Origin of the sequence: Rahnella sp. PD12R, assembly GCF_019200965.1 — a bacterium.
GTDB lineage: Bacteria > Pseudomonadota > Gammaproteobacteria > Enterobacterales > Enterobacteriaceae > Rahnella > Rahnella laticis.
This window is the reverse complement of record NZ_JAHTMS010000005.1, coordinates 57,672-288,357: the sequence shown is the minus strand read 5'-3', so window position 1 is coordinate 288,357 and position 230,686 is coordinate 57,672. Positions and strand designations below refer to the sequence as shown.

Annotated in this window: 200 protein-coding genes, 1 tRNA gene, 1 other RNA gene and 5 pseudogenes (2 of these 207 only partly in view); 100 read left to right on the top strand and 107 right to left on the bottom strand. The window is 53.1% G+C overall.

Translation table 11 applies throughout. The features are described 5' to 3' along the window. Window positions 1-957, top strand: partial view of a glycerol-3-phosphate dehydrogenase gene (glpD, locus tag KWG64_RS12415; protein ID WP_195825382.1) — the 3' portion only. It extends 555 nt beyond the left edge of the window; only the last 957 of its 1,512 coding nucleotides appear in the window; the start codon falls outside the window, past its left edge; it ends in the stop codon at window positions 955-957. 60 nt (window positions 958-1,017) lie between these two features. Here the strand turns inward: glpD and glgP are convergent, their stop codons facing one another. The 6 genes from glgP to asd all read right to left on the bottom strand — a co-directional run bounded on the left by glgP (window position 1,018) and on the right by asd (window position 12,011). Beyond that, complete coding sequence (glgP, locus tag KWG64_RS12410) at window positions 1,018-3,465, bottom strand: glycogen phosphorylase (RefSeq protein ID WP_195814794.1); 2,448 nt, start codon at window positions 3,463-3,465, stop codon at window positions 1,018-1,020. 38 nt (window positions 3,466-3,503) lie between these two features. Further along, window positions 3,504-4,940 (bottom strand): glycogen synthase GlgA, encoded by a 1,437-nt coding sequence (gene glgA / locus KWG64_RS12405; protein ID WP_152327562.1) that lies wholly within the window; start codon window positions 4,938-4,940, stop codon window positions 3,504-3,506. A gap of 72 nt (window positions 4,941-5,012) precedes the next feature. Further along, window positions 5,013-6,290, bottom strand: coding sequence for a glucose-1-phosphate adenylyltransferase (gene glgC, locus KWG64_RS12400; protein ID WP_195825380.1), 1,278 nt, complete (start codon window positions 6,288-6,290; stop codon window positions 5,013-5,015). A 23-nt stretch (window positions 6,291-6,313) separates the two neighbouring features. Then, window positions 6,314-8,332 (bottom strand): glycogen debranching protein GlgX, encoded by a 2,019-nt coding sequence (glgX, locus tag KWG64_RS12395; protein ID WP_218522057.1) that lies wholly within the window; start codon window positions 8,330-8,332, stop codon window positions 6,314-6,316. Beyond that, the gene (glgB, locus tag KWG64_RS12390; protein ID WP_218522056.1) at window positions 8,332-10,518 is read right to left on the bottom strand and encodes a 1,4-alpha-glucan branching enzyme; all 2,187 of its coding nucleotides are present in this window, start codon (window positions 10,516-10,518) and stop codon (window positions 8,332-8,334) included. Before glgB ends, glgX begins: the two co-directional genes overlap by 1 nt. Window positions 10,519-10,907: 389 nt before the next feature. Continuing rightward, window positions 10,908-12,011, bottom strand: a complete 1,104-nt coding sequence (gene asd / locus KWG64_RS12385; protein ID WP_218522055.1) for an aspartate-semialdehyde dehydrogenase — start codon at window positions 12,009-12,011, stop codon at window positions 10,908-10,910. Between the two features lie 228 nt (window positions 12,012-12,239). Here asd and KWG64_RS12380 point away from each other — a divergent pair, with 228 nt between their 5' ends. Then, the gene (locus KWG64_RS12380) at window positions 12,240-12,833 is read left to right on the top strand and encodes a YhgN family NAAT transporter (protein ID WP_095923864.1); all 594 of its coding nucleotides are present in this window, start codon (window positions 12,240-12,242) and stop codon (window positions 12,831-12,833) included. A 55-nt stretch (window positions 12,834-12,888) separates the two neighbouring features. On the opposite strand, the gene nadS is transcribed toward KWG64_RS12380, so the two are convergent. From nadS to gntT, 3 genes are all read right to left on the bottom strand, one after another. Further along, on the bottom strand, window positions 12,889-13,179 hold the full coding sequence (gene nadS / locus KWG64_RS12375; RefSeq protein ID WP_218522054.1) for a NadS family protein: 291 nt from the start codon (window positions 13,177-13,179) through the stop codon (window positions 12,889-12,891). 15 nt (window positions 13,180-13,194) lie between these two features. Next, window positions 13,195-13,518 (bottom strand): type II toxin-antitoxin system RelE/ParE family toxin, encoded by a 324-nt coding sequence (locus KWG64_RS12370; protein ID WP_218522053.1) that lies wholly within the window; start codon window positions 13,516-13,518, stop codon window positions 13,195-13,197. A 139-nt stretch (window positions 13,519-13,657) separates the two neighbouring features. Further along, window positions 13,658-14,974, bottom strand: coding sequence for a gluconate transporter (gene gntT / locus KWG64_RS12365; protein ID WP_195814801.1), 1,317 nt, complete (start codon window positions 14,972-14,974; stop codon window positions 13,658-13,660). A gap of 246 nt (window positions 14,975-15,220) precedes the next feature. Here gntT and KWG64_RS12360 point away from each other — a divergent pair, with 246 nt between their 5' ends. Further along, on the top strand, window positions 15,221-15,736 hold the full coding sequence (locus tag KWG64_RS12360; RefSeq protein ID WP_152327568.1) for a gluconokinase: 516 nt from the start codon (window positions 15,221-15,223) through the stop codon (window positions 15,734-15,736). Between the two features lie 146 nt (window positions 15,737-15,882). Here KWG64_RS12360 and gntR read toward each other — a convergent pair whose 3' ends face one another. The 6 genes from gntR to KWG64_RS12330 form a co-directional block, all read right to left on the bottom strand. Further along, the gene (gene gntR, locus KWG64_RS12355) at window positions 15,883-16,878 is read right to left on the bottom strand and encodes a gluconate operon transcriptional repressor GntR (RefSeq protein WP_152327569.1); all 996 of its coding nucleotides are present in this window, start codon (window positions 16,876-16,878) and stop codon (window positions 15,883-15,885) included. Between the two features lie 94 nt (window positions 16,879-16,972). Further along, window positions 16,973-17,890 carry a LacI family DNA-binding transcriptional regulator gene (locus KWG64_RS12350; protein WP_195825375.1) on the bottom strand — a complete coding sequence of 306 codons (918 nt, stop codon included), beginning with the start codon at window positions 17,888-17,890 and terminating at the stop codon, window positions 16,973-16,975. Between the two features lie 12 nt (window positions 17,891-17,902). Then, window positions 17,903-19,285 carry a glycoside hydrolase family 1 protein gene (locus KWG64_RS12345; RefSeq protein ID WP_218522052.1) on the bottom strand — a complete coding sequence of 461 codons (1,383 nt, stop codon included), beginning with the start codon at window positions 19,283-19,285 and terminating at the stop codon, window positions 17,903-17,905. 29 nt (window positions 19,286-19,314) lie between these two features. Beyond that, entirely contained in the window at window positions 19,315-20,643 is a 1,329-nt protein-coding gene (locus tag KWG64_RS12340) for a PTS sugar transporter subunit IIC (RefSeq protein WP_101077531.1), read from the bottom strand. Then, on the bottom strand, window positions 20,640-20,963 hold the full coding sequence (locus tag KWG64_RS12335) for a PTS sugar transporter subunit IIB (protein ID WP_218522051.1): 324 nt from the start codon (window positions 20,961-20,963) through the stop codon (window positions 20,640-20,642). The genes KWG64_RS12340 and KWG64_RS12335 overlap by 4 nt, the downstream gene beginning before the upstream one ends. A 254-nt stretch (window positions 20,964-21,217) precedes the next feature. Continuing rightward, window positions 21,218-21,913: a pirin family protein gene (locus tag KWG64_RS12330; RefSeq protein WP_218522050.1), complete on the bottom strand. Its 696-nt coding sequence runs from the start codon at window positions 21,911-21,913 to the stop codon at window positions 21,218-21,220. A 577-nt stretch (window positions 21,914-22,490) separates the two neighbouring features. Between KWG64_RS12330 and KWG64_RS12325 the strand changes: the two genes are divergently transcribed. Continuing rightward, window positions 22,491-22,988: a GNAT family N-acetyltransferase gene (locus KWG64_RS12325; protein WP_218522049.1), complete on the top strand. Its 498-nt coding sequence runs from the start codon at window positions 22,491-22,493 to the stop codon at window positions 22,986-22,988. Here KWG64_RS12325 and KWG64_RS12320 read toward each other — a convergent pair. Beyond that, on the bottom strand, window positions 22,985-24,190 hold the full coding sequence (locus KWG64_RS12320) for an MFS transporter (RefSeq protein ID WP_218522048.1): 1,206 nt from the start codon (window positions 24,188-24,190) through the stop codon (window positions 22,985-22,987). The two genes, KWG64_RS12325 and KWG64_RS12320, sit on opposite strands and share 4 nt — an antisense overlap. A gap of 449 nt (window positions 24,191-24,639) precedes the next feature. Here KWG64_RS12320 and KWG64_RS12315 point away from each other — a divergent pair, with 449 nt between their 5' ends. From KWG64_RS12315 to KWG64_RS12305, 3 genes are all read left to right on the top strand, one after another. Continuing rightward, complete coding sequence (locus tag KWG64_RS12315; RefSeq protein WP_255562180.1) at window positions 24,640-26,835, top strand: inverse autotransporter beta domain-containing protein; 2,196 nt, start codon at window positions 24,640-24,642, stop codon at window positions 26,833-26,835. 57 nt (window positions 26,836-26,892) lie between these two features. Next, on the top strand, window positions 26,893-27,783 hold the full coding sequence (locus KWG64_RS12310) for a SinI family autotransporter-associated protein (RefSeq protein ID WP_218522046.1): 891 nt from the start codon (window positions 26,893-26,895) through the stop codon (window positions 27,781-27,783). A 223-nt stretch (window positions 27,784-28,006) separates the two neighbouring features. Beyond that, window positions 28,007-28,996, top strand: a complete 990-nt coding sequence (locus KWG64_RS12305; protein ID WP_218522045.1) for an Ig-like domain-containing protein — start codon at window positions 28,007-28,009, stop codon at window positions 28,994-28,996. 18 nt (window positions 28,997-29,014) lie between these two features. Here the strand turns inward: KWG64_RS12305 and KWG64_RS12300 are convergent, their stop codons facing one another. Continuing rightward, entirely contained in the window at window positions 29,015-29,671 is a 657-nt protein-coding gene (locus KWG64_RS12300; protein ID WP_218522044.1) for a helix-turn-helix domain-containing protein, read from the bottom strand. 171 nt (window positions 29,672-29,842) lie between these two features. Between KWG64_RS12300 and KWG64_RS12295 the strand changes: the two genes are divergently transcribed. Then, window positions 29,843-31,546, top strand: a complete 1,704-nt coding sequence (locus tag KWG64_RS12295) for a lysophospholipid acyltransferase family protein (protein ID WP_218522043.1) — start codon at window positions 29,843-29,845, stop codon at window positions 31,544-31,546. A gap of 81 nt (window positions 31,547-31,627) precedes the next feature. Here the strand turns inward: KWG64_RS12295 and KWG64_RS12290 are convergent, their stop codons facing one another. From KWG64_RS12290 to KWG64_RS12280, 3 genes are all read right to left on the bottom strand, one after another. After that, window positions 31,628-32,716, bottom strand: a complete 1,089-nt coding sequence (locus KWG64_RS12290) for an FKBP-type peptidyl-prolyl cis-trans isomerase N-terminal domain-containing protein (RefSeq protein WP_218522042.1) — start codon at window positions 32,714-32,716, stop codon at window positions 31,628-31,630. 221 nt (window positions 32,717-32,937) lie between these two features. Next, window positions 32,938-34,134 (bottom strand): serine hydrolase, encoded by a 1,197-nt coding sequence (locus KWG64_RS12285; RefSeq protein WP_218522041.1) that lies wholly within the window; start codon window positions 34,132-34,134, stop codon window positions 32,938-32,940. Window positions 34,135-34,138: 4 nt separating this feature from the next. After that, window positions 34,139-35,347 (bottom strand): NAD(P)/FAD-dependent oxidoreductase, encoded by a 1,209-nt coding sequence (locus KWG64_RS12280; RefSeq protein WP_218522040.1) that lies wholly within the window; start codon window positions 35,345-35,347, stop codon window positions 34,139-34,141. Window positions 35,348-35,668: 321 nt separating this feature from the next. Between KWG64_RS12280 and pitA the strand changes: the two are divergent. Beyond that, window positions 35,669-37,155, top strand: a pseudogene (pitA, locus tag KWG64_RS12275) (inorganic phosphate transporter PitA). A 110-nt stretch (window positions 37,156-37,265) separates the two neighbouring features. Here the strand turns inward: pitA and uspB are convergent. Continuing rightward, on the bottom strand, window positions 37,266-37,601 hold the full coding sequence (gene uspB / locus KWG64_RS12270) for a universal stress protein UspB (protein WP_195814817.1): 336 nt from the start codon (window positions 37,599-37,601) through the stop codon (window positions 37,266-37,268). Window positions 37,602-37,938: 337 nt separating this feature from the next. Here uspB and uspA point away from each other — a divergent pair, with 337 nt between their 5' ends. Further along, window positions 37,939-38,379: a universal stress protein UspA gene (gene uspA, locus KWG64_RS12265; RefSeq protein ID WP_014333460.1), complete on the top strand. Its 441-nt coding sequence runs from the start codon at window positions 37,939-37,941 to the stop codon at window positions 38,377-38,379. A gap of 63 nt (window positions 38,380-38,442) precedes the next feature. Here uspA and rsmJ read toward each other — a convergent pair whose 3' ends face one another. After that, window positions 38,443-39,189, bottom strand: a complete 747-nt coding sequence (rsmJ, locus tag KWG64_RS12260) for a 16S rRNA (guanine(1516)-N(2))-methyltransferase RsmJ (RefSeq protein ID WP_104923726.1) — start codon at window positions 39,187-39,189, stop codon at window positions 38,443-38,445. Window positions 39,190-39,198: 9 nt separating this feature from the next. Further along, entirely contained in the window at window positions 39,199-41,262 is a 2,064-nt protein-coding gene (prlC, locus tag KWG64_RS12255) for an oligopeptidase A (protein WP_218522039.1), read from the bottom strand. A 181-nt stretch (window positions 41,263-41,443) separates the two neighbouring features. On the opposite strand from prlC, the gene KWG64_RS12250 reads away from it, so the two are divergent. Together KWG64_RS12250 and gorA are read left to right on the top strand one after the other, a co-directional pair. Beyond that, window positions 41,444-42,286 carry a 23S rRNA (adenine(2030)-N(6))-methyltransferase RlmJ gene (locus KWG64_RS12250; RefSeq protein ID WP_013573521.1) on the top strand — a complete coding sequence of 281 codons (843 nt, stop codon included), beginning with the start codon at window positions 41,444-41,446 and terminating at the stop codon, window positions 42,284-42,286. Between the two features lie 166 nt (window positions 42,287-42,452). Then, entirely contained in the window at window positions 42,453-43,805 is a 1,353-nt protein-coding gene (gene gorA / locus KWG64_RS12245; protein ID WP_218522038.1) for a glutathione-disulfide reductase, read from the top strand. Between the two features lie 99 nt (window positions 43,806-43,904). Here the strand turns inward: gorA and KWG64_RS12240 are convergent, their stop codons facing one another. Beyond that, on the bottom strand, window positions 43,905-45,107 hold the full coding sequence (locus KWG64_RS12240) for an NAD(P)/FAD-dependent oxidoreductase (protein WP_218522037.1): 1,203 nt from the start codon (window positions 45,105-45,107) through the stop codon (window positions 43,905-43,907). A 235-nt stretch (window positions 45,108-45,342) separates the two neighbouring features. Between KWG64_RS12240 and KWG64_RS12235 the strand changes: the two genes are divergently transcribed. From KWG64_RS12235 to KWG64_RS25675, 3 genes are all read left to right on the top strand, one after another. Beyond that, the gene (locus KWG64_RS12235; protein WP_195814824.1) at window positions 45,343-45,855 is read left to right on the top strand and encodes an Rrf2 family transcriptional regulator; all 513 of its coding nucleotides are present in this window, start codon (window positions 45,343-45,345) and stop codon (window positions 45,853-45,855) included. 426 nt (window positions 45,856-46,281) lie between these two features. Further along, on the top strand, window positions 46,282-46,521 hold the full coding sequence (locus KWG64_RS12230) for a hypothetical protein (protein WP_218522036.1): 240 nt from the start codon (window positions 46,282-46,284) through the stop codon (window positions 46,519-46,521). 67 nt (window positions 46,522-46,588) lie between these two features. Further along, window positions 46,589-46,720 carry a hypothetical protein gene (locus KWG64_RS25675; protein ID WP_255562170.1) on the top strand — a complete coding sequence of 44 codons (132 nt, stop codon included), beginning with the start codon at window positions 46,589-46,591 and terminating at the stop codon, window positions 46,718-46,720. 114 nt (window positions 46,721-46,834) lie between these two features. Here the strand turns inward: KWG64_RS25675 and cho are convergent, their stop codons facing one another. Both cho and KWG64_RS12220 read right to left on the bottom strand, forming a co-directional pair. Next, a complete protein-coding gene (gene cho / locus KWG64_RS12225; protein WP_218522035.1) occupies window positions 46,835-47,686 on the bottom strand; it encodes an excinuclease Cho in 852 nt (283 codons plus the stop codon). A 124-nt stretch (window positions 47,687-47,810) separates the two neighbouring features. Continuing rightward, window positions 47,811-48,119 (bottom strand): antibiotic biosynthesis monooxygenase, encoded by a 309-nt coding sequence (locus tag KWG64_RS12220; protein WP_218522034.1) that lies wholly within the window; start codon window positions 48,117-48,119, stop codon window positions 47,811-47,813. 139 nt (window positions 48,120-48,258) lie between these two features. Here KWG64_RS12220 and KWG64_RS12215 point away from each other — a divergent pair, with 139 nt between their 5' ends. Then, window positions 48,259-49,167 carry a LysR family transcriptional regulator gene (locus KWG64_RS12215; protein ID WP_195814827.1) on the top strand — a complete coding sequence of 303 codons (909 nt, stop codon included), beginning with the start codon at window positions 48,259-48,261 and terminating at the stop codon, window positions 49,165-49,167. A gap of 57 nt (window positions 49,168-49,224) precedes the next feature. Here the strand turns inward: KWG64_RS12215 and KWG64_RS12210 are convergent, their stop codons facing one another. The 3 genes from KWG64_RS12210 to KWG64_RS12200 form a co-directional block, all read right to left on the bottom strand. Further along, window positions 49,225-49,338 carry an MFS transporter gene (locus KWG64_RS12210; protein WP_255562179.1) on the bottom strand — a complete coding sequence of 38 codons (114 nt, stop codon included), beginning with the start codon at window positions 49,336-49,338 and terminating at the stop codon, window positions 49,225-49,227. 6 nt (window positions 49,339-49,344) lie between these two features. Further along, window positions 49,345-49,767 (bottom strand): DoxX family protein, encoded by a 423-nt coding sequence (locus tag KWG64_RS12205; protein ID WP_370628658.1) that lies wholly within the window; start codon window positions 49,765-49,767, stop codon window positions 49,345-49,347. A 64-nt stretch (window positions 49,768-49,831) separates the two neighbouring features. Further along, complete coding sequence (locus KWG64_RS12200) at window positions 49,832-50,473, bottom strand: hydrolase (protein ID WP_101077598.1); 642 nt, start codon at window positions 50,471-50,473, stop codon at window positions 49,832-49,834. A 327-nt stretch (window positions 50,474-50,800) separates the two neighbouring features. On the opposite strand from KWG64_RS12200, the gene KWG64_RS12195 reads away from it, so the two are divergent. Then, window positions 50,801-51,622, top strand: coding sequence for an alpha/beta fold hydrolase (locus KWG64_RS12195; protein ID WP_218522033.1), 822 nt, complete (start codon window positions 50,801-50,803; stop codon window positions 51,620-51,622). Between the two features lie 86 nt (window positions 51,623-51,708). Here the strand turns inward: KWG64_RS12195 and KWG64_RS12190 are convergent, their stop codons facing one another. Beyond that, window positions 51,709-52,641 (bottom strand): sugar-binding transcriptional regulator, encoded by a 933-nt coding sequence (locus tag KWG64_RS12190; RefSeq protein ID WP_218522032.1) that lies wholly within the window; start codon window positions 52,639-52,641, stop codon window positions 51,709-51,711. Window positions 52,642-52,875: 234 nt separating this feature from the next. On the opposite strand from KWG64_RS12190, the gene KWG64_RS12185 reads away from it, so the two are divergent. The 6 genes from KWG64_RS12185 (at window position 52,876) to KWG64_RS12160 (ending at window position 57,095) form a co-directional block, all read left to right on the top strand. Continuing rightward, window positions 52,876-53,811: a tagatose-bisphosphate aldolase gene (locus KWG64_RS12185; protein WP_195814830.1), complete on the top strand. Its 936-nt coding sequence runs from the start codon at window positions 52,876-52,878 to the stop codon at window positions 53,809-53,811. Continuing rightward, complete coding sequence (locus tag KWG64_RS12180; protein WP_195814831.1) at window positions 53,804-54,400, top strand: AAA family ATPase; 597 nt, start codon at window positions 53,804-53,806, stop codon at window positions 54,398-54,400. The genes KWG64_RS12185 and KWG64_RS12180 overlap by 8 nt, the downstream gene beginning before the upstream one ends. A gap of 205 nt (window positions 54,401-54,605) precedes the next feature. Further along, complete coding sequence (locus KWG64_RS12175; RefSeq protein WP_195825333.1) at window positions 54,606-55,049, top strand: PTS sugar transporter subunit IIA; 444 nt, start codon at window positions 54,606-54,608, stop codon at window positions 55,047-55,049. Window positions 55,050-55,114: 65 nt separating this feature from the next. Further along, the gene (locus tag KWG64_RS12170; RefSeq protein ID WP_165060888.1) at window positions 55,115-55,417 is read left to right on the top strand and encodes a PTS sugar transporter subunit IIB; all 303 of its coding nucleotides are present in this window, start codon (window positions 55,115-55,117) and stop codon (window positions 55,415-55,417) included. A gap of 73 nt (window positions 55,418-55,490) precedes the next feature. Next, complete coding sequence (locus KWG64_RS12165) at window positions 55,491-56,756, top strand: PTS sugar transporter subunit IIC (protein WP_195814833.1); 1,266 nt, start codon at window positions 55,491-55,493, stop codon at window positions 56,754-56,756. A gap of 33 nt (window positions 56,757-56,789) precedes the next feature. Then, window positions 56,790-57,095 (top strand): hypothetical protein, encoded by a 306-nt coding sequence (locus KWG64_RS12160; protein WP_218522031.1) that lies wholly within the window; start codon window positions 56,790-56,792, stop codon window positions 57,093-57,095. Window positions 57,096-57,134: 39 nt separating this feature from the next. Here KWG64_RS12160 and msrA read toward each other — a convergent pair whose 3' ends face one another. After that, on the bottom strand, window positions 57,135-57,677 hold the full coding sequence (msrA, locus tag KWG64_RS12155; protein WP_195814835.1) for a peptide-methionine (S)-S-oxide reductase MsrA: 543 nt from the start codon (window positions 57,675-57,677) through the stop codon (window positions 57,135-57,137). A gap of 221 nt (window positions 57,678-57,898) precedes the next feature. Here msrA and KWG64_RS12150 point away from each other — a divergent pair, with 221 nt between their 5' ends. Together KWG64_RS12150 and KWG64_RS12145 are read left to right on the top strand one after the other, a co-directional pair. Beyond that, window positions 57,899-58,534 carry a carbonic anhydrase gene (locus tag KWG64_RS12150; RefSeq protein WP_152327605.1) on the top strand — a complete coding sequence of 212 codons (636 nt, stop codon included), beginning with the start codon at window positions 57,899-57,901 and terminating at the stop codon, window positions 58,532-58,534. Window positions 58,535-58,852: 318 nt separating this feature from the next. After that, window positions 58,853-59,992: a GNAT family N-acetyltransferase gene (locus tag KWG64_RS12145; protein WP_218522030.1), complete on the top strand. Its 1,140-nt coding sequence runs from the start codon at window positions 58,853-58,855 to the stop codon at window positions 59,990-59,992. On the opposite strand, the gene KWG64_RS12140 is transcribed toward KWG64_RS12145, so the two are convergent. After that, window positions 59,989-61,821 carry an ABC transporter ATP-binding protein gene (locus KWG64_RS12140; protein ID WP_218522029.1) on the bottom strand — a complete coding sequence of 611 codons (1,833 nt, stop codon included), beginning with the start codon at window positions 61,819-61,821 and terminating at the stop codon, window positions 59,989-59,991. The two genes, KWG64_RS12145 and KWG64_RS12140, sit on opposite strands and share 4 nt — an antisense overlap. Window positions 61,822-62,129: 308 nt before the next feature. On the opposite strand from KWG64_RS12140, the gene KWG64_RS12135 reads away from it, so the two are divergent. Further along, a complete protein-coding gene (locus tag KWG64_RS12135) occupies window positions 62,130-62,609 on the top strand; it encodes an Hcp family type VI secretion system effector (protein WP_195814837.1) in 480 nt (159 codons plus the stop codon). 63 nt (window positions 62,610-62,672) lie between these two features. Here KWG64_RS12135 and KWG64_RS12130 read toward each other — a convergent pair whose 3' ends face one another. The 4 genes from KWG64_RS12130 to KWG64_RS12115 form a co-directional block, all read right to left on the bottom strand. Further along, window positions 62,673-63,062: a hypothetical protein gene (locus KWG64_RS12130; protein ID WP_218522028.1), complete on the bottom strand. Its 390-nt coding sequence runs from the start codon at window positions 63,060-63,062 to the stop codon at window positions 62,673-62,675. Window positions 63,063-63,089: 27 nt separating this feature from the next. Beyond that, window positions 63,090-63,476, bottom strand: coding sequence for a hypothetical protein (locus tag KWG64_RS12125; RefSeq protein ID WP_218522027.1), 387 nt, complete (start codon window positions 63,474-63,476; stop codon window positions 63,090-63,092). After that, window positions 63,473-64,294, bottom strand: coding sequence for a glycoside hydrolase family protein (locus tag KWG64_RS12120; RefSeq protein ID WP_218522026.1), 822 nt, complete (start codon window positions 64,292-64,294; stop codon window positions 63,473-63,475). The genes KWG64_RS12125 and KWG64_RS12120 overlap by 4 nt, the downstream gene beginning before the upstream one ends. A 222-nt stretch (window positions 64,295-64,516) precedes the next feature. Then, the gene (locus KWG64_RS12115) at window positions 64,517-66,031 is read right to left on the bottom strand and encodes an MDR family MFS transporter (protein WP_195825323.1); all 1,515 of its coding nucleotides are present in this window, start codon (window positions 66,029-66,031) and stop codon (window positions 64,517-64,519) included. An 84-nt stretch (window positions 66,032-66,115) separates the two neighbouring features. Between KWG64_RS12115 and KWG64_RS12110 the strand changes: the two genes are divergently transcribed. Both KWG64_RS12110 and KWG64_RS12105 read left to right on the top strand, forming a co-directional pair. After that, a complete protein-coding gene (locus tag KWG64_RS12110; RefSeq protein WP_195814842.1) occupies window positions 66,116-66,805 on the top strand; it encodes a TetR/AcrR family transcriptional regulator in 690 nt (229 codons plus the stop codon). A 132-nt stretch (window positions 66,806-66,937) separates the two neighbouring features. Continuing rightward, window positions 66,938-68,137, top strand: a complete 1,200-nt coding sequence (locus KWG64_RS12105; protein ID WP_218522025.1) for an MFS transporter — start codon at window positions 66,938-66,940, stop codon at window positions 68,135-68,137. A 48-nt stretch (window positions 68,138-68,185) separates the two neighbouring features. On the opposite strand, the gene dcp is transcribed toward KWG64_RS12105, so the two are convergent. Then, window positions 68,186-70,339, bottom strand: a complete 2,154-nt coding sequence (gene dcp / locus KWG64_RS12100) for a peptidyl-dipeptidase Dcp (protein ID WP_218522024.1) — start codon at window positions 70,337-70,339, stop codon at window positions 68,186-68,188. Between the two features lie 187 nt (window positions 70,340-70,526). On the opposite strand from dcp, the gene KWG64_RS12095 reads away from it, so the two are divergent. Further along, complete coding sequence (locus tag KWG64_RS12095) at window positions 70,527-71,183, top strand: Qnr family pentapeptide repeat protein (protein ID WP_218522023.1); 657 nt, start codon at window positions 70,527-70,529, stop codon at window positions 71,181-71,183. Window positions 71,184-71,363: 180 nt separating this feature from the next. Then, a complete protein-coding gene (gene cytX / locus KWG64_RS12090) occupies window positions 71,364-72,617 on the top strand; it encodes a putative hydroxymethylpyrimidine transporter CytX (protein ID WP_218522022.1) in 1,254 nt (417 codons plus the stop codon). A 543-nt stretch (window positions 72,618-73,160) separates the two neighbouring features. Here cytX and ygjK read toward each other — a convergent pair. Together ygjK and ygjJ are read right to left on the bottom strand one after the other, a co-directional pair. After that, window positions 73,161-75,542, bottom strand: a complete 2,382-nt coding sequence (gene ygjK / locus KWG64_RS12085; protein ID WP_218522021.1) for an alpha-glucosidase — start codon at window positions 75,540-75,542, stop codon at window positions 73,161-73,163. Further along, a complete protein-coding gene (gene ygjJ / locus KWG64_RS12080) occupies window positions 75,542-76,624 on the bottom strand; it encodes a protein YgjJ (RefSeq protein ID WP_218522020.1) in 1,083 nt (360 codons plus the stop codon). Before ygjJ ends, ygjK begins: the two co-directional genes overlap by 1 nt. Before the next feature lie 220 nt (window positions 76,625-76,844). On the opposite strand from ygjJ, the gene ebgR reads away from it, so the two are divergent. From ebgR to KWG64_RS12060, 4 genes are all read left to right on the top strand, one after another. Then, a complete protein-coding gene (gene ebgR / locus KWG64_RS12075; RefSeq protein ID WP_218522019.1) occupies window positions 76,845-77,825 on the top strand; it encodes a transcriptional regulator EbgR in 981 nt (326 codons plus the stop codon). Window positions 77,826-77,996: 171 nt separating this feature from the next. Further along, a complete protein-coding gene (gene ebgA / locus KWG64_RS12070) occupies window positions 77,997-81,053 on the top strand; it encodes a beta-galactosidase subunit alpha (protein ID WP_218522018.1) in 3,057 nt (1,018 codons plus the stop codon). After that, complete coding sequence (locus KWG64_RS12065; protein WP_218522017.1) at window positions 81,053-81,505, top strand: beta-galactosidase subunit beta; 453 nt, start codon at window positions 81,053-81,055, stop codon at window positions 81,503-81,505. Before ebgA ends, KWG64_RS12065 begins: the two co-directional genes overlap by 1 nt. Before the next feature lie 40 nt (window positions 81,506-81,545). After that, the gene (locus KWG64_RS12060; RefSeq protein WP_195814857.1) at window positions 81,546-83,045 is read left to right on the top strand and encodes an amino acid permease; all 1,500 of its coding nucleotides are present in this window, start codon (window positions 81,546-81,548) and stop codon (window positions 83,043-83,045) included. A gap of 66 nt (window positions 83,046-83,111) precedes the next feature. Here the strand turns inward: KWG64_RS12060 and mqo (KWG64_RS12055) are convergent, their stop codons facing one another. The 9 genes and pseudogenes from mqo (KWG64_RS12055) to KWG64_RS12020 form a co-directional block, all read right to left on the bottom strand. Next, complete coding sequence (gene mqo / locus KWG64_RS12055; RefSeq protein ID WP_218522016.1) at window positions 83,112-84,764, bottom strand: malate dehydrogenase (quinone); 1,653 nt, start codon at window positions 84,762-84,764, stop codon at window positions 83,112-83,114. A gap of 208 nt (window positions 84,765-84,972) precedes the next feature. Beyond that, window positions 84,973-85,199: pseudogene (locus KWG64_RS25895) on the bottom strand (IS6 family transposase); the annotation flags it as partial. Window positions 85,200-85,394: 195 nt separating this feature from the next. Next, window positions 85,395-86,045 carry an HAD-IB family hydrolase gene (locus KWG64_RS12050; RefSeq protein WP_218522015.1) on the bottom strand — a complete coding sequence of 217 codons (651 nt, stop codon included), beginning with the start codon at window positions 86,043-86,045 and terminating at the stop codon, window positions 85,395-85,397. Window positions 86,046-86,098: 53 nt separating this feature from the next. Beyond that, a complete protein-coding gene (locus KWG64_RS12045) occupies window positions 86,099-86,908 on the bottom strand; it encodes a methyltransferase domain-containing protein (RefSeq protein ID WP_218522014.1) in 810 nt (269 codons plus the stop codon). A 51-nt stretch (window positions 86,909-86,959) separates the two neighbouring features. Further along, a complete protein-coding gene (locus tag KWG64_RS12040; RefSeq protein ID WP_218522013.1) occupies window positions 86,960-87,661 on the bottom strand; it encodes an AAA family ATPase in 702 nt (233 codons plus the stop codon). An 18-nt stretch (window positions 87,662-87,679) separates the two neighbouring features. Next, window positions 87,680-88,666, bottom strand: coding sequence for an AvrD family protein (locus tag KWG64_RS12035; RefSeq protein WP_218522012.1), 987 nt, complete (start codon window positions 88,664-88,666; stop codon window positions 87,680-87,682). Between the two features lie 3 nt (window positions 88,667-88,669). Further along, a complete protein-coding gene (locus KWG64_RS12030; RefSeq protein WP_218522011.1) occupies window positions 88,670-88,936 on the bottom strand; it encodes an acyl carrier protein in 267 nt (88 codons plus the stop codon). Further along, on the bottom strand, window positions 88,930-89,670 hold the full coding sequence (locus KWG64_RS12025; RefSeq protein ID WP_218522010.1) for an SDR family NAD(P)-dependent oxidoreductase: 741 nt from the start codon (window positions 89,668-89,670) through the stop codon (window positions 88,930-88,932). The genes KWG64_RS12030 and KWG64_RS12025 overlap by 7 nt, the downstream gene beginning before the upstream one ends. Next, the gene (locus KWG64_RS12020) at window positions 89,667-91,040 is read right to left on the bottom strand and encodes a long-chain fatty acid--CoA ligase (protein ID WP_218522009.1); all 1,374 of its coding nucleotides are present in this window, start codon (window positions 91,038-91,040) and stop codon (window positions 89,667-89,669) included. Before KWG64_RS12020 ends, KWG64_RS12025 begins: the two co-directional genes overlap by 4 nt. Before the next feature lie 349 nt (window positions 91,041-91,389). On the opposite strand from KWG64_RS12020, the gene KWG64_RS12015 reads away from it, so the two are divergent. Together KWG64_RS12015 and KWG64_RS12010 are read left to right on the top strand one after the other, a co-directional pair. Then, entirely contained in the window at window positions 91,390-92,559 is a 1,170-nt protein-coding gene (locus KWG64_RS12015) for an MFS transporter (protein ID WP_255562168.1), read from the top strand. 92 nt (window positions 92,560-92,651) lie between these two features. Further along, window positions 92,652-93,836, top strand: coding sequence for a helix-turn-helix transcriptional regulator (locus KWG64_RS12010; RefSeq protein WP_218522008.1), 1,185 nt, complete (start codon window positions 92,652-92,654; stop codon window positions 93,834-93,836). Between the two features lie 176 nt (window positions 93,837-94,012). On the opposite strand, the gene mqo (KWG64_RS12005) is transcribed toward KWG64_RS12010, so the two are convergent. The 6 genes from mqo (KWG64_RS12005) to KWG64_RS11980 form a co-directional block, all read right to left on the bottom strand. Then, window positions 94,013-95,656 (bottom strand): malate dehydrogenase (quinone), encoded by a 1,644-nt coding sequence (gene mqo, locus KWG64_RS12005; RefSeq protein ID WP_218522007.1) that lies wholly within the window; start codon window positions 95,654-95,656, stop codon window positions 94,013-94,015. A gap of 302 nt (window positions 95,657-95,958) precedes the next feature. Next, the gene (locus KWG64_RS12000; protein WP_218522006.1) at window positions 95,959-96,744 is read right to left on the bottom strand and encodes an anti-sigma factor; all 786 of its coding nucleotides are present in this window, start codon (window positions 96,742-96,744) and stop codon (window positions 95,959-95,961) included. Next, window positions 96,741-97,232: an RNA polymerase sigma factor gene (locus tag KWG64_RS11995; protein ID WP_370628668.1), complete on the bottom strand. Its 492-nt coding sequence runs from the start codon at window positions 97,230-97,232 to the stop codon at window positions 96,741-96,743. Before KWG64_RS11995 ends, KWG64_RS12000 begins: the two co-directional genes overlap by 4 nt. Window positions 97,233-97,275: 43 nt before the next feature. Continuing rightward, window positions 97,276-97,818, bottom strand: a complete 543-nt coding sequence (locus KWG64_RS11990; protein WP_195826057.1) for a tetratricopeptide repeat protein — start codon at window positions 97,816-97,818, stop codon at window positions 97,276-97,278. A gap of 31 nt (window positions 97,819-97,849) precedes the next feature. Further along, window positions 97,850-98,428 carry a cytochrome b gene (locus tag KWG64_RS11985; protein WP_165060829.1) on the bottom strand — a complete coding sequence of 193 codons (579 nt, stop codon included), beginning with the start codon at window positions 98,426-98,428 and terminating at the stop codon, window positions 97,850-97,852. Between the two features lie 91 nt (window positions 98,429-98,519). Continuing rightward, the gene (locus tag KWG64_RS11980; RefSeq protein WP_218522005.1) at window positions 98,520-99,578 is read right to left on the bottom strand and encodes a GGDEF domain-containing protein; all 1,059 of its coding nucleotides are present in this window, start codon (window positions 99,576-99,578) and stop codon (window positions 98,520-98,522) included. 270 nt (window positions 99,579-99,848) lie between these two features. On the opposite strand from KWG64_RS11980, the gene KWG64_RS11975 reads away from it, so the two are divergent. After that, window positions 99,849-100,595 carry a flagellar brake protein gene (locus KWG64_RS11975; protein ID WP_218522004.1) on the top strand — a complete coding sequence of 249 codons (747 nt, stop codon included), beginning with the start codon at window positions 99,849-99,851 and terminating at the stop codon, window positions 100,593-100,595. Between the two features lie 23 nt (window positions 100,596-100,618). Here the strand turns inward: KWG64_RS11975 and KWG64_RS11970 are convergent, their stop codons facing one another. Next, window positions 100,619-101,377: an SDR family NAD(P)-dependent oxidoreductase gene (locus tag KWG64_RS11970; RefSeq protein ID WP_218522002.1), complete on the bottom strand. Its 759-nt coding sequence runs from the start codon at window positions 101,375-101,377 to the stop codon at window positions 100,619-100,621. 125 nt (window positions 101,378-101,502) lie between these two features. Here KWG64_RS11970 and KWG64_RS11965 point away from each other — a divergent pair, with 125 nt between their 5' ends. From KWG64_RS11965 to KWG64_RS11950, 4 genes are all read left to right on the top strand, one after another. After that, entirely contained in the window at window positions 101,503-102,402 is a 900-nt protein-coding gene (locus KWG64_RS11965) for a LysR family transcriptional regulator (RefSeq protein WP_195826053.1), read from the top strand. An 84-nt stretch (window positions 102,403-102,486) separates the two neighbouring features. After that, on the top strand, window positions 102,487-103,602 hold the full coding sequence (gene yhjD, locus KWG64_RS11960; RefSeq protein WP_218522001.1) for an inner membrane protein YhjD: 1,116 nt from the start codon (window positions 102,487-102,489) through the stop codon (window positions 103,600-103,602). A gap of 287 nt (window positions 103,603-103,889) precedes the next feature. Beyond that, complete coding sequence (locus tag KWG64_RS11955) at window positions 103,890-105,212, top strand: MFS transporter (RefSeq protein ID WP_218522000.1); 1,323 nt, start codon at window positions 103,890-103,892, stop codon at window positions 105,210-105,212. A 60-nt stretch (window positions 105,213-105,272) separates the two neighbouring features. After that, window positions 105,273-106,043: a CDP-diacylglycerol diphosphatase gene (locus tag KWG64_RS11950; protein WP_218521998.1), complete on the top strand. Its 771-nt coding sequence runs from the start codon at window positions 105,273-105,275 to the stop codon at window positions 106,041-106,043. 13 nt (window positions 106,044-106,056) lie between these two features. Here KWG64_RS11950 and KWG64_RS11945 read toward each other — a convergent pair whose 3' ends face one another. The 4 genes from KWG64_RS11945 to pdeH all read right to left on the bottom strand — a co-directional run bounded on the left by KWG64_RS11945 (window position 106,057) and on the right by pdeH (window position 109,911). Further along, window positions 106,057-106,467 carry a type II toxin-antitoxin system HigA family antitoxin gene (locus KWG64_RS11945; protein ID WP_218521997.1) on the bottom strand — a complete coding sequence of 137 codons (411 nt, stop codon included), beginning with the start codon at window positions 106,465-106,467 and terminating at the stop codon, window positions 106,057-106,059. Beyond that, window positions 106,464-106,775 (bottom strand): type II toxin-antitoxin system HigB family toxin, encoded by a 312-nt coding sequence (locus tag KWG64_RS11940; protein ID WP_104923779.1) that lies wholly within the window; start codon window positions 106,773-106,775, stop codon window positions 106,464-106,466. Before KWG64_RS11940 ends, KWG64_RS11945 begins: the two co-directional genes overlap by 4 nt. A gap of 92 nt (window positions 106,776-106,867) precedes the next feature. Continuing rightward, the gene (locus tag KWG64_RS11935) at window positions 106,868-108,922 is read right to left on the bottom strand and encodes an AsmA family protein (protein ID WP_218521996.1); all 2,055 of its coding nucleotides are present in this window, start codon (window positions 108,920-108,922) and stop codon (window positions 106,868-106,870) included. A 212-nt stretch (window positions 108,923-109,134) separates the two neighbouring features. Continuing rightward, window positions 109,135-109,911, bottom strand: coding sequence for a cyclic-guanylate-specific phosphodiesterase (pdeH, locus tag KWG64_RS11930; protein ID WP_195814870.1), 777 nt, complete (start codon window positions 109,909-109,911; stop codon window positions 109,135-109,137). A 277-nt stretch (window positions 109,912-110,188) separates the two neighbouring features. On the opposite strand from pdeH, the gene KWG64_RS11925 reads away from it, so the two are divergent. Then, window positions 110,189-110,392: a 2-hydroxymuconate tautomerase family protein gene (locus KWG64_RS11925; RefSeq protein ID WP_218521995.1), complete on the top strand. Its 204-nt coding sequence runs from the start codon at window positions 110,189-110,191 to the stop codon at window positions 110,390-110,392. A gap of 205 nt (window positions 110,393-110,597) precedes the next feature. Then, window positions 110,598-111,536 carry a sugar kinase gene (locus tag KWG64_RS11920; RefSeq protein WP_218521994.1) on the top strand — a complete coding sequence of 313 codons (939 nt, stop codon included), beginning with the start codon at window positions 110,598-110,600 and terminating at the stop codon, window positions 111,534-111,536. Window positions 111,537-112,264: 728 nt separating this feature from the next. Here KWG64_RS11920 and KWG64_RS11915 read toward each other — a convergent pair. The 3 genes from KWG64_RS11915 to hmsP all read right to left on the bottom strand — a co-directional run bounded on the left by KWG64_RS11915 (window position 112,265) and on the right by hmsP (window position 117,590). Beyond that, window positions 112,265-113,761, bottom strand: coding sequence for a pitrilysin family protein (locus tag KWG64_RS11915; RefSeq protein WP_218521993.1), 1,497 nt, complete (start codon window positions 113,759-113,761; stop codon window positions 112,265-112,267). A gap of 317 nt (window positions 113,762-114,078) precedes the next feature. Continuing rightward, window positions 114,079-115,371, bottom strand: a complete 1,293-nt coding sequence (locus KWG64_RS11910) for a dicarboxylate/amino acid:cation symporter (RefSeq protein ID WP_152323654.1) — start codon at window positions 115,369-115,371, stop codon at window positions 114,079-114,081. Between the two features lie 236 nt (window positions 115,372-115,607). Further along, complete coding sequence (gene hmsP, locus KWG64_RS11905) at window positions 115,608-117,590, bottom strand: biofilm formation regulator HmsP (protein ID WP_195814875.1); 1,983 nt, start codon at window positions 117,588-117,590, stop codon at window positions 115,608-115,610. Between the two features lie 561 nt (window positions 117,591-118,151). Between hmsP and KWG64_RS11900 the strand changes: the two genes are divergently transcribed. From KWG64_RS11900 to KWG64_RS11870, 7 genes are all read left to right on the top strand, one after another. Further along, window positions 118,152-119,030, top strand: a complete 879-nt coding sequence (locus KWG64_RS11900) for a cellulose biosynthesis protein BcsO (protein WP_218521992.1) — start codon at window positions 118,152-118,154, stop codon at window positions 119,028-119,030. Next, window positions 119,021-119,824 carry a cellulose biosynthesis protein BcsQ gene (gene bcsQ / locus KWG64_RS11895; protein WP_195814877.1) on the top strand — a complete coding sequence of 268 codons (804 nt, stop codon included), beginning with the start codon at window positions 119,021-119,023 and terminating at the stop codon, window positions 119,822-119,824. The genes KWG64_RS11900 and bcsQ overlap by 10 nt, the downstream gene beginning before the upstream one ends. Window positions 119,825-119,853: 29 nt before the next feature. After that, window positions 119,854-121,953 (top strand): UDP-forming cellulose synthase catalytic subunit, encoded by a 2,100-nt coding sequence (gene bcsA / locus KWG64_RS11890; protein WP_152323658.1) that lies wholly within the window; start codon window positions 119,854-119,856, stop codon window positions 121,951-121,953. Beyond that, window positions 121,950-124,439, top strand: coding sequence for a cellulose biosynthesis cyclic di-GMP-binding regulatory protein BcsB (gene bcsB, locus KWG64_RS11885; RefSeq protein ID WP_218521991.1), 2,490 nt, complete (start codon window positions 121,950-121,952; stop codon window positions 124,437-124,439). The genes bcsA and bcsB overlap by 4 nt, the downstream gene beginning before the upstream one ends. An 85-nt stretch (window positions 124,440-124,524) precedes the next feature. Next, window positions 124,525-128,484, top strand: coding sequence for a cellulose biosynthesis protein BcsC (locus KWG64_RS11880; RefSeq protein WP_218521990.1), 3,960 nt, complete (start codon window positions 124,525-124,527; stop codon window positions 128,482-128,484). An 18-nt stretch (window positions 128,485-128,502) separates the two neighbouring features. After that, window positions 128,503-128,982, top strand: a complete 480-nt coding sequence (gene bcsD, locus KWG64_RS11875) for a cellulose biosynthesis protein BcsD (protein WP_195814880.1) — start codon at window positions 128,503-128,505, stop codon at window positions 128,980-128,982. A gap of 10 nt (window positions 128,983-128,992) precedes the next feature. Next, on the top strand, window positions 128,993-130,006 hold the full coding sequence (locus KWG64_RS11870) for a glycosyl hydrolase family 8 (protein ID WP_195826042.1): 1,014 nt from the start codon (window positions 128,993-128,995) through the stop codon (window positions 130,004-130,006). Between the two features lie 94 nt (window positions 130,007-130,100). Here the strand turns inward: KWG64_RS11870 and KWG64_RS11865 are convergent, their stop codons facing one another. From KWG64_RS11865 to dppA, 8 genes are all read right to left on the bottom strand, one after another. Beyond that, entirely contained in the window at window positions 130,101-130,541 is a 441-nt protein-coding gene (locus tag KWG64_RS11865) for a DUF943 family protein (protein ID WP_218521989.1), read from the bottom strand. 47 nt (window positions 130,542-130,588) lie between these two features. Continuing rightward, the gene (locus tag KWG64_RS11860) at window positions 130,589-131,032 is read right to left on the bottom strand and encodes a DUF943 family protein (protein ID WP_218521988.1); all 444 of its coding nucleotides are present in this window, start codon (window positions 131,030-131,032) and stop codon (window positions 130,589-130,591) included. Further along, the gene (locus KWG64_RS11855) at window positions 131,029-131,931 is read right to left on the bottom strand and encodes a DUF3289 family protein (RefSeq protein ID WP_218521987.1); all 903 of its coding nucleotides are present in this window, start codon (window positions 131,929-131,931) and stop codon (window positions 131,029-131,031) included. The genes KWG64_RS11860 and KWG64_RS11855 overlap by 4 nt, the downstream gene beginning before the upstream one ends. A 254-nt stretch (window positions 131,932-132,185) precedes the next feature. After that, complete coding sequence (gene dppF, locus KWG64_RS11850) at window positions 132,186-133,199, bottom strand: dipeptide ABC transporter ATP-binding subunit DppF (protein WP_104923792.1); 1,014 nt, start codon at window positions 133,197-133,199, stop codon at window positions 132,186-132,188. Then, complete coding sequence (dppD, locus tag KWG64_RS11845) at window positions 133,189-134,214, bottom strand: dipeptide ABC transporter ATP-binding protein (RefSeq protein WP_195814882.1); 1,026 nt, start codon at window positions 134,212-134,214, stop codon at window positions 133,189-133,191. The genes dppF and dppD overlap by 11 nt, the downstream gene beginning before the upstream one ends. Before the next feature lie 10 nt (window positions 134,215-134,224). Continuing rightward, entirely contained in the window at window positions 134,225-135,139 is a 915-nt protein-coding gene (dppC, locus tag KWG64_RS11840; RefSeq protein ID WP_195825625.1) for a dipeptide ABC transporter permease DppC, read from the bottom strand. Window positions 135,140-135,149: 10 nt separating this feature from the next. Then, window positions 135,150-136,169 (bottom strand): dipeptide ABC transporter permease DppB, encoded by a 1,020-nt coding sequence (gene dppB, locus KWG64_RS11835; protein ID WP_195814884.1) that lies wholly within the window; start codon window positions 136,167-136,169, stop codon window positions 135,150-135,152. 200 nt (window positions 136,170-136,369) lie between these two features. Then, window positions 136,370-137,977 carry a dipeptide ABC transporter periplasmic-binding protein DppA gene (gene dppA / locus KWG64_RS11830; protein WP_195814885.1) on the bottom strand — a complete coding sequence of 536 codons (1,608 nt, stop codon included), beginning with the start codon at window positions 137,975-137,977 and terminating at the stop codon, window positions 136,370-136,372. A 728-nt stretch (window positions 137,978-138,705) separates the two neighbouring features. Here dppA and KWG64_RS11825 point away from each other — a divergent pair. Further along, window positions 138,706-138,966: pseudogene (locus KWG64_RS11825) on the top strand (LysR family transcriptional regulator); the annotation flags it as partial. Window positions 138,967-139,055: 89 nt separating this feature from the next. Here KWG64_RS11825 and KWG64_RS11820 read toward each other — a convergent pair. From KWG64_RS11820 to KWG64_RS11790, 7 genes are all read right to left on the bottom strand, one after another. Then, a non-coding RNA gene (locus KWG64_RS11820) (RtT sRNA) lies at window positions 139,056-139,184 on the bottom strand. A 35-nt stretch (window positions 139,185-139,219) separates the two neighbouring features. After that, a tRNA-Pro gene (locus KWG64_RS11815) sits at window positions 139,220-139,296 on the bottom strand. A gap of 102 nt (window positions 139,297-139,398) precedes the next feature. Further along, window positions 139,399-141,078 carry a kdo(2)-lipid A phosphoethanolamine 7''-transferase gene (gene eptB / locus KWG64_RS11810; protein WP_218521986.1) on the bottom strand — a complete coding sequence of 560 codons (1,680 nt, stop codon included), beginning with the start codon at window positions 141,076-141,078 and terminating at the stop codon, window positions 139,399-139,401. Window positions 141,079-141,337: 259 nt separating this feature from the next. Further along, complete coding sequence (locus KWG64_RS11805; protein WP_195825622.1) at window positions 141,338-141,760, bottom strand: organic hydroperoxide resistance protein; 423 nt, start codon at window positions 141,758-141,760, stop codon at window positions 141,338-141,340. Window positions 141,761-141,896: 136 nt separating this feature from the next. Beyond that, the gene (locus KWG64_RS11800) at window positions 141,897-142,361 is read right to left on the bottom strand and encodes a MarR family winged helix-turn-helix transcriptional regulator (RefSeq protein WP_195825621.1); all 465 of its coding nucleotides are present in this window, start codon (window positions 142,359-142,361) and stop codon (window positions 141,897-141,899) included. Between the two features lie 86 nt (window positions 142,362-142,447). Next, complete coding sequence (locus KWG64_RS11795; RefSeq protein ID WP_218521985.1) at window positions 142,448-143,893, bottom strand: carboxylesterase; 1,446 nt, start codon at window positions 143,891-143,893, stop codon at window positions 142,448-142,450. Between the two features lie 94 nt (window positions 143,894-143,987). Next, a complete protein-coding gene (locus KWG64_RS11790; RefSeq protein WP_218521984.1) occupies window positions 143,988-144,449 on the bottom strand; it encodes a hypothetical protein in 462 nt (153 codons plus the stop codon). 270 nt (window positions 144,450-144,719) lie between these two features. Between KWG64_RS11790 and atzF the strand changes: the two genes are divergently transcribed. The 18 genes and pseudogenes from atzF to KWG64_RS25890 all read left to right on the top strand — a co-directional run. After that, entirely contained in the window at window positions 144,720-146,567 is a 1,848-nt protein-coding gene (atzF, locus tag KWG64_RS11785) for an allophanate hydrolase (RefSeq protein ID WP_218521983.1), read from the top strand. Between the two features lie 12 nt (window positions 146,568-146,579). Further along, window positions 146,580-150,212, top strand: a complete 3,633-nt coding sequence (uca, locus tag KWG64_RS11780) for an urea carboxylase (RefSeq protein WP_218522119.1) — start codon at window positions 146,580-146,582, stop codon at window positions 150,210-150,212. 47 nt (window positions 150,213-150,259) lie between these two features. Then, the gene (locus KWG64_RS11775) at window positions 150,260-150,982 is read left to right on the top strand and encodes a GntR family transcriptional regulator (protein ID WP_218521982.1); all 723 of its coding nucleotides are present in this window, start codon (window positions 150,260-150,262) and stop codon (window positions 150,980-150,982) included. Window positions 150,983-151,083: 101 nt separating this feature from the next. Further along, the gene (urtA, locus tag KWG64_RS11770; RefSeq protein ID WP_104923805.1) at window positions 151,084-152,352 is read left to right on the top strand and encodes an urea ABC transporter substrate-binding protein; all 1,269 of its coding nucleotides are present in this window, start codon (window positions 151,084-151,086) and stop codon (window positions 152,350-152,352) included. A 186-nt stretch (window positions 152,353-152,538) separates the two neighbouring features. Continuing rightward, window positions 152,539-154,107 carry an urea ABC transporter permease subunit UrtB gene (gene urtB, locus KWG64_RS11765; RefSeq protein ID WP_218521981.1) on the top strand — a complete coding sequence of 523 codons (1,569 nt, stop codon included), beginning with the start codon at window positions 152,539-152,541 and terminating at the stop codon, window positions 154,105-154,107. Next, on the top strand, window positions 154,107-155,180 hold the full coding sequence (gene urtC / locus KWG64_RS11760) for an urea ABC transporter permease subunit UrtC (protein WP_218521980.1): 1,074 nt from the start codon (window positions 154,107-154,109) through the stop codon (window positions 155,178-155,180). Before urtB ends, urtC begins: the two co-directional genes overlap by 1 nt. An 8-nt stretch (window positions 155,181-155,188) precedes the next feature. After that, window positions 155,189-155,986, top strand: a complete 798-nt coding sequence (gene urtD / locus KWG64_RS11755) for an urea ABC transporter ATP-binding protein UrtD (protein ID WP_370628666.1) — start codon at window positions 155,189-155,191, stop codon at window positions 155,984-155,986. A gap of 23 nt (window positions 155,987-156,009) precedes the next feature. Then, on the top strand, window positions 156,010-156,708 hold the full coding sequence (gene urtE, locus KWG64_RS11750) for an urea ABC transporter ATP-binding subunit UrtE (RefSeq protein ID WP_218521979.1): 699 nt from the start codon (window positions 156,010-156,012) through the stop codon (window positions 156,706-156,708). A gap of 233 nt (window positions 156,709-156,941) precedes the next feature. Next, on the top strand, window positions 156,942-157,616 hold the full coding sequence (locus KWG64_RS11745; protein ID WP_218522118.1) for a cysteine hydrolase family protein: 675 nt from the start codon (window positions 156,942-156,944) through the stop codon (window positions 157,614-157,616). Between the two features lies 1 nt (window position 157,617). After that, window positions 157,618-158,406: a DUF2877 domain-containing protein gene (locus tag KWG64_RS11740; RefSeq protein ID WP_218521978.1), complete on the top strand. Its 789-nt coding sequence runs from the start codon at window positions 157,618-157,620 to the stop codon at window positions 158,404-158,406. 95 nt (window positions 158,407-158,501) lie between these two features. Next, the gene (gene fdrA / locus KWG64_RS11735) at window positions 158,502-160,040 is read left to right on the top strand and encodes an acyl-CoA synthetase FdrA (protein ID WP_218521977.1); all 1,539 of its coding nucleotides are present in this window, start codon (window positions 158,502-158,504) and stop codon (window positions 160,038-160,040) included. Beyond that, on the top strand, window positions 160,040-161,449 hold the full coding sequence (locus tag KWG64_RS11730) for a DUF1116 domain-containing protein (RefSeq protein WP_218521976.1): 1,410 nt from the start codon (window positions 160,040-160,042) through the stop codon (window positions 161,447-161,449). Before fdrA ends, KWG64_RS11730 begins: the two co-directional genes overlap by 1 nt. Further along, window positions 161,446-162,408: a carbamate kinase gene (locus KWG64_RS11725; RefSeq protein WP_218521975.1), complete on the top strand. Its 963-nt coding sequence runs from the start codon at window positions 161,446-161,448 to the stop codon at window positions 162,406-162,408. Before KWG64_RS11730 ends, KWG64_RS11725 begins: the two co-directional genes overlap by 4 nt. 10 nt (window positions 162,409-162,418) lie before the next feature. After that, window positions 162,419-162,823: a glutamyl-tRNA amidotransferase gene (locus KWG64_RS11720; protein ID WP_255562165.1), complete on the top strand. Its 405-nt coding sequence runs from the start codon at window positions 162,419-162,421 to the stop codon at window positions 162,821-162,823. Window positions 162,824-162,841: 18 nt separating this feature from the next. Then, complete coding sequence (locus tag KWG64_RS11715; RefSeq protein WP_218521974.1) at window positions 162,842-164,062, top strand: cytosine permease; 1,221 nt, start codon at window positions 162,842-162,844, stop codon at window positions 164,060-164,062. 93 nt (window positions 164,063-164,155) lie between these two features. Continuing rightward, entirely contained in the window at window positions 164,156-165,061 is a 906-nt protein-coding gene (locus KWG64_RS11710; protein ID WP_218521973.1) for a LysR substrate-binding domain-containing protein, read from the top strand. Between the two features lie 158 nt (window positions 165,062-165,219). Continuing rightward, entirely contained in the window at window positions 165,220-165,480 is a 261-nt protein-coding gene (locus KWG64_RS11705) for a type II toxin-antitoxin system Phd/YefM family antitoxin (RefSeq protein ID WP_218521972.1), read from the top strand. An 82-nt stretch (window positions 165,481-165,562) separates the two neighbouring features. Then, window positions 165,563-165,820 (top strand): annotated as a pseudogene (locus KWG64_RS25890) (type II toxin-antitoxin system RelE/ParE family toxin); the annotation flags it as partial. Window positions 165,821-165,879: 59 nt separating this feature from the next. On the opposite strand, the gene KWG64_RS11695 reads toward KWG64_RS25890, so the two are convergent. Further along, entirely contained in the window at window positions 165,880-166,128 is a 249-nt protein-coding gene (locus tag KWG64_RS11695; protein ID WP_195814909.1) for a GlsB/YeaQ/YmgE family stress response membrane protein, read from the bottom strand. A gap of 75 nt (window positions 166,129-166,203) precedes the next feature. Then, window positions 166,204-166,464 (bottom strand): hypothetical protein, encoded by a 261-nt coding sequence (locus KWG64_RS11690; RefSeq protein ID WP_218521971.1) that lies wholly within the window; start codon window positions 166,462-166,464, stop codon window positions 166,204-166,206. Window positions 166,465-166,533: 69 nt separating this feature from the next. On the opposite strand from KWG64_RS11690, the gene KWG64_RS11685 reads away from it, so the two are divergent. Together KWG64_RS11685 and KWG64_RS11680 are read left to right on the top strand one after the other, a co-directional pair. Continuing rightward, on the top strand, window positions 166,534-166,791 hold the full coding sequence (locus tag KWG64_RS11685) for a YdgH/BhsA/McbA-like domain containing protein (RefSeq protein ID WP_195825605.1): 258 nt from the start codon (window positions 166,534-166,536) through the stop codon (window positions 166,789-166,791). Window positions 166,792-166,937: 146 nt separating this feature from the next. Next, window positions 166,938-167,384 carry a GNAT family N-acetyltransferase gene (locus KWG64_RS11680; RefSeq protein WP_218521970.1) on the top strand — a complete coding sequence of 149 codons (447 nt, stop codon included), beginning with the start codon at window positions 166,938-166,940 and terminating at the stop codon, window positions 167,382-167,384. A gap of 43 nt (window positions 167,385-167,427) precedes the next feature. Here KWG64_RS11680 and yfcF read toward each other — a convergent pair whose 3' ends face one another. Both yfcF and KWG64_RS11670 read right to left on the bottom strand, forming a co-directional pair. Continuing rightward, entirely contained in the window at window positions 167,428-168,060 is a 633-nt protein-coding gene (gene yfcF, locus KWG64_RS11675; protein WP_218521969.1) for a glutathione transferase, read from the bottom strand. A gap of 106 nt (window positions 168,061-168,166) precedes the next feature. Further along, a complete protein-coding gene (locus KWG64_RS11670; RefSeq protein ID WP_218522116.1) occupies window positions 168,167-170,077 on the bottom strand; it encodes a methyl-accepting chemotaxis protein in 1,911 nt (636 codons plus the stop codon). A 341-nt stretch (window positions 170,078-170,418) separates the two neighbouring features. On the opposite strand from KWG64_RS11670, the gene KWG64_RS11665 reads away from it, so the two are divergent. Together KWG64_RS11665 and KWG64_RS11660 are read left to right on the top strand one after the other, a co-directional pair. Further along, on the top strand, window positions 170,419-170,958 hold the full coding sequence (locus KWG64_RS11665; protein ID WP_218521968.1) for a hypothetical protein: 540 nt from the start codon (window positions 170,419-170,421) through the stop codon (window positions 170,956-170,958). Window positions 170,959-170,969: 11 nt separating this feature from the next. Continuing rightward, the gene (locus KWG64_RS11660) at window positions 170,970-171,443 is read left to right on the top strand and encodes a GNAT family N-acetyltransferase (RefSeq protein ID WP_255562164.1); all 474 of its coding nucleotides are present in this window, start codon (window positions 170,970-170,972) and stop codon (window positions 171,441-171,443) included. Here the strand turns inward: KWG64_RS11660 and KWG64_RS11655 are convergent. Further along, the gene (locus KWG64_RS11655; protein ID WP_165060747.1) at window positions 171,440-171,892 is read right to left on the bottom strand and encodes a GNAT family N-acetyltransferase; all 453 of its coding nucleotides are present in this window, start codon (window positions 171,890-171,892) and stop codon (window positions 171,440-171,442) included. The genes KWG64_RS11660 and KWG64_RS11655 overlap by 4 nt on opposite strands. A 28-nt stretch (window positions 171,893-171,920) precedes the next feature. Beyond that, window positions 171,921-172,487, bottom strand: coding sequence for a helix-turn-helix domain-containing protein (locus tag KWG64_RS11650; RefSeq protein WP_218521967.1), 567 nt, complete (start codon window positions 172,485-172,487; stop codon window positions 171,921-171,923). A gap of 139 nt (window positions 172,488-172,626) precedes the next feature. Here KWG64_RS11650 and KWG64_RS11645 point away from each other — a divergent pair, with 139 nt between their 5' ends. The 6 genes and pseudogenes from KWG64_RS11645 to KWG64_RS11620 all read left to right on the top strand — a co-directional run bounded on the left by KWG64_RS11645 (window position 172,627) and on the right by KWG64_RS11620 (window position 179,380). Further along, window positions 172,627-173,829 carry a benzoate/H(+) symporter BenE family transporter gene (locus tag KWG64_RS11645; protein WP_218521966.1) on the top strand — a complete coding sequence of 401 codons (1,203 nt, stop codon included), beginning with the start codon at window positions 172,627-172,629 and terminating at the stop codon, window positions 173,827-173,829. Between the two features lie 133 nt (window positions 173,830-173,962). After that, a complete protein-coding gene (gene idnD / locus KWG64_RS11640) occupies window positions 173,963-174,994 on the top strand; it encodes an L-idonate 5-dehydrogenase (RefSeq protein ID WP_195825598.1) in 1,032 nt (343 codons plus the stop codon). An 82-nt stretch (window positions 174,995-175,076) separates the two neighbouring features. Further along, window positions 175,077-175,673, top strand: a complete 597-nt coding sequence (locus KWG64_RS11635; RefSeq protein ID WP_218521965.1) for a DJ-1/PfpI family protein — start codon at window positions 175,077-175,079, stop codon at window positions 175,671-175,673. Between the two features lie 119 nt (window positions 175,674-175,792). Then, window positions 175,793-176,335: pseudogene (locus tag KWG64_RS11630) on the top strand (isochorismatase family protein); the annotation flags it as partial. A 47-nt stretch (window positions 176,336-176,382) separates the two neighbouring features. Next, window positions 176,383-177,297 carry a GlxA family transcriptional regulator gene (locus KWG64_RS11625; RefSeq protein ID WP_218521964.1) on the top strand — a complete coding sequence of 305 codons (915 nt, stop codon included), beginning with the start codon at window positions 176,383-176,385 and terminating at the stop codon, window positions 177,295-177,297. Between the two features lie 109 nt (window positions 177,298-177,406). Then, window positions 177,407-179,380: an RNA-binding domain-containing protein gene (locus KWG64_RS11620; protein ID WP_218521963.1), complete on the top strand. Its 1,974-nt coding sequence runs from the start codon at window positions 177,407-177,409 to the stop codon at window positions 179,378-179,380. A 17-nt stretch (window positions 179,381-179,397) separates the two neighbouring features. Here KWG64_RS11620 and KWG64_RS11615 read toward each other — a convergent pair whose 3' ends face one another. Next, window positions 179,398-180,393, bottom strand: a complete 996-nt coding sequence (locus KWG64_RS11615) for an acyltransferase (RefSeq protein ID WP_218521962.1) — start codon at window positions 180,391-180,393, stop codon at window positions 179,398-179,400. Window positions 180,394-180,630: 237 nt separating this feature from the next. Here KWG64_RS11615 and KWG64_RS11610 point away from each other — a divergent pair, with 237 nt between their 5' ends. Further along, the gene (locus tag KWG64_RS11610) at window positions 180,631-181,869 is read left to right on the top strand and encodes an MFS transporter (protein ID WP_218521961.1); all 1,239 of its coding nucleotides are present in this window, start codon (window positions 180,631-180,633) and stop codon (window positions 181,867-181,869) included. Window positions 181,870-182,019: 150 nt separating this feature from the next. On the opposite strand, the gene KWG64_RS11605 is transcribed toward KWG64_RS11610, so the two are convergent. The 6 genes from KWG64_RS11605 to fdnG all read right to left on the bottom strand — a co-directional run bounded on the left by KWG64_RS11605 (window position 182,020) and on the right by fdnG (window position 189,944). Then, window positions 182,020-183,558 (bottom strand): aldehyde dehydrogenase family protein, encoded by a 1,539-nt coding sequence (locus KWG64_RS11605; protein WP_195814923.1) that lies wholly within the window; start codon window positions 183,556-183,558, stop codon window positions 182,020-182,022. A gap of 101 nt (window positions 183,559-183,659) precedes the next feature. After that, window positions 183,660-184,301 carry a glutathione S-transferase gene (locus KWG64_RS11600; RefSeq protein ID WP_218521960.1) on the bottom strand — a complete coding sequence of 214 codons (642 nt, stop codon included), beginning with the start codon at window positions 184,299-184,301 and terminating at the stop codon, window positions 183,660-183,662. A 95-nt stretch (window positions 184,302-184,396) separates the two neighbouring features. Next, window positions 184,397-185,323 (bottom strand): formate dehydrogenase accessory protein FdhE, encoded by a 927-nt coding sequence (fdhE, locus tag KWG64_RS11595; RefSeq protein WP_218521959.1) that lies wholly within the window; start codon window positions 185,321-185,323, stop codon window positions 184,397-184,399. Next, on the bottom strand, window positions 185,320-185,973 hold the full coding sequence (gene fdoI / locus KWG64_RS11590; protein WP_195814926.1) for a formate dehydrogenase cytochrome b556 subunit: 654 nt from the start codon (window positions 185,971-185,973) through the stop codon (window positions 185,320-185,322). The genes fdhE and fdoI overlap by 4 nt, the downstream gene beginning before the upstream one ends. After that, window positions 185,970-186,884: a formate dehydrogenase subunit beta gene (fdxH, locus tag KWG64_RS11585; RefSeq protein WP_218521958.1), complete on the bottom strand. Its 915-nt coding sequence runs from the start codon at window positions 186,882-186,884 to the stop codon at window positions 185,970-185,972. The genes fdoI and fdxH overlap by 4 nt, the downstream gene beginning before the upstream one ends. Before the next feature lie 12 nt (window positions 186,885-186,896). Then, window positions 186,897-189,944: a formate dehydrogenase-N subunit alpha gene (fdnG, locus tag KWG64_RS11580; RefSeq protein WP_218521957.1), complete on the bottom strand. Its 3,048-nt coding sequence runs from the start codon at window positions 189,942-189,944 to the stop codon at window positions 186,897-186,899. A 145-nt stretch (window positions 189,945-190,089) separates the two neighbouring features. On the opposite strand from fdnG, the gene fdhD reads away from it, so the two are divergent. The 6 genes from fdhD (at window position 190,090) to yiiM (ending at window position 196,788) form a co-directional block, all read left to right on the top strand. Continuing rightward, the gene (gene fdhD / locus KWG64_RS11575; RefSeq protein ID WP_218521956.1) at window positions 190,090-190,932 is read left to right on the top strand and encodes a formate dehydrogenase accessory sulfurtransferase FdhD; all 843 of its coding nucleotides are present in this window, start codon (window positions 190,090-190,092) and stop codon (window positions 190,930-190,932) included. A gap of 53 nt (window positions 190,933-190,985) precedes the next feature. After that, entirely contained in the window at window positions 190,986-192,320 is a 1,335-nt protein-coding gene (locus KWG64_RS11570; protein ID WP_218521955.1) for an AAA family ATPase, read from the top strand. 1 nt (window position 192,321) lies between these two features. Further along, the gene (locus KWG64_RS11565; RefSeq protein WP_218521954.1) at window positions 192,322-192,903 is read left to right on the top strand and encodes a retron system putative HNH endonuclease; all 582 of its coding nucleotides are present in this window, start codon (window positions 192,322-192,324) and stop codon (window positions 192,901-192,903) included. 224 nt (window positions 192,904-193,127) lie between these two features. Further along, complete coding sequence (sodA, locus tag KWG64_RS11560) at window positions 193,128-193,748, top strand: superoxide dismutase [Mn] (protein ID WP_101077777.1); 621 nt, start codon at window positions 193,128-193,130, stop codon at window positions 193,746-193,748. Window positions 193,749-194,055: 307 nt separating this feature from the next. Beyond that, window positions 194,056-195,999, top strand: a complete 1,944-nt coding sequence (locus KWG64_RS11555; RefSeq protein ID WP_218521953.1) for a methyl-accepting chemotaxis protein — start codon at window positions 194,056-194,058, stop codon at window positions 195,997-195,999. 108 nt (window positions 196,000-196,107) lie between these two features. Further along, window positions 196,108-196,788 carry a 6-hydroxyaminopurine reductase gene (yiiM, locus tag KWG64_RS11550; protein ID WP_101077779.1) on the top strand — a complete coding sequence of 227 codons (681 nt, stop codon included), beginning with the start codon at window positions 196,108-196,110 and terminating at the stop codon, window positions 196,786-196,788. A gap of 40 nt (window positions 196,789-196,828) precedes the next feature. Here the strand turns inward: yiiM and KWG64_RS11545 are convergent, their stop codons facing one another. Both KWG64_RS11545 and KWG64_RS11540 read right to left on the bottom strand, forming a co-directional pair. Next, on the bottom strand, window positions 196,829-197,188 hold the full coding sequence (locus tag KWG64_RS11545; RefSeq protein WP_218521952.1) for a YibL family ribosome-associated protein: 360 nt from the start codon (window positions 197,186-197,188) through the stop codon (window positions 196,829-196,831). A gap of 88 nt (window positions 197,189-197,276) precedes the next feature. Continuing rightward, a complete protein-coding gene (locus KWG64_RS11540; protein ID WP_218521951.1) occupies window positions 197,277-198,755 on the bottom strand; it encodes a PLP-dependent aminotransferase family protein in 1,479 nt (492 codons plus the stop codon). A gap of 140 nt (window positions 198,756-198,895) precedes the next feature. Between KWG64_RS11540 and KWG64_RS11535 the strand changes: the two genes are divergently transcribed. Continuing rightward, the gene (locus KWG64_RS11535) at window positions 198,896-199,504 is read left to right on the top strand and encodes a LysE family translocator (protein ID WP_101077782.1); all 609 of its coding nucleotides are present in this window, start codon (window positions 198,896-198,898) and stop codon (window positions 199,502-199,504) included. Window positions 199,505-199,634: 130 nt separating this feature from the next. Here the strand turns inward: KWG64_RS11535 and KWG64_RS11530 are convergent, their stop codons facing one another. The 9 genes from KWG64_RS11530 to KWG64_RS11490 all read right to left on the bottom strand — a co-directional run bounded on the left by KWG64_RS11530 (window position 199,635) and on the right by KWG64_RS11490 (window position 210,139). After that, window positions 199,635-200,183 carry an MltR family transcriptional regulator gene (locus tag KWG64_RS11530; RefSeq protein ID WP_101077866.1) on the bottom strand — a complete coding sequence of 183 codons (549 nt, stop codon included), beginning with the start codon at window positions 200,181-200,183 and terminating at the stop codon, window positions 199,635-199,637. Window positions 200,184-200,319: 136 nt separating this feature from the next. Next, window positions 200,320-201,468 carry a mannitol-1-phosphate 5-dehydrogenase gene (mtlD, locus tag KWG64_RS11525; RefSeq protein WP_218521950.1) on the bottom strand — a complete coding sequence of 383 codons (1,149 nt, stop codon included), beginning with the start codon at window positions 201,466-201,468 and terminating at the stop codon, window positions 200,320-200,322. Window positions 201,469-201,593: 125 nt separating this feature from the next. Further along, the gene (locus KWG64_RS11520) at window positions 201,594-203,507 is read right to left on the bottom strand and encodes a PTS mannitol transporter subunit IICBA (RefSeq protein WP_195814937.1); all 1,914 of its coding nucleotides are present in this window, start codon (window positions 203,505-203,507) and stop codon (window positions 201,594-201,596) included. Between the two features lie 528 nt (window positions 203,508-204,035). Further along, window positions 204,036-204,830, bottom strand: a complete 795-nt coding sequence (locus tag KWG64_RS11515; protein WP_195825585.1) for a DsbA family protein — start codon at window positions 204,828-204,830, stop codon at window positions 204,036-204,038. 186 nt (window positions 204,831-205,016) lie between these two features. Further along, window positions 205,017-205,739, bottom strand: a complete 723-nt coding sequence (locus KWG64_RS11510) for a DUF3053 domain-containing protein (protein WP_195814939.1) — start codon at window positions 205,737-205,739, stop codon at window positions 205,017-205,019. A gap of 772 nt (window positions 205,740-206,511) precedes the next feature. Continuing rightward, window positions 206,512-208,581: a glycine--tRNA ligase subunit beta gene (gene glyS, locus KWG64_RS11505; RefSeq protein ID WP_218521949.1), complete on the bottom strand. Its 2,070-nt coding sequence runs from the start codon at window positions 208,579-208,581 to the stop codon at window positions 206,512-206,514. Between the two features lie 9 nt (window positions 208,582-208,590). Beyond that, entirely contained in the window at window positions 208,591-209,505 is a 915-nt protein-coding gene (gene glyQ, locus KWG64_RS11500) for a glycine--tRNA ligase subunit alpha (protein WP_014333298.1), read from the bottom strand. A gap of 111 nt (window positions 209,506-209,616) precedes the next feature. Then, complete coding sequence (locus KWG64_RS11495) at window positions 209,617-209,901, bottom strand: type II toxin-antitoxin system RelE/ParE family toxin (protein ID WP_218521948.1); 285 nt, start codon at window positions 209,899-209,901, stop codon at window positions 209,617-209,619. After that, window positions 209,891-210,139, bottom strand: a complete 249-nt coding sequence (locus KWG64_RS11490; protein WP_152323719.1) for a type II toxin-antitoxin system Phd/YefM family antitoxin — start codon at window positions 210,137-210,139, stop codon at window positions 209,891-209,893. The genes KWG64_RS11495 and KWG64_RS11490 overlap by 11 nt, the downstream gene beginning before the upstream one ends. 230 nt (window positions 210,140-210,369) lie before the next feature. Between KWG64_RS11490 and KWG64_RS11485 the strand changes: the two genes are divergently transcribed. Further along, window positions 210,370-210,984, top strand: a complete 615-nt coding sequence (locus KWG64_RS11485) for a hypothetical protein (RefSeq protein WP_218521947.1) — start codon at window positions 210,370-210,372, stop codon at window positions 210,982-210,984. Window positions 210,985-211,005: 21 nt separating this feature from the next. On the opposite strand, the gene KWG64_RS11480 is transcribed toward KWG64_RS11485, so the two are convergent. After that, window positions 211,006-213,000, bottom strand: coding sequence for an autotransporter outer membrane beta-barrel domain-containing protein (locus KWG64_RS11480; RefSeq protein WP_218521946.1), 1,995 nt, complete (start codon window positions 212,998-213,000; stop codon window positions 211,006-211,008). A gap of 183 nt (window positions 213,001-213,183) precedes the next feature. Between KWG64_RS11480 and KWG64_RS11475 the strand changes: the two genes are divergently transcribed. From KWG64_RS11475 to KWG64_RS11425, 11 genes are all read left to right on the top strand, one after another. Next, entirely contained in the window at window positions 213,184-213,750 is a 567-nt protein-coding gene (locus KWG64_RS11475) for a DNA-3-methyladenine glycosylase I (RefSeq protein ID WP_195825580.1), read from the top strand. Then, window positions 213,747-214,190, top strand: a complete 444-nt coding sequence (locus KWG64_RS11470; protein WP_218521945.1) for an N-acetyltransferase — start codon at window positions 213,747-213,749, stop codon at window positions 214,188-214,190. Before KWG64_RS11475 ends, KWG64_RS11470 begins: the two co-directional genes overlap by 4 nt. Window positions 214,191-214,413: 223 nt before the next feature. Then, window positions 214,414-215,076 (top strand): OmpA family lipoprotein, encoded by a 663-nt coding sequence (locus KWG64_RS11465; RefSeq protein WP_195814946.1) that lies wholly within the window; start codon window positions 214,414-214,416, stop codon window positions 215,074-215,076. 104 nt (window positions 215,077-215,180) lie between these two features. Then, the gene (locus tag KWG64_RS11460) at window positions 215,181-216,188 is read left to right on the top strand and encodes a substrate-binding domain-containing protein (RefSeq protein WP_218521944.1); all 1,008 of its coding nucleotides are present in this window, start codon (window positions 215,181-215,183) and stop codon (window positions 216,186-216,188) included. 141 nt (window positions 216,189-216,329) lie between these two features. After that, window positions 216,330-218,456 (top strand): alpha-galactosidase, encoded by a 2,127-nt coding sequence (locus KWG64_RS11455; RefSeq protein ID WP_218521943.1) that lies wholly within the window; start codon window positions 216,330-216,332, stop codon window positions 218,454-218,456. Window positions 218,457-218,513: 57 nt separating this feature from the next. Then, entirely contained in the window at window positions 218,514-219,800 is a 1,287-nt protein-coding gene (locus KWG64_RS11450) for an MFS transporter (RefSeq protein WP_195814949.1), read from the top strand. A gap of 67 nt (window positions 219,801-219,867) precedes the next feature. After that, a complete protein-coding gene (locus KWG64_RS11445; protein ID WP_218521942.1) occupies window positions 219,868-220,902 on the top strand; it encodes a LacI family DNA-binding transcriptional regulator in 1,035 nt (344 codons plus the stop codon). Between the two features lie 211 nt (window positions 220,903-221,113). After that, a complete protein-coding gene (locus KWG64_RS11440; RefSeq protein WP_218521941.1) occupies window positions 221,114-221,863 on the top strand; it encodes a sugar phosphate isomerase/epimerase in 750 nt (249 codons plus the stop codon). A gap of 28 nt (window positions 221,864-221,891) precedes the next feature. Beyond that, on the top strand, window positions 221,892-223,169 hold the full coding sequence (locus KWG64_RS11435) for an MFS transporter (RefSeq protein WP_195825574.1): 1,278 nt from the start codon (window positions 221,892-221,894) through the stop codon (window positions 223,167-223,169). A 14-nt stretch (window positions 223,170-223,183) separates the two neighbouring features. Continuing rightward, complete coding sequence (ghrB, locus tag KWG64_RS11430; RefSeq protein WP_218521940.1) at window positions 223,184-224,161, top strand: glyoxylate/hydroxypyruvate reductase GhrB; 978 nt, start codon at window positions 223,184-223,186, stop codon at window positions 224,159-224,161. Between the two features lie 130 nt (window positions 224,162-224,291). Then, complete coding sequence (locus KWG64_RS11425) at window positions 224,292-225,542, top strand: valine--pyruvate transaminase (RefSeq protein WP_195814954.1); 1,251 nt, start codon at window positions 224,292-224,294, stop codon at window positions 225,540-225,542. Window positions 225,543-225,620: 78 nt separating this feature from the next. On the opposite strand, the gene ibpB is transcribed toward KWG64_RS11425, so the two are convergent. Both ibpB and ibpA read right to left on the bottom strand, forming a co-directional pair. Further along, window positions 225,621-226,055 carry a small heat shock chaperone IbpB gene (gene ibpB, locus KWG64_RS11420; protein ID WP_195814955.1) on the bottom strand — a complete coding sequence of 145 codons (435 nt, stop codon included), beginning with the start codon at window positions 226,053-226,055 and terminating at the stop codon, window positions 225,621-225,623. Window positions 226,056-226,173: 118 nt separating this feature from the next. Beyond that, window positions 226,174-226,584 (bottom strand): small heat shock chaperone IbpA, encoded by a 411-nt coding sequence (ibpA, locus tag KWG64_RS11415; protein ID WP_195814956.1) that lies wholly within the window; start codon window positions 226,582-226,584, stop codon window positions 226,174-226,176. A gap of 391 nt (window positions 226,585-226,975) precedes the next feature. Here ibpA and KWG64_RS11410 point away from each other — a divergent pair, with 391 nt between their 5' ends. Then, on the top strand, window positions 226,976-227,353 hold the full coding sequence (locus KWG64_RS11410) for a YceK/YidQ family lipoprotein (protein WP_195814957.1): 378 nt from the start codon (window positions 226,976-226,978) through the stop codon (window positions 227,351-227,353). A gap of 51 nt (window positions 227,354-227,404) precedes the next feature. Here the strand turns inward: KWG64_RS11410 and KWG64_RS11405 are convergent, their stop codons facing one another. The 3 genes from KWG64_RS11405 to dgoD all read right to left on the bottom strand — a co-directional run. Further along, window positions 227,405-228,670, bottom strand: a complete 1,266-nt coding sequence (locus KWG64_RS11405; RefSeq protein ID WP_218521939.1) for a DUF3748 domain-containing protein — start codon at window positions 228,668-228,670, stop codon at window positions 227,405-227,407. A 67-nt stretch (window positions 228,671-228,737) separates the two neighbouring features. Then, window positions 228,738-230,033 (bottom strand): MFS transporter, encoded by a 1,296-nt coding sequence (locus KWG64_RS11400; protein ID WP_195814959.1) that lies wholly within the window; start codon window positions 230,031-230,033, stop codon window positions 228,738-228,740. Window positions 230,034-230,252: 219 nt separating this feature from the next. Then, window positions 230,253-230,686 carry the 3' end of a galactonate dehydratase gene (dgoD, locus tag KWG64_RS11395; RefSeq protein ID WP_218521938.1) on the bottom strand. The gene runs 715 nt beyond the window's last position, so 434 of the gene's 1,149 nt are visible here — the last part of the coding sequence; its start codon lies off the right edge, out of view — the gene reads right to left on this strand; its stop codon occupies window positions 230,253-230,255.

The following is a 230,686-nucleotide window of genomic DNA, read 5'->3' as shown; positions in this document are numbered from 1 at the left end:
GCCGAAGATATCGATACCGGCAAAACCTTCACCTGGCGCGCCAAAGGGCTGGTGAATGCGACCGGTCCGTGGGTCAAACATTTCTTCGACGACGGCCTGAAACTGAAATCGCCGTATGGCATCCGTCTGATCAAAGGCAGCCATATTGTGGTTCCGCGCGCGCACAATCAGCCGCAGGCCTACATTCTGCAAAACGAAGATCACCGTATTGTGTTTGTGATCCCGTGGATGGATGAATTCTCGATTATCGGTACCACCGACGTGGAATATCACGGCGATCCGAAAGACGTGAAAATCGACGACAACGAAGTGAGCTATCTGCTGAAAGTGTATAACGACCACTTTAAAAAGCAGCTGACCACCGAAGATATCGTCTGGACATACTCCGGTGTGCGTCCGCTGTGCGACGATGAGTCAGATTCCCCGCAGGCGGTTACCCGTGATTACACGCTGGATGTTCACGATCAGGATGGCAAAGCGCCGCTGCTTTCCGTGTTTGGCGGCAAGCTGACCACCTACCGTAAACTGGCCGAGCACGCGCTGGAAAAACTGGTGAAGTATTATCCGAAAGCCGGCCCGGCCTGGACGAAAACGGCTGTTCTGCCTGGCGGGAAGCTGAATGGCGACCGCGATACCTACAGCGCGAATCTGCGCAGCCGCTTCAAATGGTTGCCGGAATCACTGGCCCGCCGTTATGCGCGCACCTACGGCAGCCAGACGGAACTGTTCCTGAATGACGCGACCGGCATCGAATCGCTGGGCGAAGATTTCGGTCACGGTTTATATGAAGCCGAGTTACGTTATCTGGTTGAAAAAGAGTGGGTCTCACAGCTTGATGATGCCATCTGGCGTCGTACCAAACTCGGTATGTGGCTGGATAAAGCGCAGCAACAGCGCGTCGCCGAATGGCTGGAAACGCACAAACAGCAGAAGAAACATTTGTCGCTGGCGTCCTGATCGGTTGCTTCAATCCAAAAGGCACCCGAGGGTGCCTTTTGTTTATCTTCAAAACTTCCCCTACAACTTCACCGGCTTAATGTTCCAGATCTCATCCGCGTATTCCTGAATCGTGCGGTCTGACGAGAAATAGCCCATGTTGGCGATGTTGTGCAGCGTGCGCCGCGTCCACTCTTCCGGCAGTTTATACAACTCATCGACTTTATCCTGCGTATCGACATAACTGCGGTAATCCGCCAGCACCTGATAGTGATCGCCCAGATTCACCAGCGTATCGAACAGGTTCGTGTAGCGCTTTGGCTCGCCTGGGCTGAATACGCCGGTCGCGATTTGCGTCAGCACCTGGTGCAGTTCGGCATCCTGTTCAAAGTACGTATGCGGGTTGTAGCCTTTTTGTCGCAGTTCTTCGACTTGTGGCGTGGTATTGCCGAAGATGAAGATATTTTCTTCGCCAACGTGTTCGAGCATTTCGACGTTCGCGCCGTCCAGCGTGCCAATCGTCAGCGCGCCGTTTAATGCGAATTTCATGTTACTGGTTCCCGATGCTTCAGTACCCGCCAGCGAGATCTGCTCGGAAAGATCCGCCGCCGGAATGATCAGCTGCGCCAGACTGACGCTGTAGTTCGGAATAAACACCACCTTCAGTTTATTGCCGATACGCGGATCGTTGTTGATCACTGACGCCACGTCGTTGATCAACCGGATAATTTGTTTCGCTGCGTAATACGCCGACGCGGCTTTCCCGGCAAATATCACCGTGCGTGGCACCCAGTTGGCATCCGGTTCTTCGAGAATGCGGTTATAACGGGTGATGACGTGCAGCACGTTCATCAGCTGGCGTTTGTATTCGTGGATACGTTTGATCTGCACGTCGAACAGACTTTTCGGATCGACGACAATATTCAGTTTCTGGGCGATAAACAGCGCCAGTTTTTTCTTGTTATCCAGCTTGGCCTTGCGGATTGCCTGAAGGAAACTCAGGTAATCCAGATTTTGCTTCAGCTCCGCCAGCTGGCTGAGATCAGAGCGCCAGGTCTGGCCGATCGCATCATCAATCACTGCAGACAGCGGTTTATTGGCCAGCGCCAGCCAGCGGCGCGGCGTAACCCCGTTGGTTTTATTGCAGAAACGGTCAGGATAAATATGGGCGAAATCCGCAAACAACGACTGCACCATCAGGTCGGAATGCAGTGCAGATACGCCGTTCACTTTATGGCTGGCAATCACTGCCAGCCACGCCATCCGGACTTTGCGGCCGTTGCCTTCATCGATAATAGAAACGCGGGACAGCAGGCCGTTATCGTTGGGGATCTGTTCCGCGACTTCTTTGAGGAAGTGATCGTTAATCTGGAAAATAATCTCAAGATGACGCGGCAGGATCTTGCCGATCATATCCACCGGCCAGGTTTCCAGCGCTTCGCTCATCAGCGTGTGGTTAGTGTACGAGAACACCCGACACACCGTTTCCCACGCGTCTTTCCACTCGAATTTATGCTCGTCAATCAGCAACCGCATCAGCTCAGGAATCGACAGCACCGGGTGCGTGTCGTTGAGGTGAATAGCAATTTTGTCAGCCAGATTGTCGTAGGTATGGTGCGTGGTGTAATGGCGGTTGAGGATGTCCTGCACGGTCGCCGACACCAGAAAATATTCCTGACGCAGACGCAGCTCACGGCCTGAATAAGTGGAATCGTCCGGGTACAGCACGCGCGATACGTTCTCGGAATGGTTTTTATCTTCCACCGCCGCGAAATAATCGCCCTGGTTAAATTTACCCAGATTGATTTCGTTACTGGCCTGCGCGCCCCACAGCCGGAGCGTGTTGGTGGCGTCGGTATCGTAGCCGGGAATGACCTGATCGTAGGCGCAGGCGATAACCTCTTCAGTTTCCAGCCAGCGGGTTTTCACGCCCTCATGCTGTACACGGCCACCGAAACGCACTTTATAACGGGTGTTGTAGCGCTGGAATTCCCACGGGTTACCGTATTCCAGCCAGTAATCCGGTGACTCTTTTTGCTCACCGTTGACGATGTTTTGCGCGAACATTCCGTATTCGTACCGGATGCCGTAACCGCGCCCCGGCAATGCCAGCGTGGCCAGCGAATCGAGGAAACACGCCGCCAGACGCCCCAGACCGCCGTTGCCCAAACCGGGGTCATTCTCTTCGCCGATCAGTTCTTCGAGGTCAAAACCCATTTCATCGAGCGCACTTTTGAGATCGTCATAAATACCCATCGCCAGCAGCGCGTTAGAGAGAGTCCGTCCAATCAAAAACTCCATCGACAGATAATAAACCTGCCGTACGTCCTGTGAGGTTTGCGCGCGGTTGGAGCGCAGCCAGCGTTCCACCATACGATCGCGCACCGCAAACAAGGTGGCATTCAGCCAGTCATGTTGCGTCGCAATGGACGGATCTTTGCCGATGATAAACATCAATTTATAGGCAATAGAGTGTTTCAGCGCTTCGACACTGACTGTCGGTGAGTTGTAATTAAACGGTGAAGTCATAACGTTACATTCCCGATCTGGTTAGCTATGTTCAGGGTTCAGGACAACAGACGGTTGTACAGCGTGAGATACTCCTGCGCTGCCACCTTCCAGCCGAAATCAATACCCATGGCGTGTTGTTGGACGTGTCGCCAGTGCTTAGGACGGCTCCACAAAACAAAGGCCCGGCGGATCGCATTTCCCAGCGATTTCCCCGTTGCTTCTTCAAAGACAAAACCACTGGCTGTTCCGTCGGCCAGATTTTCCAGCGCACAATCCACGACCGTATCCGCCAGCCCGCCGGTCCGGCGCACCAGCGGCAACGTGCCGTATTTCAGTCCGTAAAGTTGGGTTAATCCGCACGGCTCAAACCGGCTCGGCACCATGATGACGTCGGCCCCGCCGATAATGCGGTGGGAAAACGCTTCGTGATAACCAAGCTGCACGCCGACCTGGCCCGGGTTGTCCGCCGCGGCCGCCAGAAACGCCTGTTGCAACACGGCATCGCCTGCGCCCAGCAGCGCAAGCTGGCCGCCACGCTCGAGTAAATCGGGCAAAGCTTCCAGCACCAGATCCAGCCCTTTCTGGCTGGTCAGACGGCTGACTACGGCAAAAACCAGCCGCGAATCGTCCACATCCAGCCCCATCGCGCGTTGCAGATAGGCTTTATTGATGGCTTTGGAACGTAAATCGTCGGCGTCATAACGGGCAGAAAGCAGCACGTCATCGCGCGGCTGCCAGATGGCGTCATCGACGCCGTTGAGGATACCGGTCAGGCGCCCCTGTATTTCAAGTTCCTGCAACAGGGATTCCATGCCGTAACCAAATTCCGGACGCGTGATTTCTTTGGCGTACGTCGGGCTGACGGTCGTCACGTGATCAGAGTAATACAGCCCGGCTTTCAGGTAGGAAATCTGGCCGTAGAACTCCAGCCCGTGCATCTGGAAGAATTCACGCGGGAGGTAAAGCTCATCGATGTGATGCGCGCCAAACAACCCCTGGAATGCCAGATTATGTACGGTGAAAACGGTGCGCACCGGCGCGTTGCGGGCGCGGATATACGCCGACGCCAGCCCGGCGTGCCAGTCGTGAGAATGCACAATATTCGGTTGCCAGTGCGGGTCAAAACCCAGCGCCAGTTCGCACGCCATCCAGCTCAGCAAGGCAAAACGCAGATGGTTATCCGGATAAGCGAAAGATGACTGATCGTGATACGGGCTGCCGGGGCGGTCGTACAAACCGGGCACATCAATGATGTAAATGCCCACGCCGTCAAAATAGCCCAGTGAAAGGGTGACATGCCCGGCGAAGGTCGCCAGCGTGCCGATGACCTTCGTCTCTCCCAGCCCTTTTTTGATATCGGGGAAAGCCGGAATGAGCACGCGGACGTCAGCGCCTTCCGCAATCTGAGCGGCGGGCAATGCCCCCGCAACATCCGCAAGGCCGCCCGTTTTTAACAGCGGAAACAGCTCGGAACAAACATGTAAAACCTGCATTCGCGCTCCTGATTATCCCGGTCATCCCGGTCTTCACCGGGATGACGAAAAATACTGCTCTCTAACGTGTCTTTATAGTTTCGCCAGCATCGCGCGCGTCACCAGTACAACGCCCTCTTCCGAACGGTAAAAACGACGGCTGTCTTCATCGGCATTCTCACCAATCACCATGCCTTCCGGGATCTGGCAGGCGCGGTCAATCACACATTTGCGTAAACGACAGGAACGTCCCACATTCACATCCGGCAAAATAATCGTCGAATCAATATTGCAGAAAGAGTTGATGCGCACCCGCGGGAACAGCACGGAATGCACCACCACCGAGCCTGAAACAATCACGCCACCGGCCACCAGCGAGTTCATGGTCATACCGTGACTGCCCGACCGGTCTTGCACAAATTTGGCGGGCGGCAGCGGTTCCATGTGAGTGCGGATAGGCCAGTTGCGGTCGTACATATCCAGTTCCGGCGTCACCGATGCCAAATCCAGATTCGCGCGCCAGTAGGCGTCGAGCGTGCCCACGTCCCGCCAGTACGGCGTCAGCTCGTCGTTTTGCGTCACGCAGGACAGGCCGAACGGATGCGCGCGCGCCACGCCCTGACGGGTCAGTTTCGGGATCAGATCTTTCCCGAAATCATGGCTGGATTCCTCGCTCGCCATGTCTTCTTCAAGCATGCGGAAAAGATAGTCTGCATTGAAAATGTAGATGCCCATGCTCGCCAGCGCCATGTCCGGATTACCCGGCATCGGCGGCGGATCTTTCGGTTTCTCGACGAAACTGGTGATCTGGTAATCCTCCGTCACGCCCATCACGCCAAATTCACTGGCTTCAGAAATCGGTACTTCAAGGCAGGCGACGGTGCATTCTCCGCCCTTCTGTACGTGGTCGATGAGCATCCGCGAGTAGTCCATTTTGTAGATATGATCCCCGGCCAGAATCACCACAAACTCGGCGTCATAGCGGCGGATAATATCCAGATTCTGATACACCGCATCGGCGGTGCCTTTGTACCAGTGTTCGGTGCTGTGGCGTTGCTGCGCCGGAAGTAAATCCACAAATTCGTTCATTTCTTCATTGAGGAAAGACCAGCCTCGCTGGATGTGCTGAACCAGCGTATGTGACTGATATTGTGTGATCACGCCGATACGGCGGATCCCTGAATTCAGGCAATTCGACAGGGCAAAATCAATGATGCGGAATTTCCCGCCAAAGTGGACGGCGGGCTTTGCCCGGGTAGAGGTCAAATCTTTCAGCCTTGAGCCCCGTCCCCCGGCCAGAATCAATGCCACGGATTTCAGCGGCAATTGTCGCGCCAGCATGACCGGGTCCCGATTATCTAATGTCGCCATATCTGACTCCTTCGTTTTTATAGTTACCGGCTCTGTGGAGTAAAATCTTGTAGGACACAGAGGGTTTTTGCTGCTGCCCGCCATTGCGAGCCTTCCATGACGCGCCGGGGTTCCTCATCAAAAAGCACGCTGTTGAACGGCGCAACTGGCTGCCAGTTTCCCGGCGGCAGATGCAGATCAACCTCATGCAGTGAGGCATTCACGATCAACAACCAGCGTCGCGACAGGCAGATTTGCAGCCATTGCTGCGGCCCCTGCTCCCAGTCGCCGGTACTCATCGGTTGCCCCTGCTGATTCAACCATTGCACGTCATCTCCGCCGTCCTGCCACCACCGGTTTTGCGTCAGCGCAGGAATTTTCCGGCGCAGCGCAATCAGCGCGGAGACATAGGCCATCAGGCCTTCGTCGGCATTTTCCCAATCGAGCCAGGTCAGCGGATTGTCCTGGCAATAGGCGTTATTGTTTCCCTGCTGGCTGTTGCCTTGTTCGTCACCGGCCAGCAACATCGGCGTGCCCTGTGACAGAAACAGCGTCGCCAGCAATGCCCGCTGGCTGAGACGGCGTTGTCGCAATACGTCGGCAGACGCCTCCAGCCCTTCCTCGCCGTGGTTCTGGCTGAAATTTTCGTTATGACCGTCGCGGTTTTCCTCGCCGTTGACCTGGTTATGTTTCTGGTTAAAGCTCACTAAATCGCGCAGCGTAAAACCGTCGTGCGCGGTCAGCATGTTGATGCTGGCGTAAGGTTCGCGCTGCGCGGGATTGAATGTGTCCGCCGACGCCGCGATACGCCCCGCAAACTGCCCGATGGAGATATCGCCGTGCAGCCAGAACTGACGCATTTCATCACGCCAGATGTCGCTCCATTCGGCGAAAGGTGCCGGGAACTTCCCGAGCTGATAGCCGCCGGTGCCGATGTCCCAGGGCTCAGCAATCAGTTTGATGTTTGAAAGGACAGCGTCCTGCTTAATCGCCTCGAAAAGCGGCGATTGCGCGGTGAACTCCGGCGTTCTGCCGAGAAGCGTCGCCAGATCAAAACGGAAACCGTCAACGTGACATTCGCGTACCCAGTAATGCAGGCAATCGAGCGTCCAGGCGATCACTTCGTCATTTGTCAGGCGCATCGCGTTGCCGCAGCCGGTCATGTTGTTGTCCGAGCCATCGTCGTTGAGCCAGTACCAGCTGGCATTGTCGATACCGCGAAACGAAATAAACGGCCCGTCGATATCCAGCTCCGCGCTGTGGTTGAACACCACGTCGAGGATCACTTCTATGCCCGCCTGATGCAGCGCTTTCACCGCGGATTTGAATTCGCTCAGCGCCGACACGCCGCCCAGCCCGCTGGCATAACTTTGTTCAACCGCACAAGGCGCCAGCACGTTATAGCCCCAGTAATTGCTCAGGCCGAGACGTTGCAGACGCGGTTCGTCGGCATGATGCTGAACCGGCAATAACTCAATGGCCGTGACACCCAGATGCTGCAAATATTCGAGCATGACCGGATGCGCCAGCCCGGCGTAAGTGCCGCGGATGGCTGCCGGAATACGCGGATGCTGGCGCGTCAGCCCGCGCACATGCGCTTCGTAAATCACAGTTTCACCCCACGGCGTGGCGGGCGGTTTGTCGTCTTCCCAGTCAAACTTACCGGCGACGACCACCGATTTCGGTGCCACCACGGCGCTGTCCTTATCGTCCGGCGCATCGGTGCCGCCGGTGAACCGCGCGTTATCCAGAAGCACGCCGTCAATCGCCCGCGCACTGGGGTCAATCAGCACTTTTTTCGGGTTAAAGCGGTGGCCGCTTTGCGGATCAAAAGGCCCGTAAACGCGGTAACCGTAACGCAGCCCGGCTTTCGCTTCTGGCAAAAAGCCGTGCCACAAATTGCCGGTCCGGCCCGGTAAAGGCAGATGCTGCTCGCTGCCGGTCTCATCAAAAAGACATAACTCCACTTTTTCCGCATGCGCGGAGTACAGGCAAAAATTCACGCCTTTATCTCTGAGATGTGCGCCAAATGGCGCGGCCTGACCGGTTTCGAGCTGTTTCATTACGCCTCTTCTCTTCGCAAATAGACGGTCGCCAGCGGCGGAATGGTGACGCTGATCGAATGCTCACGCTGATGATGGCCGATGTTTTCACTGTAAACGTCACCGCAGTTCCCGACGTTGCTGCCACGGTAGAAGTGCGAATCAGTATTGAGAATTTCGTGATAACGCCCCGGACGGGTGATGCCAATCCGGTAGTGTTCGCGCGGCACCGGCGTAAAGTTGCTGATAACAATCACTTCGCCGCCGTTTTCGTCGCGGCGCGCAAAGGCAAAAATGGAGTTCTCATGGTCATCGACCACCAGCCATTCAAAGCCGCGCGGGTTGTAATCGAGCTCATACAGCGGCGCGTTGGCCTGATAGGTCAGATTCAAGTCACGCACCAGATGCTGAACGCCGCTGTGCCAGCCGGTCGGGTCATCCAGCAGATGCCAGTCGAGGCTGGCGTCGAAATTCCACTCGCGCCCCTGTGCAAATTCACCGCCCATGAACAGCAATTTTTTGCCCGGATGCGCCCACATGAAACCGTAATACGCGCGCAGGTTGGCGAACTTCTGCCAGGTATCGCCGGGCATTCTGTCGAGCAGGGATTTTTTGCCATGAACCACTTCGTCATGCGAAAGCGGCAGAATGAAATTCTCGCTGTAGGCGTAAAGCACGCCGAACGTCATGAGATTGTGGTGGTATTTGCGGTGAACCGGATCCAGCTGCATGTACTGGAGCGAATCATGCATCCAGCCCAGATTCCATTTGTAATGGAAGCCCAGCCCGTTGGCATCCGGCGGCATGGTGACGCCGGGATAATCCGTCGATTCTTCCGCTAACGTCACCGCACCACCCAGTTCGCGCCCGATGGTCTGGTTGGTATATTTCAGGAAGGCAATCGCCTCGAGATTTTCGCGGCCACCGTAATAGTTCGGGATCCACTCTCCGGCTTTGCGGCTGTAATCACGGTAAATCATGGAGGCCACGGCATCGACGCGCAGGCCATCAATGCCGAAACGTTCAATCCAGTAAAAACCATTCCCCGCCAGATAGTTACGCACTTCGTGGCGGCCATAGTTATAAATCAACGTGTTCCAGTCCTGATGGTAACCTTCGCGCGGATCGGCGTATTCATACAGCGCGGTGCCGTCAAACTCTGCCAGACCGTGGGAATCGCTCGGGAAATGCCCCGGCACCCAGTCGAGGATCACGTTCAGACCGGCGTCGTGTGCGGCATCAACGAAGGCTTTGAAATCCATCGGCGTGCCAAACCTGCGGGTCGGCGCGTACATGCCCAGCGGCTGGTAGCCCCAGCTGCCGTCGAACGGATGCTCATTAACCGGCATCAGTTCTATGTGCGTAAAGCCCATCCATTTGGCGTAAGAGACCAGCTGTTCTGCCAGCTCGCCGTAGCTCAGCCAGAAATTATCGTCAGTATGACGCCGCCACGAACCCAGGTGAACTTCGTACACCGAAACCGGCTGATTCAGCGCGTTGGCTCTCTTTCTGGTTTCTGAAAAAGGCACAACGTCCGGGATTTTTCGCACGCAGGACGCGGTGTCCGGGCGCATCTGGGCTTCAAATGCGTACGGGTCGGCGCGCAGGGTAATATTGCCGCGGCAGTCGATAATTTCGAATTTATACAGCTGGCCTTCGTGAACGGCCGGAATGAACAGCTCCCAGATGCCGTTTTCACGACGCTGACGCATCGGATGGCGGCGACCGTCCCAGAAGTTGAATTCACCGACGACAGAAACGCGCGTCGCGTTCGGTGCCCAGACAGCAAAACTGACGCCATCGACATCGTCGAGCGTTTGCGGATGCGCACCGAGTTTTTCGTAGGGCCGCAGGTGTGTCCCTTCCGCCAGCAGCCAGATATCCAGTTCCTGCAACAACGTGCCGAAGCGGTACGGGTCGTCAATCACATGAAGATTCTCGCCCCAGCGCACTTCCAGCTTGTAACGGAAGGCATTTTTACGACGGGGAATAAGGCCGACAAAAAAACCGCGATCGTCATAACGACGCAGTTCTGCGACCTGCTTACCTTTTTCTACATCAATGACCCAGACCTGATCGGCATCCGGCAACAGCGCACGAACTTCCAGCCCGGCGCTCACGGAATGCATTCCCAAAAGAGAAAAAGGATCAGCGTAATGGCCAGATATAATTTGATTAATGACGTGCTGATCGGGAAGTACAGACATGAATTTCGTCCTATGATTAATTAAATCAATAAATCCAATAAAATCATTCAGGTATTCAATACGAAACGTGATCCCAGTGTGCTCCCCTTTTTCCTGTCACTTTGTGATCTGGCGTGATTTCGTTTTGCCAAAAAATGCGCGATGGCGCTTATGTTCACAATTTCCAAATAAGTTTCTGTTTCAGCTTCTCAAAGAGGCAGAGCTCTTCTACTAAGCATAGACAAAGGTTCGGTAAATCAGTGGGCAGAAGCCGATGAATTTTTCGCAAAATGAAATTCAGAGGGTTGCGCTGGGAAAATGCGGTTTAACGGTGAAGTGATTGAAGACAGAAATAAAAACGGGACACCGTGCTGGTGTCCCGTTGGGATGAAATCAGGGTAATTATGCCTTTAGAGCAAAATTCTTAACATGCGGCGCAGTGGCTCTGCCGCGCCCCACAGCAGCTGGTCACCGACGGTGAACGCAGACAGATATTGCGGGCCCATATTCAGTTTACGCAGACGACCCACCGGGGTATTCATGGTGCCGGTCACTGCCGCAGGCGTCAGTTCACGCATCGACAATTCGCGGTCGTTCGGGATGACGCGAACCCAGTCGTTATGCGAAGCCAGAATTTGTTCGATTTCTGGAATCGACACGTCTTTTTTCAGCTTCAGCGTGAACGCCTGGCTGTGGCAGCGCAGCGCACCGATGCGGACGCACAGGCCATCCACCGGAATGATGCTGGAGGTGCCGAGAATTTTGTTGGTTTCCGCCTGGCCTTTCCACTCTTCTTTGGTCTGGCCGTTATCGAGCTGTTTGTCGATCCACGGGATCAGACCGCCCGCCAGCGGAACACCAAAGTTGTCAGCCGGCAGCGTGCCACTGCGGGTCAGCGCCGTGACTTTACGTTCGATATCCAGAATGGCAGAAGCCGGGTTTTCCAGTTCTTTCGCGACGCTGTTATGCAACATGCCCATTTGGGTCAGCAGTTCGCGCATGTGGCGCGCACCGCCGCCGGAAGCGGCCTGATAGGTGGCAACTGACGCCCATTCAATCAGGTCATTGGCGAACAAACCGCCAAGGGACATCAGCATCAGGCTGACGGTACAGTTACCGCCCACAAAGGTTTTGATGCCTTTGTCGATACCCTGATGGATCACCGCGCTGTTGACCGGGTCGAGGATGATTATCGCGTCATCTTCCATTCTCAGAGAGGATGCTGCGTCAATCCAGTAGCCAGACCAACCGATTTCACGCAGCTTCGGGTAGATTTCATTGGTATAATCGCCGCCCTGACAGGTGATGATAATGTCCAGCGCACTCAGTGCGTCCAGATCATAGGCATCCTGCAAAGTACCAGACTGCCCCGTGAAAGAAGGCGCGGCCTGACCGTGCTGAGAGGTGGAGAAGAATACCGGACGGATAGCGTCGAAATCGCGTTCTTCAATCATGCGTTGCATGAGTACAGAACCGACCATTCCACGCCAGCCAACGAAACCTACATTTTTCATAATATCTGTCCTGCCCTGAGGGTGATAACGGCTTAAAAAGCTTAATGCGCGTTTTTGCACTACGTTGGCGCCTTTTTATGATGCGCCATGCTCTGTTAACGCGCTGGTCTACCACCTTACAAAATGTACTAAAAGTGGCAAGTGAATTTAATCAATAGTGCCGCCATTAATAGCAGCACAACTTATAACAAGCGTTTTTAACCCGAATTTCATCATTCTGAGGTAGTCATGACCGAAATGATTTCAGCAACCATTTTGCTGTTTTTAATTATGGATCCGCTGGGCAACTTACCGATTTTTATGTCGGTGCTAAAACATCTTGATCCGAAACGCCGCCGCGTGGTGCTGATCCGCGAAATGCTGATTGCCCTGATCCTGATGCTGATTTTCCTGTTCGCCGGGGAAAAAATTCTGTCGTTCCTGAATTTGCGTACGGAAACCGTGTCGATTTCCGGCGGCATCATTCTGTTCCTGATTGCCATCAAAATGATTTTCCCGTCGGAAGAGAAAAGCAGCAGCGGCCTGCCTGCCGGTGAGGAACCGTTCCTCGTGCCGATGGCGATCCCGCTGGTCGCCGGCCCGTCGATTCTCGCCACCCTGATGCTGCTTTCGCACCAGTATCCGAATCAGATGAGCCACCTCACGCTGGCCCTGTTCATCGCCTGGGGTTTATCAATGGCCATTCTTCTGCTGTCGAATCTGTTCCTGCGCCTGCTCGGCGACAAAGGCGTCAGCGCCCTCGAACGCCTGATGGGCCTGATTCTGGTCATGCTTTCCACACAGATGTTCCTCGACGGGATCAGGGCGTATTTGAAGATTTAGTGGGTGCGTGAAAAAACAAAGGCGAGCCAGATGGCTCGCCTTTTTTGTGTCGCCGTTAAATCGTTTTCAGGGTATGGATAATCTGCGGATTCAGTTCCAGCATTTTCAATAACTTCAATGCAGCGCCATTCGGCAACCGTTTTTGCTGTTCCCACGCCTGAACCAGCGAAGGCGAAACGCCGAGCAGCCGCGCAAATTCATCCTGTTTAACACCAGCTTTGGTGCGGATCTGTTTCACTTCGGGCATGGCGACGCGCGTGATATGTGCAGGCGACATCACGCCTTCGCGTATGGCAACCATCTCTTCGGCCGACTGACGCAACTCATCGAATAATTCTTTATTCATGGTCCATCTCCTATTTCACGACAGACTTTGCACAATACTTTTCAAAATTGATTTTTCGTTTTCTGTTAACGAATCTTTCTCGCTCTTTGGATAGACCAGCAACATAAAGATCTGCCCGTCGGAGCAAAAATAATAATAAATGACCCGCACCCCTGCACTCTTTCCGCGTCCTTGCTGAGCCCAACGAATCTTTCTACATCCACCCGTGCCGACTATCAATGCTCCTGCATCCGGGTAGTGCGTCAGGTATTCCTGAAAAAGACGATATTCATCCTCAGAAAGCAGCGCTTTGCATTTACGACTAAATGTCGGGGTTTCTATAAACTCCAGATATTCCATATGACTCATTCCCTGACTCAAGATGGCGTGATAATACTCTCACAGGGTAAGAGTTCAACGCGAGGAATTTCTCGTCACAAACAAAAACAGCGAACCCAATGGCTCGCTGTTTTTGTTTTATATCAAGGATGAATACGTATCAAACAACCATCGACAGCAACAGGCATCCCACCAGGCCGCACACGGAAATAATGGTTTCCAGTACAGACCAGGATTTGAAGGTTTCGACGATGCTCAGGTTGAAGTATTCCTTAAACAACCAGAAACCCGGGTCATTAACGTGAGAGAAAATAACGCTCCCGGAACCGACCGCGATCACCATCAGCTCAGGGCTGACGCCGGTGGTCGCAATCAACGGAGCCGCGATACCGCCTGCGGTGATCGCCGCAACGGTTGCGGAACCCAGCGCGAGACGTAAAACGGCGGCAATAGACCAGGCCAGCAGGATCGGAGATAAGTTGCTGCCATCCATCAGGGCTGCAATGTATTTCTCAATACCGCTGTCGACCAGAACCTGCTTGAACGCACCGCCACCGCCGATAATTAACAGCATCATCGCGATGATTTTGATGGAATCGGTCACGGTTGCCATGACGTCTTCCATCTTACGGCCACGGTTCAGGCCGAAGGTGAAGATGGCGATCAGCACCGCGATAAGCGTTGCCATCACCGGGTCACCGAAGAACTCAGCGTACGCCAGAACCGGATGGCCTTTCGGCAGGATCATTTCGCAGACCGCGCGGAATGCCATCAGAATCACCGGCACCAGAGAAGTCGCGACGCTCACGCCAAAGCTTGGCATCTCTTCTTCAGTAAAGGTTTTCGGGTTGAACAGACCTTCCGGCACCGGTTTATCGATACCTTTCAGGAATCGTGCAAACACCGGCCCTGCCAGAATTACCGTCGGTACCGCCAGCAGCGAACCGTACAGCAAGGTTTTGCCCATGTCCGCATGGAAAATGGTCGCGATTGCGGTCGGGCCCGGGTGCGGAGGCAGGAAACCGTGAGTCACGGATAACGCAGCAGCCATCGGCACACCCACGTACAACAGGGGCAAACGCGCAGCTGCTGCAACGGTGAAGACCAGCGGCAGCATCAGCACGAAGCCGACTTCATAGAACAGCGCAAAACCGACGATAAAACCGGTCAGCACGATGGCCCACTGGATGTGCTCGCGGCCAAATTTTTCGATAAGCGTCGTCGCGATACGTTGCGCGCCGCCGCAATCCGCCAGCATTTTACCGAGCATGGCCCCGAAGCCCATGATCAGCGCCAGGCTGCCTAACGTTCCGCCTACCCCGTTTTTAATCGACGTAATAACTTTATCGACCGGCATACCCTGCATAATCCCGACCGCCAGGGCGACCAGGATCAGCGCGATAAAGCCGTTCAGCTTAAATCGGATCATAAGTAACAACAGCAGTGCAACGCCCACCGCTACAATAACTATTGGCATATTCTTCCCCTCATGCGGTCACCGTGGCATCGTGGCCAGACAGGTGACGCATTGTTTTTAATTTTCAACATGTTGTAGGAATTAACAGTGCAACGGGTACAGACCGCGACCGCTAAAACAGCAGTGCATTCCTTTGTGATATTAGTCACATCTCCATTTGTTACCGGTATCATGATACCGGTAACATGCTAATATTAGGACTCACTACGCAGTCGAAATGTTCATTTTGGGATAGAGATCATACTTATGGCAGGACAAAGCATCATTCTGATGGGCGTGTCAGGCAGCGGTAAATCCACCGTCGGCGCGGCACTGGCCCGTGAAATTAACGCAAAATTCATCGACGGTGATGATCTTCATCCCCGCGCAAATATTCAAAAGATGGCCAGCGGTACGCCGCTCAATGACGACGATCGTGCGCCGTGGTTATTACGTCTGAATGATGCGGCTTACAGCCTGCGCCATAAAAATGAAACCGGCATTATTGTCTGTTCCGCGCTGAAACGCCGCTACCGCGACGCGCTGCGTAAAGACAACGAAGGCATGGTGTTCATCTACATGAAAGGCAGTTTTGACGTGATTGCCGAGCGCCTGAAAGCGCGCGCCGGGCATTTTATGCCGACCGATTTACTGAGAAGCCAGTTCGATGCGCTCGAAGAACCGGGCGAAGATGAGCCAGATGTCTTGCGCGTAAATATCGATCATAAGTTTGAAGGTGTGGTCGATCGCTGCGTAGCGGCCTTGAAAACATTACAGAAGTAACTGGTTATCAATTGCGCCGCTGAGCCGTCGGTGGCGCAGCCAATTTGGATTCGGATGGAGCGCAGGCCCCGGAGCGTACACGCAGTACGTGAGGAGGGCGAGCACCACCCGGATTCAAAGTGGCAAGTAAACCAGGCTCATGCAGACTAGATACTTCCGCCTGCCGAGATGGTGAACCCTACATCCACCATCCTCGGAAAGACTTCTTCGCCGCGCAATCTTGCCAGCAGGCGTTCGGCGGAAATCTGCCCCATTCTTTCGCGCGGCGTGAGTACGCTGGCGAGCGGTGGCTCCATCGCCTGCCCCATGTTGTGACCGTGGAAACCGGCAATCGCCATTTGTGACGGAATGCTCAACCCCTGCCGTAAACATTCAAAAAATGCGCCCGCCGCGAGGTCATCGTTGGTGCAGAAAATACTGTCGATTTGCGGCCAGTCTTTTTGCGCCTGACGCAGTAATTCCGCACCGCCGCTGTAGCTGGATGAACGGCTGGTCATCACGCTGTAAGGCTCCAGCCCGGATTCACGCATCGCCTGCTCGTAACCCTGCTGTTTGATGATCGTACGCTCATCCTGACGCGCGCCGAAATACACCACATGCCGATGCCCGTGCGCGATGATCTGCTGCGTCATCTGCCGCGCGGCTTCGAAGTTGTTAAAACCGACCGCCAGATCCACGCACGGCGAGACGCAGTCCATCATCTCAACCACCGGAATACCGGCCACCTCGATCATTTTCAGCGTACGCGCCGTGTGATGGCGTTCGGACAAAATCAGGCCGTCGATATTATAAGAAAGCAGCGACGTGAGACGCTGTTCTTCGCGCTCCTGGCTGTAGCCGTAGTGCGCCAGCATGGTCTGGTAGCCGTGAATATCCGTGACGCTTTCGATGCCACGCAGCACCTCGGCGAACACCTGGTTGGTCAGTGACGGCAATAACACGCCGATGGCGCGACTTTTGGCGTTCGAGAGAATATCCGGAGCGCGGTTTGGGATGTAACCCAGTTCATCGAGCGCAGCCGAAATCTTTTCCTGCAAGGCGCTGGAAACTTGTTCGGGATTGCGCAAATAACGGCTGACCGTCATTTTGGTGATGCCCACTTTGTCGGCAACATCCTGGAGTACGGGCCTTTTTTTCTTCACGTTTTTCAATGAACTGGATTAAGGGAATCAGAGCGTAATGGTAGCAAACAATCGCGCAGGCGGGTATCCGTTGCTGCGCGACATGAGATGTGGGTCAGAAAGGGATAGAAAGCTGCCCGCGCACCGGTGCGCCCGCGTTCGCTGAAAATTGCCCGGCGAGCAGCGCCATGGCGGTTTGTGCCAGCGTTTCAAGCGGATACGTGATGGCCGGAACGGCGGAAATACCCGGCGGCAACGTGCTGTCGAGGCTGAAAACCATCACGCTGGCGGGCACGGCGCGTCCGTGTTGTGCGAGCTGGCGCAGGGCGTCCTGCGCGCTGGCATCGTCCGGCACCAGCAATGCGTTGAACGGAACGTTTTGCGCCAGCAGCTGCGCCAGCGCCTGTTCGCCACTGTGGACCAGCCGCCGGTCGTACGGTAACAGGAATTTTTCCAGCGCCTGATGATAACCCTGCAAGATTTGCCCGGCGGTTTCGCCGTTTTCTGCATTAATCAGCGCAATCTGTCTGCGTCCTTGCTGCAACACATACTGGCAGGCGGTTTCAGCGGCAAAGCTGCGGTCAAAATGAATGCTGCGGTCGGAGTCTTCATCCAGACAATCAATGGTAATCACGTTTTCCGGCAACGGCGGCAGTTCAAAGCGCGCGCCGATCACGATCATCGCATCGCATAATCCTCTGCCGATTTCGTTAACCGAATGCGCCAGACCCGCCGCATCCGTGGCGAATCTCAGCAGCAAATATTTCTGGTTCAGCCGTAACTCTTTTTCCAGCGCGTGCAGATAACCGGTGGACTGGTTGATGTTTTCGGCCGCACAAATCACACCGATACAGCCGGTGGACTGCGTGGACAGCGACTGCGCAATCACGCTCGGTTTGTATTGCAGCGTTTCCACCGCCTGCATCACAGCCAGGCGGCTTTCCTCTTTTACTCCGCGGCTGCCACTCAGGACACGGGAAACTGTCGCTTTCGACACGTTCGCCAGCCGCGAGACGTCGTTTATGTTTGCCATGCCGTTCCTTTGTTAATCGAAACCGTTGTTTTTAGACACGTCCGCGAACCATTCGCCGCTTTTCTTCACCGTCCGTTTTTGGGTGGCGAGATCCAGCTGCACAAAACCATAGCGGTTTTTGTACGCGTTCATCCATGACCAGCAGTCGATAAATGTCCACATATGGTAACCGAGACAGCCGCTGCCTTCCTGCAATGCGCGGTGTAACCATTTCAGATGTCCGCTGACAAACCCGATACGGTAGTCATCGTCAATCCGGCCCGTCTGTTCGAAGCGCAGTTCATTTTCCACACCCATGCCGTTTTCGGAAATGAAACAACGCGGATTGCCGTAGTTTTCACGCAGATTGGTAAGGATATCGTAGATCCCCTGCTCGTAAATTTCCCAGCCACGGTGCGGGTTCATTTTACGGCCCGGCATCACGTAGTTATCGAAGAACCACTCCGGCATAAACGGACTTTCAGGATTCACCATGCTGTCGCGGCACTGGATACGGCGCGGCTGGTAATAATTGATGCCGAGTAAATCCACCACGCCCTGCTGCAATAGCGCAGCATCGCCTTCCTGACACGCCGGAAGCTGGCCGTGTTTTTTCAGCAATTCCACCAGTTCCTGCGGATATTCACCACGCAGCGCCGGATCGAGGAAACTGCGGTTAAACATCAGGTCAGCAATGTTCGCGGCTTTCAAATCTGCCGGATTTTGCGAACGCGGATACGACGGCGTGAGGTTGAGAATGATGCCAATTTCGCCGCCCTGCTGGCGGGCACGATAGGCTTTCACCGCCAGCGAATGCGCCAGCATGGTGTGATAGGCCACGGTCGCAGCGCGCTTGAAATCCACCACATTCGGATAATGGAAGTCATACAAATAACCGCCTTCCACCGGCACGACCGGTTCGTTGAACGTGAACCAGTGTTTGACGCGGTCACCGAACAGCGCAAAACAGGTATCGGCATATTTTGCGTAAGCCTCCACGACGTCGCGATTTTCCCAGCCGCCAATTTCCTGCATCGCCATCGGCATATCGAAATGGAACAGGTTGATAAACGGCTGTACGCCCTGCGCCAGCATTTCGTCAATCACCTGATTATAAAACGCCACGGCTTCCGGGTTCACTTCGCCCTTTCCGCCCGGAATCAGCCTCGCCCAGGAAATGGAGGTGCGAAACGTGTTGTGGTTAAGCTGCTTCAGCAGCGCGATGTCCTCGCGCCAGTTTTTATAAAACGTCGATGTGTCCTGCGGGCCGACGTCGTTATGGAAACGCGTCGGTTGCTGCGAATACCAGTGATCCCAGACCGTCGCGCTTTTACCGTGGCTCAGGGTTTCACCTTCCGTTTGCGGCGCAGAGCTGGCGCTGCCCCACCAGAACTCTTTTGGAAATGCGTATTTCATCGTCATCCTCGCTGTCCGTTGCTTTGCGTTTAGCTGTTGACCGGTACGGCGTTACCCGCCGTTTGGGCACCGGCCTTTTCCGCTTCCTGTTTGAGTAAGGTACGTTCGTACGCTTTCAGGAACGGGTAATACATCACTGCTGATAACACCATACAGAACAGGCACATAATTACCGGACTGAATGCCCAGTTTGCGGCCCATGACGCACCAATTGGCGCAGGCGTTGTCCAGGGTGTGAGCGACACCACTTGCGCGACCCAGCCGAGTTTTGTGGCGGTATACGCGAAAACGGCGTTGAGCATTGGCACCAGGGTGAACGGCAGGAAAAATACCGGATTCATGATAATCGGCGTGCCGAACAGGATCGGTTCGTTGATGTTGAAGAAGCTCGGCACCACGCCCATTTTACCAATCGTCCGCAGATGCACGGCCTTGCTGCACAACAGCAAAATCGCCAGCGGCAGGGTCGAGCCGACGCCGCCAATCAGCAGATAGTGATCCCAGAAACCTTGCAGATAAATGTGCGGCAGCGGTTCGCCCGCCTGTAACGCGGTCTGGTTCAGCGCCAGATTGGTCATCCAGAACGGGTTCATAATGCCGGTGACAATCAGCGCGCCGTGAATACCGGCAAACCAGAGCACCTGACAGATAAACACTGAAATGAGAATCGCCGGCAGGGAATCCGACGCGGAAACCAGCGGTGCGAGCAGATGCATAATCGCTTCAGGAATAATCATGCCGGTGGTGGACTGAATAAACAGGTTCAGCGGATGCAGCGTGGCGACAATCACGACCACCGGGATCAGGATTTCAAACGAGCGCGCCACGCCGGTCGGGACTTCTTTTGGCAGGCGGATCGTAATGTTGCGGCGTTTGAGCAGCGCATAGACTTCGGCGGCATAAATCGCCGTCAGGATCGCGGTAAAAATGCCTTCGCCGGAGAAGTATTGCGTTGAAATTTGTTTGTCGTGATACGGCGCAGCAACCAGCAGAAAGGCCATAAACGCCAGTAAACCGGTCATGATCGGGTCGAGTTTGTAATATTTACCCAGGCTCGCGCCGATACCGACGGAAATGAAAAAGGTCATGACGCCCATGCTCAGATACCACGGCAGCATCAGCTGTTCGCGGTATTTCAGCGAGAGATCCAGCCAGCCGCGCGCGAAACCGTTGGTGGTATCCGGAGAAAATGGCGGAAAAATAAAGACCAGCATGAACGACCCGATAATCATGAAAGGCAGCGCGGCGATAAAACCGTCGCGGATCGCAATCACATGCCGTTGCTGTCCGACGCTGCCCGCCAGCGGCGTGATGTGCTTTTCGATGACGTTAACCATCGCCTGATAAAGGCCACTCATACGCGGCTTCCTTCCTGTGCGATCAGGCCGAAGGCGAAGTCCAGCACGTTATCACCGCGCTGCATGCCGTAATCCATCATGTTGATAACTTCGACCGGGATATTGAATTCCGCCGCTCTCGCCGACAAATCACCCTGCATGTAACGCACCTGCGGCCCGAGCAACACCACCTGATAATCACGGAATTTTTCGTCAAACTCGCTGGCTCCGAACGCATCAATCTGCACGTCTTCGCCGCGCTGTTCCGCAACCTCTTTCATTTTGCGAACTAACAAACTGGTCGACATCCCCGCCGAACAACAAAGCATGATTCTTTTCATTTTTGCTTCACTCCCAGATGATTTATGTTCTGCCCGTTTCTCTTGCTGAGGGTATTTGAATCACTTTGGAAACCGGTTTCCATAGAACAGAAACCAATGTGCGAAGGGGGTCAAAGAATTGCTGGTCGATTTGTTGCGGGTGTGAATGCCGTCACGAAGCCGAAAAATTCAGCAATGCAAACGCGGGGAAAAGGACTAAGGGACAAAAACAAAAAAGGCGACCGGAGTCGCCTTTAGCGTGGTGCCAGAAATCATCAGACCGGCGGCAGATCGAACAGCAGAATTTCGCTGTCTTCATCGGCATGCACGGACAACGCCGTTTCATCCCAGATCGCCAGTGCATCGCTCTGTCCGGCTTTCTGGCCGTTAATGGACACGGTGCCTTTCACCACCTGGATCCACACGCGGCGTTCAGCCTTGATCGTGTAAACCGACTGTTCGTCCTTTTTCAGCGCCCAGCGTGACAGCTCCATATCCTGGAAAACTTTCAGCGAGCCGTCGCGGGCATCCGGAGAAAGCACCAGCTGGCGGCCTTGCGGCGCATCGAACAGACGCTGTTCGTAACGTGGCTCCAGACCTTTTTTGTCCGGAATGATCCAAATCTGATAAAGATGCAGTTTACGGTCGCTGTTTCCGTTGTACTCGGAATGCGTCACACCGGTCCCGGCGCTCATAATCTGGAACTCACCCGCCTGAATCTGCTCTTTGTTGCCCATGCTGTCCTGATGTTCCACGGTGCCTTCGAGCACGTAGGTCAGAATTTCCATGTCTTTGTGCGGATGCTTACCAAAACCTTGCCCCGCATCGATGAAATCTTCATTGATCACCCGCAGCGCGGAGAAGCCCATAAAGTTCGCATCGTAGTAATCGGCGAAAGAGAAGGTATGCCAGCTTTCCAGCCAGCCGTGACTTGCGTGACCGCGTTCTTGTGCCTGACGTAAGTAGATCATGTTCAACTCTCCTCAATGTTTTCTCTAGTCTAGTCAACGCCTGAGAATAAGAAAGCGTAAAAACTTCACCCCTCTGTTCAAAAAATATGAACAAACGCAGATGATTAAATCCAAAGGATTTGCGGAAGACATGAGAAGGATTTGGAAAAGAGAAAAGATGTGTTGTTTTCGAAATAGTTCATGTTATGGGCAAGATGAAAAAGGTTTTTTCCAAAATAGTTCGGGTTGGGAGAAGGCGGCAAGGGAACGAATCCCCGGGAGCATACATAAGTATGTGACCGGGGTGAGCGAGTACAGCCAACGCACTACCAGCCGGAAATATGAAGGAAAAAAGGCAAAAAAAAGCCAGCACCCGGCTGGCTAAGTAATACTGGAAGCAATGTGAGCAATGTCGTGCATTCTTGGGGACCCGTTTGACCTTGGTGTGAGGCCATCCCCGGAACGCATGGCAATAATAATCATTATCATTCGCACTTGTAAAGCATTATTTTTCATCCAACATTCGATTGACTCTTATCCAATTCCTGATAAATGTAGAGGATATTCAAACAGTAACCACAAAAAGAGGAGTGTCGCCATGAGCGAAATAGTCATCCGCCACGCAGAAGCCCGAGACGCCGAAGCGCTTCAACACCTATACGCTCAGGTTCCTGTTTACAGCGACACTCTCCAGCTCCCTTATCCGCCCGCCTCGCTATGGGAAGACCGTCTGGCAAACTCTGCGCCGGGAAGATTCGCACTGGTGGCCTGCATTGACGACAAACTCGTCGGCAATCTCACGCTGATGGTCGAGCAACCGTGGCGGCGTCGTCATGTGGCGACCTTCGGGATTGGCGTGGATACCGCCTTTCAGGGGCGCGGCGTCGGCAGCAAACTTCTCGCGGCGGCGCTAGAACTCTGCGACAAGTGGTTGCAGGTGAAGCGCGTCGAGCTGACGGTGTATGCCGATAACGACGCCGCTATCGGGCTTTACAAGAAGTATGGTTTTAGCATTGAAGGCCGCAGCCCGTACTACGCCCTGCGCGACGGCGAGCTGGTGGATACGCTGCACATGGGGCGCATCCACGGCGTTTAATCTGTTCTGACGGAGGCGCTGGTTTCGCGCGGTAAACGCCGCAGAACCAGCGCCATCGCAATCAACACCAGCAACGCAGAACCCAGATAAATCGAATCAATCCCGGCCTGCGCCATCAGCATTCCCGCCAGCGGACCGGTAATTCCCAGTGATAAATCGAGAAACGCAGAATAGGTCGCCAGCGCGCTGCCCTGATTTTCCTGCGGCAATTTTTTAACCGCCACGACACCGAGCGCCGGGAAGACCAGCGAGAACCCCGCGCCCGTCAGGAATGCGCCACCCATCGCGACCAGCGACGTCGGCGCGAAAAAGACCAGGATCAGCCCGGCGATTTCCACAACGAAGCACGCCAGCGCGACGCGTAAGCCGCCAAAACGATTGATGCAATTCGGAAACAGCAACCGCATGCCAACAAACGCCGCACTGAAAAATGTCAGCGAGAACGCTGCTCCGGACCAGTTTTTAGCATCGTAAAACAGGGTGATAAAGGTCGCGATAACGCCAAAACCGGTGGAGGCCAGCGCGAGCATCATGCCGTAGGGCAAAATTTTCCCCAGCACCTGGCTGAACGGAATCTGCGTCGAAGCTTTCCCCGCGACCGGCGGTTTACGCCACGCCACCAGTAACGCCGTCAGCGCCACCAGAATGATGCACACCGACAACAGTGCCAGGCCGCCGAGGCTGAAAATCCCCACACCGAGCGGCGCGCCAATCGCCATCGCGCCATACGTCACCACCCCGCTCCACGAAATCACCTTGCCGATATGCAGCGAACCGACCACGCCGATGCCCCAGAGCGTCGAACCGGTTCCGGCAAAACTTTGTCCCGCGCCCAGCAGTAAACGCCCGGCACACAACAGCGTCAGGCTGGCCGCTGGTGACGCGTCCATCCATAACGCCAGCAAATAGAACACGCCGCTAAGCAGGCAGCCGCTTAGCCCGAGCATCACCACGCGCTTTGGCCCGACTTTATCGGCGTAACGCCCGGCGTGCGGACGGCTCAGCAACGTCGCGAAGTATTGCAGGCTGATCACCAGCCCCGCCCAGAACGCGCTGTAGCCAAGATGGTCATGGACATACCCCGGTAAAATCGCCAGCGGCAGGCCGATCGTCAGGTAGTTAGCAAAGTTGAAAACCAGAATGGAGAGAATCCGTAATGTGATTTTTGAAGACGAACTTTCGGGCAAAGCGGGAGCAGGCATGGAAATCGACGTCTCACGAAGAAGGTTCTGGCGTGTCACACAGCCGTAAATGAGTCTTTGACTCTATTAGCAATAGGTTGTTTTAGCAACAAATCGAAACACCGGTTTATGAACCCCGGATCTGCGGTCTTTCTGGATAATGGAGGATGCGTCCATTTATGGACATACAAAAATAGAATCTATAGGCGTATTATTCATTCACGGAACAAATAACACAGCATTGAGTTTGTCATTAATATTCTATTTCACGAGCATTGTCTCGCGTTTATATTGTAAAAACCGAAAGGATAAAGATAATAGCCAACATCTCTAACCCATTAAGGGCAGGGAAATAGTCCATTTGTGGACAGGTGTAATTCCTTGACAACGATTTAACTTATTAAAGCCAATAATTCATTATGAAAAAACATACGCCATTTAAATATATAAAGGTCGCACTTTGTATTTTGATGAGCTTTCCTGTCTGCGCGCAAGAAGGTTTCATCCTTCCAACGCTGGGCAGTCAGGATGTATTTTCAGACAAGACCCCGGCCAGTAATAATGAAAGCGTTAGTCAGACTCTCGGGAATAAATCTGCACAGATTTTAACAAACGAAGCTCAGCAGGGTTTCCAAAACCTCAGCGTCGAAGGCGCGAAAAGTCAGCTGTATCAGTACGGAAAAGGCGCGGCGACCCAGGCCGTGCAGTCACAGGCGGAGCAATTGTTGTCGCCTTACGGCCATATCAAAACGACGCTGAATGTTGGCGATGACGGCAGCCTGGACGGTTCATCACTGGATTATTTAATTCCCTGGTATGCCGGTGAAAGTACGCTAATTTTTAACCAGTTTTCAGCCCACAGCAAAGATGGCCGTAATATCGCCAATATCGGTGCAGGCGTTCGATATAACGTCAGTAAAGACTGGATGCTCGGCGTGAATGCTTTTTATGATTATGACATCAGCCGCGGTCACCGCCGGGGAAGTCTTGGTTCTGAAGTGTGGACGAATTTCTTAAAACTTAGCGGAAACTATTATATTCCTTTGTCTACGTGGAAAACGTCAAAGGACTTCGATAATTACGAAGAACGTCCGGCTCAGGGCTGGGATGTCCGGCTCCAGACCTATTTACCTTTTTATCCGCAATTAGGTTCATCGCTGGTTTATGAACAATATTATGGCGATCAGGTTGCGCTTTTTGGCACCGACAATCTCCAGGAAGATCCGTCCTCTGTGACGCTGGGCGTGGATTACACGCCGGTGCCTTTGGTGACGATCGGTGCGGGATATAAGCAAGGTAATTCCGACCAGAATGAAGTCACGGCGAATATCAGTTTTGATTACCACATTGGCACGCCGCTTTCGAAACAGCTGGATGCCTCTGCGGTTGCCGATATGCGTACGCTGGCGGGCAGCCGGATGGACTTTGTTGATCGCAACAACGATATCGTACTGGAATACCGTGAAGTTAAAGATCTCGATATCGACGTCTACCTCAAACCGACCAGCACCGCGCCGCAATGTATTTTGGGCGATGACCCCGATGAGGCGCAGGCTTACGAAGGATGTCACTGGACGCTGAATGCGGACATTAAATCTCACCGCAAAATTGCATCGGCGCACTGGGTGCCAGTTGGCGGATATTCTGCCGAAAATACGCTGGGCTTACCGGCGCTGTCACCGTCATCGAACATCAGTGCCGGTAACAATAACCACTGGACGCTGACGTTCCCGGCGTGGGTCAACTCGAAAGACCCGCACGCTAACGAATACGATTTAGCGGTGACTTTTAGCGATGATAAAGGCGACAGCAAGCAGTCCAATGTGGTGAAAATTAAAGTGTCCGAAGCGCCGGCCAGTTATCAGCTGGCGATTAAAAACGATCCGCAAAGTGATAAAGCCGTGAAGCGCAACGCAAATGGCAAAGACACGGTCGATCTGGAGGCCACCGGCGCGAAAGTTTCCGGGTTACAGGGCGAAACGACGGCGCTGACCGGCGAAAACCTGAACATGAATTTCCATGCTTATGCCGTTGCAGATAAAAATCATGAACATGAAATTAAAATCCACGCCTCCAGAGAGGATTGCGATAAAAATACCGGTGGCCTTTATTACGTGAATTCTCCGGATAAAGGGAAATCAACCATTGCCAGTACGCTGCCGGGTATTTTCTCGATTATTGCCACACCGGCCGATCATGAAAACCAGCAAACAAATCAGGTTTTGGTGGACTTTAATGCCGGAAATAAAGAAATCGTCACAGCCATTGTGGATACACAAAATCCGGATGTGAATCTGACCGCAACAAAAGGCAATCAGCTTTTATTAGGTCACGAATATCAGTTCAGGGTGGCCTATGACAGTAATAAAAATGGGCAATGGGATCCGACAGACCGGGAAACTGTTTCCGATACAGATAAAACACCGATTATTTCCCTGGTGAATTATAAGTGGGTATTTGACGGTATTAATCCACAGGGCGAAAAAGGCGGCTATGCAAACAGTAATACCGATAACCACAATCTGGTTATTCCGGATACCAATGCGCAAGCCAATACCGTATTAGCATCGGCAGGAAAAAGCGGAATTCAGGGATTTGAATTAAAAGCAGACTTTGAGCTTTCCGATGCAGGCTCAAAGCTTCTTAAAAGTCTCTCCGCCAATTAAACCTGGCGAAATTTATTTAAACGTTAACTGAATACAAACTTACAGAGTGATATTGATATGACAAAGTTTAATAAATCCCTTCTGGCCAGCCTGTTATTTGCCGGCTGCTCTCACGTTGCTTTAGCTGATATGACGGACTCTGCCGGTCAGCTGATCGGGACCGTGCCGGTGTTGAAAGGCACCGACGCAGGCCAGTCAGACCACAGCGTTTCCTTCTCGAACGGCCACGAAAGTGGTTCAACAACCGCCATGTCTCCGAACGATAAAATTACGTTAAATTATACGTTTAAAGACGCAGAAGGCGATGTTGACAGCAGTAAAACCACCATCAAATGGTTTACCACCAGCGACGGTAAAGGTGCCGATAAAACCGCATTAGCCAACGACGGTAAGGATTCCTATACCATCGCGGCGACCGATGCAGGCCGCTATCTGGGGGCAGAAATTACCGAACAGACCTCGACCGGTATGCCATCAAAAGGCCAAGTCATTACCATCGAAGACGTCAGTGCTAACGATACATCGGATGGGATACCGAACGGCCCGATCGTCGGCGGCAAGGTTGGCGTAGAAATTGTTGATGCGACCGCACCAACCGTCAACCTGATCGGCAAGGCGAACAGCGAACTGCTGGTTGGCCACACTTACCAGTTCAAAGCCTGGTATGACGCCAACAACAACGGCGTGTGGGATGCGGGCGAACTGGAAGCGACCAGCAACTACAACTACAAATGGTTCTTCGAAGGCACCAGCGCCACTACCGGCACTGCGGGCGGTTATGCTGTTGCTGCAACGAATGGCAAAGATCTGGTTATTCCTAATACGAATGCCGGGGCCACTTCTGTCTTCGCGACCGCGGGCGCAGACGGTGTTCAGGGTTACAGCCTGAAAGTTGATTACACACCATTACTGAAATCAGTAAGAACCGTTAAATCAGTCAGGAAATAATTAACCCGGAAAGGTAACGGTTTTATTTAAAGCGTTACTTCACGAAAGTTGAGCACGAAAGTGCTCAACTTTTCGCATCCTCTGAGCGTGTTCTGGCTCAAATAATCAGGATGAAATTATGTTTTCACGATATTTTAAATTATCAGGACTTTCTCTCCTGATAATACTCGCCTTCAGTACACACTGTCGGGCTGAGGCAACGGAGCCACAGCCCGGAGAATTCATGACGGCAGCGACGGGAATTCTGAACGGCACGCCTCCGGTCATCAAAAATAATTCCGGTGAGAGCAATAAAGTCGATTTCAAAAAAATCAGCGAACACGACGACACAGATGAACTCGATGAAGGCGATATCGTCACACTGACGTGGGAATTACAGGATAATGAAGGAGATGCGGATGCCACGCTGGCGTCCATCGTCTGGACCTGCGATCACCCGACCAAAGGTTCCCGCGTGCTGGCAACGCAGGTTAACAGCTACACCATTACCTCGGCGGATTATGGCTGCAATATCAGCGTGGCGCTCCAGCCGCAAACGCAAACAGGGATTCCCCGCACCGCCGAAGCGCTTACGGTGGCGGATGTGAGTGCCTATGACGACAGCGATAATATTATCGAAGGGCCGGTAAACCCGCATTCTGTTAATTTTATGGACTATATTGTCGCGCCCGGCACCACCCAGAGTAAAACGGTCAGCCCGGATCAAATTCTGCATACCGGCTGGGTTGGCGCAGAAGTTCAGCTGGAAACGGACAACCCGGAATCTCAGATTATCTGGGCAAGCAGTAATAAAAACGTCGCCACCGTCACTCAGGACGGACTGGTGACTTTCCTGACAAAAGGCCCGGTTACAATACAGGCCAGAAATGACAAAGCCATTGCGCGTATAAAATTTAATCCAACCGAATTCTATGTGTTTAGCACCGTAAAAATGAACTGGCAAGATGCAAAAAGTTGGTGTGAAAATCAGGGTTATACCCAGCCAGATACCGATCACTTATCTAAGGAAAAAGACCTGCGGGAAATCCCTTCAGATGCCTTATGGCAGGAATGGGGTGATATTTCTCAACAAAATGCAAAATTCGCGGGTGTTGTATTCTGGTCCTCAGAAGAATGGGGAGATGATAATGCCTACTATATGTATATCTCTAATGGACGCGTAACGTCTAATACTGAGGATAATTTAGAAGGCGTTGCCTGTCTGGTCAATTAAACAACTCCGTTACGTGTTTTAATATTCACGCGGTAATTTTTTGAGGATCGCAATAAGCTTGCCGTTCTCAATATTAATATATTCACCCTGGCGTAAATCGGACAGGATTTTCATCACACCGCTACGGGCCAGGTGAGTATGCTCATGAATATAATTAAAAACGCTGGTGCGTAAACGTTGCTCCGGCGGCATCATTTCCAGTTCAAAGAGGAAGGCGCAGACGATCTGATACGTTGATTTGCTGATCAGCAAATTGGTCCGGTAGGCCTGAAAGTCACTGAGGTATGTCTGGAAATCCAGTACTTCTTTGAACAGCTGATGTTCGCTGACAAGTTCCATCGCGCGGGAAAAAGGTAACGTTTCGAGTACAGACCCTTTTTCACTTCTGAATTGATAAAGGTTATAGCGAAACGGTGAACCCTGCATGCCAAACAGATTTGGCGCAGCGGCTCTGACAAAACGTAAGTTATCGGCCGTACGGTAAATATTCAGCGCGCCGTCTAACACTAAAACAACTTTTGCCTCATCCCCTACCGGGTTCAGTTCAATAACAGACTCTTTTCCCTTCATCTCAAGAGGGACGGACGCCGTGCGGAAAGCCGCAATGAGCTTATTAATGGCTTCAGTCGGTTTTGACATAGGGATCAATAAATCAGGAACAGGTTTTTTGTCCATTTCAAATCCCCTTACCCTGAGTTGTTGAGTTTACCTACACACTATAGTCCGGCGCGGGCACTATACGGAAATAATTCTGCGTCGGAAAGGTTCGTTATTCTGTCATTTTGCTGACACATCACTGTCACACCGGCTGATTATGGTCAGATGACTTCAACCGGAGGACATCCTATGTTCAGCATGGATACCCTGTTTCAGGATCTCGACCCGCAGCACAAAACCCCTTCCTGGCAACGCCGTCTCTTAAAAGCCCTGTTCCGCGAAAAAGAATTCCACCGCTTTGCCGAACAACATCAGCATCTGAAAGGCATTGATATGGCCGAACAGGTGCTTGAGCATTTTAATATTCGCTGTGAACTAACGGAACGCGACCGGGAGCAAATTCCAAGCTACGGGCCGGTGGTTATCGTCGCCAACCATCCGATCGGGACGCTCGACGGGCTGGCATTGCTGCACGCGGTGGCGTCTGTACGCCCTGACGTCAAAGTGGTCGCGAACCAGATATTGTCGCTGGTGACATCGCTCGGCAGTCTGATGATCCCGGTTGATAATATGGGCAACCGCACCCGCCGCAACCAGGTCACACAGATGCAGGAGCATCTGGCGAATCAGGGCGTGCTGATTGTGTTTCCGGCCGGTGAAGTGTCGCGCATGAGTTCGAAAGGTGTGCGCGACGGAAAATGGCATACCGGTTTTATCCGCCTTGCCGCCAAAGCCCGTGCGCCGGTGGTTCCGGTGCATATCGGCGGCAGCAACAGCGCGCTGTTTTATCTTAGTTCGATGATTTACCGCCCGCTCAGCACCTTATTACTGGTTCATGAAATGTTCGGTCAACGCGGCAACAGCCTCACGCTGAAAATCGGCGCGCGTATTCCTTATTCCAGCTGGCACGACGGACAAATGACCGCAGGCGATCTGGCCGCGCGTTTTAGAAAACATGTTTATCGCCTTGGCAGCGGAAAGCCTGAGCTGTTTCATACCGAAACGTCGATTGCCCGCGCCGAAGACCGCGCCGTGCTGAAACACGCGCTGGAAGCCAGTGAGGTGCTGGGCAAAACACCCGACGGCAAAATGATTTACCTCTATCGCCGCCACGGCGAAGATTACGTGCCGATCCTGCGCGAACTGGGGCGGTTGCGTGAAATTGCGTTCCGCGCCGTGGGCGAAGGCAGCGGTCGTCGCCGTGACCTCGACAGTTACGATGACGATTATTATCACCTGGTACTGTGGGATCCGCAGGCGTTGGAAATCGTCGGCGCTTACCGGTTTATCCCGACCGCCGAACAGGTCGCCACCAAAGGCCTGAACGGCATTTACAGCCAGAGCCTGTTCCAGTACGGCCACCAGATGGACCCGATTCTCGCGCAGGGCATTGAACTCGGACGCAGCTTTATTCAGCCCGCGTACTGGGGCAAGCGCGGGCTGGATTATTTGTGGCTCGGCATCGGCGCATATCTGGCGAAATACCCGCAAACACGTTATCTGTTTGGCCCGGTGTCGATTTCCGGCGGATTACCTCTGGCCGCACGCGATTTACTGGTCGCCTTTTATCGCCTGTATTTCGCGCCCGCGCTGCCGCTGGCGACTTCGCGCCGCCCTTATCCGGCGTCTTTGCCCGACGTGCTCGCACAGTTTTGCGGTGATGATTATCAGGAAGATTTGCAGCGTCTGAAACGTCTGCTGGCAAATCTCGGTTGCAGTATTCCGGCGCTGTATAAGCAGTATTCAGAACTTTGCGAAACCGGGGGCGTGCAGTTTATTGATTTCGGCAGCGACCCGGAATTCAACCACTGCATCGACGGGCTGGTTCTGGTGGATCTCAGTCAGTTGAAACCGTCTAAGTTTGAACGCTATATCGCGGTGCATCAGGGCTGAATCCCGTGCTCTGACAAAATTCTGACAAAAAAAAAGGGCGACCTCTGTATAAACAAAGGCGCCCTTTCTTATTAGCCGGGATTACTGCGCTTTATTCACATCCACTACGGTAATGGTGTAAATCACCACCACGTCCGGCCGTTTGGCGTCACTGGCGTTTTCAACAGCAGCAGGCGGAATGACCACCTGAATCTCACCGCCTTTGCGGATCAGTTTTACGCTGTCGCGCAGAACCGGCGGCATATTCGCCACGCGGAAGACCTGATTAGCATTCTCAACCTGCGGGCCGTCTACAATGGTGCCGTCCACCAGCTTGCCCTGATAGCCGACCTCTACCATGTCGGTATCCTTGAGTACGTTGCCCTCGCCTTTGTTTTTAACCAGATACAGCAAACCTTGTTTGGTCTTTTTCACGCCATCTTGTTTGGCGAAATCAGCCAGGAAGGCTTTATCCGCGGCACTCTTTTTATCCATTTCCGCTTTCGTCAGGACTTTGACCTGTTCATCAAACGCCGTCAGCGTCGTGTGAATGTCCTGATCGCTCATTTTCACCTGATTATTAAAGGTGTCGGCGATCCCGGCCAGCATGATCTCTTTGCTCATGGTGATGTGGAGCGCCTTCTGCTGCTCAATCTGTTCTTCAATATAACGCGCCATCGCGACACCGCTGGCGTAAGCCCGTTTCTGCTCTTCGCTGTCGAGGCTGAACGCAGGTTTCACCGACGCTTTCGGTTCTTCTTTCGCCGCAGGAGCTGTGGCTGCCGATGTCGGTAAAGTCGTCAGCGGAGCCGGGGTTTCGGTAACAACAGGAGCCGGTTTTTCAGGCGCTGCCGGAGCTGATTCAACGGGAACAACAGGCGCCGGTTTCTCAGGCGTTGCAGGAGCAGCTTCGGCGGAAACAACAGGAGCCGGTTTTTCAGGCGCTGCCGGAGCTGATTCAGCGGGAACAACAGGAGCCGGTTTTTCAGGCATTGCCGGAGCAGCTTCGGCGGTAGTAACAGGTGCCGGTTTCTCAGGCACTGCCGGAGCTGATTCAGCGGGAACAGCAGGCGCCGACGTGACGGCAGGTTCCGGGGTGACGACCGGCGCGGGATCAGCGGCAACGGCTGCGCCGGACAACATCAGTAAACCTGCAAGGCAGGCATTTTTTTTACGAGTCAGAGAGAACATAACCGTCCTTTGCTAAGAGAGAGTCCCCGCAGGGCGTGATAATTTTCAGGCAGGTTATATTATTTTCGGAAAAGAAATATCTGATTCGGCGCAAAACCGGTGAAAATTAAAAATAAAACATTGATTAAACAACGACTCAGCACGCTGCTGTAATATGTAAAAATAGTTGTTCTGATAATTGAAACCGATAACAAAACTTTAATGCATTCCTACGAGGAATGCTAATGACACTTTCCGCGAAAATCATCGGCCATCGCCATTCTCAGTAAAAGATCATGACCAATATAATTGCTCCAGTTAAACGTGTTTTGTAATACCACCACGGCATTCTGATGTTTTTTATCAAAACCAATATAACTGGAATAACCGCCGATATAGCCGACCTGATAGGTAATCGTCTGATTATTAATATGATCCGTTACCCAGGCAATATTGGCCGCTTCAATATTCCGCTGGAAATACACTTTTTCCGTGGCGCTGATCGCCAGATTAAGGTCACCGTTTCGCGAGCCGTTGATATGGGCACGCAAATACTTCAGCAGATCATCCACATTGCTGTACAGACTGGCGGCGGCCACCATGTTATTGGAGAAATGCCAGTCAGGCACCACTTCGCCGCGCGGGATAAATTTTGGCTGATCGCCCGCATGGCCGATGGCGCGGTAAGGATAGTCTTTCAGGCGCGTCGCATAAAAACTGGTGTTATCCATCTTCAGCGAACGGAAAATGAAATCATAAGACAACTGCTGGATGTCTTCGCCGGTTTTCAGTTTGAGAATGTAGCCCAGCAGCGCGTAGCCTAAATTGGAATACTGCGGCTCGCGCTTTTCAGGCTTTTTAAACCCGGACAGATCGTTGACGACGGAATCGCTGTCCAGCTCGTGATAGAAGTTGTCGCCGGTGTAGAGATAGCGGAGAAAACTCTCCAGCATATCTTTATTCATGCTTTGTCGCGGCAGGCCGGACGTGTGCGTCGCCAGCTGCAACAGCGTGATGTTTTTCGCATCCTCGCTCAGCGGGATATTTTTCGGCAGCAAATCAGAAAGTTTATCGTCCCAGCGCAGCTGGCCTTTATTGACCAGCCCGGCCACCACTTCGCCGGTCACGCCTTTACTGACAGAACCCAGCGCGAACAGGGTTTCCCCGTCAATCTTGTAGCTGTGGGTGGAATTGGTGTAGCCGTAGCCCCAGGTTCTGGCCTCGCCGTTGTTTCTGATAATGCCTATCGCGAGGCCCGCAGCTTTCTCTTTTTTCTGATACTGGCGGACAACGCCATTAACCATCTCATCGAGATCGCCCGAACAGGCCAGCGCCCGCACGGCGTCGGGATGCTCTTTCACCTGCATGTCAGATAACGTTCCGCAGGATGTCAGAAACAGGGGGAGTAAAATGAAGAAACGGTGAAATCCCCCTGTCATGTGGCTATTTCGCGCCTTTCGGTCGGGAAATCAGATCCTGCGCGCACGCCCAGGCGGAGCTCCACGCCCACTGGAAATTGTATCCGCCCAGCCAGCCGGTCACGTCCACGACTTCGCCGATAAAATACAGACCCGGCACTTTTGCCGCGGCCATGGTTTTGGAGGAAAGTTCGCGCGTATCGACGCCGCCTAGCGTCACTTCCGCCGTGCGATAACCTTCGGTGCCGTTCGGCTGGACCTGCCAGTTTTGCAATTGCTCAACTAGTTCGGCCTGCTGCAGCACGTTCAGCTGTTTCAGCGTGACGTCCGGCAGTTGCCCGAGCGTTTGCAGGCATTCCACCAGACGCTTCGGCAGCTGCATCGCCAGCGTATTTTTCAGGCTCTGGTTCGGGTGTTCCTGCCGCTGCGCATTGAGAAACGCCGCCAGATCGATATCAGGCAGTAAGTTAACGCTCACAAACTCGCCAGGCTGCCAGTAGCTGGAAAGTTGCAGAACCGCCGGGCCGGACATCCCGCGATGCGTAAACAGAATGCTTTCGCGGAACACCGTGCCATCCTGCGCGGTCAGCACAGCGGGCACGGAGACGCCGGAAAGCGTCTGTAAATGGTCGAGCAGCGGCTTGTGCAGCGTAAACGGCACCAGACCGGCGCGGGTCGGTAACACTTTCAGGCCAAACTGTTCGGCCAGACGATAACCGAAAGGCGAAGCGCCCAGCCCTGGCATGGAAAGCCCGCCGCTGGCAATCACAAGTGAGTGAGTACTTACAGTTGAGCCATTCACTTTGATAATAAAGCCATCTTCGGTTTTCTGAACGTCTGAAATCTCGCTGCGCAGACGCACATCGACATTCCCCAGTTCACATTCTTTATCCAGCAACGCCACAATTTGCGTCGCTGAATCATCGCAGAAAAGCTGGCCGAGCGTTTTCTCGTGCCAGGCAATGTTATAGCGGTTGACCAGATCGATGAAATCCCACTGGGTGTAACGCGCCAGCGCGGATTTACAGAAATGCGGGTTTTCTGAAAGATAGGCAGCGGGTTCGGCATACAGATTGGTGAAGTTGCAGCGACCGCCGCCTGACATCAGAATTTTGCGTCCGGTTTTTTTGCCATTATCCAGCAGCAGAACCCGGCAGCCACCCTGTCCGGCCTGCGCTGCACAGAACATGCCTGCCGCACCCGCACCAATGACTACCACATCAACCTGTTCCACTTTTGGCCTCTCTTTACGGAAATTTCAGCTACGTTTTAGACAGGGCTTCCCCCTGTGCCAATGGGCTTTAGCCGCATTGCGACGCGGATTGTAAGGGACAGACGGCCCTTAAACCAGCCGGAGAGGTGGTTTTCTGAACGTCGTAAGTAAATGTTTCAGAGCCCAAAGGAGGAATAAGATTTTGATATATAAAAAATTAATTGGAACAAAGCCAAATATTGAACTGTTTTTAGTCAAAAAAATGTCATATTTTCCTTTTCCCGTCCCCCTGTTCTCGCAGATAATGCGCGGCGTTCATGACCACTAACTGGCGTAACAATTATGCTGCATCTATTTGCCGGGTTGGATATTCATACCGGTTCGTTATTGATTCTCGCGTTACTGTTTGTTCTGTTCTATGAAGCCATTAACGGTTTCCATGATACGGCCAACGCAGTAGCAACCGTCATATACACCCGGGCAATGCGTTCGCAATTAGCGGTCGTGATGGCAGGGGTATTTAACTTCTTTGGCGTCCTGCTCGGTGGTTTGAGCGTGGCCTATGCCATTGTCCATTTACTTCCAACCGATTTGTTGCTGAATGTAGGTTCCGCGCATGGCCTTGCCATGGTGTTCTCTATGTTACTGGCGGCGATCATCTGGAACCTCGGCACCTGGTATTTCGGCCTGCCGGCGTCCAGCTCCCATACCCTCATTGGCGCCATTATCGGCGTGGGTTTGACTAACGCACTGATGACCCACACGTCGGTGGTTGATGCGTTAAACATCCCGAAAATGATTGGCATTTTCGCCTCACTGATCGTCTCACCGCTGGTCGGGATGATAATGGCGGGAACCATGATTTTCCTGCTGCGTCGCTACTGGAGCGGGAATAAAAAACACGCCCGTATCCACCTGACGCCGGCAGAACGTGAAAAGAAAGACGGCAAGAAGAAGCCGCCATTCTGGACCCGTATTGGCCTTATCCTGTCCGCCATCGGCGTGAGTTTCTCTCACGGTGCCAACGACGGTCAGAAAGGTATCGGCCTGATCATGCTGGTGTTGATTGGCGTGGCTCCGGCAGGTTTCGTGGTGAACATGAGCGCGACCGGTTACGACATTGCCCGTACCCGCGACGCCGTGACGCACCTCGGTCAGTATTATTCTCAGCATGTTGATGCGGTGCCGCACGTTGTGGCACAGACGCCTCTGGTGCCTGCACCGGACGTCAATATCGCACCGGCCGATGAGACAAAAGTGTTCCATTGCGACAGCAGCCACGCGCTTGATGCGATTGGCCGTGCGCAGACACTGCTGACGAATCTTCAGTCTTACAGCGATCTGGCACCGGAAGAACGTAGCCACATGCGCCGTCTGCTGATGTGTGTTTCTGATACTGCCGATAAAGTCGCTAAGCTGCCGGAAACCTCCGCAGCGAGCTGAAAACCGACATTCTGCAAACTGTCGAATATGCGCCGATTTGGATCATCATCGCGGTCGCACTGGCGCTTGCGCTGGGCACCATGATTGGCTGGAAGCGCGTTGCGACCACCATCGGTGAGAAGATTGGTAAGAAAGGCATGACCTACGCTCAGGGCCTGTCTGCGCAGATGACGGCAGCGGTGTCTATCGGTGTGGCCAGTTACACCGGTATGCCGGTTTCCACCACGCACGTGTTGTCCTCTGCGGTTGCAGGCACCATGATTGTGGATGGCGGCGGTGTTCAGTCTAAAACCGTGAAAAACATCGCGATGGCGTGGATTTTAACCCTGCCAGTGTCAATTGTTCTTTCCGGCGTGTTGTACTGGATTGCGCTGAAGCTTATCTGATAAACCTGCGTGCTCAGGCACGGAGGTAAAAAAAGGCGGCCTTGTTCTCAGAACAGGTCGCCTTTTTTTATTCCCTTTTTCACACATTCCTCACAACGGCTTTAGACGTGTCAGTACCAGATCAACATGGCCAGCATACTGATAAGAATCAGTCCAACCAGACATGTCGTCAGGACAAACTGGCCGCGTACTCTTTCACACCGGCGAATAAACTCAGGGTCGTGATGTTCAACATAGCGCTGAGCATAAATATAGCGAACCAGTCTTATCTGCTTGCTGGGCTGGCCGTGGGAAGTAAAGAATCCCCCGCCGTCCACGTACTGATAAAGCAACGGATCACAGCCCCGCAGCACCACCAGCAACGCACGCAAAGACGAGTAATAACGCAGCATATTCACCACACACACAAAACATAAAGCCCAAAACAGCGCAACGGGACTGATCATGATTCCCCCTCAAGGCGAACTGACACCGCGCAATGCCGCTCAAAATCTGCCGCACACCCGACGTTTCGCCCTGCCTTTCCGCGATTTCACACCCCCGGGCAACCTTCGCCCGCCCTCTTTTCTTATCACAGAAGAATGCTAAAGCAGGAGAAGCCTGCATTATTGAGTGTAGGAAACGAATCTGTAAGTGTTCATATTATTTGTATCTATAGATTGTCAGATTAGGAAATGGGATCTGTATGCTTGATTTCTCTAACCATTTTGGGGCTATACTGATCTCATGAGATTCGCATGATGCTGATATTGCTGTTAACCGACTTATGGAAGGAGTTTCCCTATGGCTTACAAACACATCCTTATCGCTGTAGACCTGTCACCGGAGAGCAAGGTTCTGGTCGAGAAAGCCGTTTCCATGGCGCGCCCGTACAACGCCAAAGTGTCTCTGATCCACGTTGATGTGAACTATTCAGACCTCTACACCGGCCTGATTGACGTGAACCTGGGCGACATGCAGAAACGCATTTCCGAAGAAACGCACCACGCGCTGAACGAGCTTTCGCAAAACGCCGGTTACCCGATTTCAGAAACCCTGAGCGGCAGCGGTGATTTAGCCCAGGTACTGGTCGATGCCATCAACAAATACGGCGTAGATTTAGTGCTGTGCGGTCACCACCAGGATTTCTGGAGCAAGCTGATGTCCTCAGCACGCCAGCTGATCAACACCGTCCATATCGACATGCTGATCGTGCCATTGCGTGACGAGGAAGAAGAAGCGTAAGACGTGATGTCTGCGCTTTGATGAGAAAGAGGTGCCAGCGGCACCTCTTTTTTTTATGGGGATTTACAGCGGCGTATAAATATCAAACCGGTGGCTTTTCGTGACGACCGCAGCCTGCGCGGCGATATCCGCCATCGGGGGCGCATAGTCAGGGCGCTTCACCACAATGCGTTTGGTCGCTAACCGGCGCGCCGGTTCCAGCAGGCCATCGGCATCTTCGTCCGGGCCAACCAGCCCCTGAAACACGCGCATCTCTTTCTTCACCAGCGCACTTTTCTGTTTGTGCGGATACATCGGGTCGAGATACACCACTTCCGGTTTTGGCGAAAGCTCAGAGAGCGCCGTCAGGCTCGAAGCGTGCAGCAGCGTCATGCGTTCACGCAGCCACGGGCCGATTTCTGCATCGCGATAGCCACGCGCCAGCCCGTCGTCAAGCAAAGCCGCCACCACCGGATTGCGTTCCAGCATCCGCACTTTGCAGCCCAGAGACGCCAGCACAAACGCATCACGGCCCAGACCGGCGGTGGCATCAACGACATCCGGCAGATAACTGCCTTTGATACCGACCGCTTTTGCTACCGCTTCACCGCGCCCGCCGCCGAATTTACGGCGATGCGCCATCGTGCCGCCGACGAAATCGACAAAAATGGCACCGAGTTTTGGCTCGTCGCGTTTGCGTAATTCCAGACGCTCAGGCGTCAGCACCAGCGCCATGACGGCGTCCGGATCAGACGTCAGATTCCAGCGCTGCGCCAGAACAGATAAGGCGCCTTCATCGGCGCCTTCTTCACAGAGTAAACACACACTCACAGGCAGAAATTATCCTTTGATACCGTAATGGCGCAGCATAGCATCCAGCTGCGGCTCACGCCCGCGGAAGCGTTTGAACAACTCCATCGGCTCTTCGGAACCGCCGCGCGACAGAATATTATCGAGGAACGACTGCCCGGTTTCGCGGTTGAAAATCCCCTCTTCTTCGAAGCGGGAATAGGCATCAGCAGACAGCACTTCCGCCCACAGATAGCTGTAGTAACCGGCCGCATAACCGCCTGCGAAAATATGGCTGAACGCATGCGGGAAACGGCCCCAGCTTGGTGACGGCACAACCGCAACCTGCTTCTTGATTTCTGCCAGCGTTTGCAAAATCTGCGCGCCTTTCGCCGGGTCATATTCCGCATGCATACGGAAATCGAACAGGCCGAATTCAAGCTGACGCAGAATAAACAGCGCCGCCTGATAGTTTTTCGCGGCCAGCATTTTATCCAGCATCTCTTTCGGCAGCGGTTCGCCGGTTTCGAAATGCCCGGAGATGAACGCCAGCGCGTCCGGCTCCCAGCACCAGTTTTCCATAAACTGGCTTGGCAGTTCGACAGCATCCCACGGCACACCGGCGATCCCGGCGACGCCCGGGGTGTCGATGCGGGTCAGCATATGATGCAAACCGTGGCCGAATTCGTGGAACAGCGTGGTGACTTCGTTGTGCGTAAACAGCGCCGGTTTATTGCCGACCGGGCCGTTGAAGTTACAGGTCAGATACGCGACCGGCTTTTGCAGTTCGCCGTCGGCTTTACGCATGCTGCCGACGTAATCGTTCATCCAGGCCCCGCCGCGTTTGTGTTCGCGGGCGTACAGGTCGAGATAGAAACTGCCGCGCAGATCGCCGGATTCATCGAACAAATCGAAGAAGCGCACGTCTTTGTGCCAGGTTTCCACGTCTTTGCGTTCTTTGGCGGTGATGCCGTAAATGCGTTTCACCACTTCGAACAGCCCTTCAAGCGCGCGCTGTTCAGGGAAATACGGACGCAGTTGCTCGTCATTGATGGAGAACAGATGCTGTTTCTGTTTTTCGCCGTAGAACGGCAAATCCCAGGCTTCCATTTCGTCCACGCCAAAATGTTCTTTGGCGAAAGCGCGAAGCTGCGCCAGTTCGCGTTCGCCTTGCGGGCGGGCACGCGTCGCCAGACCGCTCAGGAAATCAATCACCTGTTTCGGGCTTTCGGCCATTTTGGTGGCCAGCGACATATCAGCGTAGGAATCAAAGCCCAGCAGTTGCGCCAGTTCGTGACGCAGCGACAGAATTTCTGCCATGACTTCGCTGTTGTCCCACTTACCGGCATTCGGGCCCTGATCGGACGCACGGGTGCCGAACGCGCGGTACATTTCTTCACGCAGCGCACGGTTTTCACCGTAGGTAATCACCGGCAGATAGCTCGGGATATCCAGCGTCAGCAGCCAGCCTTCGTGCTCTTTCGATTCGGCCAGCGCTTTCGCCGCCGCCAGTGCGCTTTCCGGCAGGCCTTTCAGCTCGGCCTCGTCGGTGATCAGCTTGCTCCAGCCCATCGTGGCGTCGAGCACATTGTTGCTGTACGTCGAACCCAGCTCAGACAGACGCGCGGAAATTTCGCCGTAACGTTTTTGTTCTTCGACCGGCAAACCAATGCCGGATAACTCGAAATCACGCAGCGCGTTATCAATCGCTTTTTTCTGCGCAACGGACAGCGTGGTGAAATGCTCGCTGTCTTTTAAATCGCGGTAAGCCTGATACAAACCGGCGTGCTGCCCGGTCCAGGTGCTGAATTCAGATAAAATTGGCAGACATTGCTCGTACGCTTCACGCAGTTCCGGACTGTTTTTGACGGCGTTCAGATGGCCGACCGGCGACCAGATACGGCTCAGACGATCGTCGCTTTCCGCCAGCGGCTGGCACAGATTTTCCCAGGTATAAGGCGCGCCCTGTGCGACCACGCGTTCAATCGTCTGGCGGCTTTCTTCGATCGCAGATTGCATCGCAGGGACGATATGTTCAGGTTGGATCGCAGAGAAAGGCGGCAGGGAGAACGGTTTTAAGAGCGGATTGTTCGACGCGTTTTGCTGTTCAGTCATAGGGCCAGTCCTTCGTTAATTCGGGTGGGTTTGATGCGCCTGAGGTGCACCACGCCGTGAATTCGGGTCGTCTTAAAGATGACGTAACTTCTAACATGCGGTCAAGTTAAGGGGAAATCAATGGGTGGCGGCGGGATAGTCTTTAATGGATAATGCCCCGAAGCCGCAGGAGAAGCCGCACATGTTGAGTTACCGCCATAGTTTTCACGCCGGCAACCATGCCGACGTCCTGAAACACACCGTTCAGAGCCTGATCATTGAATCTCTGAAAGAAAAAGAAAAACCCTTCCTTTATCTCGACACCCACGCGGGTGCCGGGCGCTATCAGCTGAGTGGCGAACACGCCGAACGTACCGGCGAATATCTGGAAGGCATCGCACGCATCTGGCAACGTGATGATATTCCAGAAGAACTGGCGGCTTACATGTCCGTCGTAAATCACTTTAACCGCAACGAAAACCTGCGTTATTACCCGGGTTCGCCGCTGATTGCCCGTCAGCTGTTGCGTGAAGACGACAAACTGCACCTGACCGAACTGCATCCGAGCGATTTCCCGCTGCTGCGCAGTGAATTCCAGAAAGATGACCGTACCCGCGTTGCGCGAGCCGACGGTTATCAGCAGCTGAAAGCTCAGTTACCGCCGCCGTCCCGCCGCGGGCTGATCCTGATGGACCCGCCGTACGAAATGAAAACCGATTATCAGGACGTGGTAAAAGGCATTCAGGAAGGCTACAAACGTTTCGCCACCGGCACCTATGCGCTGTGGTATCCGGTCGTGATGCGCCAGCAAATCAAAAAAATGCTGCGTGATCTCGAAGCCACCGGCATCCGTCGTATTCTGCAAATCGAGCTGGGCGTGCGCCCGGACAGCGATCAGCGCGGCATGACGGCTTCCGGCATGATTGTCATTAACCCGCCGTGGAAGCTCGAACAGCAGATGAACAACGTGCTGCCGTGGCTGCTGAAAGTGCTGGTTCCTTCCGGCACCGGTCACACCACCGTGAACTGGGTTGTGCCCGAGTAAGTAAAGAATTACCCTTCGCTAAGGCCTTTTTCTAAGGCCTTAGCTATCAAACCTATCGCAATCATTGATCCAATCTTTTCCACAACCAGTTAAACTCTTAGGCAATTTTTAAGATTAGCGACGCCGGTAAGGCGTACTTCATTTTCGACAACTCATGGAAAATCCGATGACCAAACATTATGACTATCTGGCAATTGGCGGCGGCAGCGGTGGTATCGCATCAATCAACCGTGCAGCTATGTATGGGAAAAAATGTGCGCTGATCGAAGCTAAAGAGCTGGGCGGTACGTGCGTCAACGTGGGTTGTGTCCCGAAAAAAGTGATGTGGCACGCCGCGCAAATCGCAGAAGCTATCCGCAACTACGGCCCGGATTATGGCTTTGATACCACCGTGAACAGTTTCAACTGGAAAACGTTGGTCGCCAACCGTACCGCCTACATCGACCGTATCCACACCTCGTACGACAACGTGCTGGGCAAAAATAACGTTGATGTGATCAAAGGTTTTGCGCGCTTTGTTGACGATCACACCGTTGAAGTGAACGGCGAAAAGATCACCGCAGATCACATCCTGATCGCCACCGGCGGTCGCCCGAGCCATCCCAATATTCCAGGTGCAGAATACGGCATCGATTCCGACGGTTTCTTTGATCTGACCGAAATGCCAAAACGCGTTGCGGTTGTCGGCGCAGGTTACATCGCCGTGGAAATCGCCGGTGTGATGAACGGACTGGGCGCGGAAACTCACCTGTTCGTGCGTAAACATGCGCCGCTTCGCACGTTTGATCCGCTGATGGTTGATACGCTGGTTGAAGTCATGGAAGCCGAAGGCCCTGCGCTGCACAAAGAATCCATTCCGAAAGAAGTGGTGAAAAATGCAGATGGCAGCCTGACGCTGAAACTGGAAAACGGTCAGGAATTTGAAGTCGACAGCCTGGTTTGGGCAATTGGCCGCGAACCGGAAACCGACAACTTCAACCTGAAAGCGACCGGTGTGAAAACCAACGAGAAAGGTTACATCGTCGTCGATAAATTCCAGAACACCAGCGTTCCGGGCATTTACGCGGTGGGCGATAACACCGGCGCTGTTGAACTGACGCCAGTGGCTGTTGCAGCAGGTCGTCGTCTTTCCGAGCGCCTGTTCAACAACAAACCGGACGAGCATCTGGATTACAGCAACATCGCCACTGTCGTGTTCAGCCATCCGCCAATCGGCACGGTCGGCCTGACCGAACCGCAGGCTATCGAACAGTACGGCGCAGAAAACGTGAAAATGTATAAATCCGCGTTCACCGCGATGTATACAGCGGTCACGCAGCACCGTCAGCCATGCCGCATGAAACTGGTGTGTGTTGGTAAAGAAGAGAAAATCGTCGGTATCCACGGCATCGGTTACGGCATGGACGAAATGTTGCAGGGCTTTGCGGTCGCACTGAAAATGGGCGCCACCAAAAAAGACTTCGACAACACCGTCGCAATCCACCCGACCGGCGCGGAAGAGTTTGTGACCATGCGTTAATCGCATAAAAAAGTTAGCGATAACCTTTTTTGCACACGGATGTTGAAATGAATAATTCTCCCGGAGAATCTTTCCGGGAGAATTATAAAGATTGTTTAATCAGACAAATTTAGCCAGCGGGTCCGCAGCAGAAAAGGCAATTTCCCGTTCAGGCTTTGGCGGATAAATCAGTTCGTTGGTAATGGCGATTTTGATTTTTTTCGCTTCCTCGCGCACTGACTGCACTTTCTGATCCCACCCTTCGGTATAAACGGCTCCCCAGCTCCCCAGATCAAGGCAGGTCACATAGTTCACCTGACGGTAAGGAATTGGCGGTAAATCCAGAACGCTTGCCGCGACATTATTACCCGCAAATTTGCCCAACTGAATAGCGTGCTGACACGTCATCAGCGCCGTATTCCCGACATCATCGCTGGCGGCATTTGCAACATCGCCGGTTGCGTAGACACCGGGCACGCCACGAATTTGCAGGTTTTCATCAACGTATAAACGCCCCTGGTTATCCCGTTCCACCACAAACTGTTCAGTTAACGCATTAGCCTGTACACCGGCAGTCCACACCACGGTGGATGAAGCAATGTGGCTTCCATCTTTCAACGTGACGCCATTTTCGTCGATGGCGGTGATCTCAGCGTTAAGACGCCATTCGATATCAAGCGCTTCCGATGCCTGTTCGATAACACCGCGCAGCGCCTCGCTGTAGCGGCCACCGATAACAGCGCCGCGCTCGACTACGACAACCTTGGTCTGGATCCCGGGGCCAAACAATTCGCGAAGCCGCGCCGGTAATTCGGTTGCCAGTTCGATTCCGGTGAAACCACCGCCGCACACCACGACGGTATTGCGCGCTGGCGTCGGAGCCTGGTTAACCAGTGAACTCAGGTGTTTTTCAAATACCTGGGCCGACTCAAGCTGATCGATATCAAATGTATGTTTATCCACACCCGGAACCGGTGCCCGTTTTGCATTGCTGCCTGTTGCCAGCACCAGGCGGTCGTAACTTGCGAAAACAGTTCCGCTTTGCGCATCTTTGTACCAGACAATTTTTTCATTGGTATCAATGCGTTCTACGCTGCCGGCGATAAAGTTTACGCCCGTCGCCGTGAACAGAGGCATGAGTGGAGAAACCAGCGATGCGACATGGTTTTCATAGAACCGCGGACGCACACGCAGTTCAGGCTGTGGTGCTAACACGGTAATGACGATGTCATCGCGATCATTCATATGCGCCAGACGCGCCGCGCTGATTGCTGCCCACATACCTGCAAAGCCGCTGCCGAGAATAAGAATTTGCTTTTTCATGAGTCCTACCTTTGATTGTCAGGTCATATCCCTGGGATGACTGCGACTATACATGTCGTAGTTAACTGCGACAATAGTTTTCGTAGTTAAGAGAAAAAGCAAACGTTAACTAAAATTAAGATCATGATTAATAACATTAATATTTTTTATTTAAAAACCCGAATGCCAAACCAGCCCTTTTCAGTTACAAGCAATTCCTGTATAATGACTAAGATAAGACACAGCGGAGTTTATCATGGCGTTTTACAGTTCTGGCGTTGAATATGGCATTCACAGCCTGGTTAGCATGGTCGATATCAATGGTGACGATCGGGAAATGAATGTCCGTGAAATAGCAGAATTGCAGGGCGTTCCTTACGATTATCTGGCAAAAATTTTCACCCGGCTTTCACGCAGCGGGCTGGTCGTGAGCAGCGAGGGAAAAGGCGGTGGTTTCCGGCTGTCCCGCTCCTCTGCATTGATCACAATGCTGGATGTTGTACAGGCCATAGATGGAGCAAAAGGCATTTTCGAATGTAAAGAGATCCGTCAGCGACTGGCTGTCTTTGAAGATAAGCCCCCCGCCTGGGCGTGCGAAGGGCCGTGCGGGATCCGCGCAGTGATGGACAGCGCACAGCAACGTATGGAAGAAGAACTTTCCCGGCATACGATTTTAGATCTGGCACGAAAAACCTTTCGCAAAGCGCCAGATACCTTTCCGATTGAAGTGCAGGAATGGATTTCTGAACGGCGTAAGTTAAACAAGTAAGGGATTCTGCCGCCACCAGAGCACACCGGTTAGGCTGAGTATTAACGACGACGATGGCATTCCGGATCCTGGCAGCGGCGTCACACGCATCGGCGCGCGTCTATCCGGTGAGTTTGATAAAGCGGGCATAACACTTTATGGAAATTAATAGTCAGTTAACTATCTGATTAAAAGATCTCAATAAAGTTAGGAGGTTCAAAAAATCCGGTATTTTTCTTTTTTGAGCTCTCACAATTTCATCAACCCTCCCTACAATTCAAATTACGCTATTTTTATATCACTTCATTATCAATGAGTTAAAAAATAATTTGTTTATAAAAGATAAAACTTTGCATTTGTTAGCAATATTACTAATTAAAACATCACTCCATATCCCAATATTATAAAAACACAACAATCCTGTTGTGCTTAAAAGGGATTTGAAAAATGTCTAAATCAGATAGCGACTTTATCAACGTGAACCAATCATATGAATTAAAAGACTGGCTTACGCGTAATGAGTTTGCATCCAGCGATGACAATGTAGAAAAATTAAAAGACATTATCCTCAAGAAATTGAAAGACAATGACTCTGCGAAAAATGCCAGATGGTCAGAGCTCGATGCAGCACTGAAAAATCATCCGTCATGGTTCAGCGGATTAGATCCGGTAAAACATCAAAAATAACAACAAGCACAATTTCAAATAGCTGAGCCCAATTAGGGTTCGGATCAAACATTCTCTGGAGATTATTATGAGCATTAAACCCGGCCCAAAACCAATCGCTGATACAACAGGCGAAGAAGATAAAAGACGAAGAGTCACACCGGAAAATAAGCCGCAGCACCCGGATTTGAAAGAGCATAAACACAAGAAAGGCGAATAAAAGCCCGCTTCAATATTCTATATTTTGAATGAAGCCACGCATTTGTTCACCTGACGGTGTTTGCAATAACCTAAAGGCTTCGAACTTTCATCTCCGGAGCCTTTTTTATTGCCCTCAGTCCAGCAAAATCACCTTCGGACTGTCTGTTTCAAACAACGGTTTGCAGAGGATTTTATAACTGTCGCGGTCAAAGTGCGGGACGGCGATATCAAACTTTTTAGCGTCTTCCAGCGTTTTCACCGTGCCAAGATAGAACCAGTGATTGATGACGTGATATTCCGTCACGCCGCTGGCTTCTTCCACGATGGCGATGCGTCCCGGATACGGCCAGTTGCGAACTTTCAGGGTGCTGAGCGCATTTTTCAGGCGTTCCTGGTGGGCTTCTGGCGATTCTTTTCCGCAGCACACACCGGCACATTTCCCCAGAGAGAACCGGAAACACGCACGGTTTTTTGCCAGTTTTTCCAGCCCCAGCGCGCCATAACACAGCTTTTCCTGATCGGCGATATCGCGGATTTTTTCCAGCGCGGACATTTTGGTTTTGAACAGACCAAACAGATCATCGGTGTGGGAAAAATCCACTTCATTGCTGAAAACAACCGTGGCGGTCAGGCCATGAAGGCGGATTGAACACAGCTTGCGGGTGTTGCGCAGACGCTTATTAAACAGCGGACGCCGGTTTTTAATCAGGTCAGATTCCAGCAATAAGGCACCGACTTCACCGATGGTTTCGATGTATTCGATATCCCGCGTCATGTGCAGAAGTTTGGCTTCGTCGGCGTTGCGGAAATGCGACATCACGCGGCTGCGGATATTCACACTTTTGCCGATATACAGCGGAAAGGTTTTATCGTCGCCATAGAAAATATAAACCCCGGAGCGGGACGGTAAGTTTTCGAGCGTATGACGAAGATGTTCAGGGTACTTATAAAGCTCAGTAAAAAGCTCTTTTTCCGGATTCCACAAAATCGCTGACCTGTTGTTATCGGAGAAGATATCGTTTAAAAAAACAGCGACCGATAATACTGGCTATCCGTACAGCCTTCAACTCATGCGGCTAAAATAAAGTGTAAATTCTGACCGGCGAAAACTACGCCTGCGTGCGCATTTCAATATATTCCCGACCATTCAATAAGTTGACTAACGCAGCCTCGCGGGTTTCGCGCTGGTCTGACTGGATCCAGCCATACAGATTATCGATGTTATCGAAACGCACCAGCACGGTGTAAATCGTTTCGCCGTGTACCGGGCGTAAAACGTTAACACTTTCGTAACCGGCAAACCGGGCCGAATCCGCCTTCAGCTTTTCCAACCAGCCTTCGTATTCCGACAGCTTATCGCGCTGCACGCCGTGCGTAATCACCAGGGTAATGTGTTCGGGCTGATGTGGGTAAGTCACAGGATGTTCCTTCTGGTTAACCGCTGTTCTGGTTAACTGATTGTTGCGTTATATTGATGAACAATACGAAATGCGAACAGTTATTGATAACGGAAATTTTTTGGGAAGTTGTTAAACAATTTTGGGGGTGGGGGAAATAATGCGACTAAGCCTTGAAGCGCTGCTGATCCTGGATGCGCTGGATCGTCACGGCACTTTTGCTGCGGCAGCGGCCAGACTGTTTAAAACCGCGTCTGCACTCAGTTATACCGTGCAGAAAATGGAAAGTGACCTGAGTATCAAACTGCTGGATCGCTCCGGGCACCGCGCGACATTCACGCCAACCGGCCGTCTGATGCTGGAAAAGGGCCGCGTTTTACTACGTGCGGTCAGTGAGCTGGAACAACAGGCGCAATATGTCGAGAGCGGCTGGGAAAGCAAACTGACGATCAGCGTCGATGCTTCAGTCCCCTTCGCCCTGCTCACGCCACTTATCGACCGCTTTTACGAACAACATCAGCACACGCAACTTCTGTTTCGCCACGACGTACTCGCTGGCTGCTGGGAAGCGCTGAGCTACGGCGAAGCCGACATTGTTTTCGGCGCGGTGCAGGAACCGGTCACGCGCAGCGGCATAGAATACCGCCCTATCGGCTGGCTGGAATATGTGTTTGCCGTCGCGCCGCATCACCCGCTGGCCTCGCTGCCGGAGCCGTTATTGCGTGAACAAATCCGTCAGTACCGCGCGGTGGTGGTTCACGATACGTCGCGTCATGGCGCAGGCACGGATTTACGCGTGCTGGATGAGCAGAAAATGCTGAGCGTTCACGACTTCAACGCCAAAGTTCATGCACAGGTCGCCGGTCTGGGCTGCGGTTATCTGCCGCGTTATCTGGCCGCGCCGCATCTGGAAAGCGGTGCGCTGGTTGAACGCCGTCTGGATACTGAAACCCGCCGCGATCAGGCCTTTATGGCATGGAACGAAAAAGCCACCGGTAACGCCGCCATGTGGTGGCGCGAACATTTACAGAATTTCGACGGCATCTGTTCCGTTTACAGCCGGGAATAATCGTTGCCCGTTTAAGCCGAAAGGCCGCATTGCGCGGCCTTTTTTCTTCCCTGCTTTTTATCTCACGGACAAATAATGCTGAACCACCGGCTTATTTTCACCGCGGTGAAAACGCGTTACCTCGCTTTGCAAATCGGCGTCGGCATGCGAAACACGCTGATGCTGCGTTATTCTGGCTCATGCGCGCCCCTTCAGGTCATCCCACGCAACATAAATAAATGCGCCGGCCAGACCGATGTGTTCAAAGAAACCATTCATCAGCATCGCCCGGTCGTGCCCGGATGCCTGCCAGAAGGCGTTTGCCATAAAGTTGGCGACGACGGTAAACAGCGCCAGGGCCAGCGCGCCCGCCCAGCGAAAACGTCCGGAAAGGATCAGCGCCGATGCGCCCAGTTCCAGAATAATCACGGCAGCGGCCATCGGCGCCGCCGGAGATAAACCAAAGTGCTGCATCTCGGCAACCGCACCGCCGAAATCAAATAACTTAACCAGACCGCCCTGCAAATACGCGGCACACAGGGCCAGCAGGGCAAACCAGCGGATGAACGCAAAACGAACAACGGGAACCGACAGGCCGGAAACAGGTGCATTACGCATCATTCTCTCCTGCCGGAACCCGCTCAGGCGTAGTTCCGGCATTAATAAAAGTTAAATACCTTAATTATCAGGCTTTACGCTGCGGCGCTTTATGCACCATGGTATAGGCGTAATCCACGCCCATGCCGTAGGCGCCGCTGTGTTCGCGAACCAGATCCATGACGGCGTCGTAGGTTTCTTTGCGTGACCAGTCGCGCTGGTACTCGAGCAGAACCTGCTGCCAGGTCACCGGAATGGCACCGGCCTGTACCATGCGGTCGATGGAACGTTCATGCGCATCCACGCTGGTGCCGCCGGAAGTGTCGGTCACCACATACACTTCATAGCCTTCTTTCAGCGCCATCAGGGCCGGGAAAGTCAGACACACTTCGGTCCACAGTGCGGAAATAATCAGTTTCTTACGGCCTGTCGCTTCAACGGCTTTCACAAACGCCGCGTCTTCCCAGGAGTTCATGGAGGTACGTTCAATCGGCTTCACATCCGGGTGAACCGCCAGCAGTTCCGGCCAGATATAGCCGCTGAAGCTTTCGGTTTCGACGGAGGTGTAAATCACCGGCACGTTAAAAACTTTGCCTGCTTTAGCGAGAGCGACGGTGTTATTTTTAAGCTGCTGGCGATCGATATTTGCGACGCCGAAAGACATTTGTGGCTGATGGTCGATGAAAATCAGGGTGGAGTTCTGTGGGTCCAGCAGATCGAATTTAGACATTTTCATTTCCTCTCAGAGTGCATTGTTGGGTTGTGTGTTTGTATTTAACGTTGTGTTGTTGTGCTGCTGGAAATCACAATACGGCAGAGGTTAAAACGCAGATAGCGGAAAGAATTTGCGAAGTTGTTCAGATTTTTTTGACAGGCTTTCGCCTATATAAACAGTCAAAAATATTCCATACAGTCAGTGAGTTAGTAACAACAAAATCTTTTAACGAGTTATTAAAAATAACGCATTATGACTATTCCTAAGAAGCGTCTACTGTTTATTGCAGCACAACACACATTCACTTAAAGCCCTGCAAAATCACTCGCTGAGGAAAGACAAATGAGCACATTCACCACGCAAGACGGCACTCAAATTTATTTCAAAGACTGGGGAAAAGGTAAGCCGGTTTTATTCAGCCATGGCTGGCCGCTGGATGCGGATATGTGGGACAGTCAGATGAATTTCCTGGCCGAACGCGGTTATCGCGCCATCGCTTTTGACCGCCGCGGTTTTGGCCGCTCAGACCAGCCGTGGGAAGGGTACAACTACGATACATTTGCTTCAGATATCAACGATCTGATTGAACACCTCGATTTGCACGACGTGACGCTGGTCGGTTTTTCCATGGGCGGCGGCGACGTAACCCGCTATATCAGCCGCTACGGCACAGCGCGCGTTTCAAGTTTAGTGCTGCTCGGCGCGGTGACTCCGCTGTTTATTAAGACGGACGATCATCCGCAGGGCATTGATAAAGCGGCCTTTGACGGCATCAAAGCCGGTTTACTGAAAGACCGAGCGCAATTTATCAGTGATTTCGCGACGCCGTTCTACGGCACCAATCAGGGCATGACCGTTTCCGACGGCGTGATGACGCAGACGCTGAATATCGCGCTGCTGGCCTCGCTGAAAGGTACCGTGGATTGCGTGACCGCTTTCTCCGAAACCGATTTCCGACCGGATATGGCAAAAATTACCGTGCCGACGCTGGTTATCCACGGCAGCAACGACCAGATTGTACCGTTCGAAGCCACCGGCAAACTGGCCGCTGAGATGATCGAAAACTCACAGCTGAAAGTGTACGAAGGTGCACCGCACGGTTTCGCGGTCACGCATCAGGATCAGCTGAATGACGATTTGCTGGCGTTCCTGAAAAGCCTGTAACCGCCGCCGTTGAACGCTAAAAAGGCATTCCCCGCAAAGGGAATGCCTTTTTCTTTGGCGCATATTCTGGTGAAGAAAACAGCGTTTCACGCCACCGGCAGTTTATCCAGAATCGCCTGCGCGGTATTCACATCGGTGACCAGCGAATTGATCATGCCCGAACGCACCGCGCCGATAATCCCGGCGGCTTTTTCCGGCGTCGCGGCCACGCCAATGGTCAGCGGCGTTTTGCGCAGCTGTTCCACCGACGCCGCAATCATTCGCTCCTCGCCTTCCCAGTGCAATAACTCGCCGGATTCCGTGAAGTAGTGGCGCAGCACGTCGCCCGCCGCGTCGCTGAGCGCCTGTTCGCCCGGCGTCGCCGTGGTTGATTCACTCGGTTTCGGCGTATGCGTCAGGCCGACGCCGACAATCGCCGCGTCCAGCTTGTCCCACAGGGAAATAATTTCCTGCACGCTGCCGTCGGCGAGAAACGCATCACGCAATTCTGCCGAAGAAATGTAAGGCGCATGCAGAAAATACGGCGTGCCTTCCATCTGTTCAGCCGCGCGGCGCACGAACTCGGTGATCTGAAAATGCGGCGCAGACTGCTGCATTCCGCCATTGAGCGCCACGGTCATAATACCCGGCAAACGCGGCATTCCGGCCAGTGTCACCTCGCGCACCGCCCTTCCCCAGCCAATGCCCAGCACCGAACCGGCACCTAAACCGGCTTCCTGCAATAAAGCGGCCAGCGGCGTCGATAGCGCACCCAGCACATTGCCCGGCGGCGCATCAACCACATACGCGTGCTTCAGCCCGAGGCGGTTAATCAGGTCAGACGTCATGTCTTCCGGCGAAGATAATCCCACCACTTCGATACGCACAATGCCCGCCGCACGGGCTTTATTCAGCAGCCGCGAGATTGTCGCCGTTGAAACATCCAGCTTGCGCGCAATCTCCACCTGAGACATATCAGACTCGTAATGCAGCTTCGCCACCAGATGCATCATGGCACGCGTTGCTGCAATATCTTGCAAAATTGGCTCTTTCAGCTTGAAATTCCTTTCAGTAATGAATTACACTCAAATCGTCGATTGAGGGATTATTGCGCAACACCTGTAAAAATGCAATGTGCCGGATCGGGCTTCAACCCTTATAAACCGGCGTGTTACGCGATTTTTCCGCCCCTTTCAGCCAGGGGGCAAAGACAGAACGTCCAGTGTAATCGAGATTTTTTCATCTGTAATAAATTTCACGCAAAGGAGAGTTCCATGTCAAAAATGTCTACTTCAGAATTACGCAGCTATCAGCAGATTTGCGGTAAAAATGGCGCAATGCTGGTGATCGCCTGTGACCAGCGCGGTGCCATGCGCAGCCTGCTCGCCAGCGACCCTCAGCAACAATCCGCGATTTCCGAGCACGAACTGGGCCTCATCAAAGCCGACATCACTCAATATCTCGCCAGCAAAGCCTCCTGTGTGCTGGTAGATCCGGTTTGCGCGGTCCCGCAGCTGGTGGACAACGGCATTATTGCCCGCGATACCGCGCTGCTGATCGGCCTTGATGCATCAGGCTGGGATAATTCGCCGGAAGGCTACCGTCTGTCGCGGTTAGTGGCGAACGTGGATGCGCGCCGCGTGCGTGAACTGGGCGCGACCGGCGGCAAAATTATGGTGTATCTGCGTTCGGATCAGGAAGCCGCCAACCGCCATAACATTGAAATACTGCGTCAGTGCATCGACGATTTCGCCCGCGAAGATCTGCTGCTGGTGGTGGAGTTCCTCACCTATAAACTCGACAACGAAACCGAGGAAGAATATAAAGAAAAAGTCCCGTCCCTGATTTATGGCGGCACAAAGATTTGCCTGGAATGCGGCGCGAAGGTGCTGAAACTGCCTTATCCGGGTTCAAAACAGGCCTGCGCAGACATCACTAAACTGGCCGGAGACGTGCCCTGGGCGGTGCTTTCCGCGGGCGTTGACCACGCCACTTTCCTCAAACAAGTGGCAGATGCCATGAGCGAAGGCGCATCTGGTGTGATTGCCGGGCGTTCCCTGTGGAAAGACTGTATCTCGCTGGATCGCAGCGCGACAAAATCCCGGCTCGAATCGCTGGCGGTTCCGCGTCTGAACGAACTTCAGGCCGTCATTCAGCAATATTTCCATGCTCCGGCCCGCAACCAAACTGAACAGGTGGAACATGTCTGAAAACAGAAGCGCCTCACGAAATGGCTTTACCGGCAAACGCGTCATCCTGGTGAACGGGATCCCGGCGTCAGGTAAAAGCCGGCTCGCCGTTGAGCTTTCTGAATACAGCGGCTGGCTGCAACTGTCGCTTGATGGCATCAAAAACCCGTTTCTTCAGCGGCTGCAAAATGTCGATCGCCCTTTTAACCGCGTGCTCGGGCTGGCAAGTTATCAGGTTATCTGGGATATCATCGGCGGCGCACCGCAGGGCAGCACCTTTATTACCGATGCGTGGTTTGGTTTCCAGCCAAAAGACGTGTTGCAGGATTATCTGCAACGGGCGGGCGTCACGCAGGTTCTGGAAATCTGGTGTCAGATTGATGCAGAACTCGCAGCGGAACGTTTTGCTTCACGACTCGGGGAACGTTTACCCGGACACGTCGGGGCAGAATATATTCCCGAATTAAAAATTCTCGCCGGAAATGCACGACCAATGGCGTTAGGGCCAGTTTATTCTGTTGACCAGAATGTTATTGCACAAAATAAGCCTGTAAATATTGTTGATATCCATGAATGGATATTAAATTCATTTCATACCCAGACACAATAAACATCCACAAAAGGAAAAATTCATTTACTGAAAAGTCAGTGCATTCTGATATCAGGACCAGGCTAATGCCCTACTATCATAAATTCCTTCATGTCGTTTGAAATTATTATCTTTCATTAATGGCAAATAGGATTGGATAGATCACAGTTTTTATTTTAATTAAATATCATACTGAGAAAAGACCCTATTAATGTGAAGAGGTATTATGTTAAGCGACTGGATTAATGAAAATAACACCACCATTATCACCAGAATAAAAGACTGGCAAAGCGCCGTCGCATTAGCTGTGCAACCTTTAATTGATTCCGGCGCCGCCGAAAGTCGCTATCTTCAGGCGATATATGACATGCACCGGGAAATCGGCCCTTATTATGTTTTGGGTGAAGGAATTGCCATGCCACATGCCCGGCCAGAAGAAGGTGCTGTCAGAACCGCACTGTCTCTGGTGATTGTTTCAGAAGGTGTTGAATTCGGCAGCGAAGATAACGATCCGGTCTATGTCATCTTCGCGCTGGCCGCCGTTGACAGCCATTCGCACATTGAAATGATCGCCAGCCTTTCTCATCTGTTCTGCGATGATGAAGCGGCTAAAAAATTAAAACAGAGTAAAAACAAGCAGGAAGCGTTAGATATTATCCGGCAGTTTTAGACGTGAAGTGTAGAGAGATGAATATACCCCTTAATGAACGCCTACAAAGAACCTAAGGAAACGTGATGAAAAAGTTATCTATTCTTGCGGTATGCGGTGCGGGTCTGGGCAGCAGTTTTGCCTGTGAAATGAGTATCGAAGCCGCGCTGAAAGATTTAGGCGTGGAGGCGGATTTATCGCACTGCGATATTTCCAGCGCCACCTCATCCAGAGCCGACATTATTATGACCGGCGAAAACTTCAGATCGCAGTTCCAGCATTACACCATCAGCGCCAATATTATTTACCTGAAACGCCTGGTGGATAAAAATGAAATAAAAACCAAGCTGACGCCGGTTCTACAGGAAATGGGTCATCTGGCAATCTGATAATAATAACATTTTGACTCACAGAACGACTAAACCGACAGAACAATTACCGTGAACTCTACAGGGGACTCTAATGTCTTTCCTTCACTTTATTGTCAATGATGTATTAGGCCAGGCATCAATATTAATTTCTCTTATCGCCATGATTGGCCTGATTGCATTAAAGAAAAGTCCGGGGCAAATTATTACCGGCACTTTAAAAACGCTGCTCGGATTTCTGGTTTTACTTTCCGGCGCCAGTATTATTGTCAATGCGCTGACTTTCCTGGGTGAAATATTCCAGAAAGGTTTCCATATGCGCGGCGTGGTCACCGACGTCGGTTCAATCGCCGGTATCGCACAACAAACGCTCGGGCGGGAAACGGCCTTAATTATGGTGCTGGCGTTTATCGTCAATATCCTGATAGCCCGCCTGACCCGCTTTAAATATATCTTCCTCACCGGTCAGGCGTCATTGTGGATGGCGACCGTCTGTTCCGTCATCGGCTATATGGGCGGCCTGCGCGGTGCAGAGCTGATCATTACCGGCGGCGTTATTGCGGGTGTGATGGCGGTCGGTATGCCGGTGCTGGCACAACCGATTGTGCGCAAAATTACCGGCTCCGATGACTTTGCGCTCGGCCATTTCTGCACTATCGGTTACATCGTGCAGGCTGGCGTGGCGAAAATCACCGGTAACGTCAACAAAAGTACCGAAGATCTCGAATTGCCGCAGGCACTCTCCTTCCTGCAAGACACCTATCTGTCGATGATGGTGGTGATGATCCCGATTTACCTGATCCCCGCCATTGCCGCCGGCCCGGAAGTCGTCGCGCCTTTCGCCAACAGCGTTAACTATCTGGTCTACTCGTTCCTGCAATCCATTCAGTTTGTGGTCGGCGTTTACGTGCTGCTCTCCGGTGTACGTCTGCTGCTGGCGGAAATCGTCCCGGCTTTCCGCGGGATCGCCCTGCGCATCGTGCCCAACGCCATTCCGGCGCTCGATTGCCCGGTGCTTTTCCCCTACGCGCCGAACGCCGTCATCATCGGCTTTATCTCTACCACCATCGGTTCTGTTATCGGCATGTTCCTGTTCCCGAGTCTCGGGCTGGCGATGATTTTACCGGGCATGCTGACCAACTTCTTCGCGGGCGGTACGGCGGGCATCTTCGGTAACGCCGTCGGCGGGCGTCGCGGCGCGATTATCGGCGGCATCTTCCACGGCCTGTTTATCACGTTGCTGCCAGCGCTGTTGTTGCCGCTGCTGGGTAAATTCGGCTTCTCGAACGTGACCTTCAGCGACTCGGACGTCATCAGCGTCGGGCTGGTGTTCGGCCATATTCTTAACTTCTTCCATTAACTGAGCCGGAGGGCATTCCAGATGGAAAAAATAATGGATACGCGTATTGAGCAAATTTTATCGCAACAGCTGCCACCGCAGGAATCGGCCAAAGCGCTCAACGAACTGGGGAAAGAGTATCAGGAGCAGCAGAATCTGGAGGCCGCCATTGCCTGCTGGGAGCAAAGTATGGCGTGCTACGGAAAGCCCGGTTTCGCGCAGGCGCAACTGATGAAAGCCTACAACACGCGGCGTCGCGAGTGTTCACAGGCCGGTGACGGCAAGGGGCTGGAGGTGTATTCGGAGAAAATCGATGCGCTGATGCAAAAAAGTAAGGACGCCATCCGTTACGGATTTTGAGCCAAAAAAAGCCAGAACAAAAGTTCTGGCTTCTGCCGTTTACGGATTCAGCGATTTCGTCCGCTGCGCAAAACCTTTACGCAGCTTTTGCAGTTTCGGCGGGATCACAGCCATGCAATAGCGGTTCTGCTGCCCCGCGCCTTCCCAGTAATTCTGGTGATAACCTTCCGCCACAAACACTTCGCCCAGCGGTTCGATGCTGGTGACAACCGGATCGTTATGATCCTGCTGCGCGCGCAAAATGGCGGCTTCCGCTTCGGTTTTTTGCTGCTCACCGGCGGGGAATATCACCGAGCGATATTGCGTGCCGACGTCATTTCCCTGACGGTTCAGCTGGGTCGGATCATGCGTGACGAAGTGAATATCCAGCAAATCGCCGTAACTGAGTTTCGCCGGGTCAAAACCGACGCGAATGGCTTCTGCGTGACCGGTTACGCCCGTGCAGACCTGCTCATACGTCGGGTTCGGGCGCGTGCCGCCCGTGTAAACACTTTCCACCGACTCCACGCCGATGACGTCTTTGAACACCGCTTCCGTACACCAGAAACAGCCGCCACCGAAGATAGCGTATTCGATTGTCATACAGACTCCTTGATTTAGGGGACAAAGAAATAATGGGGGCGGAACACGCAGAGATAAAGAGAAGATAATAAAAAATGCCGGATGAAATTCTTCCGCGCTGAAATTTATAATATTTTAGGCAAACTAATTTACCTTATAAAGAGTAGTGATTTTCCGTCTGATTGATCTGCATTTTTTTTCATGGCAGTATCATTGCGATTGAAATACAGGAAATCCCCCCTATGAAAGACGTAATTGAAGGCTTCCTCAGATTCCAGAAAGAAGCGTTTCCGCAACGCTCTAAGTTATTCAAAGAACTCGCATTAAACCAAAATCCTAAGACCCTGTTTATATCCTGCTCTGACAGCCGGTTAGTGCCGGAATTAGTCACGCAGCGTGAACCGGGTGAACTGTTTGTTATCCGCAATGCCGGTAACATTGTGCCGCCATTCGGGCCGGAACCGGGCGGCGTCTCTGCCACCGTCGAGTACGCTGTGAAGGCGCTGGGCGTAAAAGATATCGTGATCTGCGGGCATTCCAACTGCGGCGCGATGGGCGCGATCGCCAACTGCACCTGCCTGGATCACATGCCAGCGGTAGCTCACTGGCTGCGTTATTCCGATGCGGCGAAAGCCATCAACGAAGCCACTGAACACGCCACGCCGGAAGCGCGCGTCAACGGCATGGTGCATCAGAATGTGGTCGCACAGCTGAGCAACCTGCGCACGCATCCTTGCGTGGCGGTGGCATTAGCGAAAGGCGAAGTGACCCTGCACGGCTGGGTTTATGATATTGAATCAGGCTGTATCGAAGCATTTGATGCGAAGAGCGCCAGCTTTATTTCGCTGTCAGATAATCCGGAAGTCAGAGCCAGTTAATTAATTTTTCGCATGCCGGAAAATTAATTATCATCCGGAATATTGTGGGTAATATTCCGGATGTTAAATCAAAGCATCACCCCGTTCGTTATTTGAAATAATCCTTTCCAGAGCACTCTACCCAAAATAATTCGAGTTGCTTAAAGGCGGCAAAGCCGTAAATCCCCGGGAGCTTACTCCGGTAAGTGACTGGGGTGAACGGGTGTAGCCAACGCAAAAGCAGCTTGAAGTATGCCGGGTATAAATCAGCGCCCGTTAACTCGACACTCATTATAATCTGAACGCGCCACCGCCTTTTCCACCAGAGTGAGAAAACTGATGCCCGTTATGCCGTTAAACCGTCTGGCCGATTTGCCCGCCGCGCAGTGGGATGCGCTGGTGCCCGCGCAACAACCGTTCCTCAGCCATGCGTTTTTATCCACGCTCGAAGACAGCGGCAGCCTGGGGCCAAATTCCGGCTGGCGTGCGGAACATCTTCTGTGGCAGGAAAACGGCAAAATTCTGGCAGCCATTCCCGGCTATCGGAAACGCCATTCTTACGGTGAATATGTGTTTGATCAGGGCTGGGCGGATGCCTGCCAGCGCTCGGGCATTGCGTATTACCCGAAATGGCTGGGCGCTGTGCCGTTCAGCCCGGTGACCGGCGCACGGCTGCTGGGCGATGAAGCGGCGGCGGTAAACCTGATACAGGCATTGCCGGAATATCTCGTTGAAAACGGACTGACCGGTGCACACATCAATTTCACGGACACCCGCGCCAACCGGCTGCTCGGCGATGAACCCGGCTGGCAGCACCGGCTGGGTTGTCAGTATCACTGGCAAAACCGCGATTACCGCGATTTTCAGGATTATCTTGACGCTCTCACCTCGCGCAAACGTAAACAATTCCGCAAGGAACGCGAACAGGTCGCGGCGCAGGGCATCGAATTTGTGTGGCGGGAAGGCGCAGAGCTGACCGAAACGCAGTGGGATTTCGTCTACGCCTGCTACAGCAATACCTACCGGATCCGCGGCCAGTCACCCTATCTGACCCGCGACTTTTTCAGCCTGCTGGCAGAAAGAATGCCGGAGGCGATCCGCGTGGTAATGGCGCAGCAAAATGGCCGCGACGTGGCGATGGCGTTCAGTTTAATCAGTGGCGATACGTTTTATGGCCGCTACTGGGGCTGTCTGGCGGAGTTCGACCGGCTGCACTTCGAAACCTGTTTCTATCAGGGGATGGAATATGCGATTGCGCACGGGCTGGCACGGTTCGATGCGGGCGCGCAGGGCGAACACAAACTGCTGCGCGGGTTTGAGCCGGTGATCACCGACTCGTGGCACTATTTACGGCATCCGGGTTTGCGCGACGCCGTCGAAGATTTTCTGGTGGAAGAACGCGCCGGCGTGCAGCGCTGGGCCGATGAAGCCCGTGAAGTGCTGCCCTACCGGCACGCTCCGTCTTCAAACGAAGATTAATCCATCCCGACAAATCCGCCGGTCTGATGCTGCCACAAACGGGCATACAGACCGCCGTGCGCCAGCAGCTCGGCGTGACTTCCCGTCTCGACAATCTGCCCTTTTTCCAGCACCACCAGACGGTCCATTTTGGCAATGGTCGATAACCGGTGTGCAATCGCAATCACCGTTTTCCCACCCATCAGCGTTTCCAGGCTTTCCTGAATCGCCGCTTCCACTTCCGAATCGAGCGCCGACGTGGCTTCGTCCATAATCAGGATGGGTGCGTTTTTCAGTAACACGCGCGCAATCGCAATACGCTGACGCTGCCCGCCGGAAAGTTTCACGCCGCGCTCGCCGACGTGCGCATCCAGCCCGGTTCGCCCCAGTGAATCATAAAGCTGGGGAATGAATTCATCGGCACGCGCCTGACGTATCGCCAGCTGCAATTCTTCATCCGTCGCGCCTGGTCTGCCGTACAGCAGATTGTCGCGAATCGAACGGTGCAACAGCGACGTGTCCTGCGTGATCATACCGATTTGCGCACGCAAACTGCCCTGCGTGACGTCGGCAATATTCTGCTCATCAATGAGGATCCGCCCGCCATCGATGTCATAAAGCCGGAGCAACAGGTTCACCAGCGTGGATTTCCCCGCGCCGGAAGGCCCGATCAGGCCGATCTTCTCGCCGGGGCGGATCGCCAGATCCAGATTCCGGATCACCGGGCTGCCTTTTCCGTAATTGAAGTTCACGTGATCAAAACGGATCGCCCCCCGATCGACTTTCAGCGCCGGTGCCTGCGGTTTATCCGTGACGGTCAGCGGCTGTGCGATGGTGTGCAGGCCGTCCTGCACCGTACCGATATTCTCGAAAATGCCGTTCACCACCCACATAATCCAGCCGGACATATTCACGATACGAATCACCAGCCCCGTCGCCAGCGCGATAGCCCCGACGGTGATCAACGATTGTGTCCACAGCCAAAGCGCCAGCCCGGTGCTGGCGACAATCAGCAGACCGTTAAGCGTGGTGATCGCAAACGCCATGCCGGTTAACAGGCGGCCAGCCAGCTGGGTTTTGACGGTTTGTTCCGTGATGGCTTCGCGTGCGTACTGCTGCTCGAGATCGGTATGCGCGAACAGTTTGAGCGTCGAAATATTGGTATAGCCATCCACAATGCAGCCCATCAGTTTCGAACGGGCTTCGGACGATTCAACCGAACGCTGCTTCACGCGAGGAACGAAATACCACAGGCAAATGGCGTAACAGAAAATCCAGAGAATCAGCGGGATCATCAGACGCCAGTCGGCTTGCGCAAACAGGAACAATGCGCTGGCGGCATAAATCACCACGTGCCAGATGGCATCGACCATTTGTACCGCGGAATCACGCAGCGAACTGCCGGTTTGCATGATGCGCTGGGCAATACGCCCGGCAAAATCACTCTGGAAAAAGTTGAGACTCTGCCTGAGGACGTATTTGTGATTCTGCCAGCGGATCATACTGGTCATGCCGGGCGTCAGCGTCTGATGAACCAGCAAATCATTCAGCCCGAAAAACACCGGCCGCATGATCATCGCCACCGCCGCCATCCACAGCAGTTCGCCCATATGGTCAGAGAAAAAACTGCCCGGCGGCGTGTCTTTGGTGAGATCGATAATCTGGCTGAGATAGCTAAACAGCGACACCTCAATCAGTGACGCCACCAGCCCGACGACCAGCAGCACCGCAAAACTCGGCCAGACCTGACGCAGATAATAAAGATAAAAACGCCAGACTTTACCCGGCGGCTCAGCCCCCGGTGCCTCCCGAAAAATGTCGATCATTCGCTCGAACCGGCGAAAAAGCATGGTACACCTCTTAATGGATTTATCGTCAGGGCTGTCCTGCCCTGATGCTCTGGTTTGCATGACGTTACAGAACCTTTAAGCGTAGAAGGTTTTTAGCGCTTTACCCAGAAATAATATTCATTTGGCTTATTGATTGGCGTTAAATAAACAACTTAATAAATACGAAGAGTTATTTAAAACAATAAATAATCCGGTCAGAGACTCATAATTAAAAAATATACCGTGTTAGAATAATTCGCAGAAAATAAACGAATGAAAATCTCACGCTGAAATATATCCATAAATCGCTTATAAAAGGACTTTTAAGAATGTCAAACTGTACATATTTAACCATAAATGGAACGACTCAGGGTCTGATATCAGCCGGTTGTTCAAGCTACAATTCAATCGGTAACAGATTCCAGGCAGGGCATGCCGATCAGATACTTATCTATTCATCTCAGCATGATATTACCCGTGAGCAAAATGTGAATCATCACCCGATGCACGTCACTAAACCACTGGATAAATCGACGCCATTACTGCTGGTCGCTATTTCTAATAACGAACGTATTCAGTGTATTTTGGATTACTACAGAACTTCGCAATACGGCGTGCAGGAGAAGTATTTAACCATCAAACTGACTGATGCCACCATTGAAAGTATTTCCTCGACCAATCCCAGCACGCTTCCGGGAGGAGATTCACAGCCTTATGAGACACTTTCATTACGCTACGAAACCATAGATGTCACGCATCATATCGCGGGAACTTCTGGTTATAGCTTATGGATTGACAGAGTTTCTTAACGGTTCCGTCAGTGCCATTTGGGTTGATCTCAAATGGCACTATCAGACAGAGAGCGTGAAACGTTAATGCATAATGCCCTGGTCGGTTGCTATGACCTTTTCTTTGTAAAATACGTTCAAATTCCAAACTTTTCCTGAATCTGAATCTTTAGAATTATCAGGAGTCAGGACATAACTATACTCGCCGTTGTCAAATATATATCCCTGAAAATCATAGCTATGAGAATTGAACATTACACGGCCTTTGAGATGCAATCTCGCACCTGTTTTCTTATTAATTCCGTCGTAATCCACATCCTCGCAGGTCATTTCACCTTCAGGGCAATTGTATTTTAAATCGATATCAAAGCGTTGCCCTTCAAAACCGGGGCGTCCTGAGTGAAGGACGTATCCTTTCGCAAAAGAATTCATGCTGCACATGCATATAAATACTATTAACATTGATTTCTCCATAACTTATTAATTCCTTTTCAATATCAACTAGTACATATTACCTTCGTCACTTGCGATGTATTTTCCATCATGGATCACATTCAAAACCCACCGTTCCTGAGGTGTTGCCGAGGGGGTATAATCAGCCGTTAATTCGTATAAGTACTTCCCATTTTTAAACTCATACCACTGGCGATCACCCGTCGGATTGGACAGGAGTTGACCTTTGAGCTGAAGTTTTTTGCCTGTTTTTTTGTTGATTGCGTTATAACCCACATCGTTACACGTTAGTTCAGATTTCGGACAGTTAACCTTAAGTTCTATCTCGAATTTTTCCCCCTGAAAAATATGGATATCAGAGTGCAGTTTATGTTCTTCCGCATGGCAATTTGCCGAGAAAAAGGTAATCAAAAAATAAACCATTAATAATCTCATCGTGCATAGACTCCATTATGGAAAACATTGAGCTCTGATTTCCTTCTATTGATCACTCCTTTTGTGATATGTCCATTTGCATATTTCCAGCGTAACCATGCCTCATCTATATCTACTTGAGATTCGCCATTTATTATTTTTAAAACCTCGGAAGTAATAAACCCCTTATCTTTTTCAACGGATCCGTAACCTATATTGAATACAAAAATCATAACCGCATCATATTCATTTTGTGTAAGCGGATTTTTGATGAGTTTTTTTGTTTTGATTTCAATATCATAAATATCTCTTCTGTATAGCTCATTTGATTTCATCTCATTTATACCATTTTTATAATTCTCGAAATCACCTTTCCCATTAATCAAATGCCCATATCCAATGGTCGCACCTTTTATATACTCAGATATCTCTTGTCCTGTATCATCAAAATAAGGCTTCAGCCTCAAACTCTCATAGTTTTTTAACAGTGCCTCAGCCTGAGGACTTACCGATAATTCATTAACATTCCGTCTCACACCACCGGACACCGGCGAGTTACTCGCTTGCGGCGCAGGGGCATCCGGACGAGAATTTCCTTGTGAAATTGCCGTGGACTGCAACCGGCGAATCGTTGCGCCATTAACTTCAACCAGGCCATCAGGCAAAGACATAAAACGACGCTGAAATTCTCTTATTGCCGCGACAGTTTTCTGACCACAATTGCCATCAACCACTAGGTCAGGGAAACCGGAATGTTTTAAACGATATTGCACTTCGATAACGTCATGGAATAAGTTGACGCCAAAATATCCGACACTTCGGCTTAATGATGAGAACATCTCAATATCCTTATTGGTATGAAAATAACGCTCAGTGATTTATATATTATCAGATGGGGATATTTGATAAGCATTCATCAAAACAATACAATCTCCCTGTCAAAATAATAACAGATCGAAAAATCATCAAAAGGTATAAATAACAGAAAGGAGAGCGCACGGGGATTTTGAATTGAAATTCAGGCGGTGTGTGAGAAAAAACTCACCACCGCCAGAGAAAACTTAAAGGCGGGTTTGCTCTTTCTTCAGCACGCCCTCTTTTTGCAGCAGCGAAAGAATAAACGCCAGCACCATCACGCCTGCGGCAATCTGGTACACCGAGTGCAGCGCCGTGCCGAATGCCTGCAAATAATCATCGCGGATTGCAGCGGGCAATTGCTGAACGGCCTGCGCACCCAGTGAGCGCGGGAGCTGCGTTCCTTCGGGGATCAGCGCTTCAAGCTGATTACGCAGAACATGCGTGAAAATCGCGCCGAACATCGCCACGCCAATCGAACCGCCGATTGAACGAAACAGCGTAACGCCGGACGTCGCAACGCCCATTTGCTTCATCGAAACCGAGTTTTGTACCGCCAGCACCAGTACCTGCATCACCATGCCTAACCCGAAACCGAGCACACCGATGTAGAGATACAGCATATGAAGCGGCGTGCCGACTTTCAGAAAGCCCAGTAACACCATGCCCGCGAAGCTCAGTAACGTCCCAAGGATCGGGAAAATACGGTAACGCCCGATGCGGCTGATAATCCGTCCGCTGATAATCGAGCTGACCAGTAAAGCGCCCATCAGCGGCAGCAGCTGCATCCCGGCTTGTGACGGCGTCGAGCCTTTTACCACCTGCAAATACAGCGGCAGGAATGTCATCGACCCCATCAGCGACATCCCGATAATAAAGCTGATGGCGCAGCTCAGCAGGAACGTGCGGTCGCGGAATAACCCGAGCGGAATAATCGGTTCTGCGGCCAGCGTTTCTTCATAGATGAATCCGCCGAGCGTAACCAGTCCGAACGCCAGAATGCACCACAGCTGCGGATCCGACCACTGATAGACCGTGCCACCTTCGCTGGTGAACAAAATGATGCAGGTCAGCGCCGCCGCAAGATAACCCGCGCCGAGGAAGTCGATTTCATGGCGGATACGTGCGGTCTGCGATTTCAGCGCCACGCCGATGACCAGCAGCGCGAAAATACCCAGCGGCAGGTTGATGTAAAAAATCCAGCGCCACGAAATATGCTCCACCAGGAAACCGCCGATCAGCGGCCCGATAACCGTCGCGAGGCCGAACACGCCGCCGAACAATCCCTGATATTTCCCGCGCTCAGACGGCGGGATCACGTCGCCCACGGCGGCCATACTGACCACCATCAGCCCGCCGCCGCCCAGCCCCTGCAAGGCACGCATCAGGATCAGCTGCGTCATGTTCTGCGCCAGCCCGCACAATACCGAGCCGAGCAGGAACACCACGATGGCGGTTTGCAGGACGATTTTGCGGCCAAGCAGATCGCCGAATTTACCGTAAAGCGGTACGACAATGGTTGACGCCAGCAGGTAAGACGTCACCACCCACGAAAGCTGATCCAGCCCGCCCAGCTCGCTCACAATCGTCGGCAGCGCGGTGGAAACAATCGTCTGGTCGAGCGCGGCCAGCAGCATGACCAGCATCAGTGCGGAGAACAGCAGCTTTATCGACGGCTTCTGTTCTGCGACATCACTCTGCGCTGAATGTATAGTTGTCATGAATAGCTTCCTGACTTGTAATTAATTAACTGTATAATTAATATTGAAGCATCTACCCCATCCGGTCAATGGATCAAACCGCTTATGACAGACAGAAAAATCTCAGAAACGACAGGATCCGCACAAAAGGATCAAACGTCAGCACGCCGTCCGGGCCGCCCGCGCAGCGTAAAAAAAGGCGCGGATAAGCGGGAATTGCTGCTGGATGCCGCTCTGAAACTGTTTGCCCAATACGGTATCGCCGAAACGCCGCTGAGCCAGATTGCCAAAGAAGCGGGCGTAACCACCGCAATGCTGCATTACTATTTTAATACCCGCGAGCAGCTGCTGGACGTCATGATCGACGAACGTTTTCAGCCGGTGCGCGCCGGATTTACCGATATTTTTGAAACCCACGCAGACGATCCGCTGATGGCGATTACGCACATGGCGCAATGCATGATTGATGCCGCGGAAAAATACCCGTGGGTCGCGCCGCTGTGGGTGCGGGAAGTGATCAGCGAAAGCGGCATGCTGAAAAAGCGTATGGAAGAACGTAACGGAGACAAAAACCGCAAAGTCGTTCATGAATCGATAACCCGCTGGCAGGCCGAAGGGCGTCTGAACCCCGATCTGAACCCGGCGCTGCTGTTTATTTCATTGTTCGGCCTGACGCTGTTCCCGATGGCTTCCATGAAAATGAGAAAAGAAGGCGGCTCGCTGATTTCTCCCGACATGCTGCGCCAGCACGTCTCCCTGCTGCTCTTTAACGGGCTGGGGCCGCAGAAGCGCTGAGCGAAATTCTTACCGCGCGGGTGACTCCCGCGCAACTCTCTTTAATCCCTTCTTTTTGTGCCGAAAAATACTGTGCAGACTCGACTATCATGTAGCGAAAATGTTGCTTTGAATTAGGGAATGCCTTTAACAATGAAGGGAATGCCGCCGCTGATCCTTGCGCTGCTCGCCAGTTCGTTAGTGCTTACTATCGGACGTGGTGTCACTCTGCCGTTTATCACGATTTATCTCACCGAGCACTATCATCTGCTGCCTAAAAGCGTCGGGATTATTCTGGGCGCCAGCCTGGCGATCGGGATCCTCAGCAGCCTGTACGGCGGTTATCTGGTGGATAAATTTAATCACCGGACGCTGATTACCGTGTCGATCAGTTCGTTCGGCCTGAGTTTTTTATTGCTGCCGATGCTGCCGGATGTCACCGGCGTTTTACTGGTGCTGGCGTTGCTCAATGCGTCTTACGCCCTGCTGAGTATTACGCTTAAAGCCTGTATCGCCAGCTGGTTACCGGTTGAAAAACGGGTCAAAGCGTTCTCGATGAACTACACGCTGGTAAACGTCGGCTGGGCCGTCGGGTCGTCGCTGGGCGTCTGGCTGGCCGGTTTCAGCCCGATGCTGCCGTTTATTATTTCCGGCGTTCTGGCGCTGGGCACCGTGATTTCGTTGGGCTGGGGATTGCGTAATATCCCGCAAAAACCACCGCAAACTGAGCTGGAACAAAAGCCGCTGCCCAAACCAAACCTTCGCCAGACGCTCAGCATTCTGGCCCATGATCGCCGCCTGATTTACTTCACGCTCGGCAGCACGCTGGGATCAGTCGTCTTCGGGCAGTTTGCCGGTTATCTGTCGCAATACCTGATTCTGGTCTCCAGTGCGGCGTTTGCGTACAAAATTATCGGCGCCGTGATGATCACCAACGCCGTCATCGTGATCGCCTTCCAGTACGTTTTAAGCAGCCGGATGAAACAAAAAAGCCTGCTGAAATGGCTGCTGCTCGGCACTATTTTCTTCATCATTGGCCTGATTGGCTTCATGACGGCCGGGCAATCCGTGCTGTTCTGGATCATCGCGATGGCAATTTTCAGCTTCGGCGAACTGATCGTCATTCCGGTCGAATACATGTTTATCGACTATATCGCGCCGGAAAACATGAAAGGCAGCTACTACGGCATGCAAAACCTGAGCAATCTTGGCGGCGCGATAAACCCGGTAATGTGCGGATTCCTGCTCAGTTACGTCGCGCCGCCGGTGATGTTTATTGCGCTGATTGCCGCTTCGGCCGGCGGTCTGGTGTTCTTCTGGATGGGCCACCGGCTGGCGGCGCGGACGGCGTAAAAAAGCCCTGAACGCACGGCGGTCAGGGCTTTTTCATCGCGGAGTGAATTACTCTTCCAGGCCCCGGTTTTTCAGCATCGGTTCAATGGACGGTGCTTTGCCGCGCCAGGTTTCATACAGTTTTTCCAGATCCTCGCTGTTCCCGCGTGAGAGGATTTGATCGCGGAATTTCTGACCATTTTCCCGCGTCAGCCCGCCCTGCCCGGTGATCCCGGCAAAGGCATCATCGGCCAGCATTTCTGTCCACAGGTACGCGTAATATCCGGCGGCATAACCATTCCCCCAGATGTGCTGGAAATAGCTGGAACGGTAGCGCGGCGGAACGTAAGCCAGATTTACTTTGTCCTTCTCCAGCGATTCGGCTTCGAACTTATCGACATCCTGCTGCGGTTCCGTGGCACTCAGGCTGTGCCAGTGCATGTCCAGAAGCGCGGCGGCCAGCAGCTCGGTCATGTCATAACCTTTATTAAACTTGCTGGCTTTCTCGATTTTGTCCTGCAAAGCCTGCGGCATGACTTCGCCGGTCTGATAATGCTTCGCGAAGTGAGTAAACACTTTCGGGTCACTCGCCCAGTGCTCGTTAAACTGGGACGGGAATTCAACAAAATCGCGCGGCGTTGCGGTGCCTGAAAGGCTTGGATATTGCTGGTCGGCAAACAGCCCGTGCAGCGTATGGCCAAACTCGTGGAACATCGTGATCACGTCATCCCACGACAACAACGCCGGTTGCCCCGCCGCCGGTTTCTGGAAGTTAGCGACGTTATAAATCACCGGTTTGGTGCCAAGCAGTCTGGACTGATCGACGAAATTACTCATCCACGCGCCGCCGCCTTTGTTATCGCGCTGATAATAATCGGCGTAAAAAAGCGCCATCGATTTACCGTCTTTATCGAAGACTTCAAAAACGCGCACATCGGGATTCCAGACCGGCAGGTCTTTGCGCTCTTTAAACGTGATGCCGTACAACAGATTCGCCGCATAGAACACGCCGTTTTCCAGCACATTATTCAGCTCGAAATAGGGTTTGATCTGCGCATCGTCGAGATCGTATTTCTCTTTGCGCACCTGCTGAGCGTAATGCTGCCAGTCCCAGGCCGCTACGCTGAATCCGCCCTTCTGTTTATCGATTTCTGACTGAATATCTTTCGCCTCACGCTCCGCGCGGGCAGTCGCGGCTGGCACAATTTTGTGCATGAAATCCAGCGCAGCCTGCGGCGTTTTCGCCATCTGGTCTTCCAGTTTCCACGCCGCATAGCTCGGGAATCCAAGCACTTTGGCCTGTTCTGCGCGGACTTTCGCCAGTTTAGCTATTAGCTCACGCGTATCGTTGGCATCGCCTTTTTCAGCGCGATTGACGGACGCGTCGTACAGCGCCTTGCGCGTATCGCGGTTTTCCAGCGACTGCAACAAAGGTTGCTGCGTGGTGTTTTGCAGCACCAGCAACCACGCGTTATCCAGCTTGCGGTCTTTGGCCGCCTGCGCCGCGGCGGAAATCTCGGCCTCGCTCAGCCCGGCCAGCTGCGCTTTATCTTTTACAGTCAGCCCGCCCGCTTTCGTCGCCGCGAGAAGTTTATTGGTGAACTGCGTGCTCAGCGTGGCCGCCTGCTGGTTCAGCGCTTTGAGTTTGTCTTTACCGGCATCCGGAAGATTCGCCCCCGCCAGCTCAAAATCTTTATACGTGACGTCAATCAGACGCTGCGATTCCGCATCCAGCTTCAGCGTATTACGCTGGTCATACACGGTTTTCAGGCGGGCAAACAACTTGCTGTTGAGATGAATGCTGTCGTCCATCGCCGCCAGCTTTGGCGAGGTATCTTCATCAATTTTTTGCAGGGTATCGTTGGTATTCGCGCCGGTCATCGCGCCGAAAACGCTCTGTACACGCTGTAACGTGCCGCCGGATTTTTCCAGCGCAACGTAGGTATTTTCGAATGTCGGCGGTGAAGGATCGTTGGCAATTTTATCGACTTCGGCAAGTTTCTGACGGATGCCTTCGAGCAGCGCCGGCTCGTAATCGCTGTCTTTATACAAGTTAAATTGCGGTGCCTGATATTCAAGCGGGCTCGGTTTCAGAAACGGATTATCTTTACTGATGGCATGGTTCATGACGGGCTCCTGCGTGGCGGGCTGCACGCTCTGCGCAGCGCCTGCAAACTGGCTCATGGCCAGACTGGTTGCCAAAAAGAGGTAGGACAAACGCATTTCAGTCTTCCTTATCTGATTAAGAGAAATTGTTCCGTTAAGCCATTGAGAATAGACCCCGGTCGCCGATCCGGCAAAAGAAGTGCGTAAGGAAATCGTGTGATGACAAGGGGTTTCAATATTTTCAGGGGAATTTTTCTGTCAGGATATTGCCCTTCGCGGCGCGTAAAAATGGCAGGAAAACATCATGATTAAAGACCAGACTTTCACCGGCCAGCGTTTTGGGGTGAAACAATTCACCGGCGAAACGCTGGAAAACTGCCGCTTTTACCGCTGCCATTTCGACAGCTGCGATTTGTCAGAAACCGCTTTTACTGACTGTCTGTTTTACGATGACGACGAACAAACCGGCTGCTCGTTCCAGCACGCAAAATTACAGGACGCCAGTTTTAAACACTGCGATCTGACAATGGCTGATTTCAAAAATATTCAGGCGCTCGGCCTGGAGATCCGCGAAAGCAAAGCCACCGGCGCAGATTTCAGCGGCGCCAGCTTTATGAATATGATCACTACCCGCACCTGGTTTTGCAGCGCGTTCATGACCAAAAATAACTTCAGCTACGCCAACTTCAGCAAAGTGATTCTGGAAAAATGTGAGCTGTGGGAAAACCGCTGGACCGGCGCCAATGTGCAAGGCGCGAACCTCAGCGGTTCCGACCTTTCCGGCGGAGAATTCACCGAGTTTGACTGGAATAATGTGAACATCACCCACTGCGACCTGACCAATTCCGACCTGGGCGAATTAAACCTCCGGAAAGTCGATCTCGACGGCGTGAAAATCGACGACTGGCAGCAAAGCCATTTGCTGGAAAGGTTGGGCGTGGTTGTGATCTTTTCGAAATAACGGCACCCGGAATGGGGGTGTTTGGGGTCGTGGCCTTATATGTAAAAAAACCGCTCTTCGAAGCGGTTTTTTGTACCTGAAACAGGGCGAACCGAAAAGTGCGCTTCTCACCCACCCGTCATCAGATCCTCGCCGCAATATGCTATAACAGGCGTTCGCTGTGGCAACCAAATTAACCTCATGAAAGATAATAGTATTTATTCTCCTCAGGCTTCAGTTCCGGAAAAATCACGGGTTCTGGGCTGGTCCGATTTATTCTCGCTGTGGTTTTCGTTAGGCATGGGCCTGATGGTCTTGCAGGCCGGTGCGATACTGGCACCCGGATTAGGGCTGGCGGGTTCGATTGCCGCCATTGTGCTCGGTTCCGCAGTCGGCGTCGGGCTGCTCGCGCTGGTCGGCGTGATTGGCGGCCAGACCGGTTTGTCTTCGATGGCCTCGCTGAAACTCTGTCTGGGTAAACGTGGCGTCGCGTTGCCGGTCATCTTCAATCTGATCCAGCTGATTGGCTGGGGAGCGTTCGAAATCGTGGTGATGCGCGATGCGGCCAGCCTTCTGGCAAAACGTGCATGGGGCGGAGAAAGTGTCTGGGCGAATCCCACGATGTGGACGTTCATCTTTGGCGCCGTCGCCACGCTGCTGGCAGCCAGCGGCCCGCTGGCGTTTATCCGTGTCGTGCTGCGCCGCTGGGGCATCTGGTTATTGCTGGCGAGTTGCGCGTGGCTGACCGGTTATCTGTTCCTGCACGCCGATTTATTTACACTGTGGCACAAAGCCGGAGATGGCTCGATGCCTTTCGCGCTGGCCTGCGACATCGTGGTTTCGATGGCTTTTTCCTGGTTGCCGCTGGTGTCGGATTACACCCGTTTTGGCAAATCCGCCCGGCAAAATTTCTGGGGCACCGCCTGCGGATACTTCCTCGGAAGCGTCTGGATGATGTCGCTCGGCGTGGCGTATACCCTGGCTTTTGTCAGCACATCGACCGACGCCAACGCGTTACTTCTGGCGCTTTCCGGCGTCGCGTTCGGCATTCCGCTGCTGCTGATTCTGGTGGATGAACATGAAAACGCCTTTGCCGATATTCACTCGGCGGCGGTTTCTGCGGGCACTTCCGTACCCGTCGGGATCGGTAAGCTGACGCTCGGCATCGGCCTGTTGTGTACGCTGATTGCCTGGGGCGTTCCGCTCACTCAGTACGAAAACTTCCTGCTGCTGATTGGCTCGGTGTTTGCGCCGCTGTTTGGCGTGGTGCTGACGCATCATTTTGTTCTGCGCGAAGCGACAAGCAAACCACTGAACGTCACCTCGCTGATCGCGTGGATTGCGGGCATCGCAGTTTATCACGCGATGGCAAATCTGCTGCCTGACGTCGGTGCAACAATTCCTTCGCTGGTCATGGCCGGAGCCGTATGCTGGGGATTAGGGCGGAGAAGATAACGTAAAAAAACCGCCCCGAAGGGCGGTTCCTCTACTGCTTTAAACCAGACCCCATGTTGACGTTAATGTTGATATCAGAAACGTTAACGTTCCATCCATCGCCAGCAGACGTCATCAAAGAACCCAGTACAACGATCAGTGCATAAATACACTTTTTCATTGATACGGCCTTTTAAAGCCGCGTTTCATCGACCAGCACCGGGACCGACTGACGAAGGACAAGCAGAGTTGGGATTGCTCGCCCACGCGGTACTCGAGTGCTAATTCCAGAGCCCGGTGCTCCGTCGCTAAACGGATGAACTAGCCCCGCGCAGAGACTAGCACCAAGCCCATACCAACTGTAAGGACTATTTTTACGCAAATACTTGTCCGCATTGCCTGAATGATGTACAGTTTTTCGCGTTGGGGTTGCTCGTACCCGCTTATTTTTAGCGAATCAAAACTGGGCTGATTTAGCGCTAACTGAATCACTCAACAAAAAAACCGCTTCTAATAGCGGTTTTTTTGTGCCTGAAATTCAGCTATTACAGCGACAAATTCACCTCATTTCACCTGTCCGAAGAAATCGTTATAGAGCATATACAGATGCGCAGCGCTCCATGAGAAGTTCGGTGCGCCTTGCTGCTGGCCGTTGAGCGGATTGTAGTTTTCGCGGATCGGGCCGTCAGTCATCAGGCCGTCGGCGTGATCGAAAAAGGCCTGCGCCATGGCAATGGCATCATTGCGATAGCCGTATTGCTCCATGCCTTTCAGCCCGAAATAAAACTGATCGACCCACACCCGGCCGCGCCAGTAAATATCAGCGCCGAACGCCGGATTGGTCAGCGCTGCGGTGCCGAGTGGGACGTACGTGTTGAACTCACGTACATCCTTCATGACTTTCACCACGGCGTCGGCGTGTGCCTGCGTTGCCGCGCCGTTAAACAAAGGCGACCAGCCTTCTGGGCCTTTTCCGCGTTCGGCGATCGGTTTGCCTGCGCAGCCATTGGCCAGCGGTTTTTCTTCAATTCTGATGTCGTAAAAGAAGCCGCTGCGGTCATCGAACATGCAGGTATTTATGTAATCCGCCAGTTTGCTGGCTTTTGTGCGGAAGTCTTGAGCGTCGGTTTTCTTACCCAGGATGTCAGCCATTTCAGCCAGGTACTTGTTGTCGCTGAACATGTAGCTGGCTTCATCGACTGATTCCTGTAGCAGCGAATACCCCAGCAGCGTCCCGTCGGCGGCGCGGTTTTCGGCGAAGCTGACCTGCCAGTCCTGCTTTTTACCGCCATTTTTTATGTATTTCGCCAGCTGATCCGCATCGATAAAACCGAAAGCCGCAGCATCGTCACGGCCTGACTCCCAGGAAGCAGCAACCTGCGCGGGGATTTCGATACTGTCGTATTTGCCGGATTTCACCACGCGATCGTAGTTTTCCAGTCCTGATTCGGTCTGCTCTTTGTTCCCGTTTTTGACAGTAAACAGCATTTTCCCACCGGCGGTGTTGTGCGCTTTATCGCGCGTTGCGCCGTATTCCGGCACGCCGTTGTGGTTGTGATCGCGGTTGCGCAGCCACCAGTCGTGGTAGGCGACCAGTTTCGGGTACATTTCTGCCAGCCACTGTTTATCGCCGGTCGTTTTATAGACCTCCATCACCGACCATGCCGCCAGACTCGGCTTAGTGTTGCGCTCATTCCAGTTGGTGCCGTCGCCACCGCGTTCTGCGCCGGGGTTATAAGCGATGAGATCGGGAACAAAACCGGCGTCCCACGGGCGAACCGCATCGCCGGGCTGGATCTGAAACGCGAACACCGCACGGATATTGTCTTTCGCCACGTCGGGGTTGAAATGCGCCATCGCGTAAGCCTGTTTCCAGGTATCCCACGGCCAGGTCTGATTACCGGAGAACCAGCGGCCCGTCACCGAAGGCGTCACGGAATCAAATTTCATCGCACCCGCCGCACCGCGCCAGTTGCCGTTCAGGGTTTCGATCGCTTTCACCGCCACGCGTTCCTGCGCCGCCGTCGCGTGAGGATTGGTCAGTCCTTTACTGAGATAACCTTCCCAGCGCTTTTCCGAGGCAGCGAGATAGGCTTGCGGATGCGCCAGAATGTCAGCAATTTTCGGCTGTTCCCGCTTTACTTCGGCGGCAGTCAGCAGATGCGAATAGGTGGTGTAAATCGTGGTGGAACCGGTGATTTTGGCCTTCGCGGTAAACTGATGGCCTTGGGCGATAGTCTGCACCGGCAGCGATTTATGGACCTGATATTCCGACTCACCGGACGTCATCAGGCTCGAGGCCGCACGCACCTTGCCGAACGTCACTTTCAGGCCATCGGCGGTCGGGATGATTTTTCGGGTATACCCCGGGTACTCCTGTTCGATGGTTTTATCGGACTGCGGTTTCCCTTCCTGAGCGTGAAGTTTTTCCAGCAATGCGCCGTCCCAGACCAGTTCCAGCGGCGCGTCGGTGGTGATTTTGGTTTCCAGCAACGAGGTGCGGTTAGTGACAAAACGCAGCGTCAGATCGACACGGATCCCGGGCGCGGTCAGCGTCTGGATTAATGCACCGGGAATACTGTAAGCGATCATGCTCATCGCGACTTTTTTGCCGTCTTTCCAGACCGTCAGGCGGTCAAAATTATCCGCCATAAAGTTGATGTACTCTTCCGTCAGCAGCGCCGGGCCGGGGAATCCGCCTGCCGCTTCCGTGCTGGTCGGTAATAAATGCCCGTGCCACGAACCGTCGTCAAATAAAGGGTTAAAACGCTGATGCTCATCAAAATCATAATCGAGCATATATTGCGGCGCGCCGGTTCGGTTAATCACATTCTTATATTCACTAGCGCGCAGGGTATTTTCGGTTTCAGCCAAAACATTGCCGGAAATAAATAATGTCGCGACGACAAATAAAGCAACAGGTTTTAGCTTGCTGACGGTGTTCATTATGATTTACCCCAATAGAAATATTGCATCAGAAATATGGAATTGCTGGCACCGGTATTGTCGTTGCTCATATAAAATTTACTGTCCAGCGCCGTAGCGAACCGGCCACCGTAATATTCGTACCAGATACCAGCCTGTGCGTAGGATGTGGTGGTGTCCGCCGCGTTATCTAAATGATGTTCGGCGTAACTGTAGGCGGTGGAGAAATAGAGGCCGGATACCGCTTCAACCATGGCGCTGACCAGCGCGCCCGATTCGCTCCCCGGATGATTGCCGTCGCCTTTTCCGGTGTGATGCCAGACGCGCCCGGCGAGGTTTTTGCCCTGCAATCCGGCGAGGAATAATTGCCCGGTGCCGTCGGTAAGTTCGAGGCCGTTGAGCAGCGTCAGCCCTTCCGTCAGGTCAAATTGCGTGTAGCCGTTGATCATCGCGCGGTACGTGTATTTATCTGAATATCGGTCATATTTTCCGAAATGCAGCAACGCGGTACTTTCATTCACGCGGCTTTCCGGTGCGGCAGTCACGCTGTAGCGGAATTTTCCGGTGAGATTCTGGATTTTTGCCGCCTGCGTCAAATCGCGCGTATTGGGGATCACATAGCCGTATTCCGGCGTGAAATCGCCCCACCATTGCAGGTCGTCCAGCGAAGAATCGTTGCGCATACTGAGGATCATTTCGGTGCCGTTATCCGTGCGGTAACCGCCATAAAAACGGTTCAGACCGCCTTCAAATCCGCCCCAGCTGTGGTCCGGCACCCAGGCGTTTCCGTGATGATCGGCCTGCACCGTCCAGCCTTCGCCATAAATAAGCCCGAACCAGTTGCCGTGTTTTATTTCCAGACCGCCTTCGATATAGGTGCCGTCGCTGTATTTATGCTGGTCTTTACCGTTCAAATATACGCTGCCACCGCCGCCCATTTCGCCATAAAATCGGTAGGCCGTGTTATTGGCGCTTTGTGGCGTTATTTCCGGTGGCGGTAAAACATTATGTTCAGCGGGCACGACAGATTCCTGCGCCCATGAACTCATTGGCGAGGCGAATAATAAAATCATGAACATTTTATGGAATGATATTTTCTTCATGGTATGCGCTTCACTTAAGGTGAGTATTTAGAATTCAGAGGAACTGAGCTAAAAAGTAAAACGCAGTCTAGTAAATATTTTACTAAAATATACTTAAATATCGGTAAAGCGTTAACCCTGTCACATTGAGATTTTGGGGGCTTACGCATCCGGGGCTGGTGTACATAAGCCGCTGATCACATTAAGCTACGGCTTTGGTTTACCTGATTATGAGACGCTGATGGCTACTTTGAAGGAAATCGCTGAGGCCGCGAACGTATCCGTTGCGACTGTTTCACGCGTGCTAAATGACGATCCGAGCCTGAGCGTGAAAGCGCAAACCCGGCAGAAGATTTTAGAAGCGGCAGAACGCCTGGAATATAAACTGTCGCCGTCCAAACGTAACGCCACGCACCGGATGACCTTCGCCGCGCTTTTCACCTACCGGCAGGGGCTGGAAATCGACGATCCTTACTACCTTTCCATGCGCTATGGCATTGAAACACAGTGCGAAAAACTCGGTGTCACACTGATTTCCGGCTATGACTTCACCGGTGATAAACCGCTGCCGGCCGCCGACGGTTTTCTGGTTATCGGCCAGCCGCAAACGGCGCTGCATACTCAGCTCAGTCAGCAATCCAGCCCGGTGGTTTTCATTGATGGCGTGATGGAAGACACGCAGTTCGACTGCGTGAACGTCGATCTCTTTAAGATCAGCCAGAAAGTGATCGACTTCTTTATCGGCCAGGGTTATTCGCGGATCGGCTTTATCGGCGGGCGCGATCACCCGGAATTTGCCGACCAGCGGGAACAGGCATTTGTGGAATATGGCCGCCTGAAAAATGTCGTGCAGCCGCAGGATATTTACTACGGCGATTTCACCAGCCAGTCCGGCTACCAGTGCGCGAAGAAAATGTTGCAGGAGAATACGCCGTTTCCACCGGCGCTGCTGATCGCCACCGACACCATGGCGCTGGGCGTCACCCGCGCGCTGCTGGAACACGGTGTGAAAATCCCGGAGCAAATCGCGCTGATCAGCGTCAACGACATCCCGACCGCACGCTTTGTTTTCCCTTCTTTATCAACGGTTCGCATCCATTCCGAAACCATGGGCGCGCAGGCCGTTAACCTGCTGACCGAACGTCTGCGTGATGAACGCAGCGTCCCGCTTTCCGTGTTTGTACCCAGCTCTCTCCAGCTGCGCGACACCACCCGCCGCTAAATTCCCCGGCTTTAAAAAGGATCATCAGTTGCAGTAAAAATTAACTGCATGATCCTTCTGCGTATTTTTTAATTTTTGTGATCCCCTGAACAATCGGTAAATTTTTTTAGTTATTTTTACTAAATATTTACTATCTTATTTCCCATAGAAACACGTCTCAGGAGAGATTACGTGAATAATTGGGAAAATATCGACAAGCAGTCAGAAAACCGTTTACCGCCGCGTGCCAGCTTTTTCAGCTATGAAAATGCACAGCAGGCACTGAGCTTTGACCGTGCGGCCAGCCAGCATTTTCAGCTGCTCAGCGGCCGCTGGCAGTTTCGCTATTTTGAGCACCCGGCTTTAGTCCCCGACGAATTCTATAATCAGCCGGTGTCCGGCTGGGGCGACATTAACGTGCCGGGCATGTGGCAGATGGAAGGCCATGGCCAGCTGCAATACACCGATGAAGGCTTCCCCTTCCCGATCGACATTCCTTATGTTCCGACCAATAACCCCACCGGCGCGTATCAGCGGAAATTTCATCTCGATGCCACATGGGACAATGTGCAAACCCTTATTAAATTCGACGGTGTCGAAACCTACTTTGAAGTGTACGTGAACGGCCATTACGCAGGGTTCAGCAAAGGCAGCCGCCTGTGCACGGAGTTTGATATCAGCGCCTATGTGCAGCAGGGCGAAAACCTGTTGTCGGTGCGCGTTTTGCAATGGGCGGATTCGACCTATATCGAAGATCAGGATATGTGGTGGATGGCCGGGATCTTCCGCGATGTAACTCTGACCGGGCAGAATGCCGTGCATCTTCAGGACCTGACCGTCGTCACCGCGTTCGATGAAAACTACGGCGACGCCACGCTGAAAATTGATGCCGTTTTGGATAATCAGCGTGAACCGGTGAAGGGTTATCGCCTGCACGCGCAGTTACTGGATGGCGAAAATTGCGTGGCGGAACTTTCTCTCACTGACCTTTATCTCGCGGATAAAACCCGCTGCCATCTTGAGATTCCGGTCAGCCAGCCGCGTCAGTGGAACGCCGAACATCCCGCGTTATATCAGCTGCTTTTGACGCTGTACGACGAGGCGGGCAATGTGATTTCCGTGGTGCCGCAGCGCATAGGCTTTCGCGATATCTGCGTGCGCGACGGGCTGTTTTACGTCAACGGGCGCTACCTCAAACTGCACGGCGTAAACCGTCACGATCACGATCATCGCAAAGGCCGCGCGGTCGATATGGCGCGGGTTGAGCGCGATATCATTCTGATGAAACAGCACAACATCAATTCGGTGCGCACCGCGCATTACCCGAACGATCCGCGCTTTTACGAACTGTGCGACATCTACGGTTTATTCGTGATGGCCGAAACCGATCTGGAAAGCCACGGTTTCGCGAACGTCGGCGATCTGAGCCGCATTACCGACGATCCGCGCTGGGAATACGCCTATGTTGAGCGCATCGAGCGGCATGTGATGGCGCAGAAAAATCACCCGTCCATCATCATGTGGTCGCTCGGCAACGAATCCGGCTATGGCTGCAACATCCGCGCGATGGCCGCGCGCTGCAAAGCCCTCGACCCGACGCGCCTGATCCATTACGAAGAAGATCGTGACGCCGACGTCACCGACGTCATCAGCACCATGTATTCCCGCGTGCAAATGATGAATGCGTTCGGCGAATACCCGCACGCCAAACCGCGCATCATCTGCGAGTACGCCCACGCGATGGGCAACGGCCCCGGCGGATTAGCAGAATATCAGGCCGTCATGAACCGCCACGCCAACCTTCAGGGGCATTACATCTGGGAATGGTGCGACCATGGCCTGCTGGAAACCGGTGAAAACGGTCAGTCGCGTTACGCCTACGGTGGTGATTACGGCGATTATCCGAACAACTACAACTTCTGCATGGACGGCCTGATTTATCCGGACCAGACGACCGGCCCCGGCCTGCGCGAATACAAACAGGTGTTATGTCCGGTGGAAATCAGCCACGCCGGCAATACGCTGCGGGTCAAAAACCGTTACTGGTTCAGCTCACTGGAAGACATCACGCTGACACTGACCGTGCAGGTGGCAGGCCGCTGCCTTGAAGACCATCAAATCGTCCTGCCGCATCTGCAATCCGGCGAAAGCGAAACGGTTCCGCTGCCGGAATTCAACGCCGGCGGGCAGGAAACCTTCCTGAACATCCGCATCAGCAAAAACAGCCCGACCGCTTACAGCGACGCGAATTATCCGCTTGGCCATTATCAGGTGTTGCTGCAAGCAGCTCAGCCGCTGGAGAATTTACCGGGTCTAAAAGCCACGGCAGCGCTGGTCTGCGACGAGCAAAAACATCAGCTGACAGTTCGCGGCGAAAACTTCCGTCTCGAATTTTCACGTCTCGACGGCGGACTGAAATCCTGGCAGACGGACGGCGAAGAAATCGTCGGGCGCGCGCCGAAACTCAACTTCTTCAAGCCGGTTATCGACAACCATAAGCCTGAGTTTGAAGGCATCTGGCAGCCGAATCATCTGCAAATCCTGCAGCAACATTTCCGCTCGCTGAGCTGGAAAAATCAAAATGACGACGTGGTGATTGAAGTTCACACCATCATCGCGCCGCCGGTCTTTGATTTCGGGATGCGCTGCGTTTACCGCTGGCAAATATCGCCGCAGGGCGCGGTCAGCCTCGATTTATCCGGCACGCCGTATGGCGATTTCAGCCACGTGATCCCCAAAATCGGGCTGGATTTTGGCCTCAGCCGCCGCTTCGGACAGGTGGAATATTACGGGCGCGGACCGGGTGAAAACTATCCGGACAGCCGTCAGGCCAACCTGGTCGGTCATTATCAGCAACCGGCGGCCAGCCTGTTTGAGAACTACCCGATGCCGCAGGACAATGGCAACCGGCAGGACGTTCGCTGGCTGAGCCTGCGCGACAACGCGGGCAACGGCATTTTTATTCAGCCGCGCCAGCCGCTCAATTTCAGTCTGTGGCCGTACAGTTCGCAGAGGCTGCAACAGGCGCAGCACATCGACGAACTCACGCCGGACACCTGCCTGACGCTCAATCTCGATCACCAGATCATGGGGCTCGGCTCGAACTCATGGGGATCGGAAGTGCTCGATTCCTACCGCGTGTATTTCACGGCATTTCGCTACGGCTTCACGATGCTGCCGTTCCGCCAGCAGGACAACGACAGCCTGAGTCTCGCGCAATTCAGCATCCAGCCGCAGGAGGCAAACTGATGATTATTCTCGGGTCTTTGGCTGAATTTCAGCAGCTTTATCATGCCGGAAAAAAATGGCAGCGTTGCAGGGAAGCCATTAATAATATTGAAAAACTCCGTCCCGGCGTCTTTCACTCCATCGGGGATTCGCTGGTGTACCGGCTGGCATCCGGCGCGGAACCTCAGCGGGAAACGTTCGAAGGCCACCGCCGTTATTTCGACGTGCATTATTACCTCGAAGGACGCGAAGAAATCGAATTCGCCGCCAAATCCTCTCTGCACAATTGCGCGCCCTATTGCGACGAAACTGACCGTGAGCTGTTTACCGGCAGCGGCGAAAAAATTACGGCTCATAAAGGCAATGTCATTATCTTTGAAAACCACGAAGCCAGCCGGTTCATACCGGAAAAAGACGTCAAAAAAGTCATCTTAAAAGTGACCATCGAAGAAAGTTATTTCGTTAATAAATAATAAAAAACCTAACCCTACAAAAAGCAGTTGGAGAGAACTTATGGCCGGGTCGAGCAGAAACACAATCGGTAAATTTGGATTGTTATCCATGACATTTGCCGCCGTTTTTAGCTTCAATAACGTCATTAATAACAATATTCAGTTAGGCATCGCCTCTGCGCCGGTCTTTCTGGTGGCGACGATCATTTACTTTATTCCGTTCTGTCTGATCATCGCCGAGTTTGTCTCGCTCAATAAAAACTCGGAAGCCGGAGTTTACGCCTGGGTAAAAAGCGCACTCGGCGGACGCTGGGCATTTATGACCGCATACACTTACTGGTTCGTGAATTTATTCTTCTTCACGGCATTACTTCCGCGCGTCATTGCTTATGCGTCGTACGCCTTTTTAGGGCACGACTATATCTTCACGCCAATCACCACGGCGATTATCAGCATCTGTCTGTTCGCTTTTTCGACATTAATTTCCAACAGCGGCGCGAAATTACTCGGCCCGATGACATCGGTAACGTCCACGCTAATGTTGTTGCTGACGTTCTCTTATATTGTGCTGGCAGGCGCGGCATTAATGGGTGGCGTGGAACCGGCGAATCCGATTAACGTGGAGGCCATGACGCCGCACTTTAACTGGGCATTCTTAGGCATTATCGCGTGGATATTCCAGGCGGCAGGCGGTGCGGAATCCGTCGCGGTTTATGTGAATGACGTCAAAGGCGGCAGCCGTTCGTTTGTGAAAGTCATTATTATTTCCGGGCTGGTGATTGGCGTGCTGTATTCCATCGCGTCATTGCTGATCAACGTTTTTGTGGCGCAGTCCGCGCTGCATTTCACCGGCGGCACGGTACAGGTTTTTGAAGGATTATCGGCGCACTTTGGTTTACCGGCCGTCCTGATGAACCGTTTTGTCGGCGTGGTTTCTTTCACCGCGATGTTTGGATCACTGCTGATGTGGACAGCGGCACCGGTAAAAATCTTCTTTACTGAAATTCCTAAGGGGATTTTTGGTGAGAAAACCATCCGCCTGAATAAGCACGGCGTGCCGACACGCGCGGCGTGGATCCAGTTTTTAATCGTCATCCCGCTGATGTTAATTCCAACGTTAGGCTCCGACAGCGTACAGGAATTAATGAATACGCTGATCAACATGACCGCCGCGGCGTCCATGCTTCCGCCGCTGTTTATTATGCTGGCGTACCTGAACCTGCGGCTGAAATACGATAACGTCGAACGCGATTTCAAAATGGGTTCCAGAATGCAGGGCATCACCATCGTCAGTACGCTGATTGTGATTTTCACCGTCGGGTTTATTGCTTCGACCTTCCCGACCGGTGCGAGCATTATTACCATCGTGTTTTATAACGTCGGCGGGCTGGTACTTTTCCTCGGCTATGCGTGGTGGAAATACAACAAATATTCCAAAGGGCTGGATGATAAAACGCGTTATCACGAAGACACACCGCTGGCGAGAATAGTGCTGGAATCACAGAACGAAACGGCGCGCGTGAAAGCAGCGAATATCGTAAAGCCGCTGTCCGGCGTATAGATCGGAATTATGAGCATAAAAAAACCGCCTGAAAAAAGGCGGTTTTTTTATGCGTGAGATCCGAACTTACAGTGCGATATCCGCGGGCTGTTTCGGTTCTCCTTTGGCTTCAGCTTCAAGCGGGCGCAACTGAATCACTTCGGCAACCGGCGTCGTTTTCATTGACGGGGTTTCCAGTTCGAGAATGCGGCTGGTTTCCAGCAGCTCTTTCTCGGTCGCTTCCACGTTGCCGTTCAGCTTTGTGCCGTAGGACGGAATGATTTCGCGGAATTTCGCCTGCCATTCAGCACTGGCTGCTTTCTCTTTGAAGACCGTTTCAAGCAATTTCATCATGATAGGCGCTGCCGTGGATGCACCCGGAGAGGCGCCCAGCAAGGCCGCAATACTGCCGTCTTTCGCGCTGACCACTTCCGTGCCCAGACGCAAAACGCCGCCGTGCTTGCCATCTTTTTTGATGACCTGCACACGCTGCCCGGCAACCCAGCGTTTCCAGTCTTTCTGCTCGGCTTGCGGGAAAAACTCCTTCAGCGCGGCATGGCGATCTTCATCGCTCAGCATGACCTGCCCGACCAGATATTTCACCAGGTCGAAATTACCCACGCCGACATGCGTCATCGGCAGTAAGTTGGAGCTGTTCACGCTGCCAAACAGATCCCACAGGGAACCGTTTTTCAGGAATTTACTCGAGAAGGTGGCGAACGGCCCGAACAGCAGAACCTGTTTGCCATCGATAATACGGGTGTCGAGATGCGGAACGGACATCGGCGGCGCGCCCACGGCGGCTTTGCCGTAAACTTTCGCCAGATGACGCTTCACTACGTCCTGATTTTCAGTCACCAGGAATTCACCGCCGACCGGGAAACCGCCATATTCACGCGCTTCCGGGATGCCGGATTTTTGCAGCAACGTCAGCGATGCACCGCCCGCGCCGATGAAAACGAATTTCGCATTCACGACGTGATGTTTGTGACTGTGCTTCAGATCGGTAATGGTGACGCGCCATGTCTTGTCGCGGTTGCGCTGGATATCGCGCACTTCCTGGCCGTTCGCCAGCGTGAAGTTGGATTTTTTCTGTAACGCTTCAACCAGCTGACGGGTCACTTCACCGAAGTTAACGTCCGTGCCTGCCGTGGTGCGTGTCGCAGCCACTTTCTGATTCGGGTCACGGCCATCCATTACGGCCGGGATCCACTGTTTGATTTGTTCCGGGTCTTCCGAATATTCCATCCCGCGGAACAGGGTGCTTTCCTGAAGCGCAGCGAAGCGTTTGCGCAGGAAATCGATGTTTTCATCGCCCCAGACAAAGCTCATGTGCGGCACGCTGTTGATGAATGAGCGCGGATTATTCAGCACACCTTTTTGCACCTGATACGCCATGAACTGACGGGAAACCTGGAAGGCTTCGTTGATCGCCACAGCTTTCGTGATATCGACAGAACCGTCGGGCATCACCGGGGTGTAATTCATTTCTGCCAGCGCCGCATGACCGGTGCCCGCATTGTTCCAGCCGTTGGAGCTTTCCTGTGCCACGCTATCCATGCGTTCGATCATGTGGATCGACCAGTCCGGCTCGAGTTCCTGGAGATACGTCCCCAGCGTTGCACTCATAATTCCGCCGCCGACCAGCAATACATCAACGGATTTTTCGTCTTCTGCGGCCGCAGGCTCGCTGGCACCCAGTGAGTCACGGTTGAGAAGCATACCAAGTATCTTTCTCATGACGTCTGTTTCTCTAAATGTTCAGTTCTGTTTTGTTAAGACTATCGAACAAGAAATTAGCAAAAAAACACGCGGGATCGTTACTGAAACTTCATTTTTTCAAATGACGGCTACGAATATAACATTATCACTACATATTTTAAAAAAGTATTTAACGTTTCAAAAAAACGGTAGCCGATGATGTGATCTCTCTCACAGCCCGCAGCCTGACTGGTTTTTTTAAGGATTTGAAGAGCTTTGGGGTTATGTCGATCAGAAGCACAAGTCGAATGACCCAGCAGTGAAGCGTGGAGTTGTCGACTCAAATACCGTGTTTCGTCAACATTTCTTCCAGAGTACGCAGACTCCGGGAATAAGCCAGACGCCAGCGAATGCATTGAGTCATAGTGCGACGGGATAATGCATACGACGGAAGGATTTTCGAAGCAAGGTCATATTCAGGTAACATCACAAAAAAAGCAGGATGTTACCTGGTATAATCTCGATGCTGCAAAACCACATGTTGCTTGCTGTACTTAAAATCGGCGTGGGTCATGCCCCTGTATCCGCATTTTTACGCTCAAGACTAAGGGGATATTTTTTACCGTACAAATATTATACAAGTGATTATAATAAAGAAAATTTTATAAATTAAATTATTAACCAGCCATTTAGTAAAGCATATTTAGCCAAATTTGTATCGCCGCCAACGCAAACTGGATTTCCCGTTGATTCCAGCATAGGGATATCAGAAATATCATCACCATAGGAAAAACAATTTTTAGGGTTAGTATTAAATTTATTACAAAAATTTAGCAAAGCAATTTTTTTACCCTCGCCAATAGTTTGAGGCTGACCAATTTCTCCCGTGACATTACCTGCACTATCAATTAACAATTGCGTACAAATTATATCCCATACGCCAAGGTAACTTGCAATTGGAGAGAGAAGTGGATGCATTGAGCCAGATAAGAAAACAACTGACACTCCTTGTAATTGATGCCTTCGCAAGGCTTCTATTGTGCTGCCTATAAACAAATCATTATTTATTATATTGTTAAACCAGATTTCACCAGAAATTAACAAGTCATTATATTTTACACCTTTAAATTGCATATAGTATTCACGGTTAATTTTTTCTCGAGAAACCCCCTTCTCCACTTCACTTTTTAAATAACTATTATACTTCTTTAATTGTTCAATTTTATTTGTTCTTATACACCAAAAACTGAAGAAATCGAACATAATTTTTATATTAACAATGGTTTCATCTACGTCAAAAAAAGCAACTGATTTATACAAAACAGACTCCTGATGCTTATAGTCATCATTCAGATTATTAATACATCAAACCATTATTTTGTACCAACAACCAGAAAACCTATAAAGGATGAAAAGAAAAGACCTTTTTCATTTTTTATAACTAACTCTTCCCACCAAGCCTGCTCATCTTTAGAAAGATGAGCCATATCTTCTTGTCCCAAAATCATAGACCGTAGTACGCCGAGTGTTAAATTTACACTGATGGCTTCAACGGTTACATTAACGAGCCCATGATTCAAAAACCTACGAAATAACTGGCGACCGCTCCAATTGTTTTTAGCTTTATTAGATAGCCTCTCGACTATTTCCCTGGTAAGTTTTACATCTGAGTGATCAATTAAAAGCCCATCAAAATCATGGTCGAAAATAGCAACTTTACCATTAGGCTTAACAACCCTAATAAGTTCTGACAGTGTGGCATCAATGCTATCACAATGCATTAGAACTAACTTCGCACGAGCGCCATCAAATACATTATTTTCAAAATGAAGATGCTTACCATCTCCTTTTTCAAATCTAATACGAGAACCATCAATTATCCGACTGTTTGCTTCAGCAATCATAGCTTCACTTAAATCGACCCCGACGATCTCAGCTACGTCTGGATAAATAGATAGTAAATAGCGAACGTCATTCCCTGTCCCACACCCTAATTCAATAATGCTTTTATGATCCAGTGGCTCCAGCACTTCAGCTAATTTCCGATTGATTATTTCGTGATCAGGCAGGCAATTTGCCTCATCCATAAAGTTAATAAACCACTTAGGATCATAGGTCATATCAACAGATGTAAATTTGCCTACGGAATCTATAGTATTTTTAACAGCTTTAGAAATAGCCATAATTGAATCCTTTCTGTTTTTAAATTAAAAAATGATAATACAATAAACCGACTATCGTTTTTTACTTCTTGATCGTTCTTCTTCCAGACGAAGATCTTGTGTTTTATAGTCAAGTGAAGCCCGCCTAATTGCTTCTTCGATTGACATTACTGAAGGCAGATTTAGATGGTCAGATATATCCTTAACTCTTTTCTCTACACTACCACATACAATATAGTATGGAGTTCCTATTTCATTTAAGACTTCAATTAAACGCTTGTCGACCAAATCGCGGAAATCACTGTTCATGGGGCGATGACCGTCTTCTGTAAGAGGTAACTCATGCTTAAGGTGGAAGAAAACGTCATATGTATTTTCTACATGGAGTTTTAGTGAACGACTAAATTCTTTTAACATTCTAGAAAAGAAGGCAATGTCATTCTCGTATTTTATATTATCTATTTTCTCTGCTGATGGATTGATTCCATAAACTAGCCTTGCTTCACCATATAATAATTCCTGTAATGAAGATCCATCTGATACATAATTATTACCCTTTTTAATTTCCGATTTTATTCGGCCTATATGGCGAGCAATCATTAGATGAAGAAACTCTTCTGGAGTTACTTCAGAGAGGCGTTTACCAGGCATCAGTCCTGGCATGATTTCTCTTATGGCTTTCGAAAGAAGGTGAGGAATTCCTGTATAATAAGCAAGCACCATAGCCGTGAAAGTTTTACCAGAAGAGTAAGTACCTGATATAGCAATTTTCATATTTTTACCATTATGTTTTTATATTAAATTTTTTGTTGAAGGTAAAGCATGTGCAAATGTTATTTTGGCTTTCTTATTTCCAAGTGTTCCTAACACTTCTGCATTACGCCACTTTCTTCCATTCAACTCAATTATTTGACTTGTTGATACTAATGTTTTGACCTTATCACAACTTTTTATTTCTCCAGCATCTTCCGAGAAAATAGTTCTAATCATCCAGAGCGTTGAGGTCTCACTGCGAGATAATCCATCTAAAGAATATAGAAGGACTTGAGCAAGTTGCGCACAAGTAACAAATACATCTATATAGCTAACTTTTTCAGGAGTAATGCCTTGAGATTCTTCTTTACTAAGGATAAATTCGACTTGTGCATCTGCCGTCAGATTAGCCATATCTAAATAAACTGAAGAAAGGATATGTTTCTGTTCCTTATACCCTAGGCCATAGTAACGTTTTTTTATATTTAGATGATCCAAACTATTAATTTCTATTTTATTATTCTCCTTTCCGCAGGATGGGTGTTCAATTTGGCAGACTGCCCGCATCAAACCTACTCGGCATTCGTATGTAGATACTTTTCTTGAGGAGTCATCAGCTTTTTCTACACTACGCCGTAATACAAGCGAAATAGGGATATCGTTCAGATCTTCCTGTGGTTTTGTTCCCGCATGGATAGCAATCTCATTAATATGATTTGTGTCCAGATCATCCATATTGAGACCGAAATGGAATGAAAGGTGTGTTTCTACCATTTGCATAGCAAGGACGAGCATATCAATAGTACTTAAATGCGGAGTAACATCCATACCTACATTTTTAACTGACCAGTTCAACGGGTAAAAAAGTGAAACGGTTGCTTCTAAGCAACAATTATTTTTTCCTGATTCAGGGAACGTCAGACTGGATATTTTATGCTCTGAACATCGGTAGCCTGAGGAAAAAAAACGATTCTCCGATGGGCCAAGTATTTCATCGACAGATGAAAACATTTTTTTAGATTTCATATCTTATCCTAATAGTAGTGACTCTTCATTCCTTGTAAATATATCGATAATATCAGAAACACAATGGATATCTGATAGTAATGAATTGCCCTCTCCCAAAGGATCAAAACCGAATAGCATCTCCAACTCGATAAAAAGCATTGCGAGGCTTAAAGAATCAAGTCCAACTTCTTCAAAAGTAGCTTTGATATCTATATCAGCTACGTCAACCGTTATCAATTCTGAAACTTTGTTGAGAACGCCACATTCAATTTTTTCTTGATTTAGCATATTAGACCTCCATCTACGACTATTGATTGACCCGTTATAAAACTCCCATGCGGTGAGATAAGAAATGACAACACATTTAAAATGTCGTGAAGTTCTGCATATCTTCCCAGAGGGGTGCGTTTAGCAATTTTCTCACGATTAATATCAGATACATTCTCTGAAAGCTTCGAGTCAAAAAGACCTGGGACAATAGAATTAACACGAATATTTAGCTTTCCCATTTCCCCGGCGAGACTTCGTGTAAAACCATCAAGCCCAGCTTTAGTTGCAGAATATACAGCCGTTCCGCGATAACCCCGGATCGCTCCTACAGATGAAATGTTTATAATACTACCGCTGGTTTTCTGTTTAGCCATTACACGAACACATGCTCTAGTGAGTTTGATGGGGCCAAGTAAATTTACCAACACCATTTCATCAATAGCTTCAAGAGATGTACTTAAAAAAAGACCTTGATATAAAACAGCACTATTATTTACCAGAAGATTTATCCCACCAAATCGAACAACTACCGACTTTATGAAAATAGTCAACTCCCCTGGATCTTTTAAGTCAAGTTCATACCAATAAAATTGTTCAGGGTATTTATTCTGATATTTGGAAATAAACTCATTCTCATGTCGGCTGAATGTTGCAACTTTCCACCCTTCCAAAATCAACTTTTCCACAATCGCTTTTCCAAGACCACGACTGCCGCCACTAACAATTGCAACTTGTGCAGAAACCATGTTCATACGGTTGTTCCAGACCTGATCATTTTAAACCGTTCTGAGTGGAGATCAGATTGGGTAATCTCAATGACAACAGGAATTTTAAAAGGAGCTAAGTGTGGCTTGCAATGCTCTCTCACTCGAACTTTAAACAACCCAATATCTTCGTGTTCCACGAGCTGGAAAGTAGCACGTATTACATATCCAGTGATATGGCTAGGATAGCCGTTGACACGAACAGCAGCGACATTTGGCATTTTCAAAAGCACATTCTCAACTTCATTTGGATAAACTTTTTCGCCTCCGACATTGATTATTTCTGATTTACGACCGAGAATCTGAACATAATCCCCATCAACAAGAACAACATCCTGCGTGTTAAAATAGCCATCTGAATCGATCGGTGATTCAGCATTTAGATATCCCAGCATTGCCATATTAGATTTAACCCACAAAATATTTTCCAATATTTTATAATCAAATCCACTTCCCCCTAGTTTCATCCAAAGAGATCCATTACCCTTCGATTTCGTTGGCATAATCCCCAATTCCGTTAGACCATATGTCTGTTTTAAGCGTACATGAGGCATAGTTAGTTTTATAATATCTAACGTACGCTGCGGCATGGGTTCAGTACCATATGTGATTAGCTCTAATGAGCTCGTATTATATTTTTCACAAACGTCAGAGAGTAAAATCATGTTTAGGAAGGTTGGAGTCGTAGGTAGCACTTGCACCCGATGATTTTGTATTGCTTCAAAAACTGTTCTGGGGTTTCGTTCCGTGACTGTAACGAGTACCCCTCCATTCGATAGTGTATGAAGTAAAGTATTTATTCCCCCAATGTGATCCAAGCTTAGAAAGGCAAGAATTACCTGAGGTCTCTTATTATCAGGGTAACGAGCAATCATCTTGTGCACGTCGAGCAAAGATGCTTTGGGGCTCCCTGTTGTTCCTGAGCTAAAAAGGACCAGGGCAGCATGATCACTCTCTATAATCTGCTGATAGAGTGGGTGTTGCTCTATAGAATGGTTCTGAACTGCTATTCTCCGTTTTATACTATATGGCGGTAATTTCCTGTCAGCATTAATAAATACTGTCCATTCGACATGTGCTATCTCATAATAGTCAGTTCGTTCTCCTTTAGCGTTCGGAGATATGGGGATAACAATCACTCCACGCAAAAATAGCGCGAGCATTGCTGTTACCATATCTAAGGAGTATGTACCTTCTAAAGCCACAACCGAGCCTTGAGTTATACCATAGTTAGAAAATTCAGAATCCCATCGTTGAATACCATCAACAACATTTTGATACGTAAAACACTGGCCATTAATGATGAGGCATTTCGCGTCACCGAGTGTGTGCATAAATTCAATAAATTTCAGATTCATCGGAATCTCCTTTTCCATCAAAATTTACGAGCCAAAGACAAAAGTCAATAATTTAGTGCTGCCTGGTTCCCTATTTATCCATTCTAAAATAGAGAGTTCACGCTAATATAAAACCCTATTTTCAGGCATCACCCTTAAGGGTGATTCCTGAAAATAAAATTTAATAGATCTTGAAGGTGAGCATAGAAATTTTAGTTAGTTTAGAATGACCATTTGGAATTAATTGCACATTCGTCATCATGGAATGTCGGTAGCAATTGTCTATGCGAGAGAGTGATATATTTTTTAGAAATGTATTTCTAATGGATGTTGTTGCACCATCTTCTTCTAAGGTAGGAAAAATTTTGATATGAATAATTATTCAAAAGATAAATTACCCTGGTTTGGTTTATTGGCTTTGTCTATGGCTTGCTTTATCACAATGTTGACGGAAGCCATGCCTGCGGGGCTCTTGCTGTGGATTAGTCAGGACTTTGGTATATCTGCTAGTTACGGAGGTCAGCTGGTAACTGTTTATGCTGCGGGTTCATTGTTAAGTGCAATTCCTTTGATTACTTTAACTCAGGGTATGCGTCGTAAACCTTTATTGTTACTGGCCATCTTTGGGTTTGCGATCGTCAATATAATCACAGCATTTTCTACCAGCTATATGCTGACTCTAGTTGTACGTTTTTTTGGTGGTGTTTTTGCTGGATTAGTGTGGTCTTTAGCTGCCGGGTTTGCCATTCGCATGTCACCTCCTCATCTTGCTGGACGTGCGATTGCAATCGCAATGCTGGGAACCCCCTTAGCCCTAACAATCGGCGTACCCGCAGGTTCATATCTTGCGGGATTAATAGGTTGGCGTACTGACTTTATAGTTATGAGTGCGCTTACTATGATCTTGATTATTTGGGTTGTCATATCCGTGCCAGATGCAGCAGGCCAAAAAAATCGTGAACACCTTTCTCTTTTTCAGGTAGCAAAAATGAAGGGGGTATCAGTTGTTTTATTTGTAACTCTGATATTCATACTGGCACACAATACAATTTTTACTTACATCGCATCATTTATTTCAAATATAGGGCTCTCGGAACATATTGATTTAGTTTTATTTATTTTCGGCATAACAGCACTGGTAGGTGTCTGGAGTGCCGGTCTCACCGTTGACCGATGGCCTAGAAAATCGATGATATTAAGCATTGTACTTTTTGCAGTATCAATCTTCGTACTAACGTTAACCAAACATAACTGGTCTATATATGCGTCTATAGCTGCGTGGGGTTTCGCTTTCGGAGGTGCTCCGACCCTTTTGCAAGCCGCATTAGCAAAGACCGCTGGTGATGCTATTGATGTTGCCCAATCAATGATGGTAACTATTTGGAATATTGCGATTGGTGGGGGAGGTATTCTGGGTGGGCTACTCTTAATGAAAATAGGGGTGTTATCTCTGCCATATTTTGTCACAGGTCTCTTGATTATTGCTTTTTTTATTACATTCTTCGCGCGCAAACATGGTTTTACTGATGCAGTAGAATAAATAGTAAATCAATGAGATTGATTAGTATGAGGGAACATGCTATTAAAATACACAAACAACAACCCAATAACTTATTAAGATAGGTATCAGATATGGAAAGTCATGATATCTTTTCTTCAGTATTGCGTCCACTTTACGGAGTGGACGATACACAATACTCACTTCAGAGAGTACTTAATAACATTAATGCTCTATTTTGTGTTTCATCTAGCTCTCTTTCATTACGAATAAGCAACACAAAAAAACCTGTGGATTTGGTTTGTCATACAGGAGTAGATAGTTTTTTTTCTGATTTTTATCTTAAAAAAAGAGACTATCATGACCCTATATCTGAAAGAGTCACTCGATACGAGCTGGATTCCGGATTTACTATGGCTGATCTATGTAATCAAGACCCTGAGTGGGGCAAATTTCATAGATCTTCTTTTCAATCCTTTGGATATAAGGATGCACTACTTGTCAATTTTTACTCTCAAAATGGAGACCGGGGAATTCTAGCTGTTCGAAGTGATCCTCGTCGTGGGGAATTTAAGGTGGCAGATTCTGATACTATATCTCAATTATCTCCACTTCTAAGAAATGCGCTTCATGTACATTTACAGTTATGTAATCAATCTCTCAACGAAACTGATATTCCTGACGCATTCAGTAATTCTGCAACTGCAATCATTAATATATCAAAGTCAGGCCGACTCATTAAAATGAATTCAGAAGGGCATGGAGTACTAGTCAGAGAAGATGGCATATTGCTTCTGAACAACCATATAAAAATGCAAGATAGCCATAGCCACTTTCAGTTTAAAAAATCGTTGATGGATATTTTTATAGCAACCAATCAACGCACAAAACTAATAAAAGTTCAGCGCGAAAGGGATAGGTTTTATCTGGTTCGTATAGTGGCTAACAATTCAACATCGTTGAATGACCATAATGCTACGTTAATTATATGTGATCCATTCCATAATGTTCGTAGCGAATCTATTTTATGTACGCTTTTTAATCTTACACTTCGAGAAGCCAACGTTGCTACCCATTTAGGGAATGGGAGTAAGCTTAGCGACATTGCTACCCAAAATGGGGTTTCAATTAATACGGTAAAAAGTCAGCGTAATATCATATATGAAAAAATAGGCATTAGGAATCAAATTCAATTGGTGAGAATTGTTTGTTATCTGGAGATTATTGTGGAAACAGAGATTCAAACTCTTCATGAAAACAAATGGATATCATCTTCATTACATGATTCCATATTTCAAAAATTAAGCATTGATGAATAAGTTACTTTTTTATTTCTTCACATTTTATCCAGGCAAAGGGTAACCCTCTTTAAGCACATCGGTTTTAGCTCCAAGCACTTTTTAGTATTTCCGGGTTTTCAGGAAAGGGGTGGAAAGCAGAAACAAAAAAAAGCGCGGTCTCCCGCGCCTTCAAAATCACTGTTTAATAAATCCGATCAGAGCGCGACGTCAGCGACGACTTTTTGCTCTTTTTTCGGTGCAGTATTTGTCTCTGCCGCCGGTGCCGGTTCAGCCGCTTTGGGTTGCGGGTTGTCCAGCATCAGAACGCGGCTGGTGTCGCCCAGTTCTTTCTCGGTGGCGGCGACGTTGCCGTTCAGCTCAGTGCCGTAAGAAGGGATGATTTCCTTCAGTTTCGCCTGCCATTCCGGTGTGGCGACTTTGTCTTTAAACACTTTTTCCATCAGGTGCAGCATGATCGGTGCGGCGGTAGACGCGCCCGGTGATGCGCCCAGCAGCGCGGTAATGCTGCCATCTTTGGAGCTGACCACTTCGGTGCCCAGACGCAGAACGCCGCCTTCTTTCTCATCTTTCTTGATGATCTGCACGCGCTGACCGGCTTCCCACAAGCGCCAGTCTTCTTTCTTCGCATCCGGGAAGTATTCACGCAACGCATCGAAACGGTCTTCGTCGGACAACATCACCTGGCTGACCAGATATTTCACCAGATCAAAGTTGTCGATACCCACGTGGGTCATCGGCATGATGTTGGAGAAATTGACGCTGCCGAACAGATCCCACAGGGAACCATTTTTCAGGAATTTGCTGGAGAAGGTCGCGAACGGCCCGAACAGCAGAACCTGTTTACCATCAAGAATACGGGTGTCGAGGTGCGGAACGGACATCGGCGGGGAGCCGACAGCAGCTTTGCCGTACACTTTCGCCAGATGGCGTTTCACGATTTCCGGGTTCTCAGTCACCAGGAACTGGCCGCCAACCGGGAAGCCGCCGTAGTTATCCGCTTCAGGAATACCGGATTCCTGCAACAGGGTCAGGGACGCGCCGCCCGCACCGATAAAGACGAATTTCGCCTTGATGACGCTTTCTTTGCCGTCATTCTTCAGGTCAGCCACCTTCACGTTCCAGGTGTTATCCGGGTTACGTTTGATACCGCGCACTTCATGGCCGAGGCTCAGCGAGAAGTTGGGTTTTTTCTGCAGCGAAGCTACCAGCTGACGGGTGATTTCACCGAAGTTCACGTCGGTGCCGATCGGAATACGGGTCGCCGCGATTTTCTGTTTCGGATCACGGCCTTCCATCACCAGCGGGATCCACTGTTTGATTTGCGCCGGGTCTTCTGAATATTCCATGCCGCGGAACAGCGTGCTTTGTTGCAGCGCCGCGAAGCGTTTACGCAGGAAATTAATGTTGTCATCACCCCACACAAAACTCATGTGCGGCGTGCTGTTGATGAAGGAACGCGGGTTGTGCAGAACGCCGTTCTGTACCTGATAAGTCCAGAACTGGCGGGAAATCTGGAAGGATTCGTTGATTTCGACCGCTTTGGAAATGTCGATGCTGCCGTCGGCTTTTTCCGGCGTATAGTTCATTTCAGCCAGCGCAGAGTGCCCTGTACCGGCGTTGTTCCAGCCGTTGGAGCTTTCGAGCGCCACACCGTCCAGACGCTCGACCATGTCGATTGACCAGTCTGGCTCTAATTCCTGAAGGTATGTCCCCAGCGTCGCGCTCATAATGCCGCCGCCGATCAGTAACACATCAACGGGCTTTTCATCTTCTGCGAACGCTGACTGGCTGAATGCAACCACGTTAAGGCAGAGGATCATGGCGAGTATCTTTCTCATGACGTCTGTTTCTCTGAATGTTTAGTTTTAGTTTTGCAGGTGAAAGCTATCCAGATTCCCTGGATAAACGAAATCAACAACCCGGTGCGGTGGGGAAATAAGCGATTATTTCCTCAGAGTCTGAAAGGACAATAATGGGGAGTAACGAAAACCGCGGTGAACAACGACAAATCAACCACACAAATGTTACCGAATACTCATATTATCGAGATTTCGCAAACAATTTAACATCGTCGTTACGTGCATTAAAAATAGTTTAATACTTTAAATAATTACATAAGTTAGTTTCGCTGAGAAACTACTCAGGCGAGATTAGCCCGCAAAGCCGCGGCCTGCGCGGCCATAACGGCGGCGGGACTGTGGCCGATCAGCATGAAGTTATAACCCGCCTCGCGCCAGTATACGACGTTCATTTTCTGCCGGATTTCGCTTTCCTGCGCCGTATTATCCCGGTGTTCGCTGCGGGTAATGCACAGCGCCATCGGCCCGTAGCGCGCATCAAGGTAAGTGATCTGCGCAATATCGTAGTCGTCGTAATGCAAAATACGGGCGTTTTTCAGCTCAGCACCCTGCACTTCCAGCGCTGCCGGGCTGAGCCCGATGCCTATCGTTTTATGCACCCGCGCCAGCTGAATTTGTTGTTGTTCAGCAGAATCATTCACGTCGGCCAGCGTCTGCGCGGTGTACAGCGACATGTAATCCGCCACGCGATCGCGCCAGTTGTCTTTGGAAGATTCACCGGAAAGCAGCGCGAAATAGCGTCCGGCAAGCAGCCCGACGGCCATAAAGCTGACCGACGCTGCCAGCAACGAACGGCGGCTGAATCCGCGCGAACGGGCAACCGGTGCATCCGGTATCGCGTCCAAAGCTGCCTGCAAACGCCCCACCGGCGCGTCCTGCAACATCGACCCGAACGCATCGTGGAAAGGCAAATTGCTGCGCGCCATCTGCGCCAGACGCCCGGCCAGTACGTCGTCTGCGGCGAGCCGTGTATCAAACTGCGCCCGCTGGTTCTCACTCAGCCGGTTATCGAGATAGGCGACCAGAACTTCATCGGAGAATGGCGCTGGCGGGATTTCGCGGGTCATTTTTTCTCTCCCTGTTGTGGCTGAGCGCCGGTACCGGTGTCTTTTGCCAGCGAAAGCCGGGCTGCCGCCAGACGGCTCATAATGGTGCCAATAGGCACTGACAGCGTCATTGCCGCTTCCTGATAGGTAAAACCTTCGACATACACCAGAAACACCGCGTTCCGCTGGGCTTCCGGCAGGGCATTCACCCGCTGCATCACCTGCGTATGCCAGTGCCGGTCTTCAAAAGAGAACGCATCGGCGGGCGCGTCTGTTTCACTGACATCGACAAATCCCTGCCCCTGACGGACGTGCTGCGCCCTAAGTTCGTTGACCCATATGGAGTGCAGAATCGAAAAGAACCAGCGATCGGCACCGGCGCGATCAACCACCTGCGCGCAGCGTTCAAGTGCCCGCACGCAGGTCGATTGCACCAGATCATCTGCCACGTCCGGCTTGCGCGATAACACCATCGCGTAACGCCACAGACGTGCCAGACACTGACTCAGTTCATGACGTAAGTCGGTGGGTGAAATTTAGCGTTTCCCCGTTTCAGGATTCAGGATGTCCGTCGATGGCCGCACTCAGATCGCGATACTCTTCGCAGCCGGTGCCGCACAGGCCTTTGATGGTCGCCAGTTGCGCTTTCGCGAGATCGGGACGCCCTTTAATCATATAAGCCTCGCCGAGATATTCCCGGACTTTGGCATAATTCGCATCGATGGCGATAGATTTCTGATAATAGCTGATGCCTTCATCGGTACGCCCGAGTTTGCGGGTGGCGTAGCCGCGATAGTTCCAGGCTTCTTTGGTGTTCGGGTCTTTCAGCGTGTCGAGCACCGTCAGCGCTTCCTGATACCGGCCCGACTTCGCCAGATGATAGGCGTACTGGGTTTTATCCTGATCGGAAATCATGCTGCCTTTGTCCACCATGCAACTTTTGGTTTTGCTGTCGTAGATTTGCCCTTTCGGGCAGTCCGGCGTTTTTTTCTCATCAGAATCATCACCCATCGCGTGCGCGGCGACGCTGAACATCAGCAAATTACCCGCCAGACACACCACCGACAACGCCTGAATCACTGTTTTTGTCTTCATAGTTTTTGTCTTCCTGTAGGGGAGAGTTTATTTACGGGCGGCTGACGCGGCCCGGCAGCATGCGGCGCAAAATGCCGTCGCGGAGAACGTAGTGATGGAACAGTGCGGCCAGCGCATGTACGCCCGCCAAAACAATCAGCGCCCAGGCCACGTTGTTGTGTAACGTGCCGAAGGTTCGGGTCATCACGCTGTCGAAGTTGAAAACGTCAGGAATGGGGAAAAGCCCGAAGAAGTAGAAGGGCTCGGCCTGCGACCAGCGGAACAAAAAGCCCAGCACGATCTGCGTGACCAGCAAGATATAGAGCGCCAGATGGGTCAGATGCGCCGCCGCTTTCATCATCACCGGCATGGCAACAGGTTCCTGTTTGCTGCGCCCGGTGCTGACCGTAAAAAGCCGCCAGAGCAAACGCCCGAGGATAATTGCCGCCAGTAAAATCCCGACAGAAATATGCACGGATTGCAGCCCTTTGCGCAGCGGCGTGCCGCGCTCAAGCACTTCCCAGATATGCGCGCTGGCAAACAGAAAAATGACACACAGCGCCGTCAGCCAGTGCAGAAGAATGGTCAGCCCGTCGTAACGGTGGCGGGAAACAGAAGTGGAAGTTTGCATAAAAAACGGTGCCCGTAAGTGTTCGATATGAGGTAAACACCTGAGCACCGCTTTTTATTCGGTATGAGGGAAAAATAATTTTCAGAAATCGTTAAACGCTGGTCGTCCGGTTGCGTCCGTTGGTTTTGGACTGATACAGCGCGCCGTCGGCCACAATGATATTTTCCTGCAAACTTTTACCCGTCTGATAGTTCGCCACGCCCAGCGATACGGTGATCTTGAAAGGTTCGCCGTCGGCATTGATAAAGACCGTGCTTTCGACCGCGCGGCGGATACGCTCACAGCATTTCACGCATTCGTAGGTGTTGCCGCTGGCAATCAGAATCACAAACTCTTCGCCGCCAAAACGCGCCAGAACATCGTCTTTTCGCAGCATCATCCGCGCCACATTCGCCACGCGCACCAGCACCTCATCGCCGATGGCATGCCCGTAGGTATCGTTCACTTTCTTGAAGAAATCGATGTCCAGCATCGCCAGCCCGAATCCGCTGTGGTTTTTCTGCACCGCTTTCAGGTGCTCTTCCAGCCCCATGCGGTTAAAGGTTTTGGTGAGGAAATCCATCGACGAGTTTTCTTTCTCGCGGAAAAACGCGCGCACGTAACGGAATTTGCCTCCCAGCCCGTGGTAGCAGATAAACATGCAAAAAAGCGTCACCAACTGGTAGCCAAGTGAACTCCAGATAATCGCCCAGGAATCCAGATAAGGAACAGAGACCAAAAGCCGGATCACCAGGACTATCGACGTCGCGATGGCGAAGGTGCGGATGTTGTTGTCGCGCCACGGCCTGAAATAGCAAAAGCCCGCAATCATCACCGCAACAAACAGGTTATCGATGGTGAACATTCCGGTGAGGAAAAATTTCACAATAAACCCACAGAGCACGCTGAACCAGCCGACGTAGAACACGCAAATCACCAGCGGGATCATCTCAAAGCTGTAATACACCGTGTCGCTGAGGCGGAACAAATCGCGATCCAGAAAAGCCGCCACGCCACCGCAGAGCACCCCGAACAACACACGCTTGTAGAGCGGGGAGTTCGGCCCGAGCGGGCTGTCGCTGCTGAGGAAAAAATAGAAAAACACCAGGCTGGCGTAAGTCACGCAAATATTGATGTAAAGCGCATCCAGCGACTTGATCACTTGTTCCATACAACTCCTGCAACCCGCTGCGAACCGGACAACAAAAATCCGTGACAGGGGCGGAAAATAACCTTCGATAGTGTGAAAGATAGCCTATATATAAAGTGAAGACGGCACAAACTCCGGCCTGGCTTCGGCGGAATTTCACCTTAAGCCGGAGAAAATACCCGTTATTGCACATTAAAGTTTTGTTCTGAATAACCGATATCCGTAATAGGCACTTTTTATTTCGAGGGCTGGACGAACATTTTGTGATCATTGCATATAGAGGTGTGGCAGGTGAGCGAAGTATCCCGAGAGTCGTTTGCTAAGCGGAACACGCTGGCAATCTTGTCCGTACTGCGTGACTTGAAGAAGAACCAGACGCTGGTCATGGTCAGTCACGCCCGCGGGCAATTTATCAGTAAAATTTTGGACGTAGATTCTGATAACCATCAGTTTTTGTTCGATCTGGGCAGCTCAGATTATGAAAACGGTCTGGCGATCGATGCCGGGACGCTGAACTTTGTCGCGGAACCGACCGGTGCGAAAGTGGAATTTGCCTGCGGTCAGGTACGTCAGGTGACGTACGAAGGTTTGCCGACGTTTACCTGCGATATTCCGCCCGTCCTGTATTTTATCCAGCGCCGCGAGTATTTCCGCGTGAACGTTCCCTGGCTGCCGGATTATCGTTGCAGCGGAAAACTGCCGGATGCGTCAGAGTTTGCCTATCGCGTGCGCGATATCTCTCTCGGCGGTCTTGGGCTGGAAATTGACGGCACAACGCCACCGGAAATGGCTTCCGGCGCGGTGCTGAAAGATTCGCTGATTCAGCTGGCGGAACTCGGCTCGTTCAAGCTGGATTTGCAATACATCGGCTCGATGCCGCGTAAATCTGTCAGCAACAAAGGCGAAACGGTCAGCACGCAGCGGCTGAGTTTTAAGTTTCCGCATTTGTCGCCCGCGCAGGAACGTGATCTGCAACGGGCGATTTTCGAGCTGGAAAAACAGCAACATCTCAAAGCCAGGCGTTTCCAGGAAAGTTAACGTTCAGATCTGAGAAAAACGGCTCAGATAAACATGCCGCCCGACGCTTCTACGCGCTGGGCGTTCATCCAGCCCGCTTCATCGCTGAGCATCAGCGCCACCATGCCGCCGATATCATCTGGCAAACCGGCACGCCCCAGCGCGGTGTTCGCGGAGACAATCTGGTTCACCTGCGGATTATCACGCACCATTCCGCCGCTGAAATCCGTTTCAATCGCTCCCGGTGCCAGAACGTTGGCGGTGATACCACGCGCACCCAGCTCTTTCGCCTGATAACGCGTCAGCACTTCAATTGCGCCTTTCATGATGGCGTAAGCCGAAGAGCCCGGCAGCGCAAACCGCGCCAGACCGCTGGAAATATTCAGAATACGGCCACCGTCGGCCATCAGCGGCAACAGTTTTTGCGTAAGGAAGAACGGCCCTTTCAGGTGGATATTCATCATCAGGTCAAACTGCTCTTCGGTGGTGTCGGTGAACGCTTCATGCAGCCCCACGCCCGCATTGTTGACCAGAAAATCAAAAGTCTTACGCTGCCAGACCTGCTGAAGCTGCGTTTTCACCTCAGCCACAAACGCATCAAACGATCCGGTTTCGCCGGTATTGAGCGCTAATGCCACCGCCTTTCCGCCCGAAGCTTCCACGGTCTGGACCACGGCTTTCGCCGCGTCAATCTGACTGTGGTAAGTGAAAATGACATCAACACCCTTTTTCGCCAGTTTTTCAATGGCATTCCGGCCTAAACCACGGCTCCCACCGGTTACGATAGCGATTTTACGATTCATTTCAGACCTCATTGGCTTTTGGTACGTTTTCGTTGTTTAAAACATAGCCTATTGGACTCCGCTGTAATGATAAATAGTCCATAATGAGTTTCACTGTCTCAGAACCAACAACAATCGGGCAAAATGTGGATAAAATTCAATCAATGAAGGTTTTCGTTCGCGTCGCGGAACTGAGCAATTTTACCCGTGCCGCCGAAAGCCTGGGATTACCCAAAGGCAGCGTGTCGCGGCTGGTCCAGCAACTGGAAATCCGCATGTCCGCCCGTTTGCTGCACCGTTCCACGCGCCGCGTTCAGCTGACGCAGGACGGTCAGGTGTTTTATCAGCGCTGCAAGGAACTGCTTTCCAGCATGGACGAACTCGAATCGATGTTTCAGTCGAACCCGGCGAGCATCAGCGGGCGGTTGCGCGTAGATATGTCGGTCGGCATGGCGACGCATCTGGTGTTGCCGCGTCTGGCGGAGTTTCTGAACCGCTATCCGGCGCTGGAAATCGAACTGAGCAGCACCGATCACCGCGTGGATGTCGTGCGCGAAGGGTTTGACTGCGTGGTGCGCAGCGGCACTTTAAAGGATTCCGGTCTGATCGCCCGTCCGCTGGGGCATCTGAGCGTGATTAACTGCGCCAGCCCCGGTTATCTGCAACGCTACGGCACGCCTGATCACCCCGATCAGCTGGCGCAGCATGCGATGGTGCATTACGAACAAACGCTCGGCAGCCATACGTCTGCGTTTGAATATCTCGACGGCAAGCAGGTGAAAACCGTCAAAAGCGGCGGCGCGGTAACGGTCAACAGCACGGAAACCTATGTTTCTGCCTGTCTGGCCGGTCTGGGGATTATTCAGGCACCACTGATTGGTGTGCGTAACGCGCTGGCGGGCGGCCAGCTGGTGAGTATTTTGCCGCAATTCCGCGCGCCGCCGATGCCCGTGACGCTGGTTTATCCGCACCGCCTGAACCTTTCGCGGCGCGTCAAAGTCTTCATGGACTGGCTGACAGAAATCACCCAAACGTTCATTGCCTGAGCGGTTAAACCCGCCGGACATCGCCCGGACGGCTCAGCCGTCTATACTTAAGGCTGGATGCACTTTTAAGGACAACATGGATCAATGCCCATTATTTCTAAGCAAGAACCGGTAAAACAGGAAAAACCCGCTCCGCTGATTAACATCAAAACCGGCAATTCGACGGTGGATAAAAATATCGGCAGATTTTCGCGACTGGTGGAACACGTTCAGTCCTGGGGCTGGGTCGCGCATTTGCTGCGGGCCACGGAACGTTTCAACGATCGTCTGGGCAGCCAGTTTGGTGCCGCGATCACCTATTTCTCGTTCCTCTCGCTGATCCCGATTCTGATGGTTTCCTTCGCCGCCGTGGGTTTCGTGCTGGCGTCCAATCCGGACCTGCTGGCCGGTCTCATCAATAAAATCGTGAACAGCATCAGTGACCCGAATCTGGCGAATACGCTGAAAAGCACGGTCAACACCGCCATTCAGCAACGTACCGCCGTCGGGTTATCCGGCCTGCTGATTGCGCTGTACTCCGGCATCAGCTGGATGGGAAATTTGCGCGAGGCGATCCGCGCGCAATCGCGTGACGTCTGGGAACGCAATCCGCAGGATCAGGAGAAGATTTACCGCCGCTACATTCGCGATTTTATTTCGCTGACCGGGCTGGTGCTGGCGCTGATCATCACGCTGTCGCTGACGTCTATTGCCGGTGCGGCGCAAAAAACCATTGTGGATGCGCTGGGGCTCGGCGGTATCGAGTGGCTGAGGCCGGTAATGACCAGTATTACGCTGGTGATTTCCATTGCGGCCAACTATCTGCTGTTCCTGTGGATTTTCTGGATGTTGCCGCGCCATAAACCGCGCAAGAAAGCCCTGCTGCGCGGGACGTTGCTGGCGGCGATTGGCTTTGAGGTGATTAAATTCGTGATGACCATGACGCTGCCGAAACTGGCCACCTCACCTTCCGGTGCGGCGTTCGGTTCGGTCATTGGCCTGATGGCGTTCTTCTATTTCTTCGCCCGCCTGACGTTGTTTGTCGCCGCGTGGATTGCCACCGCGAAATACAAAGATGACCCGGTCATGCCCGATCATGGGAAAAAAGGCGCAAAAGCGGCGTCGGGAAACGACAGTGAATACACGCCTGACGACCTCATCGTGCCAGATGAAATGCATATAACCGCCGTTAATTCTGAAAATGAAACCAAGAATCAGTGAATAACACCAGATAGCGCTTCTCACTGCCCTTAAAACCAGAATAACTGACTAATGGCCGTACTTTTATTTCACGGTTTTGCAGTCAGTTACTCTGAATTTGTTCCATTGAGCAAACTTATGATTTGCAAACGGGCGACACCAAAATAGATTCCCCCGATCCCGCCCGAAATGCCGTTTTTGAGCATTTCTCCCTCGTTGAAAACCCGTCTGGCTCTGCATAAGATGCCCTTTCACCACACATTTATTTACAAACCCTCTATTTCATCAACAACAAATAAGAAACACTTATGCAAGCCTCCATCGCTCAAGAATTAGAAGCTGACGCCAATCTGGTGAATCAGAACTCACGCGGAAAAGTCATCGTTGCGTCGCTGATCGGGACGGCTATCGAGTTTTTCGACTTTTACATTTATGCCACCGCTGCGGTGATCGTGTTCCCGCATATCTTCTTCCCGCAGGGCGACCCGACGGCCGCCACGCTACAGTCGCTCGCCACTTTCGCTATCGCCTTTATTGCGCGTCCGATTGGCTCCGCGCTGTTCGGACATTTTGGCGACCGCGTCGGGCGAAAAGTGACGCTCGTGGCGTCCCTGCTGACCATGGGTGTTTCCACCGTTGTCATTGGTCTGCTGCCGACTTACGCGACGATTGGCGTTTTCGCACCGATGCTGCTGGCGCTGGCACGTTTTGGTCAGGGTCTCGGTCTGGGCGGCGAATGGGGCGGCGCAGCATTGCTCGCAACGGAGAATGCGCCACCGAAAAAACGCGCGCTGTACGGTTCTTTCCCGCAGCTTGGCGCGCCGATTGGCTTCTTCTTCGCTAACGGCATGTTCCTGCTGCTGTCCTGGCTGCTGACTGACGAACAGTTTATTTCCTGGGGCTGGCGCGTACCGTTCCTGCTTTCTGCGGTTCTGGTACTGGTTGGCCTTTACGTGCGTGTTTCCCTGCACGAAACGCCGGTCTTTGCCAAAATCGCCAAAGCCGGTAAACAGGTGAAAGTGCCGATTGGCACACTGTTCACCAAATACAAAAAAGCGACCCTGCTCGGCACGTTCATCATGGTGGCGACCTATACGCTGTTCTACATCATGACCGTGTATTCACTGGGTTACGGCACGGCAGCGCAGCCCGTCGGTCTGGGCATTCCGCGTAATGAATTCCTGCTAATGCTGATGATTGGCGTAGTCGGTTTCGGCGTGATGGTTCCGGTTGCCGGCCAGCTGGCGGATAAATTTGGGCGTCGCAAAACGATGATCTGCATTACCTTGCTGATGATTGTTTTCGCACTGTGCTTCCCGACCATTCTCGGTTCAGGCTCGCAGGCGCTGGTGATGATCTTCCTGCTGTGCGGTTTTATGGTGATGGGGCTGACGTTTGGTCCGATGGGCGCGCTGCTGCCGGAACTGTTCCCGACAGAAGTCCGCTACACTGGCGCATCCTTCTCCTATAATGTGTCTTCGATACTGGGTGCGTCCGTCGCGCCGTACATCGCCACCTGGCTGGCAACTCATTACGGGTTGTTCTATGTGGGCGTTTATCTGGCCTTTATGGCAACGCTGACGCTGATCGCGCTGCTGCTGTCCAAAGAAACTGCCCATCAGTCGCTGTAACTGATCCGGACACCGTGCCAGGTTTTTCGCCCGGCACGGTGCCTTCTGCGAAGGTTTCTTATGCGTTTACGACGATTAGTTTTGCCTGTCCTGCTCCTGCTTATCATCATTGCCGCCGCTTTCTGGTATTTCTGGCCCCACTCTTCCAATCCTAACGCCCTGTGGAACATCATCAGCAAAAAATGCGTGCCGAATGAGCGCAGCACGGGAAAACCCGATCCCTGCGCGCAGGTAGATGAACAACAGGGATTTGTGGTGCTGAAGGATTTGAACGGGCCGTTGCAGTATTTACTGATGCCCAGCGCGCGGATCACCGGTATGGAAAGCCCGGCGCTGCTGGAGCCGGAAACGCCGAACTTCTTCAATCAGGCCTGGAATGCGCGGCATTTTATGGCGGATAAATACGGAAAACCGATTGATGACAGCAATATCTCGCTGGCGATTAATTCACAATACGGACGCTCGCAGAATCAGCTGCACATCCATATTTCCTGCCTGTTGCCGCAGATAAAAACCACGCTGGCCAGAGATGGCGCGCAGATGGGTTATAACTGGCAGGAACTGCCGGACAAACTGCTGGGCCACACATATCTGGCGCGTAAAGTAACTCCCGCCGAGCTCAATGAGAAAGGCGCGTTCAGAATTCTGGCGCAAGGCGTGCCGGACGCAGATAAAAAAATGGGCCACTTCGGTATGGCGATGGTCAGCCTGCAAAGCGGTGATTTCCTGCTGCTCGCCAGCGAGCGCGACTTACTGAAACTCAACAACGCCTCGACCGAGGAAATCCAGGACCATAACTGCGCGGTACTGGATCCGGTGCCAGTTTCCTGAAGCGCGCCGCGACTCAAATAAACAACGCGGGAGAGATGCCAAAACGGGCCGCAAGCTTGCCAATATGTTCGACGGTCAGCTTGCGTTCTCCGCGTAAAATCCGTGACACCAGTGATTTCCCACCGATTTCACCGGCAAAATCACTCTGCTTTAAGCCGTACTGATCCATCAGCGTCGCAAGAACGGCAACGCCGCCCGGCAGGGCTTCCATTTCTTCACGAAAGGCGATGACCTGCGGAAGCGTATTTTCGTAAGCCGTGATTTTATTGCTGACAATATCGAGTAAAGGACTGGTCGGATTGTTCATCAACAGGTACTCAACCAGTTCCAGCGCTTTGTGATAATCCTGCTCGCTGGCGTTATCGCCCAGCAGAGGTACGGCGCTGACCAACGCCTCAGTCGCTTTAATGGCTTCATTAATCATTTCTTTTTACCCCGGTGCAAATCGGTAAAACGATCATACTCAGCGTGGGTATAAACCCCTTTAACGTAAAACTTCTGGCTCTCGAAGAAGATCAACGCAATGACCCTGACGTCGTTTCTTGCGATGTTGATAACATAATGTTTATCCAGATATTTGAAGTTATCCAGTGAAGGATAAACTTTCTTAAGCGCCGCCGGGTTTGGAAAATTCCCTTTCTCGATGACCTTCCCGAGATTCAGTAAGTCCGCTTTATATTGCGGAAAACGTACTGCGGCTTCAGCTAAGGCCCGCATTGTAATCAGATGCATTCTTGTTCCATAAGTTGACAACCTGGCAACAGCGTAACACTGCGATACCAGGTTGCCAAGTTGGCAACTTCATTTCTGTTACTTCAATTCCATTATTTCTCTTTCATCTGCTGCAATATCGGGCCGCACTGGTTTTCTTCGTTGTCGCTTGGGGAAATCAGTGCGAGCAACGCGGCAGCCGGGGCGACGACCGCGCCGAGGGCTACGGCGGCGGCGCCACGGGCGATCAGCGGGCCGGGTTTGACACCGGCGTCCGGGTTTTTATACGTGCCGCGAACATACAGCGGTGAACGTAGCGTCAGAATACGCACGCCCTTACTTTCCGGATTGATCGACAAATCCAGACGTTCCGTCGCCATATTGGTGCTGCCGGTGATGTTGATCACCGCATTCTCGGTATCGAACACAAACAACCGTGGCGTCACCAGCCCGTTTTTGACGTTCACGTTGGCGGCGGCGCAATTGATCGCCACTTCGTCATCACCGAACAGTTTGCTGACCACGTAGTTCCCCACGTTCAGCCCGGCCAGTTCCATCAGACCACGGCTGATCACGCCATCGTTGATGAGAATTTTCATGTCGCCGTTGCTGGTGCCGAGCAACGCGGCCACCGAATTCCCGGTACCGGTCAGCGTCGCATCACCATTAAGATCGCCCAGACTGCGCTCCATTGACTGTACGCTCGGCAGCAACTGTTTCAGTTTCAGCTTACGCGCATGAATATCCGCACGTGCCTGCATCGGCGATTTGTCGCCCTCCAGCCGGATGGTGGAATTGAGATTACCGCCCGCCACGCCAAAACGCAGAGGGTCGAGCAGGATTTCGCCGTCGGTGAGTTTCAGGTGCGTACTTAAATCGCTCAGCGGCAGCGATTTACCGTGCTCAATACGTTTGGCGCTGAATTTCACATCCGCGTCCATCACGCGCCAGCTTTTGGTATCAAACTTCTCTACCGGAAGCACTTTGTCAGAAGGCTGACGGGTCGTTTCGCCGCGCTTCGCTTTATCCGTATTGGAATCAGCCCCGATCAGCGGTGCGAGATCGGCAAAGCGCAGCTGTTTGGACACCACGTCGCCGGTCAGTTTTGGCCTTGGTTTGGTGGCCTCATAGGTCAGCGAGCCGTGAATATCGCTGTCGCCAATCTCGCCGTTAAAGTTCTGATAACGGTAAATTGCGCCATTCTTCCCGTGCAATGTCGCCGACAAATGGCCGTCGGTAGAATACGGCGGCGTTTGCGGCAGCAGGACGCCGGTCAGACCGTACAAATCAGACAGCGTCTGCCCGGAGAATTTCAGGCGTAAATCCAGACCGCCAAGATTCATCGGATCCTGCAATGTCCCGGCGACGGCAACGCGGGTTTTTCCCGAACGCACATCCGCCTGTAACGGGAACAGCGCGTCAGGGTCTTTCAGCGCCAGCATTCCGCCAATTTTCCCGCTGCCCGACAGGGATTCACCGTTATATTTACCGTCGACTTTCCAGCCAAATACGTAAGGCGGGGTTTTGGTTTTCGGCGCATTTTTCTTATCGCCGACCACTTCCGTAAACGGCAGCGGTTTACCCAGCGGATCAATCACGGCGCGGAAATCGGCTTTGAGCTTGGCGTCTTTATAGTCAATCTGCCCGCGATCAAACACGATATCGTTGAGGGTAAATGACCAGGCTGACGGCGGCTGCGCAGGGTCTTTGGTGTCGCTGTTAGCGAGATTGAACGTCCAGTTATTTTTGCCGTTATCCAAACGTAGCAGCGAGGCATCCGGCTGTTTCAGCCAGATACGCGGGATCAGCACTTCTTTGTGCAGCAGCGCGAGCGGCGCAATGCTGGCATCGACGCGGGCGAGTTTCACCATCTGCGCGTCTTTTTCGCCGGTCTGAACGTCGGAAGGGTTTCCGAGCACAATATCTTCCGCATGGATGTGAGGCCACGGAACCCACGCGCGCCAGCCCGCTTCATCTTTTTGCCGCGACCAGTCCACGCCTAAATCACCGCGGATCGCGAATTGCCGGTTGAGCTCGGTGCTGACCTTTTGATTTATCGTGGGTTTGAGGCGGTTCCAGTCGAACATCGCGATGAAAATCACGATGGCAATCAACAGAATAACAATCACACCGACAACCCAGGAGATCACTTTACCTGTGCGCGTCATAACGCTGTTCCTTTCAAACAGTTAACGAATCCCAGAGTTTAACCATAGTTGAATTCGTCGCAGCTTGCCGGAAACGGCCTGCATCAGGAAGGATAAAACGTGAAGGAGAGGCAGTAGTAGAGCCTTAAAAATCAGTGCGATGATAATGCATCACACCACATCAACTCACCCGGCATTTTGAGACTTAGCCTCAGCGAGTTAGGTGTGATTCATTATCCTTTGAAATGTATTGGCAGATTATCCAGATGGTCGAAAACAACCGGTCGCGCCAGATAATAACCCTGAGCGGCCAGCGCATCAGAATTACGCACCATCGCCCATTCGGCGGCGGTTTCGACCCCTTCGATAATGACGCCTTTGCTGTAGCGCTTCATGAGCGTCACCAGCGTGTAAAACAGGCGCGAGCCTTCTTCGCTCTGGCCCAGCAGAATAAACAAATCGCGGGCAATTTTGATGTATTCGTAGTGCCAGGTGGTGAAGGAAGAGAAGTTGGCAATGCCCTGACCAAAGTCGTCGAGCCACAACCGGTCGGACTGCTGAATCTGCGATAACGGAATGCTCAGCGCATGCTCAGCACTTTCGACCAGCTCAAAACGGACGTACGGCATCGCGTTGATTTGCGCTTGCAGCGCAGAATCAGACTGCAACACTTCCAGCACCTGACCATCGACGTTGATAGAAGCCAGTAATTCGTTATCGATGAACAGATTTTGCCAGCGCTGCAACAGGTCGAGTTGTTCCTGAACGATTTGCAGGCGTTTACCGACGGCGATCGCGACAAAATATTCTTCGGGCGAAATGAATTTGTGCGGGTTCGCAGGGTGAAAAACCCCGGTCAGCAGTTCAATGCCCAACAGTTTTCCTGTGGTGCGATAAATCGGCTGAAAACGGTACACTCTCTGACATTGACGCCAGTAAGACTGTGCTTTTACGCGTTCGATAGCGGTAAAAGAAGGCGTAATCAGCCCTAACATCATCTTAGTTATCATATTTTTCTGCCGTCATGAATAAGAATCAGATCATCAGGGGACATGCGGCAACATGTGTTGCGTGACTACAAGGTGATTAGTAGCCCGATTTCCTGGCTTTCATTAGTAGAGATATCTATCGGCGCTGCGCGGGGAAACTTTAATCACTCCGCATTTCTCGCCGTTCTGCCCGCATAAAAAACCAAAAAGGCGGGCTGGCGGTTCTTTTCATCCGCTTCTACAGTGGAGAACTGACCTCACGGTATTTCCCTTTTGCTTACCCGATACGGAGAAAAAAATGCCCTACGTGAATATCAAAATCACCCGCGAAGGCGCGACCGCCGAACAGAAAAAAGCGCTTATCGCCGGCGTGACTCAGCTGCTGGTCGATACACTGGGTAAAAATCCGGCCACCACGGTCGTGGTCATTGATGAAGTCGATACCGATAACTGGGGGATCGGGGGCTGCCCGGTGACCGAACTGCGTAAAGAAAGCCAGTAACCTTCCCACGGTGATGCCCCAGGTGGAAGTTCTGCTGCTTCCACTTTTACCCTCCTTTTATTTCATTTTTTCGCTTCCCGCCTAAAAAAATAAAACCTCGTTTTAATTTATTTGACTGACCGCATTCTTATGAAGAGACTAGAGCGCAATAATGACGGTCTTTTCTTTCCTTTCGTTTTAATGCTTCAGACATAGGCCAGGTACAATGACCAGCAAAAACATTGCCGTTATCGGCGAATGCATGATCGAATTGTCTCAGAAAGGCGATGCCCTTCACCGTGGTTTTGGTGGCGACACGCTGAACACGTCTGTTTATATTTCCCGCCAGGTTTCGCCTGAAGTGCTGAACGTTCACTACGTGACGGCGCTCGGCAATGACAGTTTCAGCAATGAAATGCTGGAAGCGTGGCAGCAGGAAGGTGTCCACACCGCGCTGACGCAGCGTCTGGAAAACAAACTCCCTGGCCTGTATGTGATTGAAACGGACAGCACCGGTGAGCGCACGTTCTACTACTGGCGCAACGACGCCGCCGCGCGTTACTGGCTCGACAGCCCGCAATCCGAAGAGATTTGCCAGAAGCTGGCAGAGTTTGATTATCTGTATCTGAGTGGGATCAGCCTGGCAATTCTGAACGATGAAAGCCGTAAACGCCTGATGACGCTGCTGCAAGCCTGTCGTTCACGCGGCGGGAAAGTCATTTTCGACAACAACTACCGTCCGCGTCTGTGGGCCAGCAAAGAACAAACGCAGGCGGCTTACAACGCCATGCTTTCCTGCACGGACATCGCGTTCCTGACGCTTGATGACGAAGATATGCTGTGGGGCCAGAAGCCGTACGACGAAGTGATTGCCCGCACTCACGCGCTTGGCGTCAGTGAAGTTGTGGTAAAACGCGGAGCAGACAGCTGCATCGTGTCCAGCGCCGAAGGCGAACTGCACGACGTTCCGGCGGTTAAATTACCGAAAGAGAAAGTGATTGATACCACTGCGGCGGGCGATTCGTTCAGCGCCGGGTATCTGGCTGTCCGGTTAACCGGCGGCAGCGCAGTGGAAGCCGCCGTGCGCGGGCACGAGACAGCGAGTACCGTGATTCAGCATCGCGGGGCGATCATTCCGGTGGAGTTTATGCCAAACCGGGCATAGGGGCGGTTTTCGCTTGCCAGCGTACGGATGGACCGAGAAGATTTCGGTTTTCGCTTGCAGCGAACGGCCAGACCGAGAAGATTTCGGTTTTTCAATAACAGTTATCACTTAACGACTCGCGCCGAAACCGACCAAAAGAGGGAAGTGCTTTCCCTCTTTTGGATTTCTCCCCGCTTTTTCAACAAGCGCTATCGCTCGCTGGCTATGTTTCAGCCACGACAGTTATTGCCGCGAAATCTTGCCGCTACGCGGTTCCCTTGCTCGGTTTCGAGCCATAGGTCTCGAAACACTTCGCTCGGCAAGCTTTCTGAAAGCGGCCGGAGGCTTATCTAAATTCAACAGCATTCTGTTTTCTTGCTTAACTTCAGGCGAGAAAATTCACTCGTTTTATAATTAACATTCAGTAGTGAGGTTGTGAATTAGAAAGTTTGTGGCCGCTTTCAAAACGACGTCGAGTGAGTGGTGAGAAACAGCGAGAGTGTTTTTTTCGAGCAGGTTCGAACCCGAAGTGAGAGTATCGCGAAGCGGCGGAGTTTGCGGCACTAGCAGACGTTTCTGAAACATAGCCAGCGAGCGATAGCGCGCAGTAAAAAAGACGCGGAGATTCAAAAGAGGCCCCGTCCTGGGCCTCTTTTGTCGGTTTGGGCGCAACAAGCTAAGCGGTCACCGCAATTGAAAAACCGAAACCTACTCGATCAATTTTTACACGATAAATAAGGGCCCACCCCTTATTGAGCAGTCGCCGAAGCCGCAGGGGCATCCGCCGCAGGCGCAACATCAGCCGGTGCCATGATCTTATCGTAAATAGCCCGTAACTCGCCGGCATTCACCTCGGGTTCCCCTTTCGGCTGTGCAATGAGCAACGCCGGGTCCCGCGATAACTGCTGTTTGAGTTCCTGATTCAGTACCGGCAAGGTCAGCGTGGTAAGGAACTGCTGACGCAATTGCTGATATTGCTCAGGCGCGATGTCGACAACGCCATTTTGCTGCGAGCGTAAACGCTGGCTCATCAGTACGTCGGTATCAGTACGCGCGTAAGTGGCGAAAAGTTTGCTCAGCTGATCGTTCTTCTGCGCAATCAGCGCATCAAACTCTGCCTGAGAAATCCCTTTGTCACGCACGACCAGAAGTTCTTCGGAAAGACGCTTGAACAGTTCGGTCAGCTTAGCCTGTGGCGCTTCAATACGGATGGCGCACTGCGCACGCTGATACTGCACGTTGCAGTCAAAACCAAGGCCAGGGCCCGGTGTTGTGGCGTCTTTTTTGCTTTCGAAAGCGCTTTTCAGGGCTTCCTGGAGATGCCAGAACAGCGCTTCGCGGGCCAGATCACTGCGCCAGTAAGCGGCCAGCGCCTGCGAATCCTGAATCGGCTGCCACGCGTTATCCCACATTAATGAGAGACGATCTTGCGTCAGGTTGCCGTCCATCGTGGTCATGGATTTGGTGGTGACTTCCGACAGCGTCGGCAACGTTTGTGGCGTCTGACGGCTGCCTTTCAGCGGCGAGAATGTCCGGTTGATTTGTTCACCCAGCGAGCGGCTGTCGACATTACCCACCACAAACAGCGTCATGGCGTCCGGCGTATACCACTGATGATAAAACTTCGTCAGGGCTTCGATATTGACCGGTTTGGTCGGCAGCTGATCCGGGCTATGCCCCACCAGCGTTGAGCCAACGATACGGGTACGCCACCAGGCATCCTGCGTATTTTGCGGTAATGAACCTACCGGATCCTGCGATTCCTGGCGCGCGGCGCTGACCAGCGCAGGCGTCACGGAGATTTTACCCGCCGTATTCGCCAGCCAGTTCAGCGCATCTTTCAGCAGCTCCGGGCGGTTATTCGGCAGGCTCAGGTTATACATCGTGAAATCATAGGAACTGACCGCGGGCGGCAATGGCCGTTGCGGATTGATACTTTGCTGCCAGAGTGATTGCAGCTCAGACGTGCTGAACCCTTCACTGTGCATCAGCGCCAGACGCGGCAGGAAATGGGCGTAGCCCGCCTGCTGGGCAGATTCTGCCAGCGAGCCGGTGCGTACCACCAGACGTAATTCGATACGATCGCTCGGACGTTGCGGCGTGGTCAGCAACTGCCAGGTAAATCCATTATCCAACTTGCCCTGCTGCCAGGCCGGGTCAGGTTGTAATGCTTCAGCTTGCACATGACTTGCGGCTGCTGCCAGCAACAATCCACCAACGAGTAAACGGATTTTGGTGCCCTGCATGTGAACCCCTACGTAATGACTATCTAATGTTCAAATATGCTGTCCTGCCGGTGCCGGTTGGCGAGCCCACAGGAACTGAATGCGTAAGTTAAGGACGTAAATTACAGCCCTTCGTTAGACCGCGCGTTTTTCGCAATGTCGCGCAGCCCGTGAAAATATTCTGGTAAAAAGCGCCGGAGGTGGCCTTCGGGGGAGTTATTATGAAGATAATCCACCGGTTACATCAAGCAACCGGTGGTTATTAGGGGATTTTGAGCCTAAATAAATGCGTTTTTTGGAACGGTTAGCGATATTTTCATCCGTTCAGAGACCATTATTCAGAAACCTGACGCCGATTTCTCAGCTTCCGTCAGACCTTTCTGACCATTCAGCGTCGCTTTTAACTGGCCTTCGTCCAGCTGATCACACCATTTTGCGACCACGATGGTTGCTACGCCATTACCCACCAGATTGGTCAGCGCACGCGCTTCTGACATGAAGCGGTCAATGCCCAGAATCAGCGCCAGCCCGGCAACCGGTAAATGCCCCACCGCTGACAACGTCGCCGCCAGAACGATAAAACCACTGCCGGTCACGCCCGCCGCCCCTTTCGAGGACAACAGCAGCACAACAATCAGGGTGATCTGATGCCAGATATCCATGTGAGTATTGGTCGCCTGCGCGATAAACACCGCCGCCATGGTCAGGTAAATCGAGGTGCCGTCGAGGTTAAACGAGTAGCCGGTCGGGATAACCAGACCCACCACCGATTTCTTACAACCCAGACGCTCCATTTTATCCAGCATGCGCGGCAGCGCGGATTCAGAGGACGACGTACCCAGCACGATCAGCAGCTCTTCTTTAATGTAGTTAACAAACTTGAAGATGCTGAAGCCGGTGAAGCGGGCGATAAGCCCCAGCACCACGACCACAAACAGAATACAGGTCAGGTAGAAGCATAGAATCAGCTGGCCGAGCTGCACCAGAGAACCGACGCCGTATTTACCAATCGTGAACGCCATCGCCCCGAATGCCCCTAACGGCGCGAGACGCATGATCATATTGATGATGCCGAAAATGACCTGCGAGAAGCTTTCGATGACGTTGAAAATCAGCTGCCCCTTGTGGCCCATGCGGTGCAGCGCAAAGCCGAACAGCACGGCAAACAGCAACACCTGCAAGATATTGCCACTGGCAAATGCGCCGATCACGCTCGACGGAATGACATCCAGCAGGAACGGAATAATGCCCTGGCTCTGCGCCTGCTCGGCGTAAACCGCGACCGCTTTGGCATCCAGCGCCGCCGGATCGACGTTCATCCCCGCGCCCGGCTGGACGATATTCACAATCACCAGACCGATTATCAGCGCCAGCGTACTGACAATTTCAAAGTAGAGCAGCGCGATCGCCCCGGTGCGCCCCACGGCTTTCATGCTTTCCATGCCCGCAATGCCGGTCACTACCGTACAGAAGATGACAGGAGCGATGATCATTTTGATTAATTTAACAAAACCATCACCTAATGGTTTCATTTGAGCGCCGAGATCGGGGTAAAAATGTCCCAGTAAAATACCGAGGGTGATTGCCAGAAGAACCTGAAAATACAGACTCTTGAAGAGTGATTTTTTCATAAATACCCATCCTGAAGTGATTGCGCCGCCTTCTATATTTGTAAGGTCAAAGGTAATGAGCGGCAGCAGGGAAATAACACATACACAACATGATGGAAATATTTCGTTTCGCACTGCAATGACGGTTCATGAAAAACCAGAGCGGAAAGCATTCAGCAATAAGTAATGTAATTAAAAAAAGTAAAGGAGGGGTAAAAAAGGCCGGACAGGAAGGGGTTTCCTGCCCTTTATCGGATTCAGGCGGGCTGACAGAATTTCTGTTCGAACTCTTCTTTAGAAAGCGGCGCAGAGAATAAATAGCCCTGCCCGAACTGGATATTTTCTTTCAGCAGCCACTGGCGCTGCGCTTCGGTTTCGACGCCTTCTGCAATGAGCTGAATATCCATCGCGCGGCCAATTGAGGCCACAATGTTCACCATCACTTCGTCTTCCGGCAGAACGCTGACGAAGCTGCGGTCAATTTTAATGACGTCGATAGGCAAGGAACGCAGGCGGTTTAGGTAATCCAGACCGGAATAACCCAGGCCGAAATCATCCAGTTCAATCGAGACGCCCACGGCGCGGAGTTCGCTGAGCAACAGCAGCGCGCGATCCAAATCATCAATGCGCGCCGTTTCGGTGATTTCCAGCACCAGCTGACCCGGATTAATTTTGTAGCGGCTGAGCAGGCTGCGCAGTTCCGGCAGGAAATTACGCTGCTGAACCTGAACACCGGACAAATTCACCGAAAGCGGTAAGGTAATGCCGCGCTGTTGCCAGTCGGCAAGAATGCCGCAGCCCAGTTCGAGGATTTTGTAACCCAGCATGCTCATCACGCCGATTTCTTCGGCCAGCACGATGAAGTCACTTTCCAGGCCATAACTGCCGTTGGCCATTTTTCTGCGCAACAGGGCTTCAGCGCCCACCACCGTGCCGGTTTCCATATTGACCTGCGGCTGGATGAACAGCGTGAAATCGTTCTGTTCCATCGCGTGCAGGATCTCGTTTTCCTGCAACAGGCGTTTCTGAATTTTCTCGGTCAGTTCCGGTTCGAAGAACAGAATCTGGTTTTTGCCCTGCTGATAAGCCGACACTCTGGCGGCGCGCGCATTGGCCATCAGCTGCTGCGCAGTCACCGGCGTTTCGCCCGTGTGCTGAACAATGCCGATGCTGCCGGTCGGATGCAGCGACATATTGCCGGAATCGCTTTCCTGCGGCGCATTAATGCGTTCCATGATTTGTCGCGCAAGGCGCATCGCCATAAATGGCCGCGGCACATCGCCCGCCAGCAACGCAAATTCGTTGTAGCTCAGACGCGCCAGCAAACAGTGTTCCGGCAGCACATCCATAATAGAAGAGATCAGCGGGCAGCTGACATGGCCGTCGTCGCGCAGGCTTTCAATGCCAATCAGCAACAGGTGGAAGCCCTTTTCCGGCTCCGACGAATGCAGCCGGTGTTGCAGGCGTTGCATAAACTGCTCGGCATTATTGAGGGTGTCTTCCGCGGGCAGCAGCGCGTCATTCATGCTTTGCTGCGCTTTTTCCAGCTGCTGCTGATTGCGGTTATAACTGCGCACCAGCATGCCAATTTCATCGTCTTCATGGCGCTCCGGCAGCACCAGCTGATGATAAGGCACTTCGCTTTCCGGCAGAGATTCCAGCTCGCTGGCAATGGTGCGCAGCGGTTTGACGATCAGACGGTTCACCACCCAGCTCACCGAAATGGTGAGGATCAGCGACAGCAGGAGATAGGTTGTCAGCATGGTCGACAGCGCGCTGACGATAAACTGATACATGCGGTACGAATCCGCCTGAAGGACCAGATACGCCAGCGGCTTGGGGGCTTTAGGGCTGGCAGCCGCAGAATAAAGGGGAACTGAAATAGTAACGGGCAGATTGAAACCGCGGGTAACCCACTGCGGCACCGGTCTGCCGGGCGGGAAATGCGTGTGCAATGCGGCAATCTGATTAGGCATCACGACGTCGGCGCGACTGAGGATCCCGACCGGTTGCAGAGTGTTGAGAATGTCCTGCGTTTCTTCAAGATCGACATCTAGCACCGCTTGCGAAAGGGGCTCACGGACAGAATGTGCAATATTTTCAAGTTGCTGGGCGTAATCGTCCCTCCGTTGTTGCACAAAGTGAAACAACTGGATGACGATAAAAATACAAATGGTGATTGCAGCAATACTGGACACCGCCGCCATCTGCTTAATCGTTAATGAACGCCTGACCCGCAACTTATTTCTCCATCAACTGCCGGGCTGATTTGCCCCGCATACACTAACAGGAACGGTACTTCTGCGCAGTATACCTCATAACCGGTTATTTCGAGGTGAAACACGATGTTTTGGCTATAAAAAACAACACGTTTGACAATCAGCATCTACACTCAAAATTCATAGGGTTATTTCGCTTACGAAAAACATACATTACCAGTAGTAATTGAATTATGAGCATCATAAGAAGATGCCAGCTTCAATACACTTAATGAAGTTTGTGTGCTACCGATCACAGCAAAGGCAAATGATTAGTCTGTGCTAACACAAAAATTCAGATAATAAATATCAAAAACCTTCTGTGACAGGCAGTTATCAATGTGATGATATTTATGCGTGAAAATCCTATTTTTTGTAAAAAGTGCTCTATGCTGTAAAAGAGCTGATATATTAAGAAGAGTCTCATTCCCACTAAAAACTTAAAGAAAATTAAACTTTTTATACTCTTTGTTAGCGGCCTTTTAGGGGCGCTTTGACGCTCAGAAAATACTGACATATATATAATCCTAGCGGGCGGGATTTATGAATAAATATGACGACATTAAACGTTTTATGGATAAAACGAAGTTGGAAAAGCTTGATTATAAAGAGCTTAACGAAAAATCAACGGGTGAATCCATTACCGGTTCTATGAACCAGTGGACGTTGATTAAACAAGTGTCAGCCAGCGAAGATCCGGCCGGACCACTCGACAATGGCCGCACGACACAACCCACGCCTCAGTCCATTTCTGCCGATGAGTTTTCACTCGCTGCGTCGCAGCCGGTGAGTGAACCTTCTTTCACGCAATCCCCGGTGAATCAGCCTCAGCAATCGTTGCCACAAGCCGCAGCCGCACAGCCCGTGCAGCAAAATCAGGCCGCACCGATGTCATCGGAAGTCCCTCCGCCCGCGGCGGGTTTTGGGTTGCTTGATGCCTTGCGTGAAACGCTGCCTCCGGCGCCGCCACAGCCTGCTCCCGTGCAGGCCGCACAGCCCGGAAAACATCAGCCGGTTCACACCGCGCCGACGTTCCACGCCCAGTCAGTTATTCCTGACAACGGCGGAAGTCTGCTCGATTCACTGCGTAAAGTGATGCCGGAACCGGCTGCGCGACCTGCGCCTGTTCAGCCGGCTCCGGTTCACTCGCCAGCCCCTGTTCAGCAGGCAGCGCCGGTTCGCAGCCAGCCCGTACAGCCTGCGGCACCGGCATATCAACCGGTTCCGGTACACAAACCGGCACCGGCCAGCGCGTACACAACCAGCACGGCGCCTGCTACACCCGCGTCCCCGGCGTCTGCTGATGCTAACCAGCGCTTTAAACAAATGTTTAAACAGCGGGCGCCGCAGCCTGCCAGCGCCTATTTACATCGCGACACACCGCTTCAACCCCTGTTAGAGATGATTGCCTCATGCCGTTAGTTTGCGTTTGTTCACCGAAAGGTGGGGTAGGAAAAACCACGGTGGCCTCCAATCTGGCCTATTCGCTTGCCCGCAGTGGCAGCAAAGTTCTGGTCATCGATTTTGATGTGCAAAACGCCCTTCGCCTTCATTTTGGTGTGCCTATTTCCGATACCCGCGGCTTTGTCGCCGGTTCAGGCAATGAATCCGACTGGAGCCAGTTTATTCTCAAGGCGGGTTCAAATACCTTTGTATTACCTTACGGCGAAGTGACGGAAGATCAGCGTCTGGAATTCGAACACCAGTTAGCCAGCGATCCGCATTTCTTACAGCGGGGATTAAATACCGTACTGAATTATCCGGGTTTAATTATTGTCGCCGATTTTCCTCCCGGCCCGAGCCCGGCGTTAAAAGCCGTTCAGGCGCTTGCGGATTTACATATTGTGGTGATGTTAGCGGATACCGCGTCATTATCTTTATTGCCATTAATGGAAAAAAATAAATTAATTGGCACGCCTTTAAATAATAAGAAAGGTGAATTTTACGTCGTTAACCAAAGTGACACTCGCCGGACATTAAGCCGCGACGTGACGCAATTTTTTGAACAACGTCTGAACGAAAGATTATTAGGCACGATCCACAGGGATGAATGTGTGCCAGAGGCGAATGCCTCGCAGCGCTCTATTATTGATTTTAGTCCGGTATCGGCTTCGGCATTTGATATTGAACTGATCAGCAAAAAAGTCGCCGCTATTTTAGGGATTAAAGTCGGTGATGGTGAATTACACGCCGCGCCTAAATCTGGCAGTTATTAACTATCACTGTTAACAGCGACCCCAAAGCGATGAATAAATTCCTGTTTTCCTTACTTGTGCTTCTGCTGCTGCCGGTGGCAGCAGTGATCATCATCACCCCTATGGACAGCCAGAAACAGTACATTTTTGGTCTGATCAGCATCGGGCTGTTATTCCTGCTCGGCATCAGCAAGAGCCGCCGTATCAGTGTGGTCATGGTCATCATGTCCGTTATTATGTCGACGCGGTATATTTACTGGCGCGCGACAGAGACACTGCATTTTAATTCAACGATAGAAGCCATCTTAGGGATCGGGTTATTCCTCGCCGAACTGTATGTCTGGATTATTTTATTGCTGGGCTACCTGCAAACCACGTGGCCACTGAAACGCACCATCGAACCGTTGCCGGATGACACCACCCTGTGGCCGACCGTGGACGTGTATATTCCGTCTTACAACGAAAGTCTGGATGTGGTGCGTGATACCGTTCTGGCCGCGCAATGTATCGATTATCCGAAAGACAAAATCAAAATATACGTGCTCGATGACGGTAAGCGCGACGAATTCGCCGTGTTCTCCGCCGATGCGGGCGTGGGTTATATCACCCGTAACGACAACTCCCACGCCAAAGCCGGTAACCTGAACCATGCGATGAAACTCACCAAAGGTGAGCTGATTTGTGTGTTTGACTGCGACCACGTTGCGACACGCGCCTTTTTACAGGCCACCGTGGGCAGCTTCCTGAAAGATCCGCGTCTGGCGCTGATCCAGACACCTCACTATTTCTACTCGCCGGATCCGTTCGAACGCAACCTTTCCGCTGGACGCACCATGCCAAACGAAGGCGCGCTGTTCTACGGCCCGGTTCAGCAAGGTAACGATAACTGGAACGCCACGTTCTTCTGCGGTTCGTGTGCGGTTATCCGCCGCGTGGCGCTTGAAGAAGTCGGCGGTTTTGCCGTTGAAACCGTGACAGAAGATGCGCACTCCGCGCTGAAAATGCAGCGCCGTGGCTGGAATACTGCGTTTCTGGATATTCCGCTGGCCGCCGGTCTGGCGACAGAACGTCTGGGCCTGCATGTCATTCAGCGTACCCGATGGGCGCGTGGCATGACGCAGATTTTCCGCGTCGATAACCCGCTTCTGGGACGTGGCCTGAAATGGCAGCAACGCCTGTGTTATCTGAACGCCATGCTGCACTTCCAGTTTGGCCTGCCGCGCGTGGTGTTCCTGACCGCCCCGCTGGCGTTCCTGCTTTTCAACCTGAACATCATTTCCTCGTCCGCCAGCCTGATTTTTGCTTACGCGCTGCCGCACCTGGTGATGTCGCTGTACATCAACTCCCGCATGAATGGCCGGTTCCGCTATACGTTCTGGGGTGAAATCTACGAAACCGTCATGGCTTTCCACCTGATCCTGCCCACGCTGGTCACGATGTTTGCGCCAAAACGCGGGAAATTTAACGTAACCGACAAAGGCGGCCTGCTGGACGTCGGCTTCTTTGACTTCAACATCGTGAAACCGCATCTGATCGTTGCGATTCTGATGATTATCGGCATCGGTTACGGCGTGGTGCGGGCGATTTTCCATGACTACTTTGCCATCGATCCGAACGTTATCGCCCTGAACGTCGCATGGGGCAGTTTCAGCGTGCTGATTTTGCTGGCGGCGATTGCCGTGGCGAAAGAAACCCGTCAGGTGCGTAAAACCATCCGTATTGATGTCGCCATTCCGGCCATCATTCATTACGCCAATGGGATTTCACTGCGCACCACCACAATTGATATGTCGATGGGCGGCGTGCAGCTGGTGACGCCGGATGTGCGTTACATCGACGAAGAAATTGAAGAAGTGGAAATTCAGCTTTCTTCCGGTGCAGAGAGTTTCCCGGTGACGCAAATCAGCGGCAATAAAGAACGCCTGCGTCTGCAATTTGAAAACCTGCCGCTGTCGAAACGCCGCGAGCTGGTACGCGTTGTGTTATGCCGTGCTGACGCCTGGATTGGCGAAGAGTATCCGCCGGACAACCCGTTCAAATCTCTGGTCAGCATTATCCGTTGCGTGTTTGAGCTGTTCTACAACACCTGGAAAGAGCGCCGTGCCAAAAATAAACCCGCTGACGCCACCAGCAAGAGTGAAGCAGCATGAATCGACCACGTAAACAGACCGTAAAACGCCGTTTATCTGCTGTGCCGGGCGCGTCCCTGCTCAGGAAAATCTCCGCCGGCGTGTTGCTGACCTTCAGCAGCCTGCCTTTTACTCATGCTGAAGACGCCGCCGCACCTGCCGTGGATCCGGCGACCAGCCTGCCCGCTGCGCCATCATGGTTGCCGCCTGTCACGCCGATGCCGGATGAAAGCGCACCGGCCAGCGCAGCACCTGCCGCGCCAGCACCGGCGGGCGATGCACCTCAGACCGACACCACGCCGGTGAATACCAGCAGCACCGCGCCCGCCACCGATCCGTCGGCAGCCCCTGCGCCGGTCATTCCGCTGGTTCAGCCGGTGACCAGCACTATCACCGTGGCTGAAATGGGGCAGACCAACGGCCTGACCCTCAGCGGCGGCCAGTTACAGTCCGGAATTATCTTTACGCTGCCAGCCGATGAAGTGGTCACCAACGCCCACCTGTCGCTGGCACTGAAAATTTCCCCGGCGCTGATTGCCCGCGATACCACGCTGGAACTGATGCTTAACGGTCAGCCTCTGGGCAATCTGCCGCTCAATCAAAGCAGCAACGGCGGCGATGTTTACGATCTGGATATTCCGTCGGCGATGGTGGTCTCCAACAACAACCTGAGCTTCCGCGTGCATGACAGCAACACCATGACCTGCGAGAAAGATCAGTCGGACAAATATTGGGTCACAATTTTGCCGACCACCAGCATTGGTCTGGAAGGTCAGCAGCTGAATATTGGCCGCAATCTGGGTAACTTCCCGCGTCCGTTCTTTGATGGCCTGCAAATGCAGGAATCGAAAATTACGATGGGCTTCTCCGCGGCGATGAAACCCGGCGATGTCAGCGCAGCGGCGATGGTCTCTTCTTATCTCGGCATGTTGTCCGATTATCGCAGCGTCGATTTCCCGGTCATCCTGAACGATTTACCGGACCAGAACGGCATTCTGTTTGGTAAGCCGGGCGATAAAATCGGTTCACTGACGTTGCCAGCCAGCAACGGCGCATCGATTCAGATTATCGATAACCCGATCAACCCGGTTTATAAACTGCTGCTGGTGCTGGGCAATGACGATAACGAACTGCGTCAGGCCGCGTACCGCCTGATCAGCGGCGGAATGCCGAACAACGCCGAGCGTCTGGATGTTACGCAGCAAACCATTCCGTCGAGCAAACCGTATGACGCGCCGCGCTGGATTGATACCTCGCGCCCGGTCACGCTGGGCGAACTGGCTGGCAAAGATCCGGACTCCCTGATTTCCAACGGGATTTATCACGACGGCATTCAGGTTGCCTTCCGCGCCGCGCCGGATCTGTTCATGTGGGATGGCCACAACATTCCGGTGCGCATCGATTACCGTTTCCCGACGGAAAACTGGATTGATGAAGACAGCTCGCGCCTCAATGTGTCCATCAACAGCAACTTCCTGCGTAGCCTGACAGTGAACAAAGTCGGTCTGGTGGAAAACATCTGGCGTCGCCTGGGCGGTGACAGCCGTCAGGAACGTTATACCCTGCAACTCGCGCCATACCTGATTTACGGGGATAACCAGCTGCAATTCTATTTCGACATCAAGCCGAAAAAAGATGCGCCGTGCAGCATTCTGACCAGCGACAACATCAAGAGCCGTATCGATCCGAAATCCTTCATCGACCTGAGCGGAAGCTACCATTTTGCACAGTTGCCGAACCTGTCGTATTTCGTCGGTGCGTCTTATCCGTACTCCAAACTGGCTGACTTCACCGACACGCTGATGTTGCTGCCGGAAGTGCCTTCCGCCGATGAAATCCACACGCTGCTGAATCTGGCCGCACGTGCCGGGAAAGCGACGGGTGTACCGGTGAATCACGTACAGGTCGCCTTTGGCCTGAAAGGCGATGAAAGAAATAACGCGTTGTTTGACCGCGATATTCTGGCCGTCACCACCCTGGGCGATACGCCGTTCAACCAGCAGTTACTGGCCGATTCGCCGTTCAGCGTCAATGCCGGTTCGATGGGCGTGAAAACGCCGACGCAGGTTCAGCGTATCGTGGCGTGGCTCACCGGCGACTGGTACCGCCAGCCGGTGGATGCTGACCGTTATCTGTCCTCAACCGGCGCATGGCGCGGCTTCGTCAGCTACCGCTCACGCTGGTCAAACGATCACGTCGTGGTCGTCGCAACGGGCACGGACGATCAGCAACTGCTGAAAATTCATAACGACCTGAAATCGCCGAAAATCAACGCCAACGTGCGTGGCGATCTGGCGATTATTACCGATGAAAATGGCATCCGCAGCTTCTCCGTCGGGCAGCAATTCCCGACCGGCCAGATGCCGTGGTACATGATGGTGCTCTGGTACGCCAGCACGCATATCGTGATCCTCTCGCTGATTGCCACACTGGTTTCACTGCTGATTGGCCTGAGCCTGTTCGTCGTGTTGCGTCGTCATGCTGCTAAACGTCTGGGTCAGAAATGAAAAGCGTCGTCTCAAGAAGAACAACAATAACAATGAAGGTAGCCGTTACTCCCGGCTATAACCTGGCGATTACCGGAGCTGGAAAATGAAAAAACATAAACTGTCCCTGGCGGTGATCAGGGCTATTTATCTGGTAGGGATCGCCGGAGTTGCAAGTTTCAGTGCCACCACGTTTGCGGCGGATACCACCAATCCGGCCATGAAAGCCCTGTTTGACCAGGCCGCTTACTGGCATGAACGCGCCCACGATGATCTGGCGAAAGATGCCTTGCAGAAAGTCCTGCTGGTCGAGCCGAATAACGCGCAGGCGTTGTACCTGATGTCGCTGTATTCCATGCAAAGCGGCGACAAAACGGCGGCAAACCAGTGGCGTCAGAAACTGTCCAGCGTTTCGCCGGATGACCCGCGTCTGGCATCGCTCAACAGCGCTAAAGCGATGCAGTCTATTCCTCCGGCGCAGCTGGCGTCTGCCCGTCAGATGGCGGCGCAGGGGAACGTCAGCGGCGCGCTTTCTGCCTACCGCACTATTTTTAACGGCAACCAGCCGCTCGACAGCCTGGCGACCGAATATTACCTGACCATGGCGGGCGACAAATCGCTCCAGCCGCAGGCCATTCAGGGATTGCAGCAGCGCGTCGCCGCCCGTCCGGAGGACACACAGGCGCGCCTCGGATTAGGCAAAGTGCTGACGTATCAGGAATCGACCCGCCGCGACGGGATCAAACTGCTGAGCACGATGGCCGGTTCCAGCACCGAAGCCGACCGCTCGCTGCGTCAGGCTTTGTTGTGGATGGCACCGCAGGAAGATGACCGCGATTTGTATCAGGGCTATCAGGCGCGTCATCCGAATGACACCGCCGTGATGGCGTACTTCCAGAAAAACATTGGCGGCGCGGCGAAGGGTCAGGGCTTTACGGCGCTGAACAGCGGCGACGTCAACAGCGCGAAAGCCAAGTTTGAAAGCGTGCTGGCCGATAACCCGAACGACGCCGATGCACTGGCCGGTCTGGGTTACATCGCGCAGCGCAGCGGAAACTTTGAAGAAGCGTCGCAGTATCTGAGCAAAGCCGCCGCACAGGGCGGCGCGAACAGTGCGCAGCTGAGCAATCAGGCGCAGGATTCTGCGTTTTACGCCCAGCTGGCGAAAGCCAAAGCCGCCGCTGCGTCCGGCAGTTATGACGCCGCGCTGGCCGCCGTCACCCCGCTGGCGTCCGTCGGCGGTGAAAAAGGTCAGTCAGCCGGTTTACTGCGTGCAGATATTCTGCGCCGCAAAGGCGATCTGGCCGGTGCGGAACAGCAGTACAGCGCACTCGGTGACAACGCCGATGCCCGCGCCGGGCTTTTCTACGTGCTGCGTCAGCAAAACAAAACGGCTGAGGCCAATCAGGTTCTGAAAACCCTGCCAGCCAGTTTGCAGGCGAAGATGAATCCGCCGACCGTGGCCGACGTCATCGAACCGATGCGCCGCCAGGCCGCGCAGGCCGTCGCCAACAACGATCCGCAGCGCGCGCTGAATATTCTTCAGCAGGCGCAGGAACGTCAGCCGTCTAACGTCTGGGTCAAACTGGATATGGCGCGCATTCTGCAATCGCAGGGACAGACCGCACAAGCGCAGTCCATCATGGCGCCGTCTTCGCGTCCGGGCGCGTCATCAGCAGACCTTTACGCCGCCGCGCTGTTTGCATCCGAAACCAAAAACTGGGCCACCGCCAACGCCCTGCTCTCGCGCATTCCGCGCAGCAGCCAGAATCAGGGTATGCGTGAACTGGCGCAGCGCGCCAACTTCAATGCGCAAATGGCGGATGCCGAAAATTATCTGCAACAGGGCAATACCGCCGCGGCCGCCAATACCTTGCGCGCACTGGCGCAGAACCCACCAACGGCGCCCGCCGATGTCGGCGCACTGGCAAAAAATCTCGCTGCCACCGGGCAAGTTCCGCTGGCCGTGCAGCTGGTTCGCCAGAACATGCGTCAGGGCGTGAACGGCAATGCGGGCGATTATGCCGATCAGATCACCGTGCTCAATTCCGCCGGTCTGGGCAACGAAGCGCAGGCTTTCCTGCAAAATCCGCAAATTCAGTCCGGCACATCCGCAACCGCGCTGGCCAATCTGCGTAACGGATACGTGATCACTCAGGCCGATCAGCTGCGTGAGCAAGGCCAGTACGCCGCCGCTTACGACAAACTGGTCGTCGCACTTCAGGCGGATCCGCAAAACCGCGATCTGATGCTGGCGATGGCGCGCCTTTATCAGTCCGGCAAACTCAATAAACAGGCCGGTCAGGTTTATAACTATCTGATGCTCAACGATACGCCGACGCAGGATGCACGCGTCGGTGCCATCAACGTCGCGCTGGGCGAAGGCGATAACAAACGGGCGCAGGAACTGTTAACCGGCCTGCGCGGCGAACGTACGCCGGACCGTTTGTTACTTGAAGCCCGCGTGGCCGAAGCACAGGGCGATCACCAGCAGGCGCTGGCGTTACTGCGTTCCGCGAAGGGCAAGATGATTGGTCTGGAAGGCGCAGACAGTACGGCGCAGGTGGCCGGATTGCAGATCAGCGACAACCCGTTTATCAACCGCTCAACGCGGACTTCACCGGGCCGTCCGGCAACACAATCTTCTTACGGCACCGTATTGCCGTGGCAGGTCTCTGATCAGGTTTCGGTGCCGGGTAATATTCCGACACCTGCCGTACCAACCGCCGTCGCGCAGCGTACCGCAACGGAAAAACAGATCGACGACATGCTCGACGATTTGCAGGGCAAAACCGCGACCTGGGCGCAGGGCGATATGTCGATTCGCGGGCGTGACGGTGAAAGCGGCCTCAGCCAGCTGACCGAAGCGAAAGCGCCAATGACCTTTGCTTTCGTGCCGTTTGATACGTCGCGTCTGAGCATCGGCGTTACGCCAGTTTCCCTCAGCGCAGGCAGCCCGTCCGGCACCGGCAATACCCGGTTTGGTCAGGGTGCGCTGGCGCAGGCACAGTCGGCGCAGAAAGACGTGGCAGCCGCCGCCGCCGCAGCCGGTCTGGATATCGCAAACTACAGCACCTTTGCCAAATTGCAGGCAGCCGCAGCGGCTAACTCCAGTACAAACTGTACATCGACTAATGCAACGTCCGATCAGTGCGTGGCCTACAACACGATTACCGGCACCGATCCGACAACGTATTCCGCTCCCGCCGCAGGCAACCAAAGCGCGACCGGCGTAGAAGTGAACGCCGCGCTGACCGGCGACAGCTATAAAGCGGATATCGGCAGTACGCCGCTCGGACAGGATCTGAACTCACTGGTCGGTGGTGTGCAATGGGCACCGAAACTGACTGATTTCACAACGCTGCGCCTGACGGCTGAGCGTCGTGCGGTCACCGACAGTATTCTGTCTTACGTCGGCACCAAAGATAATTACAGCGGCAAAACCTGGGGTCAGGTCACCAAAAACGGCGGCAGCATTAATCTGTCCTACGATGACGGCGACGCCGGTTTCTATGCCGAAGGCGGTTACTACAGCTATCTGGGTAACAACGTGAAGAGCAACCAGTCGGTAAATGCCAACGCCGGGTTGTACGTTCGTCCATATCGTTATGACGACCGCGAGCTGAAAACGGGGATCAACGTCGGTTACATGAACTTCGACAAGAACCTCAGCTACTACTCCTACGGTCAGGGCGGTTACTTCAGCCCGCAGAACTACGTCAGCGTCTCCTTCCCGGTGGAATACACCCAGAAGTATGACGACTGGGATCTGAAACTGTCAGGCGCCGTGGGCTATCAGTCCTATTCTCAGGATAAGAGTGCGTACTTCCCGAATAACCCTGACTTGCAGAAACAGCTGGAAGATCTGGTCGCAGAAGGCTACGGCACCGAAGCGTATTACGGCGGGAAAACGCAAAATGGCATCGGCTGGAACGCAGGCGTTGGCGGTAACTACCATCTGAATAAAAATATGCAGATTGGCGGAAAAGTTGGCTACGATACTTTCGGTGATTACAACGAAAGCACCGCGCAGGTCTACTTCCGTTACCTGATGGGCCAAAATTAACACCGGTGGAATAAAACCATGCAAGAACAAAACTATGCACAAGTTGCGCAGGAATATTACCGCCAGCGTCACACCACACCAGGCTGGCAAAGCCTGGTGCAGGTGCTTTTTTCAGGTATTCTGGCGTCGGCCGACGATGAAGATGGCCGTCGTTTTATCACACTGATGGGCAATAATCTGGCGCGTCAGCATGCGTTACCGGCTTCTTCAACGCTGGGTGAACTGGAAGATAACATTAACCACATTCTCAGCCATTTTGACTGGGGTGTGGTGAAGCTGGAAGCCACTCAGCAACAGCTCGCGCTGGTTCATATTGCCTGGCCGGTGTCGCCGCAAGGACAGGATGACGAATTATGGCGTATCGCCCTGATTTCGTTGTTTGAAGGTCTGTATGCCGAATGGTTGTTATCACAAGGCGGGCAGCCTTATGTTCCCCTGCGCTGGCAGGAAAGCACACCGGAAGGCGCCTTTGTTTTCCGCTATCAAAATGGTTTGTAAGGAATTTAATATGTGGTTATTTCGGCGCTACAGCCTGGTGCTGTGGTTCAGCCTTATTGTTGCATTTTTCAGTTCTTCAGTAATGGCGCAGGATGCAGGCTGGTCGGCTTATAAAAGCCGCTTTCTGATGCCAGACGGTCGAATTATTGATACCGCCAATAAAAACGTCAGCCACACAGAGGGCCAGGGTTTCAGCATGTTGCTGGCGGTGTTCAATGACGATCAGGCGACATTCGACAAACTGTGGCAGTGGGCAAATACAACGCTTTACCGTAAAGATATCGGCCTCTACTCATGGCGCTATGACCCGAACAGCAGCGTCCATGTCGCGGACAAGAATAACGCCTCTGACGGCGATACGCTCATCGCCTGGGCGTTGTTGCTGGCGGGGGATAAATGGAATGAATCCCGCTATACCCAGGCTTCTGACAAATTGCAGGCCGCGCTGATCAAACACAACGTGATTGATTACGCGGGCTACAAAGTGATGCTGCCGGGCGTATCAGGCTTCAATCAGACCAGCAATATCACGGTCAACCCGTCTTACTTCATCTTCCCCGCCTGGCAGGCTTTTTTTGCGCGCAGCCATTTAAAAGTGTGGAAAGATCTGGATGAAAGCGGCACCGCGATGCTCAGCAAAATGGCATTTGGTGAATTCCGCCTGCCGACAGACTGGGTCGATATGCAGGCAGACGGCACGATGAAACCGGCCACCCGCTGGCCAACGCGTTTCAGCTACGACGCCGTGCGTATCCCGCTGTATCTTGGCTGGGCACATCCTGGCAGCCCGCAGCTGGCGCCGTTTATTCTGTGGTGGCAGAAATCTCCGCGTACCGCGACACCGGCCTGGATTGACGTCATGACCGGCACCAAAGCCAGCTACAACATGTCGCCGGGCCTGTTAGCCATCCGTGATTTCACCATGGCCAATGCCAGCGCCATCAGCCCGACTCTGGCACCGAAGGATGACTATTATTCTTCCTGCCTCCAGCTGCTGAGCTGGTGGGCGAGTCATAAAGGTTAAACTGGGTTTGAAATAATCCTCGTTATCTACGAGAAAGATGCTGGATTTATGAAGTTCATCGCCACAAATTGAATTTTCACTCTTCACTTTGTGGCTAATTTAATATTTCCTCATCATTTATCAGATAATGAACTTTATTACTTTCGTCGTGAAAAATCGTCATTATTATATGATTCTCAAAGCACCTTTCTTCTGATTTTATTTCATCAAAACAGTAAAATTTCCTTTGAGTAAAAGAAAACCAATTTGAGCTATCTTCAGCTAATTTCTGAAGCCCATTTCCGCCATCTAAAAGGTTGATAAAGTAAACACCATTTTCATCACCCTTTGGTGAACCATATTTCTTTTTAATAATAGTTTCGTTAGATTCCCACCATGTAATTTTACCTTTCCGGGTCAAAGGAGGTTCTTTGATCACAAGATCCATCATTGCCACACTTTGCTCCACATGAATAATTTCCGGATTTCTAACAAAGAATCGAAATAATAATAATGAAGCCAGCAAAACACTTACAGTAATGTTTTTTCTACTCATTAGTAATTCAACAATCCATTTGATACAATGACGTAAAAATATTCTTGTCATTTTGTTATAGAATCCCCGTCAATGTAGTAGTAGGTTTTATTATCTCTTCCATTATTGATCATCATTAAATTTTTTTTCTCTATGCATCTGCTTTCAGATTTTATTTCATCGAAACAAATAAGATCATTCTTTGAAAACGAATACCATGATGAAAATCTTGCCTCTGAGACGCTTACAAATCCCACTCCAATATCTTCTATACCTACAAAATAATTACCGTATTCATCAACATCAGATATGTCATTTTTTAGTAGAAGGCTATCCTTATTGTTTTCCCACCAAATTATTTTACCAGCCTGAGTCAGAGGGAAGTTTCTGACAACTATGTCTGTTTCCCCTTTCACATGGTGTACGAAAATTATTTCTGTTTTTCTAAAGAGCAGCATATATGCTGACATGGCAATACATAGAATAGTAGCTATCACTATTGTCTTTCTCATGGTCTTCCACCTGACAGATAAACGTCCGTTTCCATTTCAGTCACAAAAGGCTTGAATGCTAATTTTTCATAACGTTGCAAAATAAACCAAATTCTGAAAAATCTGAGAGAGTTAAATCTTCCTTTCAGAATATCGTCTTTATCCAAACCAAAATGATCTTGTGACTTATAATTAATACAAGCATCGAAACCTGTATTACTGATTGAGAGTACCTTTAACGTTATCTGAGTTGCATAGGTATCATGAACTGTAATTCCCATTCCATTGACCCTGTCTTTTAATCGGTCAAATTTTGGAACGATTCCGCGGCTTATCTCTAAAGTTAGTAACGACCTGGCGATCTCCGGGAATATTTTTAGCTTCCAATCTATATTGTAAGCCAGAATATATTTTATTCTTTTTAAACTGCTATCACTGGAAAAATCATGCATGATCTGGTCTTTCAGTGCCATATTTAAAAGAGGGTCCTTGAAGCGCAGACCGCTATTGCTTTGCAAATGATTTATCATTTTGACGATTAAACCGCTGTAAAGCCCATACAATGCAAAAGGGCGCGACAGGCTTCTTAACTCATCAAAAAGTAAACTGATACATTCCTCCTTTGAGATTTTATTTTTGTTTTCATCTTCCTGAAGATAACTAAACCGGGAAGGTGTTGCTTTGAAAGGATCGATAAGTATTGTTGACGGTTTGTTAAATAAGTCGTAGTCCTGCATTGGACTGAGGGTAACCGGGTCTTTTTTTGTGAACCTGTAGGGATCAACCTTTGTCGATATATCATCAAGATGGTAAGCCGATTTTAGCTGTTGTTCTGTTAGATCCCCATAGCGCAGGTCATCTGAGGACTTAGCCCCTGCGGGGGTGGCATAAATTAAAGCTGGCAACCGTATGCCTGACATATTAATTCCTTTTAAATTTGTTTGTTACTGCTATCCATAATTCACCGAGCAAATATAAATCAATAATATATACTTATATTTAATGCATAAAATCACTGGCAGGTTAAATATACTTACCATCAACCTTTCAGACACGACAGATATGATATTCTCATTTTTTAACCCATTATTGATCTGTGTGGTCGTCTTAAAATAAATCACCCACAAAAAAGCCCGCTTTCGCGGGCTTTGTCATTTCTGCAAATCCGTCAGAATTACGCGACGGTTTGCGTGGTTCCGTTTTCATCCTGATCGACGGCAAAGCAGGCGACCAGCTGATCACCGTATTGCTTCAGCTGTGGCTGGAACTGCTTGCAGGTGCCGAACGCGCGGCGGCAGCGGGCGTTGAACGCGCAACCGGCTGGCGGGTTCAGCGGGCTTGGCAGCTCACCGGTCAGTTTGATGCGCTCACGGCGCTCGTCCGGGTTCAGACGTGGCGTGGCGGACAGCAGCGCCTGTGTGTACGGATGGCGCGGGTTGCTGAAGATGGCGTCTTTCGAGCCTTTCTCCACGCAGCGGCCAAGGTACATCACCATCACTTCGTCGGCGATATGTTCCACAACGGACAAATCGTGAGAAATGAAGACGTAGGACAACCCCAGATCCTGCTGCAAATCCATCATCAGGTTCAGCACCTGCGCACGGACAGAAACGTCGAGCGCGGAAACCGGCTCATCGGCGATCACCACGTCCGGGTCGAGCATCAGACCACGGGCGATAGCAATACGCTGACGCTGACCGCCGGAAAACATGTGCGGATAACGGTCGTAGTGTTCCGTTTTCAGGCCCACTTTCGCCATCATCGCCAGCGCTTTTTCACGGCGTTCGGCAGCCGTCAGTTTGGTGTTGATCAGCAACGGTTCTTCGAGGATCTGACCGACTTTCTTGCGCGGGTTCAGCGATCCGTAAGGATTCTGGAACACGATTTGGATCTTCTGACGACGCAGCTTTTCTGCCGTGGCATCCGGTTTCAGCAAATCCTGACCGCGATAATAAAGCTCACCGCCGGTTGGCACTTCAATCATGGTCAGCAATCGGCCCAGCGTGGATTTCCCGCAGCCGGATTCACCGACCACTGCCAGCGTTTTCCCGCGTTCCAGCGTGAAAGACACACCGTCGAGCGCTTTTACGGTACGTTCCGGGGCGAACATCCCTTTCTTCACCGGGTAATGTTTTTTCAGGTCAATCGCATGCAACAGCGGCTGCGGTTGGGTGTTATCAGGACTCATAAGTAGGTCTCCCGGCATCATCCAGCGGATAATGGCACTTCGACTGACGCCCGTTCGCGAGGTCACGCAGCGCAGGTTCTTCTTTACGGCAACGGTCAGTTGCATACGGGCAGCGCGGGTTCAGCAGACAACCGCTCGGGCGGTCGTATTTACCCGGCACCACGCCCGGCAATGACTGCAAACGGGCTTTATCCGCCGCAAATTCCGGCAACGAGCGCAGCAGCGCCTGAGTGTACGGATGGCGCGGCGCACGGAAAATCTCCGTGGCTTTGGCCGATTCCACCACCTGACCGGCATACATCACGATGATGTGATGCGCGGCTTCCGCCACCAGCGCCAGGTCATGGGTGATCAGCATCAGCGCCATGTTCTCTTTCTGTTGCAGCTCAAGCAGCAGCTCGATGATCTGCGCCTGAATGGTCACGTCGAGCGCGGTGGTCGGCTCATCGGCAATCAGTAATTTTGGACGACAGGCGATTGCCATCGCGATCATCACACGCTGGCTCATCCCGCCGGAAAGCTGATGCGGATACACGTCGAGACGCGAAGCCGGATCAGGAATACCGACCAGATTCAGCAGGTCGATGGTGCGCTGACGGCGGGTCTTTTTGTTGCCACCCTGATGCACCTTGATGGCTTCCATAATCTGGAAACCGACGGTGTAGCACGGGTTCAGGCTGGTCATCGGATCCTGGAAAATCATCGCGACTTCCGCACCGACAATCTGACGGCGCTCTTTTTCGCTGATCCCCTGAAGATTGCGGCCACCGAACTCCAGTTTTTCCGCCATCACTTTGCCTGGGAAGTCGATAAGCCCCATCAGCGCCAGTGAACTGACCGATTTACCCGAGCCGGATTCACCGACAATCCCGACCACTTCGCCCTGCTTCACGCTGTAACTGATACGGTCTACGGCGCGGAACGGCGTACCTTCGTCACCAAAGTGAACGGAGAGTTTGTCCACGGTCAGCAATGTTTTACCGACCTGAACGTCATTCGTTAATGTTGTTTCCATCTCCAACCCCTTACTGCTTGAGTTTAGGGTCGAGGGCATCACGCAGGCCATCACCCATCAGGTTAAATGCCAGCACCGTCAACAGAATGATCACACCCGGAAAGGTCACGACCCACCAGGCACTTTGAGCAAACTGTAAAACGTCAGACAGCATGGTGCCCCACTCAGGCGTTGGCGGCTGTGCGCCCATACCGAGGAAGCCCAACGCTGCCATATCGAGGATGGCGTTGGAGAAGCCGAGCGATGCCTGAACAATCAGCGGCGCTAAGCAGTTAGGTAAAATATTGATGAACATCTGGCGCGCAGAACCGGCACCGGCGACGCGCGAAGCGGTCACGTAGTCACGATTCACTTCCACCAGCACCGCCGCGCGGGTTAAGCGGACATAGTGCGGCAGGGCGACGAACGTCAGCGCCAGCGAGGCGTTGACTATCGACGGACCGAAAATCGCCACCAGCACCAGCGCCAGCAACAGACTTGGCAGGGCCAGCATGATATCGACCACCCGCATGATGATGGCGTCCACGACACCGCCGTAGTAACCGGCAAACAGGCCGAAAACCACGCCGAGGATCAGGGAAAGCACCACGACCAGACAGCCGACCAGCAGCGATAAACGCGCGCCATACATCAGACGCGAAAGAATATCGCGGCCCACGTCGTCAGTGCCCAGCAGGAATTTCCAGCTGCCGCCTTGCATCCAGACCGGAGGACGCAGCAACGCATCGCGGAACTGTTCAGCCGGTGCGTGCGGGGCGATGAAGTTCGCGCCAACCGCCAGGATCAGCATGATGATGATGTAAACCAGACCGGTTACGGCCCCTTTGTTACGCTTAAAATAGTGCCAGAATTCGCGCAGTGGCGGCATCGGCGCTGGCGCAGCCGTCACTAACTCGTTAGCGACTGGCTCAGTGGTTTGAGACATTGTGCGCCCCTTATTTCTTGTGGCGAATACGCGGGTTGACCACGCCGTAGAGCACGTCTACCAGCAGGTTAACCACGATGATCAGAGTAGCGACCAGCAACACCCCGCCCTGCACGACCGGATAGTCGCGGCGCTGGAGTGCGTCAATCAGCCACCGGCCAAGTCCAGGCCAGGAGAAGATGGTTTCCGTCAGGATGGCGCCGCCCAAAAGCGTACCGACCTGCAAACCAATGATGGTCACGACCGGCAACAGCGCATTACGCAAGGCGTGAATGACGATCACCCGCATACGGCTGACGCCCTTGGCGCGCGCGGTACGGATGTAGTCTTCACCCAGCACTTCCAGCATGGAAGAACGGGTCATACGCACAATCACCGCCAGCGGAATGGTGCCCAGAACGATAGCCGGTAAGATCATGTGCATGACGGCATCCACGAAATCACCCGGTTCGCCCCAGAACAGCGTGTCGATCAGCATAAAGCCGGTCAGCGGCAGGCTGTCGTCGAGGAAGACGGTATCGCTTATTCGCCCCGATACGGGCGTCAGATTCCATTGCACCGAGACCAGCATAACCAGCATGATCCCCCACCAGAATATGGGCATTGAATAGCCGGTCAGCGATATTCCCACGGCCGTGTGATCGAATATCGAGCCCCTTTTCACTGCCGCCAGCACCCCGACAGGAATACCGACAATGATCGCAAAGATCATCGCGCAGATACCCAGCTCCAGCGTGGCTTTAAAGCGCGGCACGAATTCCTGCCAGACAGGCGTGCGGCTTTTTAATGACGTGCCCAGGTCGCCGTGCAGCACCCCATTCACGTACTTGAAGTATTGTTGATAAAGAGGCTTGTCGAGCCCCATATCTGCCATTAACTGGGCATGACGCTCGGGGGAAACACCGCGCTCGCCTGCCATAATAGTGACCGGGTCGCCTGGTATCATGTGTACGAAGGCAAAAGTCAGCAAAGTAATGCCGATAAACGTTGGGATAACTAACCCCAAACGTCGGAGTATGAACTGCAACATATCCCGTACTCTCTGTATAAAATGCCCGGAGAACCGTAGCGCTCCGGGCTTATTGTGGCTCACATTTCTTTCTTGAGAATCAAGGCTGTACTGAATGGCCCGCGAGCAAGGCGGAGGGGCACAGCAATCAAGACATACCTTCAGGCAGGCGAAGATTGCGAGTACCACACAACGCAGCTCCCGGGTTATTCAGCAGGCGATCACTCCATTGAGACGTTTTCGAAGTGGTGTTTGCCTAACGGATCAACCACATAGCCTTTGACTTCTTTACGAACAGGTTCGTACACAGTGGAGTGAGCGATGATCAGCGCAGGCGCCTGGTCATGCATCACAACCTGAGCCTGTTGGTACAGCGCAGCACGTTTGGCGTGATCAGATTCAGCACGGGCTGGCTGGATCAAATCTTCAAACGGCTTGTAGCACCAGCGGGAGTAGTTGGAACCGTCTTTCGCAGCGGCACAGCTGAACAGGGTCGCGAAGAAGTTATCCGGATCCCCATTGTCGCCGGTCCAGCCCATCATCACAGACTGGTGCTCACCGTTTTTCGCACGCTTGAGGTATTCGCCCCACTCGTAAGTCACGATGTTGGCTTTCACACCAATTTTCGCCCAGTCAGCCTGGATCATTTCAGCCATACGGCGTGCGTTCGGGTTGTACGGACGCTGTACTGGCATTGCCCACAGGTCGATAGTGAAACCGTCTGCGTGACCTGCTTCTTTCAGCAGCTCTTTGGCTTTAGCCGGATCGTACGGGTAATCCACGATGTCTTTGTTGTAGCCCCACATTGTTGGTGGGATCAGGTTTTTAGCTGGCTGACCAGCACCCTGATAAACCGCGTCGATGATGGCTTTTTTGTTCACAGCCATGGTCAGTGCCTGACGCACTTTCACTTCATCCAGCGGTTTTTTCTCAACGTTGAAGGACAGGTAACCCACGTTCAGACCTGGCTGTTGCATCAGGTTGATGGATTTATCTTTCTTCATTGCCGCAATATCAGCCGGGTTCGGGTACGGCATGACCTGGCATTCGTTTTTCTGCAATTTCGCGTAACGCACGGAGGCGTCAGGCGTGATGGAGAAGACTAAACGGTCGATCTGCGGCTTGGTGCCCCAGTAGCCCGGGAAGGCTTTGTAGAGGATGCGCGAATCTTTCTGGTATTGCAGAAGCTGGAACGGACCAGTACCGATAGGATCCAGGTCAACTTTCTCAGGCGTTTTCGCTTTCAGCATGTTGTCAGCGTATTCCGCAGACAGAATGGAAGCGAAGTCCATCGCGAGGTCAGCCAGGAATGGAGACTCAGGGCGGTTCAGGACAAACTGCACGGTATTGTCGTCCACTTTCACGATCTTGTTGATCAGATCGCCCATGCCCATACCTTCGAAGTATTCGTAGCTGCCGCCGGAAACGCCGTGGTAAGCGTTGTTTTTATCCAGCTGACGTTCGAAGGAGAAAATGATGTCGTCCGCATTCAGATCACGGGTCGGTTTGAAGTCCTTGTTATCCTGCCATTTCACGCCTTTGCGCAGATGGAAGGTGTACGTTTTGCCGTCAGCGGAAACGTCCCACTTCTCTGCCAGACCAGGCTGGATTTCTGTGGTCCCGATTTTGAACTCAACCAGACGGTTGTAGATAGGCACGGAGCTTGCGTCATACGTGGTGCCGGAGGTGAACAACTGAGGGTTAAAGCCTTCAGGTGAACCTTCAGAGCAATACACTAACGTTTTTGCCTGGACACTGGCCGCAACGGTCAGCGCAATCAGGCCCATACTGAATTTCAGTAGCCCCGACTTACCTAAAGAGATTGTCATCGCTTCTGCTCCATCGATTAATGGTGATGTGGATGTGTGTGTTGTGTTTTACAGCTCACGTCACCCTTTATTTTTATTTGCGGGTGACTGTGTTTGCTCGTGCGCTGCAATAAGTCCAACCAGAGCATGGTGAACTGCCATTTTTTTCCTGCGTTCTGTAAAGCTGGCTTTACAAAACCTTACCGGAAATAATCACTGGTCTTCCTTGGGGCTATCAATTTGGCAACTCCTATCCGTGACGTCAATATAACCATCAGGCATTTACACAGACTGTGAGTAACAGCAAACAAACATAAAAAAACATTTTATTAACGAATGCAGGATGAATGTTCAGTCATGACGGCCAATACCCACACAATCCGCCATGTAAAAGAATATTCCTGGGGGTTTCACCCATTTTAAATCCCTAAAAATTTCTGGCTAAATGATGAATATATGAACGGTTATTTTTGAGATCGGGGTGAAAACCAGCGGAAAATGCTGGGAAGTGCGGCAAACGGCTCCGACTCGTCAGAAATCAAGTTGGCCTCTGTTCCCTGAAAAGCCCCCAAAATAGCGCAAATGCGCGATCGTGGTGCAGACGAATATCCGTACAAAAATCGCCTGTTTTTCCGGCATCAGGACCGTATAGGGCGGAAATGGATTGAAACTAATGTGTTAATGACTTTTTAAATCCTGGCGTATTTTTTGCAAGACTGTGAAGCTTGTCACCCGCCAGAGGTTTTAGGATGGAACTGAAGTGGTTTGAAGATTTTCTCAGCGTCTCTCATTGCTACAGCTTCACGCGAGCCGCCAGCGAAAGAAACATCACCCAGTCAGCGCTGAGCCGCCGCATCAGGCAGCTGGAAGAATGGTTAGGTGTCCCGCTTTTTGATCGCAAAACGTACCCGATACGCCTGACGCCGGAAGGCGAAGACTTTCAGCAAACTGCTGCCGATCTGGTGGATTCGATGGCGCAGTTGAGGAGTGATCTGCGGGAACGTCATGCCTGCACGGCGATGGAAAATCATTAAAGAGTGGCAATGAGCCAAAATACAGACGAAAAAAAACCTGCTTAAAAAAGCAGGCTTTTCAAATATGGTCGGCGAGAGAGGATTACGCGCATCTTCGATGCCCGCCCTGCGGGCCGTTGCTAAAGCAACGTTGTCTCGCTTCGCTCGGCTCAACCCTCCTTCGGAGGTTCTCATCCTCATAAACTTCGGACGAAAAAAAACCTGCTTAAAAAAGCAGGCTTTTCCAATATGGTCGGCGAGAGAGGATTCGAACCTCCGACCCACTGGTCCCAAACCAGTTGCGCTACCAAGCTGCGCTACTCGCCGCGAGTGGGGCGCATCTTACTGCGGCGGTTTCAGAGCGTCAACGGCTTTTTAAAACTTAAATGCTGACTGACCATAAATCATCCGATGCGCCGTCAAAATAGCCTAAAGCTTCTGTTCAGCCTGAGGTTTTGCACACCAGTTATTCGCCGGGTTAATACCCCCGTCTGGCGACGTATATCCCAGACAGCCTAAAATCGAATCGAAAAGTTCGACATGGCGCTTCTTCTCCCCGACCCGCTGCTGCGCCTGTAACTGCTCAAACGCCTGCTTGTGATCGGCCTGTTCAAGGAAAGTATCCGAAGCCCAGACGATCATCGGCACGCGGAACTGCTCCGGCGGCGCCATTTCACGCGGCGTGCCGTGCAGGTGTGAGTTTTCATCGATTGACTCGCCGTGGTCAGCGGCATAAAACACCAGCGCCTTTTTATCGCGCAGCTGATCAATCACGCTGTCGATAAAGGTATCGGTATACAAAACGCTGTTATCAAAGGCGTTAATCAGCTCCGCTTTGCTACAGGTGTTGCCCATACATTCCGGCGTAAAACGGGCATAACTGCGCGGATAACGCTGGGAATACATGTAATGCGAGCCTTTGGTATGCAGAATCACCAGATGTTTGCCTTTCGGATGGTTCTTCAGCGATTCCTGTAATTCATTCACCAGCAGCATGTCATCAACCGGTTTACCGTCGTTGCGCTTCTCTGATGCAATAATTTCGCGGAAAGAGAAGTTATTGGTATCCGCATTATTGTAGAACCACAGCTCGCTTTGCATCGCGAACAACTCCGAGGTGAAACCCAGCGATTTCATCACGGCAAAGATATTTTGTTCTTTCAGGGTTCGCTGCGGGTTGTCTTCTGTTCCGCCTTCACGGACAAACATGCATCGCAGCGAAAGCTTGGTCGCGGTGTCACATGATGTCCCGCGAAATGCCACCAGATTCTTTTCTTTTGACAGGCGCGGCGTGGTGTCGCGCTCGTACCCAAGAATTCCCATGTGATCCCAGCGGGTCGTTTCGCCGATAATAAACACCACATAGGTATCGTCGATATCCGCCGGCGGCACGTAGGTAAACTCTTTGGCCGGATCCAGGTAATTACCAGCGTCCTGGCTTTCATCGACCTGCGTGTAAGCATATAAACCGAGCGCAGCCAGCCAGTTAGACGGCAAATACGAGTGCGCCACAACGCCGCCGTAACTTGGCAAATCAACGTTGGTTTTTTTCTCATTGACGCTTTGCGCGTGGTCAAGCGAACGCAGCGGCAGCCAGACCAGCAGAACCGTCGCCAGCATCACGCCCAGCGGGAGCAGTCGCTGTCCCGGCGTTTTCATCTGCTCAATCAGCGTTTGCCGCAGGTCATTTTTCCAGATCAGAACCAGCGGTAAAGCGCTGACCAGCGCCATCCAGATAAACAGCGGCAGACCGATGATCTCCTTACTGAGATCGATATCCGTCGTCATCACGGACACCACGATGCCGTATCCGATCACCACATTGAACATCATCATGTAATAACTGGCGGCGACGGAAATCAGCACCAGCAAACTGGCCACCACGCGGAAAAACATTTTTCCGCCCAGCGACAGTAAACGCAGCACAAAGAAGGTAAACAGGACGATGGCGCAAACTTCCGTGATCGCCTGAATCAGCTCAGTGGGTGTGAACTGATGGATCAACGCTGCGAAACGGCGCTGGAACACCGAGGCGTTCAGGAATATGCCAATGTAAATCGCTAACAATAAAGAGATATTTTGCTGCGATAGAGTCTTCACTCTATTCATAAAACGTTACATTCCAAATGTGTTTTTTAAAATTCTGAATCATTGTGACATGATTGTGCGAGGCGAGTTCACAGATAATGCCGAGATTACGTTTATATACATAATTCCGGAAAGTTCTGCGTCTGGCGTGCCTTGCAGGCGGGACGTGATCATTTTTGAATTTGTTTGCGGCACGAAAAAGGGGGCCGAAGCCCCCTTGTCATTTTCTTCTTATTGGTACACTCACAGCTCCCTGGTGAAGGCGCTGATTCTGCTTCAGTTATTTGATATTGAGCGTTACGTCGATGTTACCACGGGTTGCGTTTGAGTACGGGCAAACCAGATGCGCTTTAGCGACCAGCGCTTCGGCTTCGCTGCGTTCAAAGCCAGGCAGCGTGATATCAAGCTGAACTTCAATCCCGTAACCGCCAGGGATTGCGCCAATACCCACTGCGCCTTCAATTTTTGCATCCGCAGGGATTTTAATTTTTTCCTGCGCGGCAACGGCTTTCAGTGCGCCGAGGAAGCAGGCGGAATAACCGGCTGCAAACAGTTGTTCAGGGTTAGTGCCGCCGCCCATTCCACCCATCTCTTTTGGCACGCCCAGCTTAACGTCCAGAACGCCATCATCAGATGTCGCACGACCATCACGGCCACCGGTTGCAGAAGCGTGAGCACGATATACCACTTTTTCAATAGACATATTTCGTTCCTTTTCGATGAGATTGATGAGGAAAATACTTAAAATTCATTATGCGATTTAATCGCACGCTACTTATTTACCGCAAACAAACGGAGTGAAAATGCTGCCTTCCGTTCCGTTTGCTGAATCATTCTTCTCAGGCTTTATCCTGAAGATGGCCGCGCAGTGCTTCAAGTTGCTGTTTCAGCGCAGTAATCTCGCCCATATTGCATTCTGTGGCGCAAAAAATCGCTTCCGGAATGCCCTGAGCTTTTTCACGTAAGGCTTTACCTTCGCCGGTCAGGGTAATAATCACCTGACGTTCATCGGCTTTTGCACGCTGACGAACCAGTAAACCCGCCGCTTCGAGACGTTTCAACAACGGCGTTAGCGTCGCGGAATCCAGAAACAGCTTTTCGCCAATATCAGAAACCGTGACTTCATCACGCTGCCAGAGAACCAACATCACCAGATATTGCGGATAGGTGAGGTCGAGCTGCCCGAGCAGCTTGCGGTACACTTTGTGCAGCGCAAGATTCGCGGAATACAGGGCAAAACACATCTGTTGATCAAGATGTAGCATGCTGCTGTGCGTTAAGTCAGTGTCTGTTGTCGTCTTCATGCTTTCAATATATATAGTGCGCTATATTATCGCAAGCGATTTTAATGATTATTTAATCATCAACGGATGATTTCCGCGCATCTCATTCAAAACCCTTCAATTCTTTTCAGCATATACGGATAAAAAGGATTGGAAGAAACCCGCATCAGCTGATCCATACTCACCACCAGCGCACCATTTTCACCCCGGGCAGCCAGCGTGCCAAGATGAATACCGAACTGCGCCGGGCCTTGAGGGTTTCGTCCGTAAAGCGAATCATCCGTCGGGAAAGGCAACGCAACGTGCGATAACGAATAGAATTCCGAAGGATAATTTAGCCCCAGCGGGCTGCTGCTGACTGTGGTCTGCCCTGCCTGCGTCACCTGCGCAATCGCGGCGGCGTCATCCGGTGAGGCATTGGTGATAATGGTTGTCTGGTACGCGCGCGGCGGCGCAGGCAGAAGACGTTCAACGGCGGTTTCCGCCGCAGGCCGCAGCAGCGGGCCAACATAGGCGTTGCGGTTGATATCAAACAACACCAGCTGACTGCCGTTGGCGGGAAGCTGATTAAATAATGCCGTGACCACCGCGCGGGTGCTGACGGTAGAATCAATCACCGACTGGAAAGCCAGCAGCGGCGGCAATTGCGCCAGCTTGCCCGACTGCGCATCCTCGCTGATTTGCTGCTGCAAAACATGGGTGAGCAGATAAGACTGCCGCGCCGCTTTCACCGGGAATGAATTGTATTTAAACGGATTAAATTCTGGCATCAGATTCAGCCAGGCAGTTTTGGCAAAGGCCGGGAAGATCGACGGCCAGCCGGCGTATCCGGCGAAACGTGCAAAACGGGTGACGCCGATCATCGGGGAAACCAGCACCACACGCGTCGGGCGCACCAGAGATTTGTCGTCCAGCGTATCCAGCGTGTACTTCATCGCCAGCGCACCGCCATTGGAGAAACCGACGATCTGCAACGGAACATTTTCACCGGCCGCACGATGCGCTTCTCTCACCGCCAGCCGCGTGGCAGCCAGCCATTGTTCCCAGTCAACGCGCGTCAGGCCGCCCGGTACGGTTCCATGCCCCGGCAGACGGATCCCCACCGCCACAAAACCACGACGGCGATAATCTTCAGCAATGTGACGCAGGCTGTAGGGCGAGTCCGTCAGGCCGTGCAATAACACCACCGCACCGACCGGTTTACCGTCTGGCATCAGCTCATATGAGCGGTTCCAGTCCTGCGCAAAATGTTCAGGATAAACCGGGCTGCGGTCGTAATACCGGTTCAGCGGAATACGGTCTTCAGCATCGAGTTTGTCCGTCACCTGCTGCTTCACTTCCAGAAATGCCTGCTGCTCGGCCCGTAAATAGGCAGCCCAGTCGCTTTTATCCAGCTGCGACGCGCTCAGTTCATCCGGAACCAGCTTGTGCCACGGCTCCAGCGCCGGCCCCTGTAATGCGTCGTAAGTGCGAACCGCCAACAAAGTCAGCACGATAAGAATAAGCGCCAGTAACAGTTTTTTCAGGCGTTCAAAGAGGTGACGGAATTGCATTAGCTTGTGTTTTCCTAAGGCCAGTGCTGAGCGGTATGTACAAGTCTGACAATCTGAATTTCTGTTTCCGTGATGCAATAAATCGTTCTGTAATTTACTTGTCCCGCCCTTTCAGCAATGCCTCTTTGCGGGCGGCAAACTGAGCTTTAACGTCTTCATGCGGGATGGCGGGACGCGGATCATCCAGTGATTCTTTAACTCTTTCGCGAAACCAGAGGTCAAAGGCCGTTTCGTCGAAAGCTGCCGCTTCATGGGCGCGTTTCAATGCAGCCGAACGGTCGGGGCGCGTTCCTTTACCGCTACCTTCAGGATCATAGTCGGTAATATCCACTTCAAACTGATTTATCCCCATGTCTTTGAGATAGGCTGCCAATGTGTCGAAGCGCTTAAATACCCGTATTTTCCCACTGCGTTGTGCCACTAAGGTGCGCTGATGTTCGCCGTATCTGATCATTATTGTCCATCCTCCTTGTTGTGCAGTCACATTGAGATGACCAATCGCGCCTGCTTCTACCAGACAAACCAGTGTTGAATGGTCGATCGTTTCCTGTGTCATAAATTCGCTCACTTTTCTGCAAACAATAATAAATCATCGATTCAGACAACTATATACCGGTTCAATCAACAAACGGCTTTAATCTTATTCTTGCGAGACATCGCGCACAAAATCGCCCCATTTTTGTTCAGTTGCATTCCGTCCGTGGTGCAACAAATGAGCAACCCATTCGTGCAACAAATAATAAATCATTTAAAATCAATAAATAATGATGTGGCACAGCGCTTGCTTAGATGAATTCAATCTTGTGTACTAGATGGAATTCAAAACATGGCTGCAACTTCAGACTCCGTTACCTCGCCTTACCGCGGTTTTACGCTGCGGGAATGGCAGCAACATTACCGCAACGCGCCGGACAGCCTGCGAACCACGCTTTCACTGGTTTCAGGCAGCCTGAGCAAAACCGACAATGCCTGGCTTTATCTCGCCACGGCGGAGCAGCTTGAAGCGCAGATCACCCGTCTGGAAACCCTGCGCAGTCAGGCCGAAGGCTCTCTTTCCGCCCTGCCGCTGTTTGGCGTGCCATTTGCCGTAAAAGACAATATTGATATCGCGGGCTGGCCGACCACGGCCGCCTGCCCCGCCTTTGCCTACACCGCGCAAGCTGACGCCACCGTGGTCGCCAATCTGAAAGCCAAAGGTGCCATCGTCATTGGCAAAACCAATCTCGATCAGTTTGCGACCGGCCTGGTCGGCACGCGTTCACCGTTTGGCGCGGTGCGAAACACCTTCAATCCGCAATATGTCAGCGGCGGTTCCAGTTCCGGCTCCGCATCGGTTCTGGCGCGCGGTCTGGTGGCGTTTTCGCTGGGGACAGACACCGCCGGTTCCGGCCGCGTACCCGCCGGTTTTAATAATATCGTCGGCCTGAAACCCACCAAAGGCTGGCTGTCGAATACCGGCGTGGTGCCAGCCTGCCGCCTCAATGATGCCGTATCCGTTTTTGCCCTGACTGTCGCCGATGCGCAAACCGTTGCTCATGCAGCTGGCGGATATGACGCCGCCGATGCCTATTCGCGTAAAAACCCGCACACCGCCCCGTTCGCCCTGCCGGTTCAGCCGCGTATTGCGGTGCCCGATCGTCTTGAGTTTTTTGGGGATGATCTCGCCGAAGCCGCGTTCAGCCAGGCGCTTGAGCGTTTACGCCAAAACGGCGTGACGCTGGAAACGATTGATTTCACGCCGTTCCGCGAGCTGGCCGGGCAGCTTTATTACGGCGCATGGGTGGCGGAACGGACGGTGGCCGTCGGGACAATTTTTGAAGAAAGCCCGGAAGCGATGGATCCGGTGGTGCGCGGCATTGTCGCCAGCGGCCTGAAATACACCGCCTGCGATGCGTGGCGGGCGGAATATCTGCGGGCGGAACTGGCGCGCAAAATCAATCTGGCGCTGGAAGGGTTTGATGCGCTGGTCGTGCCGACCTCGCCGACCATCCGCACGCTGGAAGAGATGGCGCAGGAGCCGGTGCTCTACAACTCGCAGTTCGGGATTTACACCAACTTCACCAATCTGGCGGATTTATCTGCGCTGGCGCTGCCCGCCGGAATGCGCGCCGACGGCCTGCCCGCCGGGATCACGCTGATCGCCCCGGCCTGGCACGACGATGCGCTCGCCAGTTTTGGCCGTCAGTGGCAGCGCAGCCTGAATCTGCCCCTCGGTGCCACCGGTCTTACGGTGAAACCGGAAGAATTCATGGTTTCTGCGCCGCTCAGCCCGGCGTGCGTGCGCGTCGCCGTGGTCGGTGCGCACCTGACCGGCATGCCGCTCAATTTTCAGCTCACCCGCCGCAACGCGGTTCGCGCAGAGCAAACCACCACCGCCGCCCGTTACAAGCTTTATGCGCTCGCCAATACCACACCGCCGAAGCCGGGGCTGGTCAGGGCAGAAGGCGGCAGCGCGATTATCGTCGAACTGTGGGATATCCCGCTGGCACGCTTCGGGGAGTTTGTCGCAGAAATCCCGGCGCCGCTGGGCATAGGTTCGCTCGAACTGGCCGATGGCCGCACGGTGAAAGGCTTTATCTGCGAGCCGTGGGCAATTCCCGACGCCACCGACATCACCCATTTTGGCGGCTGGAGAAGTTATATCCAGAGCCTCAATTCACCGGTAAAAAGCTGAGGAGCCACGATGATGTTTACTAAAGTTCTGATCGCCAACCGTGGCGAAATTGCCTGCCGCGCGATCCGCACGCTGAAACGTCTGGGCATCGCCAGCGTTGCCGTCTATTCCGACGCCGACCGCAATGCGCCGCACGTCACGGATGCCGATATTGCCATCGCGCTCGGCGGCGAGAAGGCCAGCGAAAGCTACCTGATGATCGACAAAATTCTGGCCTCCGCGAAAGAATCCGGCGCGCAGGCGATTTATCCCGGCTACGGGTTTTTATCCGAAAGCGCAGAGTTTGCCGACGCCTGCGAAGCGGCGGGTATCGCGTTTATCGGCCCGACCGCCGGACAAATCCGCGAGTTTGGCCTCAAACATCGCGCCCGTGAATTAGCCGGAGCCGCCAGTGTGCCGATGACGCCGGGCACCGGTTTGCTCGACAGCATTGACGATGCGGTCAGCGCCGCTGCGGAAATCGGTTATCCGGTGATGCTGAAAAGTACCGCAGGCGGCGGTGGCATTGGCCTGACGCGCTGCGACGACGAAGACGCATTGCGCGCCGCGTGGGACAGCGTGAAGCGCCTCGGCGAACAGTTTTTCCGTGATGCCGGCGTATTTTTGGAACGCTTTGTCGATCGCGCCCGGCATGTCGAAGTGCAGATTTTTGGCGACGGCAAAGGCCGCGTGGTGGCACTCGGCGAGCGTGACTGCTCGTTGCAGCGCCGCAATCAGAAAGTCGTGGAGGAAACGCCCGCCCCCAATCTGCCGCAGGCCAGCCGCGAAGCGTTGCACCGTGCCGCCGTTCAGCTCGGCGAATCGGTTAATTACCGCAGCGCCGGAACGGTTGAATTTATTTATGACGCCGCGCGCGACGAATTTTATTTTCTCGAAGTGAATACCCGTTTGCAGGTCGAGCATCCGGTCACCGAAATGGTCACCGGCCTGGATTTAATCGAGTGCATGTTGCAGGTCGCCGCAGACGAACCGATGGACTGGCCTGCGCTGGAAAAAGCCCCGCAGGGCGCGTCGGTGGAAGTGCGTATTTACGCCGAAGATCCGCTGAAAAATTTCCAGCCGAGCCCCGGCGTGCTGACCGAAGTGTTTTTCCCGCCTGATGTTCGCGTGGACGGCTGGGTTTCAACCGGCAGCGAAGTGTCGGCATTTTATGATCCGATGATCGCCAAGCTGATTGTTCACGGTAAAGATCGCCAGGACGCACTGGCAAAAATGTCTGCCGCGCTGGCCGCCACCCGCCTGCACGGCATCGCCACCAATATTGATTACCTGCGTCAGGTCGTCGCCACGCCGGTGTTCCGCGAAGGCGAAATGTGGACGCGGATGCTCGACAGTTTTGTCTACGCGCCAAACGCCGTCGAAGTGATTGCGCCCGGCACCTACAGCAGCGTGCAGGATTATCCGGGCCGTCTCGGCTACTGGGATATCGGCGTGCCGCCTTCCGGGCCGATGGACGATTTTGCGTTCCGCCTCGCCAACCGCATTGTCGGGAATCATCTCGACGCCGCCGGGCTGGAATTCACGCTTCAGGGGCCGGTGCTGCGTTTTCATTGTGACGCGACCATCGCGCTGACCGGCGCTCGCTGCCCGGCCGATCTCGACGGTGAAAGCGTCGCTTACTGGCAGCCGGTGCCGGTGAAAGCCGGCCAGACGCTGACGCTGGGCCGCGCCACGCAGGGCTGCCGCACTTATCTGGCGGTGCGTAACGGGTTTGATGTGCCGGTTTATCTCGGCAGCCGCTCGACCTTTGCGCTCGGACAGTTTGGTGGCCACGCAGGCCGCACGCTGCGTGTCGCGGACATGCTGGCCGTTTCGCAGCCGGAACTTGCCGCCTGCACCACGCCCGCGCCGGTGGATTTACCGCAGGCCGCCGCTGCCAATATCGTTCAGCCTTATGGCGAAATCTGGAACATTGGCGTGCTTTACGGCCCGCACGGCGCGCCGGATTTCTTCACCCGCGAATCTATTGAAACGTTCTTCGAAGCCGAATGGCAGGTGCATTACAACTCCAACCGCCTCGGCGTGCGGCTGGTCGGCCCGAAACCGCAATGGGCGCGGCAGGACGGCGGCGAAGCCGGTCTGCATCCGTCGAACGTGCATGACTGCGAATACGCCATCGGCGCAATCAACTTCACCGGCGATTTCCCGGTCATTCTGACGCGCGACGGGCCAAGCCTCGGCGGTTTCGTCTGCCCGGTGACCATCGCCAAAGCCGAGCTGTGGAAAGTCGGTCAGGTCAAACCGGGCGATAAAATCCGTTTCCATCCGATCAGTTTCGAACAGGCGCAGGCGCTTGAACTGGCGCAACAAGGCACGATTGATTCACTGATGCCCGTCAATGCAATGGCGCTGCCGGCGCCGTCGCTGCTGCCGGACACCACGGTTTCCGCGACGGTTCTTGCTGCGTTACCGGCCACTGCGGAACGCCCGTCGGTGGAATACCGGCAGGCGGGCGATGGCTACGTGCTGATTGAGTACGGCGATAACGTGCTGGATCTGGCGGTGCGCATGCGCATTTATCTGCTGATGAATGCCATTAAAGCGGCCGGTCAGGCAGGTATCGAAGAGCTGTCGCCGGGCGTGCGTTCACTGCAAATCCGCTACGACAGCCGCGTGCTGCACCAGAGTGCGCTGCTTCAGCATTTACTGACGCTCGAACACCATCTGGCGGACGTCAGCCAGCTCAAAATCCCGACCCGCATCGTGCATATGCCGATGGCGTTTGAAGATTCCGCCACGCTCGGCGCAGTTGAACGCTATCAGCAAACCGTGCGCGCCGACGCGCCGTGGCTGCCCAATAACGTGGATTTCATCCAGCGCACCAACGGGCTGGCCAGCCGCGAAGACGTGAAAAAAATCATTTTCGACGCCAGCTACCTGATCCTCGGGTTGGGCGATGTGTATCTCGGCGCGCCTTGCGCGGTGCCGGTCGATCCGCGCCATCGTCTGCTCAGTTCTAAATACAACCCGGCGCGCACGTTCACCGCCGAAGGCACGGTCGGCATCGGCGGCATGTATATGTGCATCTATGGCATGGATTCGCCGGGTGGCTATCAGCTGGTCGGCCGCACGCTGCCTATCTGGAACAAATTCCTCAGGAACGAACAGTTCAAAAACGGCGAACCGTGGCTCCTGCATTTCTTCGATCAGGTGCGTTTCTATGAAGTCAGTGAAGCCGAGCTGGATCTTCAGCGCGACGCTTTCCGCGAAGGCCGGGCACAAATCCGCATCGAAGAAACTGAGTTCGACTTTGCGCAATACACCCAATTCTTAGCCGATAACGCCGCCGATATTACTGGATTCCGCGCCAGACAGGCCGACGCGTTCAGCCGTGAAGTGGCGCACTGGCATGAAGCGGAAAGCGCTGCCGTGGAAGCCGCCGCCAATGCCGTGCAGTTAGTGGAAGACGAAACCGATCAGGACGGGCATTTAGTCAGCGCCGATCTCAACGGCAACGTCTGGAAAATTCTGGTGGAACCGGGCCAGCAGGTCGAAGAAGGCCAGCCGCTGATTGTCGTCGAGGCGATGAAAATGGAGTTGTCCGTTAACGCACCGTGCGCCGGTACGGTACTGAAAATCAGTTGCCAGCAGGGCCGTCCGGTCGGGCCGGGCGATGCTTTGTTGTGGCTGGACGCAGCCGTATAACGCCGTTCTGGCCGCGTAAAGCGGCTCAAAAATTCAGGGAATATTGTATGCAACTGACGGGCTCTAAGTCTTCACGCAATAAAAACCGGCCGGAAGGGCTGGCGGAGCGGATTTACCAGCAACTCAAAGATGACATTTTCAGTTTCCGGCTGCTGCCGGGCGACAAGTTCAGCGAAAACGACATCGCCGATCGTATGGAAGTCAGCCGTACACCGGTGCGTCAGGCGCTGTTCTGGCTCGAGCGCGAAGGCTATGTCGAAGTGTTTTTCCGCAGCGGCTGGCAGGTGCGTCCGTTCGATTTCGATTTTTTCGAGCAGCTTTATGACCTGCGCATTGTGCTGGAGCTGGAAGCGGTGAAACGCCTGTGCGCCCTGCCGCCCGCGGCACAACCGCTTCAACTGGCCGAGCTGAAAGCGTTCTGGATTGACCAGCCCCGGCTCGAAGACGGTCAGGTGGTTTCACGTTACGACGAAGAATTTCACATGACGCTGGTGGCGGCGGCCGGGAATGCCGAAATGGCCCGCATCCACCGCGAACTGACGGAGAAAATCCGCATTATCCGCCGTCTGGATTTCACCAAAGACGAGCGCGTTAACGCGACGTACAAGGAACACGCGAGCATTTTGCTCGCCATCATTCAACAACAAACCGGGGAGGCGCAACGCCAGCTACACGACCACATTGCCGTCAGCAAAGCCGAGGTGCGCAAGATTACCCTGCATATGTTGCACCGGGCGCGGGCGGAGAGTGACGAAAACACACCGTCATGACTTTTTATCTTTTTTCGACTTAAGGCATTTTTCGACTCAAGACAGTCCAGCTTTTCTCTGAAATCACTTAAATCACAGCGTTTTTTACAGAGGGTACATCTATGCAACGTCGACGTTTTATTAAAGCCTTTGCTCTGTCCGCCACCGTAGTCAGCATGGGATTAGCCTGGAGCGCGCAGGCTGCCGACACCATTAAAGTCGGCATTATGCATTCTCTTTCCGGCACCATGGCGATTTCCGAAACACCGCTGAAAGACGTCGCGCTGATGACCATTGATGACATCAACGCCAAAGGCGGTGTGCTGGGCAAAAAGCTGGAACCCGTGGTGGTCGATCCGGCGTCCAACTGGCCGCTGTTCGCTGAAAAAGCCCGCCAGTTACTGACGCAGGATAAAGTCGCCGTGGTGTTCGGCTGCTGGACGTCGGTGTCGCGTAAATCGGTGCTGCCGGTCTTTGAGGAGCTGAACGGCCTGCTGTTCTATCCGGTGCAGTACGAAGGCGAAGAGATGTCGCCAAACGTGTTTTACACCGGCGCGGCACCTAACCAGCAGGCGATTCCGGCGGTGGAATATCTGATGAGCGAAGACGGCGGTGCGGCCAAACGCTTCTTCCTGCTCGGCACGGACTATGTTTATCCGCGCACCACCAACAAAATCCTGCGCGCCTTCCTGCATTCCAAAGGCGTGAAAGACAGCGATATCGAAGAAGTCTACACGCCGTTTGGTTACAGCGATTACCAGACCATTGTCTCCAACATTAAGAAATTCTCCGCAGGCGGCAAAACCGCAGTCATCTCCACCATCAACGGTGATTCCAACGTGCCGTTCTACAAAGAGCTGGCGAATCAGGGCGTGAAAGCGACCGATGTGCCGGTGGTAGCGTTCTCCGTCGGCGAAGAAGAACTGCGCGGCATCGACACCAAACCGCTGGTCGGCGACCTCGCGGCGTGGAACTACTTCCAGTCCGTCGATAACCCGACAAACAAGAAATTCGTCGCCGAATGGAAGGCCTACGCCAAGGCTCACAAACTGCCAAACGCGGACACCGCCGTGACCAACGACCCGATGGAAGCGACGTATGTCGGCATCCATATGTGGGCACAGGCAGTTGAAAAAGCCGGAACGACGGATGTGGATAAAGTCCGCGCCGCGATGGCCGGACAGACCTTCGCCGCGCCGTCAGGCTTCACGCTGACCATGGATAAAACCAATCACCACCTGCACAAACCGGTGATGATCGGCGAAATCGAATCGAACGGTCAGTTCAACGTGGTCTGGCAGACCGACAAACCGATCCGCGCCCAGCCGTGGAGCCCGTACATTCCGGGCAACGACAAAAAGCCTGATACCCCGGTGAAAACGACGAACTAATAAGCACCTCCCCCAGCGGAAGGGTTGAAGGATAAACCGGTCAGCTCCCTCCCCTGCGAAGGGGAGGGTTGGGGTGGGGTATTAATGGCAACGTTGAATCTTGAGTTGTCTGCTAAACCCCCTCCCAACCTCCCCCTTCGCAGGGGGAGGAGCAAATCAGCATCAACTTTATGCGGCGAGAACATTATGAGAATCCTCATCAGATCACTGCTTTTCCTGCTTTGTTGCCTGCCGTTGCTGGCGCAGGCCGGGGCGGCGAATGACTTTGCTGCCGCCAGCCGCAGCCAGCAAGCCGACTTATTACAACAATGGGCGGCGGATCCGCAGCCGGAAAGATTGCCCCTGCTTGAGGCGCTGAAGCAGGAAAACGTCGTCACCGACGCCGCTAAACACGCTTTCACTCAAAACGGCGATCAGCTGACGTCCCTCGACGGCGATGCGAAACCGCAGGGCGACACCAAAAAAGTGTGGCTCAACAACCGACTGCGCATTCTGATTGCCAACGCGTTATCCGCGCACCGCCTGGTCAGCACCGACAGCGCCGTGCGTTTGCAGGCCGCAAAATCCTTACAGCGTGAAGCGCAGGCCGACCAGTTGCCGCTACTGACCCGTCGTCTCGACGCGGAAAAAGATAGCGCGGTTCACGATGCGCTTGCCGTTGCGCTGGCGAATTTACAGCTGAGCGATGCCAGCCCGCAGGTGCGTCTGAAAGCCGTCGAGCTGCTCGGTACCTCCGGCGACCCGGATACGCAGGGCCGTTTACAAAGCCTGACCGATCCCAAAACCGAAACCGACGCCACCGTGCGCGCGGCGGCGGATATCAGCCTGAAAGCGGTTCAGCACCGCCTGCTGATCGGCGATTTACTCGGCCAGGCATTTACCGGCTTATCACTCGGCTCGATTTTACTGCTCGCCGCGCTCGGGCTGGCGATCACTTACGGCCTGCTGGGTGTAATCAACATGGCGCACGGCGAAATGCTGATGCTCGGTTCGTACTCGACCTACATGGTGCAGTCGCTGTTTCAGCATTACGCGCCGGGCCTGCTGGCGATCTACCCGCTGGTTGCGCTGCCGGTGGCGTTTTTCATCACCGCCGGGATCGGCATGACACTCGAACGCACGGTGATCCGCCATTTATATGGCCGCCCGCTGGAAACCTTGCTGGCAACCTGGGGCATCAGCCTGATTCTGATCCAGGGCGTACGCGTGCTGTTTGGCGCGCAGAACGTCGAAGTCGCCAACCCCGGCTGGCTCTCGGGCGGCATTCAGTTATTGCCCAATCTGGTGCTGCCGTACAACCGCATCGCCGTCATTATTTTTGTGTTGCTGGTGCTTGGCCTGACCTGGCTGCTGCTCAATAAAACGCGGCTCGGCATGAACGTGCGCGCGGTGACACAAAACCGTGCGATGGCTGCCTGCTGCGGCGTGCCGACCGGTCGCGTGGATATGCTGGCGTTCGGCCTCGGTTCCGGCATCGCCGGGCTGGGCGGCGTGGCGCTGTCGCAGCTCAGCAACGTCGGCCCGGAACTCGGCCAGGGTTACATCATCGATTCATTTTTAGTGGTTGTGCTCGGCGGCGTCGGCCAGCTGGCGGGAACCGTCGTTGCGGCCTTTGGTCTGGGTATCGTGAACAAAATTCTTGAGCCGGAAATCGGTGCCGTGCTGGGCAAAATCCTGATCCTCGCGCTGATTATTCTGTTTATCCAGAAACGTCCTCAGGGACTCTTCGCCTTCAAAGGCAGGGTGATTGACTGATGAGCCAACCGTTTACGATTACCGGCGTACAGAAGGCGCCGAAAATTGCGATTTCCGTGGGCACGCTGGGGCTGATCGTTCTGATTATCCTGCCGTTTCTGGCGCTACTTCCGGCAGACAGCCCGCTGGCAATCTCCACTTACACGCTGACGCTGATCGGTAAAATCCTCTGTTACGCCATTGTCGCGGTCGCGCTGGATCTGGTCTGGGGCTACGCCGGTTTGTTGTCGCTCGGCCACGGCTTGTTCTTTGCGCTCGGCGGTTACGCAATGGGCATGTATTTAATGCGTCAGGCGGCGGGCAGCGGCCTGCCGGATTTCATGTCATTTCTGTCGTGGACTGAGCTGCCGTGGTTCTGGGCCGGTACGCAGCATTTCGCCTGGGCGTTATGCCTGATCGTTCTGGTGCCCGGCGCGCTGGCGTTTGTGTTCGGCTACTTCGCCTTCCGTTCAAAAATCAAAGGCGTCTATTTTTCGATTATGACGCAGGCACTGACCTACGCCGGTATGTTGCTGTTTTTCCGCAATGAAACCGGTTTTGGCGGCAACAACGGCTTCACCGGTTTTACCACCCTGCTCGGCTTTCAGGTCACGGCCACCGGCACCCGCGTCGGATTATTTTTGATGACCGTTTTGGTGCTGGTCTTCAGTCTGGCGCTCGGGTTCGCGCTGGCACGCAGCAAATATGGCCGCGTACTGACCGCCGTGCGCGACGCCGAAAACCGGCTGATATTCTGCGGCTATGATCCCAAAGGTTTCAAGCTGTTCGTCTGGACGGTTTCCGCCATGCTGTGCGGGCTGGCGGGGGCTCTGTACGTGCCGCAGGTCGGCATCATTAACCCCAGCGAAATGTCGCCGACCAACTCCATCGAAGCCGCCATCTGGGTGGCGCTGGGCGGGCGCGGCACGCTGATCGGCCCGGTTATTGGCGCAGGCATCGTCAACGGCGCGAAAAGCTGGTTCACCGTCGCCATCCCCGAATACTGGCAATTTGTTCTCGGCGGCATGTTCATTCTGGTGACGCTGTTCCTGCCGCAAGGCGTGATTGGCCTGCTGCGCAAAAGGAAATCCTGATGAGCCCGATGACCATGACCGAAGACCTTTTTACCCAGCCGCAGCGGGCGGATAAGCACCGCGAGCAGACCGATCCGATTTTGCAGCTCGAAAACATCAACGTCAGTTTTGACGGTTTTAAAGCGCTGACCAATTTGTCGCTGAACATCGGCGTCGGTGAATTGCGCTGCGTGATTGGCCCGAACGGCGCGGGGAAAACCACGCTGATGGACGTGATCACCGGCAAAACCAAACCGCAAAGCGGGCGCGTTTTTTACGACCAGCGGACCGATCTGACGAAGCTCGATCCGGTACGCATCGCGCAGTCGGGCATTGGCCGTAAATTCCAGAAACCGACGGTCTTCGAAGCGCTGACGGTCTTCGAAAATCTGGAAATCGCGCAGAAAACCAATAAATCGGTGTGGGCGTGTCTGCGCGCCAAAATGAACAGCGAACAGCGCGACCGCATTGATGAAATGCTCGGAACGCTGCGCCTCGCGGCAGAACGCCATCGCCCGGCAGGATTGCTGTCCCACGGCCAGAAACAGTTTCTTGAGATCGGCATGTTACTGGTGCAGGAGCCGCATTTGCTGCTGCTCGACGAACCGGCGGCGGGCATGACCGATGCCGAAACCGAGTACACCGCCGAGCTGTTCAGACAGCTGGCGGGCAAACATTCGCTGATGGTGGTGGAACACGACATGGGGTTTGTGGAAACCATCGCCGACCACGTCACCGTGCTGCATCAGGGCCAGGTGCTGGCCGAAGGTTCGCTACGCGACGTGCAGGCTAATGAGCAGGTTATCGACGTTTATTTAGGGCGCTGAGTTTTTTTCGAGGAATAACACGCATGCTGGAAGTGAAAGAACTGAATCAGTTTTACGGCGGCAGCCACATTCTGCGCGGCCTGTCCTTTGACGCAAAAATCGGTGAAGTCACCTGCCTGCTGGGCCGCAACGGCGTGGGCAAGACCACATTACTGAAATGCCTGATGGGACTGATCCCGGCAAAATCGGGCACCATCAGCTGGCAGGATCAGGTCATCAATTCCCGCAAACCGCACCAGCGGGTGCAGGCGGGAATTGCCTACGTCCCACAGGGACGCGAAATTTTTCCTCGCCTGACGGTAGAAGAAAATCTGCTGATGAGGCTTTCGCGTTTTTCCGGCAGCGCGGCAAAGCAGGTGCCTGACGACATCTATCACCTGTTCCCGATCCTGCTGGAAATGAAACACCGCCGCGGCGGCGATTTGTCCGGCGGTCAGCAACAACAGCTGGCGATTGGCCGCGCGTTAGCCTGCAAACCCGGCCTGCTGATCCTCGACGAACCCACCGAGGGCATTCAGCCTTCCGTCATCAAGGAAATCGGCGCGGTAATCAGACAGCTCGCCGCCAAAGGCGACATGGCGATTTTGCTGGTCGAACAATTCTACGATTTCGCCGCCGAACTCGCCGACAGCTATCTGGTGATGTCGCGCGGCAGCATCGTGAAACGCGGACGCGGGGAAGAGATGGAAGCGGAAAATGTGCGAGGCATGGTGGCAATTTAAGGTTTCGTCACACTCCTTCAACAAATTTTTTATCACTGAGCGGCGTGCGGCATCAAATAATTTGCTGCGCGCCGCGCGCTTATGCGGTGCCTCACAGTTATTTCCTCCGGAAAATCCCTCTGCAAAATATTCGTCGCTGGCCAAAGAATCATTTCGCTGTTCGCTTTTCTGGCAATTCATATACTTCCTGCCAGTAGCTCTCTTACCCACATTGGATGTTCAGGAGATTGATGATGACCACACATAAATTTCAGGCCGAACCGTTCCCGCTGATGTTTGATCCGCAAACCACTGCGCTGGTCATGATCGATATGCAACGCGATTTTGTTGAACCCGGCGGGTTTGGCGAAGCGCTGGGCAACGACGTTTCGCTGGTCCGCACCGCCATCGCGCCGTGCAAAAAAGTGCTGGATGCCGCCCGTGCCCGTGAAATTCTGGTGATTCATACCCGCGAAGGGCATCGCGCCGATCTGAGCGATTGTCCGCCAGCCAAACTGACGCGCGGCGGCCAGACATTTATTGGCACCGCCGGGCCGATGGGTCGCATTCTGGTGCGCGGCGAAGCGGGTCACGACATTATTCCGGAGCTGTATCCGGTGGCGGGCGAACCGGTGATCGACAAACCCGGTAAAGGCGCGTTTTATCAGACAGATCTGCATCTGGTTCTGCAAAACCACGGCATCCGCACGCTGATTGTCTGCGGCGTCACCACCGAAGTTTGCGTGACCACCACCGTCCGCGAGGCCAATGACCGCGGCTATGAATGCATCATTCCTCAGGATTGCGTCGGTTCTTATTTCCCGGAATTCCAGAAATCTGCGCTGGAGATGATCAAAGCGCAGGGCGCGATTTTCGGCTGGATCAGCGATGCTGACGCCATTGTCGGCGGCCTGAACGCGAAAGCATAACGTGCAGCTGCCCGTCGTTTCCGTCGGTTATCTGGCGGCCGGGAGACTGGCTCAGCGCCTCAGGGTTCACAGCCGCTTCCGGCACGCGATGAACTTTATGGCCGCCGACGGACATCTGCTGACGCTGCTCGATGCCTGCCGTTATCCGAATCTTCCCGACGCCGTCCGGTTGCAGTTACCGCACGGCTGGGACTGGCGTGAAATGACCGGCGCGATGGACGGGCTGGAAAAGGCCGTAATCTGGCAACCGGAACGGGCTCTTGCGCAGACCGGTGAACAGCCTGCACACCACGCCGCGCTGGCAGAAGCACTGCAAAAACAGCCGGTTGAAAGCGCCCTGATGTTACTGCCGGGTGGCGACAGCACTAAGCGCCAGCCACTGCTATCAGCGCAAAGTTCAGCGCAGGCGTTGACGGCTCAGATTGCGCAGCTGATCGGTTTTGGCAACGGGCTGACGCCGGACGGCGATGATTATCTGCTTGGCTATCTGGCGGCGCTGTGGCGATGGCAGGACACGCCGCGTATCGCCGGACATTTTCGCCTGATGCGCGAAATTATCACCGGGCAGCTGAACCGCACCAACGACATCAGCGCCCATTATCTCGGGCGGGCGGCACACGGACATTTTTCTGAACCGGTGTGCAACCTGATGATGTTGCTGACGCAACAGGCCAGCAACGGTCAGATCCAGGCTGCCGCCCGGAACGTGATGCAGTTTGGCGCCAGCTCAGGCGCGGACTGCCTGGCCGGAATGCTGCACGGAATACGCACGATTCAGACAGCGTTGTAATTCACTCTTTTTTCTTCATGCCGGATGCCCTCAGGCCTCCGGCAGGGGATCCCTTTGCCTGAAAAAACAGGCAGTCAGAACACAGGTACAGAGTTATGAGCGTCATATTTCAGGTTTTCAGCAACATGTATCAGGACTCGGTTTCGCTGATGCAAATCTCCGCCAAAATCAGCCAGCAGGCCGGGATTGAGCAGGCATCGGTGGTCATGGGGACGCAAACCAATCTGGCACAACTGGCGGATGCCGGGCTGGGCGACGGCGTTAAAGCCGGGCCGAATGATTTGATTATTGCCGTGATGGGCGACGAAGCCGCGTGCAACGCCGCGATAACGCTGGCGCGCGAACTGCTCAGCAGCAAACCGCAGGAAAGCAGCAACGACGGCGTGTTTGCGCCCAATCTGGTGAGCCTGGACATGGCACTCGGGCGTCACCCGGACATCAATCTGGCGCTGATTTCAGTCCCCGGCGATTACGCCGCCGCCGAAGCAATCAAGGCGCTGCAACTGGACATGAACGTGATGCTGTTCAGCGATAACGTCAGCCTGGCGCAGGAAAAGCAGATCAAAACGCTGGCCCGCGAAAAGAACCGGCTGGTGATGGGGCCGGACTGCGGCACTGCGATCATCAACGGGCTGCCGCTGGGATTTGCGAACGTGGTGAATCGCGGCGCGATTGGCGTGGTCGGCGCGTCCGGCACCGGCGTGCAGGAAGTCACCTGCCGCGTGGATCATCTGGGCGCCGGAATTTCACAGGCGCTCGGCACCGGCGGCCATGACTTGCACGAAGACATCGGCGGGATTTCGATGCAGTACAGTCTGGAAATGCTGGCCGGTGATCCGTCCACGCAAGTGATCGTGCTGATTTCCAAACCCCCTGCCCGCGCCGTGGCGGAACGCATCCTTGAACAGGCCAGCGCCTGCGGGAAACCGGTGGTGGTGAATTTCCTCGGCGCAGACGCAGCCAGCATCACCCGCCGTGGCGTTTTTGCGGCAGGAACACTGGCGCAGGCGGCGGATATGGCGGTTGCCCTTCTCAACGGCAATCCCGCCGCGGCGGCGGACAATGAACCGCTCAGCGCAGGGCAATGCCGGGATTTACCGGCTTCACGCACGGATATTCGCGGCGTCTTCGCCGGTGGCACCTTCTGCTACGAAAGCCAGCTTATCTGCCAGCAACAGGGCTTCAGTGCGGCCTCCAACACGCCGGTTGCCGGAAATCAGAAACTGGCTGATTTGTGGAAAAGCACCGGCCATACGCTGATTGATATGGGCGACGACGATTTCACCCGCGGCAAACCGCATCCGATGATTGATCCGACGCTGCGCAACCAGCGCATTGCGGCAGAAATCAGCGATCCGCATACCGCCGTACTGCTGTTTGATCTGGTGCTGGGCTACGGCGCAACGTCAGAACCGGCAACTCAGCTGCTCGAAATCCTCAAGCAACCGCCGCGTGAAAGCCGTCCGCTGCTGGTTGCACACGTCTGCGGTACTGAAGCCGATCCGCAACAACGTTCACGTCAGATTACCGCATTACGCCAGGCAGGCGTTCTGGTCGCCGGATGCAACGCGCAGGCCGCGCTGTGGGCCAGCCAGATTGCCCGCGTTCAGGCGGAAAAAAAGGAAACTAAATAATGAATACGTTACTGAATCAGCCGCTTTGCGTAGTGAATGCCGGGCTGAACAGCTTTGCTGAGAATCTGAAAACCGCCGGTGGTGACGTTGTGGCGCTGAGCTGGCAGCCGCCTGCACTGGGCAATATTGACGCCGGGCTGGAACTGGCGCAGTTGCTGCGTCATCCGCGCGTGGAAGAGGCCAATAAAGTGGCGTTCGAACGCTATCTCAGCGCCCAGCCGGTGCTGATGGATGTGCTCTCAGCCCGCGAAGCCATTCCGGCCATGAACGAACGCAAACTCATTCTGCATTCCGGCCCGCCGATTGCCTGGCGCGATATGTGCGGCCCGGTGAAAGGCGCGATTATCGGCGCGGTCATGTACGAAGGCTGGGCAACCGGTCATCAGAATGCCGAACAGCTGATCGAAGCCGGAGAGATTGCGCTCGAGCCCTGCCATCACCATCACGCGGTCGGCCCGATGGCGGGCATTATCAGCCCGTCGATGCCGCTGTGGGTCATTGAAAACAAAACGAACGGCAGGCTGGCATTCAGTAATTTCAACGAAGGTCTGGGCAAAGTTTTACGCTTTGGCGCGAACAGTGACGACGTGCTGGAACGCCTGCGCTGGATGGCAAAAGAACTGGCTCCCGCACTGAAAGCAGCAATTCAGCAACTGGGCGAACTGGAGCTGAAACCGCTGATGGCGCAGGCGCTGCACATGGGCGACGAAGTGCATAACCGCAACGCCGCCGCGACGGGTTTGCTGATCAAACGTCTGGTGCCTGCCTTGCTGGAATGCCCGCTGCCGCTGGATCAGATCCAGCGCTGCGTGGCGTTTATCACCGGTAACGATCACTTCTTCCTGAATCTGTCGATGGCCGCCTGTAAAGCCATGATGGACGCCGCTTCCGGCGTGCCGCACAGCTCGATGGTCACGGTGATGGCGCGTAACGGCGTTAACTTTGGTATCCGGCTTTCCGGTACCGGCGACCGCTGGTATCAGGCTCCGGCGAATCCGGTGGAAGGCCTGTTCTTCCCGGGTTACGGCGTGGAAGATGCCGCCGCCGATCTGGGCGACAGCGCGATCACCGAAACCGCCGGTGTCGGTGGCTTTGCGATGGCGTCTTCTCCGGCCATCGTGAAATTCGTCGGTGGCACGCCTGCCGATGCCTCAAATAACAGCCGCAAAATGCAGCAGATTACGCTCGGCGGCAATCCGGCCTTTACGCTGCCTGCGCTGAATTTCGCCCCGACCGCCGCAGGTATCGACGCCCGCAAAGTCGCGGACCGCGCCATCCTTCCGATCATCAATACCGGCATCGCCCATAAACAGGCAGGCGTCGGGCAGATTGGTGCCGGGATCACCACCGCGCCCATGTCATGTTTCGTCGATGCACTTCAGGCGCTGGCACAGGAGATCGCTTTATGAACAAACCTTTAGCCGTTGTGGCCGTCGGCGGAAATGCGCTGATTATCAATGATAAGAAAAACAGTATTCCGGATCAGTATCAGGCCGTTATAGAAAGCGTGCGTCCGGTGGTGGACATGATTGAAGCAGGCTGGGACGTCGTACTGACCCACGGCAACGGCCCGCAGGTCGGCTTTATCCTGCGCCGCTCGGAGCTGGCCGCCGGTGAAGTTTCGCCGGTTCCGCTCGATTACGCGGTGGGCGATACGCAGGGCGCGATTGGCTACATGTTCCAGAAAGCGCTGTTAAACGAACTGCAAAGCCGGGGGATTTCGCGCCCGGTGGTTGCCATCGTGACGCAGACGTTAGTCAGCGCACAGGATCCGGCGTTTCAGAATCCGGTCAAACCGGTCGGTGCATTCATGGATCACGCGACGGCGCAGCAACGTCAGCAGGAACTGGGCTGGAGCATCGCGGAAGATGCCGGACGCGGCTGGCGCAGAACCGTGCCTTCGCCGCTGCCGCTCGACGTGCTCGAACGCGAAACACTCCGTAATTTACTGGCGCAGGGCTGCATTGTGATTGCCTGCGGCGGCGGAGGCATTCCGGTCATCCGCAATGAAAATCAGCAACTCGAAGGCGTGGAAGCGGTGATCGACAAAGATCTGGCGTCCGCTCTGCTGGCCGAACAACTGAGCGCCGATCTGCTGCTGATCCCAACCGGCGTCGAGCAGGTCGCCGTGAATTTTGGTACGCCGCAGCAAAAGTGGCTGAGCCAGCTGAGCGTCGCCGGGGCCGAAGCGTTTATTCGCGAAGGGCAGTTTGGCGTCGGCAGCATGCAGCCAAAAGTGGAAGCCATCGTGAAATTTATCAATAACAGCCAGCAACAGGGAAAAAGTGCGCAGGGGCTGATCACCAGCCCGGACGCGATTAAAGCCGCACTGAATCACCAGACCGGCACCTGGATTTCAAACCATTAAGGACAAGATCATGAACACTCCCGATAAAAATCACGTACTGCTCGCCGTCAACGGCACGCTGATGCGCGGTCTGGAACTGAACCCTAATATGACCAAAGCGGGCGGCGTTTTCGTCCGCGAAGACAGCACCGATGCGCATTACCGGTTGTGGACCATCAACGACAGGCATCCGGGTATGATCCGCGTGGCGCAGGGCGGAAACACGGTCGGTCTGGAAATCTGGGCGCTGCCTCCGGCGTCGTTTGCCGCGCTGCTGAGCAGCGAACCGGCCGGGCTGAGCATCGGCAAAGTGACGTTGCGCGATGGCAGCGAAGTGCTGGGCGTGCTGGCCGAACCGTGGCGGGTCGAAGGGCAAAATGAGATCACCGAAACCGGCGGCTGGCGCCAGTATACCGGGCATCATCACACGGCATAATTCAACAGGGACAGGAACATGCGTAAAACAGAAAATGCTCCGGATACCGCGTCAGGTTTGCGTATTGCCATGATTTTACTCGGCATTGCGGTAACACCCGTTTTGCTTTCCTCTTCAAGTCTGGGTAATCAGCTGTCCGGTTCACAGCTGATTACCGTTGTCGCACTGGGCGGAATTATTCTGACCCTGCTTTCCGCGATCACCATCTGCGTGGGTGAAAAAGCACGCCTGCCGACGTACGGAATTGTGAAATATGCGTTCGGAGAAAAGGGTGCGGTGGCGATCAACATTCTGATGGCGGTCAGTCTGTTCGGCTGGATTGCGGTCACGGCGAACATGTTCGGGCACTCGGTCCATGATTTGCTGGCGCAGCACGGCCTGGAATTACCGGCTCCCCTGCTGGTCGCGCTGGGATGCTGTGTGTTTGTGGCATCGACCGCGTTTGGTTTTGCCGTTCTCGGCAAAATCGCGCAGGTCGCCGTGCCGGTGATTGCGCTGATGCTCTGCTACATCCTTTACATCGCGCTGCACGGTCAGGCACCGGTGCTGGAAAGTCTCAGCCAGATGAACACCGGCGTTGCGGTTTCTACCGTCGTCGGCACCATTATCGTGCTGGTCGCGACATTGCCGGATTTCGGCAGTTTCGTGCATAACCGTAAACACGCGCTGATTGCGGCTGGCGCCGCATTTCTGGTGGCGTATCCGCTGCTGTACTGGGCCGGTGCGATGCCCAGCGCGCTCAGCGGGCAGGGTTCTTTGCTCGGCGCGATGGCGGTATTCGGCGCGGTATTACCGGCGGCGTTGTTGCTGATTTTTGCCTGCATCACCGGCAATGCGGGGAATATGTTCCAGGGTACGCTGGTGGTTTCCACCCTGCTGACCCGCTTCCCGAAATGGCAGATTACGCTGGCGCTGGGTGTGCTTTCGGCGGTGGTCGGCAGCATGGATATCATGGCGTGGTTCATTCCGTTCCTGCTGTTTCTGGGCATCGCCACGCCACCGGTGGCCGGGATTTATATCGCCGATTTCTTCCTGTATCGCCGCAACGGCTATGACGCGGGCGTTCTGACGCGTGAACCGCAAATCAAACTGCTGACTTTTATCGCCTGGTTGCTGGGTTCCGCCGCCGGTTTTATGACAGTCAAAGGGATGATTACGCTGACCACCATTCCTTCAGTGGATTCCATTCTGGTGGCGTGCGTCTGCTACGCGCTGTTAAGTCGCATGCAAAAACGTTAACGGCAGCGTTTTGCCGCTGAAGAATACGGCATAATTAAGGGAAACCGGTCACTGACGACCGGTTTCCCTTTTTGCTGGCAGGAGCGCCTTACTATGCTGATTTCCGATGAGAGTATCCGTATCGTCCATCTGGTGGCGAAGTATCAGAGCATCACCACGGCGGCTGAACAGCTCAACAAAGTGCCGTCGGCGATCAGTTATACGGTCAAAAAACTGGAAGAAAGCCTTGGCGTGGCGCTGTTTATCCGCAAAGGAAATCACATTGAACTCACGCCCGCCGGGCACTATTTTATCCGCCACAGTAAAACGCTTCTCAGCGATCTGGATGCCCTGAAACGCAATACCACGCTGATCCACGAAGGCGTTGAGCAGGAGTTCATTATCGCGGTGAATAACATTGTGCCGATGCCCATTCTGGTGGAGTTTACCGACGCGTTCGAACGGGCATTTCCCTCCACGCGCCTGAACCTGAATGTCGAAGTTTATAATGGCTGCTGGGACGCGCTTTACAGCAAACGCGCCGATCTGGTGATCGGCGCGCCACATAATGTCCCGAGCACCGAAGGCATTTTCAGTGAAGCACTGGGCCAGCTGGAATGGGATTTCGTCGTCGGCCCGCAACATCCGCTGGCGAAGCTGATGCAGCCGCTGACCAACACGGAATTACGGCAATATCCGGCGATATGCATCCGCGATACCGCCGTGAATTTTGCACATCAGCAGGCCTGGTTGCTCGAAGGGCAAAAGCCGCTGTTCGTGCCGGATTTCGCCATGGCCGTCGCCCTTTTCCAGCGCAACACCGGGATTGGTTATCTTCCGCATCACCTTGCCCTTCCCCTGCTCAACAGCGGCCTGCTGGTGAAAAAACCCATGCAGGAACATAAACATGCGACCCAGCTGTTCCTCGCCGCCCGCACCGACGGCATGGGGAAAGTCTGCCAGTGGTGCATGGATTACCTGCTGGAGCCTGGCGTGAAAGGGAAGTTGTGCGGGAAGTAAATTCACGATGGGTAACGAAAATCAGGACATCGCGAGGTTGCCGACATCGCCGGTGGAGTAAAAAACAAAAAAGCCGGTGTTTATTTAATGGGCTTAATTTGGGTGTTTAGCATACACTGCATCGAATGAATCGAACGAAATAGTCGAAAGGAATGACGATGAAATCTTTGAGTGCTAATGAAGTAAAAACTCAATTTGGCGATGTCCTGTTACGGGTTCAACGCGAGCCGCTACAGATTAATCGCAATGGGAAACCCGTTGCGGTGATGCTATCAATTGAAGATTATCAAATGCTTGAAGAAGTTAAGATGCGGCTTCTTAAGGAAAAAGTGGCCAGGGCTGAAGCAGATATTGCCCGGGGAGACGTCATGGATGGCGAAACATTTTTCGCTCAACTGATGAGTGGAAAAAGGGATTGAGATGCATCGCTATCAGATAGCCAGGGAGGCGCAGGATGATTTGTTCGATATTCAGCGTTATACGTAAGCTCAATGGGGACGTGTACAATCAGAAAAATATCTTTCTGAATTATTTAGCCTTTTCTCAATGTTAGCGTCTTATCCTGACATGGGCAGACCCGTCTCATTTAATGAAAACCTGTTCCGCTTCCCCCATCAAAACCATGTCGTGTACTTCTTGAAAAATAACGATACCCTTATTTTTGTCGCCGTTATGCATCAAAGTCGATCACCCGCCGATATCATGCGTCAGCGGTTGCATGAGCCAGATATGGAATACCAAGCCACACCGCAGGAATAACAGAAACAAAAAAGCCGCGACTCAGCGCGGCTTTTGCTTTCAGGCGTAATGGAAAACCATTAGCTCCTGATTTTACGGTAGATAAACAGAACCACCAACGCACCGATCACGGCGACAACGAAGCTGCCGAAGTTGAAACCGTCTACGCGGCCAAAGCCGAAGAAAGTACTGATATAGCCACCCACAACGGCACCGACAACACCCAGAACGACGGTCAGAATAAAACCGCCGCCGTCTTTGCCCGGCATGATCCACTTAGCCAGAATACCGGCGATCAGACCAAAGATAATCCAGGATAAAATTCCCATTTTCGACTCCTCCGAATGAATTTCCGTTACCGTGAATATTGTTCAGCAAAGTCAGCCAAACAAAAGCAGAACAACTCAGGTTCTGCGAGCCGGATGTGTTTTCCACACAAACAGCCCTCTTCTTACACTACGTCTAAAGTCTAGCACCGTTTGAACAAAACCGCCCAAAATCAGCAGGAAGGGAAGAAACGCAGAGAAATCTAAGGCAGTTTCAGGCTGTGTCAGCACGAATGCGGTTTCGTCAGGCACCCGCATCTGGACGTAAAATTGCGTAAAAAGTAGACCAAATTTTTTGAATGAGATACTCAAATCAATCCGTTTTTCATCTCCTGCCATCAGGCCTATTATGCATCCATCGAAAGGCAAACACCTTTCACTCACACAAACCTGAACGGAATACTTATCATGAAAAACGTCAAAATTTTTGCTGTAGCTGCAACCCTTTCTCTGATTTCTTTCGGCAGCTTCGCGGCTCAGCAGATTACTCAGCCATCAGGCGACATGCAGAAAATCGGTGTGATTTCTGCCGCTAACTCCACCACCCTCGGTGGCCTGGAAGCGAAATTGTCTCAGCAGGCAAAAGAAGCCGGTGCTTCTTCTTACCGCATCATCTCCGTAACCGGTAATAACAAACTGCACGCTGACGCTGAAATCTACAAATAATCGCCGCGCAGAACCGTAGCCCGATAAAACCCTCTTAAAAAGCCTGTGGAAGCGCATCTTCCACAGGCTTTTTGTTTTTCTGACGATTGGAAACTTCCTGAGTGATTGACTATTCTCATTTTTCCCCAGGAAAAAGGAAGAATGTCATGAAGACCCGACTCAGCCATGCACCGACCGCAGACGATCTCGATGAAATCAAAGCCGCTCTGCGCAGTTTCAACAGAAACTTCATTCCGCAGCCGAAATTTCGCGAGTTAGGGATTTTTGTTGAAGATGAAAATGGTCACAAACAGGCAGGAATTGTGGCTGAAACCATCGGTAATTGGATGTATATCCAGATGCTGTGGGTCGATGAGTCGTTACGCGGGAAAGATGTGGGGACGCAGCTGATCCGCGAGGCCGAAGAAGAGGCGCAGGCGCGCGGCTGCCGGTATTCGCTGGTCGATACGTTTAGTTTTCAGGCGCGGCCTTTCTATGAACGCATGGGGTATGCGACGCAGATGACGCTGGAAGATTACATCGCCGATTCGCGCGCACCGGAAAACGCGCCGTCCACGCATACCCGCTATTTTCTGACGAAGAAACTGCTCTGACTTTTTCGCGCAGCAGGGATTTTCCGCCTGCTGCGCGCCGTATTTATTTCGCAGATAACGCTAACCACTCTGAAACCGATGTACGCTGCCATTGGGCTTTCACGTAAGTCGCCAGTTTTTCCGGCATCGCATCGCCGTTCAGGTACAGGCGGTTAAGCATCAGCGCCAGATCCACATCCGCAATACTCCATTCGCCAAACAAATGCTCTTTGTCTCCCAGCAAACGTTCTGCCGCCGCATACAATTTTTCGGCAGCCTGCTCTGCGCGGGCGGAAAGCGCCGGACGTTTCTCACCGGCAAACACGATTTCCGTCGGACGTTCTTCACGAATTGGCACCAGATCGCTGCGCAACCACGCCTGAACTTCACGGGCTTTGGCGCGATTTTCCGGATCGGCCGGATAAATGGCCGGAAACGTCGGCGCGGGGAAAAGCTCTTCGACGTATTCATCAATCGCGGAGGATTCGGACAACACAAAGGTGCCGTTGATTAACGTCGGTACGCGGCGGGTGAGCGAAATCGCCGAATAAGATTCTTTCAGGTTATCCGCCTGCGCCAGATCGACCGTTTCCAGCTCAAAAGGAATGCCTTTTTCGGTCAGCGCCACAAAAGCGGACATCACGTAAGGGCTGAAATAATCGGCGTCGGAATACAAAATCAGCGAAGGCTGGCTCATGGCGAACTCCTGAAGAATCAAACGAAAGGATAAAAAACATAGCGTACTAACAGGTGGATGTCGTTAAAAAAGCCTTCACCCGGGCGGATGAAGGCGGTTAGAAAACCTATCTCAGCCGGAACACCTGCACAATTTCGTTGAGGCGGCGGGCCTGTTCTTCCAGAGACGCTGACGCGGCAGACGCCTGCTGAACCAGCGCGGAGTTTTGCTGCGTCACACCGTCCATTTCGTGTACGGCCTGCGTCACCTGGCTGATCCCGCGCGATTGCTCGTCGGAAGCTGCGACAATTTCGCTCATGATATCGCGCACGTCGGTGACCGCTTTCATGATCTCTTTCATCGTTTCCCCGGCGCTTTTCACCAGCCCGACGCCGTGATCAACGCGGGACGTCGATTCCTCAATCAGGGCAGAAATCTCTTTTACGGCGTCGGCGCTGCGTTGCGCCAGACTACGCACTTCAGACGCCACCACGGCAAATCCGCGCCCCTGTTCCCCCGCGCGGGCGGCTTCTACCGCCGCATTCAGCGCCAGAATATTGGTCTGGAAAGCGATACCGTTGATGACCGTTGTGATGTCGCCAATTCGCCGCGAACTGTCGTCAATCGCGCTCATGACGCCGACAACGTTGGACATAATGCGATCGCCCTTTCCGGCAATTTCCGTGGCGTTTGCCGTCAGTTCTGTCGCCACATGCGCGTTATCGGCGTTCTGTTTTACCGTCGCCGTCAGTTGTTCCATGCTGGCGGCGGTTTCTTCCAGCGCGGCCGCCTGCTGCTCGGTTCGCGAAGCCAGATCGATATTTCCTGCCGCAATCTGCGACGCACCGCTGCCGACCGCGTGGCTGGTCGAAATGATGTCGTTCACCACATGCCGCAGTTGCGCCTGCATGGTTTGCAGCGCAAAGAAGATGCTGCTGTGGTCGTTTTTCTGCGTGACGATCGGGTGCGTTAAGTCACCGTCGGCCACCGTCAGCGCGATTTTCGCCGCATCCGCAGGTTCGCCGCCCACCGGGCGCAAAACTTTGCGGGTAAAAATCACGCTCAGCACGGCAAACACCACCACGATGCTCAGCACCATCAGCACCAGCGCGTAATAAAGCTGACGCGTACTTTCTTTCATCACCGCTTTTACCGGCGCGACAATGCCCAGCATCCACGGCGTGCCGGTATTGCCGATCTGAATCGGCACAAACTCGGCAAACGCGTTTTCGCCCAGCGTCGGATCCGGCTGTTCGCGGCTGGTCATCTGCCCGGTCTGAATGCTTTTCAGCAACGGCGCATCGTTTTCAAGCTGGTGCGTTACCTGCTCTTTTTTAGGCGAAGAGATGAAATGGCCGGTCTGTGAGAACAACATTGCGTAGCCGGTTCCCTGATACGGTTTGATGCCGTTGACCAGCGTCTGCAAGGTTTGCAGCGAGAAATCCGCCGTTACCGAACCCAGAAATTTTCCGTCCACGATGATCGGCACGGCAATGGACGTCAGCAACGTATCCACGCCGTTATACGGGTAACTGTATGGCTCCAGAATGACTTCTTTTTGCAGCTTTCGCGGCAGCAAATAGTAATCACCGCTGCCCGGCGTTTCGTAGTCGGTGAGATTGTGCAGCACGATATTTCCGCTGGTATCGCGGTCAACGTAGCGGACATAACGCCCGTCGGGATCCTGCCCCTCTTTTGCGGCGAAATCGCCGTCTTTGCCGTCAAACGCGTCCGGCTCCCAGGCCAGTGACATCGATAAAAAATCCGGATGGCTTTTGAGCGCATTTTGTAACAGCGTATCGGCGAGTTTGCGGTCGGTGTGCCCGGCTTCACGCAGGCTGATCATGCTCTGCACCAGGTCGCGCGCGGCATGCAGGGCCGTGTCGAGTTTCTGGCGGGCAAGATAGCCGTCGGTATTGGCGGTCTGCTGGAGATAACGGCGGGCGATGTCGCGCTGCTGTTCGGCGGACTGCCAGCTCAGCAATCCGACCGTAATAATGTAACCAAGACTTATCGTAAGAAGCCCGACAATCAGCATCAGCGTACGGGTACGCATGGTTTTTTTAGGAACATTTTTCTGTGGTGCAACCCCAACTCCGGCTGCCGGTGAAAGCGCCTGCATCTGACTCATAATTACCCCGGAACAGTCAACGTACTGTGAAATTCACGATGAAAAAACGCGGATTATCTGTCCCTGATTTGTGCCCCCTGAAGATAAGCAGGAATTCCCTTATCGCCTGAATTATCGGCATCACAGGGGCGGGTCTTTAGCCAAAACGGTAAAAAACTGTCCCGCAAAGATAAACGTTCGCATCCTGCCGGTGTCTCCTTATACTGCTGTTATGTCGGCTGGCTCAGCACCTTGTTTGGGAAACTCCTATGAAGTCATGGCTCTTACCGCTTTTGTTGCTTGTTCCGTTGTGCTCGCAGGCGGCATCTACCCCGAAAGAAATCAGAGCACGTTTCAGCCAGTTTAAGGTCGGGGATAAAACCATTTGCCTCGATGATGTGACCTACGCCAACAACAGCAAAATGAAGGTCATCGAGAATGGTTTTGTGGTGTCGAAGCGTAAAAATGCGCTGATTTACCAGAGTAATACGCTGTTTTTGCTGGGTAACGAAGTCACGGTGAACATCAAAGCCGTGATTGAAAGCAAGATGGGGAAGACGTCATTCTCTAACCAGTTCAAACAGGCCATGATTCAGGTCGAGGGAATGGATGACCCGGCGCGCGCCGGTGAGAAAGCCAAAATCATTCAGTCTTTCGAAGATGTTATTTCCGACAAGCACAATGAAACGCCGTACAGCTCGGTGGCGCTGACCGAAAAAGGCTACATCATCACTCAGGTTGAAAGCCATTCCACCACCATCAGCGAATGTTATGTAACGCCGTATAAAAAGGCAGAAGCTGCCCGATAAATCAGAGGGAAATGATGACTGTTTTAGTACCGATGAGCGCTGCATTTTATGAAGAATTTGCAGAACTGCTGGCGAAAGATTACGCCGAAGAGAATGTGACCGCCGGGCTGTGGCTGCCGGATACGGCGCTGGAACGCGCACGCAGCTCCACACAAAACGCGCTGCCGCAGGGCGTGGAAACTCCGGATCACTATTTGTATGAAATCAGGCAGGAAGAAACCGGCGAAACCGTGGGATATCTGTGGTTTGCCAATATTGAACGCTACGGCGTACGCAGCGCTTTCGTGTATGAGCTGACGGTTTATCCGCAATTTCGTCGTCAGGGACATGCCATCGCGGCGTTCCGGCTGATGGAAGAACGCCTGCGCGAGCTGGGCAGCGTGGCGATTGAACTGAACGTTTTCGCCAGCAATCCCGGCGCGCAGGCACTTTATGCCAGCCTGGGTTATGTCACGACAAAAATGAATATGCGCAAACCGCTTTAGCGGATGTATTTCATAAAGTTAGTCGGTTTACCCACGCGGTCATAGAGCTGGCGCGCGGTGTAATTGGTGGTCTGCGTCATCCAGTACACGTTGGCTTTTTCGTTTTTGTCGGCGTGTGCGTAGACCACTTCAATCAGTTTCTGCCCGATACCCAGTTTGCGCGCGGACTCATCGACGTATAAATCCTGCAAATACACCACCTGATTCATGTGCCAGCCGTGATCGTGATTCAGGCAATTCACCAGCCCGACCAGCCTCCCCTGATATTCCGCCACATAGCCAAACATGCCGTCATAGTCAGGATCCGACAACCGCCGGAACGTGAAATCAAACTGCGCCGGATCCAGCTCCGACTGGTAAAAATCCAGATAACCGCGCCATAAATTTTCCCAACCTTCGCGGTCGGCAGGCGTTAACGGACGGATCACAACATCTTGCGGCTGGCTCATCGGTCATTCTCCTCGGTAAATGAAATCGTTACGGGCGGGACTGCGGATAATGTATCAGGTCGTGGAAACGCACGGAATGATCGCTGTTATTGCGGTATGCGTGCGCACAATCCGCCGCAAACCGCAGCGCTTCTCCGGCGCTGAGCATGCGCGTGACGCCGTCCACCGTCAGCGTCAGTTCGCCCTCAATCACAATCACATGTTCGATCACACCCGCTTCGTGCGGCGAAGATTCACTGCATCCGCCGGGCTCGAGATCGATAACAAACATGTCCATTCGCAGCGTGGTATCGAACGGAAACAGCGGCACGACGCGCATTCCCGAGGTGTCGCTGTTAAACGTGGTCAGCAAACCATGGCGGTGCAGCGCCGCAGACTGCGCGGGGGGCGTTTCGAGAAATTCGGAGAAAGAGACGTTCAGCCCGCTGGCGATTTTCCACAGCGTCGCTACGGTCGGGCTGGATTCGCCGCGTTCAATCTGGCCGAGCATTGCCTTGCTGACGCCGGTTTTTTCTGCCGTCTGGCTGAGGCTCCAGCCCCGTTCGCTGCGCACGGCTTTGAGCTGGCTGCCGATGTGGCGGGTGAGTTCCTGCATCCTGACTCCTCTGACGATCGGATTTTTGACGATCGCAATTGTGCGTTATAACGCACAGTGATATCTTGAGCGCCACGATGTGCGCTATAACGCACAACAGCATAACGCCCGCGCCCGGTAACCAGAAGGATTTTTAACAATGCCCTTGCGATTAAGCTTTCATGATTTGACGTTTTCAGCGGTTATCGCCGGATTTGTTGCCGTTCTGGTCGGTTATACCAGCTCAGCGGCGATCATCTTTCAGGCTGCCGAAGCCGCCGGTGCCAGCGTTTCGCAGATTGGGGGCTGGCTGAGTATGCTCGGGCTGGGAATGGGCGTGACGAGCATCGGTTTGTCGCTGTATTACCGCACGCCGGTGGTGACGGCGTGGTCGACGCCGGGCGCTGCGCTGCTGGTCACCAGCCTGCACGACACAACAATCAACGAAGCGATTGGCGTTTTTGTGTTTGCGACCGGGCTGATCCTGCTGTGCGGCGTGACCGGATTATTCGCCAGGCTGATGCAATATATTCCGCAGGCGCTTTCGGCTGCCATGCTCGGCGGGATTTTGCTGCGATTCGGGCTGGATGCTTTTACCTCGCTGCACAGTAATTTCACGCTGGCAGGCACGATGTGTCTGGTTTATCTGCTGGCGAAACGCGTCCTGCCGCGCTACGCCGTGGTTCTCGCCCTCGCCGCCGGGCTGGTGGTGGCCGGATTACAGGGCGATATTTCGCTGCACGGCCAGACCATGACGTTTGCCGCGCCGGCATTTGTGATGCCGCACTTTACGTGGTCTTCCATTATCGGCATCGGCATTCCGTTTTTCGTGGTGACCATGGCGTCACAAAATGCGCCAGGTATCGCTACGCTGAAAGCCCACGGCTACCACCTGCCGGTTTCACCGCTGATTTCATGGACGGCGCTGACCGCGTTAGTTTTAGCCCCGTTCGGCGGTTTTACCGTCTGTATCGCCGCCATTACCGCCGCCATCTGCATGGGCGAAGATATTCACCCGGATCCGAAAAAGCGCTACATGGCCGCCGTCGCCGCCGGGATTTTCTATCTGATTGCCGGTGTGTTTGGCGGTTCGATCGGCCTGGTGTTTACCGCGCTGCCTCCCGCGCTTATTCATACCATCGCCGGATTGGCGCTGCTCGGCACCATCGCCGGGAGCTTATACCGGGCGCTGGAAAATGAACATCAGCGTGACGCAGCGATTATCACGTTTCTGATCACCGCATCCGGCGTGACGCTGCTCGGCGTCGGCTCGGCGTTCTGGGGCTTAATTGGCGGCGTGATTACGCACCTGATCCTCAGCATTCCTGCGCGTAACAAGGCGCAACCGCCCGCGAAAGGTTGAGTCCGTTCAAGTTATGGGTAACAGGTTTTCGTAACACGAAACAAAGTGACGGCGGTCACATTTTCCGCCGTCCAAACGCTCTTTACTGGGAGCCATCAGGCCAAAAACGCCCCCTTTAAAGAGCGAGAATTCCATGACAATTGCCACTCAATCCTGCGTAGTGACCGGGAAAAAAGACGTCTCGGTGATCGGCCAGACCCTCGACTACACCGGCCAGGGCACGCTGGTGAAGATTACCCGCGGTGGCATCTGCGGCTCTGATCTGCATTACTACGAGCACGGTCAGGTCGGCGATTTCAAAGTCCGCGAAGCGATGGTTCTCGGGCACGAAGTGGTCGGCGTGGTGGAAAAATCAGATAACCCGCGTTTGCAGCCGGGCCAGAAAGTCGCGCTGAACCCCAGCAAGCCATGCAAAGCCTGCAAATATTGCCTTTCCGGTGATGAAAACCAGTGCACCACCATGAAATTCTTCGGCAGCGCGATGTATTTCCCGCACATCAACGGCGCGTTCACGCAGTATAAAATCGTCGACAGCGACCAGTGCATTCCTTACGACAATCAGGTCAGCGACCGGCTGATGGTTTTCGCTGAACCGCTGGCGGTGGCTATTCACGCGGTCAATCAGGCCGGGGATATTCGCGGTAAAACGGTGTTTGTTTCCGGCGTCGGCCCGATTGGCTGCTTAATCGTGCTGGCCGCTAAAGCCAAAGGTGCTGCGGAAATTGTGGTCACCGACCCGAGCGAACGCTGCCGTACGCTGGCGCTGGCCGTCGGTGCCAGCCAGGCACTTGACGCCGCGCAGGGCGATTTCTCCGCATATCAGGCCGAAAAGGGCTTTTTCGATGTGTCTTTCGATGCCTCCGGCCATCCCTCTTCTATCCGCCGCTGTCTGGAAGTCACCCGTGCGCGCGGCACGCTGGTGCAGGTCGGTATGGGGCCGGTGGTGAATGAATTCCCGCTGATGATGCTGATTGCTAAAGAAATTAACTGGGTCGGCAGCTTCCGTTTCACCGAAGAATTCAATACGGCGGTGGAATGGCTGGCGAATAAAACCGTTGATCCGATGCCGCTGCTTTCCGCCGAATTCCCGCAACAGGATCTGGTGGAAGCGCTGGAGTTTGCGCTGGATAAATCCAGAGCGTCGAAAGTTCAGCTGGTTTTCTAGTCTGCTGACGGATTCACAATATCAAAACATCGTTTCATTTTATGATGCCATCTGATTTTCATCCTCAGAGGACATTTGAATTATGGTGAAGGACAACGCGAAAAAGCAGGTCGCCCTGCTGCTGGCGGACGGATTCGAAGAAGGCGAAGCGGTGATCGTGCTCGATATTCTGGAGCGGCTGGAGATTCAGGTGACGACGCTGGCCTGCCAGAAAAGCCTGACGCTGCGCACTTACCACGGCATTCAGATGCAGGCCAATGAATTGCTGAGCGCACAGGGCGATCGTTTGTATGACGCGGTGGTGATGCCCGGCGGCCCGGAAGGCTCGGTGGCGCTGGCGGCCAGCAAAGACGTCGTAGAATTTGTCCGCCGTCATGACGAAGCCGGAAAGCTAATTTGCCCGCTGTGCTCGGCGGCCGCCCGCGTTCTGGGCGGTAACGGCCTGCTGAAAGGGCGGCGTTATGTCTGTTCCGGCGATTTATACAAAGACGTCAAAGACGGCGTTTATGTGAATCAGTCTTTCGTCGAGGACGGTAATCTGCTCAGCGGAAAAGGCTTAGGGCTGGCATTTGATTTCGCTTTCCAGCTGGCGTATCGCCTGACCGGTGACGCCCAAACCACCAATTTTCAGGCCTATCACATCGATTATCACCACTGGCGGGCTGACCAGAAAATCTGATTATTATCAGCGGGCGATGCAGGTCGTCCGCCACCATCAGCATCATGTCCGTTTTTGGCATTCTCCCGACAGGTTTTCAGGCGCAGACTGGTTTCACATTCACCAGACGGAGTCCGAAAATGACCCACAGCGCCCTGTTAAATATCGATGTGCAACGTTCTTTCGAGCAAAAAGACTTCTGGCAGCAGGATGATTTACCGGCTTTCAGCCAGGCATTAACCCGCCTGATCGACGGCTGTCAGACCCGTAACGTTCCCGTCATCGACGTGTTCCACGTCAATCCTGACGGTGTGTTTTCGCTTGAGTCCGGGCTGGTCACGCCGATGGCTTTTCTCACCCATCAGCCGCAGCACGTTGTCCATAAACATGTCCACAATTCCCTGACCGAATCCGGCCTCGACGCGTGGCTGCGCGAACGCGGCATCACACATCTGATTATCGCCGGAATGCGTACCGAACAATGCTGTGAAACCACGGCGCGCGTAGCGTCCGATCTGGGTTACACAGTGACGTTTGTTACCGAAGCGACGCTGACGTTTCCGATGACACACGCCAGCGGCGTGACGCTGAGTGCGGCGGAAATCAAATTGCGCACCGAACTGGTGCTGGCCGACCGTTTTGCCACGATTACCGACGTCAACGGCGCACTGGCGGAACTCGATCGCGCTGTGTGAAGATAGGCGCAGTGATGATGAATCTGTGAGGCGATATGCAACGAAATGTCTACTTTATGACGCTGCCGGGTGTGATGGCCTTAGACCTGACCGGTCCGGCGGAAGCACTGCGTATCGCCGGGCAGTTTGCGCTGCACTACATCGGCCCGCTGCCGGAAATCACGATGTCCACAGGGCTTACGGTCAGCCATTTGCAGCCACTGCCGGAAACGTTGCCGGAAGGCAGCATTCTGATCATGCCCGGCGTTGACCGTTCGGAAGAAAATTTTTCCTCACCCATCGCCCGAATAGCCTGTGACTGGCTGCGTCAGCAAAAAAACGCCATCGAAAACGGTTTGCTGACGCTGGTTTGTATCTGTTCCGGCAGCCTTCTGGCGGGAAAAGCCGGGCTGCTCGACGGCTATCAGTGCACCACGCATCACGACGTGATCGCGCGTCTGCGCCAGCAGGTGCCTGCCGCACAGGTGAAAGATAACCGGATATTTGTCGAGGACCGTTCCGTGCTGACCAGCGCGGGGATCAGCGCCGGTATCGATCTGGCACTGCACCTGATCGCCACACATCTCGGTCCGCAGGCCGCACTGGACGTCGCCCGTGAAATGGTGGTGTATTTCCGCCGCGGCGGCGATGACCCGCAACTCTCCCCGTGGCTGCGCTACCGTAATCATCTGCATCCTGCCGTCCATCGTGCGCAAAACCTGATGGCCGCCGAACCGGAATGTCCGTGGCAGGTGGAAGACGTCGCCGCCAGAGCCCACATCAGCGGCCGCCACCTGACGCGCCTGTTCCGCCAGCATCTGGGCATCAGCGTACGCGACTACCACGAACAACTGCGCATCGCCGTCGCACAACAACGCATCCAGCAAGGATCAGGCATCGAGAAAGCCGCCCTCGCCGCCGGATTCTCCTCCGGCAGACAATTCAGGCGGGCACAGGAAAGGTGGAGTTGAGTGTTTTAAAAACTTCATGCCTTATCACGAGAATGCGTATATTTTTTTCTGCCGCGTGATAATAAACTTTATGTCCTTGCGCCCTTACACGTAATCTCAGGAAGGCATAATGTTCAAAATAACCGACTTAATAGACTTACAAACCCTCTCAGAGTCTGTGGAGCTGGAATTTAAACAAGCGCAAGGACAGGATGGGCAAGGAAAATTGCCCCAGGATTTTTGGCCAACATATTGTGCAATGGCAAATACCCGTGGTGGTTATGTCGTGCTGGGCGTGAAGGAAAAGCAAGGGCAATTTATTCCCGTTGGTATTAACAATCCTGAAAAAATAAAAAATGAGCTGTTCAATAACCTCAATAATCAAAATTTGGTGAACGTAAATCTGTTAACAGATGAAGACGTTCAGACAACCTACCTCAACGAAAAGCTGATTTTAGTCATTCACGTTCCTACTGCCGCAAGACATCAAAAACCTGTTTATCTGAAAAATAATCCTCTTGAAAATACCTATATCCGGCTTCATGAAGGCGATCGCCACTGTTCTCATGAGCAGGTGAAGCGAATGCTTGCCGAACAGGTTGAAGATAGTCGGGATGATAAAATCTTTATAGGGTTTGACCTGAATGACATCGAACAGGAAAGCCTTAACGCCTATAAGCAATTGTTAGCGATAGCGAAGCCTCAGCATCCATGGCTTGAACTAAACAATATAGACCTCATGGCAAAAATAGGCGGCTGGCGCAAAGACCGCCAAACGGGAGTTGAAGGTATGACTCTCGCGGGTATTTTAATGTTTGGCACATGGCAAGCAATTCAGGATGCTGTCCCGAATTATTTTGTCGATTATCAGGAAAGGCCAGAAGCTAAAACAGAGCTTCGCTGGATTGATCGCCTGTGCCCGGATGGTACCTGGTCCGGGAATATCTTTGATTTTTACCGGCGCACATATCGTAAACTCACCAATGATTTGAAAATTCCTTTCAAATTAAAAGATGGTGTTCGTCAGGACGACACACTTATTCACGTCGCCTTACGTGAAGCATTAGTTAATACACTCGTTCATGCGGACTTTACGGGGCGTGCATCCATCCTGATAGTTAAGCGGCCCGATATGTTCGGTTTTCGAAATCCTGGTCTGATGAGGATCCCGCCGGAAATAGCCATCAAAGGCGGAGAAACTGATTGTCGAAACCGACGTATGCATCAAATGTTTTTAAATATTGGGGCTGGTGAACGTGCGGGCTCCGGCATTCCAAAAATATACAGTGGTTGGGAATCAGCAAACTGGCGGGCCCCAAAGCTTTATGAAAAAACGGATCATACAGAGCAAACATTACTTGAGTTATCCACAGCAAGCCTGATACCAGAATCTGTTTCTGAGCAATTACGCATATTGTTTGGTGCGAGTTTCAATACCCTTGACGATTTCGAGCGAATGATTGTGACCACTGCTGCCATTGAAGGATGGATTAATCATCAAAGAGCATGTCAGTTAACCACTAAACATTCACGCGATGTCACTTTGGCATTGCCCCGTCTTGAATCAAGAGGTTTTCTTGTTTCAAGTGGTGAGCGTAAAGATAAATCCTACAGCCTGCCGGGCATGGAGCAACCCCCTTCTCCTGAAGACGTTTTCTCTAATGCGTTAAGTCCGGCAACCGGCTTAACGCATAACGAGGGGAGCTTAACGCATAACGAGGGGAGCTTAACGCATAACGAAGAGAAGTTTGTATACAAAGCAGAGGAACATCGTGATCCCGAAGGTCGCTATATCAGTGCCTTGCTGGATCGGCCTTTTATTGACCAACTTGAAACTCTTACACCCAGTTTTAAAGAGCAACTCTCGACCTTTGCGAAACTCGCAAATGAAAAGAAAAGATTAACGAATGATGAAATGCGCGATGTAATTATCAAATTATGTAATGACCATTTTATTGCCATTTCAGTATTGAGCGAATTAACTCACAGAACCTCTCAAAACATTCGCCAAAGCCATCTCAAACCCATGGTAGAAAAAGGCGAATTGCAATTAGCATTTCCCAATAAACCTAACTCTCCTAAGCAGGGTTACACGGTAAAGTAATTCTTTGCGGAGGCTCTTCAACTCACCCAATTCCGCCGGTCAATTTTCCCCAGAACCATGGCCAGCAGCAGGCCGCCGCCGAGGCCGCAGATAAACAGGTACGCGACATTAAGCAACGGAAATTGCGGGAAATCGAGATGTTGGCCGCGCAGTCCGATGATGATCAGCGCATGAAAGCCGTAGATCGCCAGTGAATGGCGGGAGATAAGCGAAAATCCCGGCAGAATACGTTCTGCGAATGCATTTTTGAACGCAATAAACAGCGCCATCGCGGAGATAAATACCAGCGGGCCGGTGTAGACGTAGAAAGTATCGGCGAAATTCTGGTTAATCAGCATCTGCCGGTAAGTCCCGCCCGCTATCGCCAGCGTGCTGAGTACGAAAACGGCCACGGCGGTCAGCGTCACGCCGGGTTTCCGAGTATCAAGCTGGCTGATGGCGCGCCCCATCAGGGCATAGAGGACGTAATAAAACGTGTCACCGCTGATGTACAAATCCAGCGGCAGAAGATGGATTTTCTGCCAGGTGAACGCCGGAAGCTGCGGGTTCGCCAGAACGCCGGTAATAATTCCGGCGATCAGTAAATATTTCCCGGAGACGGCTTTTACGTTGATCAGCGGGGAAAGTAGGTAGATGACGATAATCGCGTAGAAGAACCAAAGGTGATAAAACACCGGTTTTTCCAGAATCAGCCGCAGAGACGGCCAAAAACCAATTTTGGTCATCGTGACGATATAAATCAGCGAGACCATACTGTAGAACAAAAGGCATAAACTGACGCGTAAGAAATGACGCTTCTGCGCACTTTTCTCGCCAAAGAATAGCGCACCGGAAATCATGAAAAAGAGCGGCACACAGACGCGCGACGCCGAATTCAGCAGGTTTGCCACGGTCCATTCCGCCGTGTGTATCGCCGGGAAATTCACCACCAGCGAGGTGCTGGCGTGAATCATCACCACCATCATGCAGGCGAGCGCGCGCAGGTTATCTATCCAGCTGATTTTTTGGCTCATTACCTGCCATTTCCTTACCGTTGATGTGCTGTTTGCAGCGTAGTCACCTTTTTGGACGCAAACAAGGCAAAAGTGCCGATCTCAGATTGTGCTTAACGTGAATCAGAAGATTGCGCTACGCTCAAAAAATGGGCAAAATAACGCCCATTACTGCCTCGCTTGCGAATCCCGCCCGGACAGTCTCTTATTTTTTCGCTAATAATCAAACGATTAGCCTTACGTCTGTGAAATAAAAATATGCATAATTCTCCAAATACTGCGTCCCTTCTGGGGCGGCAGGCGCTTTTGTTCCCTCTGTGTCTGGTGCTGTTCGAGTTTGCGACCTATATCGGCAACGATATGATCCAGCCGGGCATGCTGGCCGTCGTGGCTAATTTTAATGCAGGGGAAGAGTGGGTGCCCACCTCAATGACCGCGTATCTCGCGGGCGGAATGTTCCTGCAATGGCTGCTCGGGCCGCTGTCCGACCGGCGCGGGCGTCGGCCAGTGATGCTTGCGGGCGTCAGCTTTTTCATCGTCACCTGTCTGGCGATTCTGTTCGTACAGAACATCGAACAATTTATGGTGATGCGTTTCCTTCAGGGTATCAGCCTGTGCTTTATCGGCGCGGTCGGGTATGCCGCGATACAGGAATCCTTCGAGGAATCCATCTGCATTAAGATCACGGCCATGATGGCAAACGTCGCGCTGATCGCACCACTGCTGGGCCCGCTGGCTGGTGCGGCGCTGATCCACGTTGCGCCGTGGCAGCTGATGTTTGTGATTTTCGCCGTACTGGCTGCGATTTCGCTGTGGGGATTGTGGAAATCCATGCCAGAAACCGCGTCACGCCTCGGCGAGAAGTTTTCCATGCCAAGCCTGCTGCACGATTACAAACTGGTGCTCAAAAACCGCCAGTTCCTGTGTGGCGCACTGGCGATTGGCTTTGCCAGCCTGCCGCTGCTGACGTGGATTGCGCAGTCGCCGGTGATTTTAATCAGCGGAGAAGGTTTACCGGCATACGATTACGGCCTGTTGCAGGTGCCGATTTTCGGTGCGCTGATTATCGGTAACGTCACGCTGGCGCGCCTGACCGGCAAACGGACGGTCGAATATCTGATTAAACTCGGTGCGGGCCCGATGGTCGTTGGTCTGCTGATTGCCGCTGCGGCGACGCTTTTCTCCGCCCATGCTTATCTGTGGATGACCGCCGGTCTGAGCCTGTACGCTTTCGGAATTGGTGTGGCGAACGCCGGTTTGTACCGCCTGACGCTGTTCTCCAGCGACATGAGCAAAGGCACCGTTTCCGCGGCGATGGGCGTCATCAGCATGATGATTTTCACGTTAGGGATTGAGCTGGCGAAAGTGGCTTACGTCGAAGGCGGTGCGGGGATGTTTAACCTGTTCAATCTGCTGAGCGGCCTGTCGTGGCTGGCTCTGGTGGTCGCTTTCCTGCGCAGCCGTCAGGTCGTATTGCCGCCGAACAGCGTGGTTTAAGTCATAAGAAAGCGCCAGTAACGCCGATGTGAGGGCGTTATTGGCGCCGGGAGTTTGGACCCGGACTGCACGGAAGAACCGGAGCGTACACAAAGTACGTGAGGATTCTGAGTACAGCCCGGGTTCAAAATACCAAGCAAAATAGCCGAATCAGAACAAGCCCATCGGTTTACTCGAATATGAAACGAGTAAACATTTGGTTTGCTGATAGTGATCCAACATCATCTTATGGGTTTCACGCCCGATACCGGATTGTTTGTAGCCACCGAACGCCGCATGTGCCGGATAGGCGTGGTAGCAGTTGGTCCAGACGCGACCGGCCTGAATGTTGCGCCCCATGTGATACGCCACATTGCCGTCACGGCTCCAGACGCCCGCCCCCAGCCCGTACGCCGTATCGTTGGCGATTTGCAGCGCGTCATCCATATCTTTAAACGTGGTCACCGCCAGCACCGGCCCGAAGATTTCTTCCTGGAATACCCGCATGTTGTTTTTACCCAGCAGGATAGTCGGTTGCAGGTAATAACCGTCGTTCAGCGAGCCTTCGAGTTTTTTCTTCGCGCCACCGGTCAGCACTTCCGCGCCCTCTTTCTTACCGATTTCGATGTAATCCAGAATAGTTTTCATCTGTCCGGCAGAAACCTGCGCGCCCATCTGGGTTTCGATATCCAGCGGGTTACCGGTTTTGATGGCTTCGACGCGTTTGATGGCGCGTTCCATAAAGCGTTCGTAGATGGATTCCTGCACCAGGGCACGGCTCGGGCAGGTACAAACCTCGCCCTGATTGAACGCAAACAGCGCGAAACCCTCCAGCGCTTTGTCAAAGAAGTCGTCTTCTTTGTCCATCACGTCGGCAAAGAAAATATTCGGCGATTTGCCGCCCAGTTCCAGCGTGGCCGGGATCAGGTTTTGTGCCGCGTAACCGGCAATTTGCTGGCCGACTTCGGTCGAACCGGTAAAGGCAACTTTGGCGATGCGTTTGGACGTCGCCAGATATTCGCCGATTTCGCCGCCTGAACCGTTCACCACGTTGATGACGCCCGCTGGCAGGATGTCCTGCACCAGTTCCATCAGCAACAGCACGGAAAGCGGGGTCAGTTTGGCTGGTTTGAGCACGATACAGTTACCGGCAGCCAGCGCCGGTGCCATTTTCCAGCATGCCATCAGCAGCGGGAAGTTCCACGGGATGATTTGCGCCACAACGCCCAGCGGCTCGTGGAAATGATAGGCGACCGTTTCGCTGTCGATTTCGCTGATCCCGCCTTCCTGCGCACGCACACAGGACGCGAAATAACGGAAATGGTCGATGGCCAGCGGAACGTCCGCACCGCTGGTTTCGCGGATCGGTTTCCCGTTGTCCCAGGTTTCGGCGTTCGCCAGCAACTCAATGTTTTCTTCCATCCGGTCGGCGACTTTCAGCAGTAAATTCGCCCGCTGCTGCACCGGCATTTTGCCCCAGTCGCCTTTAGCTTTGTGCGCGGCGTCCAGCGCCAGCTCAATATCATCGGTACTGGAACTGGCAACTTTGCACAGCACTTCGCCGGTCACCGGCGTCAGATTGTCGTAATACTCTTTTTTCACCGGCGCGACCCATTCACCGCCAATGAAGTTGTCGTATTGTTTTTTGAGTTTAAGCGGGAAACCGTATTCTTCCGGTTTTACGGCATGAGGATTTTTATCATAAGCCATGATCGGACTCCTTTATGCAGCAGGTTTTAGCAGAGCGCTGCATAAAGTTTAGGCAGTGGAAACTTAACCGGCGGGATGTAAAGAGAACTCTTCGAGCCGCTTCACACCTTTTTTGTCGCAAGACCCGCGTTACCACTTCCGGGTGGCGTAGTACGCGCAAAACTCTCGCGCAGGAACAGGCGTTCAACCAGTTTGATCAGCGCCGGGCGCTCAACACACCAGCCCGGCGCAATGCGGCGAAAGTTGATATAACCGAGCGAACAGGCGGTGGCGATATCGGCGACGTTAAGATGGTCAGAATTCAGCAGCATGCGGTTTTCGGCGTGTTTTTCCAGCGCGTCCAGCCCGCGCAAAAGTTTCTCCCGCTGACGTAAAATCCAGGCTTCGTTGCGTTTACCGGCTTCACGGCGGTTTTCCAGCACCAGCGCGACGGCGGCGTCTGTCACGCCATCGGCCAGCGCTTCAATTTGTTTTACCCGCAACGCTTCCAGCGGCTGCCACGGCAAAAAGGTCGGCGCGACGTTCATCAGCTCGATGTACTGCACAATTATGGGGGAATCGTAAAACACTTCGCCGTCGTCAGTGATCAGCGCGGGGACTTTGCCGAGGGGATTAAACTGGGTGATTTTGCAGCCCGCTTCGTGCGGCACGTCGTTGATGAAATCGAACGGGATACCTTTTTCCAGCAACATCACCGAAATTTTGCGCACATACGGGCTGGTATAACTGCCGATCAGTTTCATCAGAGCCTCCACGTTTTTCACCGGAACCTCTGTTAAAGCTAGCAGCCACGGCACGCTTTACCAGTAAAGACGCGACGGGCTGCCAGCTTTCAGAGTCATCCGGCGGGGAACAGGAAGGGGTTCACGCCGCTGCCAGTAAAGCCTTTATCTTCCATGCGGTCGTCGAGCAACAGCGTGGCAAGATCGTCGGCGACGGCATCGGCCTGCGGATCTTTGTCCTGATAAATCACTTTGAGATACGCGCCGCAATCATCGCAGGCTTCGGCTTTGATCGTCGCCTGCTCAGCACCGGCGGAATCTTCGCTTAAAGACCAGTAGTGAAGATTGCCCATTTCGTCGCAATTGCTGCATTTGGCGCGCACGACGTGCCATTCGCTTTCGCACAGATTGCAGTGCAGATAGCGCAGGCCGTTATTAGCACCCATCGCAATCACCGCCGAAACCGGAATGCTGCCGCACACCGGACAAAACTGGCGGCTTTCACCATAACCGGCGCGGCCAACGCCACGAAGCTGCGCAGCCATCTGCGCCCAGTACAGCGACAGCGCCGCCCAGATAAACGGCGCTTTGTCGGCAGGAACGTGTACGAAATCCTGGTTCAGTAATTGCGTCGCCATCATTTCCCGCTGAAGGCTCGGGGAATGTTCGAGGCGTTCCAGCACCCGGCTGACCGTTTCATCGGCACCCGGTTTGAGTTCCGCAATCAGCGCATCCAGCAGAACCAGCCAGTGCGGCGTTCGCGGAAACAGGCTGCAATCGAGCGGCGGTTTACCCGCGGCTTTTTGCAGTTCTTCGCTGAGGTCAATTTCCAGCGGGAATGCCGCCAGAACGCGCTGCTGCGCGTCGCAAATCGTCGCGGCAAAATTCAGATACCCGTCCAGCGGGCTGTCTTCAGCCAGTGCGCGCAAACGATCGGCGCGGCGCTGGTAAAGGTTTTTCAGATTGGCGAACAATACGGGCGGGATATTTCCCGCCGTTTTGCCGTCAGCCAGTTCGTCCTGTGGAACAATCTGTATGCTCATCCGGCCTTCCTTTCATCCTTGTCTTTTTTCAGTTGTTCGGCACGCACCTGACGATACCAGCGAGGATGATGATATTTCGCCCATGACGCCGGAACTTTGCCTTCCGTCATGGCCGTGATGGAGCCTCTCGCCCAGGTCGCCGCGTATACATGCATGATAATCACCAGAATCAACCCGATACCGGCCAGCGAATGCACCAGCAGTGCAAGGCGGATCAGCGGGATCGGGAAGTAACCGGCAAACCACGGACGCCAGATAATGACGCCGCTCGCCATCAGCAAAACCAGACAGCTGATGGCCGCCCAGAATACGCATTTCTGGCCGAAGTTATAGCGACCGGTGTCTCCGACTTCTTCATTCATCAGGACTTTATGAATATTTTTCGCCCACACGATGTCATCTTTTTCCGGCAGATTGTGCTTCCAGTAGCGGAAGAACATCCCGAGGAAGGAAACGAACATCACCACGCCGAAGAACGGATGAAGGATGCGCGCCAGTTGCGGGGTGCCGTAAACATTCATCAGCCAGTTAAATGACGGGAAGAAGAAACCAATACCGCTGAGCGCCAGCGTCACAAAACAAAAAGCGACGATCCAGTGATTGAGGCGTTCCACCAGGCTATAGCGCTGGATTAACTTCTCTTTTTTCATGGGTGTGTCTCCTCATCATTCTGTTTTTCTTCCTCTTTCTCATCTGCGTGCTCTTCTTTCACGTAGTTAGGCCCCACGCCAAGGAAGTGGAAGGCCGCCGCCGCGAAGGTCACAGCAAAACCCACGGCCGCCAGCGGTTTCCAGATGCCTTTCCAGAGCGTAACCGCCGTGCTGATGGCCGGGTCTTTTGGCAGGCCGTGGTACAGGTCGGGTTTGTCAGCGTGATGCAGCACATACATAACGTGCGTGCCGCCGACGCCCTGCGGATCGTACAAACCGGCCTGTTCAAAGCCACGCCCTTTCAGCTCGCTGACGCGTTCTGCCGCCAGATCCTGCATTTCCGTTTTGGTCCCGAAATGAATCGCACCGGTCGGGCAGGTTTTCACACAGGCAGGTTCCTGCCCGACGCTGACGCGGTCAACGCACAGCGTGCATTTGTAAGCGCGGTTATCCTGCGGGTTAATGCGCGGGATGTTGAACGGGCAACCGGCGATGCAGTAACCGCAGCCGATACAGTGTTCCGACTGAAAATCGACGATGCCGTTGGCGTACTGAAGGATTGCGCCTTCCGCCGGGCACGCTTTCAGGCAGCCCGGATCGGCGCAGTGCATGCAGCCGTCTTTGCGGATCAGCCATTCCAGCTTGCCGTTTTCTTCCACTTCCGAGAAACGCATGACCGTCCAGGATTTCGCGCTGAGATCCATCGGGTTGTCGTAAACGCCGGTGTTCACGCCGACTTCATCGCGCAGGTCGTTCCATTCGGAACAGGCGACCTGACAGCCTTTGCAGCCGATGCAGGTGGTGACGTCGATAAGCTTCGCCACTTCCTGCTGATGATCGCGGGCACGCGGCGCTGGCGTGAACCCGTTGGTTGCGGACTTACGAAGTATGTCCTGAGATTGCATTGCCATAATTCGCCTCCGTTAAACCTTTTCCACGTTAACCAGGAACGCCTTGAACTCCGGCGTTTGCGAGTTAGCGTCGCCGACTGATGGCGTCAGCGTATTAGCCAGATAACCTTTACGCGTCGCACCTTCAAAACCCCAGTGACACGGGATGCCGATGGTATCGACCTGTTTGCCGTCGATGGTCAGCGGGCGGATGCGTTTGGTCACCACGGCTTTCGCCACGATAAAACCGCGCTTCGAAGAGACTTTAATCTCATCGCCCTGGGCGATATTTTTCGAGGCAGCAAGACTTTCGCCGATCTCGATAAACTGCTCAGGCTGCGCGATGGCATTCAGCAAGGCGTGCTTGGTCCAGTGGCGGAAAAGTTCGGTGATCGAATAGGTGGTCGCGACGTACGGGAAGTCTTTCGCAGTGCCCATATTCGGTAAATCGCTGGCAAAAATGCGGGCGACCGGATTGGAAATGACGTCCGGGTGCAGCGGGTTGGTGCCAATCGGCGATTCGATCGGTTCGTAATGCTCCGGGAACGGGCCATCGGCCATTTTGTCGGTCGCAAACAAACGCCCGACGCCTTCCTGTTGCATGATGAACGGCCCGACGCCGGTGCCCGGCGCGGCGGTGCTGTAATCGGCAACGTCGAAACCGGTCCATTTCGCGCCATCCCAGCGGATGATTTCGCGTTTTGGATCCCACGGCTGGCCCTGCGGGTCAACGGAGGCGCGGTTATACAGAATGCGGCGGTTCAGCGGCCAGCTCCATGCCCAGCCGGACGTGCAGCCCAGACCGGACGGATCGGCATTATCGCGACGCGCCATCTGGTTACCGGCTTCGGTCCAGCTGCCGGCGTAAATCCAGCAGAAACTGGCGGTCGAACCGTCATTTTTCAGGTGCGCAAAGGTGGAAATCTGCTGGCCTTTTTTCGCCAGAATATTGCCCTGATCGTCGCGGATATCCGCCAGCGCTTTGCCGTTGGCTTCGCGGGCGATTTCTTCCGGCAGCGGGTCAAGCGGATCCTGATAATCCCACGCCATGTTCATCACCGGCAGCGGGTTCGCCCCGCCTTCTTTCTGGTACAGCTCGCGCAGTTTCATGAACAGACGCGCAATGATTTTGCCGTCGTGCAGCGCTTCACCCGGTGGCTCAGACGCCTGGAAGTGCCATTGCAGCCAGCGGCCGGAGTTCACGATTGAGCCGTTTTCTTCCGCAAAACAGGAAGACGGCAGGCGGAACACTTCAGTCTGAATGCCGGCGGTTTGCACGTCGTTCATCGCACCGTGGTTCTGCCAGAAGTTCGAAGACTCGGTCACCAGCGGGTCGATCACCACCATGTATTTCAGTTTTGAAAGCGCGCGCGAGGATTTGTTTTTGTCCGGGAAAGCCGCCAGCGGGTTGAAGCCCTGCACGATATACCCGTTGAGTTTGCCCTGGGTCATCAGCTCGGCCTGTTGCAGCACGTCGTAGCTTTTGTCCCATTTCGGCAACCAGTCATAACCCCAGTCGTTGTCCGCCGTGGCGTGCTCGCCCCAAAAACTTTTCATCATACTGACAAAGAAGTTTGGCGTATTTTTCCAGAAGTTAACCTGATTTTCGACCAACGTTCCCGGCGTAATTTGCTTCAGGTAATCGGTGATATTGGTTTGTTTCTCAGACGGCAGCGGCATGTAGCCCGGCAGATTGAGCGACAGCAAACCGAGATCGGTATAACCCTGAATATTCGAGTGGCCGCGCAGCGCATTGACGCCGCCGCCAGGCATGCCGATATTGCCGAGCAGCAGCTGAATCATCGCCGCACAGCGGATGATTTGCGCGCCGCCGGTGTGGTGCGTCCAACCCAGTGCGTACAGGATGGTGGAGGTTTTATCGCGCGCGCAGGTTTCCGCCAGAATCGAGCTTATCAGCAGGAAATCTTCTTTCGACGTACCGCACAGGCGTTCGACCATTTCCGGCGTATAACGGGAAACGTGCTCTTTCAGCAGATTCCAGACACAGCGCGGATCTTGTAACGTTTTGTCCTGTTTTGCGATGCCGTTTTCATCAAGCTGATAATGCCAGCTGTCTTTGTTGTAGGCTTTTTTCGTGGCGTCGAAACCGCTGAACAGCCCGTCATTAAAGGCATAATCTTCACGCACCAGCAGGCTGGCGTTGGTGTATTCCCTGACGTATTCGGTCTGGATTTTATTATGCGTAATCAGGTAGTTGATCATGCCGAGCAGGAAGGCAGTGTCGGAACCGGCGCGGATTGGCGCATAAATATCGGCTACGGCGGCGCTGCGGTTAAAGCGCGGATCGACAACAATGACTTTGGCATTATTTTTGGTTTTGGCTTCAATCACCCATTTGAATCCGACCGGATGGGCTTCCGCCGCATTACCGCCCATAATCAAAATGACGTTGGCGTTTTTGATATCCACCCAGTTGTTGGTCATCGCGCCGCGACCGAAACTCGGCGCTAAGGCGGCAACGGTCGGCCCGTGGCACAGGCGCGCCTGACAGTCGATGGCGACCATACCCATTGCGCGGGTGAATTTCTGATCCAGCAGGCCGGTTTCGTTACTCGCCGCGGACGAGCAGAGCATTCCGGTGGTCAGCCAGCGGTTGACCGTCACGTTGTTCTCATTTTTCTCAACGAAGTTGGCGTCGCGGTCATCTTTCATCAGGCGGGCAATACGGGAAATCGCCTCGTCCCAGGTGATGCGCTGCCATTTATCTGAGCCCGGCGCACGGTATTCCGGGTATCTCAGACGGCCTTCGCTGTGAATATAATCCAGCACACCGGCCCCTTTCGGGCACAACGAGCCACGACTGACCGGATGATCGGCGTCACCCTCAACGTGGAAGATATTCTCGGTGACATTTTTCGCACCGTCGCCCTGGCTGTAAATCAGCATTCCGCAGCCGACCGAACAGTACGTGCAGTTGTTGCGGGTTTCACGCGAACGGAGCAGTTTGTATTGGCGGGTTTCCGCCAGCGCCAGCGTCGGGGCGAACCCTAATAACGCGGCTGTTGTACCGGCCATTCCGCCCGCACAGATTTTGAATAATTGTCTTCTGCTGACCTGCATGAAAGACTCCTTCCCATCATTTGTTAACACATTGCTTTTCAAATTGGCGCTTTCCCCGTCAGACGCGGAAGCGGTAAAATTAAGGCTCAGTACCCATATTTTTTGTACGGCTTATGTAGCCGGATTGTTTATAAGGTTATTGCCAATGGATGTCCATCAAGTAAACGAACTGGGCGAAAAAGATGACAAAAAAGTGACTCAGATCATCGGAGCGCGCCAAAAAACGGTGATGCAGCGCGCCCGTCTGGATGCGCCTGAAGAGGACTGGATTGCTGAAGAAGTGCCCGTCGCGCTGGTCTATAACGGGATATCGCACGTGGTGATGATGGCGTCGCCAAAAGACTTCGAAGCCTTCGCGCTGGGCTTTTCGCTCTCGGAAGGCATTATCGAATCGGCCAGCGACATTTACGGAATGGACGTCGCGCAAAACTGTAACGGAATCGAGATTAATATTGAGTTATCGAGCCGCCGCTTTGCCGGGCTGAAAGAGCGCCGCCGCGCGATGGCGGGCCGTACCGGTTGCGGCGTCTGCGGCATCGAACAGCTGGGCGATCTGTTTCGCCCTCTCGCGCCGTTGCCGTTTACGCAAACCTTCGATCTGGCAAATCTGGACGCCGCGCTGCATCAGCTGAAATCCGTTCAGACCATCGGCCAGCTGACCGGCTGCACGCACGCCGCCGCGTGGATCACCCCGGAAGGCACGCTGTCGGGTGGCTGCGAAGACGTCGGCCGCCACGTCGCACTGGATAAAATGCTCGGCCTGCGCGCCAGACAAAATGACTGGAACACCGGCGCCGCGCTGGTTTCAAGCCGCGCCAGTTATGAAATGGTGCAGAAAGCCGCGATGTGCGGCGTTGAAATCCTGTTCGCCGTCTCCGCCGCCACCACGCTTGCGGTAGACGTCGCAGAAAAATGTAACCTGACGCTGGTCGGTTTCAGTAAACCCGGCCGGGCAACGGTGTATACGCATCCTCAGCGGTTGCGGTAAACTCAGCGCAGAATTTGAACAGTTCCCCTCAACAATAGTTATAAGGAAATCAAATGCGACAGCCGTACCGACTGGAAAGCATAACTCTCAGGGATGTGGGCGTATTTGAGAATACGCATTTTGATTTCCCACCGATTAAAAGCGCCGAGGCTGACGCGGAAAAGGCGGAGATTCATATCTTCACCGGCCCGAACGGCTGCGGCAAAAGTACGCTGCTGTATGCGCTGGCGGCGGTTTTTGAGGGGAGGATGTCTGATGAATTATTAATTCTTAAAAGATTTAGGAGTGATAACAGCCGGGTAGAATTTTCCTTTAATAATGATGAAGGTTCTTATCATGGTCGTCTTATCGACCAAGAATTCATACATTCAGATACCTTAGAGGCTTGGGTTGGTTCTAATCACAAAGAGATTAATGATTATCAAAAAAAGGCGATCCTTCCGTTTGATAAATTATTTACAACCACCAAATTTGCCGTGTTCTCTTATTCAGGCCAAACCACACTATCTGAAAAATTCGATAACTTTTCCTATACCGAAATTAGAGAATCTCCTTTCAAGAATGCTCTGTCTTTTAGCTCTACTGTTCGCCCAAAAACCATCTCTAATTGGATAGCAATCAACCGTTCAAATGCCGCACTCGCAATGCAAGATGGTGAATGGGAAGAAAAAAATAAATATGACTTTTCGCTTAGTAGAATCACTGACTTCATTAAATCAATTTGTGATCTCGAAATTGTATTTCGTTTAGTAAGAAAACCTCGTTCTATATCTTTAGATATAAATAGCGAGACTGTGCCTCTAAATGTTTTACCTGATGGGATGAAATCTATTATTGCCTGGGTGGCAGATCTCGCCTTACGTCTTGAGGATATACCATGGGAAGAAGATTGCGATATCTTCTCGCAACCGATCATCTTATTCCTCGACGAAGTCGATATTCATCTGCACCCGAAATGGCAGCGCCGCATTCTTCCGGCGATTCAAAAATTACTGCCCAATGCGCAGGTTTTTGTTTCCACGCATTCACCGTTTGTCGTGGGTTCAGTGGAAGATGCCTGGGTTTACCGGTTGCCCGATCCGCAGCGTCTGGTGTGCCGTGATCCGCATATTTCCGAGGTGATTACGCCGACGGAATCCGCAGGCGGGAAAAGTTATCAGGTGATTCTGGAAGAAGTGTTCGGCGTCGAAGAACAATTTGATGTTGAAACGGAAGAGTTATTAGAACAGCTCCGGCTTGCAAGAAATGGTTACTTAGCTGGCACACAGGATGACAGTGAACTGAAGAAAACGGTTGAATTGCTGTTGGCCAAAAATAGCGAAGAATTGGAAGGTATTGTCCAGATGGAAATGAGACAAGTTGCAAGGCGCAAACCTAAAGGGAATTAACATGTTAAAAATTACCAGACCGGCTTGCCCGCCGCTTTTAGCAACAAGACATGCAAAGTGGGCGGATGATTTTGTGACCGCCAGAGCTGCAAATTCTAATTCGAAATTTAGCTGGCGATCCAAAAAAAGCTATCAGCAAATGCGTGAAGCGCTTTTAGCCATGACGCTGAATCATTGCGCTTTTTGTGATGGAATCATCGGCATTGAAAGCCTGGAAACTGTTGAGCATTTTCAACCGAAAAAACATTTTCCAGCGCTGGCTTATACGTGGGGAAATTTATTCCCCTGCTGCAACCGATGCCAGGAACAGAAGGGCGAGAAGTACAATCCTTCGCTGCTAAAACCCGATGACGTTCTCTACGATTTTGAACACTTTTTTGTATGTAATGATGATGGTTCGATTGAACCCTCTGCCGCTGCAACTGTGCATGATCAGGAAAGGGCGCAAGTAACGATCGACCTTTACGGGCTAAATCTGCCTGCACGCAAAAAACAACGCCGTACTCAGCAAAAGTTATATCGCAGCGGCGCACACGATCTGTCTCTGGATGATTTGCCTTACCGGTTTTATCTTGCTGGCTGAAGAATCAATGATTGAACCCTCTAAGCACTCAGTGCCTTTAGACAATTTAGGATTGTTTGCGGTTATCTGGTTCTAAGCCCTCAATAACAGGGGCTTACGCGTAGCCTTACCAAGCGTCGGGCTTAGATAATCATTTTCAATATCATTTAATTAACTATAATGATCCGACTGATTACGCGGTGCTCACAAAGACGGTGCCGCCCTACACTATGGAGACGATGAACATGAGTTATTCACTGCCATCACTGCCTTACGCATACGACGCACTCGAACCGCATTTCGACAAAGAAACGATGGAAATCCATCACTCTAAACACCACCAGGCTTACGTTAACAACGCTAACGCCGCGCTGGAAAGCCTGCCAGAACTGGCTGCGCTGTCTGTTGAAGAGCTGATTGCCAACCTGGACAAAGTGCCTGCGGACAAGAAAGTTGCACTGCGTAACAACGCAGGTGGCCACGCTAACCACAGCCTGTTCTGGAAAGGCCTGAAAACTGGCACGACCTTACAGGGCGAACTGAAATCTGCGATCGAACGCGATTTCGGCAGCGTTGATGCTTTCAAAGAAGCTTTTGAGAAAGCAGCAGCAACCCGCTTCGGTTCCGGCTGGGCATGGCTGGTTCTGAAAGACGGCAAACTGGCTGTTGTTTCTACTGCAAACCAGGACAGCCCGCTGATGGGCGAAGCTGTTTCAGGCGTTTCCGGTTACCCGCTGCTGGGTCTGGACGTTTGGGAACACGCTTACTACCTGAAATATCAGAACAAACGCCCTGACTACATCAAAGCCTTCTGGGCTGTTGTAAACTGGGACGAAGCAGCAAAACGTCTGGCTGAAGCGAAATAACTTCGCTCTGCTGCCCTTAGCGGGCACGATGTTTTCGCAAGAGGCAGGTCGGTGACCTGCCTTTTTTATGCCTCGTTTTAATGCCCCGACTTTTATGTCCTGGCTTTTATACAAAAAACGTAAGCCTGATCACTGTGTTACAGCGAATAATCCCTTCACCTTCCGCCATTTTTAGACCGCCCTCTCATTAATCAAAAATACCCCCCGACACCTATAAAGTTTCTCTTAAGTCCTGACGATAGATTGTTCACAAAGGCGTCACAAAATCGCAAATTTTATTGCATGGAATGCTTGACGGAGAACAGCAATGGGCAACGGTACGGGTCTTTCGCAGTGGATGAGTAATCTCAAAGTCGGCACCAAACTGGGCCTCGGCTTCGGGTTGGTTCTTTTGATCGCCGCGGTGATCACCGCAGCCGGAATGATTAAGTTTAATGACATCAGCCAGCGGGCCGAGAAAGTTGATTTTAGTAATCAGATGAACGCGTTACTTAATGATGCCCGCCTCAGCCGCACGTTGTATCAGCTCAACTACGACCCTGCCTATCTCAAGCAAAATCAGGACAAAATTAATGCATTGTCGCAGCTGATTGCGCAGTCGAAAGGCAAACTGGAATGGGATGCGACCAGCCAGGCCGATCTCAATCAGGTACCGGTAAAAATCCGTGAATATCAGGTAGCGCAGGACGCCTTCAAACAGGCTGTCGACAGAAAAGATGCGGTGCGTGCGAGCTGGAACCTTTCCGAAACCGAAGCCGTCGTGAAGCGCCTGCAAGACCAGTTACGCGTCGAAGATGCCGATCCGTCGATTCGTCTTTCCCTTGCGGAAGTGATTCAGAAACTGATCAGTGTGCGTTATTACGTGCGCGGCCTGTTGCTCAGCATCAACAAGGAATCTGAGGCAACATTGTTGCAGGCCATCGACGATACGCAGACCAACGCCAAAAAACTTAACGCGCTGCTGCTGCCCAATCAGCAGGCGACGCTGGCCCCGCTGATGACCGCGCTGGCGACCTACAAAAGCCACGTTGTGGCGTACATGCCCGCCTATGAAGATGAGCAGAAAAACTCGCAACTTCTTTCCGTGAAAGCCGCCGAGATGAACGCGCTGGTATCGAAAATCTTCAAAAACGAACTGAATAATACCCACAAAGATATCAGCAATGCGCAGATGATCATGATGTTGATCACGCTGATTGTCATGCTCGCCGGTATCCTGATTGCGTGGCGTATTACCCGCCAGATTGCGCAGCCGATCCGCGATACGCTGAAAACCGCCGAAGCCATTGCACAGGGTGATCTGACCGCCGCACGCACCACCACGCGCCGTGACGAATTGGGCATGCTGATGAACGCAGTTGCGGGGATGAGCCAGAATCTCAGCACGATGATTTATGAAATCCGCTCAGGCGTCTCGCAGGTTTCCCACGCAGCAGCGGAAATCGCCGCCGGGAATACCGATTTGTCTTCACGCACCGAGCAGCAGGCCGCCGCGGTTGAAGAAACGGCCGCCAGCATGGAAGAACTGAGCGCCACGGTGAAACAGAACGCCGATAACGCCCATCACGCCAGCAAACTGGCGAGCGAAGCATCGGGCACCGCCACCCTGGGCGGCAAGCAGGTCGGCGAAGTCGTCGATACCATGCAGCAGATTTCCGGCAGTTCAAAACGCATCGCAGAAATCACCTCCGTCATCAACGGCATTGCGTTCCAGACCAATATTCTGGCGCTGAACGCCGCCGTAGAAGCCGCGCGCGCCGGTGAACAGGGCCGCGGGTTCTCGGTGGTGGCGTCCGAAGTCCGCACGCTGGCACAGCGCAGTGCGCAGGCAGCAAAAGAGATTGAAGGGCTGATTGCTGAATCGGTTGAACGTGTGAATACCGGCGCGAAGCTCGTAGAAAATACCGGGCGCACGATGCAGGACATCGTGAAATCCGTCTCGCACGTCCGCGATATTATGGGCGAAATTGCGTCGGCTTCTGACGAACAAAGCCGCGGGATCAGCCAGATTTCTCAGGCGATTGTTGAAATGGACAGCACCACTCAGCAGAACGCCGCGCTGGTTGAGCAGTCTTCGGCAGCGGCGGATTCTCTGGAAGATCAGGCCGCAACGCTGACGCAGGCGGTATCGGTATTCCGTCTGGCAGATAACGGCAACATGCTGAAAGCGCCAGCTTCCGGCGCGCTGCGCCGCCCGGTTCTGCCGGCTGTGCAGGGTAAAACCAGTCAGGATAACTGGGAAACCTTCTGATTTCCCCCCCGTCGCCCTGCGTGATTTTCGCGCGGGGCGATTCCTGATACTCCGAACCGGCAATGCAGGTTATGCTGAGGTTAACGACTGATTCCTCGCGGAGACCTTATGCATTATCCCGACGTTTATATCGGCAATATCGAAAGCTACCCGGATTATTCGCCCAGTGCGATTGCTAAACGACAGATCGACGGCGCGGTCGTTCTGACGTCTGCCGGGCTCGAAGGCGATCAGCAGGCAGAAAAGAGTTATCACGGCGGCGCAGACCGCGCGCTGTGCCATTTCCCTCGCGAACACTACGCCTGGCTGCGTCAGCAGTTTCCCGAAGAAGAAGACCGTTTCCATCCTCCCGCCTTTGGCGAAAATCTCTCAACGCTCGGCATGACGGAAGATAACGTGTTTATCGGCGATATTTTTCGCTGGGGCGAAGCGCTGATTCAGGTCACACAGCCGCGTGCGCCCTGCTATAAGCTCAATCATTTTCTGGGATGCAAAAACCTGTCGCCGTTGCTACAACAAAGCGGCCGCTGCGGATGGCTTTATCGCGTCATCGGCACCGGAAATGTCAGCGGCGATCGCCCGCTGGAGTTACTGACGCGCAACAGCGAGGTGTCCGTCGCGGAAGCGATTTCGATTGCCTTTAACATGCCGTTTGATGAGGAACAGTATCGCCGTCTGATGTCGGCTGCCGGTCTTTCTGCCAGCTGGAGCAAGACGATGCAAACGCGTCTGGTTCAGCGCAAGATCGAGGATTTTGGACGGAGATTGTTCGGTTCGGAAGGGAAGTAGTTTTTAACGCTCTCCCTGGCGACGGGAGAGCGCTTTCAAATCAGAATGCTTTTTTGGCGAAACCGGTGACGACTTTCAGGCCCATTTCGCGGCCCAGTGCGGTCATCGGGTGAACCACCACGATACCGCGTACGGTTTTCTTCAGCGTGCCCATATCAGCCTGTTCTTTCTTGGTAATTTCACGGCTGAACAGCTTTTCCAGTTTCTGCGCTTCGGTGCTGAGTTTTTTCACACGCACTTCTTTCAGACGCGCGATTTCTGCTGCCAGTTTTTCTTTCTCTTCTTCGTGCTTGGCGATCAGCTCAGCATTACCAGCCTGAATAACGGTCGCATCTTTGTGGTTCAGGGCATCCAGCATGTCGCTGAGGCGCTTAATCTCGGCTTTTTCGATTTCTTTCATGGTGTCAGATCCGTTCATGCCGCAGCGGGCACAACTGTAAAAAGGGATAATAACGCTCAGTGTATCAGAAAGTGCGCGATTCTTCAGTTCACTCCTGCACTTGCGCCAGCCCCGGCGGTAAGCCACACATCTCGCAGGCGCGCTGGCCGATGCGGATCATCGCCGAAATATAGCGCGTGTCGAACACATAGCAACACGACAGCCGCAGACCGTTGCTGTAGCGCCCGCTCGGGGAATACAGCTGGCCCGGCGTCATGCAGATTTTATCCTGCAACAGCTGATGGAACAGCCTGACGCAATCCACTTCGGGCGGGAAATCAACCCAGATGACGAAACCGCCCGCCGGTTGTGTTGCGCGGGTGCCCTGCGGGAAATGCAGCGCGATCAGCGCCCGCGCCTGCTCAACCTGCGAGGCATAGCGGCGGCGCAACGTCCGCAGATGGTGGTCGTAGCCGCCGGACTCGAGAAAAAGGGTCAGCGTTTGCGACAACAGGGCAGATTCGGCCATCGAGGAAACGGCTTTGAGCTTATGCAGCCGGTCGGCGAACCGGCCGCCTTCCACCCAGCCAATGCGGAAATCCGGTGCCAGCGTTTTGGTGAAACTGGTGCAAAACAGGATCCAGCCATCGGTATCAAACGATTTCACCGCCGGAGAGAGCGTCGCACCGAACTGGATTTCGGCATAAAGACCATCTTCTATCAGCGGTACCTGATGAACGTTCATCAACCGCGCCAGGCGTTTTTTCGCATCCAGCGGCATGGTAAAGCCCAGCGGATTTTGCGCTGTCGGCATCGCGATAACCGCATTCAGGCGCTTCTCGCTGAGCAGCATTTCCAGCACGTCCAGAGAAAGCCCGGTTTGCGGATCGGTCGGGATTTCCACCGCTTTCAGCCCGAGGCTCGCCAGCATCGGCAGCAGATAAAAATAGGTCGGCGTTTCCAGCCCGACGCTGTCGCCCGGTTTGGTCGTCACGCGCAATGCCAGCTGCAACGCTTCCATACAACCGTGCGTAATCGTGATATCGGTCGGTTCTAAAATCATGCCCAGCGCCAGCGCGCGGCGGGCGATTTGTTGCCGCAGCGCCGGATGCCCCGGCGGCAAAGCATATTTCCCGATCAGGTCCGGCTGACGACGCAACAGGGACGACATAATGCGCCCGAGTTTTCCGCTCGGATAAAAGTCATTGGACTGCGGGCACGCCAGCGAAAGATTGGTGTACGCCGGGTCAGTTTGCGAGGCAAAAACGGTGTCGATCAGATCCAGTACTTCGTCTGCCGGTTCGGCGGCTGGCGTCTGCGGCTGTTCCTGCGGCGGCTGATGTTCCAGCGCGGGCAATGCGGCGCGTACATAAAAACCGGACTGCGGGCGCGCCTCAATAAAACCACGATCTTCCAGCCGCCGGTACGCCGCGACTACCGTATTAATGCTGACCGACCAGGTTTGCGCACTGCGCCGCACCGACGGCAAACGGCTGCCCGGTGCCAGCGTGCCGCGGCGGATGGCTTCGGCCAGTTGTTCCGCCAGCTGGTTGTAACGGGTGTCGGGCAGTTCCGCAATATCGGTCATGGTGTCAGTTCCGTAAAATTGAAAGGGTACAGTTTTGTTCTGTTAAAACTGTAACCCTAACAATAGCGTATTTCTGGTTCTGTCACCTTTCCTCTGAGCTGATTATTCTGGTTATCTGGAATACAGGGGAAAAATAAAAAATGATAGATACCGCTTTTGTCAGTTACGTCACCGTGATGTCCATTACGCCGGGCCCGAACAATCTGTTGCTGGCGGCGTCCGGGGTGAATTTTGGGTTACGCCGCAGCGTACCGATGATGCTGGGGATCACGCTGGGCTGCGTGGTGCAATGCGCGCTGATGACCTCCATGCTGGCGATTTTACTGAGCTGGATGAACGTCGTGCGTCTGCCGATGGCGGTTGTGGGGTGTACTTATCTGTTCTGGCTGTCGTGGAAGATTTACCGTTCCGGCACGCCGAAAGAAGGCGAAAAACAGCAACCGATGAATATGGTCGGCGGCGCGCTTTTTCAGGCTATTAACCCGAAAGCCTGGCTGATGGCGACTAACGTGGCGATTCTGTTTACACCGCCGGACGGCAATATGCTGCATCACACGCTGCTGATTTGCGTCGGCTTCGCGCTGATCAACCTGCCGTGCATTCTGATCTGGGTGGTGATGGGTGACAGATTACGTCAGGCGTTACGTGTGGAATGGAAGCTGAAACTGTTCAACACAATTATGGGCGGAATGATGGCGTTAACCGCACTGTGGCTGCTGGTCGGCGAAGTGCGTCACGCGCTTAACTAAAGCGAATCCCCAAAATAGTTCGGGTTGCAGAAAGGCGGCAAGTGATGGGATCCCGATGAGCTTACTCAGGTAAGTGATTCGGGTGACTGAACGCAGCCAACGCATTTGCGGCTCGAAGTATGACGGGGATTTATTTTTTAACCGGGGAAAGCCGTGATGGCTGCTGATTGCTGATATGTGCGATCAGGCCGGTAATGGAAAGGACCATCGTGGAGCGGACGATTTGCTGGTAACGCTGACGTTGCATAGCGATCAGTGATTCGTCGGCTTCACCGGGTTTGAGGAAAGTTGGCGCAGGCGGTAGCTCCGTCACGCAATGTAATTCGCCAAACGGGCCGAGAATTTCATCGTCGGTAAAACGATATTCTTCGCCGTCGTAATTCAGCTCTTCACGCAGCGCCATCAGTAATTCCGCATCTTCATATTCATGACGGCTGATCACACCCAACGCGTAAATCAGTTTCAGACGGACGGAAAGATCGCCAAGCGGCCCGGTGCCGGTCAGCAACGGTTCAACGGCGTACTTCACTGCATAATCGTCTTTGCGGAAAACCTGCACGACCAGAATATCCAGCGCTTCGGCCAGCAATTCCACGGCGGTCATCAAAAAGCTGCGCACAGTTTTACCCGCATTGAGCTTTTCCAGTACACGGTTTTCAAACGCCTGAGCTTTTTCCATAGGGCTTACTTGCAGTAAAGAACCGGTGCTAATAGCGCCCCTGGCGTCATCCATGATGCGCGCATGAAGGGCAGGAAGATCCTGCCCGACAGGGCTTTCTTTGCCTGGTATTGGCGAAATCAAAACGAACGCAGTATTAGTGCATGGATTCGTAGATTTTTACAGCCTGGGCAACCACTTCACCCTCTTCCGGCAGGCCTGAAATCTGGGCGAGGGCAGCTTTTGGCCCGACTTTCTCCAGCAATTCAACCAGCTCTTTGGCTTGTGGATCCTGATCGCTGCGGTAGTGCATCGCAGCCGCAATCCCTCTCACCAGATTTTCATGAGGAAGGCGATATTCCTGAGTGCCCAGCAGAGGTTTGATCAGACGATCGCCCGCGCTGAGTTTACGCAGTGGCTGACGGCCAACGCGTTCAACATCATCATGCAGGTACGGGTTTTCGAAACGGGACAGAATTTTTTCGATGTACGCCGCGTGTTTTTCCGGGTCAAAACCGTAACGACGGATCAGCACTTCGCCGCTCTCTTCCATCGCACCGCGAACCACCAGACGCACTTTTTCGTCGAGGATAGCATCACGGATTGTCGCATGGCCCGCCTGCTGACCGAGATACGCAGTGATCGCGTGGCCGGTGTTCAGGGTAAAGAGTTTACGTTCCACGAAAGCCATCAGGTTATCGGTCAGCTCCATTCCGGCGATTTCCGGCAGAGGGCCTTTAAACTGCGTTTTATCCACAATCCACTCGCTGAAGGTTTCAACGGTGACTTCCAGCGGATCGGTCGAACCGGCGGCGGCCGGTGGCACGATGCGGTCGACGGCAGAATCGACAAAGCCGATATGCGCTTCAACCCAGGCTTTTTCATCTTCCGGCAACGCGTTGAATACGTGCTGTTTGAACTGGCTGGTGCCGCGCACCATGTTTTCACAGGCGATAATATTCAGTGGCTTTTCGTTGCCCTGCTGGTGACGCAGCACCAGACCTTTCGCCACGTTCGGCGCGATTTTTTCAAGCACGGTCGGGCCCACGGCGGTGGTGACTAAATCAACTTCGGCAATCAGGTTGATGGCATCCTGACCGGCGCTGTTGACGGCATTCACATTGCTGACAGGCTCAACAGTGGCCTGTTCACCGACAACGTGCACGTTATAGCCTTTGCGGCTGTTCAGTGCATCCAGTAAAGCAGGGCTGACATCGGCAAATGTCAGTTCAGCCCCGGCATCAGCAAGTAATTTACCGATAAAACCGCGACCAATGTTACCTGCGCCAAAATGTAATGCTTTCATAATATTTCCTTCAAATCGGGGGCCATACTTTCTGGTAAAAAGCTTAAGGTAAAGCTGGGAGCCGCCCGGCTCCGAATCAACAAGCGGGTCTCGATATCAAGACCCGCTTAGTAACGCTCTACTGATTAACCGCGAAGAATCGTCAGAACTTCTTCCACGCTGGTGGTGTTCGCCAGACGTTCGATAACGCCGTCTTCGTCAAGCGCAGTCGTCAGCTTGGTGATCACGTTGATGTGTTCGTTATTGCGTGCGGCGATACCCACGACCAGACGCGCTGAATCATCTTCGTCTTCACCCCAGCGGATGCCCGCCGGATACTGACAGAACACGATACCGGTTTTCAGTACGCGATCTTTCGCTTCGATTGTACCGTGTGGCACCGCGATTGACTCGCCCAGATATGTGGACGTCAGTTTTTCACGCGCCAGCATCGCATCGACATATTCTGCCTGAACGTAACCGCCTTTAACCAGTTGTTCACCCGCAAAACGAATGGCGTCTTCTTTCGTTGCCGCGTGCAGGCCCAGGAAGATGTTGCTTTCGCTGATGCGGAACAGGTTTTCGTTTTCACTGTCGGACACGATGCTGTCGCCCAATGTGGTGGTCACTTTCTCTTTGTACTGGCTGCTTTTGTTCACTTCAACCAGACGTGCAGTCAGGTCGGTGTACAGGCCGCTGTCGAGGAAGTTAGTCAGCGAGATGTGCTGTGCATGTGGCACCTGGCGCATCGCACGTTCAGTCAGGTCACGGTGAGTAATGACCAGGTCAACGTCGTCCGGCAGGTTGTTGATTGCACTGTTGGTCACGCTGATGTTGGTCAGTCCTGCATCCTGCACTTTTTTGCGCAGAACACCGGCACCCATTGCGCTCGAACCCATACCGGCATCACAGGCAACGATGATTTTGCGTACGGTAGACAGGTCGCCAGCAACGCCAGTCGCACCTGGTTTACCGCCTTTAGATTCGGCTTTCATGTCCTGAACGCGACGGGTTGCGTCTTCCAGATCATCCCCTTCTTTCGCTTTCGTGGTTTTCAGCAAGAAGGAAGAGATCACGAAGGACACCGCAAACGCAGCCACGATAGCGGCGATGTTAGCGAAGTAAGCACCTTTTGGCGTCATCGCCAGCACGGCCAGGATTGAACCCGGAGAAGCCGGAGAAACCAGACCGCCGTTCAGCATGGTCAGGGTGAACACGCCAGTCATACCGCCCAGAATTACCGCCAGCAACAGACGTGGGTTCATCAGAACGTATGGGAAATAAATTTCGTGGATACCACCCAGGAAGTGGATGATTGCCGCGCCGCCAGCAGATTGCTTAGCGCTGCCACGACCGAAGAACATGTACGCCATTAGGACGCCCATACCCGGCCCCGGGTTCGCTTCGATAAGGAAGAAGATTGATTTACCGGTTTCAGTCGCCTGCTGGATACCCAGCGGAGAGAAGATACCGTGGTTGATGGCGTTGTTGAGGAACAGGATTTTCGCCGGTTCAACAAAGATAGAGGCCAGCGGCAACAGGTTATGAATAACCATGATGTGCACGCCTGCAGCCAGCACTTTAGACAGCGCTTCTACCAGCGGACCGATAGCCAGGAAGGCGAGGATCGCCAGCAGCATACCGATAATCCCGGCGGAGAAGTTGTTAACCAACATCTCGAAGCCGCTTTTGATTTTACCGTCAACCCAGCGGTCGAAACGCTTGATTGCCCAGCCGCCCAGCGGACCTGCAATCATTGCGCCGAGGAACATTGGCATATCCGCACCGACGATAACACCCATAACGGTGATTGCGCCGACCACACCACCGCGATCGCCACCGACCAGACGACCACCGGTGAAACCGATGAGCAATGGCAGGAGATAAGTGATCATCGGGCCAACCAGCTTCGCTAATGTTTCATTAGGGATCCAGCCGGTAGGAATGAACAGAGCAGTAATGATACCCCAGGCGATAAACGCGCCGATGTTGGGCATTACCATGTTACTCAGGAAGCGACCAAAGTTTTGAACCTTGATCTTAACGTCTGGTGAAAACATAAAACGCACCCCTATTGATACGCGCTGACAATAGAGCGCGTGATATCAGTTAATTATCGGTGACGGTTATTTCGGTTTTTCTGCCACTGCTTTAAAAATCCGTCCGTCGAATTGCTGTCTGCGAGGCGGACTCTACCACGTGATTATAGGCCTCGCGTAGCCACCCCACAGCCCGTGACAGAGATCACACGTATACGACCATTACCCCCTGCATTTTGGTGATCACGATCACAAAACACCCCTGTAATCCGGCTACACCGACGATAATTTGAGCTTGATACGCATAAAAACGTGATGAAAGTCACTTTTTATTAACGAGTCTTTATCATAAAAACGTGATATTCATCACAAAGTATTTTTCGATGACCTTGCTTATTTCGCTTAAAAACCGTTCAGACGTGTCAGGTGAAGGCGGAATTGAGTTTACGGGGGAGAGTTTGAAATAAAATTACAGAATGGGGGCTGAATAAAAAAAGCGAGCTGTCTGACAGCCCGCCGCTATTTAATAAGTTTTTCGCAGAGAAAAAATTACTTCCCGCCTTGTGCCTTAACAATGGCAGCCTGCAATTCTTCGGCTGAAACCGCGCCCGGAAGCACGGTGGTGTTCGCCGCCGTTGCGCCGCTGGTTGGCATCACGACAAAACCGGGAGTACCGCTGAAGCCCAGCGTACGGGCCAGTTCGTCATTGGATGCGATGGCTTCATGCGTGGCTTTGCGCTGCGCGTCAGTCGGCGGGGTAGCTTTGGCCGCTTTCACCGCACCGGCGATATCGGCATCGGTCAGTTTACCTTCGTCATGGCCGGTACGGTAAATGCTGTTGTGGTAGTCGAAGTACGCCTGCGCGCCCTTCTCTTTCCAGATAGCCATACCGGTTTCAGCCGCAGTAATGGACGCTTTCCAGCGGTCGCCGAAGATTGGCCATTCTTTGAAAACGAAACGGACGTTCGGATTGGCTTTTACCGTTTGCTCAACCACCGGAGCCATGTGGCTGCAATACAGGCACTGATAATCGAAGAATTCTACAAAGGCCACTTTGGCATCTTTCGGGCCATAACTCGGCGTGGCAGGGTCTTCAATCAGAGCTTTTGAATTTGCCAGAACGGCGCTCAGGGTTTCCTGTTGCTGCTGATCGGCCTGCTGCGCCTGAAGTTTCTGGCTGACCTGCACCAGAAGCTCAGGGTGCTGAAGCATGTAATCTGCTGCAATTTTACCAATGGCTTCCTGCTGCGCCGGGGTGAAATCTGCCGTTGCGCTGTCGGCGGCGTTGGCCAGCGCAGGTGCCAGCACCAGAGAAGCCAACAGAGTCATCGTCTGACGTTTCATCAAAAATCCTTAAAGTGAAATACGGGGGAAATCGGACAGTTGCCTTCAAAAGTAGAGGAATTCAGTGCAGTTTGCAGGTTAAAAATTGTCATTTTTTATAAATATGACGCCATTAAAGACCGGATTTTTCCAACAAAAAAGCCACGTACGAAAAGGACGTGGCTTTTACGAATATTCCAGCACTGCTTAGTTGCTGAAATCGCCCTGCGCGACTTTCTGCGCCTGGAGCAATGTCTGCTGTTTGCCGACCAGATTCGACATCATGGTGTTGTACTGCGTCGCCTGTTGCTGCGTCGGGAACTGCACGCCGCCGTTAGCGAATGCCACCTGAGGGCCCTGCTGTTGCAGGAAATCACCCACGGAGACGATGTCCTGCGTGAAGCTTTGCAGCGCTGGCACCAGCGGGGTCAGCACGTTTGCAGGCTGAGTCACCACGGTGCTATAGACCTGACCGTAAACGGCTTTCAGGTCATCAGGCTGTTTGAGGCCCGCCATCGCGGTATCCGCTTTGGTTTTCGAATCGCGCAACTGCGCATTCATCATACTCAGCGTGCTGGCAGCCTGTTGCAGCGCGCTACGCTGGGTCATGTAATCCTGCGGCGTGCGCACCTGACCAATCGCGTTAACCACCGGCACAAAGCTGCCTTCAACGGCACCTTTCATCTGACGGGAGAATGACAGAATGATGCCGTAGTCATTCGCGTAATTACCAAAACGTTGCTTCTGATCTTCACTCAGCGATGGCAGGTTTTGCCCGCTGCGCATCACGGTATTTTGCAAATAATCGATAAAGGCTTTGCGTTGTTCCGGTTCTTTATCGCCGCATGCAGTGAGCTGAAACACTACCAGCAGTGCGATAAACGGCGCCAGCCAGCGAGAAAATGCACCGCTTCTGATCCCTACAGCCATGAGTCCTGACTCCTGATTTCAATGTTCTTTGCCGGCGAATTCCGTGCCGATGCTGTGCGTCCATGCGGGGTATAGGATAGAACATCTGGGGGGGATGTGATACTTAAGGCTGCGCCTTAAAATCCCTTTTTTTGCGCATAAGCGCGCGACTTGCGTGCTTTGCGCTGCACAGACGCTTTTTAAAATTGGATCGAGAACATTTCGGTTTCTCAATAATTGCGATCACTTAACTCGCTGCGCCGAAACCGCCCAGAGGAGGAAAGTGCTTTTCCTCCTCTGGACTCCTCCACGCTTTTTTACTGCGCGCTACCGCTCGCTGGCTGTGTTTCAGAAGCCACCGCTATTACCGCGAAAACTTGCCGCTGCGCGGTTCCTTCGTATCGGTATTCGAGCCTTGCGGTCTCGAAACTCTCACTCAGCAAGTCTTCTGAAAGCGGCCGGAGGATTTTTTAAATTCAGAGATAAACCAGCCAATAATTACTTTAGAAAAAAGTCAGTGAGGTTGTGCTTTTGAAAGCCAGTGGCCGCTTTCAAAACGACGTCGAGTGAGTGGTGAGAAACGGCGAGAGTCTTTTTTCGAGCAGGTTCGAATCCGAGGCGAGAGAACCGCGTAGCGGCGGAGTTTGCGGCAATAAGGGGAGTGGCTGAAACATAGCCAGCGAGCGATAGCACGCAGTGAAAGAGCGTGGAGTCCAGAGGCCCGCGCGATTGCGGGTCTCTGGGCCAGTGTGGGCGGCGAGCCCACGACTTTGACTTTAGAAAAGTTGCTTACTTACTGAAGTAAAGAAATATCCGCCACTTGTAAGAACAACTCCCTCAGCTTGGAGAGAAGCGTCAACCGGTTGATTCTAATCGCTTCGTTCTCATCCATCACCATCACGGTGTCAAAGAACGTATCCACGGTTTCACGCAGGGCTGCCAGTTCGACCAGCGCTTCTTTGTACTGACCGGCAGCAAACAACGGCTCCAGTTTGTCACGCAGAACCACCAGATGCGTAGCCAGTTTCAGCTCGGCAGGTTCTTTCAGCACGGAGGCGTGAACGTGATCCAGCAGAACGTCGGTGGATTTCGCCAGGATGTTGGAAACGCGTTTGTTGGCCGCAGCCAGCGTTGCCGCTTCATCCAGCGTACGGAAGTAGCTCACTGCTTTCACACGGGCGTCGAAATCAGCCGGTTTGGTCGGACGACGCGCCAGCACGGCCTGAATGGTATCGACCGCGTGACCTTCTTCCTGATACCACGCGCGGAAACGACCGAGCATGAAATCAACCACTTCATCGACAACCTTGGCGTTAGTCAGCTTGTCGCCGTACAGGCGCACCGCTTCTTCGGTCAGGGTTTGCAGATCCAGAGACAGGTTTTTCTCAACGATGATACGCAGCACGCCCAGCGCAGCACGGCGCAGTGCGAACGGGTCTTTATCGCCTTTCGAATGTTGACCGATGCCGAAGATACCGGCCAGCGTGTCCATCTTGTCAGCGATAGCCAGCGCACAAGCCACCAGCGATGCCGGTAATTCGTCGCCCGCAAAGCGTGGCTGATACTGTTCGTTCAGCGCAACCGCGACTTCTTCCTGCTCGCCGTCATGACGCGCATAGTGCATACCCATCACGCCCTGCGTGTCGGTGAATTCGAAGACCATGTTGGTCATCAGATCACATTTGGACAGCAAACCCGCGCGTTTTGCGTTTTCAACGTTGGCACCGATTTTCTCGGCAATCCAGCCAGACAGCGCCTGAATGCGGTCGGTTTTGTCACGCAGCGTACCCAGCTGTTTCTGGAACAATACGGTTTCCAGACGCGGCAGGTTATCTTCGAGACGTTTTTTACGGTCAGTGTTGAAGAAGAATTCCGCATCGGCCAGACGCGGGCGAACCACTTTCTCGTTACCGGAAATGATTTGCTGCGGATCTTTCGATTCGATGTTGGCCACGAAGATGAAGTTCGGCAGAAGTTTGCCCGCGGCGTCGTACACCGGGAAATACTTCTGGTCGCCTTTCATGGTGTAAACCAGCGCTTCAGCCGGAACTGCCAGGAATTTCTCTTCGAATTTAGCGGTAAGAACCACCGGCCATTCCACCAGAGAGGCCACTTCTTCCAGCAGGCTTTCGCTCAGATCGGCAATACCGCCAATCTCTTTCGCTGCTTTCTCAGCATCCTGTTTGATGATGGCTTTACGCTGCTCGTAATCCGCAATGACTTTACCGCGTTCCAGCAGAATTTGCGGGTACTGATCGGCGTTGTCGATAGTGAATTCCGGCTCGCCCATGAAACGGTGGCCGCGAATGGTACGCGCAGAATCGATACCGAGGATTTTCGCCGGGATCAGTTCGTCGCCTAACAGCAACGTCACGGTGTGAACCGGACGCACAAACTGCACGTCGGAATCGCCCCAGCGCATCAGTTTTGGAATCGGCAATTTGGACAAAGATGTCGCGATCATCGCCGGCAGCAGTTGTTGCGCGCTTTCGCCTTTGACGTGCGCGCGGTAAACCAGCCATTCACCTTTGTCGGTGACCAGACGGTCAGCCTGATCGACGGTGATGCCGCAACCACGAGCCCAGCCTTCAGCGGCTTTGCTTGGTTTGCCTTCTGCATCAAACGCCTGCGCCACAGCCGGGCCGCGTTTTTCAACTTCGCGATCGGCCTGTGATTCATGCAGACCGGAGACTTTCAGCGCCAGACGGCGCGGTGCAGCAAACCATTTAACGTCACCGTGTGGCAGATTCGCCGCATCGAGTTCCGCAGTCAGATTAGCGGCAAAGGATTCAGCAAGGCTGCGCAGAGCCTTCGGTGGCAGTTCTTCCGTGCCGATTTCCACCAGAAAAGTTTTTTCAGTCATGGCTGTTTCTCACTTCTCGTTCTTTTTGCACATCGGGAAGCCCAGCACTTCGCGGGAAGCGTAATACGCCTCAGCTACCGCTTTAGTCAGGGTACGGATGCGCAGAATGTAGCGCTGACGTTCAGTCACAGAAATCGCTTTACGCGCGTCGAGCAGGTTGAAGCAATGTGCTGCTTTCAGGATGCGCTCGTAAGCAGGCAGTGCCAGCGGCTTTTCGAGAGCCAGCAGGGTTTGCGCTTCTTTCTCGTGCTGTTCAAAACAGGTGAACAGGAAATCGACATCGGCGTATTCGAAGTTATAGGTAGATTGCTCCACTTCGTTCTGATGGAACACGTCGCCGTAAGTCGTTTTGCCCAGCGGACCGTTGCTCCAGACCAGATCGTAAACGCTGTCTACGCCCTGGATGTACATCGCCAGACGCTCAAGACCGTAGGTGATTTCACCGGTCACAGGTTTACATTCCAGGCCGCCGACCTGCTGGAAGTAGGTGAACTGCGTCACTTCCATACCGTTCAGCCACACTTCCCAGCCGAGGCCCCAGGCGCCGAGCGTCGGGTTTTCCCAGTTATCTTCTACGAAGCGGATATCGTGGATAAGCGGGTCAAGACCCAGCTCTTTCAGGGAACCGAGGTAGAGTTCCTGAATGTTTTCCGGTGACGGTTTGATCATCACCTGGAACTGATAATAGTGTTGCAGGCGGTTCGGGTTCTCACCGTAGCGACCATCGGTCGGGCGGCGGGAAGGCTGAACATAGGCTGCCGCAAAAGGCTCAGGGCCGAGTGCGCGCAGGCTGGTCATCGGGTGCGAGGTGCCCGCGCCGACTTCCATATCCAGCGGTTGAACAATGGTGCAGCCCTGCTGCGCCCAATAATCTTGCAGTGTCAGGATCAGGCCCTGAAATGTCTTGGTATCAAACTTTTGCATGTTGGATTCGCACGCGAGAAAGTGGGTTTATAAAGAGTCGGACAGTATACCCGCTGAACGGAAGATAATCACACAACAGATCCCAGTGAATTACCTTAAAAACGCCAGTATTCAGCGCTTCTCTGCCAGTTTATAGGCTTCATTGCCCTCACGTTTACCAATCGCGACAACAATTACCACGATTTCCTGATCCTCAACCTGATAGACCAGACGGTAGCCGAGGCTCTTCAATTTAATTTTATAACGGTTAGTTTTTGGGCCACATAAACGGGCAGAAGCTACATGAGGATTTTCGAGCCGCTCAGCGAGTTTCTTTTTAAACTGGTCTTTAATGGGAGGTGCCAGCGCCTTCCATTCTTTCAGGGCTGACTTCAGAAAATCGATTTTATAAGTCATCCAGTGTCAGCCTTATCCTTTCTTCGCCCTGCCGCGCATCCATTATGCGGTTCAGTTCCACGTCTTCTGCAAGACTCAGGAAATAGGCGTAAACCTCTGGTGGAACACAGTAAAAGGCTGGTTCATTGCGGTTAAGGATCGCCACGGCTTCACCTTCTCCGGCGGAGAACGTCCCCATCGGATCACGTTTTAGCTCGGTAATACTGGCGGCTGAGGAAGTGAGTATTTCAAACGGCATAGCTTTTCTCCTGTCACACTATGCCGTTATTATAGCCTTAAAAGCATCTTTAAAAGCACCCTTTAAGATGCTTTTAAAATCTTGCGCTGAACCCCGCGTTGTAGGACGTTTGTTCGCCGGAATCCGGGAGATCAAAATAATAACCATTTAAACACTGAGTGATAATGAAACTAATCAGGCACACGACACTCCAACGGAAATCTTAATAACACCGCAAGGAAGCACCGCTAATGAAGTATCTATCAACAAGTCTTTGGATACATAAACCAGTAATTTTACTTACCGTTGTAATCAGCCTTGGACTGGGATTTTTCCATGTAAACGGGCCATTAGTTTACATGGTTTGTGTCGGCCTGATTTTCCCGGTCGGCATGTCAGTTCACTTACATCGCCTCAAGGATCAGGCTTTGATTTACATGCCGGAGAAAAAAAGTGAGTGGATGATCTATGTCCATGGAATACCAGTACGAGATTCCCACAGCTCTCTGAGTAATCCTTTTTTCATGAATAAAGAATTACTTAAAACCTTTTATACCAGGATGTTTGTTGTAAAAATCATCATTCAGGGTTTTGCCCTCTTCTTAACGATCAGCCAGTCGTGGCCTTATTTCATGCAATTCAGTTCCTCTGATATTGCCATTCAAGCTGTTTTATTTATCGCTCTCTTCATTCTGGTTCTTCGGTTTGTCAGGACATCCCGCAACCTTTTCATGGTGTTCAGCGAAAAGTGGGTTCTGTCTGAACGCGAAAATTCAGAAAGTGGATTTGTTACCGCCTTCTTAAAACGCACTAAGCGAAAACAAACCACCTTAATCAGTGGCTTGGATTCATTATTAGCGTTGTAGAAATCAGCCAGGAAAATTAATTTAAAATCTTGCGCTGATCCCCGCGTTGTAGGACGTTTGTTCGCCGGAATCCAGGCCAGTGGTCTGGGAGACAGCGGCGAAGGCGGAAATGCTGTGGGTGATCTGGACGTTGGCGCCCATGGTCATATCGACCCAGTCGTCGTCCTGCTCGCCGGTGGTGCGGCTAAAATGCGTGCGGGTGGATTTGATGGCGCCGGTCGCGGTATAGGTTTTGTCGCCGAACTGGCGGTCATACGTGACCTGCGCATACGGATTCACGATGCCCAGCTCCGCATTCAGACGCCAGCCCAGCGCGCCGATTTGTGAGTGCGAGGTCTGGTCGCCAAAGCGCATCGACGTGCTGTTATTACCCTTCTCGCTGTAACCCTCAATGTTGCTGTAATCCCAGCTGTACTGCGCCACCGGGCCGGTTTTCAGCACCGGTAAAATCGGGAAATCCCAGCCGGCGGTGACGCGACCGCCAATCTGCTTACCGTCTGTTTCGCCGCGCTCAGTACGGGTGGTTGGCCCGAGTTTGATGCTGCGGTTGATGTCGTCATAATTCAGCGAGCCGTAGTGGACATCGCCGTTTATCCAGCCGTTGTCGGCGATTTTCACGCCGGTAAACGCCGTCGCCATCCAGCCACGCGTGCGGTAGCTGTAGTGGTCAGTCGGATCCTGTTTATCGTCGGAACCGGAAATCATCAGCCCCATCATCCAGCGATCGGTCATCTGATAATCCATCCCGATATTGAGCGAATTCGAGGTCAGGGAGCCATCACCCAGCGACGGGTTAATTTTGCTGTCCGCACTTTGCCCGGCGTAACCGCCGAACATGCCGAAGGTTCCGGCGTCGTTATCCTGCGTGCGCAATTGCTGATAACGGCTGTCGAGAATTCCCTGCGTATTTCGCGCCAGCGCCAGAGAGCCCTTATTCAGCGCCGTCGCTTCAAGCGGGCCGTTGAGCACGGACTGCATGTATTCGGCGATCAGCGCGTGCGCCTGCGGTGTCGGGTGAAAATGGTCAGCAAACAGGAAAGCTTTGCTGCTGTCGAAACCCGGCAGATTTGACGTACATTCGGAAGCTGAAGTCCCGACCGGGCAAGCCGTGCCCGCCGTATTCGCGAAGCCGTACAGCGCCGGGTCGGCGATCACTTCATTAAACAAACCGTTAATATCTACGCGCGCAATATTGCCGCCGGTTTTCGCCAGCGCAATATCCTCGGTCGTGTTATAAGTGTCGGTCAGCCCACCTGCGACGTCTTTCAGTGCGTCATAAGCGGCGGCCAGCCCTTTCGCGATCACATCCTGAACCAGCGGAATACCTGAACCTTCAGCCGCCGCGGCCGCAAGCGCACTATGAATCGCTTCAGTACGCGCCGCCGCGTCCGGCGTGTTCTGCGCATTCAGATATTGATAGGCCGCTTCCAGCGCCTGCTGCTGAACCGGCAGCAATCCGACCTGAATAATCCCTTCCATCAGAACCGGCGTCAGACCAATATTTGGCACCGTCGGCACAATCACCGTTCCGGCACCCGCTTTCAGCAAATCGTTCACCTGGGACGCGGCCTGCGTCGCGCTGTTGGTGGCGATATCCAGCGCGTTCAGCGGATTGAGCGCCGCCGCCGCGAGATCGTTACCGCCAATCCAGTGAATATACAGCCCGTTGGGATCGGCTTTGCCGCCGGTCGAGGCCAGATAACTTTTCACCTGATCCTGCGTGGTGTAATCAGAATCCAGCCCCGGCACCGCGACGCCGCCGCCTTCGGCATAGTTCAGCCCGCCTTGCGAAGAGGGTTTTAAGGTCGTGCCGATATTGTTCGCCAGAATCTCGTCATACAGCTGATGCGTGTTGCTGTCGAAGGTCCAGCGGCCGATATTGCCGGTATCACTCAGACTGTCGCCAAAAACATAAAGCTGATCGTAAGCCTGCGCTGAAGCCTGCGTTCCGAGGCATAACGCCACGGCGAATGCGCCCTGCGTCAGCCGTGTTGCGTACTTTTTTGTGCCTGCCATAAACCTGTTTTCCTGAAGTTACAGCGGCGCATGCCCCTGATTAAATGTAAGGAATTCGTAATGAATGGCTTTAAATATTGTTCAGATCCGACCAGCGTCAAGTTCACGGTGCGCAAATTGCGACGTTGCAGAGTTATCCGAGAAACCACACACTGGAGCCCACGCTTTCAAGGAGAAAACGAGATGACGCGCTGTAGCTGGGTTTCTAAAGAACCGATTTACCTCGATTACCACGACAAAGAATGGGGCGTGCCGGTCAAAGATGGCCGCGAGTTGTTTGAGATGTTGTGCCTCGAAGGCCAGCAGGCCGGGCTTTCGTGGATAACCGTGCTGAGAAAGCGCGAAAATTACCGCCAGAACTTCCACGCGTTTGATCCGGTGAAAATTGCCAAAATGACCGACGACGACGTCGAACGCCTGGTGCTTGATGCCGGTATCATTCGTCATCGGGGAAAAATCAAAGCCATTATTGGCAACGCACAGGCTTATCTGGCGATGCAGGCCAGCGGCGAGGACTTCTCAGATTTCATCTGGAGCTTCGTGGGCAATCAACCGGTCATCAATAATCCGCTCGGCCCTGAAGGCGTTCCGGCCAAAACAACGGTGTCCGATGCAATGTCCAAGGCGCTGAAAAAGAAAGGCTTTAAGTTTATCGGCTCAACGATTTGTTATGCCTTTATGCAGGCGGCCGGGCTGGTGAACGATCATCAGTCTTATTGCTTCTGCCATCCGGCGAACCAGCCGTCATGATCCGCCTTGCGCAGCCCGCCGATCACGAAGCCATTCTGTTGCTCTGGCTGCGCAGTTCTCTGATATCACACTCTTTTATTGCCGAATCCTATTGGATTGAAAGCCTGCAAATGGTGAGGGAAGATTTTCTGCCTAAAGCCCGGACCTGGATAGAGTGTGACGAAAAAGGTCATATCAGCGGCTTTATCAGCGTGCTGAATCAGCAGTTTATCGGCGCGCTGTTTGTGGAAGAAAGCCGCTACGGCGACGGCACCGCGCAACGTCTGATGGCGGCGGCCAAAGAGGAATATCCGGTTCTGCTGCTCGAGGTGTATCAGCAAAACCACCGTGCAATGGCGTTCTATCGTAAGGAAAACTTTGAGATCACCGCCGAAACCCGCCATCCCGGCACCGACATGCCCACCTGGATCCTCCGCTGGTTCCATCCCCTTTCCGAATAAGTTCCCAAAATCCGCAAAAATACAAAAACAGATAACCGGAATTCTCCTACTGCTTAACGCCCCGAAATTGCGCATAAAGAGCGCCAGAACGCCGCAGGGCTGAACTCTGCCTGTTGCATTTGTTTATGTTTTGACACCTTTTTCTGTGCAACTTGCCGTAAAAAGAGCAGTCATAATGCCGCAGTAAAGTTCTGAAAAAATAAACATCCAGAAAGGAAATAAGATGAACAAAAGACTTCTAGTGGTTGCAGGCGTGCTGTGTGTGACGATGGGCCTTTCCGCCTGTACCACCAACCCTTACACCGGGGAATCAGAAGCAGGCAAATCCGGCATTGGCGCGGGTATCGGTGCCGCACTCGGCGCGGGCGTCGGCATGCTTTCTTCATCCAAACACGATCGCGGCAAAGGCGCGCTGATCGGGGCGGCGGCAGGTGCTGCACTGGGTGGCGGTGCGGGTTATTACATGGATGTGCAGGAATCTAAACTGCGCGACAAAATGAAAGGCACCGGCGTTAGCGTGACCCGTCAGGGCGACAATATCGTACTGAATATGCCGAACAACGTGACCTTCGACACCAACAGCAGCACGCTGAAACCGGCAGGTGCTAATACACTGACCGGCGTGGCGATGGTACTGAAAGAGTATCCGAAAACCGCCGTTAACGTCGTCGGTTACACCGACAGCACCGGTACCCGTGCGCTCAACATGAAGCTGTCGCAGCAACGTGCTGACGGCGTCGGCAGCGCGCTTATCACGCAAGGCGTTGAAGGCAGCCGCGTGCGGACGACCGGCGCAGGCCCGGATAATCCGATTGCCAGCAACAGCACTGAGGCCGGTAAAGCGCAGAACCGCCGCGTGGAAATCACCCTCAGCCCGATGCAGTAATCGCGGTCAGATCCAAAATAAGAACGGAGCCTCAGGGCCCCGTTTTTTCGTTTGTGCTATCCTCCGCCAAAGAATTTTCCCTTATTTGTGAAACGGAAATCAGTATGTCGCTGAAAGCTATCGCGAAAGATCTCGGTCTCTCTGTCACCACCGTCAGCCGTGCGCTGAACGGTTACGATGACGTTTCAGCGGATACCAAAGCGCGGGTTCAGGCGGCAGCAGATTTACGCGGCTACCGGCCAAACACCCTCGCCCGCCGGTTGAAAATGGGCAAGATCGACGCCGTCGGGCTGATTTTCCCCTTCACTTCCCACCCCTTAAGCAATTCTGCGTTTATCGAAATGGTCGGCTGTATCACCCGCGAACTGGCGAAATATGAAATCGATTTGCTGCTGGTACCGGACGAACTCGGCACGTTTTCGTGGCGGCGGCTGATCGAAAGTAAACGCGTGGATGCCATGCTGGTGGCGCATACACTGGATAACGATCCGCGTCTGCTGGATTTGCAGCAGCGTAATTTCCCGTTTCTGGCGCTGGGGCGCAGCCAGTGTCTGACGCAGGATTACGCCTGGTTTGATTTCGATAACCGCGCCGGAATGCAGATGGCGGTCGATCATCTGGCCGCACTTGGCCACAGCCGTATCGCGTTTCTCGGCGAGAACAATCAGCAGTCGTTTATCGGGCAGCGCCATCAGGGCTATCTCGATGGCTTGCGGGCGAACCATCTGCCGTTCAATCCGGATTACGCGCATAAAGTCAGCCCCAGCCGTCGTGCCGGTTATCAGGCCACGCAGGCGCTGCTGGCGTTACCTCAGCCGCCAACCGCACTGGTCTGCGACTGCAATATGCACGGCGAAGGCGCGGCGCTGGCGTTGCACGAAGCCGGTTTGCTGCTCAGCGGCGGCGTTTCGCTGATTATTTTTGACGGATTACCTTCCGACAGCGTGCCCAGCGTCGCCGTCACGGCTGTCCGTCAGGGCACGCGCGAAGCGGTCGGGCTGCAAATTGCCGACATGACGCGGGCGCTGATCCGCAACGAACCCCTGAAGAATTTGCAGGTTCTCTGGCAGCCGGAATTGCAGGCGGGCGTCACCGCACATCCACCACGCTGATACTTCATCTTTAGATTATTTTTCCACCCTATATCACAAATTTGAACTGTCACATTTCCAATCCGAAACGTTTCGGATCAATAGTTACTCCACAAAATCGCGTTTTATCGCCGCATTTTACCCTTGTGGAGTTGTGACAATATGGAAAACCAGACCGTCCATTTAACCAGTGAACACACCAGCCTGATCGTGCGCTGCACGCCGTTTGCCGAAATCCTTTACTGGGGAAAACGCCTCAGCCAGTTTTCAGCGGAAGACCTGATTTCCCTGAGCCGCGCAGTACCCAATGGCCGCATTGATGCCGATGCACCGGTTAATCTCAGCGCCGATTCTGGCCGCGGTTCGTTCGGAAATCCGGGCGTCGAAGGCCATCGCGACGGCCTGGACTGGTCGCCGGTCTTCAATACGACGGACGTCAGGCACCACGGTAATCAGCTGACCATCACCACCGAAGACCCGATCGCCGGGCTGCAATTTCGCAGTGAACTGCATCTGGATGCCAGCGGTGTTTTGCAGGCACGAAATGCGCTGACCAACCTGAAACCCGGCACTTATCAGCTGACGCGTCTGGCCGTTACGCTGCCGCTGCCGGAGCGCGCTGCCGAAGTGATGGCGTTTCATGGCCGCTGGATCAAAGAGTTTCAGCCGCACCGCACGTTGCTGGATCACGGCGGCGTCATTCAGGAAAACCGTCGCGGCAAAACTTCTTCTGAACATTTTCCGGCGGTGATGATCGGTCATCCGGGTTTTGGCGAAGATCAGGGCGAAGTCTGGGGAATGCATCTGGGCTGGAGTGGCAATCATCGCCTGCGGGCAGATATCAAAACCGATGGCCGCCGCGTGGTGCAGGCTGAAGCGCTGTATTTCCCCGGCGAACAGCGCCTCGAAGAAGGAGAAACGCTGGAAACGCCGTGGCTCTACGCCAGTTATTCCGCCAGCGGCCTGAACCGCATGAGCCAGCAGTTTCACCGGTTTGTACGTGAGCAGATCCTGCGCTTCCCGATGGAAAAACCGCGTCCGGTGCACCTCAATACCTGGGAAGGCATTTATTTCGATCACGATCCCGGCTACATCATGCAGATGGCGACCGAATCCGCGGCGTTAGGCGTTGAACGCTTCATTATCGACGACGGCTGGTTCCGCGGGCGCGATCATGACCGCGCCGCACTGGGCGACTGGTATCTCGACGAGAAGAAATACCCGAACGGGCTGAAACCGGTGATTGACCATGTCAAAAAACTCGGCATGGAATTTGGTATCTGGGTTGAACCGGAAATGATTAACCCGGATTCGGATTTGTACCGCGCGCATCCCGACTGGCTGCTGGCGTTGCCGGGTTATCTGCAACCGAGTGGCCGCCATCAGTTCGTGCTCGATCTGAATAATCCGCAGGTCTTTGATTATCTGGTGGAACGCATGAGCTGGCTGCTCGGCGAGCACGACGTGGATTATGTGAAATGGGACATGAACCGCGAAATTGTTCAGCCGGGGCATGAAGGCCGCGCGGCGCTGACAAACCAGACGCAGCAGTTTTATCGTCTGCTCGACGTACTCGGCGGCCGCTTCCCGCACATTGAGTTTGAATCCTGCGCCTCCGGCGGCGGGCGCATTGATTTTGAGGTACTCAAGCGTAGCCACCGCTTCTGGACTTCGGACAACAATGACGCGCTGGAGCGACAGAAAATTCAGCGCGGCATGAGCTATTTCTTCCCGCCGGAAGTGATGGGATCGCACATCGGCAACAAGCTGTGCCACGCCACATCGCGCCAGCACAGCATTGCGTTTCGCGGCCTGACGGCACTGTTCGGGCACATGGGCATTGAGCTGGATCCGGTGAAAGAAGGCGAATCAGAACGCGCCGGATTCGCGAAATATACCCGCCTGCATCAGCAACTCCGGCCATTGCTGCACAGCGGCGATGTGTACCGCGTCGACAGTCACGATGATTCCATGCTGATTAACGGCGTGGTCAGCGACAGCGGCGATCGCGCAGTGTTTCTGGTCAGCCAGCTTGCGATGCCGACCTGGTCATTACCGGGAACGCTGCGGGTGCCGGGGCTGAAGCCAGACGCCCGTTATCGCGTCACCGTGCTGGATGAACCGGAATTGCTGGCAGGCGGCGGAAGCGGCCACACCATGCGCGTTCAACCGGCATGGCTGCACGAATCGCCGGTGCTGAGCGGTGAATGGCTGGCGAATGCCGGGCTGACATTGCCGGTGATGGATCCGGAAAGCGCCCTGCTTCTGGGCTTCGAAGAAATCAGATAACAAAAATAACGCCGGTACTCAGGTGCCGGTTTTCATGGTTTCGGCAAGGAAATCACTATGAACCCTACACAAACTTCCGATCGCTGTTTCTATAAAAAAAATACCAACTTCTGGATATTTGGCGCCTATTTCTTCCTCTATTTCTTCATTATGGCGACCTGTTATCCGTTTTTACCGATCTGGCTTTCGGACATTATCGGCCTGAGCAAAACGGAAACCGGCATCGTGTTCTCCAGCATGTCGCTGTTTGCGATTCTGTTTCAGCCCATTTTCGGCGTTATTTCTGACAAGCTCGGCCTCAAAAAACATCTGCTGTGGATTATCGCGGTGCTGCTTTTCCTGTTTGCGCCGTTCTTTATTTACGTCTTCGCCCCGCTGCTGAAAATCAATATCGTGCTCGGCGCGATACTCGGCGGCGCATATATCGGCTTCGTTTTTGCCGGGGGTTCCGGCGCAACCGAGGCGTATATCGAAAGGGTCAGCCGCAACAGCGCCTTTGAATACGGTAAGGCGCGGATGTTCGGCTGTTTTGGCTGGGGGATTTGCGCCTCAACCGCGGGCGTGCTGTTTAACATCAACCCGAATATCGTGTTCTGGATGGGTTCCGGCGCGGCGCTGATCCTGATGGTTCTGCTGCTGATTTCCCGTCCGCAGGAAAACAAGAATGCCGTGGTGATGGATAAACTGGGCGCCAATCAGCCGCAATTTTCGCTGAAAACGGCGGCGTTGCTGCTGAAAGAACGCAAACTGTGGATGCTGATTTTGTACGTGATCGGCGTCGCCTGCGTCTACGACGTGTTTGATCAGCAATTCGCCACGTTCTTCAAAACCTTCTTTGCCTCACCGCAGCAGGGCACGGAAATGTTCGGCTACGTCACCACCGCGGGCGAGCTGTGCAACGCGCTGATCATGTTCTGTTCGCCGTGGATTATTAACCGCATCGGCGCGAAAAATACGCTGCTGCTGGCGGGCACCATTATGTCAATCCGCATTGTCGGCTCGTCATTTGCGACCACCGCCATCGAAGTCATTTTACTGAAAATGCTGCATGCGCTGGAAGTGCCGTTCCTGCTGGTCGGCGTATTCAAATACATCACGCAGATTTTTGATGTCCGGTTCTCGGCGACCATTTATCTGATCGGGTTTAACTTTGCCAAACAGCTGGCGGCGATTTTCCTTTCGGCGTTCGCCGGCAGTTTGTATGACCGCATCGGGTTCAGCGATACCTATCTGATCCTCGGCGGCATCGCCTTTGGCGTCACCCTTATTTCCGCATTTACGCTGAGTAACCGGCCGGAGAAACAGGCGGTTCCGGCGGCCAGACCGGCGGAAGGATTGCGCTGAGTAACGGATGCAGCCTTTCGGCACTCTGTGCTAGTCTCCGTGGGACAAGCATGACGGGAGAAAGGTTGTGAGCAAAAAACAGGAGCCGGGCGCACCGGTACGCGCCACGATACGTGATGTCGCCAGCGCCGCGAAAACGGGTAAAACCAGCGTTTCACGTTATCTCAACGGTGAAAAAGACCTGCTGTCCGACGCGTTAAAAGAGCGCATCGGACGGGCGATCGCCCTGCTCGATTATCAGCCCAGCCAGATGGCGCGCAGCCTGAAAAGCGGCCAGACGCGTCTGATTGGGCTGATTATTGCCGATATCACCAACCCGTATTCCGTTGAAGTCATGCGCGGCGTCGAAGCCGCCTGCCGCCAGCAAGGGCTGACGCTGCTGGTGTGTAACACCAATAACGAGCTCGATCAGGAAAAACATTACCTGCAATTGCTCAGCAGTTATCGCGTGGACGGTATTGTCGTGAACGCCGTCGGCATGCGTGAAGCGGCGATTTCCACACTGCAACAGGCCAATTTACCGATGGTGCTGATCGACCGCAAAGTCGCGAATTTCGCCTGTGATGTGATCGGCCTGAACAACGTCGAAGCCACACAGATGATGACCGATCACCTTCTGCAACAGGGTTTCGACGCTCTGCTTTTTATCAGCGAACCCGCCACTATTAATACCCGTTTCGACCGTCTGCGTACTTTCCTCCAGCGCATGCAGCAGTCGCCGCATCACATCGCCGAACAGGGCGAGATTGAGATTTCGAATACCGACGGACTGGATAATCTGCTTCGTGAATTTATTGCCCGCCATCCCGACAAACGAAAAGCCGTAATGTGCGTGAACGGAACGCTCACATTGCAGGTCGCGCGCGCCATGCGACGGCTGGGGATTGTCTGGGGGCAGGACATCGGATTGTCCGGTTTTGACGAACTGGTCTGGGCCGAACTGGCAGGCGTCGGGATCACCACGCTCAAACAGCCAACCTACGAAATGGGCGTGGCCGCGCTCGGCCAACTGGTCGCGCGGATACAGGGAAATACCGATCCCGTTAAAGACCTGGAATTCTCCGGTGAGCTGATTGCACGCGGTTCCACGGCAGCGCGCTGATTCTTTTTCCTCCGTTTTCTGCCCCGTTCTTCGTGAGCGGGATCATGTTTTTGGCCTTTTGTCCTGTTGATTGGAACCGGTTCCAATTAGGTTGTATAAAACGAAACAAAACATTAACAACATCTCCAACTGCCGTTTGTTTTACTAAAATGATGTTTTGGATTTGATCGCCTGCGCCGCCGCAGTGGCGCGTTTACCAGGATACACACGCATGAAAAGAGAAGTCGTCATTGTAACCGCCGCTTACGGAAACAGCGTGGTGAAGGCCCTTGGCGGGCAGGCCGCGCTGCTTTCAATCATTGCAGACGCGCAGGCAGACGGTGTGGAAATTCGTCGTGAATTGTTCAGCGAGCAGGAACTGGATGCCCTGCCCGAACTGGCGGAAAACATTAAGCGCCACGGGCTGTTTTCGGTCTATTCAGTGCCCTTCCCGCTGTTCATTTCGGGCGGCAAACTGAATCCGGATGCAAAACAGTATTTTTCCGAAGCGCATGTTTTAGGTGCCCGCACCATTAAGTTTTCGCTGGGCGAATTTGAACCCGGTGCGGATCTGACGCCGTTGCGCGTACTGCTGGATTCTCAGACCGTCAAACTGGTGGTGGAAAATGACCAGTCGAGCGATTGCGGAATTTTGTCGCGCATTAATGCCTTTGCGTTTGCGGCGGAATCGCTGCATCTGCCGTTGAGCCTGACGTTTGATACAGCGAACTGGCTGTGGGTGGGGCAGGATCCGACCGCCGCCGCTGAACGCCTGGCGCGCCATGTGGGTTATGTGCATGTAAAAGCGGCGGAACAGCGCGACGGAAAATGGCACGCCGTGGCGCTCGATAACAGCGACGGCAGCTGGGAACCGCTGTTAAAACTTTTGCCTCAGGATGTGCCGCGCGGCATCGAATTCCCGCTGGAAGGGGATGACCTGACCGCCGTGACGCGTTATTACACCGAACTGCTGCGTCAATAATTCTGATGCCTCATCAGGAGAAATCGCCATGAAACAGCCCGGGATCGCCGCCCGCCGGTGGTGGTACATCATGCCGGTCGTGTTCATCACGTACAGCCTGGCCTATGTCGATCGCTCGAATTTCAGTTTCGCGTCGGCGGCGGGCATTAATGACGATCTCGGCATCACCAAAGGTATGTCCTCCCTGCTGGGTGCGCTGTTTTTCTTAGGTTATTTCTTCTTCCAAATCCCCGGCACGATTTACGCCGAGCGGCGCAGCGTTAAAAAGCTGATTTTCTGGTGCCTTTTGCTGTGGGGCGGATTCGCCTCGCTGACCGGTGTCGTCACTGATATTCCGATGCTGGCAGTGATCCGATTCGCGCTGGGCGTGGTGGAAGCCGCGGTCATGCCCGCGATGCTGGTGTATATCAGTAACTGGTTTACGAAGTCCGAGCGCTCGCGCGCCAATACGTTTCTGATCCTCGGCAATCCGGTCACGGTGCTGTGGATGTCGGTGCTTTCCGGCTATCTGATCAAGTCGTTCGGCTGGCGCGAGATGTTTATTTTCGAGGGCATTCCGGCGGTGATCTGGGCGATTATCTGGTGGTTTACCGTCAAGGATAAACCCGAAGAAGTCAGCTGGCTGAGCAGTCAGGAGAAGAGAGCGCTGGCCGAACAGCTGGAAAAAGAGCAGAAAAGTATTCAGGCGGTGGGCGGTTATCGCGACGCTTTCCGTTCGCGGAACGTCATTTTCCTTTGCCTGCAATATTTCTTCTGGAGCATCGGCGTGTACGGCTTTGTATTGTGGCTGCCGTCGATTTTGCGCGACGGGAAATCGATGGGCATGGTCGAAGCGGGCTGGCTGTCGTCCGTGCCGTACCTGGCGGCCACTATCGCCATGATTCTGGTGTCGTGGGCTTCTGACAAAATGCAAAACCGCCGGTTATTTGTCTGGCCGCTTTTACTGGTCGGCGCGCTGGCATTCTTTGGTTCATGGGCCGTTGGCACAAACAATTTCTGGCTTTCGTACAGTTTACTGGTGGTCGCTGCCGCGGCAATGTATGCCCCGTATGGCCCGTTTTTCGCCATCATTCCTGAAATGCTGCCGAAGAATGTTTCCGGCGGCGCAATGGCGTTAATCAACAGCCTCGGAGCGCTTGGCTCGTTCTTTGGTTCCTGGTTTGTCGGCTATCTGAACGGTAATACGGGCAGCCCGGCAGCCTCCTTTATTTTTATGGCCGTCTCGTTACTGGTTTCCGCAGGATTAACCCTGCTGGTAAAACCGCGACAATCTGAAATGAAACAAAAAGAAGTTTCCTTAACCTGAGGGAGTTGTAATTGATGAAGCCGTCTATCGTTGTGTATAAGAAACAACCCGCAGACCTGCAACAACGCCTGGAACAGCATTTCGCCATCACTCAATTTGATGACATCACTGAAGAAAACCGTGCGCAGGTTTTAGACGCATTGCAGAACGCAGAAGGGTTGCTGGGCTCAGGCGGGCGGGTGGATAAAGATTTGCTGGATCACGCGCCGCGCCTGCGCGCCGTTTCCACCAGCTCCGTAGGCTACGATAATTTTGATGTCGCAGAGCTGACGCGTCGTGAAATCCCGCTGATGCATACCCCGACCGCGCTGACCGATACGGTCGCCGATACCGTGATGGCGCTGGTGCTGGCGACTGCCCGCCGCGTCGTGAATCTGGCCGAACGTGTGAAAGCGGGCGAATGGACACAAAACGTAGGCCCGGACTGGTTCGGCATTGATGTTCACCACAAAACCATGGGCATCGTGGGTATGGGCCGCATCGGCCTGGCGCTCGCGCAACGTGCGCATTTCGGTTTTGATATGCCGATTCTGTACAACGCACGCAGTCAGCATACCGAAGCGGAAGAGCGTTTTGGCGCACGCAAATGTGAGCTGGACGAACTGCTGGAGAAATCAGATTTCGTCTGTGTTCTGCTGCCTATGACCAAAGAGACGTTCCACCTGATCGGCAAGGAACAGCTGGCGAAAATGAAGTCCAGCGCCGTGCTGGTCAGCGCCGGTCGTGGCCCGGTCATTGATGAACCAGCGCTGATTGAAGCGCTGAAAGACGGGACGATTTATGGTGCCGGGATGGACGTGTTTGAGAAAGAACCGTTGCCGAAAGATTCCCCGCTGCTGAGCCTGCCCAACGTGGTGGCGCTGCCGCACGTGGGTTCCGCGACGCATCAGACCCGTTACGATATGGCGGCCTGCGCGGTGGATAACCTGATCGCCGCCCTGAACGGTGACGTTAAACAGTTCTGCGTGAATCCGGAAGTTCTCAGAAAGTAATTCCCTTCCTTTCCTTCCCTTTCAGTTGTTTTGAAGGGGAAGGACAATTCAAAACCCCGTGGTCGGATTGCACTGCTTTGCCTCAGGCGTTATGGTGGGCATCACATTTCGATAACATACAAAGCTTTCTATGACGTTTTCTGCTTTCGGTGACAAATTTACCCGTTTTTCAGGCATTACCCGCCTGATGGGCGATATGAATGACGGTTTACGCACACCAGGTGCTGTGATGTTGGGCGGCGGTAATCCGGCGCAGATCCCTGAGATGCAGGATTATTTCCAGACGCTGCTGACGGAAATGCTGGCCGAAGGCAAGCTGACCGAAGCGCTGTGCAATTACGACGGCCCGCAGGGCAAGGACGTACTGCGTCACGCACTGGCAGAAATGTTGCAGAAAGAACTCGGCTGGCAGCTCGATGCGCAAAATATCGCGCTGACGAACGGCAGCCAGAGCGCCTTCTTCTATTTGTTTAACCTGTTCGCCGGACGCCGCGCCGACGGCAGCATGTCGAAAGTGCTGTTCCCGCTGGCCCCGGAATATCTGGGTTACGCAGACGCCGGGCTGGACGAAAACCTGTTTGTTTCCGCCAAACCGAATATCGAGCTGTTGCCCGAAGGCCAGTTCAAATATCACGTCGATTTTGATCATCTGAATATCACCGATGACATCGGCCTGATCTGCGTTTCACGCCCGACCAATCCGACCGGCAACGTGATTACTGACGAAGAGCTGATCCGCCTCGATGCACTGGCGCAGCAAAAAGATATCCCGTTATTAATTGATAACGCCTACGGCGTGCCGTTCCCCGGCATCGTGTTTACCGATGCAACACCGCTGTGGAACCCGAATATCATTCTGTGCATGAGCCTGTCGAAACTCGGCCTGCCGGGTTCCCGCTGCGGCATCGTGATTGCCGATGAGAAAATCATCAAAGCGATCAGCAACATGAACGGGATTATCAGCCTGTCGCCCGGCAGCGTCGGGCCAGCCATCGCCAATGAAATGATCGCCCGTGGCGATTTACTGCGGCTTTCCGAAGACGTCATCAAACCGTTTTATTACCAGCGCGTGCAGGAAACCATCGCCACGCTGCGCCGCTATCTGCCGGAAGAGCGTTGCCTGATCCACAAACCGGAAGGCGCAATTTTCCTGTGGCTGTGGTTTAAGGATCTGCCGATTACGACTGAAGTGCTCTATCAGCGCCTGAAACAGCGCGGCGTGCTGATGGTGCCGGGGGATTATTTCTTCCCGGGGCTGGAGCATCCGTGGGCGCACACGCATCAGTGCATGCGCATGAACTACGTGCCGGACGCCGAACAGATTGAACGCGGCGTGAAAATTCTGGCGGAAGAAGTTGAGAAAGCGCACGCCGAAAATTAATTTTTCTGCGCGACAGGCATAAAAAAACAGGAGGACAAATGTCCTCCTGTTTTCGTTTTTAGCGACTCTGCCGCCGGATTACGCTGACTGATTCTCCAGTGCAGGTTTCTCGGTGCCGATCGCAATTTTCTGTGGCTGCAAAGCTTCCGGTACGTCACGCACCAGATTGATGTGCAGCAGGCCGTTTACAAACTCGGCGGCCGACACATGCATGTGCTCTGCCAGCGTGAAGCTCAGGGTGAAAGGCTTAATCACTAACCCCTGATGCAAATACTCCACTTTAGTTTCCTGCTGAGCCGGGGCGCCGCTGACAGTTAAACGCGGCCCTTCCACTTCAATATTCAGCTCACTCTGCTGGAAACCGGCCAGTGCCAGCGAAATGCGGTAATGATTGTCGTCAGACTTCTCAATATTGTACGGAGGAAAAGCCTGATCGCCGCCCTGCATTGAGCTGGCTAATTTATCAAAACCAATCCACTGACGAAGTAATGGGGAAATATCATAATTACGCATGGTGTAACTCCTTCTTTGAAGCGAGATTAATTAATCCGTCGCCCGATTTGGGTGTAACGGTTCAGCCCCCTGACGGCGAGCCTAAACTTTTTCATTTGTGCGTTGTCTTTATAAACGCTTAGCGGATCTCGATACGCCGTGGTTTAGACGTTTCAGGAACGATGCGTTCCAGATCGATATACAGCAAACCATTCGACAAATTGGCCGCTTTAATTTGAATGTGTTCGGCCAGCTGGAATTTGCGTTCGAAATTACGCTCAGCAATGCCCTGATATAAATATGTGCGGTCAGCGTCAGACGGTGCATGCGCGCCTTTGACCACTAACATATTGTCGTGCGCTGTAATGTCCAGTTCGGATTCGGCAAATCCCGCTACCGCGATGGCAATCCGGTAATGGTTTTCGTCAACCAATTCAACATTATAAGGAGGATAGCCGCCACCCTGATTCTGACCCGATTCGATAAGATTAAATAAACGGTCAAAACCAATTGCAGAGCGGTATAGTGGTGATAAATCAAAATTACGCATTACTACTTCTCCTGACATTCAGCGAGTGTATGTATATAGCCTTCCGGATGGGACAGGCTCGCGGCGCAGTTTATATTCACGATCCCTTCCGGCGATCGTTCCCCTGCGTCGTACATTAAAAATGGCGATGAAAGAGAGTATTTCAAGTAGGCATTCGCAAGAAAAAGACAAAAATTTTGTTTTCGTTTGAACTGCGGGCGTCAGAATACAAATATTACGAGGGCGAAAAGCCAGGGACAGCAGGCGGTTTCCTGCAAGATTTCAAATAGTAATTACACTTAATGGGATCGCAGCCACAGAGCTACAGCTTGCTTTGTTAATTTTTTGTGCTGAGTGGTATAAGTCACTTTGACGTAAAAGCTCAGCCTGACAGCATAAGATGAGTTCTATCATGAAGAAATTTGTATTAACGCCGCTGATGACAGGATGTGTTTTTTTAGCGACGAGCGGCTGTTCCAGCGTCATGAGCCATACCGGTGGCGATACAGGGTATTATTCGGGCACGCGTTCAGACGTTAACATGATGAAAAGCGACGACACCAGCTGGGCGATGACCCCGCTGCTGTTAGTGGATTTACCTTTCAGCGCCTTACTCGATACGGTTTTGCTGCCTTATGATTATTATCGCAGCGGAAAAGTCACGACGCGCGACCGCGTCAAAGCCAGCGAAGAGCACAACATTGCGCTGAGCAACGGGGTCGATATCGATCATGTTCCGCCGATGACCACGACGCCGCGCACGCAGAAATCCTCCACGCATAAAAAGTAAGCCTCAGCCTGAGGGAGTGAAACCGGCCAGACCGGCCGGTTAGGTAAAACCTCAGCGGCTGGCCGTCACAAAGATTTGCGCAAATTCCCCCACCTGACGCATAAAAGCTATCTGGCTGCCATCGGGGGAATACACTACGGCATCCGCGCACGGCGCGATTTCCGTTCTTCCGGTCAGCCGGTACATTTCTCCGCTTTCCACATCAAGGCGCATCACGCTGTTCTCGCATACCAGCGCCACCGATTTTCCGTCCGGGCTCCAGCTAAACGCCGACTGAATTCCGCTGGCCGAATGGCTGATCTGCACCGGTTTGCCGCCATTGGGCGATACCGTCCAGAACTGCACCACGTCTTTTTCATCCTTCATCAGAAACGCAATCTGGCTACCATCCGGCGAAGACCGTAACCAGTGACGCGGCTGGGCTGCGATGCCTTTTTCAGTAAACGTAATGCGTCGCTGTTTTACACCCGCCGGTGGCGCAGGCAGCGTGTCCGGCGTTCCCTGCAACGGTTTTTCCCCTGCTTTCAGGTAATCCGCGTCGTCTTCCGGTAAATCCACCACGAAAATTTCCGGATGCTTTTCTCCGCTGGCGGAAAGCGTGTCGCCAATGAAAGCCAGCGCCCGGCGCTGACGATTGCCGTCCGGTTTGAGGTAGCCTTTCTGGCCTATCCAGCCTTCTTCATAAGCGCGGTTGATGTCGTCGCTGCCGGGCTGCGGCGTCGCGGTGGTTTCAGTAACCAGAACGCTGAAATGGCTGCCATCGTATTCGCGGGGATGATGTTTTGGCGGCGTGACGGGGTGTGCAGATAAGGCGACGCCGACGTTGCGTAAATCCAGAGCAGGATTCAGTTCATGCAAAACATGATCGTTGTAGGTAAAGCTGAGGCAGGAGCCGTCGGGGCTGAAAACGTGAACATGCGTGCCGCCACGCAAAGCACCGGGCGTAAACGGCGCGGTGATGTCCATCGCATCTAGCGTCACGGCCTGCGCGCGCCGCGGCTCAGAGACAATGACACCGCGGCGATGATGGAAATCATACTGCCAGCTGTCATCCGGGTTTTCCGGGCCATGAATAAACGCATAACGGGCCGGCTGATCCGGGCTGACTGTCACCACGCCCACATGAGCATTTTCACCGGCGCGATAAAGAACTTCCGTCTCGCCGGTTTTCACATTCACACGCTCAATGGTCGAACCGGTGAAAGAGCCACCGTGCGGACGTACGTCATATACCAGCCACTGACTGTCCGGCGTCCAGACGTTAATGTTGGTCAACTGATGCCCGCGGGCATCGGAAGTTAACTGTTTTTCGTTCATGTGTGAAAAAGCCCATACCTTATTGGAATGGGCTAAGACTACGACAGGCAGACAGCGGAGACAATCGTCAGATATCGCCGACGCGTTTCACTTCACCCACGAGGAATATATAAGAAAGTGCACCTAATAAAGCCACGGCGGAAATATAAATTAATGACGGTGCAAAGCCATAATCCTGCGCTAAATATCCGACAACCAATGGCACGGTAATTCCGCCCAATCCGCCCGCAAGATTAAATACGCCGCCCGTTAATCCGATTAACCGTACCGGAGCAAGAGAGGAAACCAGCGACCAGGTAATTGAAGCAAATCCGTTACCAAAGAAAGCCAGTGCCATTAATATCATTATCCACATCGGATCATTGGTATAATTCGCGCCCATAATACAGGTGGATAATAAGAGCCCGCTGATAATAGGCAGTTTGCGTGCAAAGCCGATGGATTTACCGTTGCGAACCAGTTTATCCGCCACCAGCCCGGATAACAGCACACCGAGAAAAGCAGCCAGGAACGGCACGGTAGTCATAAAGCCTGCGGTCAGCGCGGCAATGTGTTTTTCCTGCGTCAGGTAATTGGGGAACCAGGTCAGGAAAAACCACAGCGTGGAAGCCACCGCGAACTGCCCTAAATACACGCCGACCAGCTTGCGGTTAAAAACCAGTTTCCAGTCAGATGCCGTAAACGGCACGGACGTCTTCTTATCCGCTTGCGTATCGCCATCAATTAATCCGCCACCGGCACGGATATGTTCCAGCTCTTCAGCATTCACGCCTTTGCTTTTACGCGGAGACTGGTAAATGCAGAACCACAGCACGGACCAGATAATCCCGATACCGCCGGTGATGATAAAGACCCAGTGCCAGCTCAGCATTTCCTGGATCCAGATCAGCAGCGGCGTCAGGAAGGCTAATCCGACAAACTGACCGGAGGTGTAAAAGCCCACGGCAGACGCACGTTCCTGCTCCGGGAACCAGCTGGTCACCATGCGGTTATTGGTCGGAAAAGCCGGTGCTTCAAACATGCCCGTCACGGCGCGCAGGCCAATCAGTGACGCTAATCCGCCGGCAAAACCCTGGAATAAGGTGGCGACGGACCAGCCTAAAATGGCAATAAAGTAGGTGACTCTCGACCCGAATCTGTCGAGAAACCAGCCGCCGGGGATCTGACAGGCGGTATACGTCCACGCAAAAGCAGAAAATATATAACCCATCTGCGTTTTGCTGATGCCAAATTCTTCCTGAATATGGGCAGACGCGACGGCCAGATTCGCGCGGTCAACATAACAAATCACCACAGTAATAAAGATCATCAGCAAGGTGATATAACGTCTTTTTGTCGGTCTGACTTGTAGGGTGGTATCCATTTTTATTTCCTATTAATGGTTATCCTATAATAACAGGCGTAAAGGCGACTCAGAAATTGCCCTGATTATTTAATATTTGTAATCGCTTAAATTATTACCTTAAATCATTCGAGCGTTATCAAGGCGGCAATTGAAAGAATCCCTGGGAGCTTACTTAAGTAAGTGACCTAGGTGAATGAAAGCAGCCAACGCAGAAAACGTTTGAAGGATGACAGGTAATTACCATTCTGCTACAGCACCGTCCGGATAACGCCAGAGTGGATTTCTCCAGTCTGGGGCATTCTTACTGCGTTCAATTACCAGCTCTTCGTTAATTTCGACACCTAATCCCGGTTTATTTGAAGGATAGAAATATCCGTCATTCATTTTAAAGTCGTCTTTATTAATAACGTAATCCAGTAATTCAGCACCCTGGTTATAATGAATCCCCATGCTTTGTTCCTGAAGTACAGCATTGCGCGAAACGAAATCAATATGCAGACACGCGGCCAGTGCAATCGGGCCAAGCGGACAATGTGGCGCAAGGGCAACGTCGTAAGATTCTGCCATTGCGGCAATTTTGAAGCACTCGGTAATGCCGCCTGCATGGGATAAATCAGGCTGAACAATCGCCAGGCCACCGTCGGCCAGCACGCGTTTGAAATCGAAGCGCG

What these genes read in the sequence shown, in the direction of transcription:
- glgP (WP_195814794.1), bottom strand. Translation starts at nt 3,465, where the DNA reads ATGACTTCACCGTTTAATTACAACTCACCGACAGTCAGTGTCGAAGCG.
- glgA (WP_152327562.1), bottom strand. Translation starts at nt 4,940, where the DNA reads ATGCAGGTTTTACATGTTTGTTCCGAGCTGTTTCCGCTGTTAAAAACG.
- glgC (WP_195825380.1), bottom strand. Translation starts at nt 6,290, where the DNA reads ATGGCGACATTAGATAATCGGGACCCGGTCATGCTGGCGCGACAATTG.
- glgX (WP_218522057.1), bottom strand. Translation starts at nt 8,332, where the DNA reads ATGAAACAGCTCGAAACCGGTCAGGCCGCGCCATTTGGCGCACATCTC.
- glgB (WP_218522056.1), bottom strand. Translation starts at nt 10,518, where the DNA reads ATGTCTGTACTTCCCGATCAGCACGTCATTAATCAAATTATATCTGGC.
- asd (WP_218522055.1), bottom strand. Translation starts at nt 12,011, where the DNA reads ATGAAAAATGTAGGTTTCGTTGGCTGGCGTGGAATGGTCGGTTCTGTA.
- KWG64_RS12380 (WP_095923864.1), top strand. Translation starts at nt 12,240, where the DNA reads ATGACCGAAATGATTTCAGCAACCATTTTGCTGTTTTTAATTATGGAT.
- nadS (WP_218522054.1), bottom strand. Translation starts at nt 13,179, where the DNA reads ATGAATAAAGAATTATTCGATGAGTTGCGTCAGTCGGCCGAAGAGATG.
- KWG64_RS12370 (WP_218522053.1), bottom strand. Translation starts at nt 13,518, where the DNA reads ATGGAATATCTGGAGTTTATAGAAACCCCGACATTTAGTCGTAAATGC.
- gntT (WP_195814801.1), bottom strand. Translation starts at nt 14,974, where the DNA reads ATGCCAATAGTTATTGTAGCGGTGGGCGTTGCACTGCTGTTGTTACTT.
- KWG64_RS12360 (WP_152327568.1), top strand. Translation starts at nt 15,221, where the DNA reads ATGGCAGGACAAAGCATCATTCTGATGGGCGTGTCAGGCAGCGGTAAA.
- KWG64_RS12350 (WP_195825375.1), bottom strand. Translation starts at nt 17,890, where the DNA reads ATGGCAAACATAAACGACGTCTCGCGGCTGGCGAACGTGTCGAAAGCG.
- KWG64_RS12345 (WP_218522052.1), bottom strand. Translation starts at nt 19,285, where the DNA reads ATGAAATACGCATTTCCAAAAGAGTTCTGGTGGGGCAGCGCCAGCTCT.
- KWG64_RS12340 (WP_101077531.1), bottom strand. Translation starts at nt 20,643, where the DNA reads ATGAGTGGCCTTTATCAGGCGATGGTTAACGTCATCGAAAAGCACATC.
- KWG64_RS12335 (WP_218522051.1), bottom strand. Translation starts at nt 20,963, where the DNA reads ATGAAAAGAATCATGCTTTGTTGTTCGGCGGGGATGTCGACCAGTTTG.
- KWG64_RS12330 (WP_218522050.1), bottom strand. Translation starts at nt 21,913, where the DNA reads ATGATCTACTTACGTCAGGCACAAGAACGCGGTCACGCAAGTCACGGC.
- KWG64_RS12325 (WP_218522049.1), top strand. Translation starts at nt 22,491, where the DNA reads ATGAGCGAAATAGTCATCCGCCACGCAGAAGCCCGAGACGCCGAAGCG.
- KWG64_RS12320 (WP_218522048.1), bottom strand. Translation starts at nt 24,190, where the DNA reads ATGCCTGCTCCCGCTTTGCCCGAAAGTTCGTCTTCAAAAATCACATTA.
- KWG64_RS12315 (WP_255562180.1), top strand. Translation starts at nt 24,640, where the DNA reads ATGAGCTTTCCTGTCTGCGCGCAAGAAGGTTTCATCCTTCCAACGCTG.
- KWG64_RS12310 (WP_218522046.1), top strand. Translation starts at nt 26,893, where the DNA reads ATGACAAAGTTTAATAAATCCCTTCTGGCCAGCCTGTTATTTGCCGGC.
- KWG64_RS12305 (WP_218522045.1), top strand. Translation starts at nt 28,007, where the DNA reads ATGACGGCAGCGACGGGAATTCTGAACGGCACGCCTCCGGTCATCAAA.
- KWG64_RS12300 (WP_218522044.1), bottom strand. Translation starts at nt 29,671, where the DNA reads ATGGACAAAAAACCTGTTCCTGATTTATTGATCCCTATGTCAAAACCG.
- KWG64_RS12295 (WP_218522043.1), top strand. Translation starts at nt 29,843, where the DNA reads ATGTTCAGCATGGATACCCTGTTTCAGGATCTCGACCCGCAGCACAAA.
- KWG64_RS12290 (WP_218522042.1), bottom strand. Translation starts at nt 32,716, where the DNA reads ATGTTCTCTCTGACTCGTAAAAAAAATGCCTGCCTTGCAGGTTTACTG.
- KWG64_RS12285 (WP_218522041.1), bottom strand. Translation starts at nt 34,134, where the DNA reads ATGACAGGGGGATTTCACCGTTTCTTCATTTTACTCCCCCTGTTTCTG.
- uspB (WP_195814817.1), bottom strand. Translation starts at nt 37,601, where the DNA reads ATGATCAGTCCCGTTGCGCTGTTTTGGGCTTTATGTTTTGTGTGTGTG.
- uspA (WP_014333460.1), top strand. Translation starts at nt 37,939, where the DNA reads ATGGCTTACAAACACATCCTTATCGCTGTAGACCTGTCACCGGAGAGC.
- prlC (WP_218522039.1), bottom strand. Translation starts at nt 41,262, where the DNA reads ATGACTGAACAGCAAAACGCGTCGAACAATCCGCTCTTAAAACCGTTC.
- KWG64_RS12250 (WP_013573521.1), top strand. Translation starts at nt 41,444, where the DNA reads ATGTTGAGTTACCGCCATAGTTTTCACGCCGGCAACCATGCCGACGTC.
- gorA (WP_218522038.1), top strand. Translation starts at nt 42,453, where the DNA reads ATGACCAAACATTATGACTATCTGGCAATTGGCGGCGGCAGCGGTGGT.
- KWG64_RS12240 (WP_218522037.1), bottom strand. Translation starts at nt 45,107, where the DNA reads ATGAAAAAGCAAATTCTTATTCTCGGCAGCGGCTTTGCAGGTATGTGG.
- KWG64_RS12235 (WP_195814824.1), top strand. Translation starts at nt 45,343, where the DNA reads ATGGCGTTTTACAGTTCTGGCGTTGAATATGGCATTCACAGCCTGGTT.
- KWG64_RS12230 (WP_218522036.1), top strand. Translation starts at nt 46,282, where the DNA reads ATGTCTAAATCAGATAGCGACTTTATCAACGTGAACCAATCATATGAA.
- KWG64_RS25675 (WP_255562170.1), top strand. Translation starts at nt 46,589, where the DNA reads ATGAGCATTAAACCCGGCCCAAAACCAATCGCTGATACAACAGGCGAA.
- KWG64_RS12215 (WP_195814827.1), top strand. Translation starts at nt 48,259, where the DNA reads ATGCGACTAAGCCTTGAAGCGCTGCTGATCCTGGATGCGCTGGATCGT.
- KWG64_RS12205 (WP_370628658.1), bottom strand. Translation starts at nt 49,767, where the DNA reads ATGATGCGTAATGCACCTGTTTCCGGCCTGTCGGTTCCCGTTGTTCGT.
- KWG64_RS12200 (WP_101077598.1), bottom strand. Translation starts at nt 50,473, where the DNA reads ATGTCTAAATTCGATCTGCTGGACCCACAGAACTCCACCCTGATTTTC.
- KWG64_RS12195 (WP_218522033.1), top strand. Translation starts at nt 50,801, where the DNA reads ATGAGCACATTCACCACGCAAGACGGCACTCAAATTTATTTCAAAGAC.
- KWG64_RS12185 (WP_195814830.1), top strand. Translation starts at nt 52,876, where the DNA reads ATGTCAAAAATGTCTACTTCAGAATTACGCAGCTATCAGCAGATTTGC.
- KWG64_RS12180 (WP_195814831.1), top strand. Translation starts at nt 53,804, where the DNA reads ATGTCTGAAAACAGAAGCGCCTCACGAAATGGCTTTACCGGCAAACGC.
- KWG64_RS12175 (WP_195825333.1), top strand. Translation starts at nt 54,606, where the DNA reads ATGTTAAGCGACTGGATTAATGAAAATAACACCACCATTATCACCAGA.
- KWG64_RS12170 (WP_165060888.1), top strand. Translation starts at nt 55,115, where the DNA reads ATGAAAAAGTTATCTATTCTTGCGGTATGCGGTGCGGGTCTGGGCAGC.
- KWG64_RS12165 (WP_195814833.1), top strand. Translation starts at nt 55,491, where the DNA reads ATGTCTTTCCTTCACTTTATTGTCAATGATGTATTAGGCCAGGCATCA.
- KWG64_RS12160 (WP_218522031.1), top strand. Translation starts at nt 56,790, where the DNA reads ATGGATACGCGTATTGAGCAAATTTTATCGCAACAGCTGCCACCGCAG.
- msrA (WP_195814835.1), bottom strand. Translation starts at nt 57,677, where the DNA reads ATGACAATCGAATACGCTATCTTCGGTGGCGGCTGTTTCTGGTGTACG.
- KWG64_RS12150 (WP_152327605.1), top strand. Translation starts at nt 57,899, where the DNA reads ATGAAAGACGTAATTGAAGGCTTCCTCAGATTCCAGAAAGAAGCGTTT.
- KWG64_RS12145 (WP_218522030.1), top strand. Translation starts at nt 58,853, where the DNA reads ATGCCCGTTATGCCGTTAAACCGTCTGGCCGATTTGCCCGCCGCGCAG.
- KWG64_RS12140 (WP_218522029.1), bottom strand. Translation starts at nt 61,821, where the DNA reads ATGCTTTTTCGCCGGTTCGAGCGAATGATCGACATTTTTCGGGAGGCA.
- KWG64_RS12135 (WP_195814837.1), top strand. Translation starts at nt 62,130, where the DNA reads ATGTCAAACTGTACATATTTAACCATAAATGGAACGACTCAGGGTCTG.
- KWG64_RS12130 (WP_218522028.1), bottom strand. Translation starts at nt 63,062, where the DNA reads ATGGAGAAATCAATGTTAATAGTATTTATATGCATGTGCAGCATGAAT.
- KWG64_RS12125 (WP_218522027.1), bottom strand. Translation starts at nt 63,476, where the DNA reads ATGAGATTATTAATGGTTTATTTTTTGATTACCTTTTTCTCGGCAAAT.
- KWG64_RS12120 (WP_218522026.1), bottom strand. Translation starts at nt 64,294, where the DNA reads ATGTTCTCATCATTAAGCCGAAGTGTCGGATATTTTGGCGTCAACTTA.
- KWG64_RS12115 (WP_195825323.1), bottom strand. Translation starts at nt 66,031, where the DNA reads ATGACAACTATACATTCAGCGCAGAGTGATGTCGCAGAACAGAAGCCG.
- KWG64_RS12110 (WP_195814842.1), top strand. Translation starts at nt 66,116, where the DNA reads ATGACAGACAGAAAAATCTCAGAAACGACAGGATCCGCACAAAAGGAT.
- KWG64_RS12105 (WP_218522025.1), top strand. Translation starts at nt 66,938, where the DNA reads ATGAAGGGAATGCCGCCGCTGATCCTTGCGCTGCTCGCCAGTTCGTTA.
- dcp (WP_218522024.1), bottom strand. Translation starts at nt 70,339, where the DNA reads ATGCGTTTGTCCTACCTCTTTTTGGCAACCAGTCTGGCCATGAGCCAG.
- KWG64_RS12095 (WP_218522023.1), top strand. Translation starts at nt 70,527, where the DNA reads ATGATTAAAGACCAGACTTTCACCGGCCAGCGTTTTGGGGTGAAACAA.
- cytX (WP_218522022.1), top strand. Translation starts at nt 71,364, where the DNA reads ATGAAAGATAATAGTATTTATTCTCCTCAGGCTTCAGTTCCGGAAAAA.
- ygjK (WP_218522021.1), bottom strand. Translation starts at nt 75,542, where the DNA reads ATGAACACCGTCAGCAAGCTAAAACCTGTTGCTTTATTTGTCGTCGCG.
- ygjJ (WP_218522020.1), bottom strand. Translation starts at nt 76,624, where the DNA reads ATGAAGAAAATATCATTCCATAAAATGTTCATGATTTTATTATTCGCC.
- ebgR (WP_218522019.1), top strand. Translation starts at nt 76,845, where the DNA reads ATGGCTACTTTGAAGGAAATCGCTGAGGCCGCGAACGTATCCGTTGCG.
- KWG64_RS12065 (WP_218522017.1), top strand. Translation starts at nt 81,053, where the DNA reads ATGATTATTCTCGGGTCTTTGGCTGAATTTCAGCAGCTTTATCATGCC.
- KWG64_RS12060 (WP_195814857.1), top strand. Translation starts at nt 81,546, where the DNA reads ATGGCCGGGTCGAGCAGAAACACAATCGGTAAATTTGGATTGTTATCC.
- mqo (WP_218522016.1), bottom strand. Translation starts at nt 84,764, where the DNA reads ATGAGAAAGATACTTGGTATGCTTCTCAACCGTGACTCACTGGGTGCC.
- KWG64_RS12045 (WP_218522014.1), bottom strand. Translation starts at nt 86,908, where the DNA reads ATGGCTATTTCTAAAGCTGTTAAAAATACTATAGATTCCGTAGGCAAA.
- KWG64_RS12040 (WP_218522013.1), bottom strand. Translation starts at nt 87,661, where the DNA reads ATGAAAATTGCTATATCAGGTACTTACTCTTCTGGTAAAACTTTCACG.
- KWG64_RS12035 (WP_218522012.1), bottom strand. Translation starts at nt 88,666, where the DNA reads ATGAAATCTAAAAAAATGTTTTCATCTGTCGATGAAATACTTGGCCCA.
- KWG64_RS12030 (WP_218522011.1), bottom strand. Translation starts at nt 88,936, where the DNA reads ATGCTAAATCAAGAAAAAATTGAATGTGGCGTTCTCAACAAAGTTTCA.
- KWG64_RS12025 (WP_218522010.1), bottom strand. Translation starts at nt 89,670, where the DNA reads ATGAACATGGTTTCTGCACAAGTTGCAATTGTTAGTGGCGGCAGTCGT.
- KWG64_RS12020 (WP_218522009.1), bottom strand. Translation starts at nt 91,040, where the DNA reads ATGAATCTGAAATTTATTGAATTTATGCACACACTCGGTGACGCGAAA.
- KWG64_RS12015 (WP_255562168.1), top strand. Translation starts at nt 91,390, where the DNA reads ATGAATAATTATTCAAAAGATAAATTACCCTGGTTTGGTTTATTGGCT.
- KWG64_RS12010 (WP_218522008.1), top strand. Translation starts at nt 92,652, where the DNA reads ATGGAAAGTCATGATATCTTTTCTTCAGTATTGCGTCCACTTTACGGA.
- mqo (WP_218522007.1), bottom strand. Translation starts at nt 95,656, where the DNA reads ATGAGAAAGATACTCGCCATGATCCTCTGCCTTAACGTGGTTGCATTC.
- KWG64_RS12000 (WP_218522006.1), bottom strand. Translation starts at nt 96,744, where the DNA reads ATGACCCGCGAAATCCCGCCAGCGCCATTCTCCGATGAAGTTCTGGTC.
- KWG64_RS11990 (WP_195826057.1), bottom strand. Translation starts at nt 97,818, where the DNA reads ATGAAGACAAAAACAGTGATTCAGGCGTTGTCGGTGGTGTGTCTGGCG.
- KWG64_RS11985 (WP_165060829.1), bottom strand. Translation starts at nt 98,428, where the DNA reads ATGCAAACTTCCACTTCTGTTTCCCGCCACCGTTACGACGGGCTGACC.
- KWG64_RS11980 (WP_218522005.1), bottom strand. Translation starts at nt 99,578, where the DNA reads ATGGAACAAGTGATCAAGTCGCTGGATGCGCTTTACATCAATATTTGC.
- KWG64_RS11970 (WP_218522002.1), bottom strand. Translation starts at nt 101,377, where the DNA reads ATGAATCGTAAAATCGCTATCGTAACCGGTGGGAGCCGTGGTTTAGGC.
- yhjD (WP_218522001.1), top strand. Translation starts at nt 102,487, where the DNA reads ATGCCCATTATTTCTAAGCAAGAACCGGTAAAACAGGAAAAACCCGCT.
- KWG64_RS11955 (WP_218522000.1), top strand. Translation starts at nt 103,890, where the DNA reads ATGCAAGCCTCCATCGCTCAAGAATTAGAAGCTGACGCCAATCTGGTG.
- KWG64_RS11950 (WP_218521998.1), top strand. Translation starts at nt 105,273, where the DNA reads ATGCGTTTACGACGATTAGTTTTGCCTGTCCTGCTCCTGCTTATCATC.
- KWG64_RS11945 (WP_218521997.1), bottom strand. Translation starts at nt 106,467, where the DNA reads ATGATTAATGAAGCCATTAAAGCGACTGAGGCGTTGGTCAGCGCCGTA.
- KWG64_RS11940 (WP_104923779.1), bottom strand. Translation starts at nt 106,775, where the DNA reads ATGCATCTGATTACAATGCGGGCCTTAGCTGAAGCCGCAGTACGTTTT.
- KWG64_RS11935 (WP_218521996.1), bottom strand. Translation starts at nt 108,922, where the DNA reads ATGACGCGCACAGGTAAAGTGATCTCCTGGGTTGTCGGTGTGATTGTT.
- pdeH (WP_195814870.1), bottom strand. Translation starts at nt 109,911, where the DNA reads ATGATAACTAAGATGATGTTAGGGCTGATTACGCCTTCTTTTACCGCT.
- KWG64_RS11925 (WP_218521995.1), top strand. Translation starts at nt 110,189, where the DNA reads ATGCCCTACGTGAATATCAAAATCACCCGCGAAGGCGCGACCGCCGAA.
- KWG64_RS11920 (WP_218521994.1), top strand. Translation starts at nt 110,598, where the DNA reads ATGACCAGCAAAAACATTGCCGTTATCGGCGAATGCATGATCGAATTG.
- KWG64_RS11915 (WP_218521993.1), bottom strand. Translation starts at nt 113,761, where the DNA reads ATGCAGGGCACCAAAATCCGTTTACTCGTTGGTGGATTGTTGCTGGCA.
- KWG64_RS11910 (WP_152323654.1), bottom strand. Translation starts at nt 115,371, where the DNA reads ATGAAAAAATCACTCTTCAAGAGTCTGTATTTTCAGGTTCTTCTGGCA.
- KWG64_RS11900 (WP_218521992.1), top strand. Translation starts at nt 118,152, where the DNA reads ATGAATAAATATGACGACATTAAACGTTTTATGGATAAAACGAAGTTG.
- bcsQ (WP_195814877.1), top strand. Translation starts at nt 119,021, where the DNA reads ATGCCGTTAGTTTGCGTTTGTTCACCGAAAGGTGGGGTAGGAAAAACC.
- bcsA (WP_152323658.1), top strand. Translation starts at nt 119,854, where the DNA reads ATGAATAAATTCCTGTTTTCCTTACTTGTGCTTCTGCTGCTGCCGGTG.
- bcsB (WP_218521991.1), top strand. Translation starts at nt 121,950, where the DNA reads ATGAATCGACCACGTAAACAGACCGTAAAACGCCGTTTATCTGCTGTG.
- KWG64_RS11880 (WP_218521990.1), top strand. Translation starts at nt 124,525, where the DNA reads ATGAAAAAACATAAACTGTCCCTGGCGGTGATCAGGGCTATTTATCTG.
- bcsD (WP_195814880.1), top strand. Translation starts at nt 128,503, where the DNA reads ATGCAAGAACAAAACTATGCACAAGTTGCGCAGGAATATTACCGCCAG.
- KWG64_RS11870 (WP_195826042.1), top strand. Translation starts at nt 128,993, where the DNA reads ATGTGGTTATTTCGGCGCTACAGCCTGGTGCTGTGGTTCAGCCTTATT.
- KWG64_RS11865 (WP_218521989.1), bottom strand. Translation starts at nt 130,541, where the DNA reads ATGAGTAGAAAAAACATTACTGTAAGTGTTTTGCTGGCTTCATTATTA.
- KWG64_RS11860 (WP_218521988.1), bottom strand. Translation starts at nt 131,032, where the DNA reads ATGAGAAAGACAATAGTGATAGCTACTATTCTATGTATTGCCATGTCA.
- KWG64_RS11855 (WP_218521987.1), bottom strand. Translation starts at nt 131,931, where the DNA reads ATGTCAGGCATACGGTTGCCAGCTTTAATTTATGCCACCCCCGCAGGG.
- dppF (WP_104923792.1), bottom strand. Translation starts at nt 133,199, where the DNA reads ATGAGTCCTGATAACACCCAACCGCAGCCGCTGTTGCATGCGATTGAC.
- dppD (WP_195814882.1), bottom strand. Translation starts at nt 134,214, where the DNA reads ATGGAAACAACATTAACGAATGACGTTCAGGTCGGTAAAACATTGCTG.
- dppC (WP_195825625.1), bottom strand. Translation starts at nt 135,139, where the DNA reads ATGTCTCAAACCACTGAGCCAGTCGCTAACGAGTTAGTGACGGCTGCG.
- dppB (WP_195814884.1), bottom strand. Translation starts at nt 136,169, where the DNA reads ATGTTGCAGTTCATACTCCGACGTTTGGGGTTAGTTATCCCAACGTTT.
- dppA (WP_195814885.1), bottom strand. Translation starts at nt 137,977, where the DNA reads ATGACAATCTCTTTAGGTAAGTCGGGGCTACTGAAATTCAGTATGGGC.
- eptB (WP_218521986.1), bottom strand. Translation starts at nt 141,078, where the DNA reads ATGAATAGAGTGAAGACTCTATCGCAGCAAAATATCTCTTTATTGTTA.
- KWG64_RS11805 (WP_195825622.1), bottom strand. Translation starts at nt 141,760, where the DNA reads ATGTCTATTGAAAAAGTGGTATATCGTGCTCACGCTTCTGCAACCGGT.
- KWG64_RS11800 (WP_195825621.1), bottom strand. Translation starts at nt 142,361, where the DNA reads ATGAAGACGACAACAGACACTGACTTAACGCACAGCAGCATGCTACAT.
- KWG64_RS11795 (WP_218521985.1), bottom strand. Translation starts at nt 143,893, where the DNA reads ATGCAATTCCGTCACCTCTTTGAACGCCTGAAAAAACTGTTACTGGCG.
- KWG64_RS11790 (WP_218521984.1), bottom strand. Translation starts at nt 144,449, where the DNA reads ATGACACAGGAAACGATCGACCATTCAACACTGGTTTGTCTGGTAGAA.
- atzF (WP_218521983.1), top strand. Translation starts at nt 144,720, where the DNA reads ATGGCTGCAACTTCAGACTCCGTTACCTCGCCTTACCGCGGTTTTACG.
- uca (WP_218522119.1), top strand. Translation starts at nt 146,580, where the DNA reads ATGTTTACTAAAGTTCTGATCGCCAACCGTGGCGAAATTGCCTGCCGC.
- KWG64_RS11775 (WP_218521982.1), top strand. Translation starts at nt 150,260, where the DNA reads ATGCAACTGACGGGCTCTAAGTCTTCACGCAATAAAAACCGGCCGGAA.
- urtA (WP_104923805.1), top strand. Translation starts at nt 151,084, where the DNA reads ATGCAACGTCGACGTTTTATTAAAGCCTTTGCTCTGTCCGCCACCGTA.
- urtB (WP_218521981.1), top strand. Translation starts at nt 152,539, where the DNA reads ATGAGAATCCTCATCAGATCACTGCTTTTCCTGCTTTGTTGCCTGCCG.
- urtC (WP_218521980.1), top strand. Translation starts at nt 154,107, where the DNA reads ATGAGCCAACCGTTTACGATTACCGGCGTACAGAAGGCGCCGAAAATT.
- urtD (WP_370628666.1), top strand. Translation starts at nt 155,189, where the DNA reads ATGACCATGACCGAAGACCTTTTTACCCAGCCGCAGCGGGCGGATAAG.
- urtE (WP_218521979.1), top strand. Translation starts at nt 156,010, where the DNA reads ATGCTGGAAGTGAAAGAACTGAATCAGTTTTACGGCGGCAGCCACATT.
- KWG64_RS11745 (WP_218522118.1), top strand. Translation starts at nt 156,942, where the DNA reads ATGACCACACATAAATTTCAGGCCGAACCGTTCCCGCTGATGTTTGAT.
- fdrA (WP_218521977.1), top strand. Translation starts at nt 158,502, where the DNA reads ATGAGCGTCATATTTCAGGTTTTCAGCAACATGTATCAGGACTCGGTT.
- KWG64_RS11730 (WP_218521976.1), top strand. Translation starts at nt 160,040, where the DNA reads ATGAATACGTTACTGAATCAGCCGCTTTGCGTAGTGAATGCCGGGCTG.
- KWG64_RS11725 (WP_218521975.1), top strand. Translation starts at nt 161,446, where the DNA reads ATGAACAAACCTTTAGCCGTTGTGGCCGTCGGCGGAAATGCGCTGATT.
- KWG64_RS11720 (WP_255562165.1), top strand. Translation starts at nt 162,419, where the DNA reads ATGAACACTCCCGATAAAAATCACGTACTGCTCGCCGTCAACGGCACG.
- KWG64_RS11715 (WP_218521974.1), top strand. Translation starts at nt 162,842, where the DNA reads ATGCGTAAAACAGAAAATGCTCCGGATACCGCGTCAGGTTTGCGTATT.
- KWG64_RS11710 (WP_218521973.1), top strand. Translation starts at nt 164,156, where the DNA reads ATGCTGATTTCCGATGAGAGTATCCGTATCGTCCATCTGGTGGCGAAG.
- KWG64_RS11705 (WP_218521972.1), top strand. Translation starts at nt 165,220, where the DNA reads ATGAAATCTTTGAGTGCTAATGAAGTAAAAACTCAATTTGGCGATGTC.
- KWG64_RS11695 (WP_195814909.1), bottom strand. Translation starts at nt 166,128, where the DNA reads ATGGGAATTTTATCCTGGATTATCTTTGGTCTGATCGCCGGTATTCTG.
- KWG64_RS11690 (WP_218521971.1), bottom strand. Translation starts at nt 166,464, where the DNA reads ATGGCAGGAGATGAAAAACGGATTGATTTGAGTATCTCATTCAAAAAA.
- KWG64_RS11685 (WP_195825605.1), top strand. Translation starts at nt 166,534, where the DNA reads ATGAAAAACGTCAAAATTTTTGCTGTAGCTGCAACCCTTTCTCTGATT.
- KWG64_RS11680 (WP_218521970.1), top strand. Translation starts at nt 166,938, where the DNA reads ATGAAGACCCGACTCAGCCATGCACCGACCGCAGACGATCTCGATGAA.
- yfcF (WP_218521969.1), bottom strand. Translation starts at nt 168,060, where the DNA reads ATGAGCCAGCCTTCGCTGATTTTGTATTCCGACGCCGATTATTTCAGC.
- KWG64_RS11670 (WP_218522116.1), bottom strand. Translation starts at nt 170,077, where the DNA reads ATGCTGATTGTCGGGCTTCTTACGATAAGTCTTGGTTACATTATTACG.
- KWG64_RS11665 (WP_218521968.1), top strand. Translation starts at nt 170,419, where the DNA reads ATGAAGTCATGGCTCTTACCGCTTTTGTTGCTTGTTCCGTTGTGCTCG.
- KWG64_RS11660 (WP_255562164.1), top strand. Translation starts at nt 170,970, where the DNA reads ATGATGACTGTTTTAGTACCGATGAGCGCTGCATTTTATGAAGAATTT.
- KWG64_RS11655 (WP_165060747.1), bottom strand. Translation starts at nt 171,892, where the DNA reads ATGAGCCAGCCGCAAGATGTTGTGATCCGTCCGTTAACGCCTGCCGAC.
- KWG64_RS11650 (WP_218521967.1), bottom strand. Translation starts at nt 172,487, where the DNA reads ATGCAGGAACTCACCCGCCACATCGGCAGCCAGCTCAAAGCCGTGCGC.
- KWG64_RS11645 (WP_218521966.1), top strand. Translation starts at nt 172,627, where the DNA reads ATGCCCTTGCGATTAAGCTTTCATGATTTGACGTTTTCAGCGGTTATC.
- idnD (WP_195825598.1), top strand. Translation starts at nt 173,963, where the DNA reads ATGACAATTGCCACTCAATCCTGCGTAGTGACCGGGAAAAAAGACGTC.
- KWG64_RS11635 (WP_218521965.1), top strand. Translation starts at nt 175,077, where the DNA reads ATGGTGAAGGACAACGCGAAAAAGCAGGTCGCCCTGCTGCTGGCGGAC.
- KWG64_RS11625 (WP_218521964.1), top strand. Translation starts at nt 176,383, where the DNA reads ATGCAACGAAATGTCTACTTTATGACGCTGCCGGGTGTGATGGCCTTA.
- KWG64_RS11620 (WP_218521963.1), top strand. Translation starts at nt 177,407, where the DNA reads ATGTTCAAAATAACCGACTTAATAGACTTACAAACCCTCTCAGAGTCT.
- KWG64_RS11615 (WP_218521962.1), bottom strand. Translation starts at nt 180,393, where the DNA reads ATGAGCCAAAAAATCAGCTGGATAGATAACCTGCGCGCGCTCGCCTGC.
- KWG64_RS11610 (WP_218521961.1), top strand. Translation starts at nt 180,631, where the DNA reads ATGCATAATTCTCCAAATACTGCGTCCCTTCTGGGGCGGCAGGCGCTT.
- KWG64_RS11605 (WP_195814923.1), bottom strand. Translation starts at nt 183,558, where the DNA reads ATGGCTTATGATAAAAATCCTCATGCCGTAAAACCGGAAGAATACGGT.
- KWG64_RS11600 (WP_218521960.1), bottom strand. Translation starts at nt 184,301, where the DNA reads ATGAAACTGATCGGCAGTTATACCAGCCCGTATGTGCGCAAAATTTCG.
- fdhE (WP_218521959.1), bottom strand. Translation starts at nt 185,323, where the DNA reads ATGAGCATACAGATTGTTCCACAGGACGAACTGGCTGACGGCAAAACG.
- fdoI (WP_195814926.1), bottom strand. Translation starts at nt 185,973, where the DNA reads ATGAAAAAAGAGAAGTTAATCCAGCGCTATAGCCTGGTGGAACGCCTC.
- fdxH (WP_218521958.1), bottom strand. Translation starts at nt 186,884, where the DNA reads ATGGCAATGCAATCTCAGGACATACTTCGTAAGTCCGCAACCAACGGG.
- fdnG (WP_218521957.1), bottom strand. Translation starts at nt 189,944, where the DNA reads ATGCAGGTCAGCAGAAGACAATTATTCAAAATCTGTGCGGGCGGAATG.
- fdhD (WP_218521956.1), top strand. Translation starts at nt 190,090, where the DNA reads ATGGATGTCCATCAAGTAAACGAACTGGGCGAAAAAGATGACAAAAAA.
- KWG64_RS11570 (WP_218521955.1), top strand. Translation starts at nt 190,986, where the DNA reads ATGCGACAGCCGTACCGACTGGAAAGCATAACTCTCAGGGATGTGGGC.
- KWG64_RS11565 (WP_218521954.1), top strand. Translation starts at nt 192,322, where the DNA reads ATGTTAAAAATTACCAGACCGGCTTGCCCGCCGCTTTTAGCAACAAGA.
- sodA (WP_101077777.1), top strand. Translation starts at nt 193,128, where the DNA reads ATGAGTTATTCACTGCCATCACTGCCTTACGCATACGACGCACTCGAA.
- KWG64_RS11555 (WP_218521953.1), top strand. Translation starts at nt 194,056, where the DNA reads ATGGGCAACGGTACGGGTCTTTCGCAGTGGATGAGTAATCTCAAAGTC.
- yiiM (WP_101077779.1), top strand. Translation starts at nt 196,108, where the DNA reads ATGCATTATCCCGACGTTTATATCGGCAATATCGAAAGCTACCCGGAT.
- KWG64_RS11545 (WP_218521952.1), bottom strand. Translation starts at nt 197,188, where the DNA reads ATGAAAGAAATCGAAAAAGCCGAGATTAAGCGCCTCAGCGACATGCTG.
- KWG64_RS11540 (WP_218521951.1), bottom strand. Translation starts at nt 198,755, where the DNA reads ATGACCGATATTGCGGAACTGCCCGACACCCGTTACAACCAGCTGGCG.
- KWG64_RS11535 (WP_101077782.1), top strand. Translation starts at nt 198,896, where the DNA reads ATGATAGATACCGCTTTTGTCAGTTACGTCACCGTGATGTCCATTACG.
- KWG64_RS11530 (WP_101077866.1), bottom strand. Translation starts at nt 200,183, where the DNA reads ATGGAAAAAGCTCAGGCGTTTGAAAACCGTGTACTGGAAAAGCTCAAT.
- mtlD (WP_218521950.1), bottom strand. Translation starts at nt 201,468, where the DNA reads ATGAAAGCATTACATTTTGGCGCAGGTAACATTGGTCGCGGTTTTATC.
- KWG64_RS11520 (WP_195814937.1), bottom strand. Translation starts at nt 203,507, where the DNA reads ATGTTTTCACCAGACGTTAAGATCAAGGTTCAAAACTTTGGTCGCTTC.
- KWG64_RS11515 (WP_195825585.1), bottom strand. Translation starts at nt 204,830, where the DNA reads ATGAAACGTCAGACGATGACTCTGTTGGCTTCTCTGGTGCTGGCACCT.
- KWG64_RS11510 (WP_195814939.1), bottom strand. Translation starts at nt 205,739, where the DNA reads ATGGCTGTAGGGATCAGAAGCGGTGCATTTTCTCGCTGGCTGGCGCCG.
- glyS (WP_218521949.1), bottom strand. Translation starts at nt 208,581, where the DNA reads ATGACTGAAAAAACTTTTCTGGTGGAAATCGGCACGGAAGAACTGCCA.
- glyQ (WP_014333298.1), bottom strand. Translation starts at nt 209,505, where the DNA reads ATGCAAAAGTTTGATACCAAGACATTTCAGGGCCTGATCCTGACACTG.
- KWG64_RS11495 (WP_218521948.1), bottom strand. Translation starts at nt 209,901, where the DNA reads ATGACTTATAAAATCGATTTTCTGAAGTCAGCCCTGAAAGAATGGAAG.
- KWG64_RS11490 (WP_152323719.1), bottom strand. Translation starts at nt 210,139, where the DNA reads ATGCCGTTTGAAATACTCACTTCCTCAGCCGCCAGTATTACCGAGCTA.
- KWG64_RS11485 (WP_218521947.1), top strand. Translation starts at nt 210,370, where the DNA reads ATGAAGTATCTATCAACAAGTCTTTGGATACATAAACCAGTAATTTTA.
- KWG64_RS11480 (WP_218521946.1), bottom strand. Translation starts at nt 213,000, where the DNA reads ATGGCAGGCACAAAAAAGTACGCAACACGGCTGACGCAGGGCGCATTC.
- KWG64_RS11475 (WP_195825580.1), top strand. Translation starts at nt 213,184, where the DNA reads ATGACGCGCTGTAGCTGGGTTTCTAAAGAACCGATTTACCTCGATTAC.
- KWG64_RS11470 (WP_218521945.1), top strand. Translation starts at nt 213,747, where the DNA reads ATGATCCGCCTTGCGCAGCCCGCCGATCACGAAGCCATTCTGTTGCTC.
- KWG64_RS11465 (WP_195814946.1), top strand. Translation starts at nt 214,414, where the DNA reads ATGAACAAAAGACTTCTAGTGGTTGCAGGCGTGCTGTGTGTGACGATG.
- KWG64_RS11460 (WP_218521944.1), top strand. Translation starts at nt 215,181, where the DNA reads ATGTCGCTGAAAGCTATCGCGAAAGATCTCGGTCTCTCTGTCACCACC.
- KWG64_RS11455 (WP_218521943.1), top strand. Translation starts at nt 216,330, where the DNA reads ATGGAAAACCAGACCGTCCATTTAACCAGTGAACACACCAGCCTGATC.
- KWG64_RS11450 (WP_195814949.1), top strand. Translation starts at nt 218,514, where the DNA reads ATGAACCCTACACAAACTTCCGATCGCTGTTTCTATAAAAAAAATACC.
- KWG64_RS11440 (WP_218521941.1), top strand. Translation starts at nt 221,114, where the DNA reads ATGAAAAGAGAAGTCGTCATTGTAACCGCCGCTTACGGAAACAGCGTG.
- KWG64_RS11435 (WP_195825574.1), top strand. Translation starts at nt 221,892, where the DNA reads ATGAAACAGCCCGGGATCGCCGCCCGCCGGTGGTGGTACATCATGCCG.
- ghrB (WP_218521940.1), top strand. Translation starts at nt 223,184, where the DNA reads ATGAAGCCGTCTATCGTTGTGTATAAGAAACAACCCGCAGACCTGCAA.
- KWG64_RS11425 (WP_195814954.1), top strand. Translation starts at nt 224,292, where the DNA reads ATGACGTTTTCTGCTTTCGGTGACAAATTTACCCGTTTTTCAGGCATT.
- ibpB (WP_195814955.1), bottom strand. Translation starts at nt 226,055, where the DNA reads ATGCGTAATTATGATATTTCCCCATTACTTCGTCAGTGGATTGGTTTT.
- ibpA (WP_195814956.1), bottom strand. Translation starts at nt 226,584, where the DNA reads ATGCGTAATTTTGATTTATCACCACTATACCGCTCTGCAATTGGTTTT.
- KWG64_RS11410 (WP_195814957.1), top strand. Translation starts at nt 226,976, where the DNA reads ATGAAGAAATTTGTATTAACGCCGCTGATGACAGGATGTGTTTTTTTA.
- KWG64_RS11405 (WP_218521939.1), bottom strand. Translation starts at nt 228,670, where the DNA reads ATGAACGAAAAACAGTTAACTTCCGATGCCCGCGGGCATCAGTTGACC.
- KWG64_RS11400 (WP_195814959.1), bottom strand. Translation starts at nt 230,033, where the DNA reads ATGGATACCACCCTACAAGTCAGACCGACAAAAAGACGTTATATCACC.